We start from the raw sequence: 180,685 nt of genomic DNA, 5'->3' as shown, positions 1-180,685 counted from the left end.
CGTCGTCCCGGTCGACGGTCAGGTCATCGGCGAAGTGCCGGTCGCCCGTGGCGTCGGGCACGTACTTCACAGTGACAACGATCCTCAGACTCACGGTTCTTTCTCCTCAACGGTGTTGGGCGGGTATCACTGGCCACTGCGCCGCAGCCGCACGCGGTACGAGTAGTGCTCGGGCAGGAAGTGGCTGATGGCGAGTTCGACGGCCTGTCCGGCCACGGTCCGGTAGACGCGGTCGACGCGCAGCAGGGCGCGGCCCGGTTCACAGCCCAGGTGCCGGGCGATGTCCGGCGTGGCCTCGGCGACGGTGATGCTCTGTTCCGCCTCGGCGATCGGTTCCGGCAGCCGCTGGTCGAGCAGGCCGATGACGGTGAACGCGTTGGGTGTGCCCGGCAGCGTCAACTCCGTGACCGGCTCAAGGAGCCGGCCGACGGAGGGCGGCAGCCAGACCGAGGTGTGGCAGAACGCGAGGGCCTCGTGCAGCCGGAGGAAGGCCAGCTTGTGCACTCGGTCCGTGCGCAGGTCCAGCCGGCCCGCCGCGTCGACGTCGACCCGTCGGTGCAGGGGTGTGACGACGTCCATACGGGTGTCGATGGAGAGCCCCATCAGGTCGTCCACCGAGCCGAACTGCCGTAGGTACTGCTCCTCCCGTGGCGTGGCGAACGTCCCGCGCCCCGGCACCCGGTACACCAGCCCCTCCGTGACCAGGTCCTGGAACGCCCGCCGTACCGTCTGCCGGCTCACTCCGTACGTCCCGGCCAGCTCGGCCTCGGTCGGCAGCCGCACCCCGTCCGGGTAGTCGTGGCGCAGAACGGCCGCCCTCAGCTCCCGCGCGAGCCGGAAGTACGTGCTCTCGCGTTGCCTCTCCCGCTGGGGCTGCTCAGCCACCGTGGCCGCCGTGGATCCGCACCGCGCCGAGCGCGATCTCCCTGGCCGTCTCGGACGCGAACAGCTTGGCCATGCCCGCCTCCATCTCGCCCCGCCGTCCGGCCGACTGATCCGCTGTTCAGATTTGTACGGCCAAATCTCCGGCCACGTCAACGACGCTTGCGCAGCTACGACCTGTGCCTTTCCGCACTCCATAGATGTGCCGGGGGTCACACCCGGGCGCGGCGTGGGATTTGTACGCAGCAATCCGGCGCCCTCGAAGCGACCGCCCAAGGGCGACCGTCCGAGGGCGACCGCCCCGAGGGGCCCCGGGTGCGAAGGAAGCTTTCTTCAGGCTCTGTCAGGACTCGCGGCTCGGATCGCACAGCACCATGACCGCGCGGGCGACGAGTTCGCCCGCGCCGCCGGATCCACGGGACCTGTGTCGGCGCCGGCATCGAACTCCCGTCCTTCGCCACCCGGGTCGTGGCAGCCCCCGGCACCACCGTCCGGCTGCCCGAACTGGCCATGGGCCTGATCCCCGGCGCCGGCGGCACGGTCGGCATCCCGCGCCGGATCGGCCGTTGGCGCACCCTGTACCTGGTCCTCGACGGACGGGCCGTCCCCGCCGAACGCGCCCTGGCCTGGGGGCTGGTGGACCGGATCGAGGAGTGACGCGGGGCCGCGCGCGGCGGCACCGCGAACCGGGGTCAGCCGATACAGAGGACCAGCAGGCAGAGCTCGGAGGGCGAGGTCGCGGCCGGTGAGGGACTCGCCGCCGGGGTCTGGGTGCCGCCGGTGGCGGTGGACGTGGGCGTGGGCGTGGCCGTCGGTTCCGACTGCGTGGTGCCGGAGCCGGAGCCGGAGCCGGAGCCGGACGCCGTGGCGACGGACTGCGGCGCGGCGGAGGACGCCGCCGTGGGCCGCGCCGAGGCGACGGTGGCCCGACGGGGCGTCGGCGTGGCGCGGGGCAGGCCCGCGGTCTGCTCGTGCGGCGCGTTGGCCGTGGTCGCACGGGCGGACGGCGTGCCCTCCGGGGCTCGGTGCCGGCCGGTCGGTGCCGACGCGGTGGGGGTGGGATCCGTGGCCTGCCCGCCCGCGGCTCCCATGGGCTGGTTGTCCGGAGCCGTGGCCGCCTGGGCCCGGTCCGCGGTGTGCCGGCCGAGGGAGGCGACGGTCAGACCGCCGCCGACCAGGGCGACCGCGGTGGCCACCACGGCCCGCCGCTGGTTCTTCTTCCAGCGGGCCCGCTGCCGCCGCCGCGCCGCCCGGCCGACCGCCGCGACCGGGGCGGCAGCCGGGCCGTCGTACGGGGCCTCGGCGGTCTCTTCGACGGTTTCCCGGGCGTACGGGTCCGGATCCGGGTCCTGCCAGGCGTTGTCGGCCGGGGTCCGCCAGACCGTCGCACCGGTATGACGCGGTGCGATGTCCGGGGCGTAGGCGCCGCATCCGGGGCACGCCAGGGCGCCGTTGAGGTGCCGGCGGCACGAGGAGCAGTAGTCCATCCGCGGTCTTCCTGACTCGACTGCGCCAGCGGCCTCATGAGCCGTGGCCTGATCTCGTTCGTACGTGGTATCGAACGGCCAGAACGGTAGCGAGCCTTTGGTTGGGCAGTGTGCAGCCTGTGTGTCGCTTCTGCACAGATGCCGTCACCCACGCCCGAGACCGGCGCCCATACCACGCAGTTCGCTGATTCAGCGAACCAGGGCTGTCAGGCCGACCACCGTGAACGAGACGCCGGACAGGAGGAGCGGGCCGAGCAGCAGGATGAGCACGGCGCCGAACACCAGCCATCCCGTCGTCCCGCGGCCGATCTGGGCGCTCTCGGGGTTCGTAGGGTCGTAGGTGATCTACGCATCCCCCAGGCCTTCCGGACGATCTTCCACCCGATGTGCACACCGAACCCCCCGCCGCCGATCGCTTCGGGCGCCACCACCCACAGGAGTATCGGGCCCACCCCGGCGCCGGTGACCAGCAGCAGGACGAACACCAGGACATAGACGCTCCCAGGCCCCACCACAGCTGCCGGAGCCGGTTCGGTGCCGCCCGCTCGACCGGCTCCTCGGTCACCAGCCCCGCCCCGTCCGGCCGCGGCTCGTCGGCGTCCCGCACGGGCAGCGTACGGCGGACCGCCTGCGCGAACTCGTGCACGGCGGGGCCACTGCGACACCTGAGGTGATACGCGACGGGCTCGTCGCCCGTCAGCACGACGGTCAGCCGCCGGCCCTTGGTGCCGTGGACGTCGATCCGTTCTGTCGCCGCCACCGGTATCCGGCGCCGGACGCCGCCCATGGCCGACAGCACCTCCCCGTCCCGAAGGCGGATGGAGGTACGGCGTCTGCCGTGCAGTATCAGCGAGGACGTCTCTGTCGAGGCCACCTGGGCACATCATGTGACGCCGACCCTGCGGAGGACTGCTCGGCCGCACACCGGACCAACGGCATCCGGCCCGGCGCCGAGAAGGCTCCGCAGGGTCACACTCGGCTGGACTCCTCCCTCTCCGTCGGGGAGCCGGTCGGTCAGCCGACGTCGGCGGAGACGAGCACGCGGACGTCCCACGGGCCGAGGTCCAGCGCCGTGCCGGCGGCGAGTGGGGTGCCGTCGAGGACGTCGGTGAGGGGCATCGGGGCGGAGACGCCCGCGGGTTCCCAGCTCCAGTTGTGGAGGATGTGCACGCGGCGCCCGTCGGGTGCGGTGCCGGTCGTCGCGGTGACCGTCGCCGGGAGGTCGCGCCAGCCGTGCCGGGCGGACGGGGACAGCCACTCGGCGAGCGTCCGGGCGAGGTCGCGTCCGGGCACCGTGCCGACGTACGTCACCCGGCCCGCGCCGTGCCGGCGGGTGGTTATCGCGGGCCAGCGCCCGAAGTGCGGGTGGTCGTACTCGACGAGCGGCTCGGCGTCGGCGACGGTCAGGCCGTCCGCCCAGCGGGTGGCCGTGGCGCCCTCCGGGAGGCGGAGCGGGCCGCCGGGCACGGAGCGTACGGGCAGGTCGCGCAGGAGATTGCTGAATTCGTCGTACGACACACCCGCCGCGTGCGTGAGCCGGCCGGGCGCCGGTTCGGTGCGGGCCCGGCCCTCCTGGTCGGCGTAGCCGGTGCGCGGGCCGAGGACCAGATGGCCGCCCGCGTGGGCGTAGGCCGCGAGCCGGTCGAGGGTGGCGTCGTCGGCGAGGTAGAGCGCGGGCACGACCAGGACCGGGTGTCGGCGCACCGTCTCCTCAGTCGTGTCGCCGTCGCGCAGTTGACGGGCGTGGACGATGCGCACCTGGCGGCCGGCGTCGAAAGCGCCCCGGTGGAAGGCGTCGAAGATCCGGTGGTAGGCGGCCGGATCGGGGTCGCCGTCGGGCGTGGCCAGCGGCGGGTACTTCTGCATCAGCCACTTGCTGGGCGTCGAGTACACCACCGTGAGGTCCGCGTCCGGCTCCAGACCGGCGACGAGCCCGCCCGCCGTCTCGAACTCGGCGCCCAGCCGGGCGAGTTCGGCGTAGACCCGGCCGGGCCGGCCGGTGTGCGGCAGGATGCCGCCCCAGTAGGTCTCCGCGCCGAAGTGCAGCGTGTGCCAGTGCCAGTACTCGATCATCCGGGCCCCGCGCCCGACCAGCGCCCAGGCCGCCTGGCGCCACTGGCCGTCGTAGGCGGGCCGGTTGTCCCAGGGGAAGCCGATCGAACCGGCGTTGGTCTCGGTGACCAGGAACGGCGCCTGCCGCGAGGAGAACATCCAGTCGGCCGTCCGGTACAGGGCCCACACCCCGGTGGTCTTCCACTGCTGCTCGTGGGTTTCGGGGGTGGGGTCGGGCAGCAGCAGACCGTCCTGCATGTCGTAGTACGGGTTGCCGGCGGCGATGTCGAGGCGGTCGGTCAGCTCGTCGTCCTCGACCGCGGGGCGGGTGTAGGAGATGCAGGTGGTGACGAACTGCTCCGGGCGGGCGTACTCGCGGACGATGTCCGCCTGCCAGCCGATGAACTCGGTGACCTGACGGGCCTGGAACTCCCTCCAGGCGACGTCGTACTGGGGCTGCGCGTTGCCGTCCGGGGTCCACAGGTCGGCCCAGGTGGACAGCCGGTGGGACCAGTACACCAGGCCCCACTCGCGGTTCAGGGTCTCGACGTCCCCGTACTTCTCGCGGAGATGATCGACGAAGCGCTCGAACACGCCCCGGTTGTGGAGGAGTTCGTTGCCGGGTTCGTTGTCGACCTGGAAGCCGATGACCGCCGGGTGGTCCGCGTACCGGGCGACGATCCGGCGGACGACCCGCTCGGCGTGGAACCGGAAGGCGGGGTGCGTGAAGTCCACCTCCTGCCGGGCGCCCCAGCCGATCCGCTCGCCGGTGCGCCGCTCGCCGGTCAGCTCCGGGTACTGCCGGGCCAGCCACGGCGGGACGGCGTACGTCGGGGTGCCCAGGACGACGGAGATTCCGCGCTCGTGGGCGCCGTCGAGCACCGGTTGCAGCCAGTCCAGGTCGAAGCGGCCGTTCTCCGGCTCCCAGGTCGACCAGACCGACTCGCCGACCCGGATGACGGTGACATGGGCGTCGGCCATCAGGTCGAGGTCGGTCTTGAGGCGTTCGGCGGGACGCTCGTAGGGCTGGTACTCGTGGTAGTACGCGGCACCGAACAGGACACGGGCAGGCAGAGCCGCCATGAAGGAGACCTCCGAAGGATAGTGATGGTGGGGGGAGTTACTGCTTGACGCCGCCGGCCGCCAGGCCGCTCTGCCAGTACCGCTGGAGCAGCAGGAAGGCGGCGACGAGCGGGACGATCGAGAGCAGGGAACCGGTCACGACCAGCGCCAGCATGTCGCTGCTGGCACCGGCCCCGCCGTTCTGGGCCTGCGCGGCCCAGGAGGCCAGGCCCACCGTCACCGGGTACAGGTTGGGGTCGTTGAGCATGATCAGCGGCAGGAAGTAGTTGTTCCAGGTTGCCACGAGCGTGAACAGCAGGACCGTCACCAGACCGGGGCCCAGCAGCCGCAGGGCGATCCGGAAGAAGATGCGGGCCTCGCCGGCCCCGTCGATGCGCGCGGCCTCCAGGATGCTGTCCGGGACGGCGTCGGCCGCGTAGATGCGCATCAGATAGAGGCCGAACGGGTTGACGAGGGACGGCAGGATCACCGCCCAGGGGGTGTTGACCAGGCCTGCCTTGGCGAACAGCAGATAGGTCGGGATGGCCAGCGCGGTGGTCGGGACCATGACGGCACCGAGGACCAGGTTGAAGGTGAACCGGTCGCCCCGGAAACGGAACTTCGCGAATCCGTAGCCGCCGGCCGCCGCGAGCAGTGCGGCGCCGACCGCGCTGACGACGGCGTACAGGACCGTGTTGAGCAGCCAGTGCGCGAAGACGCCGTCGTCCTGGGTGAAGGTCGCCCTGATGTTGGCCAGGAGCCGCGGGGTGTGCGAGAACCACAGGCCGAAGCTGTTGAAGAGGTCCTGTGTGCTCTTGGTCGAGGCGATCAGCAGCCAGCACAGGGGGAGCAGGAAGTAGGCGAGCGCCGCCAGCATGGCGATGGTCAGCGGGGTGCTGCGACGGGTCGTCATGCGGCCCTCCTGAGGCTGTCGCGGCTGGTGCGCCTGTCGCTGCTGCCGCGGTTCGCGGTGAGCAGCACGCCGTAGGAGGCGATCACGATGACGAGGCCGAGGAGGAAGGACACCGTGGCCGCGTAGTTGACCTGCTGGCCGGTGAACGCGAGGGAGTAGGCGTACAGGTTGGCGGTGTAGGAGCTGCTGATGACGTCCGGGGCGATCTTCATCAGCAGGTTGGGTTCGTTGAAGAGCTGGAAGCTGCCGATCACCGAGAACAGGAGGGTGAGCAGCAACGCCGGCCGCAGCGCGGGGAGTTTCACCGACCAGGCGATGCGCCAGGCCCCGGCGCCGTCCACGGCCGCCGCCTCGTACAGCTCCTGCGGGATCGTGCGCAGGGCCGCGTACAGGATGATCATGTTGTAGCCGACGAACTCCCAGGTCACGATGTTCGCCAGGCTGCCCAGCATCCAGCCGTCGCTGAGGAAGTGCGGGGCCGGCAGGTCCAGTTTCCGGCTCAGCTGGGCGAACGGGCCGAAGTCCGGCCCGTAGAGATAGCCCCACATGAGCGCGGCGACCACGCTGGGCACGGCGTACGGCACGAAGATGCCCAGCCGGATCACCCGCGCCAGCCGCAGCAGCCCGCTGTCGAGCGCGAGGGCGAACAGCAGGGCCAGCAGCAGCATCACCGGCACCTGGATCACGAAGAACAGCGCCACCCGGCCCACACCGTGCAGGAGTTGGGGATCGCCCAGCGCCTGGGTGTAGTTGTCGAGGCCGACGAACACCGTCCCGCCGATCAGGCGGCTCTGGAACAGGCTGAGATAGGCGGCGTAGCCGAGCGGGGCGAGGAAGAGCAGCAGGAACAGGGTCAGGAACGGGGCGACGAAGAGCGGTCCGGCGGCCCGGTGGCGGCGGGTCCCGGTCATCTCAGCTCCCCTTGACCGTGAAGCCCTGGCTCTTCGCGTACGTCGTCAGCCGCGACTGCCAGCTGCCGAGCGCGCGGACCGTGTCGGTGTGGTCCGCGAGGGACTTGCCGACGGTCTCCGTCCAGTCGGTGGCCGCCTGGTCGAGGAACGGGGGCCACTGGAAGGAGGCGTTGACCGTGGAGCTGATGTCGGCGAAGACCTGGTTGACCTTCTGGCCGCCGTAGAAGGAGGGGGCGTCCCCGGTGAAGGACGCGTCCGTGAGCAGGGACTTGGTGGCGGGGAAGAAGAACTGCTCGGTGGCGAACATCCTGGCGCTGGCCGGGTCGCTGTTGAGGAACTGCGCGAACATGGCCGCCGCGATGGGGTTCTTGGTGGAGCGGACGACCGCGGTGGTGGAGCCGCCCCAGTTGCCGGAGCTGGGCTTGGCGGCGTCCCACTGCGGCAGCGGGGCCGCCCGCCACTTGCCGGCCGTGGCCTTGGCGGAGCCGGACAGGAACACCGGCCCCCAGGCAGCGGTGATCCAGGTGGCGTACTTGCCCTTGTTGAGGGCGGCGTACCAGGAGTCGGTGAAGTCCGGCTCGACGCCGATGACCCCTTCCTTCGCGAGCCCGCCCCAGTAGGCGCCGAGCTTCTGCGAGACGGTGTCGTCCACGCTGATGGTGATGTCGCTCTTGCCCGAGGTGACATAGGGCTTGGCGCCCGCCTGCCAGAGCAGCCCGTGCCAGGCGGCGACCTGGTTGGCGGCGAGGTTGGTGAGGTAGACGTCCGGGTCCGCCTTGTGGAGCTTGCGCGCGGCGGCGGCGAACTCGTCCCAGGTGCCGGGGACTTGGATGCCGTGCTTCTCGAAGATGTCGTGCCGGTACAGCATGCCCATCGGGCCGGTGTCCTGCGGTATCGCCCAGATCTCGCCGTTGCTGCCGCTGATCTGGCCCCAGGTCCAGTCGACGAAGGCGGACTTGAGTGCCGAGGCGCCGTACGGCCGCAGGTCGAGCAGACTGTTGGTGATGGTGAAGGTCGGGATGGCCTGGTACTCGATCTGGACCATGTCCGGTGCGCCGCTGCCGGCCTTCAGCGCCGTACGCAGCTTGGTGTACTGGGGCGTTCCCTGACCGGCGTTGACGATCTTGACCTTGACGGCCGGGTACTTCTTCTCGAAGAGCGCGACCTCCTTGGCGATGTTCGGGACCCAGGTCCAGAACGTCAACTCGGTCGGGGTCTTCATGGCCTTGTCGATGTCGGCCTGGTTCACGGGCTTGGCCGAGGCGGAGGAACCGCCGCCGTCCCCGCCGCCGCAGGCGGTGAGGGTGGCGCCGAGCGACAGTGCGCCGGTGGTGGCGAGGAACAGCCGACGGCTCATGGGGGCGGTGCTGGGCATGGAAGTGGATCTGGGCATGGTGAACTCCCGCCGATGGCGAAGGGACGGCACGCCTGGCGAGGGCGTGCGGGGGTGAGGAAGGGGGAGGGACGGTGCGGAACCGTGCCGCAGGAGCGGCGCGCGGGCCTGGGCGCCGGTGCGATGCCGGGTGCGCTCAGGGAGGCGAGGAAAGACGGGCGATCAGTGCGGCGTCGGTGACGGCAGGGCGGCTCGTGCCGGGATCGCGTGAGGAGGGGTGGTGCGGGCCGGACGGTGGGTCAGTTGTCGGTGCTGGTACCCCCGTTCGCGGAGGACGGAGCTGATGACGGACCTGATGAGGGACCCGACGCCGGGCCGTGCCTGCCACGCGCCGGTGTCCTGCGGCCCGGCGGGGGCGCGGTCGAGGCGCGGACGACGAGGTCGACCGGCGGACCGCTCGACGCCAGCGGATCCGCCGCCGGGTTCTCGATGGCGTGCACCAGGCGTTTGAGGCCCTCCTGCGCCACGGCGTCGAAGGGCTGGCGCACCGTGGTGAGCGGGGGAGTGACATAGGCGGCGACCGGGATGTCGTCGAAACCGACCACGCTGACGTCCTCCGGCACCCGCCGGCCGGCCTCCGTCAGCGCGCGGATCAGACCGATCGCCATGTCGTCGTTGGCGGAGAAGACCGCGGTCACCCGGTCGTCGGCGGCGAGTTCGCGCCCCGCCGCGTACCCGGAGGCGGCCGACCAGTCGCCCTCGGCGACCGGGGGCACCTCCCTGCCGTCCGCGGTCAGGGCTGCCCGCCAGCCCTCCAGACGGTCCAGGGCGGCGTACCAGCGCCACGGTCCAGCGAGGTGATGGACCGTCACATGGCCGAGGCTGAGCAGGTGTTCGGTGGCGGTGCGGGCCATCAGGTCCGCGCCGTCGCCGGCGGTCAGCACGATCGGCGCGGTGACCGGTGGCGGTGCGCCCATGACGAGGACCGGCACGTCGACGCGCAGGGACACATCGCCCTGCTCGTCGATGGGTTCCGAGATCACGATGCCGTCCACGCCCTGGTCGAGGAGCGAGTCCACGGCACCGGAGAGGCCCGCCGGGTCGCCCTCCACCGTGTTGACCACGCGCAGTGCGTAGCCGGTGTCCCGGACGACCCGCTCGACGCCCATGAGCAGCGAGGCGGGTCCGTACAGGGCCGTGCCCAGGGTCACCACGCCGATCGAGCGGGTGCGCCCGGAGGCCAGTGCCCGGGCGGCGTTGTTGCGCCGGTAGCCGAGCTGTTCGGCGGCGTCGAGCACGCGACGGCGCACGTCCTCGGAGACGTACGGCTCGTCGTTGAAGACCCGGGAGACGGTCTTCTGCGAGACACCGGCCAGCCGCGCCACGTCGACACTGCGCGGCGCGGCGGTGCTCTTGCCGCGTCCCGTCCCTGGTGTCATGGCGTCTCCCGTGACCGCTTGATCTCCGGACCGCTTGATCGGGGCCCATCATGCCATGCGCGGCCTGGCTGACTGCGCTGTCATGTCTACGCAGTCATGTCTACGCAGTCATAGGAGTGGCGTCAAGAGTCCGGAACGCATCGATCGCGGGGAGCATGCGGGGGAGGCCGGTCCACCGGACAGGGCTCCGCACGGGAGACGGACGCCGTCTCCCGTGCGGAGCACGGGTGTTCGGCGGCGGCAGGTGTAGCTCGCGGCGTCCCCGCGCTACTGCGAACGCGGTAGTCCCTGCTGAATCCGCGGTACGGCGGCGCGGCGGCGCGTACTGCGCGTGGAGGCCCCCGTTTGCCCACAGCCGGACGACGACGGGACGCGCCCCGCCCGGAGAGCCTGAACCGGTCGGAGACCGGGGGCGCACCGCCTCGCGCGGCCCAGCCCAGCGCCGGTCGGATCCCCAGCAGGAAGCAGGAGACTCGGATGAGGACACGTACCGGGTTCGCACTGGCGGCCGTCGCCTCGTGCGTCGCACTCGCGGCGGCCGTGACCGTAGGCCGGGACGGCGGCGGGACCGCGTCGGCGCGCACATTGCCCAAGGGGCCGTACGTGGCGCTCGGCGACTCGTACACCGCGGGCCCGGGCATCCCCGACCGGCACGGGCGGCCCGCGGGCTGCGAGCGCTCCGACCGGAACTACCCCGCGCTGGTCGCCGCCGGACTCGGCCTGCGGCCGGCCGGGTTCCGGGACGTCAGCTGCAGCGGGGCCGTCACGGCCGACCTGTCCGCGCCGCAGTCCACGGACGACGGCGTCAACCCGGCCCAGCTGTCCGCCCTGACCGCCTCGACGCGGCTGGTCACCCTCGGCATCGGAGGCAACGACATCGGCTTCGCCTCGCTGCTCACGACCTGCGTCAAGGACGGCGTGAAGTACCAGCTGGAGGAGCGTATCGCGAGCGGGGCCGCCGACCGGGCGCCGTGCCGCGGCCGGTACGTGTCGGACGGCACCGACACGATCGAAGGGCGGATCAGCGCGGTGGGCGGGCGGCTGTCCGGCGTGCTGGACGACATCAGGCGCCGCGCGCCCGAGGCCCGGGTCTACGTGGTCGGCTATCCGGCGATCCTGCCCGCCGAGGGAACCGACTGCGCCGCGCTCGGGCTGGCGCCGGGCGACGTGGGCTTCCTGCGCGAGACGGAGCACCGGCTCAACGCCGTGCTCCGGCAGCGGGCGCGGGCGGCCGGGGCCGGATACGTCGACACCTACACGCCCTCCGCGGGCCGGGACGCCTGCGCGGACGCCGCCGTGCGCTGGATCGAGCCGCTCGTCCCGGCGGCCCCTGCGGCCCCGGCCCACCCCAACGAGCGCGGCGAGCGCGGCATGGCCGAGGCCGTGCTCCGCGCGCTCACGGCGACGGACTGAGGCGCACCCGCCGTCGTACCGGCGCAGGACCCCGCGGACCGGTCGCGTACTGCGGTTTCAGTAGACCGTCCTGCGGATTCAGTAGGCGGCAGTGCCAGTAGCCGCACGACGACGAGGGGGCCCTCGCCAGGACAGCCTGGGTGACCAAGCGAGAACGGATGTGGAGTTCCCTGACGTGGCTACTTTTCTGTATCGACTGGGCCGACTGGCCTTTAGGCGGCGCGGGTACGTCGCCCTGTTGTGGGTGGCCGTCCTGGCCGCCGTAGGACTGGGCGCGCTGCAGGCGCCGGGCGCCTCCGACGAGGAGTTCTCGACGCCGGGCATCGAGTCCCAGAAGGCGTTCGACCTGATGCAGGAGCGCTTCCCCGGCGCGGCCGCCGACGGAGCCACCGCGCGGGTCGTGTTCGTCGCCCCGCACGGGCAGAAGGTCACCGCCACCGCGAACAAGAAAGCCGTCGAGGAGACGGTGGACGCCCTGGGCGACGGCACCCAGGTGGCCGGCGTCGCGGACCCCTTCACCGCGAAGGCGGTCAGCAAGGACGGCACCACGGCCTACGCGACCGTCACCTACAAGGTGAAGTCCTCCGCCGTCACCGACGCCGGCCGGACGGCACTGGAGAACGCCGTCGACCAGGCACGCGACGCGGGCCTCACGGTCGAGACCGGCGGTTCCGCCATGGACAGCGGGGCCGGACCCGGCGGCGCCGCCGAGATCATCGGCATCGCGATCGCGGCCGTCGTCCTGCTGGTCACCTTCGGGTCGCTGGCCGCCGCCGGACTGCCGCTGCTGACCGCGATCCTCGGCGTCGGTCTCAGCATGTTCACCATCACCGTGCTGGCCGACGCCCTGGGCCTGTCCACCAGCACCGGGACCCTGGCGATGATGCTGGGCCTCGCCGTCGGCATCGACTACGCCCTGTTCGTCGTCTCCCGCTACCGGGAGGAACGCGCCAAGGGCCGGGCTCCGGAGGAGGCGACGGGCCTCGCGGTCGGCACGGCCGGCTCGGCGGTGGTCTTCGCCGGCCTCACCGTGGTCATCGCCCTGGCCGGCCTGTCCGTCGTCGGCCTCCCGATGCTGACCAAGATGGGCCTGACCGCCGCCGGAGCGGTGATCGTCGCCGTCGTCATCGCCCTGACCGTCGTCCCGGCCCTGCTCGGATTCTGGCCGAACGCCGTACTGGCGGGCGCCGCGCGCCGACGGGAAGGCGGCCGCCGCCGGCTGTTCCGCGCCAAGAAGGCCACGACGCCCCAGGGCGACAACCGCGGCACCCGCTGGGCCCGCTTCGTACTGCGCCGCCCGGTCCCCGTGCTGCTGCTCGGCGTCGTGGGCCTCGGCGCCCTCGCCGTCCCGATGACCCAGCTGCAGCTCGGCATGCCCGGAGACGAGGCCAAGTCCACCTCCACCACCGAGCGGCGCGCCTACGACGACCTCGCCGAGGGCTTCGGCCCCGGGTTCAACGGCCCGCTGACCATCGTGGTGGACGCCAAGGGAGCCGACGACGCCAAGGGCGGGGTGACCACGGTCCGCGAGCGGATCGCCGCTACCAAGGGCGTCGTCTCGGTGTCGCAGCCGCGCTTCAACAAGGCGGGTGACACGGCGGTGTTCACCGCCACCCCGTCCACCAGCCCCACCGACGAGAAGACCAAGACGCTCGTCAAGACGATCCGCGGCGAACGCCCGGCCCTCGAGTCGGCGGCCGGCGCGTCCTTCGAGGTCACCGGCAACACCGCGCTGAACATCGACATCTCGGGCAAGGTCCAGTCGGCGCTGGTGCCCTACCTCGTCACCGTCGTCGGTCTCGCCGTCGTCCTCCTGCTGGTGGTCTTCCGGTCCCTGCTCGTCCCCCTCAAGGCGGCGCTCGGCTTCCTGCTCTCGGTCCTCGCGGCCCTCGGCGCGGTCGTCCTGGTCTTCCAGCAGGGCCACGGAGCCGGACTGTTCGGAGTGGAGCAGACCGGGCCGATCATGAGCCTGATGCCGATCTTCCTGGTGGGCATCATCTTCGGCCTGGCCATGGACTACGAGGTCTTCCTCGTCTCCCGGATGCGGGAGTCCTACGTGCACGGCGAGTCGGCGAAGGAGGCCGTGGTGTCCGGGTTCCGGCACAGCGCCCGGGTCGTCGTGGCCGCCGCCCTCATCATGATCGCGGTGTTCGCCGGGTTCGTCGGCGAGAACGACTCCATGATCAAGATGATCGGGTTCGGCATGGCCACCGCCGTACTCCTGGACGCCTTCGTGGTGCGGATGGCGATCGTGCCCGCGGTCCTCGCCCTGCTCGGCGACCGGGCCTGGTGGCTGCCGAAGTGGCTGGACCGGCTGCTGCCCCGGGTGGACATCGAGGGCGAGGCCCTCACCCGGGGCCCGGCCGCCACGGCGTCCGGCGACCAGGATCCGACCGCCGGCGAGCCGGTCGAGGCGGGCGTCTGACCGCTCCCTCCAGCCTCTGTGGGCCGCCCGTGGCGCAGGTCACGGGCGGCCCGCAGGGCCGTTTCACCGCGCACGTCGTCCACCATGGACCCAGGCCCACCATCCGGAGAGAGACATGACCACCAGCTTGGAGCGCGGGACGGGGCGCTTTCGCCGCGTCACGGACGTGGCCACGGCACTGGCGCTGCTCGGCTGTGTGACCCTCGGCGCCCAGCTCCGCTTCCCCGGTTTCCACCAACCCCGGGAGGAGTGGCCCGCCGTCGCCCTCGCGGCCGTCACCTGCCTCGCGCTGCTGCAGGCACGCGACCGCCCGCGCGTCGCCGCCACCGTGGCCATGGCCTGCGCGGCGGCCACCTTCGCCCGGGGCTACCTGCCCACCCCCCTGCTGCTGGCCCCCCTCATGCTGTCCCTGTACTGGGTGGCCGCCCGGACCGACCGGCGGACCGCGCGGATCTTCGGTCTGGCCGCCATGGCGGTGGTGGTGATCACCGCCATGCTCGACAACCCCACGACCGACATGCTGCTGCTGCGCACGGTCGGCCCCGTCCTGTGGCTGCTGCTGCCCATCGCCGGTGGCAGCAGTGCGCGGTTGCGCGCGGCCTACCTGGAGTCCGTGCAGGCCAGGGCCGTGTACGCCGAGCGCACCCGCGAGGAGGAGGCCCGACTGCGGGTCGCCGAGGAACGCATGCGCATCGCCCGGGAACTGCACGACGTCGTCGCCCACCACATGGCCGTCGCCAACGCCCAGGCCGGCACCGCCCGCCACCTCGTGCCCACCCGGCCCGAACAGGCGCTGAAGCTGCTCGACGAGCTGACGGTCACCACGTCGTCCGCGCTGATCGAACTCCGGGCCACGGTGGGCGTGCTCCGGCAGTCCGGCGACCAGGACGGCGAGTGCCTGGAGCCCGCGCCCGGCCTGGACCGGCTGCCCGACCTCGTCTCGACGTACGCGAGCGCCGGACTGGACGTCGCCGTCACGACGGAGGGCGAGCCCCGGCCGCTGTCCCCGGGCGTGGACCTGACGGCGTACCGGATCATCCAGGAAGCCCTCACCAACGTCACCAAGCACGGCGCCGGCCAGGGCGCCGACGTCCGGCTCAGTTACAGCCGGTCCCGGCTGCTCATCTCGGTCACCAACGACGCCACCGCCACCGCCCCGGGGGCCACCGGCGGCTACGGCCTGATGGGCATGCGGGAACGGGCCCACTCCGTCGGCGGCGACCTGCGCGCCGGACCCCGCCCCCAGGGCGGCTTCGAAGTGAGCACCGCCCTGCCGCTCCACTCCCTCGCACCGGAAGAACTCGAGGCCGCCCCGTGAGTATCCGCGTCCTGCTCGTCGACGACCAGGCCCTGCTGCGCGGCACCTTCCGGCTGCTGATCGACTCCTGCGCGGACCTGGAGGTGGTCGGCGAGGCCGCCGACGGCCGCGAGGCCGTGGAGCTGGCCCGCACCCACCGCCCCGACATCGTCCTGATGGACATCCGCATGCCCGGCACCGACGGCCTGGCCGCCACCGCCGCCATCTGCGCCGACCCCGACCTCGCCGACACCCGGGTCCTCGTCCTCACCATGTACGAGACCGACGAGTACGTCGCCCGGGCACTGCGCGTCGGCGCCAGCGGCTTCCTCGGCAAGTACGTCACCACCGACACCCTGCTGGCCGGCATCCGCACGGTCGCCGCCGGCGAGGCCCTCCTCTCCCCGGGCGCCACCCGCGCCCTCATCACCCGCTTCCTCTCCGGCCCGGCCCCCGACGCCCTGCTGGCACCCCCGGAGCGCCTCGACGACCTCACCCCGCGCGAACGGGAGGTCACCGCGCTCGCCGCCCGCGGCAGGTCCAACGACGAGATCGCCGAGGAACTCGTCCTCAGCGTGCTGACCGTACGCAGCCACATCCAGCGCTCCCTGACGAAACTGGGCGCCCGCGACCGCGCCCAGCTCGTCGTCATCGCCTACCAGACCGGACTGGTGCGCCCCGAGTCACGACAGCCCTGAGCCGACGATTCCGCCCGGAGCCGTCGGCGCCGGTCCGTACCGCCGAGCCAGTCCGTCACGTCAGCGCGGGGCGGACTCCGCCGGTTTCCAGCCCCAGGCGGTGAGCATGCCGGCGGACAGTGCGGCGCACTCGTCGGAGGCCAGGTAGCGGATCGCCGCGTCGACGGCCGCGTCGTCGACCAGGCCGGTCGCGAGCATCGCCGCACGGCCGCGCTCCCAGGTGTCCGCCCAGAACCGGCTGATGGGACTGCCCGGCAGCAGCGGCGGCACATGGATCTCGGCGGCGACGGACCCGAGCCCCGCCGCGCGCAGCAGGTGGGGATACGACGGAACCCAGGAGACATCCGTGCCGATGGTGGCCCGCAGCCCCTGCCACATCGCCCGCATCACCGTGGTGTACGGGGTGTCGGGCGTCCGGTCGCTCGTCAGGTCCACCGCGTCGCCGAGCACCAGCACCCCACCGGGCTCGACCAGTTCGGCCAGCGCCGAGATCAGGCGCTCGTGCTCGGGCAGGTGCATCAGCACGAAACGCGCGTGGACGAGCCGGAACCGGCCCCGGACGACGCCCGGGGCCGAGATGTCGGCCTCCAGCACCTCGAGCCCGGGCCGCTCGCCGAGGAACCGCACGTCGCGGTCCACGGCCAGCACGCTGTCCACGCCGGCCTCCTCCAGCAGCCGCCGGGAGACCGTGCCGGTGCCCGCGCCCACGTCGAGGCAACGCCACCCCGGTCCGGCCCCGAGCGCCCGCAGCCGGGCCAGGGTGAGGTCGTCGTAGGCGAGGGCGCCGACGTCGATGCGCTCGCCCTCGCCCGCCTGCCCGGGACGGAAGACCGCCTCGCCGTAGCGACCGCCGCCCGGCGCCTCCCCGCGCCGACCGCCGGAAGTCACCTCGCCGCCGACACGAAGCCGAGGACGTGGTCGCACCAGGGGAACCGGAACAGCGGGTCGTCGCAGGATCTCAAGGCCGGACCTCTTCACACGGTGGGGCGGTGCCGGGCGGCCCGCCCGAGGCCGCCGCCCACCGATCCTCCACGGGAGGCCGCCGAGGCGGCCGAGGCGCGCCGGGCCCGGAGCCGAACGGCGCACGGCACGCGGACGGACTCGCCCGGGTGCCGTCCGACCGGCCGTCAGCCGGTGTGCAGCGCCGTGCGCAGGACGGCGACCGCCTGGTTGATCGCGGCCTCGGCGGCGTGCGTCCCGCGCAGGGCGTCGAGCATCACGAAGTCGTGGATGATGCCCTGGTAGCGGACGGCGGTGACGGGGACGCCGGCCTCGCGGAGCTTGTCGGCGTAGGCCTCGCCCTCGTCGCGCAGGACGTCGGCCTCGCCCGTGATGACCAGCGCCGGGGGCAGACCGGTGAGCTGCTCGGTGGTGGCGCGCAGCGGGCTGGCGGTGATCCGGGCGCGCTCGGCCTCGTCGGTCGTGTACTGGTCCCAGAACCACTGCATGGCGTCGCGGCGCAGGAAGTAGCCCTCGGCGAACCGGTGGTACGACGGCGTGTCGAAGCTCGCGTCGGTGACCGGGTAGAACAGCACCTGGTGGACCAGGGGCACGTCCCCGCGCTCCTTGGCCATCAGGGTCAGCGCGGCGGTCATGTTGCCGCCGACCGAGTCGCCGGCCACCGCGATCCGCGTGGCGTCCAGGCCCTTGGCCGTCCCCTGCTCCACGACCCAGCGCGCCACGGCGTAGTTCTGCTCGATGGCGACCGGGTAGCGGGCCTCGGGCGAGAGGTCGTACTCCGGGAAGACGACGGCGGCGTTCGCGCCGACGGCGAGTTCGCGGACCAGGCGGTCGTGGGTGTGGGCGTTGCCGAAGACCCAGCCGGCGCCGTGGATGTAGATGATCACGGGGAGGGGGCCGGTGGCACCGGCGGGCTTCACGATCCGTGCCCGGACGGTGCCGGTGGGGCCGCCCTGGACCGTCACCCACTCCTCGTCGACGGCTGGCTTGGCGATCTCGCCGGACTGCACCTCGTCGACCGCCTTACGGCCCTCGACCGGCCCGAGGTCGAAGAGGTACGGCGGGTTCGCGGTGGCCTCGACAAAGGCCTGGGCGGCGGGTTCGAGGACGGGACGGGCTGCGGTGGCGTCGGACATGACGGCCTCCTCGTTTCGGGCGCCGCGGACAGGGGCGGCCGGCGGTGTTCGCCGGGGCTGCGGCACGGCAATGACAGTAGCGCACGATTAAATCGTGCGCTACTTATTTGGGTGCGATACGATCGGGTGCGATATCTTCGAGGGCGACGTCCTTGTGCCGCACAGGGTCGCGGGGACCGGAAAGTTAAGGTGGTGCACCGCTGTGACGACCGCAGGAACCAGGAGCCGCCCCGTGGACCGTGCCGCCGCCGAGCCGACCGAGGGGTCCCTCCTCCTCGACGACCAGCTCTGCTTCGCGCTGTACGCCGCCTCCCGCGCCGTGACCGCGCGCTACCGGCCGCTCCTGGACGAACTGGGCCTGACCTATCCGCAGTACCTGGTGATGCTCGTCCTGTGGGACCAGGACTCGGTCTCCGTGCGCGAGCTCGGTGCCGCGCTGCAGCTGGAGTCCAGCACCCTGTCCCCGCTGCTGAAGCGCCTGGAGGCGGGCGGGCTGGTCAGCCGGGAACGGCGCCCCGACGACGAGCGGTCGGTCGCCATCCGGCTCACCGAGGAGGGGGCCCGCCTCCGGGACCGCGCCCGGACCGTCCCGGTGGCCATCGGCGACGCCATGGGGCTGACGGCCGAGCAGGACGCCACGGCCAAGCAGCTGCTGCGCCTGCTCACCGCGCACGTCTCCGAGGGCTGACGCCTCACCAGTCGCGGGCGGCCGCCCGCAGGAGCTCCCGGACCCGGGCCGCGTCCGGGTTGGTGCCGGAGCCCGGCCGCTGGACGAGGAAGAGGGTGTTCAGCGGGGGCTCCTCCGGCGCGTGCAGCAGGGTCAGGCGGCCGGAGTCCAGATACTCCTGGCAGAGCGAGCGGGGCAGCACGCTGTACCCGGCCCCGGCGTTGACCGCCGACAGCACCGCGTACAGGTTCGGCACGGTCACCGCCGCGCGGGCGGTGAGCGGCTTGCCGAAGACCGTCCGCCAGTAGCGCCGTACGAGGGGCAGATCCGCGGCGTAGGTGACCAGCGGCACGTCACGCAGGGCGGTGCACACATCGCCGTCGCCGGTGTGCCGTGCCCACTCGGGGCCGGCGACCAGCACGTACTCCTCGTCGGCCAGCGGCACCGAGGGGAGCGCCCGCCCGCGTGGCCGGCGGGTGGCGATCACCAGGTCGTGCCGGCCCGAGCCCATCTCCTCCAGCAGGGGCTCGGGAAGACCCTGGGCGACCCGCAGCTGGACCCCCTCGGCGACCAGCGGCTCCAGGGCGGGCAGCACCCGCACGCACAGCAGCTCCGAGGGATCCGCGAGATGCACGGGCGCACGCTGTCCGGCGAGCGGACCGCCGCCGCCGTCCAGCGCGGCGAGCGCGTCCAGCGGCGCCGCGACCTGACCGGCCGGCTCATGGGCGAGCGGAGTCGGCTCGACCCCGCGCGGCAGCCGCGTGAACAGGTCCCGGCCGCCCGCACCGCCGACGCCACGACGCTCCTCACCACGCAACGGCAGCTCGCCGCCGCCTGCGGGGTGGCCCTGGCCGCGACCCTGGCCGCCGGCGGTTTCCGCACCGGGCTCCTCGCCATGGCGGGACTGGGCGGCTGCGCCGCGCTGCTCGCCCTGCGCGTCAGCGACCGCCGGGTCCGTGACGGGTATCGCGCCGACGCAGGTCAGGCATCCGTCCGTCCTCGGAAGTTCCCCGGCCGGCGCGTAACGTGAACCGGCATGAGAATCACCGTCTCCTCCGACATGGACGAACCCGTCGCCCGTCTCCTCGTCGAGGAGCTGATCCGGCGCGGCCACGACGTGCGCGCGTACGGCGCGCTGGAGCCCGGGGCGGACCCGCGGTGGGCCGTCTGTTCGGAGGCCGCGGCCCGGGAGGTGGCCGCGGGCGCCGCGGACCAGGCCGTGGTGTGCTGCTGGACCGGCACCGGCGCCTCGATCGCCGCGAACAAGGTGCCGGGCGTGCGCGCGGCCCTGTGCGCGGACGCCTATACCGCCGACGGCGCGCGCCGCTGGAACGACGCCAACGTCCTCGCCCTGAGCCTGCGCCTGACCTCGCCGCCGGTGCTCAAGGAGATCCTCGACGCCTGGTTCACGGCCACGCCGAGCCAGGACGCCGAGGATCTCGGGAACGTGGCCCACGTCGGACGTCTCGACGCGGGCCGGGGGACTGCCTAGGGTCAGTGGGCGCCGAGCCCGCCGCCGCCGAACGAGCCGCTGGAGCCCGGACTCCAGCGCGGCCGGTCCTTGGACGCGCTCGGCCTGGTCTGCTGGTTGCTGAGTTCGTACGGGGTGAGCGCATGGCCACCCTTGGGAATCAGAGGGATCTCCTCCGACTCGCGGTTCTCCCGGACCTCGTGCACCGCGCCCTCCGGGGGCAGCTTCGGCTGCTCCTCGGGACGCGGCCGGAGCGACTCGTGGTACTTGACCCGGTTGCCCAGCCAGAAGCCTCCGGCGAGCATCGCCAGCACGGCCACGGCCACCAGGAAGAGCGCGAGACTCATCAGGCCGCTGGGAGCGGCCAGCTGCATCGATGACGTACTCATAGCAAGGGGATACCCGGACCAGAACGGTACGAACCGGACGTGATGGGTAACCGGTCGTACACCGTGGGCGACCTCCGGGGGTGACGCCGAACGGCCGGAACCCGTGCCGGCGCGGCGTTTGCCGCCCCCGTTCCGGGCTACCCGGGGCGGGTGACGCAGCAGACTTCCCAGCAGGAGCTGTACCGGTTTCTGGAGGACCGCTTCGCCTGCGCCCAGGCCTGCACGGAGTGTGCCCGGGTGTGCGCGCTGCGCGCCGGGGTGCTCGACCCCGGCGGCGCCGAGTCCGAGAAGGTGCGCCGCAAGGGCATCATGTGCGCCGAGGTGTGCGACGCGACGTGCCGGGCGCTGACCGAGGAGAACGGCCGGGGCGAGGCCGATCTGCGCATCCAGCTCGCCTGGTGCCGGACGATCTGCCTCGAATGCGCGGTCGCCTTCGAGACCCACCGCGCCGCCGAGGCGAGCGCGGCGGCCTGCCGGGAGTGCGCCGAGGCCTGTGCGGACTTCCTCGCGGCCCTCGGCTGAAGGCCGGGGCGCCCGGATCCGGCGGGCGCCCCCCTTCCTTGTTCTCGGTCCGTCATGCCCCCGGCAGCGGGCGGACCGTGAGGATCTGCTCGGCGCGCCCGACCGGGCCGTCGACGTCGTGCAGGACGGTGCTGGTGAGGCCCTGGCCGGAGGGGCCGAAGGTGACCGTGGTGTCCAGTCCCGTCCAGGTGCCGCGCGGCTGGCGGTGCAGGTGCACGGTCAGGTCGACGTTCGGGAACATCCACGCCGTGGGCGGCTGCCGGACGGCGATGCCGTTGGCGGTGTCGACGAGGGCGAGATACGAGGCGAGCGGGCTCACCTCGACACCGGCGACCAGGTCGAGTGGGGTGGAGACCCACGCCGTCGTCCGGCCCGGGCTGGGCGGTGCGACCGGGCGGACGTCCACGGAGGCGATGTAGCCGCCGGGCCAGAGGTCGGACATCGGCCACGGGGTCAGTGACCCGGGCGCGGCGAGCCGGTCCCCCGGGCCGCCCGTCACGGCGGTGGTGTCCAGGGCGGCCAGGTACCAGGCGCGGGCCCGGACGACCAGGCGGCCGGCGATCCGGACCACCGCTTCGAGGAGTTCGATGGTCCGGCCGGGGCGGACGGTCCCGACCTCGATCTCGCACTCGTCCAGGGCGAGGCGGCCCAGGATGTCGTAACTGATCCGGGAGAGCAGCAGCCCGTTGTCCTCTCCCGCGGCCTGATGCCGGTCGAGGGCGTGCACGACGAGGCCGCCCAGCGGGCTGAAATGCTGCTCGTTCACGTCCCAGGCGCCGCCCGCGTGCACGGTCGGTTTGTAGCGCCGCTCGTCGATGGCCTCGAAGTAACCACCCCGGGGCCCGGTGGAGTTGGGCAAGGTCCGTCTCCCCTTTCCTCTGCTCGGGACGTTACCGGGATCCGCGCGTCCCGCCACGTGAGAAAGTGCACAGTGCAGCTATCTCGTGCCGGCGCGGTGGAACGGCGGAGTGCGGCGGAGGAGTGGCCGACCCGATGCCTGGCATCCGGAACGCGCATTTCCGCCGCACCGCCCGGCTGCCTAGCGTGACAGGAGTTCCGCACCGCACGTCCCCCCAGAGGAGCGCCTCCATGAGCCAGCCGCCGCGCCGGATCGTCACCGGTCACGACGGGTCGGGTACCTCCGTGTTCCTCTCCGACGGCGCACCGCCCATAGTCCGTACCGCTCCCGACGGCGCCGTCTTCTACGAGATGTGGAACACCGACGCCGTGCCGGCGCCCCTCGCCGCCGACGAGGCCGAGCCCACCGAGCGCGACCTGACCGTGCCGCCCGCCCCCGGCGGCACCAAGATCCGGGTGAACGAGTTCCCGCCGGGCTGTGTCTCCCCGACGCACCGCACCCAGACCGTGGACTACGGCATCGTCCTGGACGGCGAGGTCGTCCTCGTCCTCGACGACTCCGAGCGGGTGCTGAGGGCCGGGGACGTGGTGATCCAGCGCGGCACCGACCACCGCTGGGAGAACCGCACCGGCACGGTGGCCCGGATGGCGTTCATCCTCGTCGACGGCGTCTTCACCGAGCCGCTGCTGAAGGTCCTGGGCCCCGAGGTGCTCGGCACCCTGCACGGCAGCCCGCTGGCACCCGGCGAGTCCTGAACCCACCGCCGTCCGTCGTAGCCGTGAGGAGAACGCGTCCGTGACGTCCGAAGGAAAACGGCTGGCCGGCAAGGTGGCCCTGATCTCGGGAACGGCCCGGGGCCAGGGCCGGGCCGCCGCGCTGCGCTTCGCGGCCGAGGGGGCCCTGGTCGTCGGCGGCGACCTGCGGCACGAGGGGGCACTGGAGACCCAGCGGCTCATCTCGGAGGCCGGCGGCGCCGCCCGCACCCCCGCCCCGCTGGACGTCACCGACGAGGACTCCGTCCGGGCCTGGGTGGCGGAGGCCGTCCGTGCCTTCGGCGGGGTCGACATCCTCTACGCCAACGCGGGCGCCGTCCGCTTCGGAGCGGTCGACACCCAGCCGTATGAGGACTTCGCCTTCACCATGCGCGCGGAGCTGGACTCCGTGTGGCTCGCGGCGCATGTCGCCTGGCCGCACCTGGTCCGCAGCCGCGGCTGCATCCTCACCGTCGGATCGACGGCGGGCCTGACCGGATCGCTCACCAACCGCCGTACCGCGCACTCGGCCTCGAAGGGGGCCGTCATCGCACTGACCCGGCAGCTTGCCGCCGAGGGAGCCCCGCACGGCGTCCGGGCCAACTGCGTCAGCCCCGGAATGATCGACACCGAGGGCTCCCGGGGCGACCTGCTGGCCGAGGACCACCCCATGCGGACGATCGCCCGGCACATTCCCCTCGGCCGCGTCGGCCGCCCCGACGAGGTCGTCAACGCGGCGGTCTTCCTCGCCTCCGACGAGGCGTCCTACATCACCGGCGCGAACCTGGTCGTCGACGGCGGCTGGTCAACCGTGCTCCCCGGCTGAAACGCCCCCGGCGCCGCCATTCCCAATTTCTGGAACACGTTCTACGGTGTGCGCCGTCAGGACCGCCCTTGGGGAGCCTGGAGGCGCCGTGCACCTCGACCACACGCCCGAGCAGCAGCGGCTGCGCACCGAACTGCGCGCCTACTTCGCCGGCCTGGTGCCGGACAACGCCTACGCCCGCTACGCCGACCCGGCCGCGCAGAAACGCTTCTACCGGGAGACGGTCCGGCGGCTGGGCGCGGACGGCTGGCTCGGCGTGGGCTGGCCGAAGGAGTACGGCGGGCGCGGCCTGACGGCGATGGAACAGTTCATCTTCTTCGACGAGGCCGCCCAGGCCGGCGTACCCCTCCCGCTCATGGCCCTGAACACCGTCGGCCCGACGATCATGCAGTACGGCACCGACGAGCAGAAGGCGTACTTCCTGCCCCGCATCCTCTCCGGCGAGATCGACTTCGCCATCGGCTACAGCGAGCCCGACGCGGGGACCGACCTCGCCGCCCTGAAGACCCGGGCCGTGCGCGAGGGCGACGAGTACGTCGTCAACGGCCAGAAGATCTGGACCACCAACGGCGACACCGCCGACTGGGTCTGGCTCGCCACCCGTACCGACCCCGAGGCCCCGCCCCACAAGGGCATCACCATGCTCCTGGTGCCGACCTCCGACCCCGGCTACTCCTGCACGCTGATCAACACCCTCGCCTCGCACGACACCACCGCCAGCTACTACGAGAACATCCGCGTCCCCGTCTCCCGCCGGGTCGGCGAGGAGAACCAGGGCTGGCGGCTGATCACCAACCAGCTCAACCACGAGCGGGTCACCCTCGCGGCCCACGGCACCATGGCCATCCGCGCCCTGCACGACGTACAGCGCTGGGCGATGGAGACCAAGCTCGCCGACGGCCGCCGGGTCGTCGACCTGCCCTGGGTGCGCCGCCGCCTCGCCCAGACCCACACCCGCCTGGACGCCATGAAACTCCTCAACTGGCAGATGGTGACCGCCGTCCAGGAGGGCACCCTCACCCCGCAGGACGCCTCCGCCGTCAAGGTCTACGGCTCCGAGACCCGCCGCGACGCCTACGCCTGGCTGATGGAGATCGCCGCCGCCGCGGGCCCGCTGAAGGAGGGCTCGGCGGGCGCGGTCCTCCACGGCGACCTGGAACGCGGCTACCGCTCGGCGGTCATCTTCACCTTCGGCGGCGGCAACAACGAGATCCAGCGGGAGATCATTTCCTGGATCGGACTGGGGATGCCGCGGGTACGGCGTTAACCTGCGGTCATGGGCGCCGACCCCGGGCTCTTCACCCCGGACTCCGTGACCTGGCAGATGCACGGTGACCCGATGATGTGGGTCGCCGGAGTCCGCGCGCTCTATCTGCAGGCTCTGCACCCGCGCGCGGTGCGCGGAGTCATGGAGAACTCCGACTTCCGCCGGGACGCCTGGGGCCGGCTGATGCGGACCGCGAACTTCGTCGGCACGACCACCTACGGCACCACCGAGTCCGCCGAGCGGGCCGGGGCCCGCATCCGGAAGGTCCACAGCATGCTGACCGCCACGGACCCGGACACCGGTGAACGGTACGGCGTGGACGAACCCGAACTGCTCCTGTGGGTGCACTGCGCCGAGATCGACTCGTATCTGCACGTCGTCCGCCGCTCCGGCTTCCCGCTCACCGACACGCAGGCCGACCGCTACATCGCCGAACACCGGATCAGCGCCCGCCTGGTCGGCCTCGACCCCGCCGCCGTGCCGGGCGACCAGGAGGAGCTGGCCGCCTACTTCGAGAAGGTACGACCGCAACTCGGCGCGGGAGCCGACGCACGCGCGGTGGACGACTTCCTGCTCCGCCCGCCGACGCACCCGCTCCTGATGCCGGCGCGCGACGTGCTCTGGCGGCGCGTGGCCCAGCTGGCGTACGCCGCTCTGCCGCCGTACGCCCACGAGTTGTACGGCAGACCGGCCCCCGGAGCCGCCGTCGTCACCCGCCGGCTGCGCGCCACCGGCACCCTGCTGCGCTGTGTTCCCGCACGTCTGCGCTGGCAACTCCCGCCCAAACACATCCTGCGCGCCATGGCGAGGCTCGGTCCTCACGCGCGCCCCGCACCGTACAAAGCCGGGCGATAGGGCGCCATACTGGGCGAGTTGGGGGTGTACGGCATCGCGCGGCCACGCGGTGTCCGTGACCCCCAGGGGAGGGCGGGCTGGAGGCGACGGGGGGCGACGGCGCGCGATGGCTGACACCAGGCTGGTCCAGGGGCGCTACCGGCTGCTGGACCTGATCGGGCGGGGCGGGATGGGGGAGGTGTGGCGGGCCCGCGACGAGTCCCTGGGCCGGCAGGTCGCCGTGAAGTGCCTCAAACCGCTCGGCCCGCACCACGACCAGGCGTTCACCCGCGTGCTGCGCGAGCGGTTCCGCCGCGAGGCGAGAGTGGCCGCCGCGCTCTCGCACCGCGGGGTCACCGTCGTCCACGACTTCGGCGAGTCCGACGGCGTCCTCTACCTGGTGATGGAACTGCTCGACGGCCGCAACCTCAGCCAGCTGATGGAGGACAACAAGCACCACCCGCTGCCCGTGGGCGACGTCGTCGACATCGCCGAACAGGTCGCCGCCGCCCTCGCCTACACCCACCAGCAGGGCATCGTGCACCGCGACCTGAAACCCGCCAACATCATGCGGCTGACCGACGGCACCGTGAAGATCTGCGACTTCGGCATCGCCCGCCTCGGCGCCGACATCGGGTTCACCTCCCGGCTGACCGGCACCGGCATCGCCATGGGCACCCCGCACTACATGTCCCCGGAACAGATCGGCGGCGTCGAGGTCGACCAGCGCAGCGACCTGTACTCGCTGGGCTGCGTCCTGTACGAGATCGCCACCGGAGCACCGCCGTTCGACCTCGGCGACGCCTGGGCGATCCTCGTCGGCCACCGCGACACCCCGCCCGCGCCACCCCGCGACCAGCGCGCCGAACTGCCCGGCTGGCTCGAGCGGGTCGTCCTCGACCTGCTGGCCAAACGACCGGACCAACGCCCCTACGACGCGAAGGAGCTGGGCCGTCGCATCACCCTCGGGCGGACGACCCCCACCTACGTCCCCACCGTGGTCACCGCACGGCCTCAACTCCCGTCCTCGGAACCGGCGTCGCGCGCACCCCGGCTGCCGTCCTGGACCCGGGGCATGACCACCGGCCACAAGGCGACCGGCGCCCCCCTGCGCACCACCCCGCCCGACCCGAGCGCCGGACTCACCGGCGAGTGGACCGCCCGCCCGGCCACCGGCACCGCACAGCCGCCGCCCGCGCTCCCCGCTCCCGGTCCCGCTCCCGAGACCGTGGCCGCGCTCGCCGGCCGCCACAACGCCGGGCTGAGCCTCGGGCGGCTCGGGCGCTGGGCCGAGGCCGGCGAGGTGCACCGCGGTGTCGCCGCCGAACGCGAGCGCCTGCTCGGCCCCGACCATCCCGACACCCTCGCCAGCCGCTACGAGATCGCCTTCACCCTCAGCCGCACCGGCCGCGCCGCCGACGCCCTGCGCGCGTACACCGAGGTCGCCCGGGACCGGGAGCGCGCCCTCGGCGCCGACCACCCGGACACCCTCGCCGCCCGCCAGGAAATGGCCTACGTCCTGGGCCAGCTGGGCCGCCACTTCGAAGCCCACCAGGCGTACACGGCCGTGCTCGCCACCCGGCAGCGGCTGATGGGCCCGGACCATCCCGACACCCTGCGCTGCCGCCACAACCTCGCCTTCAACCTCAGCAGGCTGGGCCGGCTCGAGGACTCCTACCGGATGGCCCACGACGTGGCCGCCGCCCGCGCCCGGGTGCTCGGCCCACAGCACCCCGACACCCTGGTCACCCGCTACGAAGTCGCCTACGCGCTCGGCCAGCTGGGCCGCTGGGAGGAGGCCCTCCAGACCTACCGCGAGGTCGCCGAGGCCCGCGCCCGCGCCCTCGGCGCCGACCACCCCGACACCCTGGCCGCCCGCTACGAGGTCGGCATCAGCCTGGGCCGCCTCGGCCGCAGCGCGGACGCGCTCGCCCTCTACCGCGCCCTGATCGACGACCGCACCCGGGTGCAGGGCCCCGCCCATCCCGAGACCCTGCGCGCCCGGCACGGTCTCGGCGTCAACCTCGGCCGCCGCGGCCGCTGGGAGGAGGCCCTCGCCGAATCGCGTGACGTGTGCGCCATCCGCGAGCGGGTCCTCGGCGCCGACCACCCCGACACGCTGGTCAGCCGCCGCGAGGTCGCCGTGAGCCTCGGGTGGCTGGGGCGCTGGGCGGACGCGCTCAGCGAGTACCGGCGGGTGGCGGGCGCGCGCGAGCGGGTCCTCGGCCCGGACCACCCCGACACCCTGGCCAGCCGCAACGACGAGGCGCACTGCCTGGAGCAGCTGGGGCGGGGCACGGAGGCCGTGGAGCTGTACCGGCGCGTCGCGGTGCTGCGGCAGCAGCGGGCCTCCGGCGGCCGCTGACGCGGCGGGTCAGGGGCCCGGGGGCTCGCAGGGGCGCTTGTCGCTGGGCGTGCCGGGACTCTGCGGACCGCGCACGGCGTCCAGCAGGGCCTGTCCCTGATTGTCCACCCACTTCGTGAACAGCTGCTGGGAGTAGCCGAAGACAATGGCCCAGGCGATGATCTGCGCCGTCGAGTCGAGGGCGCTGAGCCCCGGCACGAAACCGCCCCGCATCAGCAGCAGCCCGAGGACCGCCGTCAACGCCCCGGTGGGCAGTTTCAGCAGCGCCAGGACGACCGGGACGTCGTAGGGCAGTGCCGTGCCCCTGATCCGCCGCAGGGCCGCCGCGGAGGCGATCGACGCGGCCACGATGCCGACCACCTCGACGACGAGGTAGTCCGCCCGGCGCGTGATTGCGGCGACCTGTGTGGTGGTCGGCCGGGTCAGGCCGGCGGTCGCGCTGCTCGTCGGGCAGACGATGGAGTACCTCTGGCCGGTGTGAGGTGTGAAGCAGAGCGGGACCACGTGCTTCCACAGGTAGCCCGCGACGGCGATGGCGACCGCGCCGACGGTCAGGCATACCGTGACGACCTTGACGATCCGTACGAAGCTGCGTACGCGGAGCGTCTCCCTGCGCTTGAGCCGCCGCGCGAGACTGATCGTCTCGGCGAGGAAGGCGCGGTCGCCGGGTCTCAGCTCGGCGTTCTTCGGATCGTTCAGCTTGCGGGCGATCGCCGCGCTGCGGATGCGGCGGGGGTCACCGGGGGCGAAGTGCTCGTCGATGCGGGCCACGATGTCCGGCAGATGTGCCGTGATGTCGTCGAGCGACGACATCCAGACCATGAGATTCAGCGCGGAGTCGACATGTGACTGCGCCACGCCCAGGTGAGCGGCGCGCCTCATCGTCGGATGCCATTTGTGACTGATGGTGTCCTTGGCGGCCTGGAGCTCCGCGCGCGCCTTCTCCGCGTAGCACGGATCCGCACCGTTCGCCCCGATGTCCGCCTGCGCTCGCGCCGCGACCGCGTCGAGCACCGCTTCCAGTTCGGCGATCCTTCCCCGGAGGATCTCCCGCTGCTCCCACGCGCCCAGCTCGCCGCGAGAGGCCCAGAACGGGGCCCTCTCGGCGAACGAGGTACGTGCCCTCGCCGTCCACGCCCTCACCTTTCCCATGCGCGACTTCTCGACGGACGCCCGCGCGGACTTGACGACGTCTGGTCCAACTGGAGGGAACAAGTCACCACAGAATCGTTTGGCTTCCCCGGTGGATCATCACGTGTTACGAAGAACCATGCCTCCTGCCACCACAGCATCCCGGACCTACGACGTCGTCATCGTCGGCGGCGGACACAACGGCCTCGTCGCGGCCGCCTATCTGGCCCGGGCCGGCCGCTCCGTGCTGGTGCTGGAGCGGCTGGGCCACACCGGCGGCGCCGCCGTCTCGACCCGCCCCTTCGCCGGCGTCGACGCCCGGCTGTCCCGCTACTCCTACCTGGTCAGCCTGTTGCCGAAGAAGATCGTCCGTGATCTCGGCCTGGACTTCCGCGTCCGCGCCCGGACCGTCTCGTCGTACACGCCCGTGGAGCGCGACGGCCGGCCGACCGGTCTGCTGGTCGGCGGCGGCGAGCGGCGGATCCGCGAGGCCTTCGAACGACTGACCGGGGGCAAGACGGAGTACCAGGCCTGGCAGCGGTTCTACGGCAGGACCGCCCGGGTGGCCGAGCGCGTCTTCCCGACGCTCACCGATCCGCTGCCCTCGCGCGAGGAACTGCGCCGCCGGATCGACGACGAGGAGGCCTGGCGGGAGCTGTTCGAGGAGCCGATCGGGGTCGCGATCGAGGAGAACTTCACCGACGACCTGGTGCGCGGCGTCGTCCTCACCGACGCGCTGATCGGCACCTTCGCCGACGCCCACGATGCCTCGCTGCGCCAGAACCGCTGCTTCCTCTACCACGTCATCGGCGGCGGCACCGGCGCCTGGGACGTGCCGGTGGGCGGCATGGGCGCCCTCACCGACGCGCTGGCCGCCGCCGCGCGCTCGGCGGGCGCGGAGCTCGCCACCGGCCACGAGGCGGTCCGGATCGAGACGGACGGCCACGGTGCGGAGGTCGCCTACCGCACCGCCGACGGCGAGGGGGTGGCCGCCGCCCGGCACGTCCTCGTCAACGCCTCCCCGCAGGAACTCGCCGCCCTCACCGGCGACCCGGCCCCGGAGCCCGCCGAGGGCGCCCAGCTCAAGGTGAACATGCTGCTCAAGCGGCTGCCCAGGCTGCGCGACACCGCCGTCGACCCGCGCGAGGCCTTCTCCGGCACCTTCCACATCGCCGAGGGGTACGGCCAACTGGCCACCGCCCACGCCGAGGCGGCGGCCGGCCGGCTCCCCAGCGCCCCGCCCTCCGAGATCTACTGCCACTCCCTGACCGATCCCACGATCCTCGGCCGGAACCTGGTCGAACGCGGCTACCAGACCCTCACCCTCTTCGGTCTGCACACCCCCGCCCGGCTCTTCGCCGCCGACAACGACGCCGTCCGCGCGGAACTCCTCAAGGCCACCCTCGCCCAGCTCGACGCCCACCTCGCCGAGCCGATCACCGACTGCCTCGCCCTGGACGCGGACGGCCGTCCCTGCATCGAGGCGAAGACCCCCCTGGACCTCGAACACGACCTCCGGCTGCCCGGCGGCAACATCTTCCACCGCGACCTCTCCTGGCCCTACGCCCAGGACACCACCGGCCGCTGGGGCGTCGAGACCCGGCACGCCAACGTGCTGCTGTGCGGGGCGGGCGCGGTGCGCGGGGGAGGGGTGAGCGGGGTGCCGGGGCACAACGCGGCGATGGCGGTGCTGGAGGGGGCGGACGGCTGACGCGTCAGCGCATGTGCGCCCCGCCGTCCCACCGGGATGCCCGCCGCCGCGGACACCGCCGGCGCGCCGAGCTCCGCCACCGCCGGTGTCTCGACGGCCGCCGGGGCGACCGCGTTCACCGTCACGCCGTACGCCGCCGGCTCCCGGGCGAACACCGTGGTCAGGACCAGCACACCGGCCTTGGTCGCGGAGTAGTGGGCGCCCGCGAGCGTGCCGCCCTGCCGGCCCGCCAGGCAGGCGAGGTCGACGACCCGTCCCCACCGGCACTCCTGCATCGCCGGCGCGCACAGCAGGGTCAGCGCGAGGACACTGCGCAGGTTGGTCCCGGCACCGCACGGGCGGCGTTGTTGACCAGTACGTCGGGCGTGTGCCGGCGGCCGGAGACCGCCCGCACCGCGCTCGCGGTCGAGCAGGGCCACCCGGAACCCGGCACCGACCCCGGACGAGAGCACTTCGAGAAATCTGACGGAGCATCAGAAAACCTCTTCCGTCGGCTGCCCGGCTGCGGCATCCTGCGCCCATGCAGACGGAGCTGAGCAAGACCCTGGGAGTCGAGCACGCCGTCTTCGGCTTCACGCCCTTTCCCGCCGTCGCCGCGGCCATCAGCCGGGCCGGCGGCTTCGGAGTGCTCGGCGCGGTCCGCTACACCGCCCCCGACGACCTCAAACGCGACCTCGACTGGATCGAGGCGCACATCGACGGGAAGCCGTACGGGCTCGACGTCGTGATGCCCGCCAAGAAGGTGGAGGGCGTCAGCGAGGCCGACGTCGAGGCGATGATCCCCGAAGGACACCGGCAGTTCGTCCGCGACACCCTCGCCAAGCACGGCGTGCCCGAACTCGCCGACGGGGAGGCGTCCGGCTGGCGCATCACCGGATGGATGGAGCAGGTCGCCCGCACCCAGCTGGACGTCGCCTTCGACTATCCGATCCGGCTGCTCGCCAACGCCCTCGGCTCCCCGCCCGCCGATGTCGTCGCCCGCGCCCACGACCGGGGCGTCCTGGTCGCCGCGCTCGCGGGCAGCGCCCGGCACGCCGTGAAGCACAAGGACGCCGGCATCGACATCGTCGTGGCGCAGGGCTACGAGGCCGGCGGCCACACGGGGGAGATCGCCACCATGGTGCTCACCCCGGAGGTGGTCGACGCCGTCGCCCCGCTGCCCGTGCTGGCGGCGGGCGGGATCGGCAGCGGCCGGCAGGTGGCGGCCGCGCTCAGTCTCGGCGCCCAGGGAGTGTGGCTGGGCTCCCTGTGGCTGACCGTCACCGAGGCCGACCTCTCCTCGCCCGCCGTGACCCGCAAACTCCTCGCCGCCGGCTCGGGCGACACGGTCCGCTCCCGCGCCCTGACCGGGAAACCGGCCCGCCAGCTGCGCACCGAGTGGACCGACGCCTGGGACGACCCGAGCGGGCCCGGCACCCTCCCCATGCCGCTGCAGGGCCTGCTCGTCGCCGAGGCCCTCACCCGCATCCAGAAGTACGAGGTCGAACCCCTGCTCGGCACCCCCGTCGGCCAGATCGTCGGCCGTATGACCAGCGAGCGCAGCGTCCAGGCCGTCTTCGACGACCTCACCCGGGGCTTCGAACAGGCCGTCGACCACATCAACCGCATCGCCGGAAGGAGCGGCACGTGACCAGCACGCCCCCCGCCGGATTCTGGGCCCAGGCCACCAGCGACCCCGACCGCACGGTGCTCGTCGCACCCGACGGCGAGGAATGGACCGCCGGACGCCTGCTCACGGACACCAACCGCCTCGTCCACGGACTGCGCGCGGCCGGTCTGCGCCGCGGCGACGCCTTCGCGGTCGTCCTGCCCAACGGGCCCGAGTTCTTCACCGCGTACCTCGCCGCCACCCAGGCCGGCCTCTACCTCGTCCCCGTCAACCACCACTTCGTCGCCCCGGAGATCGCCTGGATCGTCGCGGACTCCGGCGCCAAGGTGCTGCTCGCCCACGAACGGTTCGCCGGCCCCGCCCGCCAGGCCGCCGACGAGGCCGGCCTCCCGGCCACCCACCGGTACGCCGTCGGCGAGGTCGAGGGCTTCCGCCCGTACGCCGAACTCCTCGCCGGACAGCCCGGGTCGGCCCCCGCCGACCGCGAACTCGGCTGGGTCATGAACTACACCTCGGGTACGACGGGCCGCCCCCGCGGCATCCGTCGCCCGCTGCCCGGCAAGCTCCCCGAGGAGGCCTACCTGGGCGGCTTCCTCGGCATCTTCGGCATCCGGCCCTTCGGCGACAACGTCCACCTGGTCTGCTCGCCGCTCTACCACACGGCCGTCCTGCAGTTCGCGGGCGCGTCCCTCCACATAGGCCACCGCCTGGTGATGATGGACAAGTGGACCCCCGAGGAGATGCTCCGCCTGATCGACACCCACAAGTGCACGCACACCCACATGGTCCCGACCCAGTTCCACCGGCTGCTCGCCCTCCCCGAGGAGGTGCGCGCACGCTACGACGTCTCGTCCATGCGGCACGCCATCCACGGCGCCGCCCCCTGCCCGGACCACGTCAAGCGGGCGATGCTCGACTGGTGGGGCCCCAGCGTGGAGGAGTACTACGCGGCCAGCGAGGGCGGCGGCGCCTTCGCCACGGCCGAGGACTGGCTGAAGAAGCCCGGCACCGTCGGCAAGGCCTGGCCCATCAGCGAACTCGCGGTCTTCGACGACGACGGCAACCGGCTGCCGGCCGGTGAACTCGGCACCGTCTACATGAAGATGAACACCGGCGGCTTCTCCTACCACAAGGACGAGGCCAAGACGGAGAAGAACCGCATCGGCGACTTCTTCACCGTCGGTGACCTCGGCTACCTCGACGAGGACGGCTACCTCTTCCTCCGCGACCGCAAGATCGACATGATCATCTCCGGCGGGGTCAACATCTACCCGGCCGAGATCGAGTCCGCCCTGCTCGCCCACCCCGCCGTCGCCGACGCCGCCGCCTTCGGCATCCCGCACGACGACTGGGGCGAGGAGGTCAAGGCCGTCGTCGAACCCGCCCCGGGACACGAGCCGGGACCGGACCTCGCCGCCGCCCTCCTCGCCCACTGCGCCGGACAACTGGCGGGCTACAAACGCCCCAAGACCGTCGACTTCATCGCCGAGATGCCCCGCGACCCCAACGGCAAGCTGTACAAGCGGCGCCTGCGGGACCCGTACTGGGAGGGGCGCACCCGGCCCGTCTGACTCAGGAGTGCGGGCGGGAACGGGCCTCCAGGTACCCGGCGAGGCCGGCCGAGTCGGTGCCGATCTTGCGGTAGATCCGGGACAGCAGCTGCCGCACGCCCTGCTCGGTGAGCCGCAGCTCCTTGGCGACCACCGCCACCGGCTGCCCCTGGACGGTCAGCTCGGCGGTGCGCTGCTCCTGCGGGGTCAGGGTGTCCGCCGGCACATACCGCAACGGCAGGGGGCGCATCCCGGCCGCCGAGAGCTCCTCCCTGGCCCGGGCGGCGAGCGACTCGGCCCCGCAGTGCACGGCGCCTTCCAGACCCTGGTAGAGCCGGTCGGCGGCCTCCTGCAGCCGCCCGTTGCGGGACAGTGCGGCACCGTGGCCGATCTGGGCGCGGGCGAGTTCGTAGGCGGCGGGCGACTGCTCCAGACTTTCGACCGCCGCCGCGTACAGGTCCACGGCGGCCGGCCCGCCGGTCACCTCGGCGAGCGTGTGCAGCGCCTGGCCGATCGCGGAGGCGGCACCGAAGTCCCGGGCCCGCCGCACGGCGTCCTCGGCGTGACCCACCGCCTCCTCCGGAGCGGTGGGGGCGAGCGCGGACGCCAGCCGCAGCTTCCAGGGGCACCAGGCTGGATTGCGCCAGCCCCGCCCGTCCAGCCACTCCCCGACCGCGGCCAGCAGCCGCGCCGCCTCGGCGTGCCGCCCCTCCGCGAGGAGGAGTTCGGCGTAGACGGTGCGGGGGTCGGGATAGATGACCGTGTTGAGGGGAGTCTCGTCGAACGCGTGCTCGTCGGCGAGCGCGCGTGCCTCGGCGACACGCCCGCGGGCCAGCAGCGTCTTGATGAGGATGCTCATGCCGAACCACCGGGCGGCCACGACCCCGTCCATCTTGTCCGCGATGCGCAGCCCCTCCCGTACGACGTCCTCGGCCTCGGCCAGACTGCCCCGGCGATAGCGGATGTACCCGGCGATGGTCTGGCCGAAGGCCAGATGGGAGCCGTGCCAGCCCTTGGCGATGCAATCGGCGATCCCCTGGTCGAACAGCGCCTCGGCCCGGTGCGGCTGGTCGCCGTAGAGGAACACCAGGGCGACGGAGAGGGGTACCTCGAACCCCCGGTTCTCGCCGGTCCAGCTCATACCGCCGTGCAGGGCCTTCTCGGCATACCCGAGTGAGATCCGCCTCGGCTCGCCGCGCATGGCCGCGTCCCAGGCCCGCAGTCCCAGGATGTAGCGCTCCTCCAGGCTGCGGCCGGGCAGCTGTTCGGCCAGGCGGGCCATCGTCCGGGAGCGCGCCGGGGAGTCGTGGTCGTCGGAACGCACCATGCTCCAGACGAACTGGTCGGCCTGCATCCGCAGTTTGACGCGGGGACTCGTGGCCTTGCGCGCCTCTTCGGCGGCCACGGCCACGGCTTCGGCCAGCTGGTCGGTGTGGGCCATGGCCGTCGTCAGCCGGTAGACGATGGAGGCACGCAGATCGGGGTCGACGCGGGGCTGCGCCAGCGCCTGCCGCAGATGCCTGACCGTGGCCGTGGGCTCGATCAGGAACGTGGCGCAGGCCAGTTCGTGGAGCACCGCGGCACGGTCCTCGGGCAGCGGCGGCTCCTGCAGCGCACGGGTCAGTAGCCGCCCGGCCGCCTCGGTGGCACCGGCGCGCAGGTACGCGCGGGCTGCCTCGCGCAGACAGGCGACCGTCTCCGGACGGTCCTCGCAGGGGACCTCCATCAGGTGCCGGGCCGCGGCGGTGGGCCCGTACCCCGCGGCCAGCAGAGCCTGTGCGGCCGTGTTGTGCAGACCGGTCCGGAAGGCCGTGCGGATGGACCGGTAGATCGTCGTGGTGATCAGGGGGTGGACGAACTCCAGCTCCCCCTCGGGGCCGTGGCCCTCGGCCAGGATCCGGGCGCCGCGCAGCTTCTCGGTCGCCTCGGCGACGGCCTCCTCGCCGAGCACCGCGATGGTCGCGGCGAGCTGGGGCGAGAAGGGCGAGCCCAGCACGGCCGCGGTGTGCGCGAACCGGACGGTCGCCGTGCCGAGCCGTTCCAGACGCTCGATCAGTCCCGGGCCCTTGATCATCGCGGCGAGCTCGCGCATCGCGGGCAGGTCGTCGTCGGTGCCGCCCAGTCTCCGCTCGCCGAGTCCGATGGCCAGCTCCACCGTCTCGAAGGGGCTGCCGTTCGTGGCCGACCAGCACTCCTTGCAGAAGCGGTCCTCGGCCGCCTCCCCGATCTCGCTCCTGACGATCTGTGCCACGCCCTCGGGCGTGAGCAGGGCCAGGTCGTGGGGGCGGCCCCCGTGATCCCCCGCGAGCGTGCGCAGCGGGACCGCCTCGGACGGAAGTTCGTCGGGCCGGTAGGCGACCACGATCAGCAGGGGCAGGTCGTCGATCCGCGGTGCGAAGGAGGCGAGCCAGCTCAGTGACTCGGGGTCCGTCCAGTGCAGATCGTCCAGGAGCAGGACGACGGGCGCCTTCTTCACCGCGAGGCGCGTCATGACCCAGTCGAGCCCCTCGCGGACGCCGGTCGCGTCCGGCGCGGGGGCGGGCCCCTTCGCCTCGAGACCGAGCACGGCGGCGACGGTGTCGTACCAACTCCCCAGGAAGGCGTGGAGTTCCGCCTCGTCCATCCTCGCCAGGGAGGGCTGCAGCAACTGGCGCACCACGCGGAACGCCGAACTCTGTTCCGCCTCGCCGCCCCGGCCCGACAGCACGGTGAACCCGTGTGCCGTGGCCCGGGCACGTGCCTCCGTGACGAGCGCCGTCTTGCCCAGTCCGGCCGACCCGGTGAAGGCCAGCAGTCCCTTGCGCCGTGCTCGCGGCACACCGTCCGCGCTGCGGCGCAGCTCCTTGAACGCGGCGTCCAGGGCATGGAGTTCCCCTTGGCGCTCGATCAACGTCTCCGGGTCCGTGACCGGTTGCCGCAGCTCCGTCGCCATGTGCCGTACCGCCCTCTTCGTTCGGCCTGCGGGACAGCCGAGCGTACGCCCCGAGCAGGTGCGATAGGACGGATTGAGCACTATAGGGTGAATCATCGACCGGGGACGGGAGAATACCCGCTCACCGGGTACGAGGCGCCGGATGGAGGCCTGCGACGGGGACCGAGGCCACGTCCGAGTAGCGCGGTACCGTCCGGGACCACTGGTAGCACCCGCGGATCCAGCCGATCATGCCCTCCACGTAGCCGACGCCGGCCGGGCTCAACTCCGGTTCGATCGCATGGTAGATCCTCTGGAACTCCCCGATCGCGCCGTTGATCTGCTGGACGGCCAGGAAGACGGCCATCTGCAGGGAGCAACGGCGCTCGCGCTGGTACGCCAGGGCCAGGTTGATCATTTCGCCCGCGCGCTGCTCCTTCACCGCGGAGAACAGGTCGGCCGTCCACACGGCCGCGTCGGCCGACAGCCTGCTGAGCCGCAGTACGCCGGGGTGGTGGAGTTCGGCCAGGGGCACCTCGCAGGGCTGGGCGGCCTCGTACAACGGGTAGAACGGCTCGACGCCCGCGGTCAGCGACCGTATCGAGGTGCACTCCACCGTCCGCGGGGCAAAGGGCTGGGCCTGTGCGACCGCTTCGTACAGCAGGCCGTGGACGTATTCGCGGCTCTTCCAGGCCCACCGCGCGGCCTGCGCGGGTGTGCACCGCTCCCGGACCTGCCGGTGGAGGTCGGCGAGGGCCGCTCCGAGAGGAGACGTGGGTGCCTGGCCGTCCCGCAGGATCGCGACGCTCTCGCACAGCATGGGCAGCAGCAGGCCCGGGGAACGCCGGCCGACGTCCTCCGCGCGGTCGTCGAAGACGAACTGGTAGGCGATCTGGTTGGCCACGATCTGGAGGAGATCCGGGTCCACGGCGGGGCTGGTGCAGGAAGCGAGCTGGGCGGGGCGGGTCCGGGCGATCATCGCCGCCACACCTGGTTCGCCGGTCAGCCCCCAGGCGCTCAGCCATGCGTCGACGCCGGATTCCGCATCGGATTCACAGGAGTTGCGCGCGAAGGGAAAGGGCATGCGGAGATGGCGGTCGATCAGGTCGCCGAGGTCGGAGACGTGGGTTCCGTTCCGTACACCGACCGTGCGTTCCTCATGCGTTGTCGACAACGTGATCACCTGCCGTCCTGGAATGTGAGGTGTGAGGGGCGCCCGCGGCTCGGGGCGACGGGGTCCGCGTGCGTGCCTCGCAGGCCATGACCAGCGATCGTGGCCCCAGCGTGATCGCGGGCCGGGGCGGCCGGGGGGTGTGGCCGGGCAGATGGCGCAGGCGCCGGTGGGCGGCGATGGTCGCGAGCGCCAACGTGGCCTCCACCATGGCGAACTCGTCCCCGAGGCATTTGCGGTTGCCCACGGAGAACGGCATCGTCGCGCGGCGCTGTGCGGCGGTGGGCCGCCCCGGCAGCCAGCGGTCGGGGTCGAACCGCTCGGGGTCGGGGAAGGACGCCGGGTCGTGGTGCAGGAGGTAGGGGCTGTAGAGCACGGTGGCCCCCGCGGGGAGCCGGCGCCCGGCGAGTTCCGTCTCCCTGGTGGCGACCCGGGTGAAGAGCCAGCCCGGCGACGAGTGGCGCAGCGTCTCGGAGACCACGCACCGGGTCCGTACGAGGTGTGGCAGATCGTCGGGGCCGGGCCGGCGGCCGTCGGCGAGGACGGTGTCCAGTTCGGCGTGCAGACGCCGCTCGGCCTCCGGATGCCGGGCCAGCAGATCGAAGGCCGCGGCCAGGCACAGGGCGGTGGTCTCGGCGCCCGTGAGCAGCAGGGTGATCAGGTGGTCGTGGATCTCCTGGTCGGTGATCGACGGGCCGTCCCCGGCGCCGTGCGCCGCCGCCAGGAGCGTTCCCAGCACGTCGTCCCGGTCGGGGCCCCGGCGGCGCTGCGCGATCACCGTGTCGATGATGGCGTGCAGGCGTGAGAGGGCGTGCCGGTAGCGGCGGTTGGCGGGGGTGGGCAGGCGGAACAGGGCGTCGATCGGGACGACCGTACGGACGAAGAGGCCGCGCACGACGTCGGCGAGACAGTCCCGGACCTGGGCGGTCGTCGGGTCGTCCAGCGAGTCGGAGAGCAGGACCCGGCTGATCGTGCGGGTCGTGAGGGTCATCATGGCCTCGGTGACCGGAACGGTCCGGCCCGTCTGCCACCCCTCGCACACCGACTCGGCTTCCTCGGTGACGAGGTCCGTGTACGCGGCGACATGGGACGGGCGGAATCCCGGTTGCAGCAGCCTGCGTTTGTCGCGGTGGGTGGACTGACGGCAGGTGACCAGACCGTCGCCCATCAGTTTCCCGAGCCTGTCGTAGAGCGGGCCCCCCTTGTCGAAGGTGTGCGGATCCATGAGCACCTCGTGGGCCAGCTCCGGGTGACACACCATCCAGGCACGCCGGGGGCCCAGGCGTATCTCGACCAGGTCCCCGTGGGCGGGCAAAGAATTCAGAAACGCCAGCGGGCGACGGTATAAGGCGATACCGTGACCGAGAAGAGGGAATATGCCGGGAGCAGTACCTGTCGTCCAAGTCCGTTTTTGTTCAGGCGCAGCACGGTTCATGAAAGCCTCCTGTCCGGTGCGAGACGTGTCCTGCCCAGTTGAAGGGTTTCAGGTCTCCCGAAAGCTTTCTCCAAAGGGGCGCACGGAGGCACGCTGAAGCAAATTGCACAAAGCGTGAACGGCTTCTGCTGCCTTGTGCATCAACAGTGCATTCCTCTCGCCCCATGAGTGCGGTCCCGCCCCAGGCGCGGGACGGGACCACGTGGCGGCCGGCACCGCCGCGGCCGCGGCGGGCCCGAAGAAGCGCGAGCGGTCGCCGCGCACGGTCACGAAGCCGTCGGCGAGCGTGCAGACCTGGTCGGCGGCCTGCGCCCAGCCGGTACCGAAGCCGAGGTCCGCGTAGTCCTCGGCGAGGATGTGCGGAATGCCGTACTCGGTGTAGCGGACGACGGCGGACAGCCCGCCGTGCGCGGGACGGTCCTGGCGGGTCGGCGGCCCGGCCGCGGCGGCCGGTAACGCGGCCGACGCGGTGAGCAGGGCGACGGCTGCGACGAGCAGTCTTCGCACATGGGCGGTACGCATCTGTGCCTCCCAACTGTGGTGCGAGAAAAGGAAGTTGACCTCCGGTCCGGATGATCTGTCGCGACGGTGCTTGACCTGCCCCGGCGACGGGCCGAGGATCATGAGTCATGACGCAGGGACAGGGCAGCACGGTTGACGGGGTGCTGCGGCGCAGCGCCCGGCGCACCCCCGCGCGGGTGGCGGTGGAGTACGGCGGGCGGCGCTGGACGTACGAGGAACTCGACGACGCCGTCTCACGCGCGGCGACGGTACTGCTCGACCAGGGCCTGGACCGCGGCGACCGGGTCGGCGCATACGGGCACAACTCCGACGCCTACCTGATCGCGTTCCTCGCCTGCGCCCGGGCCGGCCTGGTGCACGTTCCCGTCAACCAGAACCTGACCGGCGACGATCTCGCGTACGTCGTCGGCCAGTCGGGCAGTGCGCTGGTCCTCGCCGACCCCGGCCTCGCCGGGCGACTCCCGGACGGCGTACGGGTATTGCCGCTGCGGGACACCGACGGCTCGCTCCTCGACCGGCTCGCGGACGCGGCGCCGTACGACGGGCCCGAACCGCGCACCGAGGACCTGGTGCAGCTGCTGTACACCTCCGGCACCACGGCGCTGCCCAAGGGCGCGATGATGACCCACCGGGCGCTGGTGCACGAGTACCTGAGCGCCATCGCCGCCCTCGACCTGAGCGCCGGGGACCGGCCCGCGCACGCGCTGCCGCTCTACCACTCGGCCCAGATGCACGTGTTCCTGCTGCCCTACCTGGCGGTGGGCGCGACCAACGTCATCCTCGACGGGCCGGACGGCGACACCCTCTTCGACCTGGTCGAAACCGGGCGCGTGGACAGCCTGTTCGCACCGCCCACCGTGTGGATCGGCCTGTCCAACCGGCCCGACTTCGCGACCCGCGACCTGAGCGGACTGCGCAAGGCCTACTACGGGGCGTCGATCATGCCGGTGCCCGTCCTCGAACGGCTGCGGGAACGGCTCCCGAAACTCGCCCTGTTCAACTGCTTCGGGCAGAGCGAGATCGGGCCGCTCGCCACCGTGCTCGCGCCCGAGGAGCACAAGGGACGGCTGGACTCGTGCGGCCGCACCGTGCTGTTCGTGGAGGCACGGGTGGTCGGCGAGGACGGCGCGGACGTCCCCGACGGCACCCCCGGTGAGATCGTCTACCGCTCACCGCAACTGTGCGAGGGGTACTGGGACAAGCCCGAGGAGACCGAGGCGGCCTTCCGCGACGGCTGGTTCCACTCCGGCGACCTCGCGGTACGCGACGCCGACGGCTACTACACGATCGTCGACCGGGTGAAGGACGTCATCAACTCCGGTGGCGTACTGGTCGCCTCACGGCAGGTGGAGGACGCCCTCTACACCCACGAGGGGGTCGCCGAGGCCGCCGTGATCGGCCTGTCCGACGAACGGTGGATCGAGGCGGTCACCGCGGTCGTGGTGCCGCGCGGCGAGGTCGACGAGGCCGGGCTGATCGCCCATGTGAAGGAGAAGCTGCCTGCCTTCAAGGCACCCAAGCGGGTCCTGTTCGTGGACGCGCTGCCCCGCAACGCCAGCGGCAAGATCCTGAAGCGGGAGCTGCGGGAGCGGTTCGGTGACGCCTCGTGAGGAGCCAAGAAGTCTGGTTCCATACCGTGCGCGTCTTCCGGTACCACGTCCGCCGTTCACCGGGGCCAGGCACATAGCAGACATGCGCTGCTGCTTCCCCGTCCCCCTCGGCGCGCTCGCGGGCATACCCGGCCCGTGCGAGGTACTGCGCTCCGGTTTCCTGCTCGCGCCCGCCCTGCTCCGGTCCGCCGCCCTCACGGCCCGCCCCCGTCCACCCCGCTCCCTCGCCGCCGTCCACCTCGAACTGGTCACCCTCACCGAGGACCGCGCCGTCCTCACCTGGCACACCGCCCAGCCCGGCACCGACGACGGCACCGGCCGGATGCTGCCCGCCGTCACCGAGGGCGAGGTCGTCTACGGCACCCACCCTGCCCGCCTCAACCGCACCGCGGGCGAGGACCGGCCCACGGCGAACCACCACGTCGAACTCACCGGCCTGGAGCCGGGGCAGACCTACTACTACCAGGCCCGCTCCCACGGCGTGCCCGCCACACCCACCGCCCTGCACCTGGTCCGCGGCAACGCCGCCGGCACCTCCCGGCACGGCCTCGGCTCGCCCGGCGGCCCCTACTCCTTCACCACCCCGCAGCCCCCGCCCGGCCGCCACCTCCTCTCCGTCGCCCTCTGCAACGACCTGCACATCGGCGAGACGATCGCCGGCCTGGTGGCCGGCGTGCCCTTCCTGCGCGGAGTGGCCCAGCGGTCGGGGCTCGCCCCCTACCCGGAGCTCATGAGCCGGGCCGTGGTGGACGAGGCCCGCGACCGGGGCGCCCAACTGCTGCTGGCCGCCGGCGACATCTCCGCGGGCGGCGGGCCGCGCGACCTGGGACAGGCCAGACGGATCCTGGACGGCTTCGGCACCCACGGCCGGGACTACCTCGTCGTCCGGGGCAACCACGACCGCGGTGCCCGCGAGGACGACCCCTTCCACCGTGTCTTCGGCGGCCAGGACCGGCCCGGCTACTTCGAGCACGACGTGGGCGGCCTGCGGATCATCGGCCTCGACACCTACGACAAGCGGGGCAACGGCGCCGACACCGGCGGCCTCGGGGCCGAGCAGCTGTCCTGGTTCCGGCGCCGGCTGCGCGCGCACCGGGAACAGCCCACCGTGGTCTTCGGACACCATCCGCTCACGGTCCGGGACGCCCTCTTCCCGGTGAGCCCCGGCCAGCGCCTGGGCCGCCGCCAGGCCCGCGCGATCCTGCGGGCCTACGCCACCGCCCCCGGTGTGTTCCTCCACCACGCCGGCCACACCCACCGCAACAAACGCACCCGGGTGCCCCTCGCCCCGCACGTGACCCTGCAGGAGGTCGGCGCGGCCAAGGAGTACCCCGGCGGATTCCTCCTGTTGCGGATCCACTCCGGCGGCTACGCGCTCAACTTCTTCCGGGCCCGCGCCGCCGAGGCCCTGGAGTGGACCGAGCGCAGCCGCCGGCAGGCCGGCGGGCTCTGGCCGTACCACGCCCTCGGCCGCACGGTCGCCGACCGCAACAGCGTGGCCGCCCACGACCTGTCCGGCATCAGCCGCCCGGTGCCCCCGTCCGCGCTGTCCCGTTCGTCCCAAGGGATGACGGCCGTCCCGAACCCCGGCCTGGATGTGGCCCAGGGAAGGCCACCTCCGTAGCGTGGGGCCATGGCGACCCTGTGGGACCTCATGCACGACTGCATCCCCGACGACCACGCCCGCCAGGTCACCTCCCGCTACTACCTCGACGAGGCCATGAGCTCGCCGCAGGCACCGGACCGGGTGGTCGACCTCGGGTGCGGGCGGGGCACGTCGGCCGACCTCTTCCGCAAGCACGACTCCGGCGTCCGCTGGGTCGGCGTCGACATCCGCGATTCGCCCGAGGCCGCGCAGCGCCGGCCCGGCGGCGACAGCGTGGTGTACTTCGACGGCGTCAACCTGCCGTTCCGCTCCGACGCCGTGCCGCTCGTCTACTCGCACCAGGTCTTCGAACACGTCGCCCGGCCCAGGGAACTGCTCGCCGAGGTGGGCAGAGTGCTGCGCCCGGGCGGCCTGTTCATCGGCAGCACCTCCCAGTTCGAGCCCTACCACTCCTTCAGCCTGTGGAACTACACGCCGTACGGGTTCCGGGTGCTCGTCGAGGAGGCCGGGCTCGCCCTGGAGGAGATCCGGCCCTCGCTCGACGGCGTGACCCTGATCATGCGCACCTACCACGCCTCACGGAAACAGGAGTACGGCAAGTTCTGGCAGAAGGAGTCACCGCTCAACACCGAGATCGACACCTGGGCCCGCAAGAGCAAGCGCAACACGGCCCTGGTGAACCTGCGCAAGCTCACGTTCTGCGGACAGTTCGCGTTCCGGGTGAGCAAGCCGGCCCCGCGGGGCTGACGCCCTTGCGGCTCACTTGGTGACCCGTGCGGGCGGCCCGACCTCGGTCTGAGTGCCGGGCGCACAGATCGCCTGGGACCAGAGCTCGACCGAACTGGTGGAACTGGTGTTGAGGCCCGCGACGTTCCACCCCGAGGTCGAACTCCGTTGCGGTACGGCCCCGCCGCGCCCGATGATCGGCTGCATGCCCGCCTTCACCGCAGCCGACGGAACCCGTCTCGCCTACCACGTCAGAGGCGAGGGCGAACCGCTCGTCGTCCTCCCGGGCGGGCCCATGCGGGCCTCCGCCTACCTCGGCGACCTCGGCGGACTGGCCGCCCACCGCCGCCTGGTCCTGCTCGACCTGCGGGGGACCGGCGACTCCGCGCCACCGGCCGACCCGGCGTCGTACCGCTGCGACCGACAGGTCGACGACGTGGAGATGTTGCGCGCCCACATGGGGCTCGACCACATGGACGTACTGGCGCACTCGGCGGGCGCGAGCCTGGCGATCCTGTACGCGGCGGCCCATCCGCACCGGGTACGGCGGCTCGCGCTGATCACCGGCAACCCCTCGGCGCTGGGCCTGCGGCCGACCCCCGAGGAACGGCTGGCTGCGGCCCGGCTGCGGTCGGCTGAGCCCTGGTTCGACGAGGCGTTCCCCGCGCTGGAGACATGGCTGACAGGCACGGGGGACTTCGACGAGGCCATGATGCCCTTCTTCTACGGCCGCTGGGACGACGCCGCCCGGGCCCATGACGCGGCCGCCGAGAAACAGACCAACGACGAGGCAGGCGACCGCTACTTCACCGAGGGTGCCTTCACCCCGGACGCCACCCGGGCCGTCCTGCGCGACCTGACCGCCCCCGTGCTGGTGTACGCCGGCGAACTCGACGGCGGCCCAAGCCCCGCGCTGGCCCGGCGCGCCGCCGAGGCCTTCCCGAACGCCGAGGTCGCCGTCCAGCCCGGCACCGCCCACTACCCCTGGCTCGACGACCCCGAGTGGTTCGTCCGCCGCACCCTCGGCTTCCTGGACGCCTGAGCCGAGGTCACCCGCGCGGCCCGAACGCCTTGAGGAACCGGTCGCGGAACTGGTTCATCGCCCAGATCGGGGCGTCCCCGGCCGGCTTGAGGCCCGGCGTCCAGCCCCAGTCGGCGACCCGGTCGAGGACCTTGGGGTCATGGGCGACGATCGTGACCGGGACGTCCCGGCGCGGGCTGCCCGCGACGACCTCCGGACGGGGCTGGTGGTCACCGAGGAACACCAGGACCGTGTTCTCGTCGGCGTAGCGCCGCATGAACCCGAAGAGGCTGCGCAGGGAGTACTCGATCGAGGCACGGTACTCGGCGCGGATGCGCTCGGTGTCCTTCCAGACCTCCGCCGGATCCTTCCCCGCCTGCTGGATCGGCCCGAAGACCGAGCCGTCGCCCAGGTCCTTCCAGTCGATCATGCGGGGGAGGGGCGCCCAGGGCTGGTGACTGGAGGCCAGGACGATCTCCGCCATCATCGGGCGCCGGTTCCTCCTCCCGAACTCCAGGCGGTCGAAGGCCTCCAGCGTGAACTGGTCGGGGACGGGCGTCCAGCTGAAGTACGGGCCGCGGTAGCCGAGATGCGTGGAGTCGTAGCTTCGGTCGAGACCGAAGAACCCCGCCTCCGGCCAGGCGCGCCGCACACCGGGGACGACACCGACCGTGCGCCACGCGCCGGTCTTCCGGAAGTACTTGTTGAGGGTCATGCGGTCGCCGGAGACGAGGTTGCGATAACGCTGCTGGTTGTCGATCCACAGCCCGGACAGCAGCGTGGCATGGCACATCCAGCTGCCCGCCCCCAGCACCGGGGAGCGCAGCCAGCCGCTGCGCGCGTCGAACCCGGCCGCCCTGAGCGAGGCGGAACCCTCCGAGAGGACCGCTCCGACCTGCCGTGCCATCGCCGGGTCCTCGATCGCCGTACGGCCGTAGCTCTCGACGAACGTGAACAGCACGTCCTTGCCGCGCAGACCGGTGAGCAACCGGTCCGGCGGGGTCTTCGCGAAGGCGTCGAGGGCGGACTCCGCCCGGAAGCCACGCGCGTCCGCAAGACCGGCGCGGACCGCCCGGAGGCGCTCGTCGACCAGCTGGGCGTCGAGTGTCGAGGCGACGGGGGCGCCGCCCAGCTGGAGGCCGAAGGTGGCGCAGGTGACCCAGGCGACCGCCAGGACCAGGGTGGTACGGCCCGCGGGCGGGCGTCGGCGGGCCATCCGGTCGGCGAGCCGCACCGTGGCGAACGTGGTGACGGCCAGGACGGCCACGACCAGGAGCAGTGCCCCCGCGATGGCGAGGGCCTCACTGGCTCGGCCGAACGACTCGCGCAGGTAGTCCGCCGCGTCGTCCAGCAGGTTCCAGTCGAGCACCAGGTCGAACGGGCGCTCCAGCACCGAGTAGGAGCCCATGTCCAGGCACTTCACGAGCGTCAGCGCCCCGAGCCCCGTGCCCGCCACCGCCGCCGCGACCCGCCGCGCACGCCCCGGCAGCACCAGCAGCACGGCCGCGAGCACGATCCCCTCGGCCGGCAGCCGCAGGAACGCCTTCGGCGTGAGCAGGTCCAGCCGGTTGGGCAGCGACAGCGCGGTCAGCAGCAGAACGGTGGCCATGACCGTCGTCGCCAGTGCGACACCCCGGGCGACACGGGGACTCCCCGACCAGCGGCCGCTTTCCGAGACGGCCGCCGCCATCACCGACGGGGCATCCGCGTCCGACAGACCTTCGGTGCCCGGCGGCTGGGGCGGCGGGAGGTGCGACACCGGGGTCCTTCCATGCGGCCGTCATGACACTGCGTGGATGATCCACGTCACATCGTGCGCACAGAGTAAGGCCCCCGGACCGCCCCGCCGTGGTGGCACACCCGTGCGTCGTGGCGGGGCGGAGTGGCTCGTCAGCCTCAGCTCTGCGGCCCGAACGCCTTCAGGAAGCGGTCACGGAACTGGTTCATGGCCCACTCCGGTGCGTTGTCCGCGGGCTTGAGCCCGTCCGTCCAGCCCCAGCCGGCGACCCGGTCCAGGACCTTCGGGTCGCGGGCGACGACGGTGACCGGTACGTCCCGGCTGGTGCTGCCCGCCGTGACCGTCGGGACGGGCTGGTGGTCGCCGAGGAAGACGAGGACGGTGTTGTCGTCGCCGTAGCGCTGCATCCACTGGGTCAGGCTGTCCAGGGAGTACTGGATCGCCTTGCGGTACTCGGTCCGCACGCTCTTCGCGCTCTTCCAGACCTCCGTGGGGTTCGTGCCCTCCTTCTTGATCTTGTAGAAGATCTTGCCGTTCCCGAGGTCCTTCCAGTCGATGATGTGGGCGATGGGGGACCAGGGGTTGTGGCTGGAGGCCAGGATGATCTCCGCCATGATCGGGTCGCGGTTCTTCTTCCCGTGCTCCAGCTTCTGGAAGGCCTCCAGGCTGAACTGGTCCGGCACCGGGGTCCAGCTGAAGTACGGTCCCTCGTAGCCGAGGTGGGTGGAGTCGTAGATGTGGTCGAGGCCGAAGTACTTGCCCTCGGGCCAGGACTTGCGCACGCCCGGGACGATGCCGACCGTGCGCCAGGCCCCGGTCTTCTGGAAGTAGCTGGTGAGGGTCGCGTGGTCGCCGGTGGTCAGGGTCCGGTACCGCTGCTGGTTCTTGATCCACAGGCCGGACAGGAAGGTCGAGTGGGCCAGCCAGCTGCCGGCGCCGGTGACGGGCGACCTGAGCCAGCCGCTCTGTGCCGCGAAACCGGCCGCCTTGAGCCGGGCGTTCCCCTCGTTCAGCGTCGCGTCGATCTCCGGCGCCATCGCCGGATCGTCGATCGCCACCCGGCCGTAGCTCTCGATGAAGGTGAACAGCACGTCCTTGCCGCGCAGTCCGGTCAGCAGCTGGTCGGACGGCGTGTCGGCGTAGGCGTCGACGGCGAGTTGCTTCTTGAAGACGTCGGCGTCCCCCAGTCCGTCGCGGACGTACTGCACACGGTTGGCGAGGAACTGGCTGTAGCCCTTGGTGGCGAACGGGACGCCGGCGAACTGCACGCTCAGCGAGAAACAGGTGATCCACACGGTGCCGAGGACGAGCGTCGTGGTCACGGCCGTGGAGCGGTGCCGGTCCAGGACGTTCGCCAGCCGCACCATCGCGAGCGCGCTCAGCACGAGCACGGCGACGAGCAGGACGATCAACCCGATCACCGCGAGCACCTCGCCCGTGTGACCGAACGAGTCCTTCACCCAGTCCGCCGCGTCGGTCAGCAGAACCCAGTCGAAGACCAGGTCGAACGGTCGGGCGAGGGTCTGGTAGAAGCCCATGTCCAGGCACTTCAGGACGGTGGACAGGCCGAGGAGCGTCCCCGCGACGGCGGCCGTGATCCGTCGTGCCTTCGACGGCAGTGCGAGCAGGATGATCGCGAGGTACAACGCCTCGACGGGGAGGCGGAGGAAGTTGTGGAAGGAGAACCGGTCGAGGCGGTCCGGCACGAGGATCGCGCCGAGCACGAACGCACCCGCCAGGACACTCGTCCCCACCCGCACGCCGGCCGCGATCCGGGGGTGGCGGCCGAACCGGCCGATCCGCCCGAACCGGCCGGAGCCGGTTGCCTGGGAAGCGGGTTCGCTCTCCTCCTCGGCCCTCTCCTCCTCGGCCGCGGCGGGGCCGGTGGGAGGCTCGTCGCCCTCGGGAGCGGGTTCGTCGTCGCCGGCGGCGGCAGGGGGCGGGTCCGTGGTCTCCCCGGCTTCCTCGGGATCCCCGTCCCGTTCTCCGGCCTCGACCCGTTCTCCGGCCTCGACCCGAATGCGGGCCTCGGCCCCCTCGTCCGTCGGGTGTACGCGCGACGAGGCGTTCGACTCGGTCTCGGTCTCCGCCGGCGCGGGCGGCGTCCCCGCCGCCCGGTCCGGCGCCGACGCGTCCGCGTCCGGCAGTTGGCGAGGGGGCGTGAGGTGCGACACCCGCAAGTCCTTCCGTGCAAAGCCCGACGATGGCACGGCGGACCGGGCCCGCAGGTCAGGAACCGCCAACCTCGCGTACGGCCTGACGTAACCCGGTGTTCAAACAGCCGGGTCAATCGCGTGCAAAGAGCGGACCCGGCGGGCCGGCCCCGCCGCCCGCACGTCCTACCGCGCGGCGGCCACCGCCACCTCCCGCGCCCACCGGTAGTCCGCCTTGCCGCTCGGCGACCGCTGGATGGACTCGGTGATCACCAGCTGGCGGGGGATCTTGTACCCGGCCAGCTGGGTACGGCAGTGGGTCTGGATGTCGGAGAGGGAGGGCCGCTCGGCGCCCTCGCGCAGCTGCACCACGGCCGCCACATGATTGCCCCAGGTGCTGTCCGGCACCCCGGCGACCAGGGCGTCGTACACGTCCGGATGCGACTTCAGCGCCTGCTCGACCTCCTCCGGGTACACCTTCTCGCCCCCGGTGTTGATGCACTGCGAGCCCCGGCCCAGCACGGTCACCACACCGTCCGCGTCGACCGTCCCCATGTCGCCGAGCAGCACCCACCTGCGGCCGTCCTTCTCGAAGAAGGTCTCGGCGGTCTTCCCCGCGTCGTTGTAGTAGCCGAGCGGTACATGGCCGCTCTGCGCGACCCGGCCGATCTCGCCCACCGCGACCGGCTCATGGGTGGCCGGATCGACCACCTGCGTACGGGAGTTGACGCGGACGCGGAACCTGCTGCCGGCTCCGGAGTCGTTCGTCGCGGTGCCGTTGAAGCCGGACTCGGTGGACCCGAAGTTGTTCAGCAGCATGGCGTTCGGGACGAGTTCGCTGAACTGCCGGCGCACGGTCTCGGAGAGGATCGCGCCCGAGGAGGAGACGCTGAACATGGAGGAGCAGTCGGTGCCCTTCATCGGGCCGTTGAGGGCGTCGATCAGCGGACGCAGCATCGCGTCGCCGACCAGCGACATGCTGGTGACCTTCTCCTTCTCGACGGTCCGCAGCACTTCCTCGGGCACGAACTTGCGGTGGATCACCACGCGTTGCCCGAAGTTGAAGCCGATGAAGGAGGTGAGGGTCGACGTGCCGTGCATCAGCGGGGGTGTGGGGAAGAAGGTGATCCCGGTCCCGCCGGCCGCGACCCGCTCGGCCAGCTCCTCCGGCCGCTTCACCGGCTCCCCGGTCGGCGCCCCGCCGCCCAACCCCGCGAAGAACAGGTCCTCCTGACGCCACATCACGCCCTTGGGCATCCCGGTGGTGCCGCCGGTGTAGATGATGAACTGGTCGTCCGCCGAACGCGCGGGGAAGCCCCGCTCGGGCGACCCTGCGGCCTCGGCCGTCTCGAAGGGCACGGCGTCGGCCCCCGACCCCGGCCCGCCCACCCGCACCAGATGCCGCAGCTTCGGCGCCCGGGGCAGTGCCGCCGCCACCCGGTCGTCGAACTCCGCGTCGAAGACCAGCGCGACCAGGTCCGCGTCCCGGTAGAGGTACACCAACTCCTCTTCGACATACCGGTAGTTGACGTTGACCGGCACCACTCTCGCCTTGAGGCAGCCGAGCACCGTCTGGAGGTACTCCACCCCGTTGTAGAGGTGCAGCCCGAGGTGCTCGCCGGGGCGGATGCCGCTGTCGATCAGATGATGGCCGACGCGGTTGGCGGCGGCGTCCAGCTCCGCGTAGGTCAGCCGGCGTTCCGCGCCGGTGCCGGGGTGGTCGATGTAGACGAGAGCCTCGCGGTCCGCGGCCACGTCGACGACCGACTCGAACAGATCGGCAAGGTTGTACTCCACCGCTCCTCCTGACCCCGGCAACCGTGACGAAGAAAGGCGCACCTGTCGGTTCGCCGGTCATCAGAGCAAAGGGCGCGGCAAGTGGGAAGGGTTCGCGCGAAGAAATCTGACTGTCTGTCAGAAAACCCTTGAAGTGGCTCCCCGGCTACTGCAACCTGTTCTCGTTCTTTGAGAGGGGAGACGGTCATGGGTGGGACGGAACACCTCACCGTGCGGCGCGAGGGCGCCACACTCGTGCTCACGCTGAACAGGCCCGAGGCGAAGAACGCGCTCTCGATCTCCATGCTCGTCGGGCTGTACGACGGCTGGATCGAGGCCGACGAGGACGACGGCATCCGCTCGATCGTGCTCACCGGGGCCGGCGGCGCCTTCTGCGCCGGGATGGACCTCAAGGCACTGGCCGGACAGGGCATGGCGGGGGAGCACCTCCGCGACCGGCTCAAGGCCGACCCGGATCTGCACTGGAAGGCGATGCTCCGCCACCATCGCCCGCGCAAACCGGTGATCGCCGCCGTCGAGGGCTACTGCGTGGCGGGCGGCACCGAGATCCTCCAGGGCACCGACATCCGGGTCGCGGGCGAGTCGGCCACCTTCGGGCTTTTCGAGGTCAAGCGCGGGCTCTTCCCGATCGGCGGCTCCACCGTCCGGCTGCAACGCCAGATCCCGCGCACCCACGCGCTGGAGATGCTCCTCACCGGGCGGCCCTACAGCGCGCGTGAGGCCGCCGGCATCGGGCTGGTCGGACATGTCGTCCCCGACGGCGGGGCGCTCGACAAGGCGCTGGAGATCGCCGAGCAGATCAACGCGTGCGGGCCGCTGGCGGTCGAGGCGGTGAAGGCGTCGGTGTACGAGACCGCGGAGCTGACGGAGACCGACGGGCTGGCTGCGGAGCTGAAGCGGGGGTGGCCGATCTTCGACACGGCGGACGCGAAGGAAGGGGCGCGGGCTTTCGCGGAGAAGCGGCCGCCTGATTACAAACGTGCGTGAGTGTTTCGAGGTGCGTTTGAGGCTGCGGGTCCGATGTGGCTGGTCGCGCCCACGCGGCGAAGCCGCACATGTCACAGCCCCGCGCCCCTTTGGGGCGCGATTCACTCACCTTCTCAAGGAGGCAGCCCCGATGACCGAAGTCCTCAAAGCCCCCCTCGTCGTCGAGTTCCCGTTCACCCGGTCCCTCGGCCCCGTCCAGAGCGCCTTTCTCACCGGACTGCGTGAGCGTGTCGTCCTCGGGGTGCGGACCGGCGACGGCCGCACCCTCGTGCCACCCGTCGAGTACGACCCCGTGACCGCCGAGGAGATCCGCGATCTCGTCGAGGTCGCGCCCACCGGCACCGTCACCACCTGGGCCTGGAACGACGAACCCCGCCGCGGTCAGCCCCTCGGCACCCCCTTCGCCTGGGTGCTGGTCCGGCTCGACGGTGCCGACACCGCCCTGCTGCACGCCCTGGACGCGCCCGGACCGGAGGCCGTGCACACCGGGATGCGGGTCCGCGTCCGCTGGGCCGAGGAACGTTCCGGGGCCGTCACCGACATCGCCTGCTTCGAGCCGTACGACGGCGAGGCGCTCGAACCCGGCGGGCACGACGGGGAGTTCGAGGATGCCGTGCACGGCATCGTCGCGCACGCACGCCTCGACTACACCTACTCGCCGGGCCGCGCCCAGACCGCGTACATCAACGCCCTGTCGTCCCGGCGGACGTTCGGCGAGCGCTGCCCGTCCTGCCGGAAGGTGTACGTCCCGCCGAGGGGTGCGTGCCCCACATGTGGGGTGGCCACATCGGAACAGGTCGAAGTGGGTCCTGCGGGCACGGTCACCACCTTCTGCATCGTCAACATCAAGGCGAAGAACCTCGACATCGAGGTGCCGTACGTCTACGCCCACATCGCCCTCGACGGCGCCGGGCTCGCCCTGCACGGCCGGATCGGCGGCATCCCCTACGACCAGGTGCGGATGGGGCTGCGGGTGGAGCCGGTGTGGACGGAGGGGGCCCGTTATCCCGACCACTACCGGCCCACCGGAGAACCCGACGCGGACTACGACACGTACAAGGAGCTGCTGTGATGCGTGACATAGCACTGGTCGCCTTCGCGCAGACCGACCACCGCCGCACCAGCGAGGACCTCTCCGAGGTGGAGATGCTCATGCCGGTGCTGCACGACGTCCTCGGCCAGACCGGTCTGAAGACCGCCGACATCGGCTTCACCTGCTCCGGCTCCAGCGACTACCTGGCCGGTCGCGCCTTCTCCTTCACCCTGGCCCTCGACGGCGTCGGCGCCTGGCCGCCGATCTCCGAGTCGCACGTCGAGATGGACGGCGCCTGGGCGCTGTACGAGGCGTGGACCAAGCTGCTCACCGGGGACGCGGACACCGCGCTTGTCTACTCCTACGGCAAGTCCTCGCCGGGCTCGGTGCGGGACGTGCTGACCCGGCAGCTCGACCCCTACTACGTGGCCCCCCTCTGGCCGGACTCCGTCGCCCTGGCCGCCCTCCAGGCCCAGGCCCTCATCGACGCGGGGGAGACCGACGAGCCCGCGCTGGCCGCCGTGGGCGCCAGAAGCCGGGCCGACGCCACCGCCAACGTGCACGCCCAGCTGAGGGGACCGGTGGCGCAGGGCGAGTACGTCGTACGGCCGCTGCGGACCGGCGACTGCCCGCCCATCGGTGACGGCGCGGCCGCCGTGATCCTCGCGGCGGGGGAACGGGCACGGGAGCTGTGTGTCCGGCCCGCCTGGATCCGGGGCATCGACCACCGTATCGAGGCGCACGGCCTCGGCGTCCGCGACCTGACCGACTCGCCGTCCGCGCGGCTCGCCGCGGAGAAGGCCGGCGCTTTCGAACGGCCGGTCGACACCGCCGAGTTGCACGCGCCGTTCAGCGCACAGGAGGTCGTGCTGCGAAAGGCGCTGCGGCTCGGCGACGACGTGCGGGTGAACCCGTCCGGCGGGGCCCTCGCCGCCAACCCGATCATGGCCGCCGGGCTCATCCGCCTCGGCGAGGCCGCCGCCCGCATCCACCGGGGCGAGTCCGACCGCGCCCTCGCCCACGCCACCTCCGGGCCCTGTCTGCAGCAGAACCTGGTCGCCGTACTCGAAGGGGATCCGCGATGAGCAAGGAGCCCGTGGCCGTCGTAGGGATCGGCCAGACCAAGCATGTGGCGGCCCGGCGGGACGTCTCGATCGCGGGGCTCGTGCGCGAGGCGGCGCGACAGGCGCTCGACGACGCCGAGTTGACGTGGGCCGACATCGACGCCGTCGTCATCGGCAAGGCGCCCGACTTCTTCGAGGGCGTGATGATGCCGGAGCTGTACCTGGCGGACGCGCTGGGCGCGGTGGGCAAACCCATGTTGCGGGTCCACACGGCGGGCTCGGTGGGCGGGTCGACCGCGCTGGTCGCGGCGAACCTCGTCGCCGCCCGGGTCCACTCCACCGTGCTGACCCTCGCCTTCGAAAAGCAGTCCGAGTCCAACGCCATGTGGGGGCTGTCCCTGCCGATCCCCTTCCAGCAGCCGCTGCTGGCGGGCGCGGGCGGCTTCTTCGCCCCCCATGTGCGGGCCTACATGCGGCGCAGCGGCGCCCCCGACACGGTCGGCTCGCTGGTCGCCTACAAGGACCGGCGCAACGCGCTGAAGAACCCCTACGCGCACCTCCACGAGCACGACATCACCCTGGAGAAGGTCCAGGCGTCCCCCATGTTGTGGGACCCCATCCGCTACTCGGAGACCTGCCCCTCCTCCGACGGCGCCTGCGCCATGGTCCTCACCGACCGGGCGGGCGCCGCCCGCTCCCCGAAGCCGCCGGCCTGGATGCTGGGCGGGGCCATGCGCAGCGAGCCCACCCTGTTCGCAGGCAAGGACGCCGTCTCGCCGCAGGCCGGGAAGGACTGCGCGGCGGACGTCTACCGGCAGGCCCAGATCGCCGACCCGCGCCGGGACATCGACGCCGTCGAGATGTACGTGCCGTTCTCCTGGTACGAGCCCATGTGGCTGGAGAACCTCGGCTTCGCCGAGGAGGGCGAGGGCTGGAAACTCACCGAATCGGGTGTCACAGAGCTCGACGGGGACCTCCCCGTCAACATGTCGGGCGGAGTGCTCTCCACCAATCCGATCGGTGCCTCCGGGATGATCCGGTTCGCCGAGGCCGCCCTCCAGGTGCGCGGCCAGGCCGGAGAACACCAGGTGGACGGCGCCCGCAAGGTGCTCGGGCACGCCTACGGCGGCGGCTCCCAGTTCTTCTCCATGTGGCTCGTCGGCGCCGCGGCCCCCGACTCCTGAAAGGACCCCTTCACGTGGCCTGTTGAGTGCCGGAACCGAAAGCTAGGCTGGCCGCGGACGACGAATTCGGGAGGAGCACGGACGTGGCCGAGAGCACCATCCAGCAGCAGCCGGTACGGGGCTGGGACAAGCCGGAGCTGGACCTCAGCGGGGCCGAGTGGCAGTCCAGCAGCCGTGGCCTGGGGGATGTCCAGATCGCCTTTGTCGAGGGATTCATCGCGATGCGCAACAGCGGCAGCCCGCAGAGCCCTTCCCTGATCTTCACCCCCGCCGAGTGGGGAGCCTTCGTGTCGGGGGCCCGGGAGGGCGAGTTCGACCTGACCTGACGGGCCGCGCGCCCGCGTGCTTCCCCCCCCGGGTCCCATGGCCCAGCGCCGAACCGGGGGGTGTTCCGCAAGGATTTCCGGACACGTGACCAGCAGCGCCCTTCCGGGGCCGCCGCCTGCGACAGGCTGGCCCCGGGAAAAGGGAAGGTCGTATTCCGGAGGTGAGGAACGATGAGCACAGCGCCGGTCATCGCCGCGGTGGACGGTTCGGACGACAGTCTGCGCGCCCTGGACTGGGCCGTGGACGCGGCCCGGCGGCGGGGCGCGACGCTGCGGGTGGTGCATGTACGGCAGTACGCCGCCTGGGGGCAGCCGGACGTCCTCGTCGCCGGGGAGCCGGACGGTGCCGGTGACCCGGTGCTCGACGAGGTCCGCGACCGGCTGCGCACCGGTGCCGGGGAACCGGCCGCCGAGTACGTCGCCCTGGAGGGCGCCCCCACCGCTCTGCTGCCGCAACTCGGCGCCGACGCGCAGCTGCTGGTGCTCGGCTCCCGGGGCCGCGGCGGCTTCGCCAGCCTGCTGCTCGGCTCCAACGGCCTGGCCGCCGCCCGCGACGCCGGATGCCCGGTGGTCGTCGTACCCCGGCCGGGACGAGTGGTGCACGAGGAGCTGCCCGCGGAGCCCGGGCCCCGGGTGGTCGTCGGCCTGGACGTGGACAGCCCCGACGACGCCACCCTCGCGTTCGCCTTCGCGGAGGCCGCGGGGCGCGACGCCCTGCTCCAGGTGATCGCCGCCTACCCCTGGCCGGTGCAGAGCTGGGCCGCGGCCGGGGGAATGGTCCCGCCGGCCGTCGACCAGGACGAGGTCGAGCACGAGACCCGCACCCTCGCCGAGGGCTTCCTCGCCCCGTACCTCAAGAACCACCCGGACGTGCGAACCCAGATCCTCGCACCGCCCGGTGACGCCGCCGGCCTGCTGGTCTCCGCCTCCAAGGACGCCGGCCTGGTCGTCGTCGGCCGCCACCGCCGGCGCCCGCTCGCCCCGGCCCGCATGATGGGCTCCGTCACCCAGGCCGTGCTGCTGCACGCGGCCGCCCCCGTCGCGGTGGTGCCGCCGGCGCCGGCCGAGGAGTGATGTCAAGGCCCCCGCGTCAGTTACCACCAGTAGGGGGCGGATCACTCTCGTCAGGCGTACGCTGAGCTGCCTGCAAGCCACGGTGCGCGCCCGCTCCCCGCGCTCGCGTACCACCGTGGCGGGGGGTGGTCATGGGACAGCGGGTCCTGCGGAACCGACGCACGCTCTACGAGCGCGAGAGCGAACTCGTCGCCGTCGACGAGGCGTTGGCCGAACTCACACGTCTGGGCCCGGACGGCGCGGATCCCGCCGACCGGCGGCGCGGCGCCCTGCTCGCCTTCGCCGGCCGCGCCGGAATCGGCAAGACCACGCTGCTCGCCGAGGTCCGCCGACGCGCCGCCGCCCAGGGCTGCACCGTGCTCTCCGCACGCGGCGGCGACCAGGAACAGCGCGTCGCCTTCCACGTCGCCCGCCAGCTCCTGCAGCCCCGCCTCGCGGGCGCGCCCGAGGCCGAACTCCGTGCCTCACTGGGCAGTTGGTACGACATCGTCGGCCCCGCCCTCGGCCTGTGCGCCCCCACCGAGGGCGCCCCGCCCGACCAGCAGGGCCTGCGCGACGGCCTCGACTGGGTGCTCACCCACCTCGCCGTGCGCCGCGCCCCGATGGTCCTCGTCCTCGACGACGCGCACTGGGCCGACCCCGAATCCCTGGGCTGGCTCGCCGCGTTCGCACCCCGCGCCGAACAACTCCCGCTGCTCGTCGTCGTCGCGTACCGGCCCGACGAACTCCCCGAGCACGCCGACGCGTTGCGCGGCCTGCCGGGCCGGGCAGGCGGCCGCCCGCACGACCTCGAACCCCTCAGCGCCGACGCCGTCGCCGGACTGGTCCGCGAGAGCCTCGGCGACCACGCCGACGACGCCTTCTGCCACGAGTCCTGGGCCGTCACCTCCGGCAACCCCTTCGAGATCGTCGAACTGACCGCCAAGGTCCACGACCGGGGCCTGGACCCCACCGAGGCCGGGGCGCCCCTGCTGCGCGACCTCGCCGCCGCCGTCAAGGGCAGCGGACTGATCGCCCGGCTCGAACGCCTCGGCCCCTCCGCCGTCCGGTTCGCCTGGGCCTGCGCGGTGCTCGGCACCGAGATCCATCCCGCGCTCGCCGCCGCCGTCGCCGGCCTCGGCCACGAGGAGGCCGCCGACGCCGCCGACGCCCTGCGCGGTGCCCGTATCCTCATCGGCGCCGAGACCCTGGAATTCGTCCACCCGCTGATCGCCACCGCCGTCTACCGGGCCATCCCGCCCGCCACCCGGGTCGCCCTGCACGGCCAGGCCGCCTGGTGCGTGACCGACGACGGCCAGGGCGCCACCGCCGCGGCCCGCCACCTCCTCGAAACCCACCCCGAGGGCGACGCCTGGGTCGTGCGGCAGCTGCGCGCCGCCGCCGGGGAGACCCTCCGGGCCGGTGCCCCGGACGCGGCCCGCCGCTATCTCGCCCGCGCCCTGCGCGAACCCCCGCCCGCCAAGCAGCGCGCCGCCGTCCTCCACGAACTCGGCAGCGCCTCCCTGCTCACCGAACCCGCCACCACCGTCAACCACCTCCGCGCGGCCCTCCAGGAGCCCATCGCCGAGCCCGCCCTGCGCCATCACATCGTCTACCGGCTCTCCCAGGTCCTCGCCCACAGCGACCGGCTCGCCGAGGCCTCCGAGACCCTCGCCCGCGAGATCCGGGTGACGGGCGACGCCCGGGTCCGCCTCCGCATGCTCTCCGAACAGTTCATGTGGGACGCCTTCCGCGCCGATGAACCCGACCACCCCTCCCGCTCCCGCCGGCTGGCTCGGCTCGCCGACCGGCTCCAGGGCCGCGACCTCACCGAGCGGTACATCATCGGCCTGCGCACCTGGGACGCGATCCAGCGCGGCGAACCCGCCGGCATCGCCCTCCACCACGCGGAACGCGCCCTCACCGGCGGCCTCGGCTGGGCCGAGGCCGAGCGCGGCTTCGAGGTCCCCGTCCTGGTCGCCCTCGCGTTCATGTACGCCGACCGGCCCGAGCGCACCGAGGAGCTCTTCGCCGCCGGCACCGCCGACTTCGAACGCCAGGGCTGGCGCGGCGCCCACCTGTCCTTCGCGTACACCCTGCTCGGCTACGTCCGCTACCGGCGCGGCCGGCTCGCCGAGGCGGAGGACCTGGTCCGTTCCGGCCTGCGCCTCGCCGAACGCGTCGGACCCGGCACTCCCGCCCACTGGTACGCCCTCGGCACCCTCATCCAGACCCTGCTCGCCCGAGGCCGCACCGAGGAGGCCACCCGGGTCGCCGAGGACCACTCCTTCCGGGAGCCCTTCCCGGCGGCCGTGGTCTTCCCCGACGCCCAGACGGTCTACGGCGAACTGCTCCTCGCCCGCGGCCTCACCGAGGCCGCCGCGGCCGAGCTCTCCGCGGCCGGCCGCCGCCTCGAACCACGCGGCATCCGCAACCCCGCCTGGTGCCCCTGGCAACTTCACCTGGCCCGCGCGGAAGCCTGCGACACGCCCGACCGAGCCCTGACGACGGCCCTGGAAGCGGTGACCCGCGCCCGCCAGTTCGGCGCTCCGTCGGCGATCGGCCAGGCGTTGCGTACAGCGGCCGAGGTCACGACGGGGTCGGCACGCGTGACGTACCTGCGAGAAGCGGTGACCTACCTGGACCGCTCCCCGGCCGCCTATGAACTGGCCTGCGCCCTGGTCGCCCTGGGCACGGAACTCCATGACGCCGCCCACCTCCGCAGGGGGCTCAAGACCGCCGAGCAGTGCGGAGCGGACGGCTTGGCGGCGCAGGCCCGCGCCGGACTGACCTTGACCATGGAACAGACCCAGGGCGCCACCCCCTAGGGGCGCGGGGCTGTATCTGATATGCGGCTCCGCCGCGTCGGGGCGCGACAAGCCCCGACGGCGCCGCACCCGACCACGTACCGCAACCACCCCACGCGGCCCCAGCCCGCGCAGCCCCCCGTACCATGGACCGCATGTCGTTCCTCCGCCGCCGCAGCGCCACCCCCGCCGGCCCCGACTTCGACGTACTGGCCATGGACCCGGGCGACTGGCCCGGCAACCTCGGTGCCGGGCTGCTGCCCGCCCCCGACGGCACCTGCCAGGGCGTCTTCCTGCGCTACGACCTCTTCGGCGGCCGCGGCCCCGCGATGATCATCGGCAACCTCCCCGAGGGCTCCCCGGCCCGCGAGGTCGCCGAGGACGAGATCCCCTTCGAGGTCGGCCAGCTCCTCCTCGCACTGGAGAACGACGAGGACGTCACCGTCGTGGGCACCGAGGACATGCCGGTCCTGCAGGGCGACAACCTGCTGATCGTGCGCCGTCTGAAGCTCTCCGAGAGCCGGATCTCCTGCGTCCAGTTCGACCGCAGCGACGGCGTCCTGGTGACCATCGCCGCCTGGGACCGCCCCATCACCGACGACCTGTACGCCCTGCTGAAGCCGCTCCCGGCGGAGCTTTTCCAGCAGGGCTGACAGCGGCTACCGCCTGACCCACCTGCGGGACGACGTCACATCGACGTCGGCCGCGCGGACGAAGGCGACCCGGTGGCCGTACTGGATCTCGTAGTACAGGTCCTTGCCGATCACGACCTCGTGCGAGTCGGTGGTGAAGGTGACCGCGTAGTAGTACTCACCCGGCACCTCGTCACCGACCACGTACTCCTGGCCCGCGGGGATCGTGTACGAGAGCGGGGAGATCGACTGGGCCGGTACCCCCGAGGGGTACGCGGATGCCTCGGGGTAGGCGCGGCCGTACACCGGGATGCTGGTCCGGCCCGCCTTCGGCGTCACCACCCGCCCGGCCGCGCTCACCGCGGTCGGCTGCGCGGCCGGGTTCCTGAACCAGGCCTTCTGCCCCAGGAACCAGATCGCCGTCCAGTCGCCCCAGGTGTCCGCCACCGCGTACTGCTGACCGGTGGCGACCCGGGAGGACAGGTCGTTGACGTCGGTCGTCGGCGTCGTACCGAGACCGATGTCCTTGATCAGGGCCGAGCTCTCGTCGTGGTCGGAGTACAGCCGTACCGCGCTGGAACCGTGGGCGGCGCAGGGCTGCCCCTTGGTGACGCAGCCGGTGTACGCCGGCTGGTTCGCGGCGTAGTCCGGCAGGATCGTCACCAGACCGCCCTTCCTGCCGGCGGTCCGCTTGAAGGGGTGCTCCAGCAGCTCGAAGTAGTGCCGCCAGTCCCAGAACGGGCCCGGGTCGGTGTGCATCCCGGGGATCGACGAGGTGACCGGGCCGGGCACGGTGTCATGGCCGAGGATGTGCTGCCGGTCCAGCGGGATGCCGTACTTCTCGGACAGGTACTTCACCAGCCGCGCGGAGGAGCGGTACATCGCCTCCGTGTACCAGGCGTCCGGCGCGGCGAGGAAGCCTTCGTGCTCGATGCCGATCGACTTGGCGTTGATGTACCAGTTGCCGGCGTGCCAGGCCACGTCCTTCGCCTTGACGTGCTGGGCGATCAGACCGTCGGTCGAGCGGATCGTGTAGTTCCAGGACACATAGGTCGGGTCCTGGACCAGCTTGATCGTCGTGTCCCAGGAGCCCTCGGTGTCATGGATGACGATGTACTTGATGCTCTGCGACACCGGCCGGTCGCCGAGATCGTGGTTGCCGTAGTCGTTGTCCCCGAACTGGGAGTACGGCGCCGGGATCGACTCGCACGACACCGTTGTCGGGCACTCCGTGTCGTCTGCCGCCACCGTGCGCAGCTTCGTCAGCCTCAGCTGCGCGGTGTCGGCCTTCAGACGCGGCTGGGCGGCGAGCGCGACGAGCTGTCCCTCGTCCGTGGTGCGCTCCTCGCCCGTGTGGAGGACGTCGAACACGTCGTTCGCGTACGCCGCCGCGGTCGCCTTGTCGTCGGCGCCGGAGAAGCGGGCGATCGCGCCGTACCAGCCGGCCGGATCGGCGCTGAGGGGCGCGCCGAGGCTCCGCTGCGCGGCGGCGAGCAGGGCGGCACCGCCGGCCACGTTCGCCGCCGGGTCGGTGCGCAGTTCCGCGGCCGGGACGCCGGTCAGCTCGGCGGCCTCGGGGAGGGTCCGGAGACGGGCCGGGATCGCTGAGTTCTCCGGCACCTTCGCCCTGGGGTGCAGGGCGGGACGGGCGCTGTCGCCGCGGGCGTCCTCGGTGCCGTCGGCGAAGTGCTCGGTCGCGGTGGCCAGCGCGGTGCGCGCGTCGGTGAGGTGCATCGGGCCGTAGCCCCCGGTCACGCTCGGCGCGCCGCCGTGGGTGTCCCAGCGGGACTGGAGGTAGGAGACGGCCAGCAGCACGCTCTGCGGCACGTGGTACTCGGCGGCGGCGGACGCGAACGCCCGCTGCAGCAGTCCGGCGGACGACGCGGTGGTGCTCGGGGGCGGAGCCGCGCCCAGCAACGGCAGCAGCAGCGCGGCGGAGGCCACGGCACCGGCCGTCCTGCGCGTGGGTCTGCGGCCTCGAACGGGCGCTGGCTCGGTGACGGATCCTCGCAATGCAGCCTCCTGGGGCGTTCGGGCGCGGCGGGGCGTGCGGGGCTGAGCGTGGCTCAGTGGTACCGGCTTGCCGACGATCCGTCAATCATGCCCAGAGAAGGGTGAATTCCCATGTCATACGAAGATCGTGGGAGTTTCGCGCCGCAGGCTCGCGGCCTGCGCGGCGTCAGTGGCATACACCTGTGAGGGGTGAACACAAGAGATCCGCGGTGCGCGTTTGCCCTGAGCGCACCGCGGATCCTCGTCCCCGTCAGCGAGTGCCGACCGCCGCGCGCACGGCCCGGCGGGCCAGCTGGCAGTCGTCGTGCAGCCGCCGGAGCAGCAGCCGCTGTTCCTCGCCGGTCGGCGCGGCGCCCGGGTGGGCCGTACCCGGTGCCGCCGGGGTCGCGTCGTGCATCGAACGCTGCACGGCGGTCTCGTAGGTCCTGATCTCCCGGGTGAGGACCAGCATCAGATTCACCAGGAAGGCGTCACGGGAGGCGGGCCCCGCCGACTGGGCGATCTGGCTGATCTGACGGCGCGCCACCGGGGCGTCGCCGAGGACCGACCAGAGCGTCGCCAGGTCGTACCCCGGCAGATACCAGCCCGCGTGCTCCCAGTCCACCAGCACTGGACCGGCCGGGGACAGCAGGATGTTCGAGAGCAGGGCGTCGCCGTGGCAGAACTGGCCCATCCCCTGACGGCCCGCCGCGATCGCGATGCCGTGCAGCAGCTTCTGCAGGTCCCCCATGTCCCGGTCGGTGAGCAGACCCAGCTCGTGGTACCGGGAGATACGGGCCGCGTAGTCCACCGGGGCGTCGAAGGTGCCGGCCGGGGGGCGCCACGCGTTCAGCCGGCAGATCGCGCCCAGGGCGGCCCGGATGTCCGCCCGGGGCGGAGCCTCCGCCGGGTGGCGCTGGATCGCCGCCACCCGGCCTGGCATCCGCTCGATCACCAGCGTGCAGTTGTCCGGGTCCGCCGCGATCAGTCTCGGCACCCGGATCGGCGGCCGGTGCCGGACGAACGAGCGGTAAGCGGCTATTTCGTGCCGGATCCGCTCCGCCCACGCGGGGGAGTGGTCCAGCAGACACTTCGCTACGGCCGTGCTGCGCCCCGTCGTCCCGACGAGGATCACGGACCGCCCGGAGCGGCGCAGCACCTGCACCGGAGCGAACTCCGGGCAGATCCGGTGCACCGACGCGATCGCGGTGCGCAGCTGCGCGCCCTGGGGGCCGGACAAGTCGAGTCTCCCGCTGAGGGGCTGGGTGCCCAGACCCGGGGCGCGCCGCTGCCGGCCCACGACCGGTGCGGTGGCCCCGGTGCGCGCGGGGTCGAGATAGGGGCCGCTGCCCGCCGGGCGGGGGCGCAGCGGCCGGAGCGGGGCGGACACGGAGGACGATGCTGCGTACATGGGCGATACAGATCCCTTCGTGTACCTGCGGTGCCTGCCTGAGAAGTCCTGTTGAGAAATCCTCGACGCCCACCCGGCCCGGTCACCCGGATCCACCCTGGGGAGAGTCTCCGCATCTCGCTGGCGGCGACCGGGTCGGGGTGGCGCACTTCTACCTGACACCGGATGCCCAGTGGCACACCATCTGGCGCACCCTGGCGAACCGTGGCGAATAGTCGCCCGGCAATCGTCACGGGGCTACTGTCAACTCAGCCGAGAACCTGGGGGCTTGACGTGAGCGGACAACCCAACACCCGTCTCTCGGACCTGTTCGGCCTGGCCGGCTGGTCCAAGGGCGAACTCGCGAGGCTGGTCAACCGGCAGGCGGCGGCCATGGGCCACCCCCAGCTGTCGACCGACACCTCCCGGGTGCGGCGTTGGATCGACACGGGAGAGATCCCGCGCGATCCGGTGCCGCGGGTGCTGGCGGCCCTGTTCACCGAGCGTCTCGGCCGTGTCGTGACCATCGAGGACCTCGGTCTGGTACGGCACGGGCGTACGGGAAAACGGCCGGACGACGGGAACGTGGAACATCCCGACGGCATGCCGTGGGCGCCCGAACGAACCGCCGCGGTCCTCACCGAATTCACGGGAATGGACCTCATGCTCAACCGACGCGGCTTGGTGGGTGCGGGTGCCGCGCTCACCGCGGGATCCGTACTCAGCAGCGCCATGTACGACTGGCTGCACACCGACCCCACACTCAGGGCCGACGCCCCCGTCCTCGACGACCCTCTGCACGCCGACCCCGCTGGGTTCGACCGCTACGAGGCCGCCCCCATCGGGTCCGAGGAGATCGAGGAACTGGAGCGTTCCGTCGAGGTGTTCCGCGCCTGGGACGCGGCCCGCGGCGGCGGGCTGCAACGCAAGGCCGTGGTGGGACAGCTCAACGAGGTGGGCGGCATGCTCGCCTACCGCCACCCCGACCATCTCCAGCGGCGCCTGTGGGGCGTCGCCGCCAACCTCGCCGTCCTCGCGGGCTGGATGTCGCACGACGTCGGCCTGGAGCCCACGGCCCAGAAGTACTTCGTCATCGCCGCCCACGCGGCCCGTGAGGGCGGCGACCGGCCGCGCGCCGGGGAGGCGCTCTCCAGAGCGGCTCGCCAGATGGTGCACCTCGGCCGGCCCGACGACGCACTCGACCTGATGAAGCTCGCCAAGTCCGGTTCGGGCGACGAGGTGCTGCCGCGCACCCGGGCGATGCTCCACACCATCGAGGCCTGGGCACAGGCGTCGATGGGCAAGGGCCAGGCGATGCGCCGCACCCTCGGCCACGCGGAGGACCTCTTCGTCTCCGACCGGGGCGACGTGCCGCCGCCGAGCTGGATGCAGATGTTCAAGGAAGAGGATCTGTACGGCATGCAGGCCCTGGCCTACCGCACGCTGGCCGAGCACGACCCGAGCGCGGCCGCGCACGCCCAGCACTACGCGGAGAAGGCCCTGTCGCTCAGGGTCGACGGCCGGCAGCGGTCGAAGATCTTCGACTTCCTGTCCATGGCGTCCGCCTGCTTCATCGCGGACGACCCCGAACAGGCGGACCGGTACGCGCGGTTGGCCCTGATGTCGATGGGACAGAACTCCTCCCACCGCACCTGGGACCGGCTGCGCGAGATGTACCGGCTGACCGCCGAGTACTCCAGCTACCCGAGGATCCAGGAACTCCGGGAGGAGATCGAGCTCGCCCTGCCCAAGCCCAAGAGCAGGGGGAACGACAACAGCGCACCGGTATAGGGGCCGGCGCGCCGTCCTTCCTGCCCTTGTTTATTCACTCACCTTGGCGATGAGCACGCAGGCCTCGTCCCCGCGCTCGGTCTCGCCGAACTCCTCGACCGCTGCCCTGACGCAGTCCTGGGCGGTGCGTACCGTCTCGAACCGCGGGGCCAGGCCGAGGAGACGGTCCAGGGCGTCCGTTCCGCTGTGCCCGGGTACCAGCCCGTCGGTGTGCAGCAGGAGCAGATCGCCCGGTTCCAGGGTCACTTCGGCCTGCCCGTAACCGGCTCCCGAGGTGGCACCGAGCAGTACGCCGTCCGGCGCGCTCAGCACGCACCCCGTCCCGTCGCGGTACAGCAACGGGGCGGGGTGTCCTGCCTGGGCCCAGGTCAGGGTGCGGGTCGTCGGCCGGTAGCGGCAGCACACGGCGCTGCCCAGCGCGGGTTGCACGGTGGCGTCGAGTAACTGGTTGAGCAGGGACATGAGGTGCCCCGGCTGGGCGCCGGCCATCGCCATACCGCGTACGGCGCCGAGCAGCATCGTCATGCCCGAGGCGACGCCGACGCCGTGCCCGGTGAGATCGCCGACGCTGAGCAGAGTGTCGCCGTCGGACAGTTCCAGCGCGTCGTACCAGTCGCCGCCGAGCAGGGTGTCGGTCCCGGAGGGCAGATACCGGGCGGCGACCTCCAGGGTGCCCGGGCCCCGGCGGGGCGGCCGCAGCGCACCGCGCCCCGGCGGAAGCACGGCCTCCTGCAGTTCGACCGCGAGCCGCGGCTCGGTCCGGTCCCGCTGCTGGAGGCGCTGCATCGAGTCCCGGGTCTCGCGCACCGTCCGCTGGCTGCGCCGCAGTTCGCTGACGTCCCGCAGCACGGCCCACATCGAGGCGGTGCTGCCGTCGCCGCCGAGCACGGGCTCGCCCATCATGTGCACGGTCCGTACGTTCCCGTCGGCCCGCAGGACCCGGAACTCGCCGTCGATCGGCTTGGCGTCGACCAGGCAGGAGGTGACCATCGAGGTCAGCCAGGGCCGGTCCTCGTCCAGTACCACGGACGGCAGTTCGTCGAGGGTGAGCGCGGGCGTGGCGGGGTCGCGGCCGAGGATCTGGTAGAGCTCGGCGGACCAACTGGCCTCGTCCGTCAGGAGGTTCCACTCGGCGCTGCCGACCCGGCTGAGCAGCGAACCGCGCGGCGGGCCGGCCGGCGCCGGGTGCGGCTCCGGGAGGACCTCGCATCCGTCCGGCAGCCGTGCGGGGCCGTCCCGCAGCTGGGCCAAGTGCGCGTCCAGGTCGTTGAGTTGGTGCAGCGCCAGGTCGTACAGCGCCCGCTGCCACCGGTCGCGGGGATCGCAGCCGTCGCTCTGGGTGTCCCGTCGTACGGCGTCCACGTCCCCCTTGAGCCGCCGTGTCTGCGATATCAACGCCTCGACCGAGCCGCGCCCGGGCGGCTGGGCGGCGGGGCGGTCCGCGGAGACATGGGACGGCATGACGCACTCCGATGCGGGGACGGTACGGTCAGTACGGGCGGGGGACCGGTTACGACTGTTGCACAGCCTGCGACGCCCTGTAAGGGATTTGGCAACACACGATACGGTGGTGCTTCTGGCATATGCCAGAGTCTTCACGGGCTGGTCGACCGCCATGAAAGACGTACGCGTCCCGGTGCAGGAAGGCGTAGGCGGACTACGCGTCTTGGCCCCGTTACCGGAGCGTTCGTGTCGCGCTCGGTCGACTGTTCTACGAGCGTGTGTTCGCAGCGTCGCGGTCTCGGCCACGCGCGGCAACTCTGTCCGGATTTCGCGTCATGCGAAGGGGCCCAACGGAGTCCTACAGGCATGGACATCACTTTCGAGCAGCCCGCTCGTGCCCGGCTGATCACCGCCGAGGACCAGGAGGTCCCGGTGCCCGCCACGCTGCGCTACACGTCCGGTGATCCGCTTGCCGTGTTCGTCGACTTCCCGGCCGAGGTCACCCTCGGCGGCGAGGAGGTCACCTGGACCTTCGCCCGCTCGCTGCTCGACCAGGGTCTCAGCGCTCCGGCCGGCCGCGGTGACGTCCACATCTGGCCCTGCGGCCGGGGCCGTACGGCCGTGGAGTTCCACTCGCCGCACGGACTCGCGCTGCTCCAGTTCGACACCCAGGCGCTGTTCCGCTTCCTGCAGCGCACCCACGAGGTGGTGGGCCCGGGGGAGGAGGACGTCGAAGCCGTCGTGGAGCGGGGCCTGAGCGCGCTGTTCGGCGGCGTGTGAGGCCCTCCGGGCCCGCCCGGCCCGCACTTTGACTTCTGTTCACTCCCGCCTCACCGCTCCGGTCTGGACCCGGACGGGCGCCCCGTGCACCCTTGCGCGCGGTGTGCCGCACGGGCACACCCGTGACGAGGACGGGGCGAATGACACCGATCAGCCGAAGAGGCTTCGTGGGACTGGGCGCTTCCGTGGCGGCGGGCATGGCGGTGGGCGCCGCCGGCCCACGGACCGCGGCCGCGGCCCAGAGCACGGCGACCGGCACGATCTCGGACGTCAAGCACGTGGTGATCCTCATGCAGGAGAACCGCAGCTTCGACCACTACTTCGGGCGCCTCAAGGGCGTCCGCGGCTTCGCGGACCGCAGCGGCATCACCCTCGGCGGCGGGTACCCGGTCTTCAACCAGCCGAGCGGCTCGGGCCGCCAGTACCCCTGGAAGCTCAGCGCCACCCCGGACGCGGGCGGCAAGGACGGCGAGACCCTCGCCCAGTGCAACGGCGACCTCCCGCACTCCTGGTCCTCGCAGCACTCCGCGTGGAACAAGGGCCGCCTCGACAACTGGGTCGCGGGCGTCGGCAACGTCCGCTCCCTCGGCTACCTGGACCGCTCCGACATCCCCTTCCACTACGCGCTCGCCGACAACTACACCATCTGCGACGCCTACTTCTGCTCCACCCTCAGCGCCACCGGCCCCAACCGCACCTACCTGTGGAGCGGCAAGGTCGACTCCAGCAGCTACGACGGCGGCGACGAGTCCGGGCTGACCTGGCAGAACTACGCCGAGGCGCTGCAGAACGCCGGAGTGACCTGGAAGGTCTACCAGAACGCCCAGGACAACTACGGGGACAACGGCTGCGCCTACTTCAAGAACTTCGCGGGCGCCAAGCCCGGCAACCCCCTGTACGACCGGGGCATGTCCTCCGTCCCCGCGGTGACCGGCTCCACCCCCGACGACATCGCCGCCGCCATCCGGGCCGACGTGGTCGCCGGTACCCTCCCGCAGGTCTCCTGGGTGGTCGCCAACCAGGCCTTCTCCGAGCACCCCTACGCCCCGCCCGGCGACGGCGCCCACTTCGTCAACCTGGTCTACCAGGCCCTCGCCGCCGACGAGGACGTCTTCGACTCCACCGTCCTGTTCCTCAACTACGACGAGAACGACGGCTACTTCGACCACGTGCCGCCGCCGGCCGCGCCCGCCGGCACGGCCGGAGAGTTCCTGAACGGCGTGCCGTACGGCTTCGGCTTCCGCGTCCCGATGATCGTCATCTCCCCCTGGACGCGCGGCGGCTGGGTCTCCTCGGAGGTCTTCGAGCACACCTCGGTGCTGCGCTTCCTGGAGACCTGGACCGCGGCCCTCGGCAAGCCCGCCAACTGCCCCAACATCAGCGCCTGGCGGCGCGCGGTGAGCGGCGACCTGACCGGCGTCTTCGACTTCGCCAACCCGGTCCACGGCGCGGTCTCACTCCCCGCGACCAGCGTCATCGGCTACTCCACCTGCGGCCCGCTGCCCAACCCGGTCCCCACGGACAACGCCCTGCCCGCCCAGGAGGCCGGCACCCGCCCGGCCCGGGCGCTGCCCTACCAGCCCAACGGCTACCTGGACCACCTGGAGTTCGGAAGCGCCGGCAAGATCCTCGCCTGGTTCACCATGGCCAACCAGGGCACCCCGGCGGCCCGGTCCGCCCACTTCTCCATCCACCCGAACGCCTACCGCGACACCACCCCCTGGCAGTACACGGTCGCCGCGGGCGGCACGGCCTCGGACTACTTCAACATCGGCACCGGGTACGGCGCCGGCAAGTACGACCTGACCATGACCGGCCCCAACCGCTTCCTGCGCCGCTTCCAGGGCGACGCCACCAAGGCCGGCAAGTCGGCCGAGGTGAGCGTCCGTTACGCGGTGGAGCCCGGCACCGGCAAGCTCGCCGTCTGGTTCCGGATGGCCAACTCGGGCTCGGCGTCGGTCAAGTTCACCATCACCTCGAACAACTACCGCTCGGACGGCCCCTGGACGTACACCGTGGCCGCCGCTGCCTCCACCGAGGACTACTTCAACGCGGTCGCCTACCAGGGCGGCTGGTACGACTTCACGGTGACCGTCGACTCCGACGCGAGCTGGTCGCGCCGGTTCACCGGCCACCTGGAGACGGGCGCCCCGAGCGTCAGCGGCTGACCTCGGCGTACAGGTCCGGGCGCGGGGCGAGTTCGACGGTCGTACGGCCGCCGGACTCCAGCGCCCGGACCCCGGCCTCGGCCACCACGGAGGAGGCGTAGCCGTCCCAGGCGCTCGCGCCGGTGACCCGGCCCTGCCGGGTGGCGTCCACCCAGGCCTGCACCTCGCGGTCGTAGGCGTCGGCGAACCGCACCAGATAGTCCTGGGCCACCTCCTCGCGGGCGCCGTCGGCCGTGGTGACCAGCATGGTGCGGTCCTCGCCGATCCGGGCGCTGCCCTTCTCGCACACGGCCTCGCACCGCACCTGGTAGCCGAAGCCGCTGTTGACGAAGACCTCGACGTCGACGAGGGCGCCGCCGGCGGTCTCGAAGAGCACCAGCTGCGGGTCGAGCAGCCCCTCGGGCGCGTCCGAGGAGGGGAGCGGCCGCAGCACGCTCACCGCGGTGAGCTCCTGGCCGAGCAGCCAGCGGGCCGCGTCGATCTCGTGCGACACCGAGCTGTTGATGAGCATGGCGCTGGTGAAGCCGGGCGGCGAGGAGACGTTGCGGTGCGTGCAGTGCAGCATCAGCGGCCGGCCCAGACCGCCACCGTCCAGCAGGGTCTTCAGACGCCGGTACTCGACGTCGTAGCGGCGCATGAACCCGATCTGCGCCAGCCTGCGTCCCTGCCTGGCTTCGGCCTCCACCACCCGGAGGGCCCCTGTGGAGTCCGGCACCATGGGCTTCTCGCACATGACCGGCAGCCCACGCTCGAAGGCCGCGAGCAGCGGCTCCTCGTGCGCCGGACCGGGGGAGGCGATCAGCACGGCCTCCACACCGGGCGCGGCCAGGGCGGCCAGTGGATCCGCGTGGACGGAGACGTCGTCCAGACCGGCCACCGCCTCCTTGGCGCGGCCCAGGTCGGGGTCGGCGACGGCCGCCACCCGCGCACCGCTCACCACCTGGTCGAGCCGTCGTATGTGGTCGGCGCCCATGTGTCCGGCACCCAGTACCGCGACGCCCAGCAGCTCTGCCACGCCCATACTCCCTCTCGGCCGACGATCACCGGCATCGAGCGTAGTCGTCGGCCGGGAGAGGGGGGCTCGTCAGTACCGCAGCACGCCGGCGATGCCGCTCTCGTCGCCGAGGGTGCCGTCCGGGACGAAGCGGACCTCGGCGCCGGTCTCCAGGCACTGCTCGACGATCTCGTCCACGATGTCGTCGCGGGAGTCGAGGTCGCCGCTGGCCGCCGGGATCAGATGGTCGCCGTCGTCGCGGACCGTGGTGCGGTAGTTCTCCTCGACGGCGAGGAGCCGGACCCGGCCCTCACGGGCGTTCTGCCAGACCTCGTCGACACCGGCCGCGAACGCCTTGTGGCCGCGCGCGGACTCCAGCTCCCGGGCCACCGACGCGGTGCTCCGGCGCGACTCGGCGGCCAGCAGTGGCCGGATCGCCTGCCACACGGTCTCGGGACCGGCGTGCGAGAGACCGCCGTGCTGCACCGGGATGCTCTCCCGGGCGACGTTGCCGAGCTCCTCCCACAGGGAGAGGGCCGCCTGTTCGCCGGTGACGTACAGCGGTCTCGGCTCCTCGCGCAGCAGCGCGGCCATCGCGGTGTTCGCGTCCCGCAGGAAGTGCTTGGTGTCCTCGTCGCGGAAGGTGCTCGGCATGTCGCCGATCTGCTCCCGGCGCTCGGCGTCGAAGTTCTGCCGGCTGCGGGTCTGCGGGAAACCGCCGGCCCGGCTCTCGGTCACCCGGTCGACGCCGCCGTTCCACAGCGTGACGCGGTCGGCCGAGAGCGACAGCACCCAGAACGGGCGCTCGGCGGCGTGCGCCGAGACCAGGTTGCGGGTCAGGAAGGTGTCCGAGAGCACCACGCGCTCCGGGACACTGCGGGCCAGGGACCACACCTGGTGCTCGCCCGGCGCGGCGAAGATCACCAGACCGTCCTCCGTGTAGGTCAGGTCGACCTCGGCGAGCGCCTGGTCGAGCTGCCTGACCACGTCGGAACGCCGCTCCCGGGTGACCGAGGGATCGTTCTCCAGCTGTTTCTTCGCCTCGGCCACGACATTGCGCAGCCGGACGGAATCCTGGGCGTTGTCGGGCTCGCGGCGGTGCGTCGGCGTCAGCACGGAGACGGCGGGGTAGGGACGCGGGCGGCGCAGCTCGGCGAGGGTCGTGGGACTGAGTGCGTGCTCCATATCAGCACCATAGGGCGGATTCGCGATTGCGGCATTTGGGGTAAAACTCCCCTGGATGGAGGAGGTGAGCGCGATGGCCCGGCTGACCGTCGACGAGGACGAGGTCGTCGTCCACCTGAGCGGCCCGGAGAGACTCCTGGCCCGCCGGAGCCGGATCCGGGTGCCGCTCGCGCAGGTGCGCGGGGCCTCGGTGGAGCCCGACTGGTGGCGAGTGTTGCGCGGTGAGGCGCACCACCACGGCCACTGGCTCCCCGACCGGTTCTGCGTCGGCGCGTGGGAGTACCCCGGCGGGCGGGACTTCGTCGCCGTCCACGAACACGGCCCGGTCGTCCTGGTCGACCTGGCGAGGTCCGCGCCCTTCGCGCGCCTCGCGGTCTCGGCCGGTGACGCGGACGACGCCGAGTCCGCCGTGCGGGCCATCAGGCGCACGCTGTAACCGTGTTGAGGCCGACTTCCCGATGACGCCGGACCAGGGCGCCGGTTACCGTACCCGGCAGTAACCGGATCACGCCCCAGGAGGCCCCCATGCCGCAGCTCGAAGTCGACGGAGCGACGCTGGCGTACGACGACGAGGGCCCCCGCGACGGCACCGCCGCGCCCCTGGTGTTCATCCACGGCTGGACCGCGAACCGGCACCGCTGGGACCACCAGATGGCCCACTTCGCCGCGGACCGCCGGGTGATCCGCCTCGACCTGCGCGGCCACGGCGAGAGCACCGGAGCCGGGGTGAAGACCGTCGCCGAGCTGGCCGAGGACGTCGCCGCTCTCCTCGACCACCTGGAGGTGGATCGTTTCGTCCCCGTCGGTCACTCCATGGGCGGCATGATCTCCCAGACCCTCGCGCTCGCCCACCCCGAGCGGGTCGAGCGGATGGTCCTGGTCAACTCCATCGGCCGGATGACGTACAGCCGCGGCCGGGGACTGCTGATGGCGGCCTCCACCCTGGTGCCGTACAAGCTGTTCGTCGCCACCAACATCCAGCGGGCCTTCGCCCCGGGGTATCCCAAGGAGCAGATCCGTGAGTACGTCCGGTCCTCCGCCGGAACCCCGCGCGAGGTCGTGATGACGCTCTACGGTGCCATGCGGGCCTTCGACGTCCTCGACCGGGCCGGTGAGATCGCCGCGCCCACCCTGATGGTGCACGGCTACCACGACATCCAGCTGCCGGTGCGGCAGATGCTGCGGATGGCCAAGGCCTACCCCGACGCGGAGGTCCGGATCATCGACGCGGGCCATGAGCTGCCGGTGGAGCGGCCCGCCGAGCTGACGGCGGCGGTGGAGCGGTTCGTGGGCGTGAAGGCGTAGCGCGAGGCGGCGACAGCGTCAGGTGACCGGCGTCGGGCGAGGAGCCCGGCGCCGTCTGCTTGGGGAACTTTTTGCGCTTGGCCTGTTCCGGGTGGGCCGGGGCCGTCGTGGGCCGGGTTCGCGGCCCTCGCGCGGGCAAAGCGCGGCCGAAAGAGGGAGCCGGGGCGGCCGTCCGTGTTACGGCCAGGTTGACCGGCCGGGGTCCCGGGCGCACGCTCGTCATATAGGTGCTGAATACAAGTGGTTCGCTCGGGCAATCGCCTCCGCCGTGGAACCGCAGGTGGCGCGGCGTGCCCGGCCGACCGGCAGCAGGAGGTAACGCATGTGTGGCATCACCGGCTGGGTCTCCTTCGACCGTGACCTCACCACCGAGACGCGCGCATTGGATGCAATGACGGAGACCATGGCCTGCCGCGGTCCCGACGACCGGGGCACCTGGAGCGAGGGCCCCGCGGCCCTCGGGCACCGCCGGCTCGCGATCATCGACCTGCCCGGCGGCCGCCAGCCCATGACCGTCCGCACCCCGCACGGCACCGTCGCCATGGTCTACTCCGGCGAGGCCTACAACTTCACCGAACTGCGCCGTGAACTCACCGACCGCGGCCACGAGTTCACCACCGACTCGGACACCGAGGTGGTGCTGCGCGGCTATGTGGAGTGGGGCGACACGGTCGCCGAGCGACTCAACGGCATGTACGCCTTCGCCGTCTGGGACGGCCGCCACGACAAGCTCGTGATGATCCGCGACCGCATGGGCATCAAGCCCTTCTACCTGTACCCGACCCCCGACGGCGTCCTGTTCGGCTCCGAACCCAAGGCGATCCTGGCCAACCCGCTGGTCCGCCCCCGGGTCGGCCTGGACGGCCTGCGCGAGCTGTTCACCATGGTCAAGACCCCCGGCCACGCCGTGTGGGAGGGCATGCGCGAGGTCGAGCCCGGCACCGTCGTCACCGTCGACCGCCACGGCCTGCGCACCCGGGCCTACTGGCGGCTGGAGACCCGCCCGCACCCCGACGACCGCGACACCACCGTCGCCACCGTCCGCGAACTCCTCGACGACATCGTGCGCCGCCAGCTGGTCGCCGACGTGCCCCGCTGCACCCTGCTCTCCGGCGGCCTCGACTCCTCCGCGATGACCGCGCTCGCCGCCCGGCAACTCGCCGCCCAGGGCGAGAAGGTCCGCAGCTTCGCCGTCGACTTCGTCGGCCAGACCGAGAACTTCGTCGCCGACGAGCTGCGCGGCACCCCCGACACGCCCTTCGTGCACGACGTGGCCCGGCTCGCCCGCACCGACCACCAGGACATCGTCCTCGACGCGGGCAGCCTCGCCGACCCCGCCGTCCGCGAACGCGTGATCCGGGCCCGTGACCTGCCGGCCGGGTTCGGCGACATGGACGCCTCGCTCCTGCTGCTGTTCAAGGCCGTCCGCGACCAGTCCACCGTCGCGCTGTCCGGGGAGTCCGCCGACGAGGTGTTCGGCGGCTACCTGCAGTTCTTCGACGAGGGCGCCCGCACCGCCGACACCTTCCCCTGGCTGTTCCAGTTCGCCCGGCACTTCGGCGACGACTCCGACGTCCTGCGCGCGGACCTCGCCAAGTCCCTCGACCTGGAGACCTACATCGCCGACTCCTACCACTCCGCCGTCACCGGCATCCAGCGCCTCACCGGCGAGAGCGACTTCGAGTTCCGCATGCGCCGGATGAGCCATCTGCACCTCACCCGCTTCGTGCGCGCCCTGCTCGACCGCAAGGACCGGATGAGCATGGCCGTCGGCCTGGAGGTCCGGGTGCCGTTCTGCGACCACCGGCTCGTCGAGTACGTCTACAACGCGCCCTGGGCCCTGAAGTCCTTCGACGGCCGCGAGAAGACCCTGCTGCGCGAGGCGACCCGGGACGTCCTTCCGCAGTCGGTGTACGACCGGGTCAAGAGCCCCTACCCGTCCACCCAGGACCCGGCCTACGGCAGGGCCCTCCAGGAGCAGGTCAAGGACCTGCTGGCCCGTCCCGACCACCGGGTCTTCGACCTCGTGGACCACGAGAAGGCGGAGCGGGCCGCGAACCGGCCCGAGCTGGGCAACCAGGCCGCCCGGCGCGGACTGGAACGCACCCTGGACCTGGCCCGGTGGATCGACCTCTACGCCCCGGAGCTCACCCTCGCCTGAGCCTGCTCAGCCCGCGCCCGACGCGTCGGTGACGGCCCCGCGGCCGTCGCCGTCCGCCGGGCAGGAGCTGCCGTCGGGCGGCAGCGTGCCGTACAGCAGGTAGTCGTCGACCTTGCCGTGCACGCACCGGGAGGACGTGTACCCGGTGTGGCCGTCACCCCGGTTGTCCAGCACCACGGCCGACGGCCCGAGCCGCTTCGCCGTCTCGACCGCCCAGCTGTACGGCGTCGCCGGGTCGCCGCGGGTGCCCACCAGCAGGATCGGCGCGGAGGGCACGTCCTTGACCTGCTCACGGATGAAGTCCGTGCCGCGTGGCCGGCCGTAGCAGAGCAGCACCTGGGTGAGCCGGAACCGGCCGAACACCGGGGACGCCTGCTCGTACTCCTTCTTGAGCCGGGCGACGTCCTCGGTGAGCCGCGCGGCGCTCGGCCGGTCGGGGTCGTCGGCGCAGTTGATCGCCATCAGGGCTGCCGACAGGTTGTCGGTGGGGATGTCCGCGCTGTCCACCAGCCCGCCGCCCCGCTTCGTCCCGGACGGGACGGCATACCCGCCGGACGCGAAGTTCTGCACCCCCCGGGTGTCCCCGTCATCGGTGAGCGAGGCCAGCGCCCGCGCCAGCTGCGACCACAGGTCCCTGCTGTACAGCCCCTCCCCGAGGGCGTCCACCAGGTCCTGACCGGAGAACGCGCCGCCGAAGTCGGACGGCACCGGGTTCTCGTCCAGCGAGCGGACCAGCCGGACGACCGCGTCCCCGGCCTTGCGCCGGTCCTGCCCGAACGGACACCCGAGGTCGGTGACGCACCAGTCCAGGAAGTCGTCCAGCGCCGTCTGCTGCCCCCGGGCACCGGCCACCCCCTGCTCGGCCAGCGACTCGGTCAGCGTGTCCACGCCGTCCAGGGCCATCCGGCCCACCTTGTGCGGGAACTGCGCCGCGTACACCGCGCCGAGCCTGGTGCCGTAGGAGAAGCCCAGGTAGTTCAGCTTGTCGTCGCCGAGCGCCTGCCGGATGACGTCCAGGTCCCGGGAAGCGTTCACGGTGCCTATGTGGGACAGCACGGGCCCGGAGTGCTCGGTGCACCGGACCGTCAGCCGCTGCAGCGCCTTCATCAGGGCCTGCGGATGGGCGACGTCCGGGGGCTTGTCGGAGCTGTCGCCGTCGGAGGGCCCGTCGGCGGCGTCGCCGCAGCTCACGGGGGAGGAGCGGCCCACCCCGCGCGGATCGAAGCCGACCACGTCGTAGCCGTTGGTCAGGTCCATGTAGTCCTTGCCGGCGATGCCGAGCTGGCTGACGCCCGAGCCGCCCGGGCCGCCGAAGTTCAGCAGCACCGAACCCCGGGACTTTCCGGTCGCCCGGTAGCGGGAGAGCGCCAGATCCAGGGTGCCCGCGGCCGGCCGCGCGTAGTCGAGGGGGACGGTGACCCTGGCACACTGCATGTCCTTGGGCAGCTCCTCGTCCTCGCACGCCGCCCACCGGACCTTCTGCCCGTAGAACCGGGTCAGGTCGGGTTCCTTGCTCCCCGCCGCCGAGGCCGCCGCGGACCCGGGGAGCCCCGCGCCGAGGAGCGCCAGCGCGACGGCTCCGGCGCCGGCGCAGCGCCGCAGGGCGGGCCGGGTACGGGGCACGGCAGGCATCGAGAGCCTCCAGGGACGCTCCGTGACGGACCGGAAACAGGGCTTTGGCTCACCATAAGCGGGCTCCGGAGAGCACGCCTCCCGGCGAGCGGGGCGGGCCGGGAGGCCGTATTCTCCGCGCGATCACCCGCTTCCAGGTTCCTTGCATATTTTTGCCACTGGTTCGATACCAGTGTCACTCAATGGGGTGAAAGAGGGATAAGCCATAACTCGGATAGTTCGTCTGCGTTTTAACCGTTGCGGGCGAGCGCCCGCAATCATGTCTGGAAGGCAGGGAACCTATGAAACGGGTTACCCGAAACGGTGTGATCGCCGTCGCCGCCGCCTCCGGTGCGATGGCCGTGGCGGTCCCCTCCTGGGCCGACTCGGGCGCGAACAGCACCGCGGCCGGTTCGCCCGGGGTGATCTCCGGCAACGGCATCCAGTTGCCGGTCCACCTCCCGGTCGACGTGTGCGGGAACACCGTGAACGTGGTGGGGCTGCTCAACCCGGCGGCGGGCAACACCTGCGCCAACGAGGGTGGCGGTCATGGCGCGCCCGGCGGCTCGGCCACGTCCGGCGGTGCGTCCGCGCAGGGCACGGAGAAGGACTCGCCCGGGGTGATCTCCGGCAACGGCATCCAGTTGCCGGTCGATCTCCCGGTGAACGTCAGCGGCAACAGCGTCAACGTGGTCGGCGTCCTGAACCCGGCGATCGGCAACACCTCCGTGAACACCTCCGGCGAGCACCCGAGCCCGCCGGAGACCCACGCCCCGGAGCCGCCCAAGACCCAGCCGCCCGCCCCGGAGCCGCCGACCGCGCCGCCCCCGGTCAAGCACCACCCCGGCCCCAGGACGGACCACCCCGCCGTCCCGCCGGCCCCGGCGGGCACGCTCGCCCACACCGGTACGGACCTGACGGGTGCGGCCGTCGCGGGCAGCGCGGCGCTGCTGCTCGCCGGCACCGCGCTGCACCGGCGGTTCCGCCCCGGCCGGACGAACTGACCGTCCGACCCGGACAGCAGGGCGGGCCGACGCGCCGCGCATCAGCAGGCCCCACCGGACCCGACCGGTGGGGCCTGCGTCGTGCCGGGGCTCACCGCCCCTGGGGGCCGAGTGCCCAACACGCGCGCCGGAACGGCTTGTTGGCGCGCCGGCGGCTTGATCCCGGCGTGACGCGGCGTCCGTTGATCGGAAAGGATGGTGCGGGCGCGGTGCCGGTCACCGTGCCGCCCGCCCGACTTACCCGCCACGGAACGGACCCTCATCGATGACCTCTCCGGCCCCCCAGGACCTCGTCGTCACCCAGGCCACGCTCGGCGACTGGCCGGTGATCAGCGGCTGGGCGGCGGACGAGGGCTGGAACCCCGGTCTCTCGGACGGCCCCGCCTTCTTCGCCCAGGACCCCGAGGGGTTCTTCATCGGCCGGCTCGACGGGGAACCGGTGTCGGCCATCTCCGTGGTCACCTACGGCGCCGACTACGCCTTCCTGGGCTGCTACCTGGTCCGCCCCGACCTGCGCGGCCACGGTCACGGCTTCACCACCTGGAAGACCGCCCTGGCCCACGCGGGCACCCGCACGGTCGGCCTGGACGGCGTGGTGGCCCAGCAGGACAACTACCGCCAGTCCGGCTTCGAACTCGCCCACCGCACCGTCCGGTTCGTGGGCCAGGCCCCCGCCACCGAGGTCCCGGACGGTGTCCGCCCCGCCCGTGCCGCCGACCTGGCGGCCCTCACGGCGTACGACAGCGCCTGCTACCCGGCCGACCGGCCGCGCTTTCTCGCCGCCTGGCTGACCGGCGCCGGCCACCGGGCGGTCGTCCGCCACGACGGCGACCGCGTCACCGGCTACGGCGTGCTCCGCCCCGGCCGCGACACCCTGCGTATCGGCCCCCTCTTCGCCGACACCGCCGAGGACGCCCGCGCCCTGTTCGCCGCGCTCACCGCCGAGGCGGCCGGCGCCCCTGTCGCCATCGACGTCCCCGAGACCAACCCGGCGGCCGTCGCACTCGCCGAGACGGCCGGTCTCACCCCCTCCTTCGAGACCGCCCGCATGTACACGGGCCCGGTCCGCGACCACGCCCGCGAGCGGGTCTTCGGGGTGACGACGCTCGAACTCGGCTGACCCGCCCGGCGGGCGCGCCGAGCGGAGCGCCGGTTAATGCGTTGCCGCCGCCGGGCGCGAATGCTGAAGTGCTCGGATGGATCATCAAGGAGTGCTCGCCCTCTACGACCGTGACATCCGCGAGGGCGCCCGGCCCGACGGCCCCGGCGCGCGCGTCGAACGCGTCGGCGCAGTGGTGCGACAGGCCGCGGACGCCGAAGGCTGGAACGGGGTCCTCTGGTCGGGCCTGGACGAGACGACCGCGGACCGTGCGATCGCCGAGCAGATCGACTTCTTCCGGCGCCTCGGGCACGAGTTCGAGTGGAAGCTCTACGGGCACGACCTCCCGTGGGACCTCGGCGCCCGGCTCGTCGCAGCCGGGTTCCGGCCGGAGCCGGAGGAGGCGCTGATGGTCGCCGAGGTCTCCGGGCTGAGCCTCGACGCCGAACTCCCGGAGGGCGTGCGGGTGGTGCCCGCCGTGGACGCGGCGGGCGTCGATCTCGTGGTCGACGTGCACGAGAAGGCCTTCGGCACGGACGGATCCCGGCTGCGGCACCGGTTGCTGGCGCAGCTGGCCGAGCAGCCCGACAACGTCGTCGCCGTCGTGGCGCTGGCCGGGGACGAGCCGGTGAGTGCCGCGCGGATGGAGCTGGTGCCGGGGACGCGGTTCGCCGGGTTGTGGGGCGGCGGCACGGCGGAGGGGTGGCGGGGGCGGGGGGTGTACCGCGCCCTGGTCGCTCACCGCGCGCGTGTCGCCGCGGACCACGGGTATCGGTATCTGCAGGTGGACGCGTCCGCGATGAGCCGGCCGATTCTTGAGCGGCTCGGTTTTCACGGGTTGAGTACGACTACGCCGTACGTCTACGCCGTGTGAGCGGCTGCGGGTCGTAGGTGGTTGCTCGTGCGGTTCCCCGCGCCCCTGACGGGGCGCGGCATCTCACCGGCGTGATTTGGCTCGGTCCAGGGCCGATACGCCGAGTGCGGCCAGTGCGATCTGGATGAACCACTCGATCCAGTCGGGGCCCTTGGTGTCGGCCACGCCGAAGCCGGCCGCGATCGCCGAGCCCAGCAGCGCCGCCACGATGCCGACGACGATGGTCCACAGCAGGCCGATGTGCTGGCGGCCGGGGACGACCAGGCGCCCCAGTACACCGATGATGGCGCCGATGATGATGGCACTGATGATGCCCGAGATCTCCATGTCCGCCCCTCTTCGTCGGTACCCCGCTGAAGTCCAATCTGCCCGCTCAGTCGGGAGCCAGTCCCGTCCGGTTGTTACAGCGGTTTTCTGTTCATCGATCCGACATGCCATGTACCTTTCAAGGAGTCGACGCGTGTAGAAATCTCAAGCGGGTTCTACGCGCGCAGAGTTGGCGCCCGCACCGCCTCTACCCCACCCCTCATGGAGGTTCGCCGGATGCTTGGATCCAGCAGATCCCGCCACAGACTCACCACCGCCCTGGCCGGGTTCGCACTGCTCGTCACCGGAGCCGCCCTCCAGGTCGGCACCGCCGCCACCCCCGCTCACGCGGCCACCACCTACCGCGTCCTGTTCGACGACGGACACGCCGAGGAAGCCGGCAACGCGGACTGGATCATCTCCACCAGCAAGCCCGACCCGCTCTCCCAGGACTCCTCCCCGTCCTCGGAGACGGACTGGACCGGCGCGCTCTCCTCGTGGGGCGTCGACCTCCAGAAGACCGGCAGCTACAGCATGAAGACCGCCACCAGCGCGCTGACGTACGGCGGTTCGTCGACGACGGACCTGTCGAACTTCGACGCGCTGGTGCTGCCCGAGCCCAACACGCTGTTCACCACCGCCGAGAAGACGGCGATCATGAACTTCGTGAAGGCCGGCGGCGGTCTGTTCATGATCTCCGACCACACCGGGGCCGACCGGAACAACGACGGCTACGACGCGGTCGAGATCCTCAACGACCTGATGACGAACAACAGCGTCGACTCGACCGACCCGTTCGGCTTCTCGATCGACTCGCTCGACATCAGCTCCGGCTACCCGGCCGCGATCAGCGACAGCAGCGACCCGGTCCTGAACGGCGCCTACGGCACCGTCACCAAGAGCCTGATCGCCGACGGCACGACCGCCACCCTCAAGCCCGCCGACAACTCGGCGGTCAAGGGCCTGGTGTACCGCAGCGGCTACTCCGGCAACACCGGCGCCTTCTTCGCCACCAGCACCTTCGGCAGCGGCAGGGTCGCCTTCTGGGGCGACAGCTCCCCGATCGACGACGGCACCGGCCAGTCCGGCAACACGCTGTACGACGGCTGGAACGACTCCGGCGCCACCAACGCCGCCCTCGCCCTCAACGCCACCGCCTGGCTCACCGGTGCGAGCAGCGGCAGCAGCGGAGGCGGTGGCGGTGGTGGCGGTGGTGGCGGCACCTGCACCTCCGCCCAGCTCCTCGGCAACCCCGGCTTCGAGTCCGGCAACACCACCTGGACCGCCACCAGCGGGGTCATCACCAACTCCAGCAGCGAGGCGGCCCGCACCGGCTCCTACAAGGCCTGGCTCGACGGCTACGGATCCGCGCACACCGACACACTGTCCCAGTCGGTGACCATTCCGTCCGGCTGCTCCGCGACGCTCAGCTTCTATCTGCACGTGGACACCGCGGAGACCACCACCAGCACCGCCTACGACAAGCTGACGGTCACCGCCGGATCCACCACCCTGGCCACGTACTCCAACCTCAACGCGGCCTCCGGATACGTCCTCAAGAGCTTCGACGTCTCCTCCCTGGCCGGTACCACGGCCACGATCAAGTTCACCGGTGTCGAGGGCTCGACCCTCCAGACGTCCTTCGTCATCGACGACACCGCCCTCAACGTGAGCTGAGCGGGACGGACGGTTCCGGCAGGCCTGCCGGAACCGTCCGCTCCACCGCGTTCCAGCCGGACACCCGTACCTGGGGCGCGGAGCCGTGCAGGTCGGCGGTCCGGTAGGCGGCCGTCAGGGTCGCGGACTCGCCCGGCCAGAGGCTGACCTGGTTGTCCGACCACCGGACCGGCAGCACGGGCTTGCCGTTCGTGTCGACCAGATGGACGTCCGTCAGCAGGGCCGGTGTCTTCCCTGTGCCCGCGTTGCGGACGGTGACCGTGGTGGTCGAGGTGCCGTCGGCCTCCGTCGTCGACGCCGTCGCCGTGACCGGGACCTGGGCCATGGACGACAGCCCCGTGAGGTCCGCGTAGCTCGTGGTGGGGGTGTAGTACCAGTCGGTCTTCGCCCAGTCGAGGGTGTCCGACTTGGTGGAGAGCCAGTAGACGTTGCGGCTCACCTCCCTGCCGTCGGCATCGGTGAGGGTCAGCCGGGCCAGGTAGGTGGACGACAGCCCGCTCACCGACGTCGGCAGGGTGAGCGCGGTGGTACGCGCCCCGTCGCCCCCGACCGAGACGCCGCTGACGGTCTGGTCGTACTTCTGGGTGCCGTCGGGGTTGAAGAGGGTGGCCCGAACCGTGAGCCGGGAGGCCGGTGTGGGCCGGTTGCCGACCACCACGACCGAGCGGTCGTCGTAGGAGTACTGGACGTGCAGGGGCTCGTTGGCCTTCTTCGCCCCGAAGTAGGCGCCGCCCTGGTCGAGGTAACGGTCCATCAGCTGCCAGTGCAGGGACGTCCAGCCGCTGTTGAACATCCAGTAGACGACCCCGGTGGACGGCTTCGAGGCGTCGGTCTGGTTGCGCCCGTACGCCTCGTACTGGGCGCGGACGTTCTCGTACTGGGCGAGCTGGGCCTTGCGGACGTAGTCGGTGAGGCTCTCGGGGGCGCCGTAACGGCCGGTGAGGGCGGCGTCGTAGATCTTCAGGGTGCCGAAGGTCGCGGACGGCGAGCGGTGGTACTGCTTGGCGTCCGGGTTCTTCCAGAGGGTGTCGAGTTCGGCCGGGGTCATCATCCGGCGCAGCGTGTCGAGGGTGGGGATGTCCGGGCCGGCGCTGGTCTCGGAGTTGAAGCCGGTGGCGCCGCCCTCGCGCTTGGCGTACCAGTAGCCCGGCGGGACCCAGTCGTAGGGGCCGGTCATCTTCATGCCCGAACTGCCCAGCTGGGGAGCCGACTTGTCCGAGGCGGCGGGGACCACCGGGACGGCCCAGTCGGCGGCGTTCAGGGCGTCCAGATAGTTCTTCTCGATCTTCGCGTCGGGCGCGGCGTCGCTGCCGATCAGGAAGGAGATCACGCTCGGGTGGTCACGCAGCCGGGCGGCCTCGGCGGCCATCGAGGCCTGGGCGACCGGGTAGTCGGCGGCGGTCCACTTCTCGCCGCTCTCGCCGGGGTTGGTCTGCCCCTCCCACTTGTCGCAGCACTCCCAGCCGGGCAGGGTGAGGACGCCGAGGCGGTCGGCGAGGCCGAAGAACTCGTCGGGCTCGATGTGGCCTTCCAGCCGGATGGCGTTCAGGCCCAGGTCCAGGGCGTACTTGAGACGGTCCTCGACATAGGTGCGGTCCCAGCGCAGGAACTCGTCCGGTGACCAGCCGCCGCCCTTGATGAGCAGCCGGCGGCCGTTGATCGAGTACTGGCGGGCGCCGTCGGAGTTGAGCGGGGCCCGGACGTCCCGGATGCCGAAGCTCTCGTGGGCGGTGTCCGAGGCCGTGCCGGCGACCGACGCGGTGAGGTCGAGGTCGTGGAGGGGCTGGCCGCCCATGCCCGCGGGCCACCACACCTTCGGGGAGGTCAGGTGCAGACCGGGTGTGTCGGCGGGGGTGAAGGTGACGGTCTTCGTCTGGTGGGCCGCCAGCTCGACCGACCTGGTGAGGGTCACCCCGGCGACGGTGCCGGAGACCTCGGCGGTGACCGGGGTGTCCGAGTCGTTGCGGGCCTGGGCCTTCACCGTCAGGTCGGCCGTCGCGAGGGACGGCACCGCGAGCTTCGTCACGACATGCGCGTCGCGCAGCGCGACCGGGCCGCCGCGCCGGACCAGGACGTCGCGGACGATGCCCATGTTCTGGTCGGGCGGGGGCTGGAGCCAGTCGAGCCAGCCCATGGTGAGGTTCTTGTTCGGGTTGTTGGGCTGGATGCGGAAGGCGACCGTGTTCGTGCCGGACGTCACCAGGGAGGTGACGTCCAGTTCGTGGTGGGTGTAGGCGCCGGTGACCTCGTCGGTGGTGGCGACCCGGTGGCCGTTGACGTACACGTCGGCCGCCGAGATCACCCCGCTGAAGTCCAGGTAGGTGCGGTGGGAGGGGTCGGTGACCGTGAAGTCGCTGCGGTACCACCAGGGCACCTGGAAGGGCGACTTGGGGATCTTCTGGAGGTTGGTGGAGACGAACGGGTCGTCGTAGACGCCGTCGGCGAGCAGCGCGGCCAGGACCGTGGAGCGGGGGCCCGCCGGATACCAGCCCTTCGCCGGGTAGCCGGGGGAGGAGACCGCCGTCGCGGAGTCGCCGACCTCGGCCGTCGACCGGATCGCATAGCCCGACAGGGGGGTGGCGGAGCCCGCGGCGGACGGCACCCGGGTGACCCGGGGGTGGCCGTGCGAGGGGGAATCGGGCGTGGCCCCGGCCGGGTTCCTGGCGCCGGCCCAGGCGCTCGTGTTGAGTGCACAGAGCAGGCCCAGGGCCACGGTGGCCGTGGCGAGGCGGTGTCCGGGGGCGGGGCGAGGGAACACGATGGTCTCCAGGCTCGTAAAGTTAGGAAACTTTACTAACCTGGCTCAAGCTAGGGTCCCGAGAGGGGCATGTCAATCACCGTGGCGTCCGCGCGAGTTGGCGCCGCCGGTTTCAGGGCGCGGCCGGCCGGTGCTCTCAGGACACCGCCGATCTGCGCTCGAAGACCAGGTCGCGGGCGGTGCCCAGGGCCGTGGCCACCGCGCCCAGCAGCACCGCGTCCTCGCCCAGCCGGCTGGGCGCGAGCTTCGGGCGCAGCGGCGTGAGCGTGCGCAGATGCTCCCGCACGGGGCGCAGCAGGAGGTCGACGCTGTGGCCGACCCCGCCCCCCAGCACCACCAGGTCCGGGTCGAGCACGGCCGCCGCGGCCGCCACCGTGTGCGCGATCCGCTCGCCCTCCAGGCGTACCGCCTCCACGGCCGCCCGGTCGCCCTGGCGGGCCGCGTCGAACACGGACTTTGCGGTGAGCTGACCGCTCATCCCCAGCCGCCGCGCCGTCTCGACCACGGCCACCCCCGACACGGCGTCCTCCAGCCGCTCCGGCTTGCGCTGCTGCCCGGGCCAGGGCAGGAAGCCGATCTCCCCGGCGAGCCCGTGCGCCCCCGTGAACAGCCGCCCCTCGCTGACGACGCCCATCCCGAGGCCGGTGCCGATCATGATGTACGCGAACAGCCGGCTGCCCGCCCCGACCCCGTAGGTGTACTCGCCCAGCGCCGCGAGATTGGCGTCGTTGTGCACCTCCAGCGGCACGCCCAACTCCTCGCGCATCCGGTCGAACAGCCCGGCGCGCCCCCAGCCCGGCAGATGCATCGCGTACCGCACCCGCCGCTGCCGCTCGTCGTACACCCCCGGCGTGCCCACCACCCCGTGCACCACCTCGGCCGGGTCCACCCCCGAGTTGGCGACGACCTGCCGGGCGGTCGCGACCAGCAGGTCGGCCATGGCGCCCGAGCCGCGGGCCCGGTTGCGCACCTCCGAGCGGGCGACCAGGGTGCCGTCGAGATCGGCGACCGCCACCCGCAGCCAGCCACGCCCGACGTCGATGCCGAGCGCGTACCCGGCCGCCGGGTCGGGGGCGTACAGCACGGCCGTGCGGCCGCGCTCGGGGGCGTGGGTGCCGACCTCGTGGACCAGGCCCGCCGTCTCCAGGGAGGCCAGGGCGCTGGAGACCGTCGGCTTGGACAGGCCGGTCTCGCGGGCCAGTTGGGCCCGGGAGGCGGAACCGAGCGTACGCAGCCGGTCCAGCAGCAGTCGCTCGTTGGTGCTGCGCAGTCGCTGCCGGCTCCAGGGCTGTTCCTGCTGCTCTACGACGTCGCTGGCGGCCATCACACCATTCTCACCGATTTCCGACGCATACTTGACGCATCTAGTAAGGCTCCTTAACTTTATCGGCCATCCCGCCCTCTCGGCCGATGTCCTCTCCTCTCCGCCCCGTCCTCGCCCCAGGAGCCCCGCCATGTCCGGTAGTCCCGGTAGTCCCGGCAACGCGCCACCCACGGGTGGCTTCGTCCGGCGCGTCGGCCTGTTCCAGGCCACCGCCATCAACATGAGCCAGATGTGCGGCATCGGCCCGTTCGTGACCATCCCGCTGATGGTCGCCGCGTTCGGCGGCCCGCAGGCCGTGATCGGCTTCGTCGCGGGCGCGGTGCTCGCCCTCTGCGACGGTCTGGTGTGGGCCGAACTCGGCGCCGCGATGCCCGGCTCCGGCGGCAGTTACGTCTATCTGCGCCAGGCCTTCCAGTACCGCACCGGACGCCTGATGCCGTTCCTGTTCGTGTGGACGGCGATGCTCTTCATCCCGCTGATCATGTCCACCGGCGTGGTCGGCTTCGTCCAGTACCTGGGCTATCTCGCCCCCGACCTCGGGAAGACCTCGGGCGACCTGATCGGGCTCGGGATCATCGCCCTGGTGGTGCTCCTGCTCTGGCGGGGCATCGAGCACATCGCCCGGATCACCGCCGTCATGTGGGCGGTGATGATCGCCTCGGTGGTGCTGGTGATCGCCGCCGCGGCCAGCGACTTCAGCCCGCACCTGGCCTTCACCTACCCGTCGGGCGCCTTCGACCTGACCAGCGACCACTTCTGGCTCGGCTTCGCCGCGGGCCTGACCATCGGCATCTACGACTACCTCGGCTACAACACCACCGCGTACATGGGCGCCGAGATCAAGGACCCCGGCCGCACCCTGCCGCGCTCCATCCTGTTCTCCATCGTCGGCATCATGGCGATCTACCTGCTGCTGCAGATCGGCACGCTCGGCGTCATCGACTGGCACCGCATGACGAACCCCGACGACATCGCCTCCACGTCGGTGGCCTCGGCGGTCCTGGAGAAGACCTGGGGCAAGGGAGCCGCCGACACGGTCACCGTCCTGATCCTGATCACGGCCTTCGCCTCGGTCTTCACCGGCCTGCTCGGCGGCTCCCGGGTGCCCTACGACGCCGCGCGCGACCGTGTGTTCTTCCGGCCGTACGGGAAGCTCCACCCCAGGCACCGCTTCCCGATGCTGGGCCTCGCCACCATGGGCGTGATCACCGCGATCGGCTTCCTGATCGGCCGCCACACCGATCTGGCCACGCTCATCCAGCTCCTCACCACGGTGATGGTGATCGTTCAGGCGCTGGCCCAGATCGTGGCGCTCACGGTGCTGCGCCGTCGGCAGCCGGCGCTGAAACGGCCGTACCGCATGTGGCTCTACCCCGTGCCGAGCATCGTCGCCTTCGTCGGCTGGTGCGTGATCTACGGCTACGCCGACAAGAACTCCCCGGGCCGTCACCCCATCGAATGGTCGCTGGCCTGGCTCGCCCTAGGCTGTGTGGCGTTCGTGCTGTGGGCGCGGTTCGAGAAGGTGTGGCCGTTCGGCCCGAAGGAGATCGGCGAGGACTACCTGGCACCCGACGAGGACGAAGCCGTCGTGGTGTAGTCTCCCCGGTAGACGTCAGCCTCACCCGGCGCGGGCAACTCCCGCCGGGTGAGGCTTTTTTCATGACCGACACCACCGAGACGGACGTCGTCGTCCGCACCGCCGCCCCCGCCGACCGTGCCACCGTCGAACGGCTGTGGCTGATGTTCCGCCACGACCTGTCCGGGTTCCGCCGGCTGCTGCCCCGCCCCGACGGCACGTTCCGTGACGAACGCGTCGCGGACGCCTTCTCCTCGCCCGACTGGGCGCCCTACCTGTTCGTCCGGGGCGAGCACCCGGTCGGCTTCGCGTTCGTGCGCGGACTGGGCGCGCCCGCGCGGGTCCTCAACAGCTTCTTCGTGGTGCGCGGCGCCCGCCGGACCGGGATCGGGTCGCGCGCCGTCCACGAGGTGCTCACCCGGCATCCGGGCAGCTGGGAGGTCGCGTTCCAGTACGAGAACCCCGGCGCCGTCGCCTTCTGGCGACGGGTCGCGGCCGAGGCCGCGGGGGACGCCTGGACGGAGGAGCCGCGCCCGGTGCCGGGCCGGCCGGAGCTGCCGCCGGACGTGTGGATCTCGTTCGACGTGCGGGGCTGAACGCTCGCCGCCGGGTGCCGGAATTGACATGCAGGTGACTGCCTGCATAACGTTGGGTGTGCGATCAGAGGACGACAGTGCGATGGACAAGGTCTTCAAGGCGCTGGCCGACGACACGCGCAGACGGTTGCTCGACCGGCTGCACGAGCAGAACGGCCAGACACTGGGCGAGCTGTGCGGGCACATCAACATGACCCGGCAGTCGGTGACCCAGCATCTGGCCGTCCTGGAGGCCGCGAACCTGGTCAGCACCGTGCGGCGGGGGCGGGAGAAGCTGCACTACCTCAACCCCGTGCCGCTCCACGAGATCCAGGAGCGGTGGATCGACAAGTTCGAGCGCCCGCGCCTGCGCGCGCTCGGCGACCTGAAGCGACGAGCCGAGGAAGCCATGAGCGACAAGCCCAGCTATGTCTACGTCACCTACATCGCCGGCACCCCGGAGAAGGTCTGGGACGCCCTCACGGACGCCGACCTGACCGCCGCCTACTGGGGGCACTCCAACGTCTCCGACTGGCGCCCCGGATCCCGCTGGGAGCACGTCCGCACCGACGGGTCCGGCATCGCCGACGTGGTGGGCACCGTCGTCGTGAGCGAGCGCCCGACCCGGCTCGTCACCACCTGGGCCGCGCCCGAGCACGAGGGGGAGCCGGACCGGCACTCCCGGGTCACCTTCGACATCCAGCCGCACGCCGACATCGTCAAGCTCACCGTCACCCACGAGGAACTGAACGACGAGGACGAACTGCGGGCCATCTCGTCCGGCTGGCCGGCCGTCCTGTCCAACCTGAAGTCCCTCGTCGAGACCGGCAGCCCGCTCCCGCAGGAGCCCTGGCTGGTGCCCGGCCGGTGAGCAGGCGGCGGGGCCGGTCCGCCGTCACCGGACCGGCCCCGCACCCTCCTTTCCGAGGAGGTGCTCGGTGGCGCCTACGTCGCGGGCGTCCGCCTGGCCGCCGAAGCGGCGCACACCAGCCCGAGACAGAGGGCCAGCGCGCCGATGACGACGTTGTTGATGATGACGCCCGTGTCCGGGCTGCTGCCGACCACCCAGGGCGCGATGATCATCCAGATGCCCATGGCGCACATGGCCCAGCTCAGGCCGTACATGCGCTCCGGGGCCCGGGTGAATCCGAGTGCCAGCAGTCCTATCGCTATGCCCATGATCAGGTTGTGCGTCATGAGCGCGGGCTGGCTCGTCGAATAGTGGAGGATCCACGGGGACGCCGCGCAGTACAGACCGAGCAGGAACACCGGTCCGTCCACGAGTGCCACATCACGACCGCCGAGCATGCGGGCGTAGCGCTCCCGCATCTCGGAGACGTCGGGGTGGCTCGTTATGTCACTTCTGCCGTGCGAGACGTTGGCCATGACTCGTCTCCTTTGACTTGCAGGCCTGACCGCGTCTGAAGCGTGCGGTATACGCCGCTTACCAGCATTCTGCTCTTATTTCTTCTTTATGTGTAGCTCTCGGCGCGGTCAGCCGCGCTCGCGGGCACGGCGGAACCGGTCGAGACCCTCCGCGAGGTCGACGACCGGTTCCGGGTAGTCGAGCGCCGCCCGCTCCGGGCCCCGCAGCTTCCACGGCTCGTGCACCCTCGCGCCGGGCAGGCCGGACAGTTCCGGCACCCAGCGCCGGACGTAGGCGCCGTCCGGGTCGTAACGCCTCGCCTGGGCCACCGGGTTGAGGACCCGGTTGGGGCGGGTGTCCGTGCCGGTGCCCGCCACCCACTGCCAGTTGAGCTGGTTGTTCGCCACGTCCCCGTCGACCAGCAGGTCCAGGAAGTGCCGGGCGCCCACCCGCCAGTCGACGTACAGCGTCTTGGCGAGAAAGCTCGCGGTCAGCAGCCGGCCGCGGTTGTGCATCCAGCCCTCCGCCGTCAGCTGGCGCATCGCCGCGTCGACGACAGGAAAGCCGGTGCGTCCCGTACGCCACGCCTCGACGTCCGCGCGGGCGGCGGTCCCGGTGCGCCAACGGTCGTGCCGGGTGCGGTAGTCGGCCGTGGCCGCTGCCGGCCGCGCGGCCAGCACCTGGCGGTGGAACTCCCGCCAGGCGAGCTGCCGTACGAACGCCTCGGCACCCGGGCCGCCCGCCCGCCGGGACCGGTGGACCAGTTCGACGGCGGAGAGGGTGCCGAAGTGCAGGTGCGGTGAGAACCGGGAGGTGGCGTCGCCGGCCAGGTCGTCGTGGCGGTCCTCGTACGCGGTGAGGTCCGAGCGGAGCCAGGCGGTCAGCCGCGCGCGGCCCGCCGTCTCGCCGCCGGGGGCCAGGTCCCGCGACACCCCGGACAGCGCGGCGCGGTCCGGCAGCGGTTCGGATCCGACGCCCTCCGGGACCCGGACCGTGCGGGGTGCGGCCAGGGCGTCCCGCAGCGGCTGCTGCGACCACTGCCGGAAGTACGGCGTGAACACCGCGTAGTGGTCCCGGCCGGCCGGTGTCACCGCGCCGGCCGGGACCGCCGCCGTCACCGCGTCGTGGACGTGCAGCCGACGGCCGTCCGCCGCCAGGGCCCGCCGCAGCCGCTCCTCCCGGCGCTGTGCGTACCCGCTGACGTCGGCCGCCAGGTGCACCGCCTCGGCGTCCGCCTCGGCGGCTGCCTTGCACACCTCCTCGACCAGGTCGCCGGAGCGCACCACCAGCCGGCCGCCGCGCTCGCGCAGCCCCGCGTCCAGGTCCCGCAGACAGTCGGCCAGGAAGGCCAGCCGGTTGGGAACGGCGAACCCGGCCCGCTCCACCGCCCGGTCCCGCACGAACAGGGGCACGATCGCGCTTGAGCCGTCGAGGGCCGCCCGCAGCGGCGGGTGGTCGTGCAGACGCAGATCGGCGGTGAACAGGACGACCGAGACGTTCATGGTGCGACTCCGGGAACGGGGGCGAAACCCACAGGTTTTCACCTCTCCGCGTCCGGGCGGCGGACCGGTGGCCGCCCCTCCGGCGTTTGCGGCATGTCCGCGTCGATCCGGGGCAGCCGAACGGGTACGGCGACATCGACCGCGGAGGTGAGGGCCGGTATGGGCGCGAGGGTGTTGCAGCGATTTCCCGCCGGGGCTCCCCGGGGATCATGGCCGGCCGAGGAGTACGCGGCCGAGTGCCGGGCCCTGGGCGAGCCCGCGACCGTGGTCATGGACCTGAGGACGGACGCCTTCCTGGTCGTGGTCCCCGGCCCGGACGAGGACTGACCGTCACCGGGGAAGCGGCTGCTCGGCCCAGATGGTCTTGCCGCGCTCGCCGTAGCGCGTCCCCCAGTTCTGGGTGAGCCGGGTGATCAGGTAGAGACCGCGTCCGCCCTCGTCCGTCTCCTGGGCCCGCCGCACATGCGGCGAGGTGCTGCTGCCGTCCGACACCTCGCAGATCAGGCTCTGGTCCCGGATCAGGCGCAGGGTGATCGGCTCGCCGCCGTAGCGCAGCGCGTTCGTCAGCAGCTCGCTGACGATCAGCTCGGTGGTGAACGACTCCTCCGCCAGCCCCCACACCGCCATCTGACGTGCGGTCAGCTCCCGTGCCCGGCCCACCATCATGTCCTGCGCCTCGATCTCCCAGGTGACATGGGAGTCCGGCGCCAGCCCGGTCATCCGGGCCACCAGGACGGCCACGTCGTCCTGGTGGCCCGGCGGCAGCAGCTCGCGGACCAGCGTGTCGCACACCTCCTGCGGCGCGGCCGACGCGGACGTGCGCGCCAGCACCTCGCGCATCCGGCGCAGCCCGGTCTCGAAGTCCTGGGACCGCGACTCCAGCAGCCCGTCGGTGTAGAGGACCAGCAGGTCCCCGTCGCCCAGGGTGATCTCCCGCTCCTCGAACACGACACCGCCCAGCCCCAGGGGCGGACCGCCGGGCAGATCGACGAAGGAGACACCCCCGTCGGCCGACACCACCGCAGGGGGCGGATGACCCGCGCGGGCGAGCTGGCAGCGGCGCGACACCGGGTCGTACACGGCATACAGACAGGTCGCCCCGGTCACCAGGGACACCTCGTCACCGCGCTCGTCGAGGAAGCGGTTCATCTGGTCGTCCAGATGGGTGAGCACCTCGACGGGCGACAGGTCGAGGTCCGCGAGTGTGCGGACGGCGCCGCGCAGCCGGCCCATGGTCACGGCCGACTGCAGACCGTGGCCGACCACGTCGCCCACCACGAGCGCCACCCGGGCGCCGGACACCGGGATCACGTCGAACCAGTCCCCGCCCAGCCCGGTGTGCTCGCTGGCCGGCAGGTAGCGGGACGCGGTCCGTACCGCCGACGGCGACGGCAGCCGCTGGGGGAGCAGGCTGCGCCGCAGGGTCCGGGCCGTGGTGCGCTCCCGGTGGTAGCGGCTGGCGTTGTCGACGCACACCGCCGTACGGGTCACGATCTGCTCGGCCAGCAGCACGTCGTCGGGCTCGAACCGGCGGGGGCTGCGGGAGCGCATGAAGACGGCGGTGCCGAGCGCGACCCCCCGCGCGAGCATCGGGACCAGCAGCCAGGAGTGCACCTCGGGCCCGCCGTCCGGAGACGGCGGCGGACACACGACGCCCGGGCGGATGCGCAGCCGCTCGTCGTCATCGGTGAGGAGGACGGACGCGCCCTTCGTCAGGGCGTCCAGGAACGGCGAGCCGGGCGCGGTCGCCGCCGTGTCGAGATCGCCCACCCGCACCGTCCCGTCCCCGGCCCCGTCGTCCGGACCCGGCTCCTCGGGGGTCCCGCCGGACGCGGCCCGGCGCAGCCTCGGGGAGCGCGGCTGCTCGTCCTCGGCCGGCTCGTCCTCGGAGAAGACGGAGTCCAGCAGGTCGACCTGGCAGACGTCGGCGAATCGGTCCACCGCGACCTCGGTCAGCTCCCGGGCCGTCTGCCAGAGGTCCAGGGAGGTGCCGATCCGGGTGCCCGCCTCGTTCGCCAGCACCAGCCGCTCGCGGGCGCGGACCTGCTGGGTCACGTCGGAGACCACATGGCCCAGTGCGATCACCGCCCCGGAGGGGTCCCGGAGCGGCAGGATCGACTCGGACCACACGTACTCGCGCGGCGAACCGGGCACCGGGTGGCCCTCGACCTCGGTGTCGATGAGGGCCTCGCCGCTCTCCAGCACCTGACGCTGCCGGAGTTCCAGGGCGTCGAAGTCCAGCAGTCCGGGCGGCGCCATCTCGCGCATCGTGTGCCCGGAGTACTCGCTCTCCCGGAACACCCCGGCACGACGCTCGGTGAGGTTCTGGCCGATGAACCGGAGCCGGGTGTCGAAGAGGTCGATATGGAAGGGGGTGTCGGTGAACAGCCCCTTCAACAGGGCGCGCCCGTACTCGTAGATGCGGAACGTCTCCGTGCCGACCGCCTGCACCAGCCACTGCCGCGCACCGTCCGCGGAGGTGAGGGGGCGCGCCCAGACCTCGGCCGCCAGGGGCTGACCGTCGCGCCGGCGCAGCGCCACCGTCCCCCGGCGCAGACCCTCCTCCCACCGCCGGGCGAGGTCCGCCGCGTCCGCGGGGTCGTGGAGCAGTTCGTCCGCACGGCGGCCGAGCACCTCCCGCGCCGGGTGACCGAGCAGCCGCTCGGCTCCCGGCCCCCAGGCCGCCACCCGGGCACGGGCGTCCAGCAGGACCTCCGCCTCGCCCCCGGGCTCCGGGAGCTCACCGCGGCCGTCGAAGGTGATGTCGTGCATCCTCACCTCGGGCACATCCGTGCCGGACTAGGGACATGGGTGTTTTGCGGTAATTGTGCAATTGATGATACCGGGCTGCCCTTCGTCGGGGCGCTTGTTCCCGGCCAGGTGCGGCCGGACGGATTCTTGACCGCCGCTGTGGCCTCCGCGATGCTGTGTTGCGAAACACGAGATGCGTGCCGCATTGGGCAACATCTCGCCACCTCTGTCAGCCGAGGAGTGGCCATGTCTCAGCAGGTCCGTGCCGTCGTCGCGCGGAGCAAGGGCGCCCCCGTCAGCCTGGAAACCATCGTGGTGCCCGATCCCGGCCCGGGTGAGGCGCTGGTCAGGATCGAGGCCTGCGGGGTCTGCCACACCGATCTGCACTACCGCGAGGGCGGGATCAGCGACGACTTCCCGTTCCTGCTGGGACACGAGGCGGCCGGGGTCGTCGAGGAGGTCGGCGCCGGGGTCACCGACGTGGCACCCGGGGACTTCGTGATCCTCAACTGGCGTGCCGTGTGCGGCCAGTGCCGGGCCTGTCTGCGCGGGCGGCCGTGGTACTGCTTCAACACCCACAACGCCAAGCAGAAGATGACCCTGGCTGGGGGCACCTCCCGGACGAAGTCTGGGGGAGGCGCGGAACTCTCGCCCGCGCTCGGCATCGGCGCCTTCGCCGAGAAGACGCTGGTGGCGGCCGGGCAGTGCACCAAGGTCGACCGGCGCGCCTCGGCGGCGGCCGCCGGGCTGCTGGGCTGCGGGGTGATGGCCGGCCTCGGAGCCGCCCTCAACACCGGCAACGTCGGACGCGGGGACAGCGTCGCCGTGATCGGCTGCGGAGGCGTGGGCGCCGCGGCGATCCTCGGCGCGAACCTGGCCGGCGCGGCGAAGATCGTCGCAGTGGACATCGACGACCGCAAGCTGGAGACGGCGCGCACGCTCGGCGCCACCCACACGGTCAACTCCAAGGAGGTCGACGCCGTCGACGCGGTGCGCGAGCTGACCGGCGGCTTCGGCGCCGACGTCGTCATCGAGGCCGTGGGCCGCCCGGAGACCTACCGGCAGGCCTTCTACGCCCGTGACCTCGCCGGCACCGTGGTGCTGGTCGGTGTGCCCACCCCGGAGATGAAGCTGGAGCTGCCGCTCCTCGACGTGTTCGGGCGCGGCGGGGCGCTCAAGTCGTCCTGGTACGGGGACTGTCTGCCCTCCCGCGACTTCCCGATGTTGATCGACCTGTATCTGCAGGGCCGCCTCGACCTGGACGCCTTCGTCACCGAGACCATCGCCCTGGACGAGGTGGAGAAGGCCTTCGAGCGCATGCACCACGGCGACGTCCTGCGCTCGGTGGTGGTCCTGTGACGGGCGGCGCCCGCATCGAGCGCCTCGTCATCTCGGGCACCTTCTCGCTGGACGGCGGCACCTGGGACGTCGACAACAACGTGTGGATCGTCGGCGACGACCACGAGGTGATCGTCGTCGACGCCGCCCACGACGCCGACGCGATCCTCGGGGCCCTCGGCGGGCGCACCCTGCGCGCGATCGTCTGCACCCACGCGCACGACGACCACATCGGCGCCGCGCCCGCCCTCGCCGCCCGGACCGGCGCCCCGGTCCTGCTGCACCCCGACGACCTGCCGCTGTGGAAGCAGACCCACCCCGAGCGGCTGCCCGACGCCGAACTCGCCGACGGACAGCGCCTCCAGGTGGCCGGCGCCGAACTGACCGTGCTGCACACCCCGGGCCATGCGCCGGGAGCCGTCTGTCTGTACGCTCCGGGGCTGTCCGCGCTCTTCAGCGGCGACACCCTGTTCGCCGGCGGGCCTGGGGCCACGGGGCGGTCGTACAGCGACTTCCCCACCCTCGTCGGGTCGATCCGGGAGCGGCTCCTCACGCTCCCCGGCGACACGGTCGTATACACCGGGCACGGGGACGGTACGACCGTCGGCGCCGAGGCGCCGCATCTCCAGGAGTGGATCGACCGCGGTTTCTGACCGCGCCGCGACGCAGCGGCCCTGTCTCGGCGGCCGACCCTTCGGCCGGCCCCGGGGCAGGGCCGTCGCGGCATCCCGAGGGGGAGCCTGTTTCCCCTGTTCAACCATGGTTTCGAGGATGCTTCGGCGTGCCCGCGCGACCGCCGTCGGGGCCCGCCCAAACCGACGGGTGAACTCCTTGACAACGCTTCGGAACGGCCCCCAAACTGACGTTGCGCTCATCGCAATCCGTTTCGCTATACGCACCGAGGTGTCATGATGATTCCCGCGTGCCGTCTCGCGGATCTGCCGCGAGGCGAGGCCCACCGGCTCGACATCGAGCCGCCCGTGTCGGTGTTCCACACCGATGACGGCGAGCTCTTCGCCATCGACGACACCTGCACCCACCAGGACGCCTCGCTCGCCGACGGCTGGCTGGAGGGCTGTGAGGTGGAATGCCCGCTGCACGCCTCCAAGTTCGACCTCAGGACCGGCGCCGTGGACGCACCCCCGGCCAAGCTCCCGGTCCGCACCCACGAGGTCGTCGTCGAGGACGGCACGGTCTACGTCCGGCTCTCCACCGACGCCCCCAACCTGCCGCCGTGCGTCAGCGCCCGCCTCGCCGGAGGCGCCGCGTGAGGACCGTGGCCGTGGTGGGCGCCTCGCTGGCCGGACTGTCGGCCGCGCGCTCGCTGCGGCGGCGGGGGTACGACGGCCGGCTGGTCGTCATCGGCGACGAGACCCATCGCCCGTACGACAGGCCGCCGTTGTCCAAGGAGTTCCTGGCCGGCACCCTCGGCGAGGCGGACCTCGCGCTGGAGCGGGACGACGAGGAACTCCACGCGGAGTGGCTGCTCGGAGCCCGTGCCGCCGGGCTCGACCGCACCGCGCGGGCGATCCGGCTCGCCGACGGCCGGGAGGTCCGCGCCGACGGCGTGGTCGTCGCGACCGGGGCCGGCGCCCGCACCCTGCCCGGCACCGACGGCCTCGCCGGCGTCCATGTGCTGCGCACCCTCGACGACGCCCGCGCCCTGCGCGACGACCTCGCCCGGGGCGGCCGACTGGTGGTGATCGGCGGCGGGTTCGTCGGCGCCGAGGTCGCCGCCACGGCCTACGCCCTCGGTCTCGACGTCACCGTGATCGAGGCGGCGCCGACCCCGCTGGCCGGACCGCTCGGCGAGACCATGGGCGCCGTCGTCTCCGGCCTGCACGCCGACCACGGGGTGCGGCTGCTGTGCGGGGTGGGGGTCAAGGGACTGAGCGGCGAGCGCCAGGTGGCGGCCGTACTGCTGGAGGACGGCCGCAGCGTGCCCGCCGACACGGTCGTCGTCGGCGTCGGCGCGCGCCCCAATGTCGACTGGCTGGAGGGCTCCGGCATCGCGCTCGACAACGGCGTGAAGTGCGGCGCCGACGGACGCACCAGCCTGGCCGGGGTGGTCGCGGTCGGCGACTGCGCCAACTGGTACGACCCGCACACCGGCACCCACCGCCGGGTCGAGCACTGGACCGGCGCGCTGGAACGGCCGGACGCCGCCGTGGCCACGCTGCTCGCGTACGGCGCGACGGAACCCGGCGTGCCCCGCGCACCGTACTTCTGGTCCGACCAGTACGGCGTGAAGATCCAGTTCGTCGGCAACGCGGCCGGGGCCGACAGCGTGACGGTCGAGGCCGGCTCCACCGAGGAGCGCAGCTTCCTCGCCGTCTACCGGCAGGCCGGCCGGCAGGTCGCCGTGCTCGGCATGAACCAGCCGCGGCTGTTCACCCGCGCGCGCAAGCAGTTCACCGCCGCCGCGTCCTGACCCGGCGCCCGCGCCACCCCACCGATCCACGACGTTCTCCGAGGAGTGCACCGTGACCTCGACCAGCCTGCCGGACAGCCTGATCGCCACCCTCCCCGGGTCCGCCTACACGGATCCCGGGATCTTCGCCCAGGAACAGGAGCGCATCTTCGAGACGATGTGGTTCTGCGTCGCCCGCGCCTCGGACCTGCCGAAGCCCGGTGCCTTCCGCACCGTCGACGTGGGCCGCGAGTCCATCCTCGTCACCCGGGCCCGGGACCGGTCGATCCGCGCATACTTCAACGTCTGCCGGCACCGCGGGGCCAAGCTCTGCACCGAGGAGACCGGCGAGGTCAGGCGCGCCTTCCAGTGCCCGTACCACGCCTGGACCTACGACCTGGACGGCAAGCTGGTCGCGGCTCCCAACCTCACCAAGATGCCCGACGTGGGCCGCACCGAGTACGGCCTGGTGGGTGTGGCCGTGCGCGAGTGGCTCGGCTACGTGTGGGTGTGCCTCGCGGAGAACCCGCCGTCCTTCGAGGAGGACGTGATCGGGGCGGTGGTCGAGCGGCTCGGCGATGTCGCGTCGATCGAGCGCTACGGCGTCGACGACCTCTCCGTCGGCCGGCGGATCGTGTACGACGTGCGGGCGAACTGGAAGCTCATCATCGAGAACTTCATGGAGTGCTACCACTGCGCCACCATCCACCCCGAACTCACCGAGGTGCTCCCCGAGTTCGCCGACGGCTACGCGGCCCAGTACTACGTGGGCCACGGCGCGGAGTTCGGCGAGGGCGTGCAGGGCTTCACCGTGGACGGCTCCGAGGGCCTCGACCGGATCCCCGGCGTCTCCGAGGACCAGGACCGGCGCTACTACGCGATCACCGTCAAACCGCAGGTGTTCATCAACCTGGTTCCGGACCATGTGATCTTCCACCGGATGTACCCGGTCGCCGTCGACCGCACGATCGTCGAGTGCGACTGGCTCTACCTTCCGCACGTGGTGGAGAGCGGCAAGGACGTCAGCCGTTCCGTGGAGCTCTTCGACCGGGTCAACCGCCAGGACTTCGACGCCTGCGAGCGCACACAGCCCGGGATGAGCTCACGGCTGTACGCCAAGGGCGGGGTGCTGGTGCCCAGCGAGCACCACATCGGCGCCTTCCACGACTGGGTGCACGAACGGCTCGGCACCCGGCAGCCGGAGTGACGCCCGCGGCCCGCGCGAGCGGCTGAACGCGGGCCTGACGGCGGTCGTCCTGCGGGCGCTCAGCCCAGGTACCCCATGCGGTGGCTGATCTCCTCCGCGCCCTTGACCAGCACGGGAGCCAGCTCGTGCATGCGCTCCTCGGTGAACCGGTAGGAGGGCCCGGAAGCGCTGATCGACGCGACGACCCGGCCCTCCCGGTCCCGGATCGGCGCGGCCATGGCGTGCAGCCCGATCTCCAGCTCCTCCAGCGTCCAGGCGTACCCGCGCTCCCGGGCCTCGGCGAGGTTCTTCTCCAGCTTCGCCTTCGCGGAGATGGTGTGCGGGGTGACCTTCTTCAGGCCGCCGTCCGCGATCAGCGCGGCCCGCTCCTGGGCGGGCAGGTGGGCCAGCATGATCTTGCCGCTGGAGGTCGCGTGCAGCGGGGTCAGCTGGCCGACCCAGTTGTGCGCGGTGACCGCGGCCGTGCCGCGCACCTGGTAGAGGTTGATCGCGTAGTGCTCCTGCATCACCGCGATGTTCACCGTCTCGCCGATCTCCTCGGCCAGCCGCTCGCACACCTGCCGGCCCTGCTGGGTGACGTCGATGCGTCCCGTCACCGCGCCCGCCAGGCGTACGATGCCGAAGCCGAGCGCGTACTTGCCCCGCTCGCCCGCCTGCTCCACGAGACCGCGCGCCTCCAGGGCGCCGAGCAGGCGGAACGCGGTCGACTTGTGAACATCGATCTCGGCGGCCACCTCGCTGACCCCCGCCTCGCCGCGATGGGCCAGGATCTCCAGGACGCTGATGGCGCGGTCGACGGACTGCACGCCACCAGAAGATGAGCCGTTCGTTTCGGAATCCGGACTGTAGTTGCTCATAGCGAAACTATACGCGCAGTAAACAACGCGCTCCAAGTAACGCGGTGTGAACAAAGATCTTACAAGTTGCGTTGTTCGCAACCTGGTGCGTATAGCGATACCCGTACTAGCATGCCGCGCAATCGACGGCGCGAGCGAGACGAGGCACCATGGCTCCCTTGCAGTACGACTTCGTCATCGTCGGCGGCGGCTCGGCCGGCAGCGCATTGGCGAACCGGCTCTCGGCCGACCCCGGCAACCGGGTACTCGTCCTGGAGGCGGGCCGCCCCGACTACCCCTGGGACGTCTTCATCCACATGCCCGCGGCGCTGACCTACCCCATCGGCAGCCGCTTCTACGACTGGAAGTACGAGTCCGAGCCCGAGCCCCACATGGGCGGCCGGCGCGTCTACCACGCCCGCGGCAAGGTGCTCGGCGGCTCCAGCAGCATCAACGGCATGATCTTCCAGCGCGGCAACCCCATGGACTACGAGCGCTGGGGCGCCGACCCCGGCATGGAGACCTGGGACTACGCCCACTGCCTGCCGTACTTCCGCCGGATGGAGAACTGCCTCGCGGCCGACCCGGACGACGAGTTCCGCGGCCACGACGGCCCCCTCGTACTGGAGCGCGGCCCGGCCACCAACCCGCTCTTCTCCGCCTTCCTGAAGGCCACCGAGGAGGCGGGCCACGCGCCCACCGACGACGTCAACGGCTACCGGCAGGAGGGCTTCGCCAAGTTCGACCGCAACGTCCACCGCGGACGGCGGCTGTCGGCGTCGAAGGCGTACCTCAAGCCCGCCCGCAAGCGCCCCAACCTCACCGTGAAGACCCGCGCCCTGGTCACCCGCGTCCTCTTCGAGGGCAAGAAGGCCGTCGGCGTCGAGTACCGGCGCGGCAGGGGCGCCCTCCAGCAGGTCCGTGCCAAGGAGGTCATCCTCTGCGGCGGCGCCATCAACTCCCCGCAACTGCTCCAGCTCTCCGGCGTCGGCAACGCCGAGGAACTGCGCGCCCTCGGCATCGAGGTCGTCCACGACCTGCCGGGCGTCGGCGAGAACCTCCAGGACCACCTGGAGGTGTACATCCAGTACGGCTGCAAGCAGCCCGTCTCCATGCAGCCGTACCTGGCGAAGTGGCGGGCCCCCTTCATCGGCCTGCAGTGGCTCTTCCGCAAGGGGCCGGCCGCCACGAACCACTTCGAGGCCGGCGGCTTCTGCCGCAGCAACGAGGACGTGGACTACCCCAACCTGATGTTCCACTTCCTGCCCATCGCGGTCCGCTACGACGGCTCGGTACCCGCGGGCGGCCACGGCTACCAGGTCCATGTGGGCCCCATGTACTCCGACGCCCTCGGCTCGGTGAAGATCAAGAGCAAGGACCCGAGCGAACACCCGGCGCTGCGCTTCAACTACCTCTCCACCGAACAGGACCGCCGCGAGTGGGTCGAGGCGATCAGAGTCGCCCGCAACCTCCTCAACCAGCCCGCGCTCGCCCCGTACAACGACGGCGAGATCTCGCCCGGCCCGTCCGTCGCGACGGACGAGGAGATCCTCGACTGGGTCGCCAAGGACGGCGAGACCGCCCTGCACCCGTCCTGCACCTGCAAGATGGGCACCGACGAGATGTCCGTCGTCGACCCGACGAGCATGCGGGTGCACGGGGTGGAGGGCCTGCGGGTGGTGGACGCGTCGGTGATGCCGTACGTCACCAACGGCAACATCTACGCACCGGTGATGATGATCGCCGAGAAGGCGGCCGACCTCATCCTCGGCAAGGAGCCGCTGGAGCCCTCCAAGGCCGTCTACTACCGGCACCGCGACGCCCGGACACAGGCCGGGTAGGCACCACCACGGCCGCCGGGGTGCCGCGGCCGGTACTTGCCCGGGGAGCGCCGTTTTCGCGGCCGAATCGGGATACGCGGAGCCCTTGACGGCTGTCAGTACATTCGGTCAGGGTGTTCCACCAAAAGCAATCCAATGCACAATGCGCAACGATTTCGGGCTCGAAGGGCGCGGCCGTGGCAGATCTGTATGTGGATGGAAAATGGCGCGCGGCGGTGGCCGGCGGCCACCGCGAGATCCGCTGTCCGGCGGACGGCACCCTCGTCGCGACGGTCTGCGAGGCGACCCGCGCGGACACCGAGGCGGCGATCACCGCGGCCCGGCGCGCCTTCGACGAGGGCCCCTGGCCGCACACCCCCGAGCGCGAGCGCGGCGCCCTGCTCCTGCGCACCGCCGACATCATCGAGCGCGACGCCAAGGAGTTCGCCCGCGCCGAGTCCCTCGACACCGGCAAGCGCCTGGTGGAGAGCGAGTACGACATCGCCGACGTCGTCTCCTGCTTCCGCTACTACGGCGGCATCGCCGGCACCAGCGCCGGCCGGGTGGTGGACACCGGCCGCGCCGACGCGCTCAGCCGGGTCACCTACGAACCCGTCGGCGTCTGCGGACTGATCACCCCCTGGAACTACCCGCTGCTGCAGGCGAGTTGGAAGGTCGCCCCGGCCCTGCTGGCCGGCAACACCGTGATCCTCAAGCCCAGCGAGCTCACCCCCTCCACCTCGATCCTGCTGATGAGGGCCCTGGAGGAGGCTGGGCTCCCGGCCGGTGCCGCCAACCTCGTGCTGGGCGCCGGAGCCGAGGCGGGCGCACCGCTCGCCGAGCACCCGGACGTCGACATGGTGTCCTTCACCGGCGGCCTGCACACCGGCCGGCACCTGATGGCCACCGCCGCCGCCACCGTGAAGAAGGTCGCCCTCGAACTCGGCGGCAAGAACCCCAACGTGGTCTTCGCCGACGCGGACTTCGAGACCGCCGTCGACTTCGCGCTCACCGCTGTCTTCCTGCACTCCGGGCAGGTCTGCTCGGCCGGCGCCCGGCTGATCGTCGAGGACTCGATCCACGACGCCTTCGTCGACGAGGTGGTCCGCCGGGCCCGGCTGATCCGCCTCGGCGGCCCCTTCGACCCGGAGGCGGAGACCGGCGCGCTGATCTCCGCACAGCACCGCGAGAAGATCGAGGCCTACGTGGCCGCCGGACTCGCCGAGGGCGCCGTACTGCGCTGCGGCGGCGCGCGCCCCGAGGACCCCGCGCTGGCGAACGGCTACTACTACCCGCCCACCGTCCTCGACGAGTGCCGGCAGGACATGCGCGTGGTGCACGAGGAGTCCTTCGGGCCCGTGCTCACCGTGGAGCGATTCCGGGACGAGGACGACGCCGTCCGCATCGCCAACGACACGGAGTACGGCCTCGCCGGAGCCGTCTGGACCCAGGACGCCGGCAAGGCCCAGCGGGTCGCGCGCAGGCTGCGCCACGGCACCGTGTGGATCAACGACTACCACCCCTATGTGCCGCAAGCGGAATGGGGTGGCTTCGGGCACTCGGGCGTGGGCCGTGAGCTGGGACCGACCGGCCTGGACGAGTACCGAGAGCCCAAGCACGTCTGGCAGAACATCCAACCCGGGCCACAGCACTGGTTCCGCGGCTGACGCCGAAGAGAGGCCGATCATGACCCCAGCCCAGACCGAGGTGTCGCAGCGGCGCGGCACGTCCCAGGACCCCCAGGATCGGACCCCGGTCATCTCCGTGCGCCGGCTGTGGAAGGTGTTCGGGCCGAAGGCCGACGAGGTGCCGGGCTCCGAGGAGTTGTGCGGGCTCACCCGCCGCGAGCTGATGGACCGCACCGGCTGCACCGCCGCCGTCCGCGATGTGAACTTCGAGGTGTCCAACGGCGAGGTCTTCGTCGTCATGGGCCTGTCCGGCTCCGGCAAGTCCACCCTGGTGCGATGTCTGACCCGGCTGATCGAACCCACCGCGGGCGAGATCGTCTTCGAGGGCGAGGACATCCGCGGCGCGGACGCCCGGCGCCTGCGGGAGCTGCGGCGCAGCAAGTTCTCCATGGTCTTCCAGCACTTCGGGCTGCTGCCGCACCGCAAGGTCGTCGACAACGTGGCGTTCGGTCTGGAGATCCGCGGCATGAGCCGGGCCGACCGGATGAAACGCGCGATGGAGACCGTCGAACTGGTGGGCCTCGCCGGCTACGAGAACTCCTACCCCGACCAGCTCTCCGGCGGTATGCAGCAGCGCGTCGGCCTCGCCCGCGCCCTCGCCGGCGACCCCGACGTCCTCTTCTTCGACGAGCCGTTCTCCGCGCTCGACCCGCTGATCCGCCGCGACATGCAGAGCGAGGTCATCCGCCTGCACCACGAGGTCGGCAAGACCATGGTCTTCATCACCCACGACCTCTCCGAGGCCCTCAAGCTGGGCGACCGCATCCTGATCATGCGGGACGGCAAGATGGTCCAGTGCGGCACCGGTGACGAACTGGTCGGCGCCCCGGCCGACGACTACGTACGGGACTTCGTGAAGGACGTGGCGCGCGGGGACGTCCTCACGCTGCGCTGGATCATGCGGCCGCCCGCCGACGGCGACGAGCTGGACGGGCCCGAGCTGGGCCCGGACGTCGTGGTCCGCGAGGCCACCCGGGCGGTGCTCGCCGCCGAGAAGCCGGTCAAGGTCGTCGAGAACGGCAAGCTGCTCGGCATCGTCGGCGACGAGGAGATCCTCGCCGTCGTCGCCGGGCAGGAGGGCGGCGCCTGATGGCCGCCGTCGCCGACGCGACCGCGCCGGTCGCGACGCTGCGCAAGAAGGTCAGCCGCCCGGTGGTGGTGGCGGCGATCGTGGTCGTCTGGCTGGTGCTCTTCGCCGCGCTGCGCGGCCGGCAGACCCTGACGCTGGCCGCCGCCGACCTCACCGGTCTGCACCGGTGGCTGAACGACGTGAACGACAGCATCGGCGCCAACCGCAACTCCAACCCGGTCTTCCTCTACTTCTTCAACGAGATCCGGCTGGTCATCGACAACCTGGTCACCTTCGTCCAGTCGGTGATCTCCCAGCCCACCGGCGGCCGCCCGGTCCCGCAGATCGGCTGGCTCGGCGTCGTCGGCATCACCGGCTACGTCTCCTGGGCCGTGGGCAACTGGCGGGTCGCCCTGCTGGCCGTCGCGGGCTTCACCTTCTTCGGGCTCCAGGGCCTGTGGCAGGAGAGCATGGACACCCTGGCGCTGACCCTGTCGGCGGTCCTGGTGGCCCTGCTCATCGGCATCCCGCTCGGCGTGTGGGCGGGGCTCTCCGACCGGGTCAACCGGATCATGACGCCCTTCCTGGACTTCATGCAGACGATGCCGACCTTCGTCTACCTCGCCCCGCTGACCCTGATCTTCCTCATCGGCGGCGCCTCCGCAGTGATCACCACGGTCATCTACGCGGCGCCGCCCGCCATCCGCATCACCGCGTACGCCATCCGCTCGGTCCCCGAGACCACCGTCGAGGCGGCCGACTCACTCGGCGCCACCCGCGCGCAGCAGCTGGTGAAGGTGCTGCTGCCGATGTCGAAGCGCACGGTCGTCGTGGGCGTCAACCAGACCATCATGGCGGCCCTGGCCATGGTCACCATCGCGGCCCTGATCGACGCGCCCGGCCTCGGCAAGACCGTCGTGCAGGCGCTCCAGTCGCTCGACGTCGGCACCGCCTTCAACGCCGGCCTCGCCATCGTCGTCATGGCCATCGTGCTCGACCGGGTGACCACCGCGGCGGCCGTCCGGACCGAGACCCGCCGCACGGACGGGCGGTTCCTCAAGTGGCGCCGCCCGCTGCTGGGAGCGGGCGGAGTCGCCGCCGCCGTCCTGGTCTACCTCTCGCACACCTATGTCTGGGCGGCCGAGTTCCCCGGCGACGGCACCGTCGGCAGCCACATCGCGAGCGCCGCCGACACCACGTCCACATGGCTGCAGGACCATCTCTACGGCCTCACCAACGCCCTGCGGGACGCCGTCACCAACGGCCTGCTCAACCCCTTCCAGACCCTGCTCACCGACTCCCCGTGGTGGCTGGTCGGCGCCGTCCTGGTCGCGCTCGGCGCGGTCCTCGGCGGCTGGCGGGCCGGGGTGACGGCGGCCGTGTGCGTCGGGCTGCTGGTCGGCACCGGACTCTGGTCGGACAGCATGACCACCCTCGCCTCGACCGTCGTGGCCACCATCCTGACGATGCTGGCCGGTGTCGTCGTCGGCGTGTGGATGGGCCGCAGCACGCTGGCGGACCGGCTGATCCGGCCCACCCTGGACGCCGCGCAGGTCATGCCGCCGTTCGTCTATCTCGTACCGTTCCTGGCGCTCTTCGGCGCCACCCGCTTCACGGCGATCATCGCGGGCGTCGTCTACGCGGCACCCGTGGCGATCAAGATCATCGCGGACGGGGTGCGGAACGTGTCCGAGTCCACCGTGGAGGCGGCCACCTCGGCCGGGTGCAACACCTGGCAGATCATCACCAAGGTCCAGCTGCCGATGGCACGCGGCGCCCTGACTCTCGCGACCAACCAGGGCCTCATCTACGTGCTGTCGATGGTTGTGTTGGGCGGCCTGGTAGGGGCGGGCGCCCTCGGCTACGACGTCGTGGCCGGTTTCTCGCAGAGCGAGCTGTACGGCAAGGGGCTGGCGGCAGGGCTCGCCATCGTACTGCTCGGAGTCATGTTCGACCGGATCACTCAGGCTGCGGCACGACGCACCAGGGCATAAGGAGCTCGACACCATGGCACAACACTGGCGAGCCGGCGCGGCCGGCCTGGCCGTCCTCGGCCTCACCCTCACCGCCTGCGGCGGGGCGAAGGTCGGCGACAGCAGTTCCGCCGGCTCGACGTCCTCGGGCGGCAAGTGCGGCACCTTCAACCTGGCCGTCAACCCCTGGGTGGGCTACGAGGCGGACGCGGCGGTCGTCGCGTACGTCGCGCAGCACGACCTCGGCTGCACGGTCAACAAGAAGGACCTGAAGGAGGAGATCGCCTGGCAGGGCTTCGGGACCGGCGAGGTCGACGCCGTCCTGGAGAACTGGGGTCACGACGATCTGAAGAAGAAGTACATCACCGGCCAGAAGACGGCCGTCGAGGCCGGTTCCACCGGCAACAAGGGCGTCATCGGCTGGTACGTGCCGCCGTGGCTGGCCAAGGCGCACCCCGACATCCTCGACTGGAAGAACCTCAACAAGTACGCGGCCAACTTCAAGACGTCCGAGTCGGGCGGCAAGGGCCAGCTCCTCGACGGCGACCCGTCGTACGTCACCAACGACGCCGCCCTGGTGAAGAACCTGAAGCTGGACTTCAAGGTGGTGTACGCGGGCAGTGAGACCGCGCTCATCCAGGCCTTCAGAACGGCCGAGAAGAACAAGCAGTGGCTGATCGGCTACTTCTACGAACCGCAGTGGTTCCTGTCCGAGGTGCCGCTGAAGAAGGTCTCCCTGCCGACGTACACGACCGGCTGCGACGCCGACGCGGCGAAGGTCGCCTGCGACTACCCCGTCTACGACCTCGACAAGATCGTCAGCGCGAGCTTCGCCAAGGCGGGCAGTCCGGCCTACGACCTGGTGAAGAAGTTCAACTGGACCAACGACGACCAGAACACCGTGGCCAAGTACATCGCGGTGGACAAGATGTCGGACGACGCGGCGGCCAAGAAGTGGGTCGACGCCAACCCCGACAAGGTCAAGGCCTGGCTGAAGTAGCGGGGTCGCAGGTCGTCGGAAGGCCGGTCCGGGACGCCCGGCGGGCGGTGCGCAGCTGTGCGCGCCGCCCGCCGGGCGTTGCCGTTTTCCGGGCCGCTCCGCCGCCCGTTCCCCGACGTCACCGGACCCCTTGACACCCCTCCTCGGCGACGGGCACATTGAGTTGCGCAGCCTGAATCACGTTGCGCACAAAGCAACTGCACCGGTCTCAAGTTCGGAGGTTGGGCGATGGCGGGACCCCGAGTGGTCATCATCGGAGCGGGTGTCGTGGGGGCGGCCCTCGCGGACGAGATCTCCGCACGCGGCTGGACCGAGGTGACCGTGGTGGACCAGGGCCCCCTCCCGGCGACCGGGGGTTCCTCCTCGCACGCGCCGGGCCTGGTCTTCCAGACGAACCCCTCGAAGACCATGACGGAGCTGGCCCGCTACACCGTCGAGAAGTTCTGCTCCCTCGACGTCGACGGCAAGCCCTGCTTCCTCCAGGTCGGCGGCCTCGAAGTGGCCACCAGCCCCGAGCGCCTCGCCGAACTCCACCGCCGGCACGGCTGGATCACCGCCTGGGGCATCGAGGCGCGCCTGCTGACCCCCGACGAGTGCGTCGAGCAGCACCCGCTGGTCAACCGCGACCGGGTCCTCGGCGGCCTCCTGGTCCCCACCGACGGCCTCGCCAAGGCCGTCCTCGCCGTCGAGGCACAGATCCGCCGGGCCACCGAGCGTGGCGTCACCTTCCTGCCCCGCCACGAGGTACTGGACGTGCTCCGGGCCGACGGCAAGGTGACGGGCGTCCGCACCGACCAGGGCGACCTGGACGCCGACATCGTCGTGTGCTGCGCCGGCATCTGGGGCCCGAGGATCGCCCGCATGGTCGGCATGAACCTCCCGCTCACCCCGCTCGGCCACCAGCTCGCCTGGACCGGCCCGGTCCCCGCGCTCGCCGGGCAGACCGAGGAGGCCGTCCGCCCGATCCTGCGCCACCAGGACGCCGACCTCTACTACCGCGACCGCTTCGACGGCCTGGGCATCGGCTACTACGGCCACCGCCCCATGCCGATCTCCGCCGACGACATCCTCTCCGTCGACGAGGCCGACCAGATGCCCTCGGTCCTGAAGTTCACCGAGGAGGACTTCGAGGACGCCTGGACCGAGACCCAGTCCCTCCTCCCCGCGACGCGCGAGGCGAAGGTCGAGGAGGGCATCAACGGCCTCTTCTCCTTCACCACCGACGGCTACCCGCTCCTCGGCGAGTCCCCGGACGTCAAGGGCTTCTGGGTCGCCGAGGCCGTCTGGGTCACCCACTCCGCGGGCGTCGGCCGCGCGGTCGCCGAATGGCTGGTCGACGGCCACTGCTCGTCCTTCGACCTGCACGAGTGCGACGTCAACCGCTTCGAACCGCACCAGCTGGCCCCGGAGTACGTCCTCGCCCGCGACTGCCAGAACTTCGTCGAGGTCTACGACATCCTCCACCCCCTCCAGCCGTCCGGGAAGCCGCGCCCGATCCGCACCAGCCCCTTCCACGCCCGCCAGCAGGAGCTCGGCGCGTTCTTCCTGGAGGCGAACGGCTGGGAGCGGCCCCAGTGGTACGAGGCCAACGCGGGCCTGGTCGAGGGCCGTTCGATCCCCACCCCCAACGACTGGGCCGCCCGCTACTGGTCGCCGATCGTCGGCGCCGAGGCCCAGGTCACCCGCGAGACGGTCGCGATGTACGACATGACGGCCCTCAAGCGCCTGGAGGTGAGCGGCCCCGGCGCCGCCGACTTCCTGGAGGGCCTGGTCACCGGCAAGGTCGCCAAGTCCGTCGGCTCGGTGACGTACACGCTGCTCCTCGACCACGACGGCGGCATCCGCAGCGACATCACCGTCGCCCGCCTCGCCCGCGACCTCTTCCAGGTCGGCGCCAACGGCAACCTCGACCTCGACTGGTTCACCCGCCACCTCCCCGCCGAGGGCAGGGTCCAGGTCCGCGACATCACCCCCGGCACCTGCTGCATCGGCCTGTGGGGCCCCCTGGCACGCGAGGTCCTCCAGCCGCTCACCGACGAGGACTTCTCCAACGACGGCCTCAAGTACTTCCGCGCCAAGCGCGCCTACATCGGCTCGGTGCCGGTCACCGCGATGCGGCTGTCGTACGTCGGTGAGCTCGGCTGGGAGCTGTACACGACCGCCGACCAGGGCGCGAAACTCTGGGACACGCTGTGGCGGGCGGTGGAGCCGCTCGGCGGCATCGTCGCCGGCCGTGGCGCCTTCAACAGCCTCCGCCTGGAGAAGGGATACCGCTCCTTCGGTACCGACATGACCTACGAGCACGACCCCTATGAAGCCGGCGTCGGCTTCGCCGTCAAGCTCGACAAGGGCGACTTCGTCGGGAAGACGGCGCTGGAGCGGCGCACGGGGGAGGTGCGGCGGCGGCTGAGCTGCCTGACGATCGAGGACCCGGCCGCGGTGGTGATGGGCAAGGAGCCGGTGTACGAGGGGGAGCGGGCGGTCGGGTATGTCACGAGCGCCGCTTACGGCTACACGATCGGCAAGGGGATCGCGTACGCGTGGTTGCCGGCGGAGCTGGCGGCGCCGGGGACGGTGGTGCAGATCGGCTACTTCGATCAGCGGGTGGAAGCCGTTGTCGCTGAGGAGCCTTTGTTCGATCCGTCGATGTCCCGGCTGCGTGGGTGAGTTGTCGGGTGCGGCTGCGTTGTGGCTGGTCGCGCCCACGCGGCGGTAGCCGCACATCGACACGGCCCCGCGCCCCTGAAGGGGCGCGCTGCAGCTCGGTCTCTTGGAAGGAGGGCCGTCAGTGACCGCACAAGTGCTGGACGGGAAGGCCACTGCTGCCGCCATTCGGCGTGAACTCGCTGAGCGGGTGGCCAAGTTGACGGCCTCCGACGGTCGTGCGCCGGGGCTCGGTACCGTGCTCGTCGGGGACGACCCGGGCAGCCATGCCTACGTCGCCGGGAAGCACCGGGACTGCGCTCAGGTCGGGATCGCTTCCCTCCGCCGGGAACTCCCCGCAGATGCCTCGCAACAGCAGGTCGAGGAGGTCGTCGACGAGCTCAACGCCGACCCGGCCTGCACCGGCTACATCGTCCAACTGCCGCTCCCGCGCCACCTGGACGCCAACGCCGTGCTGGAGCGCATGGACCCGGCCAAGGACGCCGACGGACTGCACCCGGTCAACCTGGGGCGGCTCGTCCTCGGCATCGACGCCCCCCTGCCCTGCACCCCGCGCGGCATCGTCGAACTGCTCCGCCGCTACGAGGTGCCGATCGCCGGGGCACGGGTCTGCGTGATCGGGCGAGGCATCACCGTCGGACGGCCGATCGGGCTGCTGCTCACCCGGCGCTCCGAGAACGCCACCGTGACCCTCTGCCACACCGGGACCAAGGGGCTGGCCTGGCACGTACGCGAGGCGGACATCGTGGTCGCGGCGGCCGGTTCGCCCGGGCTGATCACCAAGGACATGCTGCGGCCCGGCGCGGCCGTCCTGGACGTCGGTATCACCCGCACCGAGCAGGGCCTCGCGGGCGACGTCCACCCGAAGGCCGCCCAGGTCGCCGGGTGGCTCGCGCCGATGCCCGGGGGAGTGGGTCCCATGACCCGGGCGATGCTGCTCGCCAACGTCGTCGAGGCCGCCGAGAGGAACGCGAGCCCCGCCTGAGCGCGTACGACACAGCGGGCCGTCACCCTGGTGGGGTGCCGGCCCGCTGTTCGTGCGGTCAGCGGAAGACGACCGTGCAGCGGCCGTTGACCAGTACCCGGCTCTCGCTGTGCCAGCGCACGGCGCGGGCGAGCACCTGGGCCTCCACGTCACGTCCCAGGGCGACCAGTTCGTCGGGCGCGTGCGAGTGGGTCACGCGGACGACGTCCTGTTCGATGATCGGGCCCTCGTCGAGGTCGGGCGTCACGTAGTGCGCGGTGGCGCCGACGAGCTTGACGCCGCGCTGGTGTGCCTGGACATAGGGCCGGGCTCCCTTGAAGCTCGGCAGGAAGGAGTGGTGGATGTTGATGGCCCGGCCGTCGAGCTGCTTGCACAGGTCGTCGGAGAGGATCTGCATGTACCGGGCGAGCACCACCAGGTCGACGTCGAGTTCGTCGACGAGCCGCAGCAGCCGGGCCTCCGCCTCCGCCTTGGTGTCGGGGGTCACCGGGATGTGGTGGAAGGGAATGCCGTAGGTCCGGGCCAGTGACTCGAAGTCGCGGTGGTTGGAGACGATCGCCGGGATCTCGATGTTCAGCGCGCCCGTGGACCTGCGGAAGAGCAGGTCGTTCAGGCAGTGGCCGAACTTCGACACCATGATCAGGGTGCGGGTCGGGGTCGACGCGTCGTTCAGTCGCCAGGTGATCCCGTGCGCCTCGGCGACCGGCAGGAAGCCGGTGCGCAGGTCCTCCAGCGAGACCGCGCCGTCCGGGACGTCGAAGTGCACCCGCATGAAGAAGCGGTCCTGCGGCCGGTCGTCGAACTGCTGGCTCTCCAGGATGTTGCCCGAGTGGCTCACCAGGAAGCCGGTGACGGCGTGGACCAGACCGGCCCGGTCGGGGCACGAAAGGGTGAGGACGAACTCGCGGCCGGGCTGCGGTCGAGGAGACATGCCATCCTCCTGGATGCGTAATGCGCAACGATGAGAGTGATACGCAACATAGTCCAGTCAGGGTGGGGGGCCGGTCAAGAGGGTGTGCTGTTCGGTCGCCGTCGGCGTGGGGCTGGTGCTCCTGGTCCGTTGAACGGAACGTAACGTGACGGGAGGCTTTCCTGGCGCCATGCTGGCGAACGGCAATTGCACGTCACCGGGGGGACGTTGATGCCCGCGGGAATACCGCCGGATCCGATCTTGCCGCAGATACCGCGCTGACGCACCAGGCCTTCGAAGTGCTCCCGGAGTCTGCTTTTGGAACCAAATGCGCCAATCATGGGGGAAAGAATGACATCGGAGTTGCCCGTACTTGAGTTGCGTGTGCTGGGACCATTCGAAACCGTCGTCAAGGGCCGGGCCGTGGATCTCGGGGGTCCTCAGCTTCGCGGTGTCCTCGCCCGGCTGGTGATCGTGCCTGGTCGTACGGTGAGCGTGGCGGCCCTGGCAGCGGAGTTGTGGGGCGTGTGGCCGCCGGCCGACGCGCACCGGACGGTGCGTACCTATGTGTCGCGGTTGCGCACCGCGCTGCGTTCGGCCGCCGGCGCGGAGGGGCTGCTGGTCACCCGACCGCCGGGCTACCAGCTGCGCGTGGACCCGATGACGGTCGACGCGGTGCGGTTCGAACGGTTGGCGGCGTCGGGCCGACAGGCACTGGATGCACAGCAGCCGCAGCTCGCCCTTGAGCGGCTGACGGCCGCGCTGGGCCTGTGGCGTGGCGATGCCTTCGCCGAGTTCAACCACCACCCGGCGATCGCGGCCGAGGCGACCTGGCTGGAGCGGTCACGGCTGTCGGCGATCGAGGCGCGGATCGAGGCCGCGCTGGTCCTGGGATGCGAGGCCCAGGCTGCCGTCGAGCTGGAGGGGCTGGTTCGGGCCCATCCCGCCCGTGAGCGGCTGTGGGGGCAGTTGATGACCGCGCTCTACCGCTCGGGAAGGCAGGCCGAGGCGCTGTCCGCGTTCCAGACCGCGCGTGCCGTGCTGATCAAGGAGTACGGGGTCGAGCCGTCCCCGGGACTTGTCGAGATACACCGTCAAGTTCTTCACCACGATGCCGCGCTGAGCCGTGGTGCAGGGGTGTCGTCCCGCAGACCGGCCTTCGCCGCCGCCGGCACCGACATGCGCGCCGTCCCGGACCACGACTCGCCGGTCGTGCCATCGGGCGCGGCCGTCTGAGGACAGCCCGGATCGTCCGGACAGACCTCTGCCAGAGGTGTCCCGACCGCAGGCCGGGACGCCTCCGGACGGCGGGACAAGCCCAGCGGACCGGGTCATCGGCCACGGTGCGCTCGGGTGGCCGGGCCGTTTGCCTACCGTTGCTGTCGCGGGCCCTACACCACGGCCAGCGCGACGGCGAGCACCGTACCGCCGCAGGAACCGGTGGCGGCACCGGCAGCCGGCGCACCGGTCACCGCCCTCAAGCCGCCCCCCCCGGTACGGCAAGGCCTGGACCGTGACGACGCACGCGCGCGGCGGCACGGACCCGTTCCCGGCCCGGACTCCACCGTCACCGCGCCGGCGAGCCGGCAGGCAACGTCCGCCCCGTCGTGACGGCACCGGACCCACCGGTACGAGACGGCGACCACGGTCGGCGACAGCGTCTTGGCACTCGTGCATCCGGACAACACCGTGACGAAGACGAGCCGAAACGGACGGTCGACAGCCACCGTCACCGTCCGCCCCTGCCCTTGTTCCCGGAGTACCTGGCGATCAGAGCTTCGATCGCCTCCCTGATCTCGTCGAGCGCTCTGCGTTCACGTTGGCGTATGGCGTCGACATCGGCTCGGGTGTATCCGAACCTCTCCGCCTCGGCGTAGGAGATGTCCGCCCAGCTTCGGTTGGACTTCAGGCTGCTGCCGTTGGCGTCCGCCCGCATACGGACGAGGTTGACCTGCAGGTCGCCGATGTCTTCCAGCCCGGCTCTGAGCGCCTCCCTCACCTCGGCGGGCGCCTGCTCGTACAGCGCCTCCAGCCTGCGGATTTCGTCGAGTTTGCCGATGGCGTCCACCGATACGAGGTGGTCCGTGGCAAGTTCGGGCTTGACGGCCTGCGCGTCCCAGGCGGTGGGGGACATCGCCTGGTCCGTATTGATCCTGCCGGCGGCCCGGTAGTTCGGACCGTCGCTCCGCAGCAGTTCGCCGAGGGGCTTGCTCGCCTCGCGCAGCGCCTTGCCCGCGGCGTCGCCGGTCGTGGCGAGGGTGTCCTGTACGCCCTCGAGTGCGGCGACCGTGCCCTGCGCCTCCCGCGACTCGTGCTGCAGGGCATAGTTCCGGCCGAGCCAGTCGAGATACGCCTTCTCCTCGGTCGTCAGCCCGGGGTCCTGGCGCAGCGCCGCGACCGCGGCGGCCTTGTCGTCGTAGCCCTTCAACCCGTTGATCGAGTCGAGCCGGGCCCGGAGGGAGGCGGGCTTCGGTGGCCTCGTCGCCGCCTGGGCCTTCAGCTCCTGCAGAGCGGCGGCCCGGTCCCTGTTCTGCTTCGACACGGACGCCTTGGCATCGACGGCCGCCCGCTCGACGCGCTCCACCCGCTCCGCGCCCACCCGCCGGGCGGTGGCGTCGAAGGGAGCCTTCGGTGTGCGGACGGCCTTCGGCTTCTCAGGGGCTTTCAGGGGCTTCGAAGTGGCAGGGACGGTGGGCTCCGGCGGGGCTTGGACCGGGGTGTCCGCGCCCTGCCGTTTGCCTGCCGTCGCTGTCGTGGGCTGTCCGCGTCGTTGTCCTGTGACGGCACCGGGTGCCGCGTCGGACCCTCTGGACGCGGAGGACACCTGCCGTGCCGGGGGCATCTGTGTGTGCGTCTGTTGTTCCGACGGCCCGGTGTCCAGTGGTTGAACCGGGAGCGTGGTGCGATCGCGGCCGAACCCGGTGACGGGCTTGTAGCCGGTGGACGGTGTCCCGGCGGTGTCGGACGGGGTGGTCGACGGCTGCACGAAGCCGATCCGGCGGCTCGGCTCGGCGGGGCGGGAGACCGGAGCGGCGGGCACTCCTGTTTCCGCCGGCCGCACGGTGGTGATCTCGGTCCGCGCGGTTTGCCCGGTCAGTTCGTCGAGTTGGGTGAGTTCGGTGCGGATCACCGTCGATTCCGCCGCCGATGCGGCTTTGGAGAGGGCGATATCGCCCTCGGTGAGGAGACCTTGTGCTCTTGCCAGCCGTCGCTCGACGAGCGAGGTCTCGTTCTGCAGTCCCGCGGTCTCCGAGGCCTCGGCGGCTCCTGGCGTCCGGTATCCCGCGCCGGTTCCGGCGAATGCCATCTCGATGGCCAGGATTTCGTCCCACTGCGCGGTGAACGCGGCGACTGCCTGGCTGACCGACAGACCGTGGCGCAGATAGTGCCGTACATCCCGGTTGAAGGTCTCGTTCGAGGAGAGCGGGTAGGTCTCGACGATGGACCGGCCGAGGGATTCCTTGAAGCCGATCCAGACGAACTGTCCGTTCACTTCGTACGGTCCGGCGGGCAGGCGCGCGATCGCTTCTCCGCGGGTCATTTTGAGCGCTGGAACGAACTGCCTGTCGTACTCCTGCCATCGGCGCTTCGACTCCTGCTGCCCGGCCCGCCATGCCGCCACCTCCTCATCGGTGGCGTCGCCGCCGACCAGGGCACGGTTCACCAGCCCCTGACCGTATGGGGTCAGGAGGTTCACCAAGGTCGTGGTGAAGTCGACGGTGCCCATGGGGTGGCGGCTTCGGAAATCCGCCCAGGAGAGGTACCAGGCGGTGCCCGGCGCGCCGCCGCCCGACGGGTCGGCGGTGAGGCTGAACCCGTCCGGCAGCCCGCCGCCTGCGAAGAGCCAGCTCTCCACCTGCTCCTTCGTCACCGCGGCGGGATAGAGCAGGCGCCACTTCGACTGGCCGGGGTAGGTGAACACCCGGGTCCTGGGCGGGGCGGCAGCCGAGGGCTTCCGCCGGTCCCGGTCGGCCGCGCGGGCGCCGTCCTTGCGGTTGCCGGGCGCTGCCGGCCCGGCCCCGCCGTGCGCCGGGCCGCCGCCGGCCGCCGGGCCCGCCGGAGGCGAGCCCGCCGCGTACAGCGGAACGCCCGCCCGGTGGCCGGCAAGCACGCCCGCTTCGTCGGGGGCCGCCCTGCGCACGCCTCGGGCGACACCGGCCAGCACGGTCGCGACCAGCTGTCGTCCGGTCTGTCCGGACAGACTGTCGGACAGGGCGTGGGCGCCGTCGGCATCGTCAGGTAGGTGGTACTGCCGCTTCATCGACATCTCCGTGAGAAGGCCCATCACGTTATTGCAGGGATGATTCGTGTGCCACGGCGAACTTGCCGGTTCGCCGGTTGTAAGCAACGGTCCACCGAACGTCTTTGGAGTCGGTGACATACCAGATCTCTTTGAATCCTTGGGCACGCAGACCCTCGTTGTCGTTCCGCACTTTTTTTGTCACGGTCACTTCTCCCTCGAGCTGGCCGACCGCGGCCTCCGGGGAGTCGTACTGCTCGGCGATGACGAATTCCGACCGCGGCGCCGGTTGCTCCCGGCGCTTGACCTCGGCCTGGGCCTTCTCCCAGTCCCGCTCCGCGGCGGTCATATCGGACGAGGCGTCGGACTTCGTGGCGGCCTTCGGCGGAGTGGAACTCCCCTTTCCCGGGGCGGCCGGGTTGCCGGAGGGTTTCGCCGGTGTGGGGGGCGGGGTGTCCGCGCCTGGCCGTTTGCCTGCCGTCGCTGTCGTGGGCTGCCCGCGTCGTTGTCCTGTGACGGCACCGGGTGCCGTGTCGGGCCCCGTCGACGCGGAGGCCACCTGGCGTGCCGGGGGCGGCTGCGTGTGTGTCTGTTGTTCCGCCGGCCCGGTGTCCAGCGGTCGTACCGGGAGTGATGTGCGATCGCGGCCGAACCCGGTGACGGGTTTGTAGTCGGTGGACGGTGCCGGGTCGGTGTGGGTCGGTGAGGTCGTCGCGGAGGGTGCCGACGGGGTGGTCGACGGCAACGCGAAGCCGATCCGGCGACCCGGCGAGGCGGGGCCGGAGGCCGGCGCGGTGTGGTTGGGGACCGGCGCGGCGGCCACTTCTGTCGCGGTCGGCCGCACGGTGGTGATCTCGGTCCGCGCGGTTTGCCCGGTCAGTTCGTCGAGTTGGGTGAGTTCGGTGCGGATCACCGTCGATTCCGCCGCCGATGCGGCTTTGGAGAGGGCGATATCGCCCTCGGTGAGGAGACCTTGTGCTCTTGCCAGCCGTCGCTCGACGAGCGAGGTCTCGTTCTGCAGTCCCGCGGTCTCCGAGGCCTCGGCGGCTCCTGGCGTCCGGTATCCCGCGCCGGTTCCGGCGAATGCCATCTCGATGGCCAGGATTTCGTCCCACTGCGCGGTGAACGCGGCGACTGCCTGGCTGACCGACAGACCGTGGCGCAGATAGTGCCGTACATCCCGGTTGAAGGTCTCGTTCGAGGAGAGCGGGTAGGTCTCGACGATGGACCGGCCGAGGGATTCCTTGAAGCCGATCCAGACGAACTGTCCGTTCACTTCGTACGGTCCGGCGGGCAGGCGCGCGATCGCTTCTCCGCGGGTCATTTTGAGCGCTGGAACGAACTGCCTGTCGTACTCCTGCCATCGGCGCTTCGACTCCTGCTGCCCGGCCCGCCATGCCGCCACCTCCTCATCGGTGGCGTCGCCGCCGACCAGGGCACGGTTCACCAGCCCCTGACCGTATGGGGTCAGGAGGTTCACCAAGGTCGTGGTGAAGTCGACGGTGCCCATGGGGTGGCGGCTTCGGAAATCCGCCCAGGAGAGGTACCAGGCGGTGCCCGGCGCGCCGCCGCCCGACGGGTCGGCGGTGAGGCTGAACCCGTCCGGCAGCCCGCCGCCTGCGAAGAGCCAGCTCTCCACCTGCTCCTTCGTCACCGCGGCGGGATAGAGCAGGCGCCACTTCGACTGGCCGGGGTAGGTGAACACCCGGGTCCTGGGCGGGGCGGCAGCCGAGGGCTTCCGCCGGTCCCGGTCGGCCGCGCGGGCGCCGTCCTTGCGGTCGGCGTTCTTGTGGTCGCCGTCCATGTGGCCGCCAGGCGCCGTCGGCCTGGTCCCGCCGTGCGCCGGGCGGCCGGCAGGCGTCGGGCCCGTCGTGCCCGCCGGAGGCGAGCCCGCGGCGCGCAGCGGAACGGCCGCCCGGTGGCCGTCCTCGTAGCCGGGCACGTACGGGAACCGGTCGTACGCCGTGTCCCGGCCCGGCTCGTACGGCTCGGGCACAGGCAGGGGAACGCCGGCCTCGCGGTGGTGCCGCTCGGACAGCACCCGCTCCGCGTGCGCCAGCCGCGCCGCCACGGTGCCGGCCAGCGTGTGTCCGAGCGCCTCCAACTGCTCCGGTGTGGGCTCACCCATCATCCGTACGACGATCGGGACGTGGCAGTTGATCTGCATGTCACCACCTCGGGTTCGGTCTGACGGGTCGGGGCTACAGGCGCAGGCGCACGGATCCGGACGCGGTGCCGGTGTGTCCTAGGGAGTCGGTGGCGGTGACGGTGATGGTGAACGTGCCGGTGGTGGGCAGCGGGATGCCCGCGTGCCAGGTCGACCAGTCGCCGCCGGGTCCGGTGCCGTCCGCGGGACCGGACGGCCCGTCCGTGACGGCGTACCACACCCCGGTGATCTCCGCCAGCGCCCCGAACGCCTCGCCGGTCAGCACGAAGGGGAAGGGCAGCGAGGTGACGGTCACGTCCGCGTCGAAGGGGTCGAGCGTCACCGTGGGCGGTGCCGCCTGTACGTCGACGCTCACTGTGCCGGCGCCGTTCTGGGCGGCCGAGTTGGAGGCGGTGATGGTGACCGGGAACGTGCCGGTGGTGGGCAACGGGATCTGCGCGCGCCAGGTCGACCAGTCGCCGTCGGCAGCGGTGTCGACCGCGGCACCGGACGGACCGTTGGTGACGGCGTACCGCACGCCGAGGATCCCCGCGGGTGCCCCCAACGTCTTGCCGGTCAGGGTGAGGGGGAAGGGCAGCGAGGTGACGGTCACGTCCGCGTCGAAGGGATCGAGCGTCACCGTCGGCGGCTCCAGGACCATGACGGTCACCAGGCCGACGGCGGTGCGCCCCAGGAAGTCACTGGCGGTGACGGTGATGGGGAACGTACCGGTGGAGGGCAGGGGAATCCGCGCTCGCCAGGTCTTCCAGTCGCCGCCGGGGCCGGTGTTCTCCGCCGGACCGGACGGGCCGTTCGGCACGGAGTACCTCACGCCGGTGACTCCCACCTCCGAGCCGTTCGTCCCGCCGGTCAGGGTGAAGACGGCGGGCAGCGGGCTCCCGGGCACGTTCGTGTTGAAGGGCTCGTCGATGCTCAACGCGGGCGGTGCCACCGCGTCGGGGGTCACCGTGGCGTCGGCCGTGTTCTCGCTGGTGCCGGCCGGTCCGGCCTGCTCGGCCAGGACCCGCAGGGTGGCGTCCACCGAGAAGGGGTGATTCTCGCCCGGCGCGTCGTCGAAGGTCACGGTGCCCTGGCAGGTGGCGGTCACGGTCACCCGATCGCCGCCTTGGACACTGCTCGGCAGCGCGCCGGGCATCGACCAGTCGGCACCGGAACGGGCGGCCTCCTTGCCGGCGCCGGTGCCGATCGCGACCTTCAGGGAGGAGACGCCGACCCGGCCCCCCGGCGGATCGCCGGGCATGGGCTTGCCGTCGTCGAAGGCGAACCCCGTCACGGTGAAGTTCCGGCCGACCCGCGCTCCGGCCGCCGGGCTGTGGAATCCCAGCCGAATGGTCATGAAGAACACGCTCCTCGGCGCTCGCTGGAAGGGGGCGCGGGACCGGGCCGTCTCCCGGTCCTGGCCGGTTACAGGTGCAGGGTGACCGACTACAGGTGCAGGGTGACCACTGCCGACGCGGACCCTGTGCCGCCGCGGGAGTCCGTGGCGGTGATCGTGACATCGAAGGTGCCGGTGGTGGGCAGGGGGATCTGCGCCTGCCAGGTCGACCAGTCACCGTCGGCCGCGGTGTCCTGCGCGGATCCCGACGGACCGTCGGTGACCGCGTACCGCACCTCGCCGACCCCCGACGACGCTCCGGGCGTCGTCCCGGTCAGGGTGAGTTGCCAGGGCAGCGAGGTGACGGTCACGTCGCTGTCGAAGGTGTCGATCGTGACCGTCGGCGGTGTGCCGTCGTGTCCCACGACCGAGCGGGACTGGGTGGTCACGCCACCGTCGGGATCGGTGCACTCCACCGTGATCGTCCGGGGCCCCAGCGGCCTCGGAGCGAGACTGAGCGTCCTGCGGTACTCGGTGCCGCTGTACTGCTGGGAGGTGGTCAGACCGTCCAGGGTGACCTTGACGGTGAAGGGGTAGTACTGGTCGCTCGACGTGCCCAGCACCAGGTCGAGCTGGGCGCCGTCCGGCCCCAGGTCGACCACGGCCCCGTCGGCGGGCGCCTGCCAGGCGAACACCGGAGGCCCGGCGGCACGCACATGGACGTTCACCGGGGTCGCGTCGATGTGCGACCCGTTGTCGGTCACCCCTGCCGCGGAGACGGTGTAGTCGCCGGGCCGCGGGAAGGTCACCGTATAGGTGCCGCCGCCTCCCCGGTGGTCCCTGATCGATTCCACCCCCGAGATGTCCACCAGGGTCTCCGTGTAGGTGACCGCCGCTTCCTCGTCCCAGCTCTGGTCGGCGGCCAGCCAGATCCAGACCATGCCGGGATCGGCGTTCACCGTGATCAGGACCGGGATGCCGGCCGTCACCTCCCCGGGCGGCGGCGCGATGCTCACCGACGCCGGTCGGTTCGGAGGATGCGTCGACGAAGGATTGGTTGCCATGAGGGCCCCGTTCGAAAAATGCGGCCGCGGCCGCGGTGGTGTCGCATGGTCAGGGGTTGGTGTAGGTGATCTGGAAGGAGACCAGAGTGACCGGATCGGACGCCGATCCCACCCCGCTGTTCGCCTGGATCACATAGCGGTAGTTGGTGAGATCGACCAGGTTGAGCGCCGAAGGGTCCAGGACCCGCGCCGTGTTCAGCGGAACGGTGCTGGTGTCGAACGCCACCACCGTGCGGGTGGTGCCGTCGGTCACCGACACCCGGGAGAGGATGGTGGCCGTGTTCTGCCCGCTGGGCGGGATGCCATGGCCGCAGACCCGCAGCGAGGTGATCGTCACGTGGTCGGGCAGCGTCAGGGGCAGTACCCCCTGGGGTGCGCCGTTCGCCGGAGCCACGGCGTTTCCCGAGGTCTGCAGCGCCCATGCCGCCGAACCCCCGGCCGGCAGCAGGGTGGGAGCGAACGGGACGGTGACCGTGTGCGGCACCGTCGGCACCCTCGCGTTGAGCAGGTCGAGTTCGGTGCCGATCTGCGCCACTACCGTCGACACGCCCTGCAGGTCGCTCTCGATGGTCTCGAACCGGATGTTGAAGCCGTTCGTCCCCCCGGCCTCGCACCGGTCGACGTTGTCGACCCAGGCGAAGTGATGGAACTTCGGCGTGTAGCTGAAGTCAGCCACGGGTGTTGTCCCTTCGGAGCGGTGGCAGCACGCTGCGCATGCGGAACTTGGGAAAGGTGAAGTCGGGATTGACCTCGGCCAGATTGCCGCGCACCTCGACGGTGTGATCCCGGATCAACTGGGTGTTGACCTCGATGCCCACCGGGTGCAGGGCATTGAGGATGTTGAGGATCAGGTCGTACTGGTCCTTGGAGATCACCGTGTCCGGGGTGTCCAGCTCCGGCCGCAGGCCGACCCGGAAGGTGTACGGGGCGGGCCGGTCGCCCAGCAGGTAACTGGCCTGCACCCAGGCCAGTCCCGCCGAGTCACCGCGCAGACTGGTGGCCGTCTGCTTGGCGTTGCCCAGGGTGGCGTGGGCGGTGCCGAAGCCACCCGACGCCCAGCCGAGCCGGATCTGGCCGGCGCCGGTCTGGCCGGGCGCCCCGTCGCTCACCAGGGCCGGCCGCACCGACAGCGCCACCTGCGCGCCCTCGTCCAACTCGATGACCAGGCCGCCGTCCGTGCCGTCCGGACCGTGCACCACGACCAGCTCCCCGGGAGCCTGCCGTACGACCACGGTGGCGCCGGTGTGCGCGACATGGCCGAACCCCACGGCATGGGCCAGCCCGGCCAACGTCTCGGGCAGCACGGTGGCGTGCTGCAGGACCAGCGTCCGGCCATGGGCGCCGAACTCGTCGCCGGCCGGCCGGAACGCCGAGAGCACCGTGAGCCGCCCCCCGGCGGAACGCCGGTCCAGCTCGGCGAGGAGCGCGTCCAGCAGTTGCCCGACCGCGGGCTGCATCAGGTGATTGCCGTCGTCGCTGCCGTAGTCCACCCTCGGGTCGTCGTGCCGTACCAGGAACTCCTGGTCGAAGAACTCGTCGGGATCGCTCACCACCGAGGCCGGTGCGCCGAGGGTGCCGTCGGCAGCGATCGTCTGGCCGGTCGGGAGGGCGGGCAGGCCGATGCGCAACGGACGGCTCCCGGACACGGTGTGCCCGCCCCGGGTCACCTCCGCCTTCACGATCAGGGCGCCGGGCGCGGTGGCCCGCAGGGTCGTGGCCGAAGACGGGCTGCCCGGCGCGCCGGCCGTGGCCGGCACGGCGCGCCCGGCTCCGTCCGGGACGGTCAGCCAGCGAAGCACCGAGTCCGCGGGCGGTGCCGGCCGCAGCGACAGGGCCACCGTCTGCCCGACGTCCAGGTCGGTCGGACCGGCCTGGGCCGGGGTGAGGTCGATGGCGAAGTAGTCGCCCGGTGTAGCGGCCACATAGACCTGCGCGCCGTCGGGCTGGACGTCGGTGCGGAAGCTCACGAAGCCGAGACCGGCACGGTAGGCCAGTGCGGCCAGCCGCCCCGGTGGGATCGTGCTGTGCCCGAGCAGCGCCGCCCGTCCGGTGGCCTGCAGACCGGCCGCGCGAGGGTCGAACGCGGCACTGATCCGCAGCCGGCCCGCGGTACCCGGCTCGGCGGCCGCCAGAGTGACCAGCCGGTCCAGCGGCGTCGCCAGGCCGACCTGCATCAGGTGCGGATCGGGCGGGAGTTCGCCGGGGCCGAGGTCACGCGGCGGCGGAGCGGTGAAGTCGACCTCCGGGCGGTCGTAGCGCAGCAGGAACACCGGGTCGAACGTCTCCTCCTGCGCGGCGGTGCCGACGGTGTCCGCCTCGGTCACCCCGCGCCGGCCGGCCGCGTCGACGGACTCCCCCGGCAGCAGCGCGACGGGGCGGACGTGCACCAGCCGGGTACCGCGGACCAGGGTCGCGTCGGTGTCCTGCACCACCAGCGGATCGGACAGTCCGCCGATGGTGCCGACCAGCTCGTTGAGCATCGCCGCCACATTGGCCGGCGTCGGCAGCGCCCAGCGCCGGAACAGCCTCAGCCGCCTGCGGTAGTGCTCGTCCGCCTCGCCCAGCGCGGGCGAGAAGCCGGTGCGGGCCACGGCGGAGATCCGCACCTCGTCGATCACACCGCTGAACGCGCTGCCGCCCGGGCCGATCCGCAAGGGCGCGGTGTTCGCCACCGCACCGAGCCGGCCGAGCGGCCCGGCGGCCCGAAGCACCCCGTCGACATGGAGCCGTAGCTCCCCCGTGCTCCGGTCCAGCACACCGGCGAGGTGGGTGAAGGCGTCCGTCGGCAGGCTCAGATCGGCGAACAGCGTGACCGACGGGTTGGTCCCGTCGCTCACCGTCAGCCGTGGGTTTCGGGGCACTCCGCGGCCGAACTCGCCGACCGAGAGCAGCCAGCCCGCGCCGGCGCCGCCCGGATCAGGGTGCCGGAACAGCACCTGCCCGTCGCCGCCGCCGGCGTCCGGCCGGACGAAACACTCCATCGTGGCACTGCCGTTGACGGCGATGTCGAACGCGGGATCGGTCGGCACCGTCACCACCGCGTCCGGCGAGCGGAAGCCGAACGCGGCACTGTAACGGCCTGCCGTCCCGGGCTGTACCGAAGGGCTCACCGAACCAGGACGGCCGGTGCGGCCGGGATACTGACCGGTGACGTCCTGAGCCACGGTGTCGGTCCCGTCGCCGACGTCGTCGAGGTGGTACAGGGCGACGGTGTCGGTGTCGAACCCGTAGGGCAGCGGAGGGAACCTCGGCACACCGAGGTCGGCACCGATCAGGTCCAGGCTGCGGCCGGTCGCCGTGGGCAGATGCCGTTGCGCGGCCGTCCGGGCGAACTGCCCGCGCAGCTGGTCGCGTTCGCCGCCGAGCACCCACAGCACCTTGGCCGTGGTGCCCAGCAACGCGGTCAGCAGCCAGGCCTGGTCCGGACGGCCGTCCGGCGGGGCGGGCGTCATCGTCAGGCCGGTCACCCGGATCTGCGGCGAGACGGGTATGTCGAGCGCGACGGACGCACCGGCCACGGTGCCGGCCGGGAAGGCCGCCTGCGCCGTCTTCGACGGCGCGCCCGCCTGGGAGTAGGCCACCGTCACCATCGTGTCGGATCCCAGATCCTCGGCCGCGGCCAGCACATAGACCGGCTCCGGCGGCTGGTCGAACCGGCTCTGGTGGTCGGCGAAGTCGTACGGCGTCACCCCGGCGGCCGATGGGTCGCCGCCCGGCAGCAGATCCAGCGCCAGGACGTCCGCGCCGCGCGCGAACGGAGTCGTCAGCCGTCGGCCCATCCGGACCGCGGCGAGGATCGGCGCGGTCATGAGGTCACCAGCGTGATGTCGAGGGCGTCCCCGCTGGGCGAGAAGATCGCCAGCTCGGTCGGACCCATGACCAGGTTCTCGCCCACCGCGGCTTCGGCCGTCACGCTCTGCCCGGCCACCGCGCCGAAGGTGACCGGACCGGACGTCGCCGGGCTGCGGCGCAGGTGCAGCTGCTGCACGTCGACCACTCCGGGTTGTTCCACGAAGGCCCGCACCACCTGCGAGTACAGGACGTCGCCGCCGAGCCGCAGGCCGCCGATGTCGGTGGCCAGCCGCTGCCGGATCGAGGCGAGCAGGGCGGCCCCGTCCGATCCGGGCTGGACCACCACCGTCGCCCGCGCGCCGACCTCGACATGGATGGCCTCCACGATGTTCGGGTGGATGCCGACCGGCCGTACGGTGTCGACGGCCGCGGTGACCCGTTCGAAGATCCCCTGCACCGGGCCGATGGTCCGCCACGGCGCCCGGAAGTCGTGCGCCACCAGGACGTTGAAGAAGTACGGCTCACCGATCCGCCTGGCCTCGGAGCTGAAGGCACGCTGGTCGAACGCGAAGGTGCCGAAGTAGCTCTGCGAGACGTCCACTCCACCGAGCGGGTCGGACAGCAGCACGTCCAGGACCCCGCTCACCCCCAGCGCGGCCTGCGCGACCGACTCCACCGTCCACAGATTGCGGGCCAGCCCGGCCAGCCGGGCGCGGTAGATGTCGTCGGACACGGTCTTGGCGCCGCCGCCGGTCGCCTTCGGGTTGGTCACGGTCAGCGTGGCGGTGCCGAGATCGGCCAGGAAGATCGAACGGTAGGTGGGGTCGATGTCGGCGATCGCGCCTGCCGCGACGTCTCCGTCCGGTCCCGGCTCGAAAGCCGTCACGTCCACGGTGGCCGTCGGCTGTGCCGTCCGGTCCAGTGTCACCGCCGCGGTCGTGCCGAAGGCCCGGACCGGCGCCGCAGTGACCAGGATGGTGCCCTCGGGCACGGTGTAGCGTCTGCCGTCCGCCCCGTTGCCCAGCGTGATCTGCACCTTGCCGGTGCTGGGCAGTCGCGGCCTGGCCAGCCCCATGTCCTCGCCGAGCAGGTCCAGATTGTCGCCGAACGCGGTGGAGATGAAGTTGCCGTAGTACAGGTCCTCCATCCGTTTCCACAGCTCGCCGTCCTCCGCGGCGGTCACCTCCAGGATCTTCCGGAGCGGGCTGGTGCTGGTCAGGTCGATGTCGTCGAAGACGGCACGGGCCCGCTCGAATGCCTCGCTCAGGATCTGGTCTACCGGCTTGAGTACGAAGCCGTCCTCGGTCACTCCGAAAGCGGTCATGGCGCGCTCACACCCCCACATCCACCAGCAGCGTCAACGGATCGCCCGCCACCGTGTCCAGCTCGACCCGTACGGTCCACACCCGACGGCTGTGCGCACGGCGCACGGCGGGCTCCAGAGCCGGGTTCGCCGCCAGCAGATCCGGGTCGTCGTCGAAGACGACCTGGCGGATGTCACGGACCCGTGGATCGGTGCCCAGCGTGCGGACCAGGTTCAACTGCACCAGCTGCTTCACCACCGACACCGGGTTGGGCTGGGTGAAGGCCTGGCCGATGTCCAGCCCGTAGCCGGTGTTGAACGGGTCCGACCCGAACGGGGTGAGCACCCGCAGCGTCAGCGCCTGACTGAGATTGGCCGCCGACTCGACTTCCAGTAACTGTCCCTGCGCCACTACCAGGTCACCGTCATCGAGCAGCAGGCTGCGACCGAACGAGGTGGTCATGCTGCCTCCAGTTTTGTTTGGCCCGTGTCGTTCGCCTGCCAGGTGCCGGCATCTGTCGAACCGCGCGCGGTCGCCAGCATCACGGGCCTGCCACCGACCGTCAGCGTCGCGCTGACTCCCGCGGCGATCACCGTGATCCTCGTGCACGGCACGGGGCAGCCGATGATCTGGCCGGCCAGCAGATCCGCCGGCAGCAGCACCGGCGATCCGTCCACCGTGAGTGCCCGCTGACTGGCCCGTGCGGTCAGGGTCCCGCCGTGTACGCAGCGCACGGTGGACGCGTCGGTCAGTACGGGGGGCATCACGTCACCGCCACGGCGGAGCCGTCGAGCTTCATGCTGACCGAGCCGTTGGTCAGGGTGATGGGCCGGTCCGATGTGCTGATCGTGACCGCGCCGTCGGAATCCACTGTGATCATTGTTCCGCTCTGGTGTTCGATGATGATCGAGTCGTCGGTGGGTGGATCGGGCCGGGTCCCGACCTCGGGCAGGCTGTCGGTTCCGACGAGGACGTGCAGGGCGGCCACCTGGATGATCCGCTGCCCGGCGGCGTCGGTGAGGTCGTTGGCCCCCTTGCCCTGCGGCAGACCGTCCTCGCCGAGTTCGGTGGGCAGCGCCAGCCAGTGGTCACCGGCCTGGTTGGCCGGACGTTGCTGGGCCGGATTGTCCGGCCAGACGAAACCGGTGATCACCGCGTCGTTGACCTGGCCGCGGTTGTGCGCCAGCACCGCGCGCATCTTCGGGTACACCGGGGTGATCAGTCCGGTCCTGTGGAACGCGAACGAGGAGACGATCGGCTTGCTGTGCAGGTCGACCGCGGTGTCGATCGGGCTCGCCACACTGGGCGCCGCCACTCCGGCCTCCGGTGTCTGCCCGTAGTGCAGCGAGGCCAGGTGCTTGCCGTCGGCTCCGGCCGCGTACTCGGTCACCTCACCGAGGTCGACCGCCGGATGATCGGCGCGACTGCGGTCGATGACGTCGCGCCAGCGGTCCACCATGCCCTGCACCCCGGTGTTGACCTGGGCACGCTCTCCCGGACCGGCAGCGATCAGCCGGAGCTCCGCGGTGTAGCCGGAGCCGACCCGGAAGGAGTGGACCACACGGCACAGCCGCAGCGGCCCCACCGGCACGCCGGACAGGCCGGTCGTGGCGGCCACCTGGCCCACCCGCAACCCAGGATGGCCGAGCACCGTCAGATCCAGCGTCGTGCGGACCGGCGGTGTCACCGCCGGCCCGAACCCGGCCACGCCGTCCGCGGGCGGAGGCGGGAACGCGGGGCGCGCCGCGGTGTCCTCGGCGGTCGAGCTGCTGAGCGCGACCAGATTGGTGTCGGGGTTGAACACGACCGGCGCCGGGTCGGTGAGCGCACCGACCGCGAGGCCGAGATAGACCGTGCGATCACGCACCACCAGCGGTACGTCCGCCTGCTCCGCGAGCGCGCCCAACGCGTCCAGGGCCGATCCGGTCCGGACGGTGAAGTCCGACAGGTCCCCGCCGAGAGTGGAGCCGTCCGCCAGCGGCAGGCCCGCGGCCGCCGCCACGGACTCGGCCAGTGCGACGGCCTCGGTGCTCTCCGGGCGGTCCTGCTCAGCCGGTGTGCTGCGCAGCAGGTATCCGCCTTCCTCCTGGCCGCTGAGCACGGTCCGGGACAGGCCGTCGGCGCCGACGCTGCCGGTCACCGCGACGACCCGGCCGACCAGCACCTGTCCGGCGGCCGTCCTGGTCGACGGCTCGTCGAAGTAACCGAGGTGGATGGTGGCGTTCACCGGCTTGGCGGCATGCGTGTTCTTGATCAGATCCGTGACCTGGCCGGGCAGGTTGATCAGGCTGATCTCGAAGGTGTCCGCGGCCGCGCCGTCGGTCATCGTCACGGTGACGTCCGCGTCGATGACCAGGGAACCGCTCAGCACGTCGTTGGACACCGTGAGCGGCAACCCCAGCCCGGACCGCCCGGCCACCGCCCCGGCCACCGCGCCGCCGGGCGCGTCGGCCTCGGCGATCTCGATCTTGTACCACAGCACGAAGCTCATCGGGCGGCCTCCGCCCTCGGCGCGCTCATGGGGGTGCTCATCGCAGTGCCACCCCTCCGACCACCTCGGACCCGAACGAGCCGGTCCCGTTGAGATTGCGCGGGTCCAGCCGCATCGTCGGGAAGGTCAGGGCCAGCTCGGCCGCCAGGTACTCCACCTCGGGCACCAGCTTGCGGCGCAGGATGGTGAACAGTCCGCCCGGTGCCTCCCGGGCCACCGACAGCACCAGGAAGGCCCCTGCGGCCGGCAGGTCGAGCGGGCCGGCCGGCATGCTGTCGACGACGTCCTCGGCCATGTTCGCGTACAGCCCGAACTGGTAGTTGCGGCCGGACACCACCAGCCGGAACGCCTGCGGGAAACCCTCGTCGGCATCGATCGGCAAGCGGAGATAACTGCGCGTCGCCACTGGTGCCTCCTTTCTTGTCTTGATCCGCTCTCGTCCTGGTCCGCCGAACGGCTACAACAGGCCCTGTGCGGCGCGGGCGATCGGGTTGGGCGCGACGGATCCCGGCACCAACGCGGTTCCGGCTCCCACCGCCAGATCCGCCACCTCACCGACCACCGCGATCAGGCTGGACCGGGGCACCTCCAGCAGCGAGATCGACACGTCCAGGGCGTCCCGTCTGGCCACGCTCTGTGTGAAGTGCAACTCGGTGATCTGCATGTCCAGACTGATCGTTAGGCCGGACACCACCGGGATGCCGCCGGGCAGCAGGGCCGCCGAAGTCGCCACCAGCGCCCTGGACGTGAGCGCCAGGGCCTCCAGCGCCTTCTTCAGTCCCCACCGCTGCGAGCCGATCAGCAGCGCCTCGATGCCGATCTGCTTCTTGGTGGGCTGGGTCGCCTGGAGGAACCGGCTGCCCATGATCCTCTCGATCTCGTAGCCCTCGATGACCGTCATGCTCTGCACGTAGAGCAGTGGCACCGGCCCCACCAGTACCGGGACGTTCGTCCCCACCGCCATGTCTCCCCCTGCGCTTGTCGATCCGGCCGGCGCCCGGCGTCACAGCCGGCTGGCGAGCTCCCGCCCGATCTGGTCGAAGGCCTGGCCCAGCAGCTGGGCGCTCTCGCTCTCGGGCAGTGACCCCACCGCCTGTATCTCGACCGGAAAGTGGTAGTTGAGGACCGGTCCGGTGCCGGCGTCTACGGCGTGCGGCGGGGCCACCGCCTCGCCGCCGGGCGCCGGCACGTCGTGCTCGCCCTGGTGGACCGGCACGATGCCGGTGCCTTCCACCCGTCCACCGGCGGAGCCGGACGGCCCGACCGAGCCGGCCTCCTCCTCGGCGTTCACGGCGGCTACGCCTCCAGCCCGACATCCAGCGCCAGGCAGTTGAAGCTGGCCTGCGGTACGCCGTCGATCACCACATTGCTGGGATTGGCCGAGGTGACCACGCAGCGGGCGAACTTCATCGAGTCGAAAGCCCAGTCGGTGCCCTTCTTCTCGGCGACCACCACGGCGAACTCCCTGCCGTCTGCGGCCAGTTCGGTCAGATCGGCGACCGCCGCAGCCACCGCGGGCACCGCCATCGTGAACGTGAAGGTGAACGGCTGTCGGACGAAACCGACGTTGTCCGCCTCGATACTGTGCAGCACGGTGTGCGGCACGTTGAACGTCGGGGTGAAGCTGGAGATCGGGGTGATGGTGCTGTCCCCGAGCTTGACCTCGAGCCGTGTGTTCCAGTCCGGCATCGGTGCTCCCCTAATCGAACTTCAGCGTGATGGAAAGCCGGTGAATGGCACCGGCGTACTGGATCGCCACCATGACCTGGACCACCCGCTGCGCCTCCGCGTCATGGATCTGCGCCGCCTCCGCGGCGGTGAGCGCTGCCGGGTCCTTGTCCAGCAGGGCCAGCAGCGGTACGACGACCTCGAAGCCGTTCAGCACATCGCTCTGCACCTCCGGGCCGAGGATTGCCTCCAGTTGGGCGATCAGCGCACGCAGCCCCGAGCGGCTGATCCGCACGTTGCCGACCGTCTTGATGAGCTGCGCGTTGAGCTGGAAGGTGATGTCGTCGACCTTGCGCATGATGTCGATGAACTTCTTGCCGGCCGGATTGCCGGTGTAGCCCTCGCCCATGTAGACGCCGTTGCCGGGAATGATCGACGGGCTGGTCAGCCAGTTCACCCCGCGTCCGGCCGGCCCGGAGTCGAAGGTCTCCGAGCCGTTCAGGGCCTCGATCGCGGCCTGGCTGAACGACGGGCTGGTGATGTTGACCGGCTTGAGCAGCAGCGAGATGTGCGGCTCGTAGCCCGCGATCGTGCCGGCCACCGCCGCGGCGGCGTCCTGGTCGCTGCGGTGCGCGATGTAGACCATGCGCTCGTGGGCGAGGGTGCCCGTCACCGGGGTCGGATCGGCGGAGTTCTTGGGCAGCATCGCCACGCCCATGCGCTGCTTGCCGTCGCCGCCGGTCTCCGACACCGAGGCGACGTGCTTGGCCAGCGAGACCAGCGCGCCCTCCGGGGTGCCGGTGGCGCCGGTGGTGGCGTTCAGCGGGGTGTTGGCCAGCACCACCAGTTGCACGTCGAGGCCGGCGACCGTGTCCAGCGCGGCCTTCCAGTCCGGGGTCTTCTCGTCCACCCGCACGGCTGTCACCAGCGACGGGCCGGGCGACTGGGCGAAGGCGAGCGCCACGGCTTCCCCGAGGTCGCCGGGGGCGCGTCGGCGTGCCTCGGCCGGATCGGTGAAGTCGATCGGTATGCCCACCACGGCCGCGTCGGTCGGCGGTGACTGCTGCGGCAGCGCGACCTTGCCGACCACGGCGATGTTGCCGAATGCGCGAACGGCTGGTGCGAACAGATCGACGACCGGGTTCACCCGGATATAGCGGACTGGCATCGGCCCCTCCTTCATCTCTGTCGGGCCTGAAGTGCGATGGGGTTCAGTGGTACGGGCGTTCAGTGGTACTTGCGGACGAGCCGGGCGCGCAGGCGCCGCAGCTCCTGAGGGGACAGAACGGTGGGTGAGCGGAGCGCCGCGCCGGATTCCACAGCGGGTGGCTCACCGGACTCCACGGCGGCCTGTGTGGCGGCCTGCTCCTCGGATTCGGCGTCTTCTTCGCCGGCCGCCGTCGCGTCGATGTGACGGCGCGACGTGGATCGTTTGTCGGGCGGCATTCCTGCCTCCTCGGTTCGAATTCAGGGGTTCGTATTCAGAGGTTCGTATGCAGAAAAAGCGCCGCCACACCCGCTCTGGCGAACAACTGCTCGACCGCGGTGGTGGTGATCCCGCTCCCTCCCGGACCGGATTCGGCGAAGAGGACGGCGACCGCGTAGGCCGTGGTGGATTCCACCGGTACCGTCGTCGGTGTCCTACCGGTCAATGTCCTGCTCGTTTCCCGGACCACCTGGGCGGCCCGCATTCCCTCGGTCAGATCGAAGGGATCGACCGCCACCGTGGCGAGCGCGACATTCAAGGTGTGCGCATTGGCCGGGTCGTCCGGATCGAATGGCGCGGCGGCCCGCAGACGTACCGTCGTCACCAGGTACTGAAAGGCGTCGCGCAGTTGTTCCACGGTGCTGATGCCGTGCTCGGCCAGAAACGCGTCCAGGTCGATGAACGGGAACCGCCGGCGGAATTCGTCCAGCGTCGCGAAGTCGTCGGCCGCCTCGGTGACGATCGACTCGGCACCGGCCGGTTCGACCTCGGCCACCACCGTGACCCGCAGCCGGGCCAGGATGTCGATCCACGCCGGATTCCGTGACGTCGCCTCGTCCAAGGTGAGGTCGCTGCGGGTGTAACTGGGCACCGTCTGTGTCCAGGTGCCTGTTCTCCGGCCCTTCGCGAAGAGCGGGTGCTGCAGTTCCAGCTCGCTCACGGCCACGTCCCGGACCTGGTCGATCCGTACCGCCGACAGGTCGTAGGTCGCGGCCAGCATGGTGCGGATCAACTGCCGGTCGGTGTCCTCGGCGGGCAGCAGCAGCGAGCCGAACACGGCCGGGTCGCCGAGCTCCAGCATCATCTGATCCCGAAACGAGGTCATGGCAACCCCCTTGGTCATCAACGGCTACGGCTAGAGATGCAGGGTGATGGTTCCGGACGCGGAAGCGGTGGTCCCGCGCGAGTCCGTGGCGGTGACCGTGAACGGGTAGCTCCCGGTGGTGTTCAGCGGGGCCTGCACCTGCCACGACGACCAGTCGCTCCCGGGCGAGGTGTCCTGCGCGCTCCCTGTGGGGCCGCCTGTGAAGGCATAGGCGACCTGGGTGACGCCCGACGACGCGCCGGACGTCGTCCCGGCGAGGGTGACCGTGTACGGCAGCGAAGTGGCGGTCTGACTCTTGTCGAAGTCGTTGATCGTCACCGCCGGGGGTGCGCTGTCCTGTCCGACGAGCGAGCGGGTCTGGGTGGTGGCGAGGCCGTTCGGGTCGGTGCAGGTGACGGTGAGGGACCGGGATCCGAGCGGTGTCGGGCCGAGTGCGATCGTCTTGTTGTACTGGGTGCCGGTGTACTGCTCGGAGGTGGCGGGCTGGCCGTCGTGGGCGATGCTCACGGTCCAGGGGTAGAACTGGTCGCTTCCCGTGGCCAGTTGCACACCGACCGATCCGCCGCCGGGCCCCAGGCCGACGGCGCTGCCGTCGGCCGGAGCCACCCAGGTGAACACCGGAGGGGCCTGGGCGGCCAGGGTGACGGTTCCGGACGCGGAACGGGTGGTCCCGCGGGAGTCCGTGGCGGTGATCGTGAACGGGTAGCTCCCGATGGCGTTCAGCGGGGCTTGTACCCGCCAGGTCGACCAGTCGCCGCCGGACGAGGTGTCCTGCGCGGTTCCTGTGGGGCCGCCTGTGAAGGCGTAGGCGACCTTGGTGACTCCCGACGAGGTGCCGGTCGTCGTCCCGGTGAGGGTGACCGTGTACGGCAGGGACCTGGCGGTCTGCGTGCCGGCGAAGGCGCCGATCGTCACCGCCGGGGGTGCGCTGTCCTGTCCGACGAGCGAGCGGGTCTGGGTGGTGGCGAGGCCGTTCGGGTCGGTGCAGGTGACGGTGAGGGACCGGGATCCGAGCGGTGTCGGGCCGAGTGCGATCGTCTTGTTGTACTGGGTGCCGGTGTACTGCTCGGAGGTGGCGGGCTGGCCGTCGTGGGCGATGCTCACGGTCCAGGGGTAGAACTGGTCGCTTCCCGTGGCCAGTTGCACACCGACCGATCCGCCGCCGGGCCCCAGGCTGACGGCGCTGCCGTCGGCCGGGGTGACCCACGTGAACGCCGGGGGGATCGCCGCGGCCACCGAGATGGTCCGTGAGGGGGCTTGCAACTGGGTGCCGTTGGACTCCACCGCGAGCGCCGTGATCAGATAGTTGCCCGCACTGGGGAAGGTCGCCGCGTAACCTGTGCCGCCGCCCCGGTGGTCCCTGAGCAAGACCACACTCTGAATGTCGAGATCCGTCTCGGTGAAGGTGACCGCATCCACCGCTTGCCATTGGTTGTTCTTCCAGACCCAGCCGACGCCGGGATAAGCGGTCACCGTGATCGTGACCGGTCTTCCCGCCCGCACCGTTCCGGTAGGCCAGGAGATACTCACGGAAGGCGGTACAGGGTCCGGCGGGGTCGTTATCGAGGGTTTCGCCGTACCGTCCTCGATGCCCGACGAATGATTGACGGTCATGGAAACTCCATTCCTGGTCCCCCTTTGCTCTTGCTCCGGGCAACCGTCGCAGAGTCCGTCGACAATCCGTCGACAGTTCCCGTCACCGGGATACCGGAGCGGGCGCGCCTGCCGTGTCGGACAATCCGACGGCGCTTTCCGCGGCGGGCCGGCGAGCGAGGGCGGCTTCCCCGCCGCGCCGCACGCTCGCGGGCCGTCAGTGGGCCGTCAGCGCGGTCCCTGGGCGAGATGCCGCAGATGCGCCGTGCGTGAACTGCTCGTCTGCCCCTGGACCAGGAGGAACAGGGCCTCCCGGGCCAGCCGCTGGGCGCGGTGGGTGAGCAGCATCGTCCGGCCGCCACCCGTCACCACGGCCGCCTCCGTCGCCGTACGCATCAGAGTGAACGCCTCCGCCCGCACCGCCAGCCGCTCCTCCGCGCGCTCCTGCGGCATCGGATGGTCGGCTAGTGCGTAGGCGTGGCGGCGCACCTCGTCCAGACGCGCCCGCAGCACCCCCGCGTACTCCTCCTCGACGAGCGTCAGCGCCGCGCGCGTGATCCCGAAGACCGCCGGGTTCGCGTTCAGCGTCTTCGGGTGGTCCGACGCCGCCCAGTCCGCGTACGGCATCAGGAGCGCGACCGCCTCCTCCGGCACCCACAGGCCGTCCAGTTCGAGGGACACCGTCCGGGACGCACTGAGGGCCGCCAGCCGCATCGGCTCCGAGGGCCGCAGGCCCGGCTGTTCGCGGGCGTCGACGAAGGCGAACAGGGCCTCGTCGTCCTCGGTCACCCCGGCCAGCAGCATCACGTCGTTCAGACCCCAGCCGGTGTACCAGGGCACGGTGCCGGAGAAGCGCCAGCCGTCCGCCTCGCGCCGGACCCGCACGGGGACCCGCGGATACGACCGCAGATGCGCGTACGCCACCCCCGACAGCAGCTCACCGCGGGCCAGCGGGCCCAACAGGCGTTCCCGCACCGGCAGGGCGGTCTTCGCCAGGGTCAGCACCGGCGTGTGGTGCTGCGTCTGCACGAACCAGGTCGAGCAGCACGCCCCGGCCAGGATCTCCGCCGTCTCGCGGACCACGGCCGCCGGCGCCGCCGAGCCGCCGTACGCCACCGGCGCGCTCACCCCGAGCAGACCCGAGCGCCTGGTCGCCTCGATGTGGCTCGCGGGGACGCCCTCCTGGTCGACCCGCTCCGCCGCGGGGGCCAGGAGGCCGTCGGCGAGTTCCCGGGCGCGGACGACGAGCGGATGTGAGGCGACGGTCATGGACAAGATTCTTTCGGTTTCCCGGCGTGAGGTGTCGATCCGGGGGGCTGCCGTTCGTGTAGAAGGCGAGAACATCCCGAACCGACCTGGGAGAACCCCATGAAGCACTACCTGCTCAGCGTGGTCCAGCCGACCGACGGCACCCCGCCCTCGCCCGACGCGCTCGCCGCGATCATGCGTGACGTCGAGGCGTTCAACGACGAGCTGCGCGCCGCCGGCGCCTGGGTCTTCGCGGACGGTCTGCACGGCCCGGAGACCGCCACCGTGCTGCGGCCCAAGGACGGCGACGTGCTGATCACCGACGGCCCCTACGCCGAGGGCAAGGAGTACCTCGGCGGGATCTGCCTGATCCGCGCGGAGGACCTCGACGCCGCCCTGGAGTGGGGCCGCAAGTGCGCCCTCGCCACCACCCTCCCCATCGAGGTGCGGCCCTTCATGGGCCGGCACTGATGGCGGACGCCGCCGACGTCGAGGCCGCCTTCCGTGCCGAGTACGGGCGCGCGGTCTCGGTCCTCGTCCGCTTCCTCGGCGACATCGACCTCGCCGAGGAAGCGGTCCAGGACGCCTTCACCGCGGCGCTCGACAGATGGCCGGAGAAAGGGGTGCCGCCGAGCCCGGCCGGCTGGATCATCACCACCGCCCGCAACCGCGCGCTGGACCGACTGCGCCGCGAGTCCTCCCGGGACGCCCGGCACACCGAGGCCGCCCGGCTGCTCGCCCCCGACGCACCGGCCGAGGAGGGCCCCGTGCGCGACGAACGGCTCCGGCTGATCTTCACCTGCTGCCACCCCGCCCTCGCCCTCCAGTCCCGGGTCGCCCTGACCCTGCGCCTGCTGGGCGGACTGAGCACGGCCCAGATCGCCCGCGCCTTCCTGGTCCCCGAGCCCACCCTGGCCCAGCGCCTGGTGCGCGCCAAGGCCAAGATCCGCGACGCGGGCATCCCGTACCGGGTGCCGAGGGACGCCGACCTGCCCGACCGGCTGAACGGGGTGCTCGCCGTCGTCTACCTCGTCTTCAACGAGGGGTACGGCGGTGATCCCGCGCTGTGCGCCGAAGCCGTACGCCTGGGGCGGCTGCTGTACGAGCTGATGCCGGACGAGCCGGAGGCCGCCGGGCTGCTCGCGCTGATGCTGCTCGTGGAGGCCCGGCGGTCCGCCCGGGAGTCGGCGGACGGCGAGCTGGTGCCGCTGCCCGAGCAGGACCGCGGGCGGTGGGACCGGGAGCTGATCGGGGAGGGCCAGGACCTGGTCCGGCGGTGCCTGCGGCGCAACCGGCCGGGGCCGTACCAGATCCAGGCCGCGATCAACGCCGTGCACAGCGACGCGCCCACGGCCGAGGCCACCGACTGGGGGCAGATCCTGCGGCTGTACGACCGGCTCATGGCCACCGCCCCGAGCCCGGTCGTCGCCCTCAACCGGGCGGTCGCGGTGGCCGAGGTCGAGGGCCCGGGCGAGGCGCTGGCCCTGGTCGACGCGCTGGACCTGGACGGTTACCACGTGCTGCACGCGGTCCGCGCCGACCTGCTGCGCCGGCTCGGCAGGACGGGCGAGGCGGTGGCGGAGTACGACGCGGCGATCGCGCTCACCGGCAGCCTGCCTGAACGGGTACACCTCGCGCGGCGGCGGGACGAACTCAACGGCTGAGCAGGTGTGACCTTCGTCAACCGCAGTAGTTTCGGGCCGCCGGAATTTACTTCGGCCCCTGAATGGTTGCAATATACATCTGACTGTTGAGACCCCAGCCGGGCCGTCGGGCCCGCGCGCACCACCAGCGAGGCATCCGTGAACCAGTCCCTCCCCGAGCAGCCCGCCGACGTCGTCGCCAGGCTGCGCGCCACCTTCCGCACCGGCCGCACCAAGCCCGTCGAGTGGCGCACCGACCAGCTGCGCCGGCTGCGCGCCATGCTCACCGAGGGCGGCGCGGACCTGGCCGCGGCCCTCCACGCCGACCTGGGCAAGAGCACCGGCGAGGCCTACCGCACGGAGATCGACTTCACGATCCGGGAGATCGACCACACCCTCGACCACCTGGCCGAGTGGCTGCGCCCCGAGCCCGCCCCCGTCCCGGCGCACCTGGGCGGCGACGCGACCGCCTGGACGCAGTACGACCCGCTCGGCGTCGTCCTCGTCATCGCCCCCTGGAACTACCCCGCCCAGCTGCTGCTCGCGCCCCTGGCCGGTGCCCTCGCGGCCGGCAACGCGGTGGTCGCCAAGCCCAGCGAGCTGGCCCCGGCCACCTCGGCGGCCCTGGCCCGGCTGCTCCCGGCCCACCTCGACCCCGACGCGGTCGCCGTCGTCGAGGGTGGCGTCCCGGAGACCACGGCCCTGCTCGCCGAGCGCTTCGACCACATCTTCTACACCGGCAACGGCGTGGTCGGCCGCATCGTCATGCGCGCCGCCGCCGAGCACCTCACCCCGGTCGCCCTCGAACTCGGCGGCAAGTCCCCGGCGTTCGTCGACCGCGACACCGACCTCGCGGTGGTCGCCGACCGGCTGGCCCGCGGCAAGTTCCTCAACGCGGGGCAGACCTGCGTGGCCCCCGACTACGTCCTCACCGACCCCGAGACGGCCGCCGCCCTGGAACCCGCCCTGGCCAAGGCCGTCCAGGCGCTGTACGGCGCCGAGCCGAAGGAGTCCGGCGAGTACGGCCGGATCGTCAACGAGCGCCACTTCGACCGGCTCAGCGGACTGCTCGGCTCGGGCCGGGTGGTGGTCGGCGGCGACACCGACCGTGCTGTCAAGTACATCGCGCCCACCGTGCTCGCCGACGTCGACCCGGAGTCCCCGGTGATGCGGGAGGAGATCTTCGGCCCGGTCCTGCCGATCGTCACCGTCCCGGACCTGGACGGCGCGATCGGGTTCGTCAACGACCGTGACAAGCCCCTCGCGCTCTACGTCTTCACCGAGTCCGACGCCACCCGGGAGCGGTTCGCCGCCGAGACCTCCTCCGGCGGCCTCGGCTACGGCCTCCCGGTCGCCCATCTCACGGTCTCCGACCTGCCGTTCGGCGGGGTGGGGGAGAGCGGCATGGGCAGCTACCACGGCCGCTACTCCATCGAGACGTTCAGCCACCGCAAGGCGGTCCTCGCCAAGCCGCTGAGCTGATCCGCCGATTCCCTCCGGGCCCGGCCGCGTGCTGACGCGGCCGGGCCCGAGCGCTGCCGTCACGGGCGGTGTCGAATGCCCGACTTCCTGGTTTCCGGGCGCAATTGCGGAAACCGCCGACCGGAGACGGGTCCCGGGTTGACTGGTCTACACCCTTGACTGGTACAGACCAAAGCAGTTGAGTGGGCCTCACACCCCCCACCGCGGCCGCTCCCCCTTCGAGGGGTGCGGCCGTGCTCCGCAAAGGAGTTGATCCGTGTGAGGCGTCGCATCGCCGCACTCCTGACCTCGCTGGCCATAGGAAGCTCCGCCCTGGTGTTCCAGGCGGCCCCCACGGCCTCCGCGGCCGGCTTCGTCGTCAGCGAGGCGCAGTTCAACCAGATGTTCCCGAACCGGGATTCGTTCTACAGCTACAGCGGGCTCACCGCCGCGCTCAGCGCCTACCCGGGCTTCGCCAACACCGGCAGCGACACCGTCAAGAAGCAGGAGGCCGCCGCCTTCCTCGCCAACGTCAGCCACGAGACCGGCGGCCTGGTCTACGTCGTCGAGCAGAACACCGCCAACTACCCGACGTACTGCGACTGGAGCCAGTCCTACGGCTGCCCCGCGGGCCAGTCCGCCTACTACGGACGCGGCCCCATCCAGCTCAGCTGGAACTTCAACTACAAGGCCGCAGGCGACGCGCTCGGCATCGACCTCCTCAACAACCCCTGGCAAGTCCAGAACAACTCCGCCGTGGCCTGGAAGACCGGCCTGTGGTACTGGAACACCCAGAAGGGCCCCGGCACCATGACCGGCCACAACGCCATGGTCAACCAGGCCGGCTTCGGGCAGACCATCCGCTCCATCAACGGCTCCCTGGAGTGCGACGGCAAGAACCCGGCGCAGGTGCAGAGCCGGGTCAGCGCCTACCAGAAGTTCACGCAGATCCTCGGTGTCGGGGCCGGAAACAACCTGTATTGCTGACCCCCTCGTCAGGGGCCGTGTGCCAGACTCCGTCGATGACCTCCGAAACGATCACCGCGGACGCCTCCGGCACCTGGAAACTGGGCGACCTGCCCGTCCACCGACTCGGCTTCGGTGCGATGCGGCTGACGGGCAGCGCCGCCTTCCACCACGGCACCCCGAGCGACCGCGCCCGCTCGGTCGCCGTGCTGCGCAAGGCCGTCGAGCTCGGTGTGAACCACATCGACACGGCGGCCTTCTACTTCTCCGCCCTGCGCTCCGCCAACGAGCTCATCAACACCGCCCTGTCCCCGTACCCGGCCGACCTCGTCATCGTCACCAAGGTCGGCCCCTACCGCGACTACTCCGGCGAGTGGAACACCTCCGCCCGCCCCGACCAGCTGCGCGGCCATGTCGAGGAGAACCTGCGCCAGCTCGGCCGCGACCACATCGACGTCGTCAACCTGCGCCGGATGGGCCAGGACTCGATCGCCGAGCACTTCGGCGCCCTCGCCGAACTTCGCGAGGCGGGCCTGGTCCGGCACCTCGGCGTCTCCGACGTCGAACCGCGCCATCTCGACGAGGCGCTCGCCATCGCCCCCGTCGTGTGCGTGCAGAACCGCTGGGGCCTCGACATGCGGGATCCGGCCACCGACGAACTGGTCCGCGTCTGCGGCGACCGGGGCATCGCCTTCGTGCCGTTCTTCGCCGTCGCGGGCGAGGCCGGGGCCCACGGTGCCACCGAGAACCACGACGAGGCCGTCCTCGCCGTCGCCCGTGCGCACGACGCCAGTCCCGCCCAGATCCGCCTGGCCTGGACCCTGCACCAGGGCCCGCACGTCCTCGCGATACCCGGCACCGGAAACCCGGACCACCTCGCCGAGAACGTTGCCGCGGGCGCCCTCCGGTTCACCGAGGAGGAGCTGGCCCGGCTGAACGCCCTGCACACCGGTGCCGCCTGACCCGCGGGTCAGATTTCTTCCGTCCGCCACGGCGGTCCTCCCCATAATGGGCTCACGGGTGGTGGCCGCCGCAGTGTTGACTACACTGCCGTAGACGGTCTGCCGGACTGTGGACGACGAAGGGGTGAGGAATCTTCCATGGCCGACGCGAAGGACGAACGCCGGCCCGCCGGCGAACTCGAGGCGAGCGTCATGGCGGCTCTCTGGGCCGCCGGCGCGCCCCAGACCCCCGGCCAGGTGCAGCACAGCCTCGGCACCGACCTGGCCCGCACCACCGTGACGACGATCCTCACCCGGCTGCACGACAAGGGCGTGGTCGACCGGCACCGCCAGGGGCGCGGGTTCGCCTACTTCCCCGTCCAGGACGCGCAGGGCCTGACCGCGAAGCGGATGCACAGCGAACTCGACCGGGACAGTGACCGGGAGACCGTGCTCGCCCGGTTCGTCGCCCAGCTCAGCCCGGACGACGAGCGGGTGCTGCGCGGCCTGCTCGAAGCCGACGAGCAGTCCGGTGGATGATGATCGCCCTGCTGATCCTGCCCCTGCTCGTGCCGTTCGCTCTGCCGGCACTGGCCCGGCGGGCGCTGGACCGGTTGTCGCCCGGCGTCGCGCTCTGGGCAGTGACCGGCGCGGCCGTCGCCCTCGCGGGGTGCTCCCTGGCGGCGCTCGGCGCGTTCGTCCTCACCGGGCTGCTCAAGGTCCCGTTCTTCGCCACGCTCGGTGAGCTGATCCGCCCGCTGCGCTTCGGCTCCGACCGCCTGGTGCTGCCGCTGGCGGCCGTCTCGGTCGGCGCCGTCGCGCTGGGCACCCGGCGCCTGGTCCGGACGGTGCTCCGCCAGGCGCGTGCCTTCCACGCGGCCCGGGCGGAGGCCGGGCGGGCCGCCGCGGGCGACCTGTGCGTCGTCGACTCGCCGTGTCCGGACGCGTACGCGCTGCCGGGCCGGCCGCATCGGATCGTGGTCACCACCGCGATGCTGCGCAGCCTCGACGGGGCCGAGCGGGAGGCACTGTTCGCGCACGAGCGGGCGCACAACGCCGGCGGGCACCACTTCTTCCTCGCGGTGGCCGAGTTCGCGGCGCACTGTCATCCGGCGCTGCGGCGGGTCCGGGACGTCATTCGGCTCGCCGTGGAGCGGGTGGCCGACGAGGCCGCGGCGCGTGCGGTGGGGGACCGGCGGCTGACGGCCCGCGCGATCGCGAGGGCCGCGCTGGCGGGGCAGGGCGGGGGCGTGCGGCGGCCGGTGTTCGTGCCGGGGGTCGCGTCGGGGCCGGTGCCGCAGCGGGTGCAGGCGCTGCTGGCGCCGCGTGGCCGGCGGCGGGCCGGAGCGTGGGTCGCGGTGCTGCTGGTGGCCGGTGTCGGGCTGTCGTGCGCCGCGTCGGTGACCGGGATGGTCGACTTCCACCATCGGGTGGAGGTCGCCCAGGGGGAAGCGGAGCGGTAAGGGACGGCCGGTCGTCGGGTGCGGGTCCGTCGTGGCTGGTCGCGCAGTTCCTCCCCCAGCCTTCGGCCGGGGGTACCCCCAGCGCCCCTGACGGGGCGCTCCAGGCGTCGCCTCTCGAAGAGTCACCCCAGGAAAAAGCCGAACTGGCATCCGTTAAGTTTTACGTATAACCTCTCCCGCTAACCGCCCCCACCGAAAGGCCCCCATGCGACGCGTCGCCCTGGTCACCCTCGTCGTCGGCGACTACGACGAGGCGATCCGCTTCTACACCGAGGCCCTCGGGTTCCGGCTCGTCGAGGACGCGCCCCGCCCGGACGGGTCCCGCTGGGTCGTCGTGGAGCCGGGAGCGGAGGGGGCCGGTACCGGACTGCTGCTCGCCCGCGCGAAGGACGAGGACCAGCGTGCCCGGGTCGGTGACCAGACCGGCGGGCGTGTCGGGTTCTTCCTGCACACCGACGACTTCGCCCGCGACCACACCCGCATGGCCGCCGCCGGCGTGACCTTCCTGGAGGAGCCGCGGCACGAGCCGTACGGCACCGTCGCCGTCTTCCAGGACCTCTACGGCAACCGCTGGGACCTGCTCCAGCCCGCCGCCTGACCTGACCGATCACCCCGAACCACCTGCCGAGGAAAGCCCCGCCATGACCGCTACGCGCGTAGACGCAGATGTGATCCGTCGCCTCCCCAAGGCCGTCCTGCACGACCACCTCGACGGCGGCCTGCGCCCCGCCACCCTCGTCGAGCTGGCGGCCGAGGTCGGTCACACCCTGCCCACCACCGACCCCGACGAGCTGGCCGCCTGGTATGTCGAGGCCGCGAACTCCGGAGACCTGGTCCGCTACATAGCCACCTTCGAGCACACCCTCGCGGTGCTGCAGAGCAAGGAGGGGCTGCGGCGGGTCGCCGAGGAGTACGTCCTCGACCTGGCCGCCGACGGCGTCGTGTACGGCGAGGTGCGCTACGCGCCGGAGCTGAACGTCAAGGGCGGGCTCACGCTCAACGAGGTCGTGGAGAGCGTGCAGGAGGGGCTCGCCGCCGGTATGGCCAAGGCCGCCGCCGCGGGGACGCCCGTCCGCGTCGGCACCCTGCTCTGCGGCATGCGCATGTTCGACCGCGTCCGCGAGGCCGCCGAACTGGCCGTCGCCTACCGGGACGCGGGCGTCGTCGGCTTCGACATCGCCGGCGCCGAGGACGGGTTCCCGGCCGTCGACCACCTGGACGCCTTCACGCACCTGCGCGGCGAGAACGTGCCCTTCACCATCCACGCCGGTGAGGCCTTCGGCCTGCCCAGCATCCACCAGGCGATCCAGGCCTGCGGCGCCCAGCGCATCGGACACGGCGTGCGCATCACCGAGGACATCGTCGACGGCAAGCTCGGCCGCCTCGCGAGCTGGGTGCGCGACCGCCGGATCGCCCTGGAGATGTGCCCCACCTCCAACCTCCAGACCGGCTGCGCCACCTCGATCGCCGAGCACCCGATCACCGCGCTGAAGGAGCTGGGCTTCCGGGTCACCCTCAACACCGACAACCGGCTGGTCTCCGGCACGACGATGACCCGGGAGATGTCCCTGCTGGTCGAGGAGGCCGGCTGGGGCGTCGAGGACCTGCGCACGGTCACGGTGAACGCCCTGAAGAGCGCGTTCATCCCGTTCGACGAGCGCAAGGCCCTCATCGAGGACGTCGTCCTGCCGGGTTACGCCGCCGTGCTCTGAAGCAGCCCCCGCAGGTAGGCGGCCTGTCCGACGTGCTGCAGGTCGTCGGACAGGACGCTCACCAGCCGCACGCCCAGTGTGACCGGCGGATCCCAGCGGACGTCCACGATCCGTTCGAGGTCCGTCGCGGGGAGGTCGCGGAGCATCCGCAGGGTCTGCTCGTGCACCGCGTCGTAGTAGCCGGTCAGCAGGTCGCCGGAGTCCACCGTGACCTTCGCGACCTGCGCGGCGGTGTGGCCGTACCCGTGGTCATGGGGCAGCAGGTCGAGGCCGAAGCGTTTCTCCCAGCCCTGGGTCAGCCACACCTGGTCCAGGTCGAAGGCGTCGGCGATGTGGTCGTCCTGGATCCGGGTGAGGTGCCAGACCAGCCAGGTGACGGAGTTGGCGTCGGGGGCCGGGCGCCGGTTGAGCAGATCGGGGTCGAGGCCGTCGAGGGCGGCATGGACTTCTTCCTGGATGCGGCCGAAGCCGTCGATGAGGATGTCCCTTGCATGCATGCGACCACGATCGCGCATCCCCGGCCGTCATGCGTCCGGAATCCAGCTTCCGTGGAACCCCAGCGGCACCCGGCCGGGCAGATGGATCCGGGCGACCGGCTCGCCGGTGAAGTCCTGCGCGGCGAGGATCACCAGGTCGGCGGCGCCCCGGTCGGGGTTGTGGACATAGGCGAGGGCGTACCCGTCGTCCTCCTGGGCCGCGTGTTCGCGCGGTACGAACACCGCCTCGCCCGCCGCGGCGCCCCTCGGCAGCCGGTGCACCTGGGCCGTGCCGCGCGCCAGGTCGTGCTTGAAGAGGGCGTTGGAGAACGCGCGGTCCGGCGGGTTGCCATCGCCCGCCAGATAGGCGACGGACATCTCGGCGGCCGCCGCCGAGTAGCCGTAGCGGTGCCGGTGCGACACCAACTCCTCGTTGACGCGCGGGAATTCCTGCGGCCGGTCGTCCAGCGTGCGCCGGCGGACCCGCCCGTGGCGCAGATCGACGGTCCAGCGCTCCAGCTTCCCGGTGCCGACCGCGTGCGGTCCGTCGGTGGTCCGGCCCGCGACGTCGAACGGCGCCGGATACGTCGTCAGGTCGATCACCACGGACGCCCCCTCGTCGTACGCGTTGAGCGTGTGCGAGTAGAACACCGGGTCGACGCCGAACCAGCGGACCGCGCCCCCGCCCCGGGGCATCACACCGACCCGCGCCGGGTGCTCGCGGTTCCAGACGTACGGCACCGGGACGCCGCGCTCGGCGGCCGCCGGGTCGAAGGTGACCGGGACGTCGAAGACCACCACATGCCTCTCGGTGAGGGCGAAGTCGTGCATCATCGGCGCGTCGGCGACCGGGATCCGCGTGGTGCGGGCGAGCCGGCCGTCCGGGCCGACGACCAGGTGCCGGACGTGGTCCCAGGTCGGGTAGTAGGTGATCGCGTGCAGCTCGTCGGTGTGCGCGTCGTACTTGGTGTGCGCGGTGAACGCGCCCTCCAGGGTGCCCCGGAAGTCGTGCGTGCCCACCGTGTTGAGCTCGCCGTCGAGCTCGTACGGCAGCGGGCCGCTCTCCTGCAGCGCGAGGATGCGTCCCCGATAGGGGATGACATGCGTGTTGCAGGCGAAGTCGTCGGGCGGGACCGGGCTCGGGGAGGACTCCCCGAGCTTGGCCGCCACCTGGGAGGAGCGCACCCAGCGGTTGCGGTACCACTCGGCGCGGCCGTCCCGCAGCCGCACCCCGTGCACCATGCCGTCGCCGAGCATCCAGTGGTGGGCACGCGGATCCTCCAGGCCGAGGACGTTCGGGCCGTTGCGCAGATAGCGCCCGTTCAGCTCGTGCGGGACACGGCCGGTGACCGGCAGGTCGAAGGCCGTGAGTTCCTCGGTGACCGGGGTGAACGCGCCCTCCAGGAAGGGATACCGGTGCTCCGCCGGCGCGGTCGCCGCCGCTGCCGGCCGGGTCGCCGCTCCCGTCAGCGCGCTCGCCGCCGCGATGCCCGCCGCCCCGCGCAGCACCGTACGCCGTGTGTGTTCCGCCATCTCCGCACTCCCCGTTTCCGTAGGTGACGGTCACGAGTCTGCGGCGGCGGGGAGCCGGGGTCAGGAGGGGCAGGCCCCGTCCGGGGGTGGTGTCAGGCCCCCTGTTTCGAGGAGGGTGATCAGGGCCCGGGCCGCGGGGCTGGTGGCCGTCTCGGGCGGCAGCAGGGCGACCGTCTCGTACGCGGCTTCGTCCGTGTCCTTGAGGGCGAGCGCGGTGAGCGCGGGCCGCTTGTGCCGGAAGTGGCGGGGGACGACGGCGACACCGAGGTTCTCGTCGACCAGGTCGAGGAGGCTGTGGACGTCGTTGACCTCCAGCGCGACCGTGCGCCGTACGCCCGCCGAGGCGAAGGCCGCGTCGGTCGCTCGGCGCGGGCCCCAGTCCGGGTGGAAGTCGACGAACACCTCCCCGCCGAGGTCCTCCGGGAGCACCGCCGCGCCCGCCGTGGCCAGCCGGTGGCTGGGATGGCAGAGCACGGTGATCGGCTCGCTGGTCAGCGCCACGGAGCGCAGCTGGTCGGTGTCGTCCTGGGTGCGGTAGGCGAAGGCCAGGTCGAGCCGGCCCGCCGCGACCTCCTCGGCCAGCGCCCCCGACCCCGCCTGCCGCAGCCGGATCTCGACGTCGGGGTGGCGGCGCCGGAACGCGGCGAGGAGCCCCGCCACATGCACCCCGGCGATGCACTGCTCGGTGCCCAGCGCCAGTGTGCCGCGCAGCACGCCCTGCACCGCCGCCACCGCCTCGTGCGCCGACCGCACCTGGGCGAGGATGCGCTCCGCCTCGCCGAGCAGCGCCCGGCCCGCCTCGGTCAGCGTCACCCGGCGGGTCGTCCGCACGAAGAGCGGTGCCCGCAGCTCCCGCTCCAGGGCCCGGATCGACGCCGACAGCCCGGACTGGGACACCATCAGCCGCTCGGCCGCCCGGGTGAAGTGCTGGTCCTCGGCGACCGCGACGAAGTGCTGGAGATGACGCAGTTCCATGATTGAGAAGCCTAACCGCACAATTCCATCGGATTCTTCTGTTGGACCACTGCCCGCGGCTCGGGAAAGAGTGGGATCGGTAGATCGTGTGCCAACCCCTCTGGAGTCGCGTTGTACACCGCACACCCCGACCGCTACGCCGACATGCCGTACCGCCGCAGCGGCCGCAGCGGCCTGAAGTTTCCCGCGCTGTCGCTCGGCCTCTGGCACAACTTCGGGCCCGACCGGCCGGTGACGACCCAGCGCGCCATCCTGCGCCGCGCCTTCGACCTCGGCGTCACCCACTTCGACCTCGCCAACAACTACGGCCCGCCGCCCGGCGCCGCCGAGTCCGCGTTCGGCGAGGCCCTGAAGGCGGACTTCGCGGCGTACCGGGACGAGCTGATCATCTCCACCAAGGCCGGCTATCTGATGTGGCCGGGCCCGTACGGCGAGTGGGGCTCCCGCAAGTACCTGCTGTCGTCCCTCGACCAGTCCCTGACCCGGATGGGCCTGGACTACGTCGACATCTTCTACTCGCACCGCCCGGACCCGGAGACTCCGCTGGAGGAGACGATGGGCGCCCTGCACTCCGCGGTGCAGCAGGGCAAGGCGCTGTACGTGGGCATCTCCAACTACTCGGCGGAGCAGACCCGCGAGGCCGCCCGCATCCTCGGCGAGCTCGGCACCCCGCTGCTCATCCACCAGCCCCGCTACTCGATGCTCGACCGCCGCCCGGAGACCGAGGGCCTGCTGGACGCGCTCGACGAGCTCCAGGTCGGCTCCATCGTCTTCTCCCCGCTGGAGCAGGGCCTGCTGACCGGCCGCTACCTCGACGGCATTCCCGAGGGCTCCCGGGCGGCGAGCGACAGCCCGTTCCTCAACTCGGACGCGGTCACCGAGGACCTGGTCGGGCAGCTCCGCGAGCTCGACGAGGTCGCCAAGGGCCGCGGCCAGACCCTGGCCCAGCTCGCCCTGTCCTGGGTGCTGCGCGGCGGCCGGGTGACCTCCGCGCTGATCGGCGCCAGCAGCGTGCGGCAGGTCGAGGACTGCGTCGGCGCCGCCGCCAACCTGGACTTCGACGCGGAGGAACTGACGCGGATCGACGCGATCATCAACCGCTGACGCGTTCGGTGAGGCGGACGAGGACCGCGTCCCCCTCACCCTTCCCGATCGCCTTGCGGACGTCGGCACGCACGGGAAGCTTGTGCGTGCCGTCGCCCAGGGCCATGAAGGAACTCCGGAACGGGTGCCCGTCCACCGTCCCGGCGATCCTGACGAGCCCCCGGGTGCCGAAGAACGTGGCGGACCCGGGCCAGACGACATAGGTCCAGCCGCCTTTCGCCGGGCTCCTGCGCAGGACGGCGGTGAATTCCACGTCCAGCCGTACGGTCGTATTCATGGCGGTCCTCCGCTCGCGGTGGTCTTTCGTTCAGGAGACCGACGCGAGCGGCGGAACTCATCGCCGGCTCAGGCTCCGGCCGGAACCCGGTCGAGGAAACCCAGCACCCGGCGGATCCGGCCCTCCTCGTCGATCGTGACCACGTCAAAACCGGCCACCGGTGCGGAGCCGTCGGCCTCGTTCACCAGCTCCCAGCCGAAGCGCGCGGTGTCGTGGTGACCGTCCACCGCGCCGAGCGGACGGAACGCGAAACCGGGGAACTGCTCGTGCGCCGCCGCGATCACGGCCGCGATCTGCGCATGCCCCGCGACATCGGCCAGCGGGTCGGTGTAGGAGCCCTCCGGGGCCCAGGCCGCGGCGACCGCCTTGCGCAGCGCCTCCGGCTCGGTGGCGTTCCAGGCCTCGAAGTAGCGGGCGGCGGCGGTCTGGTGACGGTCGGTGTTCACGGACATGGCGGATCAGCCTCCATCGAGGGTCGTCATCGCTGGTCAGGTGGTGGATCGCGGTGTGCGCCGATCCGTTGGCACCACCATGCCCGGGGCCGCGCGCCGGGTCGATTACCCCTCGGGTAATGAAGGTTGGCCGGTACAGCTCGCGCATTTCGGCCAATTCGCAGAGGGAATATGCCAAGAGACTGGCCGGAAAGGCGTGGTGACAGTGTTTCGAAAGTGAACATACTCGAATGTCAGGGGCACTTCACCGCACAGGAGCCGCACGGAAAACCGGCCCGCGACGGCACACCGGCGAGCTACGGGGGAGTGATCGTGCACGACGAATTCCTGTGCCATGTCACGGCATACGGCACGTGCGGCGGGCAGCGCATCGGCGTTCCGCTCGGCACCTACCGTGCGCCGACCCTGGCACTGGCGCTGTGGTGGTTACGGGACCGGGCCTCCTGGATCGCGGAGCGACTGGACCCCTTACCCGAGAACCCCAGATTTCCGCAGGGGGCGCTCGTCCCGGTCGCGGAGACCGTCCTTGACGTGCCCGGCCTGCTGCGCGCCTGGTGCTCCGACGTGGTCCGGCAGGAACTCGTCGCCGACGAACTGGCCGGCGGACGGCTGGTCAGGATCGCCGTCCAGGACGACACCACCGAGTACGAACTGCTCGCCGAGTCCGTCGACGCCCTCCGTATGCAGCGCACCATCCCGGCACTCGTCGTCCCCGTCGCCTGACACGTGACAGCCGCCGCCCGGCGGCATGGCCAGGCGTATAAGGGGTCGGATCGGTAGAATTCTCCCCATGGCGGAGCGGCCGGTCGCCTCGACGGCGCCCGAACTCGTCCTGGAGACCGACACGGGCTCCACGGTGATGAGCCCGGGCCGCGACTACCACGTCGGACGCGACCCGTACAGCGACATCGTCATCGACGATGCCCGGGTCTCCTGGCACCACGCGGTGCTCCGGCCCGTCAACGGGCACTGGACGCTCGAGGACGAGGACAGCACCAACGGCACCTACGCCGACGGCCGCCGCGTGCGGGAATGGGAGGTCGGCCCCGGCACGGTCATCCGCTTCGGCAGCCCCGCCGACGGACCGAGCGCCGTCCTGGTGGGCCGCGCACCGCCCGCCCCGGACCGCCCCTCCGTCGTCTCGATGCCCAGCCGGACCGGCACCTTCCGGCAACCGTCCTCGGTACGGCCGCTCCAGGCCGGCACGGTCCGCATCGGCCGCGCCCTCGACAACGACGTCGTCGTCGACGACCTGGTCGTCTCCCGCCACCACGCCGAACTGCGCGCCCACCCCGACGGCGGCCACGAGATCGTCGACCTCGACAGCCACAACGGCACCTACCTCAACGGCCGCACCGTCACCCGCGCCCCGCTCGGCCCCCGGGACGTCGTCGGCATCGGCCACTCGGCGTTCTGCCTGGTCGACGGCAGGCTGCAGGAGTACGTCGACACCGGCGAGGTCTCCCTCGACGTCCAGGACCTCACCGTCGCCGTCGACCGCGGCCGCAAGATCCTGCTGGACCACGTCTCCTTCCCGGTGGGCGAGAAGTGCCTGCTCGCGGTGGTCGGACCCAGCGGCGCCGGCAAGTCCACGCTGCTGGGCGCCCTCACCGGCCAGCGCCCCGCCGAGCACGGCACCGTCCTCTACGACGGCCGCGACCTCTACCGCGACTACGCCGAACTGCGCCAGCGCATCGGCCTGGTCCCACAGGACGACATCCTGCACGTCCAGCTGACCGTCCGCAGCGCCCTCACCTACGCCGCCGAACTCCGCTTCCCCGAGGACACCGCGAAGGCCGAGCGCCGGGAACGGGTCGAGGAGGTCATCCGGGAACTGGGCCTGGAACAGCGCGCCGAGCAGCCCGTGCACAGCCTCTCCGGCGGGCAGCGCAAGCGGGTCAGCGTCGCCCTGGAACTGCTGACGAAGCCGTCGCTGCTCTTCCTCGACGAACCGACCTCCGGACTGGACCCCGGCATGGACCGGTCGGTGATGAACATGCTGCGCGGCCTCGCCGACGACGGCCGCACCGTCATCGTCGTCACCCACAGCGTGCTCAGCCTCGACGCGTGCGACCGCCTCCTGGTCCTCGCGCCGGGCGGACGGACCGCCTACTTCGGACCGCCCGGCGACGCCCTCGGCTTCTTCGGGTTCGACGAGTGGCCCGAGGCCTTCGAGGCGTTCGAGCGGGACACCGGCCGGGACTGGGCGGGGGAGTACCGCGACTCGTCGTACCACCGGAAGTACATCGTGAACTCCAGCACGCAGCCGGTCGTGCCGCGTACCGGGCCCCTCGCCCCGGCCCCGCCGCCGAGGCCGCGCAGCTGGGGCGCCCAGTTCGCCACGCTGGTGCGCCGCTACACGGCCGCGCTCGCCGCCGACCGGACCTTCCTCGCCATCATGATCGGGCTGCCGTTCGTGATGGGCGCGATGGCCCGGGCCGTCGCCGGCAGCAGACTCACCGTCGACACCGCGACCAACGCGCTGCTCATCCTGTGCGTGGGCGGGGTGCTGACCGGCGCGGCCAACGCCGTGCGCGAGCTGGTCAAGGAACGTGTCATCTACCAGCGCGAGAGAGCCGTCGGCCTGCCCAGATCGGCGTACGTGATGTCGAAGGTCGTCGTCCTCGGCGCCGTCACCGTGCTCCAGGCGATCGTGCTCACCCTGGTGGGCCTGGCCGGCGTCGACCTCAACGCGCCCGGCGGCACAGGGGTGTTCATGTCGCCCCTGCTGGAGATCACCGTCGCTGTGGCCGTGCTCTCCTTCACGGCGATGATGCTGGGCCTGCTGATCTCCGCGCTGGTCCGCAAGGAAGAAGTGACGATGCCGCTCCTTGTGCTGCTCACCATCGTCCAGGTCGTCTTCTGCGGGACCGTGCTGAAGGTGAACGGCGTGCCCGGTCTGGAGCAGCTCGCCTGGCTGGCGCCCTCGCGGTGGGGGCTCGGCGCCATGGCCGGCACTGTCGACCTGCACCGGATCGTCCCCGGCACCCTCACCGCCGACCCGTTCTTCCGGCACTCGGCGGGCGTCTGGCTGCGCAACATGCTGATGCTGGTGGTACTGGCGGTCGGCTTCGGCGTGGTGCTGTCCCGGCTGCTGCGCCGGCACGAACCCGCCGTCATGCGAAAGTAGGCGAGGCGATGACGACGACGCCAGGATTCCGGCCCACCCATGTCGTCCCGGCCGACGGCATGCCCGCCTGGGAGGCCCCCGACCCCGCCCGGCCCACGGTGCCCCTCGATCCGCTGCTGCCGGTGCAACTGGTGGAGCGGCGCGGCGACTGGGCGCACATCAGCTGCGCCAACGGCTGGGCCGCCTGGGTCGACGGCCGCTACCTCGTCGCCGTACCCCACGACCCGCCCCTCACCGGCGGCCTGTCCACCGAGGCCACCGACCCCCGCCCGCTGCTGGCCCGCGCCGAACGCGCCCTGGCCGACTACAACGCCGCCGTCGAGGAGCTGGCGGGCGGCGCCCTGGACGGCGAGTCCTTCCGGGACCGCACGCACGGGCTGCGCATCGGCGTGGTGGTCGACGGGGAGTCCGTGTGGCTGTACGACCCCGCCGAGGGCCGCTGGCTGTACGGCGACGGACGACGGCTGACCACGTACGTCACCGACCGGGCCGAGCCGGGCAGCGACGGCCCCGGCCACTACCCGACCCGGGTGGTCACCCCCGACGGAGAGCGCTGATGACCGGCGGCGGCGCGCCGGCGCTCGCCGACCTGGCCGGCAAGGAGATCGCCGGCTATCAGATCGGGAGCCGGCTCGGCCGCGGCGGCATGGCCGTCGTGTACCGCGCCCACGACCCGCGCCTGGACCGCACGGTGGCACTGAAGCTGCTCACCCCCGAACTCGTCCGCGACGACACCTTCCGGCAGCGCTTCATCCACGAGTCCCGGGCGGCCGCCGCCATCGACCACCCGCACATCGTGCCGGTCTACGAGGCCGGCGAGGCCGACGGTGTCCTGTACATCGCCATGCGCTGCGTCGACGGCTGCGACCTGCGTCAACTCCTGGACCGCAAGGGCCCGCTGCCCTTCGCGGTGGCCGTGCGGATCGCCACCCAGGTGGCGTCCGCGCTGGACGCGGCCCACGACCACGGCCTGGTCCACCGGGACGTCAAGCCCGGCAACATCCTGGTCGCCCGGGGCCCCGACAGCGACCACCCCGAGCACGTCTACCTCACCGACTTCGGCCTCACCAAGAAGTCCCTGTCCCTGACCGGCCTCACCTCCGTCGGCCAGCTGGTCGGCACCCTCGACTACGTGGCACCCGAGCAGATCGCGGGCCGCCCGGTGGACGGCCGCTGCGACCAGTACGGCCTCGCCTGTGTCGTCCACGAGACCCTGACGGGCCGTCCGCCCTTCGTGCGCGACGACGACATGGCCGTGCTCTGGGCCCACCAGTACGACGAGCCGCCCGCGCTCACCCCGGCCCGCCCCGACCTCGGCCCGGCCGTGGACCAGGTCCTCGCGAAGGCCCTCGTCAAGTCCCCCGACGACCGCTACGACTCCTGCCTCGCCTTCGTCACCGCCCTGCGCACCGCCACACCGGCCGCCACGCCGGAGGAGCGGCGGCCGGTCACCCGCCCGCCGCCCTGGGCGGAACCCGTCCTGCGGGACCGCTAGGCGGCCACCTCGCCCCGCCGGCTCACCCGCCGGGCCGCCGACGCGCCCAGGAACCCGGCGCCCAGCCCCCAGAGCGCGCCAAGGCCCACCGCCGACCACAGGTGCGGCCGCAGCAGCACCTCGCCCGACAGACCGCCGCCCAGGTCGCCGAGGCCGAGCAGGGAGAGGCCGTAGTGGGCGGAGACCCGGACGGTCAGGCAGAGCGTCAGCATGGTCAGCGCGAGGGCGATCGCCAGATGCAGCGCGTGCCGCCATGGGCGGATGCGGGCGGGGGAGCGCACCACCATCAGGAAGGCGGCCGCCAGCAGCAGCACTGCGGCCACGCCGACCAGCCACCACGCCCTGCCGTCGTGGGCCGCCAGGGTGCGCACGTTCAGGGTGGAGACGTCCGGGGCGCGCAGCACCTCCGCGAGCACCTTCGGCACCGGCAGGCCGAACGGGCCGTCGACCCTGCCGTCCCAGGTGGCGCCGAGACCCAGGGTCAGGGCCAGCCACGCCAGGTTGGGCAGCCCGAGCAGGACCAGCGCGAGGGTCTCCCTGGCCTGCCCGCGCGTCACCATCGTGACCAGGGCGATCACCAGCGCCAGCGCCACGTACGCCAGGACGAGCACGACCATCGCGTACGCCGCCGGGCGCACCGACGCCTGGAAGCGCAGCAGCCGCCCGGGCAGCGGCGCCCCGCGCGACACCAGCAGCGCCAGCAGCAGGATCCCGGCCAGCCACAGCAGCCCGAACACGACGGTCAGCGGCACATCCGTGGTGAAACCCACCCTCGGCGAGGCGTCGAGGAGGTCGGTGACCTCGCTCAGGGTGCCGCTGCCCACGTTCACCGTGAAGGTGTGCCGGGCGCCGAGCGCGAGGCCGATCAGCGCGAGCAGCCACAGCACCGCCAGCCGCGCCGCCCACCCGGCCAGCTCCCGGGCACCGGCCACCGCCCGATGCCGCAGCGGCCGCAGGAAACCCCCGGCCACCACGAGCGCCCCGACCAGCGTCACCGACAGGGGTACGGCGGTCAGCCCGGCGTTCGTCCGGGCCAGCTCGCCCGCGTTCCCCGACAGCTCGACCGTGCCGCCGACCGCCGTCACCACGGTCGCGAGCACCACCGGCCCGAACGCGCCCTTCGGCAGGTCCGTCGCGCCCGCCGCCCACAGCCCCCCGGCGGCCACCACGGCCATGGCGACCAGAGCGGCCAGGACCACGGCCAGGGCCAGCGGCCAGCCGTGCCGGGCCACGGCGCGGGCGACCGGCGCGGCCACCGGCCGCTCCGAGGCGATTCGGGGGCTCACGTTGTCACGCTAGGCAACCGCCGGACGCCCCGCCCGCCGGGTGAGCCGTCCGCGTCCGCTTGCGGACGGTACCGGACCGGCGCACATTGGGCTCGTTGTGCATCAAATGAGGCATTTTTTGCAAATGCCGTTTATCGCAACGGGGAGATGAGCGCGTGAGCGTCCAACCGCCGTCATCCGGCCGCCCCACAGGGCCTCCCTCCGGCCCGCTGTCCGGACCTTCCGGACCACCGGCCGGACCCCCCTCGCAGCCGCCCACCGGCGGAGGCGGCGAGGGCGGACGGCCGCACCGGCCGTGGTGGCGGTCCGCTCCCCGGATCGCCATGCTCACCACCGCCGTGGTGGTCGCCGTGGTCCTCGCCGTGGTCCTCACCCGTGCGGGCAGCGGCACCGGCAAGCGCGGCGAGGTCTTCCTGCAGGCCGCCAACAGCGCGGGCCAGGACCCGTTCACCGGGTCCACCGCCGCAAAGAACTCCGCGACCTCGGAGTCCCCCGCCCCGGCCGCGCCGGTGGTCTCGGGGGCTCCGGCGAACCAGGTGCGCGGGGTGAGCGGCGCGGCGCCCGGCCTGTACAGCGGCACCCAGAACAGCGGCAGCTGCGACGTCGAGCAGCAGATCAAGTACTTCCAGGCCTCGCCCCCGCGCAACAAGGCGTTCGCCTCGCAGGTCGGCGTCCAGCCCTCCGGCGTCCCCGCCTACCTGCGCTCGCTCACCCCCGTGCAGCTGCGCGCGGACACCCGGGTCACCGCCCACGGCTACCGCGACGGCGGCGCGACGACCTACCAGTCCGTCCTCCAGTCCGGTACGGCCGTCCTGGTCGACGGGCACGGCGTGCCCCGCGTGCGGTGCGCCTGCGGCAACCCGCTGACCCCGCCGGTCGCCCAGCGGACCACCCCCCGGACCACCGGCGCCGCCTGGCCCGCGTACCGGCCCGCGAACGTGGTCGTCGTCGCACCCGCCGCGCAGGTCATCAACGTCTTCGTCATCTTCGACCACCGGCACGACGACTGGTTCGGCCGCCACCGGGGCGACCACACCGGGCACCAGGACCACCGCACCAGGCCTCCGGCCGACCCGAACCCCATGTATCCGCCGGCCTCCACCGGCCCCTCGCGCCCGTCGAGCCCCGGCACCGGCTCGTCGTCCCCCTCGTCCCCGTCGTCGCACTCGCCGTCGTCGCACTCGCCGTCGTCGCACTCGCCGTCGTCGCACTCGCCGTCGTCGCACTCGCCGTCGTCGCACTCGCCGTCGTCGAACTCGCACTCCCCGTCCTCACCACCGCCGTCCTCGAAGTCGCCCTCGTCCCAGTCGCCGTCCTCCGAGCCGCCGTCTTCCGCGCCGCCTTCGTCGCAGGCCCCTTCGTCGGAGTCACCGAAGACGGAATCGCCCAAGACCGAGTCACCGAAGACCGAGTCACCGGGGTCCGAATCGCCGGCGACCGAGCCGGGGTCGAAGTCCCCGGAGTCCCCGAAGTCCCCGGAGTCTCCGAAGTCCCCGAAGTCCGAGGTGCCGCCCTCCGAGGGGCCGCCGTCCCCGGCGTCGCCCGGTCCCGAGTCCGCGGTGACCTCCGCCGCCCCTGAATCCCCGGCAATCCCGCCCGGCTCGGCCACCGAATCCCCGCCGGTGTGAGAAGCGCGACGTTCTTGTGCGCGATCGGCGAACACCTCCCGGGACTGCCCGACCGCACTCGGGGTACGAGCATGGATGCAACAGCGACCGGCCGTACCGGCCTCCGAGAGAGACACGCATGACCGAACACCTGGGCGGGGCAGTGATACCGACTGGCTTCGACGTACCCGTGGAGCCGCTGCGGCGGGCGGCGCACTACACGGGCGAACCCGGCTGCATAGCGGAGGCTCGGGACTTCGCGGCCCGCTTCCTGGAACAGCTCAGGACCGAGTGGTGCGCCGCGATCGACCCCCGGGCCGACGGCGAGCTGCTCCTCGTGGTGAGCGAGCTGGTCACCAACGCCGACCGGCACAGCAACGGACCGTACATCCTCGAACTGGAGGGCACGGACAGCGCGGTCCTGGTCTCCGTGTACGACAGCAGCGCCGCGCTGCCCCGCCGCTTCCCCAGGGACCCCGAGCGGGTCGGCCGGCACGGCCTGGAGATCGTGCACGCCCTGGCCACCGAGGTCAGCGCCGAGCGGGTGCCGGTGGGCAAGCGGGTGCGTGCGCTGGTGCGCTTCCCGCACTGACCCCGTCACCGCACCGATCCTCGTGCTCACCGACCCTCGCGCACACCACGGGCGCCGCCCCACGCGCCGGTGCGGGGCAGCGCCCGGAGTCCTGCCGTCAGGCGCAGCCGAGTTCGCCCAGCATCCCCTGACGCAGGCGTGTGATGATCCGCTTGATCAGCCGGGAGACATGCATCTGGGAACAGCCGAGGCGCTCGCCGATCTCCGCCTGGGTGGCTTCCTCCACGAACCGCAGATGGATGATCTCGCGGTCGCGTTCGCTCAGTTCGGCCATGAGCGGGGCCAGCGACTGGAAGTCCTCGACGAGCCGCAGTCCGTCCTCCTCGACGCCGATGAAGTCGGCGAGCACGGACTCGCCGTCCTCGGGCCCGTCCCCGGTCAGGGCGGCGTCCAGGGAGGAGGAGTTGTAGCCGTTGGACGCCAGCTGGCCCTCGACCACCTCGTCCTCGGACAGGTTCATCAGCGTGGCCAGTTCGACGACCGTCGGTTCCCGGTCCAGCCGGCTGGACAGCTCCTCGCGGGCCTTGGCCAGCTCGACGCGCAGCTCCTGCAGCCGGCGCGGTACGTGCACCGCCCAGGTGGTGTCCCGGAAGAACCGCTTGATCTCGCCCACGATGTACGGGAGTGCGAAGGAGGTGAACTCGACCTCGCGCGACAGTTCGAACCGGTCGATGGCCTTGATCAGGCCGATCATGCCGGTCTGGACGATGTCCTCCATGTCGTCGCCCCGGTTGCGGAAGCGTCCGGCCGCGAACCGCACCAGCGACATGTTCATCTCGATGAGCGTGTTCCGGGCGTACTGGTGCTCCGGGGTTCCTTCCTCCACCTCGGCGAGCCGGTGGAAGAACTGCCGGGACAACTCCCGCGCGTCGCGCGGGGCCACGGACTTCGGGTCCTCGATTCCGGGCAGGGCTCCCTCCGCTGGCAGCTCCTCCGCGGTGTGCGCGGTGACCACTGCTTCCGACCGGATCCCGGAGGTATCCATTTCCCTCTCCCAAGTCACGGTTCGACGGCTGCCTCTTCGGCCTCTCGTTCCGGCCCTGTCCAGGGTTTCGCCCCTGGACCGGGTACCCGGAACCGGACATCCCATGCGTGCTTGACGGTCGGGTACCCGGGGTGACGCCGCGCATGCGTCCCGTCCGCATGCGTGGCGGAAAATCAGCGGCTCACTTGTCGGCCTCCCCGACGCGTACAGCCGTGATCAGCTCGTGCCAGTAGCGCTTGGTGACGACTCCGTCGTAGCGGGACTCGATGAGCTCCCGGATGTCGGCGAGCAACCCGTTCCGGGCGGGCTCGGGGAGTGCGCGGTGGTTCGAGTAGGTGAGCAGGACGTCCAGGTAGGCGTCGGTGCCGTAGGTGATCTCCTGGGCGTGGCCGTGCACGGTGACGTCCGTGAGGTACGGGGAGCCGGTGAACTCGGCCGTGTCGGTCGCGACGGCGGACTCGGGGGACAGGCGCAGCCCGGGCGGTGTGGCCGGATCCCATCGTTCGTAACACTCCTGGACGTCGGCGAAGAAGTCCTCGGTGCCGCCCGCCACATGGTGGGTGGTGACGACGGCGAGCAGACCGCCGGGGCGCAGCGCGCGGGCCGGCTTCGTGACCCGGAGTGCCGGGTCGATCCAGTGGAACGCGGTCGCGCACACCACCGCGTCGAACGGCTCCGGCGGCAGCTCCCACTCCTCGAAGGCGGCGGTGACGACCCCCACCTCCGGGAACCCCGCCAGGCGCCGGCGGGCGACAGCGGCCATCGACGGGCCCATCTCCACGGCGGTCACCGCACAGCCGAACCCGGCCAGCTCGACGGTCAGCTGGCCGGTGCCCGGCGCGATCTCCAGGACGCGGACTCCCGGTGCGGCGCCGGTGACCCGTCCCAGCTCCGCCACGAGAGAAGGGGGATAGCGGGGCCGCGCCCGCTCGTACAGTTCGGCGTCCTCGTCGAAGGTGACCCGCAGTTCCTGCCGTTCTCCGCTGAACTCATACGCTTCCATGCGGGAGAGAATGCCGATTTCCCTCCCGCGTGGGCCACTGCTTTTAGGCTGAGGGGGTGAGCAGCCAACCGCCGAACCACGCCCCCGTCCTTCCGCTGCGTCCGCAGGAGTCGTCCGCCGACCCCAGGGAGCCGCTCTGGCGCGACCTGGTCGGAGACGTCCTGCGGCACGAACGGTTGACCCAGGAACGCACCCTCAAGGACGTCGCCGACGCCGCCCGGATCTCCCTGCCGTATCTGTCGGAGGTCGAGCGGGGCCGCAAGGAGGCCTCCTCGGAGGTCCTCGCGGCCGCCGCCCACGCCCTCGGCCTCGACCTGGGAAGTCTGCTGTCCCGGGTCCAGACCGAGTTCGCCCGCAGGACCACGGCCGTCCGCTCCGTGCCGAGGCCCTACAACGGCCTGTGCCTGGCCGCCTGAGGGCGGTTCAGCGCGCGCTCCGCTCCCGCAACTGCCGGAAGAAGGCCCGGACATCGCCCACCAGCAGGTCCGGTTCCTCCATCGCCGCGAAGTGCCCGCCCCGGTCGAACTCCGTCCAGCGCACGATGTGCTCCGTGCGGTCCGCCTTGTGCCGCAACGGCCGCTGGGGCTCGGCCGGGAACAGGGCGAGGGCGGTCGGCGCCGTCGACGGCTCGGTGGGCGCGGTGGCGCGGGGGCCGGTGGCGTGGGCCCGCTCGTAGTAGATCCGGGCGGAGGAGGCGGCTGTACCGGTGAGCCAGTACAGCATCACATTGCACAACAGCCGGTCCCGGTCCACCGCCTCCTCCGGCAGTTCCTCGGAGTCCGTCCACTCCCGGAACTTCTCGACGATCCAGGCGAGCTGCCCGACCGGCGAGTCGGTGAGCGCGTAGCCGGGCGTGTGCGGGCGGGTGCTCTGCAGGACCGCGTACCCGGTGCTCTCCTTCGTCCAGGCCTCCCAACGGCGCCACGAGTCCCAGGTGTTGGCCTGTTCCTCGGGGGAGAGCACGGCCAGCTCCGCCGCCGTGGGCTCGGTGGCCTGCTGGGCGCCCGGCAGCAGGTTGAGATGCACGCCGATCACCCGCTCGGGATGGGCGCGGCCCACCTCGCGGGAGATCGCCGCGCCCCAGTCACCGCCCTGCACCCCGAACCGCTCGTAGCCCAGCCGGCGCATCAGCTCGGCCCAGGCGTCGGCGACCCGTCCGGCCTCCCAGCCGGGTTCGGTCGTCGGACCGGAGAAGCCGAAGCCCGGGATGCTCGGCAGCACCACATGGAAGGCGTCGGCGGGATCCCCGCCGTGCGCCGCCGGATCCGTGAGCGGCCCGACCACGTCCAGGAACTCCACGATCGAGCCCGGCCAGCCGTGGGTGAGGACCAGCGGGGTGGCGTCCGGCTCGGCGGAGCGGACATGGGCGAAGTGCACGTCGGCGCCGTCGATCGTGGTCGTGAACTGCGGCCAGGCGTTCAGCCGCGCCTCCGCCGCCCGCCAGTCGTACTCGTGCCGCCAGTACCGGGCCAGCTCCCGCAGATACGGTGTGGGAACGCCGTACTCCCACCCGGCACCCGGCAGCTCGGCCGGCCAGCGGGTGCGGTCCAGGCGGTCGTGGAGATCGTCGAGGTCGCTCTGCGGGATCGAGACGCGGAAGGGGCGGATGTCCGGCGAAGAGGTCATGGTCGGGATCGTAGGCGGGCCACCGATGAGTTTCCGGCCCCGCGGCGGTCGGTACACATGACCGCGTTCCCCGCCCCAGGAGGTGCTCATGACCACCGACGGATTCACCACGTGTCTCTGGTTCGACGGCCAGGCCGAGGAGGCCGCCCACTACTACGTGTCGATCTTCAAGAACTCCAGCGTCGGGAAGGTCGGCCGGTACAACGAGGCCGGACCGGGAGAGCCGGGTTCCGTGCTGGCCGTCGACTTCACGGCCAACGGGCAGAAGTTCGTCGCCATCAACGGCGGCCCGCAGTTCAAGTTCAGCGAGGCGATCTCCTTCCAGATCTACTGCGACGGCCAGGAGGAGGTCGACCACTACTGGGCCAAGCTCACCGAGAACGGCGGCGAACCCGGCCCCTGCGGCTGGCTCAAGGACCGGTACGGCGTGTCCTGGCAGGTCATCCCCGACGGCCTGATCGAGATGATCGGCGACGCCGACCCGGAGAAGGCGGCGCGCACCACCCGGGCGATGTACGCCATGGGCAAGCTCGACATCGCCGCGCTGGAGAGGGCGTACGCGGGCGAGTGACCGCGCGCGGACGCGGGGCGGTGTCCGGACACCGCCCCGCGCGCGGACCCCGCCGGGTCAGACCCGGTCGGCCACGATCAGCAGGTACTGGAAGCTGCCGTTCTTGTACGCGGTGAGGAACGCGTCCTCGATGCCGGTCACCAGGTGCTCGGCCTGCTTGCGCAGCTCCCAGTAGGGGATGGTCGCCTGGGTGAGGTCCTCCACATGGACCGGCACCAGCCGGTTCTTCGCCATCGCCCGGAAGTACTCCGAGCGCGGGTGGATGTCGCAGATGTAGTGCGCGTTGATCAGGGACACCTCGCGCGAGGCCCGGCCGTAGGTGTCGTTGTAGCAGCCGGTGATCGTGACATAGCGGCCGCCGCGGCGCAGCAGCCGGGCGTGCTCGGCGAACAGCAGCTCCAGCTCGACGTACATCGTGGACTCGTTGTTCCACGAGGCCGCGTACGCGCCCGTCTCGAAGCCGGTGTCCAGCATGTTCCGGTGGTGGTAGCGGACCTTGTCGCCGACCTCCCGCTTGCGGGCCATGTCGTTGGCGAACTCGTGCTGCTTGGCCGAGATGGTGACCCCGTCGGCCTGGCAGCCGTAGCGCAGGTTCGCCACGATGCTGCCGCCGCCCCGGCCGCAGCCGGCGTCGAAGACCCGGTCGGCCGGGGTGAGCGGGCCGAGGTGACCGGCCAGCAGTTCGGCCTGGGCGTGCTCCAGACGGTGCAGTTCGCCGGTGACGCGCTCCTTGCGCAGCTCGGGGTCGGTCTCGTCGAGCACCGACCAGTCGGCGTCCCCGATGCCGTAGTGGTGGTGGTACAGGTCGTCGATCTTTCCGAGTTCGAGGTTGACCGGGTTCTCCTCGGCATTCCAGTAGTCCGCGACGCGGTTCTGGTACCTGGACTGGGTCGGCACCGGGGCTGACGTGGTGGTCTTCTTCCGGGCGACAGGGGCGGTGGTCAACAGGTTCTCCTCGACGTGTTTCTGACGGTGTTTCGGATGTGGCTCAGGAGCTACCAGTAGTCCGGCAGGTGGTAGCGGTTGGTGTTGGTGGCGTGCCACTCGTGGTTGCCGGCGACCCAGGCGGCCAGGCTCTCGGCGTAGCGCGCGACGAGCGGGGAGCCGACGGACAGGGCCGCCGACTCCTCCTCGAAGGCCGCCATGATCCGGTTGTGGATGTCGACGGACTTCAGATAGGCCGCCTTCAGCCCGCGCCGGTCGTTGGCCGCCACCACCTGGGGCAGGTTGAGGTGATCCGGGTCGCTGGCCAGCTCCTTGGTGAAGGAGTACAGGTCGTTGACGATCGTGGTCGCGTTGCAGGCCAGGGCCGTGATCCGCTGGATCTCCGGGCGGGCGTAGAGCTGCTCGGGCAGTTCGTAGCCGTCCACCGCGTCGACGATCGACAGACACGGCCGGAAGTTGTTGAACTGCCGCATCACCAGGTACTCCCAGACCCGCGGCACGTACCCGGACTCCATCCACGCGGCCTCGCCCAGGTACCCGAGGTGCAGCCGCGCGATGTCGTGCACGAACCGGTCGGTCTGGCTCGGCGTGGCGAACTCGGCGAAGTCCGAGAGCGCGAAGTGGTAGGAGCGCAGTGGACCGTCGGCCGCGATGCCCTCGCGCCACTCCTCCTCGATCTCCGGGATGCCGTGGTACGGGTCGAGCGCCGACTGGGCGATGATCAGCGGGCCGCCGAGCCCGCGCCGCGAGCCGCCCCGCCCCTCGTCCTCCTCGCAGTAGCAGGAGTCCACGATGTTCTCGGCGAGCAGCAGCTTGCCGGCGGCGGTGAGCCGGTCCAGGTCGAGCCCGCCCGGATGCTGCAGGACGACGGCCCGGCCGAACTGGAAGTCCGAGAAGTCCCCCTTCCAGGCCTCGGGGAACAGGTCGAGCTCCCGGGCCCAGGCCTCAAGGCGGCGGTCGAGCTCGGCGGCCTTCTCGGGGTCGGCGGGCACGGCCGGCCGGTAGTGCAGTCCGGGGACCGCCCCGGTGCGCCGGGCCGGGCGCAGGCGCTCCGCGATGTTCGGCGGCCCGGGCAGGACGTAGGAGGTGGTGGTCGTGGTCATGGATGTGCTCCAGGCCGTCAGTCGGCGGTGCGGCCGAGCTGGACGTTCTCCAGGATCCCGGCCGCGTCGGGGACCAGGATGGCGAGCGAGTAGTAGGCGCTGACCAGGTAGTTGATGACGGCCTGCTCGTTGATGCCCATGAAGCGGACGTTGAGGCCGGGCTGGAACTCCTCCGGGATACCGGTCTGGTAGAGGCCGACGACGCCCTGGTCGCCCTCGCCGGTGCGCAGCGCGATGATGCTGCTGGTGTGGTCGTCGCTGATCGGGATCTTGCTGCACGGGTAGATCGGGACGCCCCGCCAGGCGGGGATCTCGTGCCCGTCCACGTTCGCCGTACCGGGCACCAGGCCGCGCCGGTTGCACTGCCGGAAGAAGGCCGCGATCGCCTTGGGATGGGCCAGCAGCACCTTGGTCTTGCGGCGCATGGAGATCAGCTCGTCCATGTCGTCCGGGGTGGGCGGTCCGGTGAAGGAGCTGATCCGCTGCCCGTAGTCGATGTTGTGCAGCAGTCCGAACTCGCGGTTGTTGACCAGCTCCCACTCCTGGCGCTCGCGGATCTCCTCGACTGTGAGGCGCAGCTGCTGCTGGGTCTGGTCCATCGGGTGGTTGTAGAGGTCGGCGACCCGGGTGTGCACCCGCAGCACGGTCTGGGTGATGGACAACTCGTACTCGCGCGGCGCGAGTTCGTAGTCCACGAAGCCGCCCTGCAGGGTCGGTTCACCGCTGTGGCCGGCCTGCACCGGGACCTCGGCCTCGCCCTTGCGGTTCATCGGCAGCCGCTGTCGGTCCACATACGCCTGGAGGTGGGCGCCCAGCGAGGGGACCCGGTCGATGACCTCCTCGACGACCGACCAGGGCAGGGCCAGCACCACGCCCGGGGTCTCCGCGCGAACCGAGGTCAGCCACAGCGGGTCGGTCTGGCCGACCGCCTCGTCGCCCATCTGGTCGCCGTCGGTGATGACCCCGACGACCTCCTCCTCGCCGTACTTGCCGGCCGCGTACCGGGTGAACCGGCCGTGCACCACCAGATAGGTCTCGGTGACCGGCTGGCCCGCCTCGAACAGCACCTGGCCGGCGCGCACTTCACGGGCCCGGAAGCGGCCGGCGATCTCGGTGAGCGCGTCCAGGTCGTCGTAGCCGCGCAGGATGGGCAGTTCGGTGAGGGTCTGCGGGATGACCCGGATGTCGTTCCCGCCGTTCTGCTCGAAGCTCACCCGGCCGCGCCCGGTGCGCAGTTGGAGGCGCCGGTTCACCCGGTAGGTGCCGCCCTTGACGTCCACCCACGGCAGTGTCTTGAGCAGCCATCGCGACGTGATGGCCTGCATCTGCGGTTCGGACTTGGTGGTCGTGGCGAGCTGACGTGCCGCCCGGGTGCTCAGACTGGTGAGCTGCCGGTCGGTGGTGGGATCCGGCTCGGGCTCGTCGACGGCGGAACCGATGACGCTGTCCGGTGTGGACACTTTCCCTCCAGCCAAGAGGTGAACGACGGTGACCCTGAAGGTCGGTGGGGTGCGAGGTGGTGATGCGCACCGACAAGCCAAACAGCCCCGGTGATCTCCGGGTACGGCGCGAACGGGGCGGATGTTTGCCCGAGTTGCGCAAACCCGTTGTCCGATGGGGAAAGGGGCGCGACGCGAGATCGCGCGCCGGTGGCTCGCTCTCGTGCCCGGGCGGGCGCGGGGTTGGACTCAGGAAAGGTCGTTCACCAGCACCGCAGCCCCGTCGAAGCGGCCCTCCTTGAGGTCCCGCAGGGCCTTCGGAGCCTCCGAGAGCGGGTAGGCGTGGGTGGTCGCGTGGAGGTCGTACCGCTCGGCGAGCGCCAGGAACTCCCGCGCGTCGGCACGGGTGTTCGAGGTGACACTCCGCAGCTCACGTTCGTAAAACAGTTCGCGTTCGTAATTCAATGGGGGTACGTCGCTGAGGTGGATGCCCGCGACCGCCAGCACCCCGCCCCGGTCCAGGGCGCGCAGCGCGACCGGGACCAGATCGCCGACCGGCGCGAACAGGATCGCGCTGTCCAGCGGCTCGGGCGGCACCTCGTAGGCGTCCCGTGCCGAGTGCGCGCCCAGCTCCAGGGCCAGCCGCCGGGCCTCGGCACCCCGGGTCAGCACATGCACCCGCGCGCCCTCCGCGAGCGCCACCTGCGCGCACAGATGGGCGCTGCCCCCGAAGCCGTACAGCCCGAGCCGCCCGCCCGGCGGGAGCGAGGCCCGGCGCAGCGCGCGGTACCCGATGATCCCGGCGCACAGCAGCGGTGCGAGCGCCAGGTCGTCGAGGCCGTCGGGCAGCCGGTGGGCGAAGCCGGCCGGGACCGTCGTGTACTGGGCGTACCCGCCGTCGGCGTCCCAGCCGGTGTACTCCGAGTGCGGGCACAGGTTCTCGGCGTCCCGCAAGCAGTACCCGCACGTCCCGTCGGTGCGCCGCAGCCAGGCCACCCCGACCCGGTCGCCGACCGCGAAGCCGGTGACCGCGTCGCCCGCGCCCGCGACCTCGCCCACCACCTCGTGCCCCGGGGTCACCCCGGCCCGGTGCACGGGCAGATCACCCTCCGTGACATGCAGGTCGGTGCGGCACACCCCGCAGGCCCGCACCCGGACCAGCAGCTCGTCCGCCCCGGGCACCGGCACCGGACGCTCGACGAGGCGGAGCAGATCCGCCTCGACCATCCCGGGCCGCACCACCGACCACGCCCGCATCATGTCCGCCATCTCGCGCCCCGTCCGCCGAAGGCCGCCGACCCCCTCCCCAGTGTCCGCCGGAGTCCGGCGTTCGGCGCGCGGGGCGGACGGCCCGGTGGCTAGCGTGAGGAAGCGGGAGAATCCGCTCGATCGGAAGGGTCGCGGCCATGGCGGTACAACCTGAAGGAACCCCCTGTTGGGCCGACGCGATGTTCAGCGACCTGGAGGGGGCCAAGAGCTTCTACGGCGAGGTCCTCGGCTGGACCTTCGGCGAGTCGACGTCGGAGTACGGCAACTACACCCAGGCGTACGCGGACGGCAAGGCCGTCGCCGCCGTGGTGCCGCCCATGCCCGGCCAGGAGGGGCAGTCGCAGTGGTGCCTCTACTTCGCCTCGCCCGACGCGACGGCGACCGCCGCGAGGATCCGGGAGAACGGCGGCGAGGTGCTGATGGAGCCGATGCAGGTCGGCGAGTTCGGCACCATGTGCCTGGCCCGGGAGCCCAGCGGCGCGGTGTTCGGCATCTGGCAGGGCGGTGTCCACGAGGGCTTCGAGGCCACGGCCGTGCCCGGCGCCTACTGCTGGGCCGAGGTGTTCACCCGTGAGCCGGAGAAGGCCGACCCCTTCCTCCGGGCCGTCTTCCCCTACACGGCCAAGCAGATCGAGGACGACAACGTCGACTTCCGGATGTTCGACCTCGGCGAGCAGACCGTCCTCGGCCGGATGCGGATGACCGACGACTTCCCGCCCGAGGCGCCCTCGTACATCAACGTCTACTTCACCGTCGCCGACTGCGACGAGGCCGTCGCCAAGGCGGCCAAGCTCGGCGCGATCCTCCGCTTCGGTCCGATGAGCAGCCCCTTCGGCCGGTTCGCGGCGCTCAGCGACCCGCAGGGCGCCAACTTCTCGGTGATCGACATCACGACCACCGAGGGTGAGATGCCGCAGGTCAAGGACGTCTGACCAGGGCGGACGCGGGGCCACGGCCGGGCGGGGCGCCCGGCCGTGGCATGATCGGGGCCATGCGTGAACGAGTGGTGGCCGCGTGCGACGGGGCTTCTAAGGGAAACCCCGGACCGGCCGGCTGGGCCTGGGTGGTGTCCGACGACGCGGCGACTCCGGCCCGCTGGGAGGCCGGGCCGCTCGGCAAGGCCACCAACAACGTGGCCGAACTGACCGCCCTGGAGCGGCTGCTGGCGGCCACCGACCCGGACGTGCCCCTCGAGGTGCGGATGGACTCGCAGTACGCGATGAAGGCGGTCACCACCTGGCTGCCCGGCTGGAAGCGCAACGGCTGGAAGACCTCCGCGGGCAAGCCGGTCGCCAACCAGGACCTCGTGGTCCGGATCGACGAACTTCTCGACGGCCGCACGGTCGACTTCCGCTATGTCCCCGCCCACCAGGTCGACGGCGACCCGCTGAACGACTTCGCCGACCGGGCGGCCAGCCAGGCGGCGACGGTCCAGGAGGCCGCGAGCAGTGCGCTCGGCTCCCCGGAACCGCCGTCGTCCCCGACGCCCGCGGCCTCGGCCCCGCGCCGCAAGGCGGCACCCCGCAAGACGGCGGGCGGGTCCTCCTCCCGCACCCTCAAGGCCAAGTTCCCCGGCCGCTGCCTGTGCGGCCGCTCCTACGCGGCGGGCGAGTCCATCGCCAAGAACGCGCAGGGCTGGGGCCACCCGGAGTGCCGCACGGCCGAGGCCTGACCGGACGGCTCAGACGTCGAACGTGTAGAACCGCGTGTGGTCGAGCAGATCCGCCGGCCGCACGTCGTTCCACGGCTTCATCGTCTCGTCCAGGTCCACCACGTCCGCCGTGCCGCCGCCCGGCACGTACCCCGCCTGCGGATGCCGGCGCTGCCACTCGGCCCACAGCTTGTCGACGAAGGCGTGGTGCAGCCAGAACACCGGGTCGTTGGGGGAGACCCCGGTGGCCATCTGCCCGCCGACCCAGACATGGACCCGGTTGTGCAGATTGACCCCGCGCCAGCCCTCCAGATGGTTGCGGAAGCCGTCCGAGGCGCTGTTCCAGGGGGCCATGTCATAGGTCGCCATGTTCAGCACCGAGTCGACCTCGGCCCGGGTGGGCAGCTCGCGCACGCTCGTCCCGAGCGACCGGCGCAGATAAGTACGGCCGTCCACGCGGACGTTGACCGGCCAGTTCCCGCCGGACGCGGCGAACGGCCCGTCCGTCACCCGCCCGTCCGAGCTGCGCCCGGTGCCGCCCAGGAAGTCAGGGCCCCACAGCGCGGCCCGGACGGTCCGGTCGGTGCTCCAGTCCCAGTAGGGGAGCGCGACGGAGGGGTCCACCGCCTGCAGCGCCTGCTCGAAGTCGAGCAGGAATCTGCGGTGCCAGGGCAGGAACGACGGTGAACGGTGGCCCGTGCGCTCCGAGTCGTCGGTGTCGGACATGATGAAGGCGTTGTGCGTGCGCACGAAGTCGTCGTAACGGCCGTTGCGCTTCAGCTCGATGACGGCGGCGACGAACCGCCGCTTCTCGTCGGCTGTCAGACTGGCCTGGTTCTTGCGTACGGTCATGTGCTTCGAAACTCCGGAAGTCCTTGCGGGGGCGGTCAGTTGGCGGGGAACGGCAGCAGCGCGGCGCCCTGCAGCTCGTCGACCGCGGCACGGGCGGCGGCGCGCGGGGTGGCGACCGGGTCGTAGTGGCTGACCACGCTGATCCAGCTGCCGTCGGCGTTCCGCATCACGTGCAGCTCGACCTCGTCGACGAACACCGCGTAGCCGGCGCCGTGTCCGTGGTGGTGTCCGCCCATGCCGCCCATGCCGGCCGGGCGGCCCTGTATCCGTCGGCCCCGGTAGACCTCGTCGAAGGGTTCGAGAGATCCCTCGTGCGAGTGACCGGCCGCCGATGCGCCGGGCGCGACAAGGGTCGGGGCGCCGGCCGCGGCGGCGAGGACGGCCGCCCCGGTGAGCGCGCGACGGCGGGTGAGTTCGGGCATGCGGATGCTCCTGTGGTGGGTGCGGGTGATGACCCCGTATGCCTATCCGCCGGTTCCGGAGCGGGAGAAATCGCCCGGATCGGGTTGGCTACGATCAGGACAATTGACTACATGTCATACAAGATTGAACGAAGATGATCTTGCTGAGGCGAGGGGTCCGCCACTCCCGGAACGGGCAATTCCTTGCTCTGGCGAGGAGGTTTTCGTCGATCTTTCGCGGCGGTCCGCCGTCCGGGTGGCGTGGCTCACGGCGTCAATCTGGCGCGATTCGCAAACCCGGCCGGGCTCACCCGCGCTGCTACCCTGCGGTGCCAATTGACCACGTTCGGTGAAATCCAGGGGTGTGTGCGTGAAGGTCGTCTGTGTCGGAGGCGGGCCCGCCGGCCTGTATCTCGCGATCCTGCTCAAGCGGCAAAACCCGTCCCACGACATCACCGTCCACGAACGCAACCCCGAGGGCTCGACCTACGGCTGGGGCGTCACCTACTGGCGCGCCCTGCTCGACCGGCTGCACGCGCTCGACCCCGAGTCGGCGCGCGCGATCGAGGAGAGCTCGGTGCGCTGGCACCAGGGCGTCGCCCACGTCCGCGACCGGATCACCCGGCAGCCAGGCGACCCGGGCCACGGCATCGGCCGCCACCGCCTCCTGGAGATCCTCGCCGACCGCGCCCGGTCCCTGGACGTGCGCCTGGAGTTCGAGGACGAGATCACGCCCGACCGCCTCCCCGAGGCCGACCTCGTCGTCGCCGCCGACGGCATCCACAGCGCCCTGCGCACCCGGCACGCCGACGCCTTCGGCACCGAGACCACCGAGGGCCGCAACCACTACCTGTGGCTCGGCACCACCAGGGTCTTCGACTCCTTCACCTTCGCCTTCGTCGAGACCGACCACGGCTGGGTCTGGTGCTACGGCTACCCGTACGACGCCGAACACAGCACCTGCGTCATCGAGTGCGCCCCGGACACCCTGACCGGCCTCGGACTCGACGTCATGGACGGGGCCGACCAACTGGCCCTGCTGGAGAAGCTGTTCGCCGCAATCCTCGACGGCCACGCGCTGATCGGCGGTGCCACGGCGGCCTGGCCCGCCTTCCGCACCCTCACCAACCGCAGCTGGCACCACGGCAACCTCGTCCTGCTCGGCGACGCCGCCCACACCACCCACTACTCCATCGGCGCCGGCACCACCCTCGCCCTGGAGGACGCGATGTGCCTCGCCGACACCCTGCGCGAGCACGGCGCCGTACCCCAGGCGCTCGCCGCCTACGAACGGCGGCGCAAGGCCGAACTGCTCTCCGCCCAGAGCGCCGCCCGCCTCAGCGCCCAGTGGTACGAGCAGCTGCCCCGCTACATCGACCTGCCCCCGCACCGCATGTTCGCCCTGCTCGGCCAGCGGCACTCGCCCCTGCTGCCCTACGTGCCGCCGCAGCTCTACTACGGCATCGACAAGGCGGCCGGGCGGCTGGAGGTGCTGCGCCGGTTCAAGCGGTGGCTCGGGCCGCGGGCGGCACGGGCCCTGCACGCCCGGTCGTAGCGGCCGTCCGGCGGCATGCCGGGTAGGTGAAAGGTCATTCACCCGGTAGGGTGAATTCATATTCACCTACTTATCCATGCCGTCCGCAGGAGCGCCGATGGAGCAGCCCGTCCCGATAGCCGGCCCCTCGGGCTCGCCCGCCGCACCGCGCCCGCTGCGGCAACGGCTGACCATCCCGGTACTGGCCTTCGGCGGCATCCTGATGGCCGTCATGCAGACGGTGGTCGTCCCCCTGCTGCCCGACCTGCCCCGCCTCACCCACTCCTCGGCCGGCACCGTTTCCTGGACCGTCACCGCGACCCTGCTCTCCGGAGCGGTCCTCACCCCGGTGCTCGGCCGGGCCGGTGACATGTACGGCAAGCGCCGGGTGCTCACCGGAGCCCTCGCGCTGATGACCGTCGGCTCCGTGATGTGCGCGCTGTCCTCGGACATCACCGTGCTCATCGTCGCCCGCGCGCTCCAGGGCGCCGCCGCCTCCGTCGTCCCCCTCTCCATCAGCATCCTGCGCGACGAACTGCCGCCGGAGCGCCGGGGGTCGGCGGTGGCGCTGATGAGCTCCACCGTCGGCATCGGGGCCGCGCTGGGCCTGCCGCTGGCCGCGCTGGTCGTGCAGTACTACGACTGGCACACCATGTTCTGGCTGACCAGCCTCCTGGGCGCGCTGGGCGTGGCGGCCGTCTGGTGGGCGGTCAGGGAGTCGCCCGTGCGCGAGTCCGGCCGGTTCGACGTGCTCGGGGCGCTCGGTCTGGCCGTCGGACTGACCTGTCTGCTGCTCGGCGTCTCCCAGGGCGGCCAGTGGGGCTGGTCCAGCCCGCGCGTCCTCGGACTCTTCGCCGCCGCGATCCTCGTCCTGGTCCTGTGGTGGTGGCAGCAGCTGCGCACCGAGCAGCCACTGGTCGACCTGCACCTCGTCACCCGGCCCCGGGTCGGCCTGTCCCATGTCGCCGCCCTGCTCACCGGGTTCGCCTTCTACGCCAACTCCCTGGTGACCGCCCAGCTGGTGCAGGCGCCGAAGGCCACCGGGTACGGCCTGGGTCTGTCCATCGTCGCCACCGGCCTCTGCCTGCTCCCCGGCGGCGTCACCATGCTGCTGTTCTCCCCGGTCTCCGCCCGGATCTCGGCCTCCCGCGGCCCGCGCATCACCCTCGCCCTCGGCGCCGCCGTCATCGCCTGCGGCTACGTCGTACGCATCGCGGACAGCCGCGACCTCTGGATGATCATCCTGGGCGCCACCGTCGTCGCCACCGGCACCACGCTGGCCTACTCCGCGCTGCCCACGCTGATCCTGCGGGCCGTCCCGGCGAGCCAGACCGCCTCCGCCAACGGCGTCAACGTGCTCATGCGCACCATCGGCCAGGCCACCTCCAGCGCCGCCGTCGCCGCCGTGCTCACCCACCACACCAGCCTCGTCGGCTCCACCGCGATCCCCACCCTGCACGGCTATCTGCTGGCGTTCGCGATGGCCTGCGTCATCGCGCTCGCGGCCGGCGCCGCCGCCCTGTCCATCCCCGGAGACAAGGACCGGGCTGCCGACGACGCCCCGCGTGCCCAGGACCGCACCGAGGGCGTGCGCGACGACGCGCTGGAGGGAGCATGAGTGCCGTGAGCACCCGACCCGGCCTCCCCGCCGCGCCCGCCCGCAGGGACGCGGAGGCCACCAAGGCGGCCATCCTCAAGGCCGCCCGCCATCTCCTCGCCCGGCACGCGCACGCCGACATCACCCTCAAGGACATCGCCGAACGCGCCGGGGTCAGCCCGCCCCTGATCCTCAAGTACTTCGGCAACAAGGACGGCCTGTTCGCCCGGGTGATGTCCTTCGACACCGACGCGGCCGCCCTGCTCGACGCGCCCCTGGACCGCCTCGGCCCGCACATGGTCCGGTACGTCCTGGAGAGCCAGCGCGACCGCGGCGCCGACCCGTTGCTGCGGATCGTCTTCGCACCCCTGCACGGCGACCACGGGGACGTGCTGCGCGCCAACTTCCGCGCCCACGTGGTCGACGCCCTCGCCGCCCGGCTCACCGGCCCGGACCCCGGCCTGCGCGCCGAACTCGCCGTCGCCCAGCTCATCGGCCTGGGCGTGATGTACGGCATCGCCCGCGGCCCGCGGCTGCGCGACTCGGCGGTCACCGACATCGCCGACCGCTACGGCCCGGCCGTCCAGGCCCAGTTGACGCCCTAGCCGGGCTCCGGAGCGGTCAGGAGCGCCTCGACGGACCTGCGGAGGGAGGCCAGCAGACGGCTGTTGTCACCGGCCCGGGTCGCCAGCACCACATGGCTCGGCTCGATGCCGTGCAGCGGGACGGCGGTGAGGTCGGGGCGCAGGGACATGCCGGGCACCCGGGGCACGATCGCCACGGCCTGCCCGGCGGCGACGTGTTCGAACTTGTCCTCCGCCGCGTCGATCAGCGGACCGCCGGGCGCCGGGCTGCCGTCCGGCCGGGGATCGACACGCCAGAACGCGTTCCAGAGCGGGTCCTGGCCCCGGGGCAGCGGCTCGTCGGCGAAGTCGTCGAGCGTGACCGACTCCTTCCCGGCGAGCCGGTGGTCCAGGGGTACGACCAGGACCCGCGGCTCGTCGTAGAGGACCGTCACCCGCAGCCCGTCGGTGCGCAGCGGCAGCCGCGTCACCACCGCGTCCACCCGTCCCGCCAGCAGGGCCTCGCGCGGCTCGCCCCAGTCGAGGTGCAGGGTGCGCACCTCGGCGTCGGGGAAGCGGCGGCGCAGATCGCGCACGGCCGGGGTGACGAAGATTCCGTTGATGTACCCGACGGTGATCCGGCTGGGCTCCGCGGCGGCCCGGGTGACGGCCGCGGCCTCGCCCGCGGCCCGCAGCAGCCCCTTGGCCCGCGGCAGGAACACCTCACCGGCCTCGGTGAGCCGGGCGCCCTGCGGAGTGCGGTCGAAGAGCCGTGCGCCCAGCACCTGCTCCAGGCGCTGGATCTGCCGGCTCAGCGACGGCTGGGTGATGTGCAGGGCACCGGCGGCCCGCCCGAAGTGCCGCTGCTCGGCGACGACGGTGAAGTACCGGACGATCCGCAGATCGAGATCGAGATCGGGGGCGGGAGCCGCATCAGCCATGCCTTCAGCATAAGCACAACGACCTGCACTCATGCCTCGGAGGCATTGCGTAGTACGAAACAGGCTTTGGACGCGCGACACCCGCCGGCCGAACGATGGAGACACCACCCCATCCCTCGAAGGAGCACCCCTCATGCGGGTATTCGTCACCGGCGGCAGCGGCTTCATCGGCTCCGCCGTCGTCCCCGAACTCCTCGGCGCCGGCCACCGGGTCCTCGCCCTCGCCCGCTCCGAGAAGTCCGCCGAGGCCCTGACCGCGGCGGGCGCCGAGGTGCACCGCGGCAGCCTCGACGACCCCGAGGACCTGGCACGCGCGGCGGCCGGCACCGACGGCGTGATCCACCTCGCCTTCGACCACGACTCCTTCCCCGACATGACCGGGCCCGTGGCCACCGACCTCCGTGTGATCGACGCGGTCGGCACCGCCCTGGCCGGCTCGGACCGGCCCTTCGTCGTCACCTCGGGAACCCTCATGCTCGCCCCGAACGGCGGGATGGCGACCGAGGAGGACACTCCGGCACCGGCCGTCCACCGCAGCGCCGCGGACCTCGCCGCGCTCGCCCTGGCCGCGCGCGGTGTCCGCAGCTCCGTGGTCCGCCTCGCCCCCACCGTGCACGGCCTCGGCGACCAGGGCTTCGTCCCCCGCCTGATCGACGTCGCCCGCCGGACGGGCGTCGCCGCCTACATCGGCGAGGGCACCAACCGCTGGCCCGCCGTACACCGCCTCGACGCGGCCCACCTGTTCCGCCTGGCCCTCGAATCGGCCCCCGCGGGCACCGGCCTGCACGCCGCCGCCGACCAGGAAGTCCCGTTCAGGGACATAGCGGCGGCGATCGGCCGGGGCCTCGACATACCGGTGAAGAGCATCCCGGCAGAAGAGGCCCAGACCCACTTCGGCTGGCTCGGCATGGTGGCGTCGGCCGACAACCCGACGTCGAGCGAACGCACCCGCAAGCTCCTGGGGTGGGAACCGGAACAGCCCGGCCTGATCGCGGATTTGCAAGAAGGCCACTACTTCTAGACGCCGGTTCGCGGAGCGCCCCGTCAGGGGCGCGGGGCTGTATCAATGTGCGGCTCCGCCGCGTGGGCGCGACCAGCCCCCACCCACCCGCAGACCTCAACGGCGCACAAGCACCCCATCCAAGAATCCATTGCCGAACACCCCATGCGGATCAAGGCGATCCAACACCCCCACCGCCGCATCCCACACCGCACCCCCGAACGAATCCGGAATCCTCGCCCCGATCACCTCCTCATCACTCCACACACCGGACTCCGTATAAGCCCACCCCTTGGACCACTCCACCCGAGTCCCCTCGAACCTCTCGAACAGAAACCTCTCCAACTCCCGCAGAAACGCCTCCGCATACGGCGTCCCCGGCAGCGTCAGCACATCCAGCCAGACGGCCGTGTCGGCCCCGTCCCGCGGCCGCACCGCGGACAGCGACGGCACCTGCGCCCCGGTCACCCCCACATCCCCCGGCTCGTCCAGCCCCGTCACCCGGATCTCCACCGACCCGTTCACCGGGAACCGCCCCGACGCCGCGTACACGGTGAGCCGTTCCCGGTAGAACGAGGTGAACTCGTGCACCACCCGCTGCACCTCGCCCCGCTCCGTCAGCACCGCGTACCCGTTGGCGTTGATCCGCAGCGTGGTCGGCCTGATGTACAGCAGCGTGTTCTTCGACGGCCCCCAGATGTCCGCGGACAGAGTGGTCACCAACCCGAGCGACGCGACGTCCAGTTGCGCGTTCCCCAGCACCGGCGCGAGGTACCACGCCGCGTCGGACACCATGCGCCCCACCAGGTCGGCGACCACGGTCGGGACGTTGTCGGAGAAGGGGTAGTTGTACGGCGAGGTGACGTGCCGCGAGGCGAGCGGCTTGGTCGGCGCGACGCTCCACTCCTTCAGCCACGGGTACTCGGTGAAGGCGAACCAGATCGCCTCGACCCGCCCGGACCGCGTCAGGAAGCCGTCGAGGGTCCGCCCGCCGGAACCGGGCGCCGCGAACAGTTCGCCGGCCGGGATGTCGGTCCGGCTCACGCACCGCAGACTGCTGTTCGCCCCCACCCGCAGCACGACCTCGGTCACCAGCGCGCGGCCCAGATGCGTGAGGAGCGCCGCACAGTCCGCCTCGCTCCGGTCGAAGGTCCGCAGGACGTACGCACCCACGTCCTCGTCCCACACCACCGCGGTCAGCGACACCACCAGATTGCTCAGCGAGCCGTAGGTGTGCCCGGGCAGCGGGTCCTCGCCGTCGGCCGGTACGGCGGTGCCGTGCGCGTCGACGGCCAGGGCGCCGCCGAGCGTCAGATCGCCGGGCGCCGGCGCGGCGGTGAGCCCGAGACCGTGGCCCTCCAGGAAGGTGAGCAGGGCCTCCAGGGTGGCCCCGGTCCCGGCCCGTACCAGCGAACCGGACTCCAGGGAGAGGCCCGTGAGTTGAGCCGTGGTGTCCACGAGCAGGACCTTGTCGTCGGCCGCCGTCCCCTCCGTGATCGTCAGCGGCGACCAGCCGTGCGAGGCGCCCCGCGCGCGTACCCGCCGGCTGTTCCGCCAGGCCCAGTCGACGACCGCGAGCACCTGGCCGGCGTCGGCCGGGGCACAGGCCCACAGCCCGTCCGCGGTGATCTCACCCACCCAGTTGCGATAGGCCGAGCGGTACAGCGCGACCTCCGCCGGGAAGCCCGGCAACTCGGCGGCGGCCTCGGCCGGATCGGCTGCCAGCAGCACCGGTACGGTGGCCAGCACGGCGGCGGACCGCAGAAAGGCCCGACGGCTCCAGCCGTCGCCCCAGGACGTGTTGTTCGCTGAAGTGTCAGTCACGCCGACACGCTAGGTCCGGGTTGACGCACTCCTGATTTCTGTCGATTGCAATCACCCGTTTGAGTGAACGATTCACCGGTGGGGGCGGTCGCTCGGGCCCGTGACAGCGTTGTCGGTGGCGGATGACAGACTGGCGCCATGGACGAACGCGTAATCGGCAGGTCGGGACAGCGGGCATCGGTCGTCGGCCTGGGCACATGGCAGCTCGGCGCCGACTGGGGCGAGGTGGACGAGAAGGACGCTCTGGCCGTGCTGGAGGCGGCGGCCGAGTCGGGGGTGACCTTCTTCGACACCGCCGACGTGTACGGAGACGGGCGCAGCGAGCAGACCATCGCCACCTTCCTGCGTGGCCGGCCGGACCTGCACGTGCTGGTGGCCACCAAGATGGGCCGCCGGGTCGACCAGATCCCGGAGAACTACGTCCTGGACAACTTCCGCGCGTGGAACGACCGGTCGCGCCGCAACCTCGGTGTGGACCGCCTCGACCTGGTGCAGCTGCACTGCCCGCCGACCCCGGTCTACTCCTCGGACGAGGTGTACGACGCCCTCGACACGATGGTCGAGGAGGAGCGCATCGCCGCCTACGGCGTCAGCGTGGAGACCTGCGCGGAGGCGCTCACCGCGATCGCCCGCCCGGGCGTGGCCAGCGTGCAGATCATCCTCAACCCGTTCCGTATGAAGCCGCTGTACGAGGTGCTCCCGGTGGCCCGCGAGGCCGGCGTCGGCATCATCGCGCGGGTGCCGCTCGCCTCGGGTCTGCTGTCCGGCAAGTACACCAAGGACACCGTCTTCGCCGCCGACGACCACCGCACCTACAACCGGCACGGCGAGGCCTTCGACCAGGGCGAGACCTTCTCCGGAGTGGACTACGCGACGGGCGTCGAGGCCGCCGCCGAGTTCGCCGCCCTCGCCCCCGAGGGGTACACGCCGGCCCAGCTCGCCCTGCGCTGGATCATCGAGCAGCCCGGGGTGACCACGGTGATCCCGGGCGCCCGCAACCAGGAGCAGGCCCGGGCCAACGCGGCCGCCGCGAAGCTCCCGGAGCTGCCCTCCGAGACCGTCGCCGCGATCCGTGAGCTGTACGTCGGCCGGATCAAGGACCAGGTCGAGAACCGCTGGTAGAACCGGGTGCGGGCCGGGTGCGGACGGGTGCCGCCCCCGGCCCGCGCCGTTTGGGAATCCGGCCCGGCGGTTACCCGCATGTCATGACCGACCAGGACCGGCGCACCGGGCGCGACGAGACGGAGGAGGAGCGCGCCGACCGGATGTGGGGCGAACTCATCCAGGAGGTGCGCGTCGCCCAGACCGGTGTGCAGATCCTCTTCGGCTTCCTGTTGACCGTGGTGTTCCAGCAGAAGTACGCCGAGCTGTCCGACGCGGACCGGGCGATCTACATCGTCACGGTCGTCCTGGGGGCCTCGGCCACCGGCGCGCTCATCGGCCCGGTGTCCCTGCACCGGCTGGTCGCCGGCCGGAAGGTCAAGCCGCAGGCGGTGCGGCTGGCCTCCGGGCTGACCCAGGTCGGCCTCTTCCTGCTGCTGGCCACCATGACCTCGTCCCTGGTGCTGATCCTCCGGGTGGCCACCGGCGGGAGCGGGGTGACCTGGGTGGTGGTGGCCGTCGTCGTCTGGTACCTGGTGTGCTGGTACGGCCTGCCGTTCTGGTCGCGGCGCCGTCACAGCGCCCGCTGAGCCGCCTCCAGCGCCCGCAGCTGCCGGTCGTGCACCCTGCTGAGCACCAGGACCGACACCGTCGCGCCGATCAGCGCGCAGAACATGTCCCACTGGGTGTCCCACACATCGCCCTGCGTGGCCAGGAACGCGTCCGCGCCGTGCCCGCCGATCTCCGCCGCCAGCCACTCCAGCAGCTCGAAGAAGGCACTGAACGCGAGACAGGCGCACACGCTGAGCGGGGCCAGCCAGCGGCTGCCGCGCAGCGGCGAGGTACGGCTGAGCAGCTCCCGGACCAGGATCGCCGGCACGAACCCCTGCATGAGGTGGCCGAGACGGTCGTACGGATTGCGGTCGAGGCCGAAGGTGTCCCGGACCCAGTCGCCCACCGGCACCTCGGCGTAGGTGTAGTGGCCGCCGACGGCCAGCACCAGCGCATGCACGGTCAGCAGTCCGGCCAGCAGGCCCGTCAGCGGGAAGCGCCGCCAGGTCAGCACCACGAGCGGCAGCCCCACCAGTACCCACACCGTCTCCAGGAACCACGTCGTACGGTCCCGTGCGCCCCATGCCGAGAGCGCCATGCCGGCCACCACCACTCCGGCGAGCAGGGCGGGCGGAACACGGCGGGGCACCCGGTGCGGAACGGGGCGCGGGGCGGGGTGCACTGCGGTCATGGCGGACTCCTTGTCGTGGAGCCCTCATCGTGGCCGCGACCCGAGGGCGCGGACATGAGTACGGCTACTCAGCCGGTCGCGAGGATCTCCGCGAGTACGTCGTCCACCTGGACCTCCTCGCGCCCGGGCGCCACGACCATGTAGGTGTCGCTCAGGAACGCGGCCAGCGCGGGCGCCCAGGCGAACACCACCGCGTGGTGCCGGGTGCCGCCGGGCAGCGGATCGCCGAGGAAGTCCATGCGCACTTCCCGCCAGCGCCCCTGCCGCACCGGACGCAGCCGCACGTCACCGACCCCGACCGGCTCTCTCAGACCGTCGTTCAGCATCTCGCGGTCCAGCCGCCACCGGGCGAGCACCCGGCCGTCCAGGGTGAACACCGCGGTGACGGCGAACGGGTCACCGGCGTCGTACGACAGATGGGCGAGGACGGGGCAGCGGCCCGTCCCGTCCGCACGGAGCTGTACGACCAGGGTCCTGTGCACGATGGGCTTCACCGAGAGGCCTCCGAGAACGATCGGCTGGGTGCCCTCTAGTACCCCTCTCACGGGAAAAACGCTCAATCCTGAGCGGAATTGCCCTCCGAGTCCCGCGAACGCAGTGCGGCCAGGCAGGAACCGATGGCCTGCTGGAGCTCCTCCAACTGCTGGACCATGTCGTCCTCGTAGAAGTCCTGGGCGTCGTCGAAGGTCAGCTCCTCGAACGCCTTGGTCGCCTTCTGGAGGCTGTTGTAGAACTTCGTCCGCCGCTCCTGGACCCGTAGGTCGGGGTCGGCCTCGACCGCCTCCACGACCAGGTTCTTCAGGGTGTCGTACGCCTCGGACGCCCACTCGCCGGTGTCCTCGTCCTCGTCCAGCTCGTCGAGGAGGGAGAGATGGCGCTCGGCCTCCTGGCGGAGTTCCACGGGGGCGTCGACGGTCTGTCCGGCCGGGGTCTTGATCTGGCCCGACTCGGCGATCTGGCGGACGTAACCGATCCGGTCCGCCGAGCGGCTCTCGGTGGCGACGGCCTTCTTCAGATCGGCGGTGCGGACCACGTCCCGGGCCAGCACCGTCTGCAGCTCGGGGTCCTCCTTGATGCGGTCCAGGAGAGCCGTGCGGGCGGCGCTGGCGGTGGACGGGTCGGCGAGGATCGCGGCACGCAGCGCGGTGGGGTTCTCCGCGACCTCAAGGGCCTTGGTGGGCCGGATGCCCTCCGCCTCGGCGGCCTCGGCGATGGCGGTGCCGCGCTCGGAGGTCGCGCTGCTGCGGGCGACGTAGTAGGCCAACCACACGTCGGAATCAGGAAGTTCGACCTCCTGCCCGGGGGTCAGCGCCTCGAAGTGCGGGACCAGACCGTCGTCGGCGGCCTTGTCCCACGCCTTGTAGTAGCGCATCACCCGCTCCGGGGAGCAGCCGGCCAGCTCCGCGAACTCCTTCGCCGACACCTTCGGCGTCTCGTCCGCGCCCTGTCCACCCGGCCGCACACTGCGCGCCACCATCAGCCCGAACGTCCAGCCACCGGTGCGCACATACGCGCCGAACTCCCGCGCGTCCCGCGCCACGAGGTCGGAGAGGGGAGCCGGGGACGCGTTGGACGTCTCGGACGGGTCGATCGCTAGGGTCACGGAGAACGCTCCTGAAGGCTGCCGAACTGCATGCGTACGGACCAGCAGCCTATATCCGCCCATTGACCAGGCTTTGCCGCACCACCCAAGACCGGCCGACCGCACCGCGCACCACCGGCCGCTGCGTCTGGCGGGACCGGCCCCGGGTGGGACCCGGGGGCGGGTGGGTCAGGTCTTCGCTGGGCGGAACGTTGTCAGGAAGGTCTTCATCGCGAGCTGGTTCGCGGGCTGGTCCCAGGTGGCGGCGGAGGTGGTGATGCGTAGGGAGAAGCTGCGGCCGCCGCCGAGGAGGAAGCCGCGGCCGAAAGTGTGGACGCGGTCGGCTCCGGTGCCGGAGAGCCACTCCATGTCGGCTGCCTTGTACCCCTGGTAGGTGGTCGCGGTGATCTGGCCGACCCGCTGGTAGCCGTCCAGCTGCTCCAGTTGCGGTTCCACGTCGTCCCGCCAGACGGCGACCGGGTCGGGGCCGGCCTGGGTGCTGTAGGTGATCGCCAGGGTGCGCGGGTCGTCGCCGCCCGGGCCGAAGGTGATCCGATAGGCCAGGTCGTCGACCCGCGAGGTCTCGATGCGCTTCCAGCCCGTCGGGAGTGCCACGGAGAAGCCCTCCGGGGCGGTGTAGCGGTGGAAGCCGGCCGGCAGGGCGCCGCCGGTGGCGGAGGCCGAGGCCGAGGCCGAGGCGGAGGCCGAGGGCGAGGGCGACGGGCTGGCGGTGGTGCTGGGGGAGGCCGAGGTCTTGGAGGGGGAGGGGTTCGGTCCGTTGCCGTCGGTGCGGTTGCTCGGCTGGTCGGCCGTCGCGGAGGCGCTCGGCGCCGAGCCCGCCGAGGTGCTGCCGCCGCCCGGAAGTCCCTGGGTCGCGGCCAGTACCGCCACCGACACGGTCACCACCGCCAGCGCGGTCCCGCCGATCATGGTGGTCCTGCTCCACCCCGAGGCACGCGCGGCCACATAGGCGCCGCGCAGCCGGGGCACGGGGGCCGGCTGCCCGACCGTGTCGGGATCCTCGTCGAGGACACGTGTCAGCGCCTGGCGGACCACCGGCCGGCTGAGCCGCTCCCGGGAGTTCTTGCGCAGCAGCCCCTGCACGACCTGCGTCAGCGGGCCCGCCCGCAACGGGGTGCGCAGCGGCAGCCGGTCCACGCCCTTCAGGGTGGCGTCGGCCTTGCCCCGGTCCCGGAACGGCGGCCGCCCCTCGACCATCGTGTAGAGGATCGCGCCCAGCGCCCACAGATCGGCGGCCGGCCCGATGCGCTCGTCACGGGCCTGCTCCGGCGAGGCGTACGACGGCGCGGTGACCCGGGGCGCCAGCGTCGCGCCCGCGAGACCGAACCCGGTGACCACGACCGGACCCTTGTCGCGGACGAAGATCTGGCCGGGGCTGAGCTCGCCGTGGGTGTAGCCGTCGCTGTGCGCGGCCTCCAGCACGTCGAGCACGTCGAGGGCGATCCGGGCGGCCCGTACGTAGTTGAGCGAGCCCTGTTGCGCGAGGAGTTCGCTGAGCGGTGTGCCGTCGATCAGCTCCGTCACCGTCCACAGCGCGCCCGCCTCCTCGAAGGCGTCGATCACCATCGCCACCCGGCCCGGCCGCAGCGCGCTCATCACCTCGGAGGAGCGCAGCACCCGGGCGGTGGCCCGGCGCACGATGTCGGCGGTGAGGTCGCCGGGAAGCGCGATCTGGGTCACCAGACGCGGGCGCTCCGCCTGGATGTCCTCCGCGTACCAGCCGATGCGGTTCGGCTCGCGGTCGGCGACCTCGAGGAGCCGATACCTTCCGGCGACCAACTCTTGTGCGGAGACATGCGCCTTGACCATCGTCATCCCTCGCTGAAACCCCTGCCTCGTCTTGACCAGAGGTACGGGG

General features: G+C 71.8%; 153 protein-coding genes and 6 pseudogenes. 82 read left to right on the top strand and 77 right to left on the bottom strand.

Annotation, left to right across the window (positions count from 1 at the left end; genetic code table 11):
- The 3 genes and pseudogenes from ACFZDK_RS40670 to ACFZDK_RS40660 all read right to left on the bottom strand — a co-directional run.
- A pseudogene (locus ACFZDK_RS40670) lies at window positions 1–94 on the bottom strand (electron transfer flavoprotein subunit beta); the annotation flags it as partial.
- Window positions 95–126: 32 nt separating this feature from the next.
- Window positions 127–885 (bottom strand): GntR family transcriptional regulator, encoded by a 759-nt coding sequence (locus ACFZDK_RS40665; RefSeq protein WP_390980326.1) that lies wholly within the window; start codon window positions 883–885, stop codon window positions 127–129.
- A pseudogene (locus ACFZDK_RS40660) lies at window positions 884–997 on the bottom strand (acyl-CoA dehydrogenase family protein); the annotation flags it as partial. The pseudogene ACFZDK_RS40660 and the gene ACFZDK_RS40665, both read right to left, overlap by 2 nt.
- A 296-nt stretch (window positions 998–1,293) precedes the next feature.
- Between ACFZDK_RS40660 and ACFZDK_RS40655 the strand changes: the two are divergent.
- Complete coding sequence (locus ACFZDK_RS40655) at window positions 1,294–1,539, top strand: enoyl-CoA hydratase-related protein (RefSeq protein ID WP_390980344.1); 246 nt, start codon at window positions 1,294–1,296, stop codon at window positions 1,537–1,539.
- Window positions 1,540–1,574: 35 nt separating this feature from the next.
- Here ACFZDK_RS40655 and ACFZDK_RS40650 read toward each other — a convergent pair whose 3' ends face one another.
- The 6 genes from ACFZDK_RS40650 to ACFZDK_RS40625 all read right to left on the bottom strand — a co-directional run bounded on the left by ACFZDK_RS40650 (window position 1,575) and on the right by ACFZDK_RS40625 (window position 10,079).
- Window positions 1,575–2,369 (bottom strand): hypothetical protein, encoded by a 795-nt coding sequence (locus tag ACFZDK_RS40650; RefSeq protein ID WP_390980324.1) that lies wholly within the window; start codon window positions 2,367–2,369, stop codon window positions 1,575–1,577.
- Between the two features lie 1,014 nt (window positions 2,370–3,383).
- Window positions 3,384–5,504: a beta-galactosidase gene (locus ACFZDK_RS40645; RefSeq protein ID WP_390980322.1), complete on the bottom strand. Its 2,121-nt coding sequence runs from the start codon at window positions 5,502–5,504 to the stop codon at window positions 3,384–3,386.
- A gap of 37 nt (window positions 5,505–5,541) precedes the next feature.
- A complete protein-coding gene (locus ACFZDK_RS40640) occupies window positions 5,542–6,396 on the bottom strand; it encodes a carbohydrate ABC transporter permease (protein WP_365690610.1) in 855 nt (284 codons plus the stop codon).
- A complete protein-coding gene (locus tag ACFZDK_RS40635; protein ID WP_390980319.1) occupies window positions 6,393–7,307 on the bottom strand; it encodes an ABC transporter permease subunit in 915 nt (304 codons plus the stop codon). The genes ACFZDK_RS40640 and ACFZDK_RS40635 overlap by 4 nt, the downstream gene beginning before the upstream one ends.
- 1 nt (window position 7,308) lies before the next feature.
- Window positions 7,309–8,700, bottom strand: a complete 1,392-nt coding sequence (locus ACFZDK_RS40630) for an extracellular solute-binding protein (protein WP_390980316.1) — start codon at window positions 8,698–8,700, stop codon at window positions 7,309–7,311.
- 239 nt (window positions 8,701–8,939) lie between these two features.
- Window positions 8,940–10,079 carry a substrate-binding domain-containing protein gene (locus ACFZDK_RS40625; RefSeq protein WP_390980314.1) on the bottom strand — a complete coding sequence of 380 codons (1,140 nt, stop codon included), beginning with the start codon at window positions 10,077–10,079 and terminating at the stop codon, window positions 8,940–8,942.
- A gap of 477 nt (window positions 10,080–10,556) precedes the next feature.
- On the opposite strand from ACFZDK_RS40625, the gene ACFZDK_RS40620 reads away from it, so the two are divergent.
- The 4 genes from ACFZDK_RS40620 to ACFZDK_RS40605 all read left to right on the top strand — a co-directional run bounded on the left by ACFZDK_RS40620 (window position 10,557) and on the right by ACFZDK_RS40605 (window position 15,912).
- The gene (locus ACFZDK_RS40620; protein ID WP_390980312.1) at window positions 10,557–11,492 is read left to right on the top strand and encodes a GDSL-type esterase/lipase family protein; all 936 of its coding nucleotides are present in this window, start codon (window positions 10,557–10,559) and stop codon (window positions 11,490–11,492) included.
- 175 nt (window positions 11,493–11,667) lie between these two features.
- A complete protein-coding gene (locus ACFZDK_RS40615; RefSeq protein ID WP_390980310.1) occupies window positions 11,668–13,917 on the top strand; it encodes an MMPL family transporter in 2,250 nt (749 codons plus the stop codon).
- 115 nt (window positions 13,918–14,032) lie between these two features.
- Window positions 14,033–15,235, top strand: coding sequence for a histidine kinase (locus ACFZDK_RS40610; protein ID WP_390980308.1), 1,203 nt, complete (start codon window positions 14,033–14,035; stop codon window positions 15,233–15,235).
- A complete protein-coding gene (locus ACFZDK_RS40605) occupies window positions 15,232–15,912 on the top strand; it encodes a response regulator (RefSeq protein WP_390980306.1) in 681 nt (226 codons plus the stop codon). Before ACFZDK_RS40610 ends, ACFZDK_RS40605 begins: the two co-directional genes overlap by 4 nt.
- Window positions 15,913–15,972: 60 nt before the next feature.
- Here ACFZDK_RS40605 and ACFZDK_RS40600 read toward each other — a convergent pair whose 3' ends face one another.
- Together ACFZDK_RS40600 and ACFZDK_RS40595 are read right to left on the bottom strand one after the other, a co-directional pair.
- Complete coding sequence (locus ACFZDK_RS40600) at window positions 15,973–16,800, bottom strand: methyltransferase domain-containing protein (protein WP_390980343.1); 828 nt, start codon at window positions 16,798–16,800, stop codon at window positions 15,973–15,975.
- Between the two features lie 239 nt (window positions 16,801–17,039).
- Entirely contained in the window at window positions 17,040–18,008 is a 969-nt protein-coding gene (locus ACFZDK_RS40595; RefSeq protein WP_390980304.1) for an alpha/beta hydrolase fold domain-containing protein, read from the bottom strand.
- 232 nt (window positions 18,009–18,240) lie between these two features.
- Between ACFZDK_RS40595 and ACFZDK_RS40590 the strand changes: the two genes are divergently transcribed.
- Window positions 18,241–18,696, top strand: a complete 456-nt coding sequence (locus ACFZDK_RS40590; RefSeq protein WP_390980302.1) for a MarR family transcriptional regulator — start codon at window positions 18,241–18,243, stop codon at window positions 18,694–18,696.
- Between the two features lie 4 nt (window positions 18,697–18,700).
- Here ACFZDK_RS40590 and ACFZDK_RS40585 read toward each other — a convergent pair whose 3' ends face one another.
- Window positions 18,701–19,309, bottom strand: a complete 609-nt coding sequence (locus tag ACFZDK_RS40585) for a LysR substrate-binding domain-containing protein (RefSeq protein ID WP_390980300.1) — start codon at window positions 19,307–19,309, stop codon at window positions 18,701–18,703.
- On the opposite strand from ACFZDK_RS40585, the gene ACFZDK_RS40580 reads away from it, so the two are divergent.
- Together ACFZDK_RS40580 and ACFZDK_RS40575 are read left to right on the top strand one after the other, a co-directional pair.
- Window positions 19,304–19,705 carry a hypothetical protein gene (locus ACFZDK_RS40580; protein ID WP_390980298.1) on the top strand — a complete coding sequence of 134 codons (402 nt, stop codon included), beginning with the start codon at window positions 19,304–19,306 and terminating at the stop codon, window positions 19,703–19,705. The genes ACFZDK_RS40585 and ACFZDK_RS40580 overlap by 6 nt on opposite strands.
- 6 nt (window positions 19,706–19,711) lie before the next feature.
- Entirely contained in the window at window positions 19,712–20,167 is a 456-nt protein-coding gene (locus tag ACFZDK_RS40575) for an RpiB/LacA/LacB family sugar-phosphate isomerase (protein WP_390980296.1), read from the top strand.
- A gap of 2 nt (window positions 20,168–20,169) precedes the next feature.
- Here the strand turns inward: ACFZDK_RS40575 and ACFZDK_RS40570 are convergent, their stop codons facing one another.
- Window positions 20,170–20,535: a DUF6479 family protein gene (locus ACFZDK_RS40570; RefSeq protein WP_390980294.1), complete on the bottom strand. Its 366-nt coding sequence runs from the start codon at window positions 20,533–20,535 to the stop codon at window positions 20,170–20,172.
- A 150-nt stretch (window positions 20,536–20,685) separates the two neighbouring features.
- Here ACFZDK_RS40570 and ACFZDK_RS40565 point away from each other — a divergent pair, with 150 nt between their 5' ends.
- Window positions 20,686–21,057, top strand: a complete 372-nt coding sequence (locus ACFZDK_RS40565) for a ferredoxin (protein ID WP_390980292.1) — start codon at window positions 20,686–20,688, stop codon at window positions 21,055–21,057.
- Window positions 21,058–21,109: 52 nt separating this feature from the next.
- Here ACFZDK_RS40565 and ACFZDK_RS40560 read toward each other — a convergent pair whose 3' ends face one another.
- Window positions 21,110–21,916, bottom strand: a complete 807-nt coding sequence (locus tag ACFZDK_RS40560; protein WP_390980290.1) for an acyl-CoA thioesterase domain-containing protein — start codon at window positions 21,914–21,916, stop codon at window positions 21,110–21,112.
- Between the two features lie 230 nt (window positions 21,917–22,146).
- Here ACFZDK_RS40560 and ACFZDK_RS40555 point away from each other — a divergent pair, with 230 nt between their 5' ends.
- The 5 genes from ACFZDK_RS40555 to ACFZDK_RS40535 all read left to right on the top strand — a co-directional run bounded on the left by ACFZDK_RS40555 (window position 22,147) and on the right by ACFZDK_RS40535 (window position 27,960).
- Entirely contained in the window at window positions 22,147–22,671 is a 525-nt protein-coding gene (locus tag ACFZDK_RS40555; RefSeq protein ID WP_390980288.1) for a cupin domain-containing protein, read from the top strand.
- A 40-nt stretch (window positions 22,672–22,711) separates the two neighbouring features.
- Window positions 22,712–23,494, top strand: coding sequence for an SDR family oxidoreductase (locus tag ACFZDK_RS40550; RefSeq protein WP_390980286.1), 783 nt, complete (start codon window positions 22,712–22,714; stop codon window positions 23,492–23,494).
- 88 nt (window positions 23,495–23,582) lie between these two features.
- Window positions 23,583–24,761, top strand: coding sequence for an acyl-CoA dehydrogenase family protein (locus ACFZDK_RS40545; protein ID WP_390980283.1), 1,179 nt, complete (start codon window positions 23,583–23,585; stop codon window positions 24,759–24,761).
- A gap of 9 nt (window positions 24,762–24,770) precedes the next feature.
- Window positions 24,771–25,616: an oxygenase MpaB family protein gene (locus tag ACFZDK_RS40540; protein WP_390980281.1), complete on the top strand. Its 846-nt coding sequence runs from the start codon at window positions 24,771–24,773 to the stop codon at window positions 25,614–25,616.
- Window positions 25,617–25,722: 106 nt separating this feature from the next.
- Window positions 25,723–27,960: a tetratricopeptide repeat protein gene (locus ACFZDK_RS40535; protein WP_390980278.1), complete on the top strand. Its 2,238-nt coding sequence runs from the start codon at window positions 25,723–25,725 to the stop codon at window positions 27,958–27,960.
- Between the two features lie 9 nt (window positions 27,961–27,969).
- Here ACFZDK_RS40535 and ACFZDK_RS40530 read toward each other — a convergent pair whose 3' ends face one another.
- Window positions 27,970–29,112 (bottom strand): hypothetical protein, encoded by a 1,143-nt coding sequence (locus ACFZDK_RS40530; RefSeq protein ID WP_390980276.1) that lies wholly within the window; start codon window positions 29,110–29,112, stop codon window positions 27,970–27,972.
- Between the two features lie 118 nt (window positions 29,113–29,230).
- Here ACFZDK_RS40530 and ACFZDK_RS40525 point away from each other — a divergent pair, with 118 nt between their 5' ends.
- Complete coding sequence (locus tag ACFZDK_RS40525) at window positions 29,231–30,802, top strand: FAD-dependent oxidoreductase (protein WP_390980273.1); 1,572 nt, start codon at window positions 29,231–29,233, stop codon at window positions 30,800–30,802.
- 77 nt (window positions 30,803–30,879) lie between these two features.
- Here ACFZDK_RS40525 and ACFZDK_RS40520 read toward each other — a convergent pair.
- Window positions 30,880–31,077 (bottom strand): annotated as a pseudogene (locus ACFZDK_RS40520) (SDR family NAD(P)-dependent oxidoreductase); the annotation flags it as partial.
- Between the two features lie 245 nt (window positions 31,078–31,322).
- Here ACFZDK_RS40520 and ACFZDK_RS40515 point away from each other — a divergent pair.
- Both ACFZDK_RS40515 and ACFZDK_RS40510 read left to right on the top strand, forming a co-directional pair.
- Window positions 31,323–32,432 carry a nitronate monooxygenase gene (locus ACFZDK_RS40515; RefSeq protein ID WP_390980270.1) on the top strand — a complete coding sequence of 370 codons (1,110 nt, stop codon included), beginning with the start codon at window positions 31,323–31,325 and terminating at the stop codon, window positions 32,430–32,432.
- A complete protein-coding gene (locus ACFZDK_RS40510) occupies window positions 32,429–33,982 on the top strand; it encodes an AMP-binding protein (RefSeq protein WP_390980268.1) in 1,554 nt (517 codons plus the stop codon). The genes ACFZDK_RS40515 and ACFZDK_RS40510 overlap by 4 nt, the downstream gene beginning before the upstream one ends.
- 1 nt (window position 33,983) lies before the next feature.
- Here the strand turns inward: ACFZDK_RS40510 and ACFZDK_RS40505 are convergent, their stop codons facing one another.
- From ACFZDK_RS40505 to ACFZDK_RS40490, 4 genes and pseudogenes are all read right to left on the bottom strand, one after another.
- A complete protein-coding gene (locus tag ACFZDK_RS40505; RefSeq protein WP_390980266.1) occupies window positions 33,984–36,893 on the bottom strand; it encodes an AAA family ATPase in 2,910 nt (969 codons plus the stop codon).
- A gap of 121 nt (window positions 36,894–37,014) precedes the next feature.
- Complete coding sequence (locus ACFZDK_RS40500) at window positions 37,015–38,055, bottom strand: (-)-alpha-amorphene synthase (RefSeq protein WP_390980264.1); 1,041 nt, start codon at window positions 38,053–38,055, stop codon at window positions 37,015–37,017.
- The gene (locus ACFZDK_RS40495; RefSeq protein WP_390980261.1) at window positions 38,030–39,358 is read right to left on the bottom strand and encodes a cytochrome P450; all 1,329 of its coding nucleotides are present in this window, start codon (window positions 39,356–39,358) and stop codon (window positions 38,030–38,032) included. Before ACFZDK_RS40495 ends, ACFZDK_RS40500 begins: the two co-directional genes overlap by 26 nt.
- Window positions 39,359–39,700: 342 nt before the next feature.
- A pseudogene (locus tag ACFZDK_RS40490) lies at window positions 39,701–40,000 on the bottom strand (penicillin acylase family protein); the annotation flags it as partial.
- A 107-nt stretch (window positions 40,001–40,107) separates the two neighbouring features.
- On the opposite strand from ACFZDK_RS40490, the gene ACFZDK_RS40485 reads away from it, so the two are divergent.
- The 4 genes from ACFZDK_RS40485 (at window position 40,108) to ACFZDK_RS40470 (ending at window position 44,984) form a co-directional block, all read left to right on the top strand.
- On the top strand, window positions 40,108–41,610 hold the full coding sequence (locus ACFZDK_RS40485; protein ID WP_390980259.1) for a fatty acyl-CoA synthetase: 1,503 nt from the start codon (window positions 40,108–40,110) through the stop codon (window positions 41,608–41,610).
- Between the two features lie 82 nt (window positions 41,611–41,692).
- On the top strand, window positions 41,693–43,234 hold the full coding sequence (locus ACFZDK_RS40480) for a metallophosphoesterase (protein WP_390980257.1): 1,542 nt from the start codon (window positions 41,693–41,695) through the stop codon (window positions 43,232–43,234).
- A gap of 9 nt (window positions 43,235–43,243) precedes the next feature.
- Window positions 43,244–43,963, top strand: coding sequence for a methyltransferase domain-containing protein (locus ACFZDK_RS40475; protein WP_390980255.1), 720 nt, complete (start codon window positions 43,244–43,246; stop codon window positions 43,961–43,963).
- 184 nt (window positions 43,964–44,147) lie between these two features.
- Window positions 44,148–44,984, top strand: a complete 837-nt coding sequence (locus ACFZDK_RS40470) for an alpha/beta fold hydrolase (RefSeq protein WP_390980342.1) — start codon at window positions 44,148–44,150, stop codon at window positions 44,982–44,984.
- Window positions 44,985–44,991: 7 nt separating this feature from the next.
- On the opposite strand, the gene ACFZDK_RS40465 is transcribed toward ACFZDK_RS40470, so the two are convergent.
- The 3 genes from ACFZDK_RS40465 to ACFZDK_RS40455 form a co-directional block, all read right to left on the bottom strand.
- Window positions 44,992–46,653 carry a sulfatase gene (locus tag ACFZDK_RS40465; protein ID WP_390980341.1) on the bottom strand — a complete coding sequence of 554 codons (1,662 nt, stop codon included), beginning with the start codon at window positions 46,651–46,653 and terminating at the stop codon, window positions 44,992–44,994.
- Window positions 46,654–46,859: 206 nt separating this feature from the next.
- On the bottom strand, window positions 46,860–48,875 hold the full coding sequence (locus ACFZDK_RS40460) for a sulfatase (RefSeq protein WP_390980253.1): 2,016 nt from the start codon (window positions 48,873–48,875) through the stop codon (window positions 46,860–46,862).
- Between the two features lie 165 nt (window positions 48,876–49,040).
- Entirely contained in the window at window positions 49,041–50,651 is a 1,611-nt protein-coding gene (locus tag ACFZDK_RS40455) for an AMP-binding protein (RefSeq protein ID WP_390980251.1), read from the bottom strand.
- Window positions 50,652–50,837: 186 nt separating this feature from the next.
- Between ACFZDK_RS40455 and ACFZDK_RS40450 the strand changes: the two genes are divergently transcribed.
- The 8 genes from ACFZDK_RS40450 (at window position 50,838) to ACFZDK_RS40415 (ending at window position 59,758) form a co-directional block, all read left to right on the top strand.
- Window positions 50,838–51,638 carry a crotonase/enoyl-CoA hydratase family protein gene (locus tag ACFZDK_RS40450; protein WP_390980249.1) on the top strand — a complete coding sequence of 267 codons (801 nt, stop codon included), beginning with the start codon at window positions 50,838–50,840 and terminating at the stop codon, window positions 51,636–51,638.
- A gap of 130 nt (window positions 51,639–51,768) precedes the next feature.
- Window positions 51,769–52,710 carry an OB-fold domain-containing protein gene (locus ACFZDK_RS40445; RefSeq protein ID WP_390980247.1) on the top strand — a complete coding sequence of 314 codons (942 nt, stop codon included), beginning with the start codon at window positions 51,769–51,771 and terminating at the stop codon, window positions 52,708–52,710.
- Entirely contained in the window at window positions 52,710–53,756 is a 1,047-nt protein-coding gene (locus tag ACFZDK_RS40440) for a thiolase domain-containing protein (protein WP_390980245.1), read from the top strand. Before ACFZDK_RS40445 ends, ACFZDK_RS40440 begins: the two co-directional genes overlap by 1 nt.
- Entirely contained in the window at window positions 53,753–54,919 is a 1,167-nt protein-coding gene (locus ACFZDK_RS40435) for a thiolase domain-containing protein (protein ID WP_390980243.1), read from the top strand. The genes ACFZDK_RS40440 and ACFZDK_RS40435 overlap by 4 nt, the downstream gene beginning before the upstream one ends.
- A gap of 83 nt (window positions 54,920–55,002) precedes the next feature.
- The gene (locus ACFZDK_RS40430) at window positions 55,003–55,245 is read left to right on the top strand and encodes a DUF397 domain-containing protein (RefSeq protein ID WP_355723738.1); all 243 of its coding nucleotides are present in this window, start codon (window positions 55,003–55,005) and stop codon (window positions 55,243–55,245) included.
- 171 nt (window positions 55,246–55,416) lie between these two features.
- Complete coding sequence (locus ACFZDK_RS40425; RefSeq protein WP_390980240.1) at window positions 55,417–56,319, top strand: universal stress protein; 903 nt, start codon at window positions 55,417–55,419, stop codon at window positions 56,317–56,319.
- A gap of 131 nt (window positions 56,320–56,450) precedes the next feature.
- The gene (locus ACFZDK_RS40420) at window positions 56,451–59,126 is read left to right on the top strand and encodes an AAA family ATPase (protein ID WP_390980237.1); all 2,676 of its coding nucleotides are present in this window, start codon (window positions 56,451–56,453) and stop codon (window positions 59,124–59,126) included.
- Between the two features lie 134 nt (window positions 59,127–59,260).
- A complete protein-coding gene (locus ACFZDK_RS40415; RefSeq protein WP_352221697.1) occupies window positions 59,261–59,758 on the top strand; it encodes a hypothetical protein in 498 nt (165 codons plus the stop codon).
- 6 nt (window positions 59,759–59,764) lie between these two features.
- Here the strand turns inward: ACFZDK_RS40415 and ACFZDK_RS40410 are convergent, their stop codons facing one another.
- Together ACFZDK_RS40410 and ACFZDK_RS40405 are read right to left on the bottom strand one after the other, a co-directional pair.
- Window positions 59,765–61,750: an N-acetylmuramoyl-L-alanine amidase gene (locus tag ACFZDK_RS40410; RefSeq protein WP_390980234.1), complete on the bottom strand. Its 1,986-nt coding sequence runs from the start codon at window positions 61,748–61,750 to the stop codon at window positions 59,765–59,767.
- Window positions 61,751–62,000: 250 nt separating this feature from the next.
- The gene (locus tag ACFZDK_RS40405) at window positions 62,001–63,140 is read right to left on the bottom strand and encodes a phosphotransferase (protein ID WP_390980231.1); all 1,140 of its coding nucleotides are present in this window, start codon (window positions 63,138–63,140) and stop codon (window positions 62,001–62,003) included.
- Window positions 63,141–63,413: 273 nt separating this feature from the next.
- Between ACFZDK_RS40405 and ACFZDK_RS40400 the strand changes: the two genes are divergently transcribed.
- Window positions 63,414–64,910, top strand: coding sequence for a hypothetical protein (locus ACFZDK_RS40400; RefSeq protein WP_390980229.1), 1,497 nt, complete (start codon window positions 63,414–63,416; stop codon window positions 64,908–64,910).
- A gap of 30 nt (window positions 64,911–64,940) precedes the next feature.
- Here the strand turns inward: ACFZDK_RS40400 and ACFZDK_RS40395 are convergent, their stop codons facing one another.
- Entirely contained in the window at window positions 64,941–66,371 is a 1,431-nt protein-coding gene (locus tag ACFZDK_RS40395) for a SpoIIE family protein phosphatase (protein WP_390980227.1), read from the bottom strand.
- Window positions 66,372–66,719: 348 nt separating this feature from the next.
- Here ACFZDK_RS40395 and ACFZDK_RS40390 point away from each other — a divergent pair, with 348 nt between their 5' ends.
- Complete coding sequence (locus ACFZDK_RS40390; protein WP_390980225.1) at window positions 66,720–67,133, top strand: SsgA family sporulation/cell division regulator; 414 nt, start codon at window positions 66,720–66,722, stop codon at window positions 67,131–67,133.
- Between the two features lie 140 nt (window positions 67,134–67,273).
- Window positions 67,274–69,301, top strand: coding sequence for a phosphocholine-specific phospholipase C (locus tag ACFZDK_RS40385; protein WP_390980223.1), 2,028 nt, complete (start codon window positions 67,274–67,276; stop codon window positions 69,299–69,301).
- On the opposite strand, the gene ACFZDK_RS40380 is transcribed toward ACFZDK_RS40385, so the two are convergent.
- Both ACFZDK_RS40380 and ACFZDK_RS40375 read right to left on the bottom strand, forming a co-directional pair.
- Window positions 69,291–70,316 (bottom strand): Gfo/Idh/MocA family oxidoreductase, encoded by a 1,026-nt coding sequence (locus ACFZDK_RS40380; RefSeq protein WP_390980221.1) that lies wholly within the window; start codon window positions 70,314–70,316, stop codon window positions 69,291–69,293. The genes ACFZDK_RS40385 and ACFZDK_RS40380 overlap by 11 nt on opposite strands.
- Window positions 70,317–70,385: 69 nt before the next feature.
- Complete coding sequence (locus ACFZDK_RS40375; protein WP_390980219.1) at window positions 70,386–71,480, bottom strand: chemotaxis protein; 1,095 nt, start codon at window positions 71,478–71,480, stop codon at window positions 70,386–70,388.
- Between the two features lie 55 nt (window positions 71,481–71,535).
- Here ACFZDK_RS40375 and ACFZDK_RS40370 point away from each other — a divergent pair, with 55 nt between their 5' ends.
- The 3 genes from ACFZDK_RS40370 (at window position 71,536) to asnB (ending at window position 74,946) form a co-directional block, all read left to right on the top strand.
- A complete protein-coding gene (locus ACFZDK_RS40370; protein ID WP_390980217.1) occupies window positions 71,536–71,916 on the top strand; it encodes a hypothetical protein in 381 nt (126 codons plus the stop codon).
- A gap of 89 nt (window positions 71,917–72,005) precedes the next feature.
- The gene (locus ACFZDK_RS40365) at window positions 72,006–72,785 is read left to right on the top strand and encodes an alpha/beta fold hydrolase (RefSeq protein WP_390980215.1); all 780 of its coding nucleotides are present in this window, start codon (window positions 72,006–72,008) and stop codon (window positions 72,783–72,785) included.
- A gap of 322 nt (window positions 72,786–73,107) precedes the next feature.
- Window positions 73,108–74,946, top strand: coding sequence for an asparagine synthase (glutamine-hydrolyzing) (gene asnB / locus ACFZDK_RS40360; protein ID WP_390980213.1), 1,839 nt, complete (start codon window positions 73,108–73,110; stop codon window positions 74,944–74,946).
- A 6-nt stretch (window positions 74,947–74,952) separates the two neighbouring features.
- Here asnB and ACFZDK_RS40355 read toward each other — a convergent pair whose 3' ends face one another.
- Window positions 74,953–76,578: an alpha/beta fold hydrolase gene (locus ACFZDK_RS40355; RefSeq protein ID WP_390980211.1), complete on the bottom strand. Its 1,626-nt coding sequence runs from the start codon at window positions 76,576–76,578 to the stop codon at window positions 74,953–74,955.
- 305 nt (window positions 76,579–76,883) lie between these two features.
- Between ACFZDK_RS40355 and ACFZDK_RS40350 the strand changes: the two genes are divergently transcribed.
- The 3 genes from ACFZDK_RS40350 (at window position 76,884) to ACFZDK_RS40340 (ending at window position 79,534) form a co-directional block, all read left to right on the top strand.
- The gene (locus ACFZDK_RS40350; RefSeq protein ID WP_390980209.1) at window positions 76,884–77,561 is read left to right on the top strand and encodes a chaplin family protein; all 678 of its coding nucleotides are present in this window, start codon (window positions 76,884–76,886) and stop codon (window positions 77,559–77,561) included.
- A 265-nt stretch (window positions 77,562–77,826) separates the two neighbouring features.
- Entirely contained in the window at window positions 77,827–78,681 is an 855-nt protein-coding gene (locus ACFZDK_RS40345) for a GNAT family N-acetyltransferase (RefSeq protein WP_390980207.1), read from the top strand.
- Window positions 78,682–78,757: 76 nt separating this feature from the next.
- Window positions 78,758–79,534: a GNAT family N-acetyltransferase gene (locus ACFZDK_RS40340; protein ID WP_390980205.1), complete on the top strand. Its 777-nt coding sequence runs from the start codon at window positions 78,758–78,760 to the stop codon at window positions 79,532–79,534.
- 63 nt (window positions 79,535–79,597) lie between these two features.
- Here the strand turns inward: ACFZDK_RS40340 and ACFZDK_RS40335 are convergent, their stop codons facing one another.
- Window positions 79,598–79,861, bottom strand: a complete 264-nt coding sequence (locus ACFZDK_RS40335) for a GlsB/YeaQ/YmgE family stress response membrane protein (protein WP_390980203.1) — start codon at window positions 79,859–79,861, stop codon at window positions 79,598–79,600.
- A gap of 216 nt (window positions 79,862–80,077) precedes the next feature.
- Between ACFZDK_RS40335 and ACFZDK_RS40330 the strand changes: the two genes are divergently transcribed.
- The gene (locus ACFZDK_RS40330; protein WP_390980201.1) at window positions 80,078–81,517 is read left to right on the top strand and encodes a hydrolase; all 1,440 of its coding nucleotides are present in this window, start codon (window positions 80,078–80,080) and stop codon (window positions 81,515–81,517) included.
- Here the strand turns inward: ACFZDK_RS40330 and ACFZDK_RS40325 are convergent.
- Both ACFZDK_RS40325 and ACFZDK_RS40320 read right to left on the bottom strand, forming a co-directional pair.
- Window positions 81,504–84,275 (bottom strand): exo-beta-D-glucosaminidase, encoded by a 2,772-nt coding sequence (locus ACFZDK_RS40325; protein WP_390980199.1) that lies wholly within the window; start codon window positions 84,273–84,275, stop codon window positions 81,504–81,506. The genes ACFZDK_RS40330 and ACFZDK_RS40325 overlap by 14 nt on opposite strands.
- A 136-nt stretch (window positions 84,276–84,411) precedes the next feature.
- Window positions 84,412–85,599 carry an ROK family protein gene (locus ACFZDK_RS40320; protein ID WP_390980197.1) on the bottom strand — a complete coding sequence of 396 codons (1,188 nt, stop codon included), beginning with the start codon at window positions 85,597–85,599 and terminating at the stop codon, window positions 84,412–84,414.
- Window positions 85,600–85,729: 130 nt separating this feature from the next.
- On the opposite strand from ACFZDK_RS40320, the gene ACFZDK_RS40315 reads away from it, so the two are divergent.
- From ACFZDK_RS40315 to ACFZDK_RS40305, 3 genes are all read left to right on the top strand, one after another.
- Complete coding sequence (locus ACFZDK_RS40315; RefSeq protein ID WP_390980195.1) at window positions 85,730–87,196, top strand: amino acid permease; 1,467 nt, start codon at window positions 85,730–85,732, stop codon at window positions 87,194–87,196.
- Window positions 87,197–87,258: 62 nt separating this feature from the next.
- On the top strand, window positions 87,259–87,771 hold the full coding sequence (locus ACFZDK_RS40310; RefSeq protein WP_390980193.1) for a GNAT family N-acetyltransferase: 513 nt from the start codon (window positions 87,259–87,261) through the stop codon (window positions 87,769–87,771).
- A gap of 82 nt (window positions 87,772–87,853) precedes the next feature.
- Window positions 87,854–88,621 (top strand): metalloregulator ArsR/SmtB family transcription factor, encoded by a 768-nt coding sequence (locus ACFZDK_RS40305; protein WP_390980191.1) that lies wholly within the window; start codon window positions 87,854–87,856, stop codon window positions 88,619–88,621.
- Window positions 88,622–88,695: 74 nt separating this feature from the next.
- On the opposite strand, the gene ACFZDK_RS40300 is transcribed toward ACFZDK_RS40305, so the two are convergent.
- On the bottom strand, window positions 88,696–89,136 hold the full coding sequence (locus ACFZDK_RS40300) for an SPW repeat protein (RefSeq protein WP_390980189.1): 441 nt from the start codon (window positions 89,134–89,136) through the stop codon (window positions 88,696–88,698).
- Window positions 89,137–89,244: 108 nt separating this feature from the next.
- Window positions 89,245–90,618, bottom strand: coding sequence for an FAD-binding domain-containing protein (locus tag ACFZDK_RS40295; RefSeq protein ID WP_390980187.1), 1,374 nt, complete (start codon window positions 90,616–90,618; stop codon window positions 89,245–89,247).
- Window positions 90,619–90,777: 159 nt separating this feature from the next.
- Here ACFZDK_RS40295 and ACFZDK_RS40290 point away from each other — a divergent pair, with 159 nt between their 5' ends.
- Window positions 90,778–90,945: a hypothetical protein gene (locus tag ACFZDK_RS40290; protein WP_365690747.1), complete on the top strand. Its 168-nt coding sequence runs from the start codon at window positions 90,778–90,780 to the stop codon at window positions 90,943–90,945.
- A 3-nt stretch (window positions 90,946–90,948) separates the two neighbouring features.
- Here ACFZDK_RS40290 and ACFZDK_RS40285 read toward each other — a convergent pair whose 3' ends face one another.
- Entirely contained in the window at window positions 90,949–93,390 is a 2,442-nt protein-coding gene (locus ACFZDK_RS40285; RefSeq protein WP_390980185.1) for a SpoIIE family protein phosphatase, read from the bottom strand.
- 225 nt (window positions 93,391–93,615) lie between these two features.
- Here ACFZDK_RS40285 and ACFZDK_RS40280 point away from each other — a divergent pair, with 225 nt between their 5' ends.
- The 5 genes from ACFZDK_RS40280 (at window position 93,616) to ACFZDK_RS40260 (ending at window position 98,324) form a co-directional block, all read left to right on the top strand.
- Window positions 93,616–94,728 (top strand): S-(hydroxymethyl)mycothiol dehydrogenase, encoded by a 1,113-nt coding sequence (locus tag ACFZDK_RS40280; protein WP_390980183.1) that lies wholly within the window; start codon window positions 93,616–93,618, stop codon window positions 94,726–94,728.
- Window positions 94,725–95,360, top strand: coding sequence for an MBL fold metallo-hydrolase (locus ACFZDK_RS40275; RefSeq protein ID WP_390980181.1), 636 nt, complete (start codon window positions 94,725–94,727; stop codon window positions 95,358–95,360). Before ACFZDK_RS40280 ends, ACFZDK_RS40275 begins: the two co-directional genes overlap by 4 nt.
- Window positions 95,361–95,615: 255 nt before the next feature.
- A complete protein-coding gene (locus tag ACFZDK_RS40270; RefSeq protein ID WP_365690754.1) occupies window positions 95,616–95,978 on the top strand; it encodes a bifunctional 3-phenylpropionate/cinnamic acid dioxygenase ferredoxin subunit in 363 nt (120 codons plus the stop codon).
- Window positions 95,975–97,138 carry an FAD-dependent oxidoreductase gene (locus ACFZDK_RS40265; protein ID WP_390980178.1) on the top strand — a complete coding sequence of 388 codons (1,164 nt, stop codon included), beginning with the start codon at window positions 95,975–95,977 and terminating at the stop codon, window positions 97,136–97,138. The genes ACFZDK_RS40270 and ACFZDK_RS40265 overlap by 4 nt, the downstream gene beginning before the upstream one ends.
- 52 nt (window positions 97,139–97,190) lie before the next feature.
- On the top strand, window positions 97,191–98,324 hold the full coding sequence (locus ACFZDK_RS40260; protein ID WP_390980176.1) for an SRPBCC family protein: 1,134 nt from the start codon (window positions 97,191–97,193) through the stop codon (window positions 98,322–98,324).
- Between the two features lie 59 nt (window positions 98,325–98,383).
- Here ACFZDK_RS40260 and ACFZDK_RS40255 read toward each other — a convergent pair whose 3' ends face one another.
- On the bottom strand, window positions 98,384–99,181 hold the full coding sequence (locus ACFZDK_RS40255) for an IclR family transcriptional regulator C-terminal domain-containing protein (protein ID WP_390980174.1): 798 nt from the start codon (window positions 99,179–99,181) through the stop codon (window positions 98,384–98,386).
- A 149-nt stretch (window positions 99,182–99,330) separates the two neighbouring features.
- Between ACFZDK_RS40255 and betA the strand changes: the two genes are divergently transcribed.
- The 7 genes from betA (at window position 99,331) to ACFZDK_RS40220 (ending at window position 110,359) form a co-directional block, all read left to right on the top strand.
- Window positions 99,331–101,001, top strand: a complete 1,671-nt coding sequence (gene betA / locus ACFZDK_RS40250) for a choline dehydrogenase (protein ID WP_390980171.1) — start codon at window positions 99,331–99,333, stop codon at window positions 100,999–101,001.
- Between the two features lie 176 nt (window positions 101,002–101,177).
- The gene (locus ACFZDK_RS40245) at window positions 101,178–102,647 is read left to right on the top strand and encodes an aldehyde dehydrogenase family protein (RefSeq protein ID WP_390980169.1); all 1,470 of its coding nucleotides are present in this window, start codon (window positions 101,178–101,180) and stop codon (window positions 102,645–102,647) included.
- Window positions 102,648–102,666: 19 nt separating this feature from the next.
- Window positions 102,667–103,758 (top strand): betaine/proline/choline family ABC transporter ATP-binding protein, encoded by a 1,092-nt coding sequence (locus ACFZDK_RS40240; protein WP_390980167.1) that lies wholly within the window; start codon window positions 102,667–102,669, stop codon window positions 103,756–103,758.
- Entirely contained in the window at window positions 103,758–105,731 is a 1,974-nt protein-coding gene (locus ACFZDK_RS40235; RefSeq protein WP_390980165.1) for an ABC transporter permease subunit, read from the top strand. The genes ACFZDK_RS40240 and ACFZDK_RS40235 overlap by 1 nt, the downstream gene beginning before the upstream one ends.
- 13 nt (window positions 105,732–105,744) lie before the next feature.
- Complete coding sequence (locus ACFZDK_RS40230; protein WP_390980163.1) at window positions 105,745–106,710, top strand: glycine betaine ABC transporter substrate-binding protein; 966 nt, start codon at window positions 105,745–105,747, stop codon at window positions 106,708–106,710.
- A 228-nt stretch (window positions 106,711–106,938) separates the two neighbouring features.
- Complete coding sequence (locus tag ACFZDK_RS40225) at window positions 106,939–109,377, top strand: FAD-dependent oxidoreductase (protein ID WP_390980161.1); 2,439 nt, start codon at window positions 106,939–106,941, stop codon at window positions 109,375–109,377.
- Between the two features lie 121 nt (window positions 109,378–109,498).
- Complete coding sequence (locus ACFZDK_RS40220) at window positions 109,499–110,359, top strand: bifunctional methylenetetrahydrofolate dehydrogenase/methenyltetrahydrofolate cyclohydrolase (RefSeq protein WP_390980159.1); 861 nt, start codon at window positions 109,499–109,501, stop codon at window positions 110,357–110,359.
- Window positions 110,360–110,417: 58 nt separating this feature from the next.
- Here ACFZDK_RS40220 and purU read toward each other — a convergent pair whose 3' ends face one another.
- Window positions 110,418–111,290: a formyltetrahydrofolate deformylase gene (gene purU / locus ACFZDK_RS40215; RefSeq protein ID WP_390980157.1), complete on the bottom strand. Its 873-nt coding sequence runs from the start codon at window positions 111,288–111,290 to the stop codon at window positions 110,418–110,420.
- 363 nt (window positions 111,291–111,653) lie between these two features.
- On the opposite strand from purU, the gene ACFZDK_RS40210 reads away from it, so the two are divergent.
- A complete protein-coding gene (locus ACFZDK_RS40210; RefSeq protein ID WP_390980155.1) occupies window positions 111,654–112,505 on the top strand; it encodes a BTAD domain-containing putative transcriptional regulator in 852 nt (283 codons plus the stop codon).
- A gap of 493 nt (window positions 112,506–112,998) precedes the next feature.
- On the opposite strand, the gene ACFZDK_RS40205 is transcribed toward ACFZDK_RS40210, so the two are convergent.
- The 19 genes from ACFZDK_RS40205 to ACFZDK_RS40115 form a co-directional block, all read right to left on the bottom strand.
- Entirely contained in the window at window positions 112,999–115,554 is a 2,556-nt protein-coding gene (locus tag ACFZDK_RS40205) for a hypothetical protein (RefSeq protein WP_390980153.1), read from the bottom strand.
- A 4-nt stretch (window positions 115,555–115,558) separates the two neighbouring features.
- A complete protein-coding gene (locus ACFZDK_RS40200; RefSeq protein WP_390980151.1) occupies window positions 115,559–117,676 on the bottom strand; it encodes a hypothetical protein in 2,118 nt (705 codons plus the stop codon).
- 34 nt (window positions 117,677–117,710) lie between these two features.
- The gene (locus tag ACFZDK_RS40195) at window positions 117,711–119,012 is read right to left on the bottom strand and encodes a hypothetical protein (RefSeq protein WP_390980150.1); all 1,302 of its coding nucleotides are present in this window, start codon (window positions 119,010–119,012) and stop codon (window positions 117,711–117,713) included.
- A gap of 89 nt (window positions 119,013–119,101) precedes the next feature.
- The gene (locus ACFZDK_RS40190; protein ID WP_390980148.1) at window positions 119,102–120,007 is read right to left on the bottom strand and encodes a hypothetical protein; all 906 of its coding nucleotides are present in this window, start codon (window positions 120,005–120,007) and stop codon (window positions 119,102–119,104) included.
- 97 nt (window positions 120,008–120,104) lie between these two features.
- On the bottom strand, window positions 120,105–120,731 hold the full coding sequence (locus tag ACFZDK_RS40185; protein ID WP_390980146.1) for a hypothetical protein: 627 nt from the start codon (window positions 120,729–120,731) through the stop codon (window positions 120,105–120,107).
- Window positions 120,724–123,864 (bottom strand): LamG-like jellyroll fold domain-containing protein, encoded by a 3,141-nt coding sequence (locus ACFZDK_RS40180; protein ID WP_390980144.1) that lies wholly within the window; start codon window positions 123,862–123,864, stop codon window positions 120,724–120,726. The genes ACFZDK_RS40185 and ACFZDK_RS40180 overlap by 8 nt, the downstream gene beginning before the upstream one ends.
- Window positions 123,861–125,171, bottom strand: coding sequence for a baseplate J/gp47 family protein (locus ACFZDK_RS40175; RefSeq protein ID WP_390980142.1), 1,311 nt, complete (start codon window positions 125,169–125,171; stop codon window positions 123,861–123,863). The genes ACFZDK_RS40180 and ACFZDK_RS40175 overlap by 4 nt, the downstream gene beginning before the upstream one ends.
- A gap of 7 nt (window positions 125,172–125,178) precedes the next feature.
- Window positions 125,179–125,613: a hypothetical protein gene (locus ACFZDK_RS40170; protein WP_390980140.1), complete on the bottom strand. Its 435-nt coding sequence runs from the start codon at window positions 125,611–125,613 to the stop codon at window positions 125,179–125,181.
- A complete protein-coding gene (locus ACFZDK_RS40165) occupies window positions 125,610–125,915 on the bottom strand; it encodes a hypothetical protein (protein WP_390980138.1) in 306 nt (101 codons plus the stop codon). Before ACFZDK_RS40165 ends, ACFZDK_RS40170 begins: the two co-directional genes overlap by 4 nt.
- Window positions 125,915–127,642 carry a hypothetical protein gene (locus ACFZDK_RS40160; RefSeq protein ID WP_390980136.1) on the bottom strand — a complete coding sequence of 576 codons (1,728 nt, stop codon included), beginning with the start codon at window positions 127,640–127,642 and terminating at the stop codon, window positions 125,915–125,917. Before ACFZDK_RS40160 ends, ACFZDK_RS40165 begins: the two co-directional genes overlap by 1 nt.
- 37 nt (window positions 127,643–127,679) lie before the next feature.
- A complete protein-coding gene (locus tag ACFZDK_RS40155; protein WP_390980134.1) occupies window positions 127,680–128,048 on the bottom strand; it encodes a hypothetical protein in 369 nt (122 codons plus the stop codon).
- A 51-nt stretch (window positions 128,049–128,099) separates the two neighbouring features.
- Window positions 128,100–128,606, bottom strand: coding sequence for a hypothetical protein (locus tag ACFZDK_RS40150; RefSeq protein WP_365690797.1), 507 nt, complete (start codon window positions 128,604–128,606; stop codon window positions 128,100–128,102).
- A gap of 39 nt (window positions 128,607–128,645) precedes the next feature.
- Entirely contained in the window at window positions 128,646–128,933 is a 288-nt protein-coding gene (locus ACFZDK_RS40145) for a hypothetical protein (protein ID WP_390980131.1), read from the bottom strand.
- 5 nt (window positions 128,934–128,938) lie between these two features.
- Entirely contained in the window at window positions 128,939–129,331 is a 393-nt protein-coding gene (locus ACFZDK_RS40140) for a hypothetical protein (RefSeq protein WP_365690800.1), read from the bottom strand.
- A gap of 10 nt (window positions 129,332–129,341) precedes the next feature.
- Window positions 129,342–130,478 carry a hypothetical protein gene (locus ACFZDK_RS40135; protein ID WP_390980129.1) on the bottom strand — a complete coding sequence of 379 codons (1,137 nt, stop codon included), beginning with the start codon at window positions 130,476–130,478 and terminating at the stop codon, window positions 129,342–129,344.
- A 59-nt stretch (window positions 130,479–130,537) separates the two neighbouring features.
- Window positions 130,538–130,756, bottom strand: a complete 219-nt coding sequence (locus ACFZDK_RS40130; protein ID WP_390980127.1) for a hypothetical protein — start codon at window positions 130,754–130,756, stop codon at window positions 130,538–130,540.
- 35 nt (window positions 130,757–130,791) lie between these two features.
- Window positions 130,792–131,622, bottom strand: a complete 831-nt coding sequence (locus ACFZDK_RS40125) for a hypothetical protein (protein ID WP_390980125.1) — start codon at window positions 131,620–131,622, stop codon at window positions 130,792–130,794.
- Window positions 131,623–131,652: 30 nt separating this feature from the next.
- Window positions 131,653–133,095, bottom strand: coding sequence for a hypothetical protein (locus ACFZDK_RS40120; protein WP_390980123.1), 1,443 nt, complete (start codon window positions 133,093–133,095; stop codon window positions 131,653–131,655).
- Window positions 133,096–133,443: 348 nt separating this feature from the next.
- Entirely contained in the window at window positions 133,444–134,484 is a 1,041-nt protein-coding gene (locus ACFZDK_RS40115; RefSeq protein WP_390980121.1) for an acyl-CoA dehydrogenase family protein, read from the bottom strand.
- A 99-nt stretch (window positions 134,485–134,583) separates the two neighbouring features.
- Here ACFZDK_RS40115 and ACFZDK_RS40110 point away from each other — a divergent pair, with 99 nt between their 5' ends.
- The 9 genes and pseudogenes from ACFZDK_RS40110 (at window position 134,584) to ACFZDK_RS40070 (ending at window position 142,649) form a co-directional block, all read left to right on the top strand.
- Window positions 134,584–134,934, top strand: coding sequence for a YciI family protein (locus ACFZDK_RS40110; RefSeq protein ID WP_390980119.1), 351 nt, complete (start codon window positions 134,584–134,586; stop codon window positions 134,932–134,934).
- Window positions 134,934–136,127, top strand: a complete 1,194-nt coding sequence (locus ACFZDK_RS40105; RefSeq protein ID WP_390980117.1) for a sigma-70 family RNA polymerase sigma factor — start codon at window positions 134,934–134,936, stop codon at window positions 136,125–136,127. The genes ACFZDK_RS40110 and ACFZDK_RS40105 overlap by 1 nt, the downstream gene beginning before the upstream one ends.
- Before the next feature lie 117 nt (window positions 136,128–136,244).
- Window positions 136,245–137,588: pseudogene (locus tag ACFZDK_RS40100) on the top strand (aldehyde dehydrogenase family protein); the annotation flags it as partial.
- Between the two features lie 258 nt (window positions 137,589–137,846).
- The gene (locus ACFZDK_RS40095) at window positions 137,847–138,554 is read left to right on the top strand and encodes a glycoside hydrolase family 19 protein (protein WP_390980115.1); all 708 of its coding nucleotides are present in this window, start codon (window positions 137,847–137,849) and stop codon (window positions 138,552–138,554) included.
- A gap of 35 nt (window positions 138,555–138,589) precedes the next feature.
- Complete coding sequence (locus ACFZDK_RS40090) at window positions 138,590–139,495, top strand: aldo/keto reductase (protein ID WP_390980113.1); 906 nt, start codon at window positions 138,590–138,592, stop codon at window positions 139,493–139,495.
- Between the two features lie 138 nt (window positions 139,496–139,633).
- Window positions 139,634–140,014 carry a BlaI/MecI/CopY family transcriptional regulator gene (locus ACFZDK_RS40085; RefSeq protein ID WP_390980111.1) on the top strand — a complete coding sequence of 127 codons (381 nt, stop codon included), beginning with the start codon at window positions 139,634–139,636 and terminating at the stop codon, window positions 140,012–140,014.
- Window positions 140,014–140,937: a M48 family metalloprotease gene (locus ACFZDK_RS40080; protein ID WP_390980338.1), complete on the top strand. Its 924-nt coding sequence runs from the start codon at window positions 140,014–140,016 to the stop codon at window positions 140,935–140,937. The genes ACFZDK_RS40085 and ACFZDK_RS40080 overlap by 1 nt, the downstream gene beginning before the upstream one ends.
- 205 nt (window positions 140,938–141,142) lie before the next feature.
- A complete protein-coding gene (locus tag ACFZDK_RS40075; RefSeq protein ID WP_390980109.1) occupies window positions 141,143–141,535 on the top strand; it encodes a VOC family protein in 393 nt (130 codons plus the stop codon).
- A gap of 43 nt (window positions 141,536–141,578) precedes the next feature.
- Window positions 141,579–142,649: an adenosine deaminase gene (locus ACFZDK_RS40070; RefSeq protein ID WP_390980107.1), complete on the top strand. Its 1,071-nt coding sequence runs from the start codon at window positions 141,579–141,581 to the stop codon at window positions 142,647–142,649.
- Here the strand turns inward: ACFZDK_RS40070 and ACFZDK_RS40065 are convergent.
- The 3 genes from ACFZDK_RS40065 to ACFZDK_RS40055 are packed head-to-tail and all read right to left on the bottom strand — an operon-like array spanning window position 142,631 to window position 145,633.
- Window positions 142,631–143,146: a DUF664 domain-containing protein gene (locus ACFZDK_RS40065; protein WP_390980105.1), complete on the bottom strand. Its 516-nt coding sequence runs from the start codon at window positions 143,144–143,146 to the stop codon at window positions 142,631–142,633. The genes ACFZDK_RS40070 and ACFZDK_RS40065 overlap by 19 nt on opposite strands.
- 27 nt (window positions 143,147–143,173) lie before the next feature.
- Complete coding sequence (locus tag ACFZDK_RS40060; RefSeq protein ID WP_390980103.1) at window positions 143,174–144,658, bottom strand: carotenoid oxygenase family protein; 1,485 nt, start codon at window positions 144,656–144,658, stop codon at window positions 143,174–143,176.
- A 60-nt stretch (window positions 144,659–144,718) separates the two neighbouring features.
- On the bottom strand, window positions 144,719–145,633 hold the full coding sequence (locus ACFZDK_RS40055; protein ID WP_390980101.1) for a LysR substrate-binding domain-containing protein: 915 nt from the start codon (window positions 145,631–145,633) through the stop codon (window positions 144,719–144,721).
- A 111-nt stretch (window positions 145,634–145,744) separates the two neighbouring features.
- On the opposite strand from ACFZDK_RS40055, the gene mgrA reads away from it, so the two are divergent.
- Window positions 145,745–146,737 carry an L-glyceraldehyde 3-phosphate reductase gene (gene mgrA / locus ACFZDK_RS40050; RefSeq protein WP_390980099.1) on the top strand — a complete coding sequence of 331 codons (993 nt, stop codon included), beginning with the start codon at window positions 145,745–145,747 and terminating at the stop codon, window positions 146,735–146,737.
- Here the strand turns inward: mgrA and ACFZDK_RS40045 are convergent.
- Window positions 146,727–147,014 (bottom strand): DUF1905 domain-containing protein, encoded by a 288-nt coding sequence (locus ACFZDK_RS40045; RefSeq protein WP_390980097.1) that lies wholly within the window; start codon window positions 147,012–147,014, stop codon window positions 146,727–146,729. The two genes, mgrA and ACFZDK_RS40045, sit on opposite strands and share 11 nt — an antisense overlap.
- 68 nt (window positions 147,015–147,082) lie before the next feature.
- The gene (locus ACFZDK_RS40040) at window positions 147,083–147,466 is read right to left on the bottom strand and encodes a nuclear transport factor 2 family protein (protein ID WP_390980095.1); all 384 of its coding nucleotides are present in this window, start codon (window positions 147,464–147,466) and stop codon (window positions 147,083–147,085) included.
- A 312-nt stretch (window positions 147,467–147,778) separates the two neighbouring features.
- Between ACFZDK_RS40040 and ACFZDK_RS40035 the strand changes: the two genes are divergently transcribed.
- The 4 genes from ACFZDK_RS40035 (at window position 147,779) to ACFZDK_RS40020 (ending at window position 152,091) form a co-directional block, all read left to right on the top strand.
- Window positions 147,779–148,189 carry a hypothetical protein gene (locus ACFZDK_RS40035; RefSeq protein ID WP_390980336.1) on the top strand — a complete coding sequence of 137 codons (411 nt, stop codon included), beginning with the start codon at window positions 147,779–147,781 and terminating at the stop codon, window positions 148,187–148,189.
- Window positions 148,190–148,256: 67 nt separating this feature from the next.
- Window positions 148,257–150,596: an FHA domain-containing protein gene (locus ACFZDK_RS40030; protein ID WP_390980093.1), complete on the top strand. Its 2,340-nt coding sequence runs from the start codon at window positions 148,257–148,259 to the stop codon at window positions 150,594–150,596.
- An 8-nt stretch (window positions 150,597–150,604) separates the two neighbouring features.
- On the top strand, window positions 150,605–151,153 hold the full coding sequence (locus tag ACFZDK_RS40025) for a hypothetical protein (RefSeq protein ID WP_390980091.1): 549 nt from the start codon (window positions 150,605–150,607) through the stop codon (window positions 151,151–151,153).
- A complete protein-coding gene (locus tag ACFZDK_RS40020) occupies window positions 151,153–152,091 on the top strand; it encodes a protein kinase (protein WP_390980089.1) in 939 nt (312 codons plus the stop codon). Before ACFZDK_RS40025 ends, ACFZDK_RS40020 begins: the two co-directional genes overlap by 1 nt.
- Here ACFZDK_RS40020 and ACFZDK_RS40015 read toward each other — a convergent pair.
- Window positions 152,088–153,377, bottom strand: a complete 1,290-nt coding sequence (locus ACFZDK_RS40015; RefSeq protein WP_390980087.1) for a streptophobe family protein — start codon at window positions 153,375–153,377, stop codon at window positions 152,088–152,090. The genes ACFZDK_RS40020 and ACFZDK_RS40015 overlap by 4 nt on opposite strands.
- 155 nt (window positions 153,378–153,532) lie before the next feature.
- Between ACFZDK_RS40015 and ACFZDK_RS40010 the strand changes: the two are divergent.
- Together ACFZDK_RS40010 and ACFZDK_RS40005 are read left to right on the top strand one after the other, a co-directional pair.
- Window positions 153,533–154,741 (top strand): annotated as a pseudogene (locus ACFZDK_RS40010) (DUF6777 domain-containing protein); the annotation flags it as partial.
- A gap of 382 nt (window positions 154,742–155,123) precedes the next feature.
- Complete coding sequence (locus ACFZDK_RS40005) at window positions 155,124–155,576, top strand: ATP-binding protein (protein ID WP_390980085.1); 453 nt, start codon at window positions 155,124–155,126, stop codon at window positions 155,574–155,576.
- Window positions 155,577–155,673: 97 nt separating this feature from the next.
- Here the strand turns inward: ACFZDK_RS40005 and ACFZDK_RS40000 are convergent, their stop codons facing one another.
- Both ACFZDK_RS40000 and ACFZDK_RS39995 read right to left on the bottom strand, forming a co-directional pair.
- Window positions 155,674–156,561, bottom strand: a complete 888-nt coding sequence (locus tag ACFZDK_RS40000) for a SigB/SigF/SigG family RNA polymerase sigma factor (RefSeq protein WP_390980083.1) — start codon at window positions 156,559–156,561, stop codon at window positions 155,674–155,676.
- Window positions 156,562–156,742: 181 nt separating this feature from the next.
- Window positions 156,743–157,564, bottom strand: a complete 822-nt coding sequence (locus ACFZDK_RS39995; protein ID WP_390980081.1) for a methyltransferase domain-containing protein — start codon at window positions 157,562–157,564, stop codon at window positions 156,743–156,745.
- A gap of 56 nt (window positions 157,565–157,620) precedes the next feature.
- Between ACFZDK_RS39995 and ACFZDK_RS39990 the strand changes: the two genes are divergently transcribed.
- Window positions 157,621–157,980, top strand: coding sequence for a helix-turn-helix domain-containing protein (locus ACFZDK_RS39990; protein WP_390980079.1), 360 nt, complete (start codon window positions 157,621–157,623; stop codon window positions 157,978–157,980).
- 7 nt (window positions 157,981–157,987) lie between these two features.
- On the opposite strand, the gene ACFZDK_RS39985 is transcribed toward ACFZDK_RS39990, so the two are convergent.
- On the bottom strand, window positions 157,988–159,190 hold the full coding sequence (locus tag ACFZDK_RS39985; protein ID WP_390980077.1) for an alpha/beta fold hydrolase: 1,203 nt from the start codon (window positions 159,188–159,190) through the stop codon (window positions 157,988–157,990).
- An 88-nt stretch (window positions 159,191–159,278) separates the two neighbouring features.
- On the opposite strand from ACFZDK_RS39985, the gene ACFZDK_RS39980 reads away from it, so the two are divergent.
- Entirely contained in the window at window positions 159,279–159,761 is a 483-nt protein-coding gene (locus ACFZDK_RS39980) for a VOC family protein (protein ID WP_390980075.1), read from the top strand.
- Between the two features lie 57 nt (window positions 159,762–159,818).
- Here ACFZDK_RS39980 and ACFZDK_RS39975 read toward each other — a convergent pair whose 3' ends face one another.
- The 4 genes from ACFZDK_RS39975 to ACFZDK_RS39960 form a co-directional block, all read right to left on the bottom strand.
- Window positions 159,819–160,706 carry a geranyl diphosphate 2-C-methyltransferase gene (locus ACFZDK_RS39975; RefSeq protein ID WP_390980073.1) on the bottom strand — a complete coding sequence of 296 codons (888 nt, stop codon included), beginning with the start codon at window positions 160,704–160,706 and terminating at the stop codon, window positions 159,819–159,821.
- Window positions 160,707–160,756: 50 nt separating this feature from the next.
- Complete coding sequence (locus ACFZDK_RS39970) at window positions 160,757–161,809, bottom strand: family 2 encapsulin nanocompartment cargo protein terpene cyclase (RefSeq protein WP_390980071.1); 1,053 nt, start codon at window positions 161,807–161,809, stop codon at window positions 160,757–160,759.
- 17 nt (window positions 161,810–161,826) lie between these two features.
- A complete protein-coding gene (locus tag ACFZDK_RS39965; protein ID WP_390980069.1) occupies window positions 161,827–163,269 on the bottom strand; it encodes a family 2B encapsulin nanocompartment shell protein in 1,443 nt (480 codons plus the stop codon).
- Window positions 163,270–163,497: 228 nt separating this feature from the next.
- A complete protein-coding gene (locus ACFZDK_RS39960) occupies window positions 163,498–164,505 on the bottom strand; it encodes a zinc-binding alcohol dehydrogenase family protein (RefSeq protein WP_390980334.1) in 1,008 nt (335 codons plus the stop codon).
- Window positions 164,506–164,654: 149 nt separating this feature from the next.
- Between ACFZDK_RS39960 and ACFZDK_RS39955 the strand changes: the two genes are divergently transcribed.
- Window positions 164,655–165,449, top strand: coding sequence for a VOC family protein (locus ACFZDK_RS39955; RefSeq protein WP_390980067.1), 795 nt, complete (start codon window positions 164,655–164,657; stop codon window positions 165,447–165,449).
- A 47-nt stretch (window positions 165,450–165,496) separates the two neighbouring features.
- Window positions 165,497–166,189 carry an RNase H family protein gene (locus ACFZDK_RS39950; protein ID WP_390980065.1) on the top strand — a complete coding sequence of 231 codons (693 nt, stop codon included), beginning with the start codon at window positions 165,497–165,499 and terminating at the stop codon, window positions 166,187–166,189.
- A gap of 9 nt (window positions 166,190–166,198) precedes the next feature.
- On the opposite strand, the gene ACFZDK_RS39945 is transcribed toward ACFZDK_RS39950, so the two are convergent.
- Both ACFZDK_RS39945 and ACFZDK_RS39940 read right to left on the bottom strand, forming a co-directional pair.
- Window positions 166,199–167,020 (bottom strand): tyrosinase family protein, encoded by an 822-nt coding sequence (locus ACFZDK_RS39945; RefSeq protein ID WP_390980063.1) that lies wholly within the window; start codon window positions 167,018–167,020, stop codon window positions 166,199–166,201.
- A 35-nt stretch (window positions 167,021–167,055) separates the two neighbouring features.
- A complete protein-coding gene (locus ACFZDK_RS39940; RefSeq protein ID WP_390980061.1) occupies window positions 167,056–167,442 on the bottom strand; it encodes a tyrosinase family oxidase copper chaperone in 387 nt (128 codons plus the stop codon).
- Window positions 167,443–167,785: 343 nt separating this feature from the next.
- Here ACFZDK_RS39940 and ACFZDK_RS39935 point away from each other — a divergent pair, with 343 nt between their 5' ends.
- The 3 genes from ACFZDK_RS39935 to ACFZDK_RS39925 all read left to right on the top strand — a co-directional run bounded on the left by ACFZDK_RS39935 (window position 167,786) and on the right by ACFZDK_RS39925 (window position 171,157).
- Window positions 167,786–168,976: an FAD-dependent monooxygenase gene (locus tag ACFZDK_RS39935; protein WP_390980332.1), complete on the top strand. Its 1,191-nt coding sequence runs from the start codon at window positions 167,786–167,788 to the stop codon at window positions 168,974–168,976.
- Window positions 168,977–169,073: 97 nt separating this feature from the next.
- A complete protein-coding gene (locus tag ACFZDK_RS39930; protein WP_390980059.1) occupies window positions 169,074–170,573 on the top strand; it encodes an MFS transporter in 1,500 nt (499 codons plus the stop codon).
- Window positions 170,570–171,157, top strand: a complete 588-nt coding sequence (locus ACFZDK_RS39925; RefSeq protein ID WP_390980057.1) for a TetR family transcriptional regulator — start codon at window positions 170,570–170,572, stop codon at window positions 171,155–171,157. The genes ACFZDK_RS39930 and ACFZDK_RS39925 overlap by 4 nt, the downstream gene beginning before the upstream one ends.
- Here ACFZDK_RS39925 and ACFZDK_RS39920 read toward each other — a convergent pair.
- Complete coding sequence (locus ACFZDK_RS39920) at window positions 171,154–172,056, bottom strand: LysR substrate-binding domain-containing protein (protein ID WP_390980056.1); 903 nt, start codon at window positions 172,054–172,056, stop codon at window positions 171,154–171,156. The genes ACFZDK_RS39925 and ACFZDK_RS39920 overlap by 4 nt on opposite strands.
- Window positions 172,057–172,189: 133 nt before the next feature.
- On the opposite strand from ACFZDK_RS39920, the gene ACFZDK_RS39915 reads away from it, so the two are divergent.
- Window positions 172,190–173,077: an NAD-dependent epimerase/dehydratase family protein gene (locus ACFZDK_RS39915; protein WP_390980054.1), complete on the top strand. Its 888-nt coding sequence runs from the start codon at window positions 172,190–172,192 to the stop codon at window positions 173,075–173,077.
- A 96-nt stretch (window positions 173,078–173,173) separates the two neighbouring features.
- Here the strand turns inward: ACFZDK_RS39915 and ACFZDK_RS39910 are convergent, their stop codons facing one another.
- A complete protein-coding gene (locus tag ACFZDK_RS39910; protein WP_390980052.1) occupies window positions 173,174–174,880 on the bottom strand; it encodes a cholesterol oxidase substrate-binding domain-containing protein in 1,707 nt (568 codons plus the stop codon).
- Between the two features lie 138 nt (window positions 174,881–175,018).
- Between ACFZDK_RS39910 and ACFZDK_RS39905 the strand changes: the two genes are divergently transcribed.
- Window positions 175,019–176,002: an aldo/keto reductase gene (locus tag ACFZDK_RS39905; protein WP_390980050.1), complete on the top strand. Its 984-nt coding sequence runs from the start codon at window positions 175,019–175,021 to the stop codon at window positions 176,000–176,002.
- Between the two features lie 83 nt (window positions 176,003–176,085).
- A complete protein-coding gene (locus tag ACFZDK_RS39900; RefSeq protein WP_390980048.1) occupies window positions 176,086–176,571 on the top strand; it encodes a DUF6328 family protein in 486 nt (161 codons plus the stop codon).
- On the opposite strand, the gene ACFZDK_RS39895 is transcribed toward ACFZDK_RS39900, so the two are convergent.
- The 4 genes from ACFZDK_RS39895 to ACFZDK_RS39880 all read right to left on the bottom strand — a co-directional run bounded on the left by ACFZDK_RS39895 (window position 176,556) and on the right by ACFZDK_RS39880 (window position 180,642).
- A complete protein-coding gene (locus ACFZDK_RS39895) occupies window positions 176,556–177,224 on the bottom strand; it encodes a DUF2238 domain-containing protein (protein ID WP_390980046.1) in 669 nt (222 codons plus the stop codon). The two genes, ACFZDK_RS39900 and ACFZDK_RS39895, sit on opposite strands and share 16 nt — an antisense overlap.
- Before the next feature lie 68 nt (window positions 177,225–177,292).
- On the bottom strand, window positions 177,293–177,718 hold the full coding sequence (locus tag ACFZDK_RS39890; RefSeq protein WP_390980044.1) for an SsgA family sporulation/cell division regulator: 426 nt from the start codon (window positions 177,716–177,718) through the stop codon (window positions 177,293–177,295).
- A 62-nt stretch (window positions 177,719–177,780) separates the two neighbouring features.
- Window positions 177,781–178,827 (bottom strand): hypothetical protein, encoded by a 1,047-nt coding sequence (locus ACFZDK_RS39885; protein WP_390980042.1) that lies wholly within the window; start codon window positions 178,825–178,827, stop codon window positions 177,781–177,783.
- Between the two features lie 168 nt (window positions 178,828–178,995).
- The gene (locus tag ACFZDK_RS39880; RefSeq protein WP_390980040.1) at window positions 178,996–180,642 is read right to left on the bottom strand and encodes a protein kinase; all 1,647 of its coding nucleotides are present in this window, start codon (window positions 180,640–180,642) and stop codon (window positions 178,996–178,998) included.
- Window positions 180,643–180,685 lie beyond the last annotated feature (43 nt).

Origin of the sequence: Streptomyces sp. NPDC007901 (genome assembly GCF_042959465.1) — a bacterium.
Classification (GTDB): Bacteria; Actinomycetota; Actinomycetes; order Streptomycetales; family Streptomycetaceae; genus Streptomyces.
Note: the sequence above shows the minus strand (reverse complement) of the source record. Positions and strands in the feature narration are given on the sequence as shown.

Coding starts and splice junctions, on each gene's coding strand:
- ACFZDK_RS40650 (WP_390980324.1), bottom strand. CDS start 2,369: ATGGACTACTGCTCCTCGTGCCGCCGGCACCTCAACGGCGCCCTGGCG.
- ACFZDK_RS40645 (WP_390980322.1), bottom strand. CDS start 5,504: ATGGCGGCTCTGCCTGCCCGTGTCCTGTTCGGTGCCGCGTACTACCAC.
- ACFZDK_RS40640 (WP_365690610.1), bottom strand. CDS start 6,396: ATGACGACCCGTCGCAGCACCCCGCTGACCATCGCCATGCTGGCGGCG.
- ACFZDK_RS40635 (WP_390980319.1), bottom strand. CDS start 7,307: ATGACCGGGACCCGCCGCCACCGGGCCGCCGGACCGCTCTTCGTCGCC.
- ACFZDK_RS40630 (WP_390980316.1), bottom strand. CDS start 8,700: ATGCCCAGATCCACTTCCATGCCCAGCACCGCCCCCATGAGCCGTCGG.
- ACFZDK_RS40625 (WP_390980314.1), bottom strand. CDS start 10,079: ATGACACCAGGGACGGGACGCGGCAAGAGCACCGCCGCGCCGCGCAGT.
- ACFZDK_RS40620 (WP_390980312.1), top strand. CDS start 10,557: ATGAGGACACGTACCGGGTTCGCACTGGCGGCCGTCGCCTCGTGCGTC.
- ACFZDK_RS40610 (WP_390980308.1), top strand. CDS start 14,033: ATGACCACCAGCTTGGAGCGCGGGACGGGGCGCTTTCGCCGCGTCACG.
- ACFZDK_RS40595 (WP_390980304.1), bottom strand. CDS start 18,008: ATGTCCGACGCCACCGCAGCCCGTCCCGTCCTCGAACCCGCCGCCCAG.
- ACFZDK_RS40580 (WP_390980298.1), top strand. CDS start 19,304: ATGCACGGGCGCACGCTGTCCGGCGAGCGGACCGCCGCCGCCGTCCAG.
- ACFZDK_RS40575 (WP_390980296.1), top strand. CDS start 19,712: ATGAGAATCACCGTCTCCTCCGACATGGACGAACCCGTCGCCCGTCTC.
- ACFZDK_RS40570 (WP_390980294.1), bottom strand. CDS start 20,535: ATGAGTACGTCATCGATGCAGCTGGCCGCTCCCAGCGGCCTGATGAGT.
- ACFZDK_RS40555 (WP_390980288.1), top strand. CDS start 22,147: ATGAGCCAGCCGCCGCGCCGGATCGTCACCGGTCACGACGGGTCGGGT.
- ACFZDK_RS40540 (WP_390980281.1), top strand. CDS start 24,771: ATGGGCGCCGACCCCGGGCTCTTCACCCCGGACTCCGTGACCTGGCAG.
- ACFZDK_RS40535 (WP_390980278.1), top strand. CDS start 25,723: ATGGCTGACACCAGGCTGGTCCAGGGGCGCTACCGGCTGCTGGACCTG.
- ACFZDK_RS40530 (WP_390980276.1), bottom strand. CDS start 29,112: ATGGGAAAGGTGAGGGCGTGGACGGCGAGGGCACGTACCTCGTTCGCC.
- ACFZDK_RS40525 (WP_390980273.1), top strand. CDS start 29,231: ATGCCTCCTGCCACCACAGCATCCCGGACCTACGACGTCGTCATCGTC.
- ACFZDK_RS40515 (WP_390980270.1), top strand. CDS start 31,323: ATGCAGACGGAGCTGAGCAAGACCCTGGGAGTCGAGCACGCCGTCTTC.
- ACFZDK_RS40505 (WP_390980266.1), bottom strand. CDS start 36,893: ATGGCGACGGAGCTGCGGCAACCGGTCACGGACCCGGAGACGTTGATC.
- ACFZDK_RS40485 (WP_390980259.1), top strand. CDS start 40,108: ATGACGCAGGGACAGGGCAGCACGGTTGACGGGGTGCTGCGGCGCAGC.
- ACFZDK_RS40480 (WP_390980257.1), top strand. CDS start 41,693: ATGCGCTGCTGCTTCCCCGTCCCCCTCGGCGCGCTCGCGGGCATACCC.
- ACFZDK_RS40475 (WP_390980255.1), top strand. CDS start 43,244: ATGGCGACCCTGTGGGACCTCATGCACGACTGCATCCCCGACGACCAC.
- ACFZDK_RS40470 (WP_390980342.1), top strand. CDS start 44,148: ATGCCCGCCTTCACCGCAGCCGACGGAACCCGTCTCGCCTACCACGTC.
- ACFZDK_RS40465 (WP_390980341.1), bottom strand. CDS start 46,653: ATGGCGGCGGCCGTCTCGGAAAGCGGCCGCTGGTCGGGGAGTCCCCGT.
- ACFZDK_RS40450 (WP_390980249.1), top strand. CDS start 50,838: ATGGGTGGGACGGAACACCTCACCGTGCGGCGCGAGGGCGCCACACTC.
- ACFZDK_RS40445 (WP_390980247.1), top strand. CDS start 51,769: ATGACCGAAGTCCTCAAAGCCCCCCTCGTCGTCGAGTTCCCGTTCACC.
- ACFZDK_RS40440 (WP_390980245.1), top strand. CDS start 52,710: ATGCGTGACATAGCACTGGTCGCCTTCGCGCAGACCGACCACCGCCGC.
- ACFZDK_RS40435 (WP_390980243.1), top strand. CDS start 53,753: ATGAGCAAGGAGCCCGTGGCCGTCGTAGGGATCGGCCAGACCAAGCAT.
- ACFZDK_RS40425 (WP_390980240.1), top strand. CDS start 55,417: ATGAGCACAGCGCCGGTCATCGCCGCGGTGGACGGTTCGGACGACAGT.
- ACFZDK_RS40420 (WP_390980237.1), top strand. CDS start 56,451: ATGGGACAGCGGGTCCTGCGGAACCGACGCACGCTCTACGAGCGCGAG.
- ACFZDK_RS40415 (WP_352221697.1), top strand. CDS start 59,261: ATGTCGTTCCTCCGCCGCCGCAGCGCCACCCCCGCCGGCCCCGACTTC.
- ACFZDK_RS40405 (WP_390980231.1), bottom strand. CDS start 63,140: ATGTACGCAGCATCGTCCTCCGTGTCCGCCCCGCTCCGGCCGCTGCGC.
- ACFZDK_RS40395 (WP_390980227.1), bottom strand. CDS start 66,371: ATGCCGTCCCATGTCTCCGCGGACCGCCCCGCCGCCCAGCCGCCCGGG.
- ACFZDK_RS40390 (WP_390980225.1), top strand. CDS start 66,720: ATGGACATCACTTTCGAGCAGCCCGCTCGTGCCCGGCTGATCACCGCC.
- ACFZDK_RS40385 (WP_390980223.1), top strand. CDS start 67,274: ATGACACCGATCAGCCGAAGAGGCTTCGTGGGACTGGGCGCTTCCGTG.
- ACFZDK_RS40375 (WP_390980219.1), bottom strand. CDS start 71,480: ATGGAGCACGCACTCAGTCCCACGACCCTCGCCGAGCTGCGCCGCCCG.
- ACFZDK_RS40370 (WP_390980217.1), top strand. CDS start 71,536: ATGGAGGAGGTGAGCGCGATGGCCCGGCTGACCGTCGACGAGGACGAG.
- ACFZDK_RS40365 (WP_390980215.1), top strand. CDS start 72,006: ATGCCGCAGCTCGAAGTCGACGGAGCGACGCTGGCGTACGACGACGAG.
- asnB (WP_390980213.1), top strand. CDS start 73,108: ATGTGTGGCATCACCGGCTGGGTCTCCTTCGACCGTGACCTCACCACC.
- ACFZDK_RS40355 (WP_390980211.1), bottom strand. CDS start 76,578: ATGCCTGCCGTGCCCCGTACCCGGCCCGCCCTGCGGCGCTGCGCCGGC.
- ACFZDK_RS40345 (WP_390980207.1), top strand. CDS start 77,827: ATGACCTCTCCGGCCCCCCAGGACCTCGTCGTCACCCAGGCCACGCTC.
- ACFZDK_RS40340 (WP_390980205.1), top strand. CDS start 78,758: ATGGATCATCAAGGAGTGCTCGCCCTCTACGACCGTGACATCCGCGAG.
- ACFZDK_RS40335 (WP_390980203.1), bottom strand. CDS start 79,861: ATGGAGATCTCGGGCATCATCAGTGCCATCATCATCGGCGCCATCATC.
- ACFZDK_RS40330 (WP_390980201.1), top strand. CDS start 80,078: ATGCTTGGATCCAGCAGATCCCGCCACAGACTCACCACCGCCCTGGCC.
- ACFZDK_RS40320 (WP_390980197.1), bottom strand. CDS start 85,599: ATGGCCGCCAGCGACGTCGTAGAGCAGCAGGAACAGCCCTGGAGCCGG.
- ACFZDK_RS40315 (WP_390980195.1), top strand. CDS start 85,730: ATGTCCGGTAGTCCCGGTAGTCCCGGCAACGCGCCACCCACGGGTGGC.
- ACFZDK_RS40310 (WP_390980193.1), top strand. CDS start 87,259: ATGACCGACACCACCGAGACGGACGTCGTCGTCCGCACCGCCGCCCCC.
- ACFZDK_RS40305 (WP_390980191.1), top strand. CDS start 87,854: ATGGACAAGGTCTTCAAGGCGCTGGCCGACGACACGCGCAGACGGTTG.
- ACFZDK_RS40300 (WP_390980189.1), bottom strand. CDS start 89,136: ATGGCCAACGTCTCGCACGGCAGAAGTGACATAACGAGCCACCCCGAC.
- ACFZDK_RS40295 (WP_390980187.1), bottom strand. CDS start 90,618: ATGAACGTCTCGGTCGTCCTGTTCACCGCCGATCTGCGTCTGCACGAC.
- ACFZDK_RS40290 (WP_365690747.1), top strand. CDS start 90,778: ATGGGCGCGAGGGTGTTGCAGCGATTTCCCGCCGGGGCTCCCCGGGGA.
- ACFZDK_RS40285 (WP_390980185.1), bottom strand. CDS start 93,390: ATGCACGACATCACCTTCGACGGCCGCGGTGAGCTCCCGGAGCCCGGG.
- ACFZDK_RS40280 (WP_390980183.1), top strand. CDS start 93,616: ATGTCTCAGCAGGTCCGTGCCGTCGTCGCGCGGAGCAAGGGCGCCCCC.
- ACFZDK_RS40270 (WP_365690754.1), top strand. CDS start 95,616: ATGATGATTCCCGCGTGCCGTCTCGCGGATCTGCCGCGAGGCGAGGCC.
- ACFZDK_RS40255 (WP_390980174.1), bottom strand. CDS start 99,181: ATGAGCAACTACAGTCCGGATTCCGAAACGAACGGCTCATCTTCTGGT.
- betA (WP_390980171.1), top strand. CDS start 99,331: ATGGCTCCCTTGCAGTACGACTTCGTCATCGTCGGCGGCGGCTCGGCC.
- ACFZDK_RS40240 (WP_390980167.1), top strand. CDS start 102,667: ATGACCCCAGCCCAGACCGAGGTGTCGCAGCGGCGCGGCACGTCCCAG.
- ACFZDK_RS40235 (WP_390980165.1), top strand. CDS start 103,758: ATGGCCGCCGTCGCCGACGCGACCGCGCCGGTCGCGACGCTGCGCAAG.
- ACFZDK_RS40230 (WP_390980163.1), top strand. CDS start 105,745: ATGGCACAACACTGGCGAGCCGGCGCGGCCGGCCTGGCCGTCCTCGGC.
- ACFZDK_RS40225 (WP_390980161.1), top strand. CDS start 106,939: ATGGCGGGACCCCGAGTGGTCATCATCGGAGCGGGTGTCGTGGGGGCG.
- purU (WP_390980157.1), bottom strand. CDS start 111,290: ATGTCTCCTCGACCGCAGCCCGGCCGCGAGTTCGTCCTCACCCTTTCG.
- ACFZDK_RS40205 (WP_390980153.1), bottom strand. CDS start 115,554: ATGGGCCTTCTCACGGAGATGTCGATGAAGCGGCAGTACCACCTACCT.
- ACFZDK_RS40200 (WP_390980151.1), bottom strand. CDS start 117,676: ATGCAGATCAACTGCCACGTCCCGATCGTCGTACGGATGATGGGTGAG.
- ACFZDK_RS40195 (WP_390980150.1), bottom strand. CDS start 119,012: ATGACCATTCGGCTGGGATTCCACAGCCCGGCGGCCGGAGCGCGGGTC.
- ACFZDK_RS40180 (WP_390980144.1), bottom strand. CDS start 123,864: ATGACCGCGCCGATCCTCGCCGCGGTCCGGATGGGCCGACGGCTGACG.
- ACFZDK_RS40175 (WP_390980142.1), bottom strand. CDS start 125,171: ATGACCGCTTTCGGAGTGACCGAGGACGGCTTCGTACTCAAGCCGGTA.
- ACFZDK_RS40170 (WP_390980140.1), bottom strand. CDS start 125,613: ATGACCACCTCGTTCGGTCGCAGCCTGCTGCTCGATGACGGTGACCTG.
- ACFZDK_RS40165 (WP_390980138.1), bottom strand. CDS start 125,915: ATGCCCCCCGTACTGACCGACGCGTCCACCGTGCGCTGCGTACACGGC.
- ACFZDK_RS40160 (WP_390980136.1), bottom strand. CDS start 127,642: ATGAGCTTCGTGCTGTGGTACAAGATCGAGATCGCCGAGGCCGACGCG.
- ACFZDK_RS40150 (WP_365690797.1), bottom strand. CDS start 128,606: ATGGCGGTGGGGACGAACGTCCCGGTACTGGTGGGGCCGGTGCCACTG.
- ACFZDK_RS40140 (WP_365690800.1), bottom strand. CDS start 129,331: ATGCCGGACTGGAACACACGGCTCGAGGTCAAGCTCGGGGACAGCACC.
- ACFZDK_RS40135 (WP_390980129.1), bottom strand. CDS start 130,478: ATGCCAGTCCGCTATATCCGGGTGAACCCGGTCGTCGATCTGTTCGCA.
- ACFZDK_RS40130 (WP_390980127.1), bottom strand. CDS start 130,756: ATGCCGCCCGACAAACGATCCACGTCGCGCCGTCACATCGACGCGACG.
- ACFZDK_RS40125 (WP_390980125.1), bottom strand. CDS start 131,622: ATGACCTCGTTTCGGGATCAGATGATGCTGGAGCTCGGCGACCCGGCC.
- ACFZDK_RS40115 (WP_390980121.1), bottom strand. CDS start 134,484: ATGACCGTCGCCTCACATCCGCTCGTCGTCCGCGCCCGGGAACTCGCC.
- ACFZDK_RS40110 (WP_390980119.1), top strand. CDS start 134,584: ATGAAGCACTACCTGCTCAGCGTGGTCCAGCCGACCGACGGCACCCCG.
- ACFZDK_RS40105 (WP_390980117.1), top strand. CDS start 134,934: ATGGCGGACGCCGCCGACGTCGAGGCCGCCTTCCGTGCCGAGTACGGG.
- ACFZDK_RS40090 (WP_390980113.1), top strand. CDS start 138,590: ATGACCTCCGAAACGATCACCGCGGACGCCTCCGGCACCTGGAAACTG.
- ACFZDK_RS40085 (WP_390980111.1), top strand. CDS start 139,634: ATGGCCGACGCGAAGGACGAACGCCGGCCCGCCGGCGAACTCGAGGCG.
- ACFZDK_RS40080 (WP_390980338.1), top strand. CDS start 140,014: ATGATCGCCCTGCTGATCCTGCCCCTGCTCGTGCCGTTCGCTCTGCCG.
- ACFZDK_RS40075 (WP_390980109.1), top strand. CDS start 141,143: ATGCGACGCGTCGCCCTGGTCACCCTCGTCGTCGGCGACTACGACGAG.
- ACFZDK_RS40070 (WP_390980107.1), top strand. CDS start 141,579: ATGACCGCTACGCGCGTAGACGCAGATGTGATCCGTCGCCTCCCCAAG.
- ACFZDK_RS40065 (WP_390980105.1), bottom strand. CDS start 143,146: ATGCATGCAAGGGACATCCTCATCGACGGCTTCGGCCGCATCCAGGAA.
- ACFZDK_RS40060 (WP_390980103.1), bottom strand. CDS start 144,658: ATGGCGGAACACACACGGCGTACGGTGCTGCGCGGGGCGGCGGGCATC.
- ACFZDK_RS40055 (WP_390980101.1), bottom strand. CDS start 145,633: ATGGAACTGCGTCATCTCCAGCACTTCGTCGCGGTCGCCGAGGACCAG.
- ACFZDK_RS40045 (WP_390980097.1), bottom strand. CDS start 147,014: ATGAATACGACCGTACGGCTGGACGTGGAATTCACCGCCGTCCTGCGC.
- ACFZDK_RS40040 (WP_390980095.1), bottom strand. CDS start 147,466: ATGTCCGTGAACACCGACCGTCACCAGACCGCCGCCGCCCGCTACTTC.
- ACFZDK_RS40030 (WP_390980093.1), top strand. CDS start 148,257: ATGGCGGAGCGGCCGGTCGCCTCGACGGCGCCCGAACTCGTCCTGGAG.
- ACFZDK_RS40025 (WP_390980091.1), top strand. CDS start 150,605: ATGACGACGACGCCAGGATTCCGGCCCACCCATGTCGTCCCGGCCGAC.
- ACFZDK_RS40020 (WP_390980089.1), top strand. CDS start 151,153: ATGACCGGCGGCGGCGCGCCGGCGCTCGCCGACCTGGCCGGCAAGGAG.
- ACFZDK_RS40005 (WP_390980085.1), top strand. CDS start 155,124: ATGACCGAACACCTGGGCGGGGCAGTGATACCGACTGGCTTCGACGTA.
- ACFZDK_RS40000 (WP_390980083.1), bottom strand. CDS start 156,561: ATGGATACCTCCGGGATCCGGTCGGAAGCAGTGGTCACCGCGCACACC.
- ACFZDK_RS39995 (WP_390980081.1), bottom strand. CDS start 157,564: ATGGAAGCGTATGAGTTCAGCGGAGAACGGCAGGAACTGCGGGTCACC.
- ACFZDK_RS39985 (WP_390980077.1), bottom strand. CDS start 159,190: ATGACCTCTTCGCCGGACATCCGCCCCTTCCGCGTCTCGATCCCGCAG.
- ACFZDK_RS39980 (WP_390980075.1), top strand. CDS start 159,279: ATGACCACCGACGGATTCACCACGTGTCTCTGGTTCGACGGCCAGGCC.
- ACFZDK_RS39970 (WP_390980071.1), bottom strand. CDS start 161,809: ATGACCACGACCACCACCTCCTACGTCCTGCCCGGGCCGCCGAACATC.
- ACFZDK_RS39960 (WP_390980334.1), bottom strand. CDS start 164,505: ATGCGGGCGTGGTCGGTGGTGCGGCCCGGGATGGTCGAGGCGGATCTG.
- ACFZDK_RS39955 (WP_390980067.1), top strand. CDS start 164,655: ATGGCGGTACAACCTGAAGGAACCCCCTGTTGGGCCGACGCGATGTTC.
- ACFZDK_RS39950 (WP_390980065.1), top strand. CDS start 165,497: ATGATCGGGGCCATGCGTGAACGAGTGGTGGCCGCGTGCGACGGGGCT.
- ACFZDK_RS39945 (WP_390980063.1), bottom strand. CDS start 167,020: ATGACCGTACGCAAGAACCAGGCCAGTCTGACAGCCGACGAGAAGCGG.
- ACFZDK_RS39940 (WP_390980061.1), bottom strand. CDS start 167,442: ATGCCCGAACTCACCCGCCGTCGCGCGCTCACCGGGGCGGCCGTCCTC.
- ACFZDK_RS39930 (WP_390980059.1), top strand. CDS start 169,074: ATGGAGCAGCCCGTCCCGATAGCCGGCCCCTCGGGCTCGCCCGCCGCA.
- ACFZDK_RS39925 (WP_390980057.1), top strand. CDS start 170,570: ATGAGTGCCGTGAGCACCCGACCCGGCCTCCCCGCCGCGCCCGCCCGC.
- ACFZDK_RS39920 (WP_390980056.1), bottom strand. CDS start 172,056: ATGGCTGATGCGGCTCCCGCCCCCGATCTCGATCTCGATCTGCGGATC.
- ACFZDK_RS39915 (WP_390980054.1), top strand. CDS start 172,190: ATGCGGGTATTCGTCACCGGCGGCAGCGGCTTCATCGGCTCCGCCGTC.
- ACFZDK_RS39905 (WP_390980050.1), top strand. CDS start 175,019: ATGGACGAACGCGTAATCGGCAGGTCGGGACAGCGGGCATCGGTCGTC.
- ACFZDK_RS39900 (WP_390980048.1), top strand. CDS start 176,086: ATGACCGACCAGGACCGGCGCACCGGGCGCGACGAGACGGAGGAGGAG.
- ACFZDK_RS39895 (WP_390980046.1), bottom strand. CDS start 177,224: ATGACCGCAGTGCACCCCGCCCCGCGCCCCGTTCCGCACCGGGTGCCC.
- ACFZDK_RS39880 (WP_390980040.1), bottom strand. CDS start 180,642: ATGACGATGGTCAAGGCGCATGTCTCCGCACAAGAGTTGGTCGCCGGA.